Source organism: Rhizobium sp. TAL182 (assembly GCF_002117725.1).
Classification (GTDB): domain Bacteria; phylum Pseudomonadota; class Alphaproteobacteria; order Rhizobiales; family Rhizobiaceae; genus Rhizobium; species Rhizobium esperanzae.
On sequence record NZ_CP021024.1, the window covers coordinates 627,356 to 854,965 of the forward strand.

The 227,610-nt window shown below is 60.8% G+C and carries 224 protein-coding genes, 3 tRNA genes and 2 pseudogenes (2 of these 229 only partly in view); 155 read left to right on the forward strand and 74 right to left on the reverse strand.

What is annotated here, in order from left to right; translation table 11 throughout:
* The 7 genes from hisD to Tal182_RS03155 form a co-directional block, all read left to right on the forward strand.
* On the forward strand, positions 1–230 hold the end of the coding sequence (gene hisD, locus Tal182_RS03125) for a histidinol dehydrogenase (protein WP_085858038.1). 1,066 nt of this gene lie to the left of the window's left edge; 230 of the gene's 1,296 nt are visible here — the last part of the coding sequence; its start codon lies off the left edge, out of view; its stop codon occupies positions 228–230.
* An 8-nt stretch (positions 231–238) separates the two neighbouring features.
* Positions 239–712, forward strand: a complete 474-nt coding sequence (locus tag Tal182_RS03130; protein WP_011423949.1) for a UPF0262 family protein — start codon at positions 239–241, stop codon at positions 710–712.
* The gene (locus tag Tal182_RS03135; RefSeq protein ID WP_170965870.1) at positions 709–1,194 is read left to right on the forward strand and encodes a low molecular weight phosphatase family protein; all 486 of its coding nucleotides are present in this window, start codon (positions 709–711) and stop codon (positions 1,192–1,194) included. Before Tal182_RS03130 ends, Tal182_RS03135 begins: the two co-directional genes overlap by 4 nt.
* 123 nt (positions 1,195–1,317) lie before the next feature.
* On the forward strand, positions 1,318–1,536 hold the full coding sequence (infA, locus tag Tal182_RS03140) for a translation initiation factor IF-1 (protein WP_003545338.1): 219 nt from the start codon (positions 1,318–1,320) through the stop codon (positions 1,534–1,536).
* Between the two features lie 36 nt (positions 1,537–1,572).
* Positions 1,573–2,193: a Maf-like protein gene (locus Tal182_RS03145; RefSeq protein ID WP_011423951.1), complete on the forward strand. Its 621-nt coding sequence runs from the start codon at positions 1,573–1,575 to the stop codon at positions 2,191–2,193.
* A 32-nt stretch (positions 2,194–2,225) separates the two neighbouring features.
* Complete coding sequence (gene yacG / locus Tal182_RS03150) at positions 2,226–2,438, forward strand: DNA gyrase inhibitor YacG (RefSeq protein ID WP_085860796.1); 213 nt, start codon at positions 2,226–2,228, stop codon at positions 2,436–2,438.
* 181 nt (positions 2,439–2,619) lie between these two features.
* Positions 2,620–2,695 (forward strand) — tRNA-Phe (locus Tal182_RS03155).
* A gap of 54 nt (positions 2,696–2,749) precedes the next feature.
* Here Tal182_RS03155 and Tal182_RS03160 read toward each other — a convergent pair.
* Positions 2,750–2,934 (reverse strand): annotated as a pseudogene (locus Tal182_RS03160) (integrase); the annotation flags it as partial.
* A gap of 513 nt (positions 2,935–3,447) precedes the next feature.
* Here Tal182_RS03160 and Tal182_RS03165 point away from each other — a divergent pair.
* The 3 genes from Tal182_RS03165 (at position 3,448) to Tal182_RS03175 (ending at position 5,389) form a co-directional block, all read left to right on the forward strand.
* Positions 3,448–3,639: a hypothetical protein gene (locus tag Tal182_RS03165; protein WP_085858040.1), complete on the forward strand. Its 192-nt coding sequence runs from the start codon at positions 3,448–3,450 to the stop codon at positions 3,637–3,639.
* Between the two features lie 95 nt (positions 3,640–3,734).
* Positions 3,735–4,529 carry a DUF4145 domain-containing protein gene (locus tag Tal182_RS03170; protein ID WP_085858041.1) on the forward strand — a complete coding sequence of 265 codons (795 nt, stop codon included), beginning with the start codon at positions 3,735–3,737 and terminating at the stop codon, positions 4,527–4,529.
* 23 nt (positions 4,530–4,552) lie between these two features.
* The gene (locus tag Tal182_RS03175) at positions 4,553–5,389 is read left to right on the forward strand and encodes a hypothetical protein (protein WP_125461453.1); all 837 of its coding nucleotides are present in this window, start codon (positions 4,553–4,555) and stop codon (positions 5,387–5,389) included.
* A 457-nt stretch (positions 5,390–5,846) separates the two neighbouring features.
* Here Tal182_RS03175 and Tal182_RS03185 read toward each other — a convergent pair whose 3' ends face one another.
* The 5 genes from Tal182_RS03185 to Tal182_RS03205 all read right to left on the reverse strand — a co-directional run bounded on the left by Tal182_RS03185 (position 5,847) and on the right by Tal182_RS03205 (position 10,338).
* A complete protein-coding gene (locus tag Tal182_RS03185) occupies positions 5,847–6,668 on the reverse strand; it encodes a hypothetical protein (protein WP_085858044.1) in 822 nt (273 codons plus the stop codon).
* 292 nt (positions 6,669–6,960) lie between these two features.
* Positions 6,961–8,142, reverse strand: coding sequence for a Na+/H+ antiporter NhaA (gene nhaA, locus Tal182_RS03190; RefSeq protein WP_085858045.1), 1,182 nt, complete (start codon positions 8,140–8,142; stop codon positions 6,961–6,963).
* 175 nt (positions 8,143–8,317) lie between these two features.
* A complete protein-coding gene (locus Tal182_RS03195; RefSeq protein WP_085858046.1) occupies positions 8,318–8,935 on the reverse strand; it encodes a YceI family protein in 618 nt (205 codons plus the stop codon).
* A 38-nt stretch (positions 8,936–8,973) separates the two neighbouring features.
* Entirely contained in the window at positions 8,974–9,789 is an 816-nt protein-coding gene (locus tag Tal182_RS03200; protein ID WP_245344803.1) for an arylamine N-acetyltransferase, read from the reverse strand.
* Between the two features lie 87 nt (positions 9,790–9,876).
* Positions 9,877–10,338 carry a cupin domain-containing protein gene (locus tag Tal182_RS03205; protein WP_085858048.1) on the reverse strand — a complete coding sequence of 154 codons (462 nt, stop codon included), beginning with the start codon at positions 10,336–10,338 and terminating at the stop codon, positions 9,877–9,879.
* 285 nt (positions 10,339–10,623) lie between these two features.
* Here Tal182_RS03205 and Tal182_RS03210 point away from each other — a divergent pair, with 285 nt between their 5' ends.
* The 6 genes from Tal182_RS03210 to Tal182_RS03235 all read left to right on the forward strand — a co-directional run bounded on the left by Tal182_RS03210 (position 10,624) and on the right by Tal182_RS03235 (position 15,167).
* A complete protein-coding gene (locus Tal182_RS03210) occupies positions 10,624–11,109 on the forward strand; it encodes a pyridoxamine 5'-phosphate oxidase family protein (protein WP_082240262.1) in 486 nt (161 codons plus the stop codon).
* Entirely contained in the window at positions 11,106–12,458 is a 1,353-nt protein-coding gene (locus Tal182_RS03215) for a GAF domain-containing protein (protein WP_085858049.1), read from the forward strand. The genes Tal182_RS03210 and Tal182_RS03215 overlap by 4 nt, the downstream gene beginning before the upstream one ends.
* 198 nt (positions 12,459–12,656) lie before the next feature.
* Positions 12,657–12,944, forward strand: a complete 288-nt coding sequence (locus Tal182_RS03220; protein WP_085858050.1) for a DUF2282 domain-containing protein — start codon at positions 12,657–12,659, stop codon at positions 12,942–12,944.
* A gap of 62 nt (positions 12,945–13,006) precedes the next feature.
* A complete protein-coding gene (locus Tal182_RS03225) occupies positions 13,007–13,894 on the forward strand; it encodes a DUF692 domain-containing protein (RefSeq protein ID WP_085858051.1) in 888 nt (295 codons plus the stop codon).
* Positions 13,895–13,896: 2 nt separating this feature from the next.
* The gene (locus Tal182_RS03230) at positions 13,897–14,673 is read left to right on the forward strand and encodes a DNA-binding domain-containing protein (RefSeq protein ID WP_085860799.1); all 777 of its coding nucleotides are present in this window, start codon (positions 13,897–13,899) and stop codon (positions 14,671–14,673) included.
* Positions 14,670–15,167 (forward strand): DoxX family protein, encoded by a 498-nt coding sequence (locus Tal182_RS03235; protein WP_085858052.1) that lies wholly within the window; start codon positions 14,670–14,672, stop codon positions 15,165–15,167. The genes Tal182_RS03230 and Tal182_RS03235 overlap by 4 nt, the downstream gene beginning before the upstream one ends.
* Positions 15,168–15,287: 120 nt before the next feature.
* Here the strand turns inward: Tal182_RS03235 and Tal182_RS03240 are convergent, their stop codons facing one another.
* Both Tal182_RS03240 and Tal182_RS03245 read right to left on the reverse strand, forming a co-directional pair.
* Positions 15,288–15,608, reverse strand: coding sequence for an ATPase inhibitor subunit zeta (locus tag Tal182_RS03240; protein ID WP_157700389.1), 321 nt, complete (start codon positions 15,606–15,608; stop codon positions 15,288–15,290).
* Between the two features lie 159 nt (positions 15,609–15,767).
* Positions 15,768–17,024: an arsenic transporter gene (locus Tal182_RS03245; protein ID WP_085858053.1), complete on the reverse strand. Its 1,257-nt coding sequence runs from the start codon at positions 17,022–17,024 to the stop codon at positions 15,768–15,770.
* Positions 17,025–17,260: 236 nt separating this feature from the next.
* Between Tal182_RS03245 and Tal182_RS03250 the strand changes: the two genes are divergently transcribed.
* Positions 17,261–17,488, forward strand: a complete 228-nt coding sequence (locus Tal182_RS03250) for a hypothetical protein (RefSeq protein ID WP_064800627.1) — start codon at positions 17,261–17,263, stop codon at positions 17,486–17,488.
* 76 nt (positions 17,489–17,564) lie between these two features.
* Here Tal182_RS03250 and Tal182_RS03255 read toward each other — a convergent pair whose 3' ends face one another.
* Positions 17,565–18,158, reverse strand: a complete 594-nt coding sequence (locus tag Tal182_RS03255; protein ID WP_085858054.1) for a TetR/AcrR family transcriptional regulator — start codon at positions 18,156–18,158, stop codon at positions 17,565–17,567.
* 167 nt (positions 18,159–18,325) lie between these two features.
* Between Tal182_RS03255 and Tal182_RS03260 the strand changes: the two genes are divergently transcribed.
* The gene (locus Tal182_RS03260; RefSeq protein WP_085858055.1) at positions 18,326–18,718 is read left to right on the forward strand and encodes a RidA family protein; all 393 of its coding nucleotides are present in this window, start codon (positions 18,326–18,328) and stop codon (positions 18,716–18,718) included.
* A 35-nt stretch (positions 18,719–18,753) separates the two neighbouring features.
* On the opposite strand, the gene Tal182_RS03265 is transcribed toward Tal182_RS03260, so the two are convergent.
* From Tal182_RS03265 to Tal182_RS03305, 9 genes are all read right to left on the reverse strand, one after another.
* On the reverse strand, positions 18,754–19,692 hold the full coding sequence (locus Tal182_RS03265) for a dihydrodipicolinate synthase family protein (protein WP_064800630.1): 939 nt from the start codon (positions 19,690–19,692) through the stop codon (positions 18,754–18,756).
* A gap of 10 nt (positions 19,693–19,702) precedes the next feature.
* The gene (locus Tal182_RS03270; RefSeq protein ID WP_085858056.1) at positions 19,703–20,656 is read right to left on the reverse strand and encodes an oligopeptide/dipeptide ABC transporter ATP-binding protein; all 954 of its coding nucleotides are present in this window, start codon (positions 20,654–20,656) and stop codon (positions 19,703–19,705) included.
* The gene (locus Tal182_RS03275) at positions 20,653–21,672 is read right to left on the reverse strand and encodes an ABC transporter ATP-binding protein (RefSeq protein WP_085860801.1); all 1,020 of its coding nucleotides are present in this window, start codon (positions 21,670–21,672) and stop codon (positions 20,653–20,655) included. Before Tal182_RS03275 ends, Tal182_RS03270 begins: the two co-directional genes overlap by 4 nt.
* An 8-nt stretch (positions 21,673–21,680) precedes the next feature.
* Positions 21,681–22,598 carry a dihydrodipicolinate synthase family protein gene (locus Tal182_RS03280; protein ID WP_085858057.1) on the reverse strand — a complete coding sequence of 306 codons (918 nt, stop codon included), beginning with the start codon at positions 22,596–22,598 and terminating at the stop codon, positions 21,681–21,683.
* A gap of 19 nt (positions 22,599–22,617) precedes the next feature.
* Positions 22,618–23,493 carry an ABC transporter permease gene (locus tag Tal182_RS03285; protein ID WP_085858058.1) on the reverse strand — a complete coding sequence of 292 codons (876 nt, stop codon included), beginning with the start codon at positions 23,491–23,493 and terminating at the stop codon, positions 22,618–22,620.
* A gap of 3 nt (positions 23,494–23,496) precedes the next feature.
* Positions 23,497–24,456 carry an ABC transporter permease gene (locus Tal182_RS03290; protein ID WP_085858059.1) on the reverse strand — a complete coding sequence of 320 codons (960 nt, stop codon included), beginning with the start codon at positions 24,454–24,456 and terminating at the stop codon, positions 23,497–23,499.
* A 97-nt stretch (positions 24,457–24,553) separates the two neighbouring features.
* Positions 24,554–26,140, reverse strand: coding sequence for an ABC transporter substrate-binding protein (locus Tal182_RS03295; RefSeq protein ID WP_085858060.1), 1,587 nt, complete (start codon positions 26,138–26,140; stop codon positions 24,554–24,556).
* A complete protein-coding gene (locus tag Tal182_RS03300; RefSeq protein WP_085858061.1) occupies positions 26,137–26,868 on the reverse strand; it encodes a FadR/GntR family transcriptional regulator in 732 nt (243 codons plus the stop codon). Before Tal182_RS03300 ends, Tal182_RS03295 begins: the two co-directional genes overlap by 4 nt.
* Positions 26,869–27,101: 233 nt before the next feature.
* On the reverse strand, positions 27,102–28,112 hold the full coding sequence (locus tag Tal182_RS03305; RefSeq protein ID WP_085858062.1) for a LacI family DNA-binding transcriptional regulator: 1,011 nt from the start codon (positions 28,110–28,112) through the stop codon (positions 27,102–27,104).
* Positions 28,113–28,436: 324 nt separating this feature from the next.
* Here Tal182_RS03305 and Tal182_RS03310 point away from each other — a divergent pair, with 324 nt between their 5' ends.
* The 5 genes from Tal182_RS03310 to Tal182_RS03330 all read left to right on the forward strand — a co-directional run bounded on the left by Tal182_RS03310 (position 28,437) and on the right by Tal182_RS03330 (position 34,342).
* Positions 28,437–29,423: a sugar ABC transporter substrate-binding protein gene (locus Tal182_RS03310; RefSeq protein WP_085858063.1), complete on the forward strand. Its 987-nt coding sequence runs from the start codon at positions 28,437–28,439 to the stop codon at positions 29,421–29,423.
* Positions 29,424–29,536: 113 nt separating this feature from the next.
* Positions 29,537–31,072 carry a sugar ABC transporter ATP-binding protein gene (locus Tal182_RS03315; protein ID WP_085860802.1) on the forward strand — a complete coding sequence of 512 codons (1,536 nt, stop codon included), beginning with the start codon at positions 29,537–29,539 and terminating at the stop codon, positions 31,070–31,072.
* Entirely contained in the window at positions 31,056–32,078 is a 1,023-nt protein-coding gene (locus Tal182_RS03320) for an ABC transporter permease (protein WP_016734809.1), read from the forward strand. Before Tal182_RS03315 ends, Tal182_RS03320 begins: the two co-directional genes overlap by 17 nt.
* A 222-nt stretch (positions 32,079–32,300) precedes the next feature.
* Complete coding sequence (locus tag Tal182_RS03325) at positions 32,301–33,446, forward strand: right-handed parallel beta-helix repeat-containing protein (RefSeq protein WP_064800639.1); 1,146 nt, start codon at positions 32,301–32,303, stop codon at positions 33,444–33,446.
* 92 nt (positions 33,447–33,538) lie between these two features.
* Positions 33,539–34,342, forward strand: coding sequence for a Ku protein (locus Tal182_RS03330; protein WP_085858064.1), 804 nt, complete (start codon positions 33,539–33,541; stop codon positions 34,340–34,342).
* A 101-nt stretch (positions 34,343–34,443) separates the two neighbouring features.
* Here Tal182_RS03330 and ligD read toward each other — a convergent pair whose 3' ends face one another.
* From ligD to Tal182_RS03350, 4 genes are all read right to left on the reverse strand, one after another.
* Positions 34,444–36,423, reverse strand: a complete 1,980-nt coding sequence (ligD, locus tag Tal182_RS03335; protein ID WP_085858065.1) for a DNA ligase D — start codon at positions 36,421–36,423, stop codon at positions 34,444–34,446.
* Position 36,424: 1 nt separating this feature from the next.
* Positions 36,425–37,258, reverse strand: a complete 834-nt coding sequence (locus tag Tal182_RS03340; RefSeq protein WP_085858066.1) for a Ku protein — start codon at positions 37,256–37,258, stop codon at positions 36,425–36,427.
* A gap of 18 nt (positions 37,259–37,276) precedes the next feature.
* The gene (locus tag Tal182_RS03345; protein WP_020920363.1) at positions 37,277–37,507 is read right to left on the reverse strand and encodes a DUF2188 domain-containing protein; all 231 of its coding nucleotides are present in this window, start codon (positions 37,505–37,507) and stop codon (positions 37,277–37,279) included.
* 76 nt (positions 37,508–37,583) lie between these two features.
* The gene (locus tag Tal182_RS03350) at positions 37,584–37,844 is read right to left on the reverse strand and encodes a hypothetical protein (RefSeq protein ID WP_011423984.1); all 261 of its coding nucleotides are present in this window, start codon (positions 37,842–37,844) and stop codon (positions 37,584–37,586) included.
* Positions 37,845–37,987: 143 nt separating this feature from the next.
* Here Tal182_RS03350 and Tal182_RS03355 point away from each other — a divergent pair, with 143 nt between their 5' ends.
* From Tal182_RS03355 to Tal182_RS03365, 3 genes are all read left to right on the forward strand, one after another.
* The gene (locus Tal182_RS03355; protein ID WP_064800644.1) at positions 37,988–38,422 is read left to right on the forward strand and encodes an OsmC family protein; all 435 of its coding nucleotides are present in this window, start codon (positions 37,988–37,990) and stop codon (positions 38,420–38,422) included.
* Positions 38,423–38,469: 47 nt separating this feature from the next.
* The gene (locus Tal182_RS03360) at positions 38,470–39,954 is read left to right on the forward strand and encodes an FAD/NAD(P)-binding protein (protein ID WP_085858067.1); all 1,485 of its coding nucleotides are present in this window, start codon (positions 38,470–38,472) and stop codon (positions 39,952–39,954) included.
* Positions 39,955–40,064: 110 nt separating this feature from the next.
* Complete coding sequence (locus Tal182_RS03365; protein WP_085858068.1) at positions 40,065–40,970, forward strand: DMT family transporter; 906 nt, start codon at positions 40,065–40,067, stop codon at positions 40,968–40,970.
* On the opposite strand, the gene Tal182_RS03370 is transcribed toward Tal182_RS03365, so the two are convergent.
* The 5 genes from Tal182_RS03370 to Tal182_RS32085 are packed head-to-tail and all read right to left on the reverse strand — an operon-like array spanning position 40,936 to position 46,959.
* Positions 40,936–42,615, reverse strand: a complete 1,680-nt coding sequence (locus Tal182_RS03370; RefSeq protein ID WP_245344804.1) for a VOC family protein — start codon at positions 42,613–42,615, stop codon at positions 40,936–40,938. The two genes, Tal182_RS03365 and Tal182_RS03370, sit on opposite strands and share 35 nt — an antisense overlap.
* A 21-nt stretch (positions 42,616–42,636) precedes the next feature.
* Positions 42,637–44,232 carry a response regulator gene (locus Tal182_RS03375; protein WP_085858069.1) on the reverse strand — a complete coding sequence of 532 codons (1,596 nt, stop codon included), beginning with the start codon at positions 44,230–44,232 and terminating at the stop codon, positions 42,637–42,639.
* Between the two features lie 4 nt (positions 44,233–44,236).
* On the reverse strand, positions 44,237–44,662 hold the full coding sequence (locus Tal182_RS03380) for a response regulator (protein ID WP_064800648.1): 426 nt from the start codon (positions 44,660–44,662) through the stop codon (positions 44,237–44,239).
* Positions 44,649–46,793 (reverse strand): PAS domain-containing sensor histidine kinase, encoded by a 2,145-nt coding sequence (locus tag Tal182_RS03385; RefSeq protein WP_085858070.1) that lies wholly within the window; start codon positions 46,791–46,793, stop codon positions 44,649–44,651. Before Tal182_RS03385 ends, Tal182_RS03380 begins: the two co-directional genes overlap by 14 nt.
* Positions 46,783–46,959 (reverse strand): hypothetical protein, encoded by a 177-nt coding sequence (locus Tal182_RS32085; RefSeq protein WP_164517754.1) that lies wholly within the window; start codon positions 46,957–46,959, stop codon positions 46,783–46,785. The genes Tal182_RS03385 and Tal182_RS32085 overlap by 11 nt, the downstream gene beginning before the upstream one ends.
* A 28-nt stretch (positions 46,960–46,987) precedes the next feature.
* Here Tal182_RS32085 and Tal182_RS03390 point away from each other — a divergent pair, with 28 nt between their 5' ends.
* From Tal182_RS03390 to Tal182_RS03400, 3 genes are all read left to right on the forward strand, one after another.
* Entirely contained in the window at positions 46,988–47,365 is a 378-nt protein-coding gene (locus tag Tal182_RS03390) for a response regulator (RefSeq protein WP_064800650.1), read from the forward strand.
* A gap of 479 nt (positions 47,366–47,844) precedes the next feature.
* Positions 47,845–48,549, forward strand: coding sequence for a LuxR C-terminal-related transcriptional regulator (locus tag Tal182_RS03395; RefSeq protein ID WP_064809590.1), 705 nt, complete (start codon positions 47,845–47,847; stop codon positions 48,547–48,549).
* A 29-nt stretch (positions 48,550–48,578) separates the two neighbouring features.
* Positions 48,579–49,016, forward strand: a complete 438-nt coding sequence (locus Tal182_RS03400) for a response regulator (protein ID WP_085858071.1) — start codon at positions 48,579–48,581, stop codon at positions 49,014–49,016.
* Between the two features lie 128 nt (positions 49,017–49,144).
* Here Tal182_RS03400 and Tal182_RS03405 read toward each other — a convergent pair whose 3' ends face one another.
* The 4 genes from Tal182_RS03405 to ybaL form a co-directional block, all read right to left on the reverse strand.
* Positions 49,145–49,861, reverse strand: a complete 717-nt coding sequence (locus Tal182_RS03405) for a HAMP domain-containing sensor histidine kinase (protein WP_064800653.1) — start codon at positions 49,859–49,861, stop codon at positions 49,145–49,147.
* A 172-nt stretch (positions 49,862–50,033) separates the two neighbouring features.
* Positions 50,034–52,583: a protein translocase subunit SecD gene (gene secD, locus Tal182_RS03410; RefSeq protein ID WP_064800654.1), complete on the reverse strand. Its 2,550-nt coding sequence runs from the start codon at positions 52,581–52,583 to the stop codon at positions 50,034–50,036.
* 85 nt (positions 52,584–52,668) lie between these two features.
* Complete coding sequence (locus Tal182_RS03415) at positions 52,669–53,049, reverse strand: hypothetical protein (RefSeq protein ID WP_085858072.1); 381 nt, start codon at positions 53,047–53,049, stop codon at positions 52,669–52,671.
* 54 nt (positions 53,050–53,103) lie between these two features.
* Positions 53,104–54,921 (reverse strand): YbaL family putative K(+) efflux transporter, encoded by a 1,818-nt coding sequence (gene ybaL, locus Tal182_RS03420; protein ID WP_085858073.1) that lies wholly within the window; start codon positions 54,919–54,921, stop codon positions 53,104–53,106.
* Between the two features lie 34 nt (positions 54,922–54,955).
* Between ybaL and Tal182_RS03425 the strand changes: the two genes are divergently transcribed.
* The gene (locus Tal182_RS03425; protein WP_082929640.1) at positions 54,956–55,252 is read left to right on the forward strand and encodes a helix-turn-helix transcriptional regulator; all 297 of its coding nucleotides are present in this window, start codon (positions 54,956–54,958) and stop codon (positions 55,250–55,252) included.
* A 16-nt stretch (positions 55,253–55,268) separates the two neighbouring features.
* On the opposite strand, the gene Tal182_RS03430 is transcribed toward Tal182_RS03425, so the two are convergent.
* Complete coding sequence (locus Tal182_RS03430; RefSeq protein ID WP_085858074.1) at positions 55,269–56,690, reverse strand: glycosyltransferase family 39 protein; 1,422 nt, start codon at positions 56,688–56,690, stop codon at positions 55,269–55,271.
* A gap of 647 nt (positions 56,691–57,337) precedes the next feature.
* On the opposite strand from Tal182_RS03430, the gene Tal182_RS03435 reads away from it, so the two are divergent.
* The 13 genes from Tal182_RS03435 to Tal182_RS03495 all read left to right on the forward strand — a co-directional run bounded on the left by Tal182_RS03435 (position 57,338) and on the right by Tal182_RS03495 (position 69,558).
* The gene (locus Tal182_RS03435; protein WP_085858075.1) at positions 57,338–58,969 is read left to right on the forward strand and encodes a globin-coupled sensor protein; all 1,632 of its coding nucleotides are present in this window, start codon (positions 57,338–57,340) and stop codon (positions 58,967–58,969) included.
* 63 nt (positions 58,970–59,032) lie between these two features.
* Positions 59,033–59,329, forward strand: coding sequence for an STAS domain-containing protein (locus Tal182_RS03440; protein ID WP_010022301.1), 297 nt, complete (start codon positions 59,033–59,035; stop codon positions 59,327–59,329).
* On the forward strand, positions 59,326–59,691 hold the full coding sequence (cheY1, locus tag Tal182_RS03445; protein WP_003570362.1) for a chemotaxis response regulator CheY1: 366 nt from the start codon (positions 59,326–59,328) through the stop codon (positions 59,689–59,691). Before Tal182_RS03440 ends, cheY1 begins: the two co-directional genes overlap by 4 nt.
* Positions 59,692–59,708: 17 nt before the next feature.
* Positions 59,709–62,000: a chemotaxis protein CheA gene (locus tag Tal182_RS03450; RefSeq protein WP_085858076.1), complete on the forward strand. Its 2,292-nt coding sequence runs from the start codon at positions 59,709–59,711 to the stop codon at positions 61,998–62,000.
* Between the two features lie 4 nt (positions 62,001–62,004).
* Positions 62,005–62,472, forward strand: a complete 468-nt coding sequence (locus Tal182_RS03455; protein WP_085858077.1) for a chemotaxis protein CheW — start codon at positions 62,005–62,007, stop codon at positions 62,470–62,472.
* Positions 62,469–63,377 carry a protein-glutamate O-methyltransferase CheR gene (gene cheR, locus Tal182_RS03460; protein ID WP_064800662.1) on the forward strand — a complete coding sequence of 303 codons (909 nt, stop codon included), beginning with the start codon at positions 62,469–62,471 and terminating at the stop codon, positions 63,375–63,377. The genes Tal182_RS03455 and cheR overlap by 4 nt, the downstream gene beginning before the upstream one ends.
* On the forward strand, positions 63,374–64,417 hold the full coding sequence (gene cheB / locus Tal182_RS03465; RefSeq protein ID WP_085858078.1) for a protein-glutamate O-methylesterase CheB: 1,044 nt from the start codon (positions 63,374–63,376) through the stop codon (positions 64,415–64,417). Before cheR ends, cheB begins: the two co-directional genes overlap by 4 nt.
* The gene (locus Tal182_RS03470; RefSeq protein ID WP_004672258.1) at positions 64,418–64,807 is read left to right on the forward strand and encodes a response regulator; all 390 of its coding nucleotides are present in this window, start codon (positions 64,418–64,420) and stop codon (positions 64,805–64,807) included.
* Positions 64,804–65,361, forward strand: a complete 558-nt coding sequence (gene cheD / locus Tal182_RS03475) for a chemoreceptor glutamine deamidase CheD (protein WP_064800664.1) — start codon at positions 64,804–64,806, stop codon at positions 65,359–65,361. The genes Tal182_RS03470 and cheD overlap by 4 nt, the downstream gene beginning before the upstream one ends.
* A 16-nt stretch (positions 65,362–65,377) precedes the next feature.
* Entirely contained in the window at positions 65,378–65,767 is a 390-nt protein-coding gene (locus Tal182_RS03480; protein WP_064800665.1) for a hypothetical protein, read from the forward strand.
* Positions 65,768–65,964: 197 nt separating this feature from the next.
* A complete protein-coding gene (fliF, locus tag Tal182_RS03485) occupies positions 65,965–67,650 on the forward strand; it encodes a flagellar basal-body MS-ring/collar protein FliF (RefSeq protein WP_085858079.1) in 1,686 nt (561 codons plus the stop codon).
* A 406-nt stretch (positions 67,651–68,056) separates the two neighbouring features.
* Positions 68,057–68,803, forward strand: a complete 747-nt coding sequence (locus Tal182_RS03490; protein WP_085858080.1) for a helix-turn-helix transcriptional regulator — start codon at positions 68,057–68,059, stop codon at positions 68,801–68,803.
* 8 nt (positions 68,804–68,811) lie between these two features.
* Positions 68,812–69,558, forward strand: coding sequence for a helix-turn-helix transcriptional regulator (locus tag Tal182_RS03495; RefSeq protein WP_064800668.1), 747 nt, complete (start codon positions 68,812–68,814; stop codon positions 69,556–69,558).
* A gap of 51 nt (positions 69,559–69,609) precedes the next feature.
* Here the strand turns inward: Tal182_RS03495 and Tal182_RS03500 are convergent, their stop codons facing one another.
* The 6 genes from Tal182_RS03500 to motA form a co-directional block, all read right to left on the reverse strand.
* Complete coding sequence (locus tag Tal182_RS03500) at positions 69,610–70,050, reverse strand: hypothetical protein (RefSeq protein WP_064800669.1); 441 nt, start codon at positions 70,048–70,050, stop codon at positions 69,610–69,612.
* 5 nt (positions 70,051–70,055) lie between these two features.
* A complete protein-coding gene (gene flhB, locus Tal182_RS03505; RefSeq protein WP_085858081.1) occupies positions 70,056–71,135 on the reverse strand; it encodes a flagellar biosynthesis protein FlhB in 1,080 nt (359 codons plus the stop codon).
* A 231-nt stretch (positions 71,136–71,366) separates the two neighbouring features.
* Entirely contained in the window at positions 71,367–72,407 is a 1,041-nt protein-coding gene (gene fliG / locus Tal182_RS03510; protein WP_064800671.1) for a flagellar motor switch protein FliG, read from the reverse strand.
* A gap of 27 nt (positions 72,408–72,434) precedes the next feature.
* Entirely contained in the window at positions 72,435–73,022 is a 588-nt protein-coding gene (gene fliN, locus Tal182_RS03515; protein ID WP_085858082.1) for a flagellar motor switch protein FliN, read from the reverse strand.
* A gap of 65 nt (positions 73,023–73,087) precedes the next feature.
* Entirely contained in the window at positions 73,088–74,038 is a 951-nt protein-coding gene (locus tag Tal182_RS03520; protein WP_085858083.1) for a FliM/FliN family flagellar motor switch protein, read from the reverse strand.
* Entirely contained in the window at positions 74,039–74,911 is an 873-nt protein-coding gene (gene motA / locus Tal182_RS03525) for a flagellar motor stator protein MotA (RefSeq protein ID WP_020920386.1), read from the reverse strand.
* Positions 74,912–75,164: 253 nt separating this feature from the next.
* Between motA and flgF the strand changes: the two genes are divergently transcribed.
* The 13 genes from flgF (at position 75,165) to fliP (ending at position 84,092) form a co-directional block, all read left to right on the forward strand.
* Positions 75,165–75,899 (forward strand): flagellar basal-body rod protein FlgF, encoded by a 735-nt coding sequence (gene flgF / locus Tal182_RS03530; RefSeq protein WP_064800674.1) that lies wholly within the window; start codon positions 75,165–75,167, stop codon positions 75,897–75,899.
* Positions 75,900–75,902: 3 nt separating this feature from the next.
* Positions 75,903–77,300 carry a flagellar protein export ATPase FliI gene (gene fliI / locus Tal182_RS03535; RefSeq protein WP_085858084.1) on the forward strand — a complete coding sequence of 466 codons (1,398 nt, stop codon included), beginning with the start codon at positions 75,903–75,905 and terminating at the stop codon, positions 77,298–77,300.
* Positions 77,301–77,302: 2 nt separating this feature from the next.
* Positions 77,303–77,845: a hypothetical protein gene (locus Tal182_RS03540; RefSeq protein ID WP_064800676.1), complete on the forward strand. Its 543-nt coding sequence runs from the start codon at positions 77,303–77,305 to the stop codon at positions 77,843–77,845.
* A gap of 160 nt (positions 77,846–78,005) precedes the next feature.
* Positions 78,006–78,398: a flagellar basal body rod protein FlgB gene (gene flgB / locus Tal182_RS03545; RefSeq protein ID WP_011424023.1), complete on the forward strand. Its 393-nt coding sequence runs from the start codon at positions 78,006–78,008 to the stop codon at positions 78,396–78,398.
* 5 nt (positions 78,399–78,403) lie between these two features.
* The gene (gene flgC, locus Tal182_RS03550; protein ID WP_064693821.1) at positions 78,404–78,820 is read left to right on the forward strand and encodes a flagellar basal body rod protein FlgC; all 417 of its coding nucleotides are present in this window, start codon (positions 78,404–78,406) and stop codon (positions 78,818–78,820) included.
* A 3-nt stretch (positions 78,821–78,823) separates the two neighbouring features.
* The gene (locus Tal182_RS03555; RefSeq protein WP_064800677.1) at positions 78,824–79,165 is read left to right on the forward strand and encodes a flagellar hook-basal body complex protein FliE; all 342 of its coding nucleotides are present in this window, start codon (positions 78,824–78,826) and stop codon (positions 79,163–79,165) included.
* Between the two features lie 19 nt (positions 79,166–79,184).
* Complete coding sequence (flgG, locus tag Tal182_RS03560) at positions 79,185–79,973, forward strand: flagellar basal-body rod protein FlgG (protein ID WP_011424026.1); 789 nt, start codon at positions 79,185–79,187, stop codon at positions 79,971–79,973.
* Between the two features lie 16 nt (positions 79,974–79,989).
* Positions 79,990–80,472, forward strand: coding sequence for a flagellar basal body P-ring formation chaperone FlgA (gene flgA, locus Tal182_RS03565; protein WP_064800678.1), 483 nt, complete (start codon positions 79,990–79,992; stop codon positions 80,470–80,472).
* Positions 80,469–81,590, forward strand: coding sequence for a flagellar basal body P-ring protein FlgI (locus Tal182_RS03570; protein WP_064800679.1), 1,122 nt, complete (start codon positions 80,469–80,471; stop codon positions 81,588–81,590). The genes flgA and Tal182_RS03570 overlap by 4 nt, the downstream gene beginning before the upstream one ends.
* On the forward strand, positions 81,587–82,126 hold the full coding sequence (locus Tal182_RS03575) for a MotE family protein (RefSeq protein WP_085776957.1): 540 nt from the start codon (positions 81,587–81,589) through the stop codon (positions 82,124–82,126). The genes Tal182_RS03570 and Tal182_RS03575 overlap by 4 nt, the downstream gene beginning before the upstream one ends.
* Positions 82,123–82,839, forward strand: coding sequence for a flagellar basal body L-ring protein FlgH (gene flgH, locus Tal182_RS03580; protein WP_064800681.1), 717 nt, complete (start codon positions 82,123–82,125; stop codon positions 82,837–82,839). The genes Tal182_RS03575 and flgH overlap by 4 nt, the downstream gene beginning before the upstream one ends.
* Positions 82,840–82,851: 12 nt before the next feature.
* Positions 82,852–83,358: a flagellar basal body-associated FliL family protein gene (locus Tal182_RS03585; RefSeq protein ID WP_085858085.1), complete on the forward strand. Its 507-nt coding sequence runs from the start codon at positions 82,852–82,854 to the stop codon at positions 83,356–83,358.
* A complete protein-coding gene (gene fliP, locus Tal182_RS03590) occupies positions 83,355–84,092 on the forward strand; it encodes a flagellar type III secretion system pore protein FliP (protein ID WP_064800683.1) in 738 nt (245 codons plus the stop codon). The genes Tal182_RS03585 and fliP overlap by 4 nt, the downstream gene beginning before the upstream one ends.
* Before the next feature lie 48 nt (positions 84,093–84,140).
* Here the strand turns inward: fliP and Tal182_RS03595 are convergent, their stop codons facing one another.
* Positions 84,141–84,674 (reverse strand): alpha/beta hydrolase, encoded by a 534-nt coding sequence (locus Tal182_RS03595; RefSeq protein ID WP_085858086.1) that lies wholly within the window; start codon positions 84,672–84,674, stop codon positions 84,141–84,143.
* 104 nt (positions 84,675–84,778) lie between these two features.
* Here Tal182_RS03595 and Tal182_RS03600 point away from each other — a divergent pair, with 104 nt between their 5' ends.
* Complete coding sequence (locus Tal182_RS03600; protein WP_085858087.1) at positions 84,779–85,255, forward strand: Lrp/AsnC family transcriptional regulator; 477 nt, start codon at positions 84,779–84,781, stop codon at positions 85,253–85,255.
* Between the two features lie 54 nt (positions 85,256–85,309).
* Here Tal182_RS03600 and Tal182_RS03605 read toward each other — a convergent pair whose 3' ends face one another.
* On the reverse strand, positions 85,310–87,226 hold the full coding sequence (locus Tal182_RS03605) for a glycosyl transferase (RefSeq protein ID WP_085858088.1): 1,917 nt from the start codon (positions 87,224–87,226) through the stop codon (positions 85,310–85,312).
* 455 nt (positions 87,227–87,681) lie between these two features.
* Here Tal182_RS03605 and Tal182_RS03610 point away from each other — a divergent pair, with 455 nt between their 5' ends.
* The 3 genes from Tal182_RS03610 to Tal182_RS03620 all read left to right on the forward strand — a co-directional run bounded on the left by Tal182_RS03610 (position 87,682) and on the right by Tal182_RS03620 (position 90,937).
* A complete protein-coding gene (locus tag Tal182_RS03610; RefSeq protein ID WP_064800687.1) occupies positions 87,682–88,587 on the forward strand; it encodes a flagellin in 906 nt (301 codons plus the stop codon).
* A gap of 281 nt (positions 88,588–88,868) precedes the next feature.
* Positions 88,869–89,777: a flagellin gene (locus Tal182_RS03615; protein WP_064800688.1), complete on the forward strand. Its 909-nt coding sequence runs from the start codon at positions 88,869–88,871 to the stop codon at positions 89,775–89,777.
* Between the two features lie 248 nt (positions 89,778–90,025).
* A complete protein-coding gene (locus Tal182_RS03620) occupies positions 90,026–90,937 on the forward strand; it encodes a flagellin (protein ID WP_064800689.1) in 912 nt (303 codons plus the stop codon).
* 1 nt (position 90,938) lies between these two features.
* On the opposite strand, the gene Tal182_RS32090 is transcribed toward Tal182_RS03620, so the two are convergent.
* A complete protein-coding gene (locus Tal182_RS32090; protein ID WP_164517755.1) occupies positions 90,939–91,217 on the reverse strand; it encodes a hypothetical protein in 279 nt (92 codons plus the stop codon).
* Positions 91,218–91,236: 19 nt separating this feature from the next.
* On the opposite strand from Tal182_RS32090, the gene Tal182_RS03625 reads away from it, so the two are divergent.
* From Tal182_RS03625 to folD, 23 genes are all read left to right on the forward strand, one after another.
* The gene (locus Tal182_RS03625) at positions 91,237–92,199 is read left to right on the forward strand and encodes a flagellin (RefSeq protein WP_064805905.1); all 963 of its coding nucleotides are present in this window, start codon (positions 91,237–91,239) and stop codon (positions 92,197–92,199) included.
* 202 nt (positions 92,200–92,401) lie between these two features.
* Positions 92,402–93,031, forward strand: coding sequence for a hypothetical protein (locus Tal182_RS03630; RefSeq protein ID WP_085858089.1), 630 nt, complete (start codon positions 92,402–92,404; stop codon positions 93,029–93,031).
* A complete protein-coding gene (locus Tal182_RS03635) occupies positions 93,028–94,365 on the forward strand; it encodes a MotB family protein (RefSeq protein ID WP_085858090.1) in 1,338 nt (445 codons plus the stop codon). The genes Tal182_RS03630 and Tal182_RS03635 overlap by 4 nt, the downstream gene beginning before the upstream one ends.
* Before the next feature lie 10 nt (positions 94,366–94,375).
* Positions 94,376–95,671, forward strand: coding sequence for a chemotaxis protein MotC (gene motC, locus Tal182_RS03640; RefSeq protein ID WP_085858091.1), 1,296 nt, complete (start codon positions 94,376–94,378; stop codon positions 95,669–95,671).
* Entirely contained in the window at positions 95,668–97,110 is a 1,443-nt protein-coding gene (locus tag Tal182_RS03645) for a flagellar hook-length control protein FliK (RefSeq protein WP_085858092.1), read from the forward strand. Before motC ends, Tal182_RS03645 begins: the two co-directional genes overlap by 4 nt.
* Positions 97,031–97,615, forward strand: coding sequence for a lytic transglycosylase domain-containing protein (locus tag Tal182_RS03650; protein WP_085858093.1), 585 nt, complete (start codon positions 97,031–97,033; stop codon positions 97,613–97,615). Before Tal182_RS03645 ends, Tal182_RS03650 begins: the two co-directional genes overlap by 80 nt.
* 280 nt (positions 97,616–97,895) lie before the next feature.
* On the forward strand, positions 97,896–98,567 hold the full coding sequence (locus Tal182_RS03655) for a winged helix-turn-helix domain-containing protein (protein WP_064709879.1): 672 nt from the start codon (positions 97,896–97,898) through the stop codon (positions 98,565–98,567).
* Positions 98,568–98,693: 126 nt separating this feature from the next.
* A complete protein-coding gene (locus tag Tal182_RS03660) occupies positions 98,694–99,998 on the forward strand; it encodes a flagellar hook protein FlgE (RefSeq protein WP_085858094.1) in 1,305 nt (434 codons plus the stop codon).
* Between the two features lie 19 nt (positions 99,999–100,017).
* On the forward strand, positions 100,018–101,505 hold the full coding sequence (gene flgK / locus Tal182_RS03665; RefSeq protein ID WP_085858095.1) for a flagellar hook-associated protein FlgK: 1,488 nt from the start codon (positions 100,018–100,020) through the stop codon (positions 101,503–101,505).
* Positions 101,506–101,508: 3 nt separating this feature from the next.
* Positions 101,509–102,561: a flagellar hook-associated family protein gene (locus Tal182_RS03670; RefSeq protein ID WP_085858096.1), complete on the forward strand. Its 1,053-nt coding sequence runs from the start codon at positions 101,509–101,511 to the stop codon at positions 102,559–102,561.
* A 36-nt stretch (positions 102,562–102,597) separates the two neighbouring features.
* On the forward strand, positions 102,598–102,945 hold the full coding sequence (flaF, locus tag Tal182_RS03675) for a flagellar biosynthesis regulator FlaF (protein WP_064800698.1): 348 nt from the start codon (positions 102,598–102,600) through the stop codon (positions 102,943–102,945).
* Positions 102,942–103,391 carry a flagellar biosynthesis repressor FlbT gene (gene flbT / locus Tal182_RS03680; protein ID WP_012482697.1) on the forward strand — a complete coding sequence of 150 codons (450 nt, stop codon included), beginning with the start codon at positions 102,942–102,944 and terminating at the stop codon, positions 103,389–103,391. Before flaF ends, flbT begins: the two co-directional genes overlap by 4 nt.
* Positions 103,382–103,807, forward strand: coding sequence for a flagellar hook assembly protein FlgD (gene flgD / locus Tal182_RS03685; RefSeq protein ID WP_064809602.1), 426 nt, complete (start codon positions 103,382–103,384; stop codon positions 103,805–103,807). Before flbT ends, flgD begins: the two co-directional genes overlap by 10 nt.
* Before the next feature lie 91 nt (positions 103,808–103,898).
* Complete coding sequence (gene fliQ, locus Tal182_RS03690; RefSeq protein WP_011424049.1) at positions 103,899–104,165, forward strand: flagellar biosynthesis protein FliQ; 267 nt, start codon at positions 103,899–103,901, stop codon at positions 104,163–104,165.
* 150 nt (positions 104,166–104,315) lie between these two features.
* A complete protein-coding gene (flhA, locus tag Tal182_RS03695) occupies positions 104,316–106,403 on the forward strand; it encodes a flagellar biosynthesis protein FlhA (protein WP_064809603.1) in 2,088 nt (695 codons plus the stop codon).
* Complete coding sequence (gene fliR / locus Tal182_RS03700; protein WP_064800701.1) at positions 106,400–107,152, forward strand: flagellar biosynthetic protein FliR; 753 nt, start codon at positions 106,400–106,402, stop codon at positions 107,150–107,152. Before flhA ends, fliR begins: the two co-directional genes overlap by 4 nt.
* Positions 107,153–107,159: 7 nt before the next feature.
* A complete protein-coding gene (locus Tal182_RS03705; protein WP_064800702.1) occupies positions 107,160–107,573 on the forward strand; it encodes a hypothetical protein in 414 nt (137 codons plus the stop codon).
* A gap of 31 nt (positions 107,574–107,604) precedes the next feature.
* Entirely contained in the window at positions 107,605–108,168 is a 564-nt protein-coding gene (locus Tal182_RS03710) for a rod-binding protein (RefSeq protein ID WP_064800703.1), read from the forward strand.
* Positions 108,169–108,290: 122 nt separating this feature from the next.
* Entirely contained in the window at positions 108,291–108,656 is a 366-nt protein-coding gene (locus Tal182_RS03715; RefSeq protein ID WP_003556590.1) for a hypothetical protein, read from the forward strand.
* Positions 108,656–109,195, forward strand: coding sequence for a hypothetical protein (locus Tal182_RS03720; RefSeq protein ID WP_064800704.1), 540 nt, complete (start codon positions 108,656–108,658; stop codon positions 109,193–109,195). The genes Tal182_RS03715 and Tal182_RS03720 overlap by 1 nt, the downstream gene beginning before the upstream one ends.
* 292 nt (positions 109,196–109,487) lie before the next feature.
* A complete protein-coding gene (locus Tal182_RS03725) occupies positions 109,488–110,327 on the forward strand; it encodes a WecB/TagA/CpsF family glycosyltransferase (protein WP_085858097.1) in 840 nt (279 codons plus the stop codon).
* A 168-nt stretch (positions 110,328–110,495) separates the two neighbouring features.
* The gene (locus tag Tal182_RS03730) at positions 110,496–112,259 is read left to right on the forward strand and encodes a succinoglycan biosynthesis protein exop (RefSeq protein ID WP_085858098.1); all 1,764 of its coding nucleotides are present in this window, start codon (positions 110,496–110,498) and stop codon (positions 112,257–112,259) included.
* A 120-nt stretch (positions 112,260–112,379) separates the two neighbouring features.
* Entirely contained in the window at positions 112,380–113,279 is a 900-nt protein-coding gene (gene folD / locus Tal182_RS03735; protein WP_064800707.1) for a bifunctional methylenetetrahydrofolate dehydrogenase/methenyltetrahydrofolate cyclohydrolase FolD, read from the forward strand.
* On the opposite strand, the gene Tal182_RS03740 is transcribed toward folD, so the two are convergent.
* Entirely contained in the window at positions 113,280–114,308 is a 1,029-nt protein-coding gene (locus tag Tal182_RS03740; RefSeq protein WP_064800708.1) for a substrate-binding domain-containing protein, read from the reverse strand. It lies immediately after the preceding gene.
* Between the two features lie 297 nt (positions 114,309–114,605).
* Here Tal182_RS03740 and Tal182_RS03745 point away from each other — a divergent pair, with 297 nt between their 5' ends.
* The 6 genes from Tal182_RS03745 (at position 114,606) to Tal182_RS03770 (ending at position 121,647) form a co-directional block, all read left to right on the forward strand.
* A complete protein-coding gene (locus Tal182_RS03745; RefSeq protein WP_064800709.1) occupies positions 114,606–115,967 on the forward strand; it encodes an ABC transporter substrate-binding protein in 1,362 nt (453 codons plus the stop codon).
* A gap of 175 nt (positions 115,968–116,142) precedes the next feature.
* The gene (locus Tal182_RS03750; protein ID WP_064809607.1) at positions 116,143–117,156 is read left to right on the forward strand and encodes a sugar ABC transporter permease; all 1,014 of its coding nucleotides are present in this window, start codon (positions 116,143–116,145) and stop codon (positions 117,154–117,156) included.
* A 1-nt stretch (position 117,157) separates the two neighbouring features.
* Positions 117,158–118,321 (forward strand): carbohydrate ABC transporter permease, encoded by a 1,164-nt coding sequence (locus Tal182_RS03755; RefSeq protein WP_064800711.1) that lies wholly within the window; start codon positions 117,158–117,160, stop codon positions 118,319–118,321.
* Between the two features lie 33 nt (positions 118,322–118,354).
* Positions 118,355–120,007 carry an alpha-glucosidase gene (locus Tal182_RS03760; protein WP_085858099.1) on the forward strand — a complete coding sequence of 551 codons (1,653 nt, stop codon included), beginning with the start codon at positions 118,355–118,357 and terminating at the stop codon, positions 120,005–120,007.
* Between the two features lie 21 nt (positions 120,008–120,028).
* On the forward strand, positions 120,029–121,117 hold the full coding sequence (gene ugpC, locus Tal182_RS03765; RefSeq protein WP_085858100.1) for a sn-glycerol-3-phosphate ABC transporter ATP-binding protein UgpC: 1,089 nt from the start codon (positions 120,029–120,031) through the stop codon (positions 121,115–121,117).
* A 176-nt stretch (positions 121,118–121,293) separates the two neighbouring features.
* Positions 121,294–121,647, forward strand: coding sequence for a hypothetical protein (locus Tal182_RS03770; RefSeq protein ID WP_020920408.1), 354 nt, complete (start codon positions 121,294–121,296; stop codon positions 121,645–121,647).
* Between the two features lie 84 nt (positions 121,648–121,731).
* Here the strand turns inward: Tal182_RS03770 and edd are convergent, their stop codons facing one another.
* From edd to Tal182_RS03795, 5 genes are all read right to left on the reverse strand, one after another.
* Positions 121,732–123,552 carry a phosphogluconate dehydratase gene (gene edd / locus Tal182_RS03775; RefSeq protein WP_064809610.1) on the reverse strand — a complete coding sequence of 607 codons (1,821 nt, stop codon included), beginning with the start codon at positions 123,550–123,552 and terminating at the stop codon, positions 121,732–121,734.
* Positions 123,553–123,631: 79 nt separating this feature from the next.
* Positions 123,632–124,330, reverse strand: coding sequence for a 6-phosphogluconolactonase (gene pgl, locus Tal182_RS03780; RefSeq protein ID WP_085858101.1), 699 nt, complete (start codon positions 124,328–124,330; stop codon positions 123,632–123,634).
* A gap of 10 nt (positions 124,331–124,340) precedes the next feature.
* On the reverse strand, positions 124,341–125,816 hold the full coding sequence (zwf, locus tag Tal182_RS03785) for a glucose-6-phosphate dehydrogenase (protein WP_085858102.1): 1,476 nt from the start codon (positions 125,814–125,816) through the stop codon (positions 124,341–124,343).
* A gap of 134 nt (positions 125,817–125,950) precedes the next feature.
* Positions 125,951–127,246: an FAD-binding oxidoreductase gene (locus tag Tal182_RS03790; RefSeq protein ID WP_085860807.1), complete on the reverse strand. Its 1,296-nt coding sequence runs from the start codon at positions 127,244–127,246 to the stop codon at positions 125,951–125,953.
* Positions 127,247–127,254: 8 nt separating this feature from the next.
* A complete protein-coding gene (locus tag Tal182_RS03795) occupies positions 127,255–128,691 on the reverse strand; it encodes a glutamine synthetase family protein (RefSeq protein WP_085858103.1) in 1,437 nt (478 codons plus the stop codon).
* A gap of 125 nt (positions 128,692–128,816) precedes the next feature.
* Here Tal182_RS03795 and Tal182_RS03800 point away from each other — a divergent pair, with 125 nt between their 5' ends.
* The 3 genes from Tal182_RS03800 to Tal182_RS03805 all read left to right on the forward strand — a co-directional run bounded on the left by Tal182_RS03800 (position 128,817) and on the right by Tal182_RS03805 (position 133,132).
* Positions 128,817–129,998, forward strand: coding sequence for an NAD(P)/FAD-dependent oxidoreductase (locus tag Tal182_RS03800; RefSeq protein ID WP_064800718.1), 1,182 nt, complete (start codon positions 128,817–128,819; stop codon positions 129,996–129,998).
* Positions 129,999–130,143: 145 nt separating this feature from the next.
* Complete coding sequence (locus tag Tal182_RS32095; RefSeq protein ID WP_164517756.1) at positions 130,144–130,287, forward strand: hypothetical protein; 144 nt, start codon at positions 130,144–130,146, stop codon at positions 130,285–130,287.
* A 313-nt stretch (positions 130,288–130,600) separates the two neighbouring features.
* The gene (locus Tal182_RS03805; protein WP_085858104.1) at positions 130,601–133,132 is read left to right on the forward strand and encodes a HAMP domain-containing methyl-accepting chemotaxis protein; all 2,532 of its coding nucleotides are present in this window, start codon (positions 130,601–130,603) and stop codon (positions 133,130–133,132) included.
* A 115-nt stretch (positions 133,133–133,247) separates the two neighbouring features.
* On the opposite strand, the gene Tal182_RS33075 is transcribed toward Tal182_RS03805, so the two are convergent.
* Entirely contained in the window at positions 133,248–133,379 is a 132-nt protein-coding gene (locus tag Tal182_RS33075; protein WP_280952437.1) for a hypothetical protein, read from the reverse strand.
* A gap of 85 nt (positions 133,380–133,464) precedes the next feature.
* Here Tal182_RS33075 and Tal182_RS03810 point away from each other — a divergent pair, with 85 nt between their 5' ends.
* Positions 133,465–135,312, forward strand: coding sequence for a methyl-accepting chemotaxis protein (locus Tal182_RS03810; protein WP_085858105.1), 1,848 nt, complete (start codon positions 133,465–133,467; stop codon positions 135,310–135,312).
* Here Tal182_RS03810 and Tal182_RS03815 read toward each other — a convergent pair.
* A complete protein-coding gene (locus Tal182_RS03815) occupies positions 135,285–135,539 on the reverse strand; it encodes a hypothetical protein (RefSeq protein WP_085858106.1) in 255 nt (84 codons plus the stop codon). The two genes, Tal182_RS03810 and Tal182_RS03815, sit on opposite strands and share 28 nt — an antisense overlap.
* A gap of 89 nt (positions 135,540–135,628) precedes the next feature.
* Here Tal182_RS03815 and Tal182_RS03820 point away from each other — a divergent pair, with 89 nt between their 5' ends.
* Positions 135,629–136,498 (forward strand): LysR family transcriptional regulator, encoded by an 870-nt coding sequence (locus Tal182_RS03820; protein ID WP_085858107.1) that lies wholly within the window; start codon positions 135,629–135,631, stop codon positions 136,496–136,498.
* Positions 136,499–136,601: 103 nt separating this feature from the next.
* Here the strand turns inward: Tal182_RS03820 and Tal182_RS03825 are convergent, their stop codons facing one another.
* Both Tal182_RS03825 and aceA read right to left on the reverse strand, forming a co-directional pair.
* On the reverse strand, positions 136,602–136,838 hold the full coding sequence (locus Tal182_RS03825; protein ID WP_064800722.1) for a hypothetical protein: 237 nt from the start codon (positions 136,836–136,838) through the stop codon (positions 136,602–136,604).
* Positions 136,839–136,859: 21 nt separating this feature from the next.
* Entirely contained in the window at positions 136,860–138,149 is a 1,290-nt protein-coding gene (aceA, locus tag Tal182_RS03830) for an isocitrate lyase (RefSeq protein WP_085858108.1), read from the reverse strand.
* A 191-nt stretch (positions 138,150–138,340) separates the two neighbouring features.
* Between aceA and Tal182_RS03835 the strand changes: the two genes are divergently transcribed.
* From Tal182_RS03835 to Tal182_RS03855, 5 genes are all read left to right on the forward strand, one after another.
* A complete protein-coding gene (locus Tal182_RS03835) occupies positions 138,341–139,750 on the forward strand; it encodes an XRE family transcriptional regulator (protein WP_085858109.1) in 1,410 nt (469 codons plus the stop codon).
* 127 nt (positions 139,751–139,877) lie between these two features.
* Complete coding sequence (locus Tal182_RS03840) at positions 139,878–140,975, forward strand: polyamine ABC transporter substrate-binding protein (RefSeq protein WP_085858110.1); 1,098 nt, start codon at positions 139,878–139,880, stop codon at positions 140,973–140,975.
* A gap of 203 nt (positions 140,976–141,178) precedes the next feature.
* Positions 141,179–142,321, forward strand: coding sequence for an ABC transporter ATP-binding protein (locus Tal182_RS03845; RefSeq protein ID WP_085858111.1), 1,143 nt, complete (start codon positions 141,179–141,181; stop codon positions 142,319–142,321).
* 4 nt (positions 142,322–142,325) lie between these two features.
* Positions 142,326–143,237, forward strand: coding sequence for an ABC transporter permease subunit (locus tag Tal182_RS03850; RefSeq protein ID WP_085858112.1), 912 nt, complete (start codon positions 142,326–142,328; stop codon positions 143,235–143,237).
* Positions 143,238–143,240: 3 nt separating this feature from the next.
* Positions 143,241–144,059, forward strand: a complete 819-nt coding sequence (locus tag Tal182_RS03855) for an ABC transporter permease (RefSeq protein ID WP_064809621.1) — start codon at positions 143,241–143,243, stop codon at positions 144,057–144,059.
* 28 nt (positions 144,060–144,087) lie between these two features.
* Here the strand turns inward: Tal182_RS03855 and Tal182_RS03860 are convergent, their stop codons facing one another.
* Positions 144,088–145,980 carry an AsmA family protein gene (locus Tal182_RS03860; RefSeq protein WP_085858113.1) on the reverse strand — a complete coding sequence of 631 codons (1,893 nt, stop codon included), beginning with the start codon at positions 145,978–145,980 and terminating at the stop codon, positions 144,088–144,090.
* Between the two features lie 246 nt (positions 145,981–146,226).
* Between Tal182_RS03860 and Tal182_RS03865 the strand changes: the two genes are divergently transcribed.
* Complete coding sequence (locus Tal182_RS03865) at positions 146,227–148,179, forward strand: acetoacetate--CoA ligase (RefSeq protein ID WP_085858114.1); 1,953 nt, start codon at positions 146,227–146,229, stop codon at positions 148,177–148,179.
* Between the two features lie 255 nt (positions 148,180–148,434).
* Here Tal182_RS03865 and Tal182_RS03870 read toward each other — a convergent pair whose 3' ends face one another.
* On the reverse strand, positions 148,435–152,187 hold the full coding sequence (locus tag Tal182_RS03870; RefSeq protein ID WP_085858115.1) for an ATP-binding protein: 3,753 nt from the start codon (positions 152,185–152,187) through the stop codon (positions 148,435–148,437).
* Positions 152,188–152,400: 213 nt separating this feature from the next.
* Between Tal182_RS03870 and Tal182_RS03875 the strand changes: the two genes are divergently transcribed.
* The 5 genes from Tal182_RS03875 (at position 152,401) to Tal182_RS32100 (ending at position 159,445) form a co-directional block, all read left to right on the forward strand.
* Positions 152,401–152,850, forward strand: coding sequence for a phasin (locus Tal182_RS03875; RefSeq protein WP_011424084.1), 450 nt, complete (start codon positions 152,401–152,403; stop codon positions 152,848–152,850).
* Positions 152,851–152,980: 130 nt separating this feature from the next.
* Positions 152,981–153,057 (forward strand) — tRNA-His (locus Tal182_RS03880).
* 782 nt (positions 153,058–153,839) lie between these two features.
* Positions 153,840–158,549, forward strand: coding sequence for a M10 family metallopeptidase C-terminal domain-containing protein (locus Tal182_RS03885; RefSeq protein WP_085858116.1), 4,710 nt, complete (start codon positions 153,840–153,842; stop codon positions 158,547–158,549).
* Positions 158,550–158,810: 261 nt separating this feature from the next.
* Positions 158,811–159,245, forward strand: coding sequence for a DUF4174 domain-containing protein (locus tag Tal182_RS03890; protein WP_085858117.1), 435 nt, complete (start codon positions 158,811–158,813; stop codon positions 159,243–159,245).
* Between the two features lie 32 nt (positions 159,246–159,277).
* On the forward strand, positions 159,278–159,445 hold the full coding sequence (locus tag Tal182_RS32100) for a hypothetical protein (RefSeq protein ID WP_088395265.1): 168 nt from the start codon (positions 159,278–159,280) through the stop codon (positions 159,443–159,445).
* Here Tal182_RS32100 and Tal182_RS03895 read toward each other — a convergent pair.
* Entirely contained in the window at positions 159,442–160,323 is an 882-nt protein-coding gene (locus Tal182_RS03895; protein WP_085858118.1) for a LysR family transcriptional regulator, read from the reverse strand. The genes Tal182_RS32100 and Tal182_RS03895 overlap by 4 nt on opposite strands.
* Positions 160,323–160,634 (reverse strand): putative quinol monooxygenase, encoded by a 312-nt coding sequence (locus tag Tal182_RS03900; protein WP_064800735.1) that lies wholly within the window; start codon positions 160,632–160,634, stop codon positions 160,323–160,325. Before Tal182_RS03900 ends, Tal182_RS03895 begins: the two co-directional genes overlap by 1 nt.
* Positions 160,635–160,799: 165 nt before the next feature.
* Between Tal182_RS03900 and Tal182_RS03905 the strand changes: the two genes are divergently transcribed.
* The 8 genes from Tal182_RS03905 (at position 160,800) to Tal182_RS03940 (ending at position 169,450) form a co-directional block, all read left to right on the forward strand.
* The gene (locus tag Tal182_RS03905; RefSeq protein WP_064800736.1) at positions 160,800–162,296 is read left to right on the forward strand and encodes a CoA-acylating methylmalonate-semialdehyde dehydrogenase; all 1,497 of its coding nucleotides are present in this window, start codon (positions 160,800–160,802) and stop codon (positions 162,294–162,296) included.
* A 217-nt stretch (positions 162,297–162,513) separates the two neighbouring features.
* Entirely contained in the window at positions 162,514–162,996 is a 483-nt protein-coding gene (gene rirA / locus Tal182_RS03910; protein WP_064800737.1) for an iron-responsive transcriptional regulator RirA, read from the forward strand.
* Positions 162,997–163,330: 334 nt separating this feature from the next.
* Complete coding sequence (locus tag Tal182_RS03915) at positions 163,331–164,926, forward strand: ABC transporter substrate-binding protein (protein ID WP_064800738.1); 1,596 nt, start codon at positions 163,331–163,333, stop codon at positions 164,924–164,926.
* Positions 164,927–165,013: 87 nt separating this feature from the next.
* Positions 165,014–166,018, forward strand: coding sequence for an ABC transporter permease subunit (locus tag Tal182_RS03920; RefSeq protein ID WP_038686996.1), 1,005 nt, complete (start codon positions 165,014–165,016; stop codon positions 166,016–166,018).
* Between the two features lie 9 nt (positions 166,019–166,027).
* Positions 166,028–166,918 carry an ABC transporter permease subunit gene (locus Tal182_RS03925; RefSeq protein WP_064800740.1) on the forward strand — a complete coding sequence of 297 codons (891 nt, stop codon included), beginning with the start codon at positions 166,028–166,030 and terminating at the stop codon, positions 166,916–166,918.
* The gene (locus tag Tal182_RS03930; protein ID WP_085858119.1) at positions 166,918–167,934 is read left to right on the forward strand and encodes an ABC transporter ATP-binding protein; all 1,017 of its coding nucleotides are present in this window, start codon (positions 166,918–166,920) and stop codon (positions 167,932–167,934) included. The genes Tal182_RS03925 and Tal182_RS03930 overlap by 1 nt, the downstream gene beginning before the upstream one ends.
* A complete protein-coding gene (locus Tal182_RS03935; RefSeq protein WP_085858120.1) occupies positions 167,931–168,884 on the forward strand; it encodes a peptide ABC transporter ATP-binding protein in 954 nt (317 codons plus the stop codon). The genes Tal182_RS03930 and Tal182_RS03935 overlap by 4 nt, the downstream gene beginning before the upstream one ends.
* 26 nt (positions 168,885–168,910) lie before the next feature.
* Positions 168,911–169,450, forward strand: coding sequence for a gluconokinase (locus Tal182_RS03940; protein WP_085858121.1), 540 nt, complete (start codon positions 168,911–168,913; stop codon positions 169,448–169,450).
* Here Tal182_RS03940 and Tal182_RS03945 read toward each other — a convergent pair.
* The 3 genes from Tal182_RS03945 to Tal182_RS03955 form a co-directional block, all read right to left on the reverse strand.
* Positions 169,440–170,687 carry an FAD-binding oxidoreductase gene (locus Tal182_RS03945; RefSeq protein WP_085858122.1) on the reverse strand — a complete coding sequence of 416 codons (1,248 nt, stop codon included), beginning with the start codon at positions 170,685–170,687 and terminating at the stop codon, positions 169,440–169,442. The two genes, Tal182_RS03940 and Tal182_RS03945, sit on opposite strands and share 11 nt — an antisense overlap.
* Positions 170,688–170,760: 73 nt before the next feature.
* Complete coding sequence (locus Tal182_RS03950) at positions 170,761–171,264, reverse strand: isoprenylcysteine carboxylmethyltransferase family protein (protein WP_085858123.1); 504 nt, start codon at positions 171,262–171,264, stop codon at positions 170,761–170,763.
* The gene (locus Tal182_RS03955; RefSeq protein ID WP_085858124.1) at positions 171,261–172,313 is read right to left on the reverse strand and encodes a type III polyketide synthase; all 1,053 of its coding nucleotides are present in this window, start codon (positions 172,311–172,313) and stop codon (positions 171,261–171,263) included. Before Tal182_RS03955 ends, Tal182_RS03950 begins: the two co-directional genes overlap by 4 nt.
* A gap of 169 nt (positions 172,314–172,482) precedes the next feature.
* Here Tal182_RS03955 and Tal182_RS03960 point away from each other — a divergent pair, with 169 nt between their 5' ends.
* Genes Tal182_RS03960 through Tal182_RS03970 form a run of 3 tightly spaced genes read left to right on the forward strand, consistent with a single transcriptional unit; the run spans position 172,483 to position 174,465 of the window.
* The gene (locus tag Tal182_RS03960; protein ID WP_085858125.1) at positions 172,483–173,019 is read left to right on the forward strand and encodes a tetratricopeptide repeat protein; all 537 of its coding nucleotides are present in this window, start codon (positions 172,483–172,485) and stop codon (positions 173,017–173,019) included.
* Between the two features lie 43 nt (positions 173,020–173,062).
* Positions 173,063–173,668: an RNA polymerase sigma factor gene (locus Tal182_RS03965; RefSeq protein ID WP_064800748.1), complete on the forward strand. Its 606-nt coding sequence runs from the start codon at positions 173,063–173,065 to the stop codon at positions 173,666–173,668.
* Positions 173,665–174,465, forward strand: a complete 801-nt coding sequence (locus Tal182_RS03970) for a Fis family transcriptional regulator (protein ID WP_085858126.1) — start codon at positions 173,665–173,667, stop codon at positions 174,463–174,465. Before Tal182_RS03965 ends, Tal182_RS03970 begins: the two co-directional genes overlap by 4 nt.
* Before the next feature lie 28 nt (positions 174,466–174,493).
* On the opposite strand, the gene Tal182_RS03975 is transcribed toward Tal182_RS03970, so the two are convergent.
* Positions 174,494–175,291 carry a glycosyltransferase family 2 protein gene (locus tag Tal182_RS03975; protein WP_085858127.1) on the reverse strand — a complete coding sequence of 266 codons (798 nt, stop codon included), beginning with the start codon at positions 175,289–175,291 and terminating at the stop codon, positions 174,494–174,496.
* 246 nt (positions 175,292–175,537) lie between these two features.
* Between Tal182_RS03975 and rfbA the strand changes: the two genes are divergently transcribed.
* The 20 genes from rfbA to Tal182_RS04075 all read left to right on the forward strand — a co-directional run bounded on the left by rfbA (position 175,538) and on the right by Tal182_RS04075 (position 193,969).
* Positions 175,538–176,449 (forward strand): glucose-1-phosphate thymidylyltransferase RfbA, encoded by a 912-nt coding sequence (gene rfbA, locus Tal182_RS03980; RefSeq protein ID WP_012482745.1) that lies wholly within the window; start codon positions 175,538–175,540, stop codon positions 176,447–176,449.
* A 22-nt stretch (positions 176,450–176,471) separates the two neighbouring features.
* On the forward strand, positions 176,472–176,846 hold the full coding sequence (locus Tal182_RS03985; protein ID WP_012482746.1) for an FdtA/QdtA family cupin domain-containing protein: 375 nt from the start codon (positions 176,472–176,474) through the stop codon (positions 176,844–176,846).
* A gap of 1 nt (position 176,847) precedes the next feature.
* Positions 176,848–177,954, forward strand: coding sequence for a DegT/DnrJ/EryC1/StrS family aminotransferase (locus tag Tal182_RS03990; protein ID WP_085858128.1), 1,107 nt, complete (start codon positions 176,848–176,850; stop codon positions 177,952–177,954).
* Positions 177,951–178,826: an ABC transporter permease gene (locus tag Tal182_RS03995; protein WP_085858129.1), complete on the forward strand. Its 876-nt coding sequence runs from the start codon at positions 177,951–177,953 to the stop codon at positions 178,824–178,826. The genes Tal182_RS03990 and Tal182_RS03995 overlap by 4 nt, the downstream gene beginning before the upstream one ends.
* Positions 178,826–180,145 (forward strand): ABC transporter ATP-binding protein, encoded by a 1,320-nt coding sequence (locus Tal182_RS04000; protein WP_085858130.1) that lies wholly within the window; start codon positions 178,826–178,828, stop codon positions 180,143–180,145. The genes Tal182_RS03995 and Tal182_RS04000 overlap by 1 nt, the downstream gene beginning before the upstream one ends.
* On the forward strand, positions 180,142–181,122 hold the full coding sequence (locus Tal182_RS04005; protein WP_085858131.1) for an NAD-dependent 4,6-dehydratase LegB: 981 nt from the start codon (positions 180,142–180,144) through the stop codon (positions 181,120–181,122). The genes Tal182_RS04000 and Tal182_RS04005 overlap by 4 nt, the downstream gene beginning before the upstream one ends.
* Positions 181,115–181,828: a nucleotidyltransferase family protein gene (locus Tal182_RS04010; RefSeq protein WP_085858132.1), complete on the forward strand. Its 714-nt coding sequence runs from the start codon at positions 181,115–181,117 to the stop codon at positions 181,826–181,828. Before Tal182_RS04005 ends, Tal182_RS04010 begins: the two co-directional genes overlap by 8 nt.
* Positions 181,821–182,666, forward strand: a complete 846-nt coding sequence (locus Tal182_RS04015; protein WP_085858133.1) for an NAD(P)-dependent oxidoreductase — start codon at positions 181,821–181,823, stop codon at positions 182,664–182,666. Before Tal182_RS04010 ends, Tal182_RS04015 begins: the two co-directional genes overlap by 8 nt.
* A 1-nt stretch (position 182,667) precedes the next feature.
* Entirely contained in the window at positions 182,668–183,738 is a 1,071-nt protein-coding gene (locus Tal182_RS04020; protein ID WP_085858134.1) for a radical SAM protein, read from the forward strand.
* Between the two features lie 114 nt (positions 183,739–183,852).
* Entirely contained in the window at positions 183,853–184,869 is a 1,017-nt protein-coding gene (locus tag Tal182_RS04025; RefSeq protein WP_004677160.1) for an N-acetylneuraminate synthase family protein, read from the forward strand.
* Complete coding sequence (locus Tal182_RS04030) at positions 184,866–185,543, forward strand: glycosyltransferase family protein (RefSeq protein ID WP_085858135.1); 678 nt, start codon at positions 184,866–184,868, stop codon at positions 185,541–185,543. Before Tal182_RS04025 ends, Tal182_RS04030 begins: the two co-directional genes overlap by 4 nt.
* Entirely contained in the window at positions 185,525–186,490 is a 966-nt protein-coding gene (locus Tal182_RS04035) for a hypothetical protein (protein WP_004677162.1), read from the forward strand. The genes Tal182_RS04030 and Tal182_RS04035 overlap by 19 nt, the downstream gene beginning before the upstream one ends.
* Positions 186,487–187,188: a WbqC family protein gene (locus tag Tal182_RS04040; protein WP_085858136.1), complete on the forward strand. Its 702-nt coding sequence runs from the start codon at positions 186,487–186,489 to the stop codon at positions 187,186–187,188. The genes Tal182_RS04035 and Tal182_RS04040 overlap by 4 nt, the downstream gene beginning before the upstream one ends.
* Complete coding sequence (locus Tal182_RS04045) at positions 187,185–187,817, forward strand: PIG-L deacetylase family protein (protein ID WP_064826994.1); 633 nt, start codon at positions 187,185–187,187, stop codon at positions 187,815–187,817. Before Tal182_RS04040 ends, Tal182_RS04045 begins: the two co-directional genes overlap by 4 nt.
* The gene (locus Tal182_RS04050) at positions 187,802–188,668 is read left to right on the forward strand and encodes a hypothetical protein (protein WP_041683541.1); all 867 of its coding nucleotides are present in this window, start codon (positions 187,802–187,804) and stop codon (positions 188,666–188,668) included. Before Tal182_RS04045 ends, Tal182_RS04050 begins: the two co-directional genes overlap by 16 nt.
* Before the next feature lie 146 nt (positions 188,669–188,814).
* Positions 188,815–189,579, forward strand: coding sequence for a TIGR04325 family methyltransferase (locus Tal182_RS04055; protein WP_245344808.1), 765 nt, complete (start codon positions 188,815–188,817; stop codon positions 189,577–189,579).
* Positions 189,580–189,581: 2 nt separating this feature from the next.
* A complete protein-coding gene (locus Tal182_RS04060) occupies positions 189,582–191,075 on the forward strand; it encodes a glycosyltransferase (RefSeq protein ID WP_085858138.1) in 1,494 nt (497 codons plus the stop codon).
* Positions 190,975–192,189: a glycosyltransferase gene (locus Tal182_RS04065; protein WP_245344809.1), complete on the forward strand. Its 1,215-nt coding sequence runs from the start codon at positions 190,975–190,977 to the stop codon at positions 192,187–192,189. The genes Tal182_RS04060 and Tal182_RS04065 overlap by 101 nt, the downstream gene beginning before the upstream one ends.
* Positions 192,189–193,001: a class I SAM-dependent methyltransferase gene (locus Tal182_RS04070; protein WP_085858139.1), complete on the forward strand. Its 813-nt coding sequence runs from the start codon at positions 192,189–192,191 to the stop codon at positions 192,999–193,001. The genes Tal182_RS04065 and Tal182_RS04070 overlap by 1 nt, the downstream gene beginning before the upstream one ends.
* Entirely contained in the window at positions 192,998–193,969 is a 972-nt protein-coding gene (locus Tal182_RS04075) for a hypothetical protein (RefSeq protein ID WP_085858140.1), read from the forward strand. The genes Tal182_RS04070 and Tal182_RS04075 overlap by 4 nt, the downstream gene beginning before the upstream one ends.
* A gap of 39 nt (positions 193,970–194,008) precedes the next feature.
* On the opposite strand, the gene rfbB is transcribed toward Tal182_RS04075, so the two are convergent.
* Entirely contained in the window at positions 194,009–195,064 is a 1,056-nt protein-coding gene (gene rfbB, locus Tal182_RS04080; RefSeq protein WP_085858141.1) for a dTDP-glucose 4,6-dehydratase, read from the reverse strand.
* Positions 195,065–195,248: 184 nt separating this feature from the next.
* Here rfbB and gmd point away from each other — a divergent pair, with 184 nt between their 5' ends.
* From gmd to Tal182_RS04095, 3 genes are all read left to right on the forward strand, one after another.
* Positions 195,249–196,310 (forward strand): GDP-mannose 4,6-dehydratase, encoded by a 1,062-nt coding sequence (gene gmd / locus Tal182_RS04085; RefSeq protein WP_064827000.1) that lies wholly within the window; start codon positions 195,249–195,251, stop codon positions 196,308–196,310.
* Positions 196,311–197,261 (forward strand): GDP-L-fucose synthase, encoded by a 951-nt coding sequence (locus Tal182_RS04090; protein ID WP_010021004.1) that lies wholly within the window; start codon positions 196,311–196,313, stop codon positions 197,259–197,261.
* A gap of 268 nt (positions 197,262–197,529) precedes the next feature.
* Positions 197,530–198,552 carry a class I SAM-dependent methyltransferase gene (locus Tal182_RS04095; RefSeq protein WP_085858142.1) on the forward strand — a complete coding sequence of 341 codons (1,023 nt, stop codon included), beginning with the start codon at positions 197,530–197,532 and terminating at the stop codon, positions 198,550–198,552.
* Between the two features lie 69 nt (positions 198,553–198,621).
* Here the strand turns inward: Tal182_RS04095 and Tal182_RS04100 are convergent.
* Positions 198,622–198,695: transfer RNA gene (locus tag Tal182_RS04100), tRNA-Gln, on the reverse strand.
* Between the two features lie 245 nt (positions 198,696–198,940).
* Here Tal182_RS04100 and Tal182_RS04105 point away from each other — a divergent pair.
* Genes Tal182_RS04105 through Tal182_RS04115 form a run of 3 tightly spaced genes read left to right on the forward strand, consistent with a single transcriptional unit; the run spans position 198,941 to position 201,641 of the window.
* Positions 198,941–200,494: a Ppx/GppA phosphatase family protein gene (locus Tal182_RS04105; RefSeq protein ID WP_085858143.1), complete on the forward strand. Its 1,554-nt coding sequence runs from the start codon at positions 198,941–198,943 to the stop codon at positions 200,492–200,494.
* 10 nt (positions 200,495–200,504) lie between these two features.
* Complete coding sequence (locus tag Tal182_RS04110; protein ID WP_064800779.1) at positions 200,505–201,224, forward strand: RlmE family RNA methyltransferase; 720 nt, start codon at positions 200,505–200,507, stop codon at positions 201,222–201,224.
* Positions 201,225–201,257: 33 nt separating this feature from the next.
* A complete protein-coding gene (locus tag Tal182_RS04115) occupies positions 201,258–201,641 on the forward strand; it encodes a VOC family protein (protein WP_085858144.1) in 384 nt (127 codons plus the stop codon).
* 5 nt (positions 201,642–201,646) lie between these two features.
* Here Tal182_RS04115 and Tal182_RS04120 read toward each other — a convergent pair whose 3' ends face one another.
* Positions 201,647–203,071: a DHA2 family efflux MFS transporter permease subunit gene (locus tag Tal182_RS04120; protein WP_085858146.1), complete on the reverse strand. Its 1,425-nt coding sequence runs from the start codon at positions 203,069–203,071 to the stop codon at positions 201,647–201,649.
* 243 nt (positions 203,072–203,314) lie between these two features.
* Here Tal182_RS04120 and Tal182_RS04125 point away from each other — a divergent pair.
* The 5 genes and pseudogenes from Tal182_RS04125 (at position 203,315) to Tal182_RS04145 (ending at position 208,023) form a co-directional block, all read left to right on the forward strand.
* Positions 203,315–204,308: pseudogene (locus Tal182_RS04125) on the forward strand (MBL fold metallo-hydrolase).
* 281 nt (positions 204,309–204,589) lie between these two features.
* Positions 204,590–206,074 carry an IMP dehydrogenase gene (gene guaB / locus Tal182_RS04130; protein WP_064800783.1) on the forward strand — a complete coding sequence of 495 codons (1,485 nt, stop codon included), beginning with the start codon at positions 204,590–204,592 and terminating at the stop codon, positions 206,072–206,074.
* Between the two features lie 2 nt (positions 206,075–206,076).
* Entirely contained in the window at positions 206,077–206,631 is a 555-nt protein-coding gene (locus Tal182_RS04135; RefSeq protein WP_085858148.1) for a hypothetical protein, read from the forward strand.
* Between the two features lie 106 nt (positions 206,632–206,737).
* On the forward strand, positions 206,738–207,154 hold the full coding sequence (locus Tal182_RS04140; protein ID WP_085858150.1) for an MAPEG family protein: 417 nt from the start codon (positions 206,738–206,740) through the stop codon (positions 207,152–207,154).
* Positions 207,155–207,381: 227 nt separating this feature from the next.
* A complete protein-coding gene (locus Tal182_RS04145) occupies positions 207,382–208,023 on the forward strand; it encodes a TetR family transcriptional regulator (RefSeq protein ID WP_085858152.1) in 642 nt (213 codons plus the stop codon).
* Between the two features lie 8 nt (positions 208,024–208,031).
* On the opposite strand, the gene Tal182_RS04150 is transcribed toward Tal182_RS04145, so the two are convergent.
* Positions 208,032–208,988 carry a LysR substrate-binding domain-containing protein gene (locus Tal182_RS04150; protein WP_085858155.1) on the reverse strand — a complete coding sequence of 319 codons (957 nt, stop codon included), beginning with the start codon at positions 208,986–208,988 and terminating at the stop codon, positions 208,032–208,034.
* Positions 208,989–209,190: 202 nt separating this feature from the next.
* On the opposite strand from Tal182_RS04150, the gene Tal182_RS04155 reads away from it, so the two are divergent.
* The gene (locus Tal182_RS04155) at positions 209,191–209,490 is read left to right on the forward strand and encodes a DUF1127 domain-containing protein (RefSeq protein WP_064800788.1); all 300 of its coding nucleotides are present in this window, start codon (positions 209,191–209,193) and stop codon (positions 209,488–209,490) included.
* An 85-nt stretch (positions 209,491–209,575) separates the two neighbouring features.
* Here Tal182_RS04155 and Tal182_RS04160 read toward each other — a convergent pair whose 3' ends face one another.
* From Tal182_RS04160 to Tal182_RS04185, 6 genes are all read right to left on the reverse strand, one after another.
* On the reverse strand, positions 209,576–210,457 hold the full coding sequence (locus Tal182_RS04160) for a DUF937 domain-containing protein (protein ID WP_085858157.1): 882 nt from the start codon (positions 210,455–210,457) through the stop codon (positions 209,576–209,578).
* 98 nt (positions 210,458–210,555) lie between these two features.
* Entirely contained in the window at positions 210,556–211,929 is a 1,374-nt protein-coding gene (locus tag Tal182_RS04165) for a glutamate--cysteine ligase (RefSeq protein WP_085858159.1), read from the reverse strand.
* Between the two features lie 145 nt (positions 211,930–212,074).
* Positions 212,075–212,812: a 16S rRNA (uracil(1498)-N(3))-methyltransferase gene (locus tag Tal182_RS04170; RefSeq protein WP_085858161.1), complete on the reverse strand. Its 738-nt coding sequence runs from the start codon at positions 212,810–212,812 to the stop codon at positions 212,075–212,077.
* A gap of 16 nt (positions 212,813–212,828) precedes the next feature.
* Entirely contained in the window at positions 212,829–214,328 is a 1,500-nt protein-coding gene (locus Tal182_RS04175) for an inorganic phosphate transporter (protein ID WP_085858163.1), read from the reverse strand.
* Between the two features lie 62 nt (positions 214,329–214,390).
* Positions 214,391–214,900, reverse strand: a complete 510-nt coding sequence (locus Tal182_RS04180; protein ID WP_085858165.1) for an NUDIX hydrolase — start codon at positions 214,898–214,900, stop codon at positions 214,391–214,393.
* A 353-nt stretch (positions 214,901–215,253) separates the two neighbouring features.
* Complete coding sequence (locus Tal182_RS04185) at positions 215,254–216,150, reverse strand: LysR family transcriptional regulator (protein WP_085858168.1); 897 nt, start codon at positions 216,148–216,150, stop codon at positions 215,254–215,256.
* Between the two features lie 157 nt (positions 216,151–216,307).
* On the opposite strand from Tal182_RS04185, the gene Tal182_RS04190 reads away from it, so the two are divergent.
* From Tal182_RS04190 to Tal182_RS04210, 4 genes are all read left to right on the forward strand, one after another.
* Complete coding sequence (locus Tal182_RS04190) at positions 216,308–217,747, forward strand: FAD-linked oxidase C-terminal domain-containing protein (RefSeq protein ID WP_085858170.1); 1,440 nt, start codon at positions 216,308–216,310, stop codon at positions 217,745–217,747.
* A complete protein-coding gene (gene glcE / locus Tal182_RS04195) occupies positions 217,744–218,943 on the forward strand; it encodes a glycolate oxidase subunit GlcE (protein WP_085858172.1) in 1,200 nt (399 codons plus the stop codon). Before Tal182_RS04190 ends, glcE begins: the two co-directional genes overlap by 4 nt.
* Positions 218,944–219,179: 236 nt before the next feature.
* A complete protein-coding gene (glcF, locus tag Tal182_RS04205; RefSeq protein WP_085858174.1) occupies positions 219,180–220,490 on the forward strand; it encodes a glycolate oxidase subunit GlcF in 1,311 nt (436 codons plus the stop codon).
* Positions 220,491–220,533: 43 nt separating this feature from the next.
* Positions 220,534–220,971, forward strand: coding sequence for a hypothetical protein (locus tag Tal182_RS04210; protein WP_064800798.1), 438 nt, complete (start codon positions 220,534–220,536; stop codon positions 220,969–220,971).
* 68 nt (positions 220,972–221,039) lie between these two features.
* Here Tal182_RS04210 and Tal182_RS04215 read toward each other — a convergent pair.
* From Tal182_RS04215 to Tal182_RS04230, 4 genes are all read right to left on the reverse strand, one after another.
* Positions 221,040–221,988, reverse strand: a protein-coding gene (locus tag Tal182_RS04215) for an IS630 family transposase (RefSeq protein WP_094299087.1) whose coding sequence is annotated in 2 segments (ribosomal slippage) — positions 221,040–221,651 and positions 221,653–221,988 — 948 coding nt in all. Because the reading frame shifts where the segments join, the coding sequence is not laid out codon by codon here.
* A 154-nt stretch (positions 221,989–222,142) separates the two neighbouring features.
* A complete protein-coding gene (locus Tal182_RS04220) occupies positions 222,143–222,817 on the reverse strand; it encodes an outer membrane beta-barrel protein (RefSeq protein WP_085860812.1) in 675 nt (224 codons plus the stop codon).
* Positions 222,818–222,939: 122 nt separating this feature from the next.
* Complete coding sequence (locus tag Tal182_RS04225; protein WP_085858176.1) at positions 222,940–223,632, reverse strand: L,D-transpeptidase; 693 nt, start codon at positions 223,630–223,632, stop codon at positions 222,940–222,942.
* Positions 223,633–223,767: 135 nt separating this feature from the next.
* Entirely contained in the window at positions 223,768–224,514 is a 747-nt protein-coding gene (locus tag Tal182_RS04230; RefSeq protein ID WP_085858178.1) for a L,D-transpeptidase, read from the reverse strand.
* Between the two features lie 229 nt (positions 224,515–224,743).
* Between Tal182_RS04230 and Tal182_RS04235 the strand changes: the two genes are divergently transcribed.
* Together Tal182_RS04235 and Tal182_RS04240 are read left to right on the forward strand one after the other, a co-directional pair.
* Positions 224,744–225,373 (forward strand): DNA-3-methyladenine glycosylase I, encoded by a 630-nt coding sequence (locus tag Tal182_RS04235; protein ID WP_085858180.1) that lies wholly within the window; start codon positions 224,744–224,746, stop codon positions 225,371–225,373.
* Positions 225,370–225,867: a hypothetical protein gene (locus Tal182_RS04240; RefSeq protein ID WP_085858182.1), complete on the forward strand. Its 498-nt coding sequence runs from the start codon at positions 225,370–225,372 to the stop codon at positions 225,865–225,867. The genes Tal182_RS04235 and Tal182_RS04240 overlap by 4 nt, the downstream gene beginning before the upstream one ends.
* 12 nt (positions 225,868–225,879) lie before the next feature.
* Here the strand turns inward: Tal182_RS04240 and Tal182_RS04245 are convergent, their stop codons facing one another.
* The gene (locus Tal182_RS04245; protein WP_085858184.1) at positions 225,880–226,584 is read right to left on the reverse strand and encodes an HAD family hydrolase; all 705 of its coding nucleotides are present in this window, start codon (positions 226,582–226,584) and stop codon (positions 225,880–225,882) included.
* Positions 226,585–226,837: 253 nt separating this feature from the next.
* Here Tal182_RS04245 and Tal182_RS04250 point away from each other — a divergent pair, with 253 nt between their 5' ends.
* Positions 226,838–227,610: the 5' portion of an aldo/keto reductase gene (locus Tal182_RS04250; protein ID WP_085858186.1), read on the forward strand. It continues 277 nt past the right edge of the window; the window shows 773 of its 1,050 coding nt (coding positions 1–773); it begins with the start codon at positions 226,838–226,840; its stop codon lies off the right edge, out of view.

Sequence of the window (227,610 nt, forward strand, 5' to 3'; positions counted from 1 at the left end):
CCGAGGTCATCGGCGATTATGTCGGCGGTTCGAACCATGTGCTGCCGACGGCGCGTTCGGCGCGCTTCTCCTCCGGCCTGTCGGTGCTCGATTTCGTCAAGCGCACCTCGATCCTGCGCCTGGGGCCGGGTGAGTTGCGCACCCTCGGCCCGGCGGCGATCGCGCTTGCCGTCTCCGAAGGTCTCGATGCCCATGCGCGGTCGGTCGCGATCCGCCTCAACCTCGATTAGGTGAGGGCATGGCGGCGGGCGATTTCCGGCTTTGCGACGTCGTCCTCGACGATACGATCGGCCGTTCGACGCCCGATGTCGAGCATGAACGCGCCGTCGCCATCTTCGATCTCATCGAGGAGAACAGGTTCGAGCCGCTCGGCCATTCCGGTGGTCCTTACCGGCTGAACATCTCGCTGATGGATTCGAAGCTGGTCTTCGCCATCAAGACGGAAGAAGGCGGCGATGTCGCCACCCATATCCTGTCGCTCACCCCGTTCCGGCGGATCGTCAAAGATTACTTCATGATCTGCGAAAGCTATTACGAAGCGATCCGATCGGCGACGCCAAGCCGCATCGAGGCGATCGATATGGGCCGGCGCGGCATCCACAATGAAGGCTCGCAGACGCTGAAAGACAGGCTGGCCGGCAAGATCGAGGTCGATTTCGACACCGCCCGGCGCCTTTTCACGCTGGTCTGCGTGCTCTACTGGCGCGGATGACGGCGATGGAGCTCGCCGCCGACGTCGGGGACGCAAAAAGGCCAGGCGCCATCCTCTTCATGTGCGGCCTGAACGCCATCCGCTCGCCGATGGCCGAAGCGATCGCCCGTAGCATTCTGCCTGCCAATACCTATATAAGGTCCGCCGGCGTTCGCGCCGGCGAGCGCGATCCGTTCGTCGATGTCGTGCTCGACGAAATCGGGCTTTCTCTCGGGCGCCGCCAACCGCAGACGCTGGAAGAACTCGAAGACGATTATTTCGATCTGATCATCACGTTATCGCCGCAGGCCCATCACGCCGCACTCGAGCTGACGCGGTCGAACGCGATCGACGTCGTCTACTGGCCGACCATGGATCCGACGGTCGTCAGCGGCACGCGCGAGCAGATACTGGACAGCTATCGCGAGGTTCGCGATCACCTGGCCGGCCTCATCGAGAGCCGGCTGCTCAAGCGAAATGGCATTGCCGCGCAATCGGCATGAAAACAAATAAAGGAAAGCCTGATCAACAAGGTTCACAAACCTGCGTTGATTGTGTAGTTTCCGCCCAAATTTTAAAGGCGCGCGTTGCGCTGCCTCTGCAACCCACAGGAAGAAAACCACTATATGCCGAAAGAAGAAGTCCTCGAATTCCCGGGAATCGTCACCGAACTTCTGCCGAATGCGACGTTTCGCGTGAAGCTTGAAAACGAACACGAGATCATCGCTCATACCGCCGGCCGCATGCGCAAGAACCGCATCCGCGTTCTCGCGGGCGACAAGGTGCTTGTGGAAATGACGCCCTACGATCTGACCAAGGGCCGCATCACCTATCGTTTCAAGTAAGTCTGCCCGCTCCCGTCCGCCGATGGTCGAGGTTTCATGGCGCTGAAATACAAGCTCATTCTGGCCTCGGGCTCGCCCCGCCGCGTCGACCTGCTCAACCAGGCCGGCATCGAGCCTTCGCGCCTGATGCCGATGGATATCGACGAAACGCCGAAGAAGTCGGAGCATCCGCGTTCGCTCGCCCGAAGGCTGTCGGCCGAGAAAGCCGAGGCAGCACTTGCCGCCATCAAGGGCGATATCACCTGGAAGGGGAGCTATATCCTCTCCGCCGATACGGTGGTCGCCGTCGGCCGGCGCATTCTCGGCAAGGCCGAGTTCGCCGACGAGGCGCTGAGTTCGCTGCATCTCCTGTCGGGACGCAACCATCTCGTCTATACCGGCATCTGCCTGGTGACGCCGGATCGCAAGATTCGCCAGAAGATCGTCGAGACCAAGGTGCGCTTCAAGCGGCTCTCCGGTTTCGAGATCGAGAACTACCTAGCCTCCGGCCAGTGGCGCGGCAAGGCGGGCGCTTACGGCATCCAGGGCCTTGCCGGCACTTTCGTGCAGAAGATGGTGGGCTCCTACACCAATGTCGTCGGCCTGCCGCTATATGAAACCATTCTGCTTCTGACCGGCGAGGGCTTCGATGTGCATAGCCGGTGGCCCGAGGGCTGACCCACGGCGCCATGCTTTAGGACGGACCGATGATGCCCCAAGACAAGAAAGCCGCCGCCAAGGTCGAACCGCTGCGCAAGACGCGTCCTTGCCCGGAATGCGGCAAACCCTCGAACCGAGAACATTACCCCTTCTGCTCCAACCGCTGCCGTGAGGTCGATCTCTCCCGCTGGCTGACCGGCTCCTACGCCATTCCGGTGGCCGACGACGAAACGAAGGCCGATTATCCCGACGAGGAAAACTAGCAGATTTCCTCCCCGAAGCTCTTATTTTTCCACATGAATCGGCAAAATTGGCAAGACCGTCAAAAAAGAGTCATTTGACGCTTGCCATGGGCGAACAAGATGCTATAACCCCGCTCGCTTCCGGGGCGAACCAAGGCCCCCGCAGTTCTTTTCATCAAGAGCACCGCAGCGAAGCAGGTTGGCCCAGGTAGCTCAGTTGGTAGAGCAGCGGATTGAAAATCCGCGTGTCGGTGGTTCGATTCCGCCCCTGGGCACCATTCAGTTTCGATCCATCCTAGACTCATAGGTTACGTTTTATTCCTAAGATAAAGCTAACGCTTTGGACCGAAAGGGTTCGGCAAAGGTTCAAGCCGGCTCGTCTCATCATCGAAATATCCCAGATCGTAACCCATAAGCTTGTCGGCCAGATATGGTCTTCGACCTGTTTGATGCCGACGGCCTGACCGGCGAAGACCCTGCTGAGATTGATCTTCTTCCGCTTGTAGCAGATGCGTCCGCGCGCCAGCGGCGATGCTGCCGATGTGCCCATGTTAATGGTGATCGACTTTCGTGGCAAAGAGTTACGGTGATTCGCGCTTGCGCCCATCAAGTTCACTTTCTCACAAGCCTAAACTGTGGAATTCGGGGACTGTCGCGGCCAGATAGCCACCTTTCCCAAGTATTTTCATGTGCTTAGTGTTTCAGGTGAAACACCCTGTTTTTAAACAGCTTTTATTTGTGGGTGATGAAAAGTCTATTTGCTGCAAATGCTTACTGCATGCACCCGTTCCACAGGTGTTAATTTTCAACCCCTTGACGGAAACATGGCGTTTACACTTTACTTTCCTCACTGATCGCCCACGCGGCGAGCAGGGCACGAAAAAAGGCCGGGGTTGCACCCCCGGCCTCGTGTCGAATAAACCGAATGCTTCGATCGGCAGACAGCTCACCCGATAACGCCCTCAAGGATACTTGGGGAGGTTGGCCTGTCAAGCCGATCGAGGTTTCCTAACCCATAGGGAACTCGAAAATGAAACATACGAATTATCGACTCACTCTTGATGATGCCGTCCAAGTCTGGCTGCATAGCTGGAACGGCGAATATCAGCACGAAATTGCCTTCCGCTTCGGCGTGAACCAAGGCCGTGTCAACGAAGTGCTGAAGGGTAAGCGCCATCCCGGCAGCGAGCAGATCGCCCGCGAAAAGCGCGATCTCCATTAAGTGAAGGTGCCTGCACCCGTACCTGTTGGAAGCGAAGTTCCGCCCGCCGGCCCTCCGGCGGGCTTGCCCAAGCAAACTCGATAGATGGAAAAAAGATGAGCGCGCGATATTCCGAGCCGAGGATAAACAAATCGGAATTTAACTGCCCACACTGTGGGGTGCGCGCAACGCAGCATTGGCACAGCCTTTATCAGGACCGAAGCGAGAAGGGAGAAGCGCCCTTACGCCACACAAAAGAGAGTGCGGACGAGCTACTTGCGAGGGTAAAGCAAAAAGGGCCGGATGATCCGCCCGAACCTATGGTGAAAGAATTGTACCGACGAGCCGGACGGGAAACCTTCTTCGGACTGCCCAGAAGTGACCTCTACGGCGCCCGCATAGTCTGGAACATGAACGCCGCCGAATGCAATCACTGCGGTGACATCTCAGTATGGCTTTATTCTCAGATGATCTACCCGGCCGGTAGCGAAATTCTGGCCCATGACGACATGCCCCGGGCTGTTAAAGAAACCTTCACAGAGGCGGCGAAGATTGTTTCCGCTTCGCCCAGGGCATCGGCAGCTCTGGCGCGCCTAGCTCTCCAGCAACTATGCAAGGAACTCGGCTGCAAGAAGGATCAGCTACACGAGCAAATCGGCGAGTTGGTCGCAAAAGGGCTCAGTCCAGATATCCAAAAGATGTTGGACTCTGTTCGCGTCATTGGGAACAACGCTGTGCATCCTGGTGAGATCGACTTAAAAGACGATGAGCCGACAGCACGTTTTATCCTGCAGTGCCTCAACCGCATTGTTCAGCGCCTAATTACCGAGCGCGTCGAGGTCGACGCCCTTTATGCCCTGTTGCCTGAGGGTGCACGCAAGGCGATCGAAAAGCGAGATGCTAAAACGTAATGATGCGATGGTGGATCACCGGCATGAAATCCCTTCAAGCTTATGTCATGAACGCGCTTTCCGATTTCCTCAAACCCCAAGAACACGTCTCGATTTTCTCATTCGACTATTGGAGCAGTGCGAACGGGATTACAGTCGCGTCAACATTGATCGCTGCAGTGCTCGGCGCCGTATTTGGAACACTTGGAACGGCCGCCATCTCGTGGTGGCTTGCAAAACGCACTGCCACTGAACAACTACGCCGCGACGAAGCGGTAAGGATTGAAAAGGACAAGGCGATCGCGCTCGAGATGTTCGTCAAGGCAATGACGATTACCAACCAGCTCTACTCGGTCCTCGGCCTCGTCCTTAATATGCTTCAGACAGCTGAGAAGAATGGCGTCGGTGATCTGGACCTTTGGCAGAAAGTGCTACCGATGTCAGGCATAACCAGCAATCCTGACCGTTTCACTGCACAGGAAGCGGCGGTTTTGATCGGCGGGAAAGAATTCGACGTTCCCAACAACCTGTTTCTTCTAGCGGAAAAGTACGGCAGCCTCACCGACAGCATTAATAGGTACTCGGAGCGCCGACTGCGTCTAACCGATTTGCTTTCGGCAGAAATCGAGGTTGGTGGCCTTGGTTCATCCCGACTTTCGAAAGAACAGTATAAGCGTTATCAAGGGAAAATGTACGAATTAAACGATATGGCAGCACAGATCTGCCAAGCCCTGCCAGAAGATTTCGAGTTTTCAAAGGATGTAACTGAAAAGATAGGTCCAACATTCAAGAAAGTGCTGAGTGACGACGATTTTCCGACTGCTGTTTTCCCTGCTGAAGCTGAAGCGCGCTGCGTCGAATTTCGGAAATTTCTTGGTTAAACGGCAAGGAGGAAACCATGAGGGAAGTGTGTATCTACACCATTGACGGCGAGCTGCGACTGTTCTCCAATCCCTCGGGGAAGGTAACGGTCGCGTTCATGATCCAGCGGGCAACGCGGTCATCGAAAGGAGAAAGAATCTTCTCCTCAAATTGGCCGCAGGATCAACTGATTTACGAAATAGCTGAAGATGAGTGGGTTTGTGGGCTGATAAGGAATCTAAATTGTCGGCAGGAGTGCTCCCCGCACCCCTGAAGCTCGCTTATTGGAACTGGTAGCGTTTGACCGCGGCGCATGTGGGAACGGTCGTTTAGCCGAAATAGGAATGCGCCGCCAATTCATTCCTTTGAACTGCAACGCATTGTCGTCAATGGAATCGGTGGACTGAGACTGCAATGACCGAGGGGATTTATGCGGCGCCGACGCTGCCTGATCCCGGCGCGATCACAAGCATGCATCTACTCGATACTCGCCAAAACCTCGGAGATAACTGAGAATTTCGTGGCCTGCCAGTGTCTGTAGTCGAGGACGAATCTCTCGGAAACCCAGCAATCCCCGCTCATTTGGGTAGCCTCCCATCCCAGCAATCCCTGATTTTGCGCGGCCGCCAGCAATCTGCTGGCATGACTGCGGGAAATGACATATTCGGCCGCGGTCAGTCGTGCAGAGACATCGCCCACCCAAGTGCGTTCACCTACGACCGGTGCCAGTGGCACACGCGACATGAGGTCGTGCAATATGTTGCTTCCGGATTCGGACCTTACGAACAGCGCAACGCTTTCGGGCGGGCTATACCAATCCGGATGGTTAAACAGCCGACATGCAATACGCGGCTGAGCGCGATACAGAATTGTCTCATCCGCCTCCGACCACCGACAGCGATCTCCCGCGCCTATGCCGTCCAAGGAACGAAGGTGCCCCTCGAACCATTGCCGGATCAAGGTTTCAGCATAGGCGCTCGCCTGTAACGGTTTGGCGCGCCGATCCGTCGTCTCCACCGGCTCGAATAATTTGTAATACGCCATCTCCTTCATATGTGCGACGACGGTGTTGTGGCTGGCGATGTGGTTCTCGACCAGAAATTTTGCGAGGTTGGAAGCGGTCAACGGGGGGCAGGACGGGTTGAGCTTCCGCTCAAAATGCAATGCCAACGCCGCCTGGCTGAGCAGCCACTTCTGCAGATCGGCAACATAACGCACTATTCTCGGCGCTCTGCGATGGATTGCCAGTAGCTCGGAGGCGGATTCACGCAGAGCAGCGGCAAAAGCGGCGTCCGTCATGAGATCTTCAACACTGTAGCCGCGGCATCTATTCTGCAGTGAGGCTGAACGTAAAGGTATCGACATTTAAAACCGAAGTGTAAGCGATGCTGGTTCGGGATAATAAAAACAGCGAATAGACAAATGTCACTGCTAGGCCAGCGACTGGCCGACTTTATCGAAAATTTGCGTACAATTCGAGCAAGCTTTTGTTGCAGATGTTTGACCCCAAAGCTTTGACTGGAGGTCTCTTTCGGCCGAAACAAAGGGCGCTGTCGGCCGGGTTCTTCATGGAGAACTGCAGCCCGCTCTCTCAGGATCGGCGATTGAATGTTGCGAGCATCGCCGCGCCGACCAGACCGGACAGCAGAGACCCCAGCAGGATGCCCATCTTCACGTGGTCCTGGACGCTGGGATCGTTGAATGCAAGCAGCCCGATGAAAAGGCTCATGGTGAAACCTATGCCGCAGAGGGCGGCCACACCGGTCATCTGCCCCCAGCTCGCCTTGGCGGGAAGGTCGGCGAGACCGATTTTGACGAGCAGGAAGACCGTGCTGAGAACGCCGACCAGTTTTCCAAGCAAAAGTCCCGCCGCCACGCCGAGGGTCAATGGCTCCGTCAGCGTGGCTGCCGAGACGCCGGAGAAGGAGACGCCGGCATTGGCAAAGCCGAAGATCGGAACGACGATGAATGCGACGGGCTTCTGTAGGATGTGCTCGAGATGGTGCAACGGCGACTGCTCGTGGCTCGCCTCGCGCGTTCCCGGCGTTGCCTTCAACGGAATCGTCAGTGCGAGAAGAACACCGGCCAATGTCGCGTGGATTCCAGACGCGAAGACGAGCACCCAGAGCACGGCGCCGAGCAGCAGATACGGCCACAGCTTCAGAATCCTGGCCCGGTTCATGCCATAGAGCGCGGCGAGCACCGCCGCAGCCCCTGCAAGCGCCAGCAAGTTGAGATCGCTCGTGTAGAACAGCGCAATGATCATGACAGCCCCCAGGTCATCGATGATCGCCAGTGCCGCCAGGAAGATCTTCAACGAGGCAGGCACGCGCGGGCCGAACAGGGAGATGACGCCCAGGGCGAATGCGATGTCCGTCGCCGTCGGGATCGCCCAGCCACGCAGGGCGGCCGGGTTTTCCCGGTTGAACAGGATGTAGAAGAGGGCGGGGAAGAGCATGCCTCCCAGTGCCGCCGCACCCGGCAGAATGCGGCGACTCCAGCTGGAGAGCTGGCCGTCCAGCATTTCGCGCTTGATCTCGAGCCCGACGAGGAGGAAGAACAGCGCCATCAGCGCGTCATTGATCCAGTGCAGCAGGCTGAGCGGCCCTAGATAGATGTGAAGAGCGTGGAAGTAACCCTCTGCAAGCGGTGAGTTCGCCGTCACGATTGCAGCCAAGGCGACTGCCATCAGCACGAGACCGCCTGAAGCTTCGCTATCGAGGAACTGGCGAAGGGTGGATCGGATGAGACCCGGAGAGATAGGCTGCGACACCGGTCAGCGCTCCCTGTGTTTTGGAAGGTTGATCTTCAGTCTCCGTCGATTTCGGGAAAGCCCGTGGCGCACGCAGCACACGCCATCCCTGCAAGATAAAGGGGTCGCATCGCCATTTCCAGCGAAATCGGCAAAGAGGCGCAGGTCCGTTGGACCTGCCGCCCCGCTTCGCTTCTCACTGGAATGAGTAACCAGCCGGCACCATCTGCGTTTCTATCGCGAAGGTGACGATGTCGCCGAGTTCGGGGATTGCGAAATCCAGTCCCCATTCGCTGCGACGGATGCTGCCGGTCGCCGAGAAACCGATCTTCGGGACGCCCATCATCGGGTGCTCCGCCATCGAGCCGTTGAAGGTGACGTCGAGTTTTGCCGGGTGCGTCTCGCCGCGCAGGGTCAGGAGGCCTTCGACGGTGCCGGTCTTCTTGCCCGTCACATGGATCGTCCTGGAAACGAAGGTGATCGGCTTGGCTGCAAGGAAGCTCTCGTCTCCACCGATCTCCGCATCGAAGTTGACCTTCTCAGGCCATGGATAGTCGGTGCGGACCGAAAGCGGATCGATCGTGACCGAAAGCGTCGAAGTTTCCGGCTTTTCCGGCTTCCATTCGAGCCGCGCATCGACTCCGGTAAAGCGCGCCGTGTAGTGGGACAGGCCGGAATGGTCGAACGACCAATTGAAACTCGAATGCGAGGGATCGGTCTTGTAGGCTCCGCCCGGCGCAGGATCGGTGGCGGCGGCAAGGGCGAAGGTCGTGCTCAAGGTAAGAGCAAGGGCGAGTGCAGTTATGCGAAACATTGATAATTCCTCGGATGTGAAATGATGAGGTGTCGGGCTCACGCCGCCTTGTCGCGGCGGATCGTCTGGAGGCGCTCCCAGACGCGGTCGGGCAGGGGGATGTCGAGATCGAATACTGTCTCGAACGTGTCGCCGAGATGGCTGGCGCTCGTAATGCGCTCCTCGCTGAGGCTGTTCGCCGTCACACGGCGCAGACGGTCGTCCTGGAGGGCGACGTAGCCGTCCGCCGTATGCCGCAACACCGCGAGCGCATTGGTGAACGGAGAGCCGGGATCTTGCATCAGCCAGCCTTGTGTTGCGGCCATCGCGGCTTCGTCGCTGTGGTCGAGCCGGAAATCGAAGCTTTTCGCGATACCGAGCACATGATTATTGAAGCGCAGCCAGCTCCCGTCGGCCGGCATGATGGAGAAATCGAAGCCGCGTTGGCTGATCGGCCCGGCCACAAGCGGCACCGGCTCGATGATGGCGTCCGCTATGCCGACCTCGGCGAGATAGGGATGCTCGAGATCGACACGCAGCGTCAGATGATTGCCGATGGCGATGTCGCCGAGCTTTTCCCGGTCGACGGCGCCGCAAAGGCGGGTCACACGGAAGCCGAGTGCCGCAAGCGCGGCGCCGAAGAGGCCGTTCATCTCATAACACCAGCCGCCACGCCGCCTCTCGACCATTTTGGCGAATGCCGCAGCCGGGGTGATCGCGGAGGGCCATCCCATGAAGGCGTCCAGTGCCTCCCATGTAAAACTCATGAGATGGGCGCGATGCAACTGCGACAAGCTGTCGATGTCGAGGCGCGACGGCCGCCCGACGCCGATCCGGGCCAAATAGGCATCGAGCTGCGCGGCTGTCAGGGTCATTGCGTTTTCGTTCGACGGTACATGTGTCATCGTTCGGTTTCCTTTCAAATGGACCGTTGCTCAGTTTCGGGACGTGTTTCTGGTGGTTCAGGCGACCTTGCGATCGTCCTCGGGTGGGAAGGTCAGGCCGAAGCCCCTGGCGATCGAGGCGATCTGCTCGGGTGTTTCGGGCTTGCAGAGTTCGACGATCGGAAAGAAGCTCTCGAACCCGCCCGGGGTGACGACGACCATGAGGCGGCCCTCCGTCTGTCCCACATTGCGGAACCGGTGCGGCACACCGCGCGGCAAAGCGATAGAGCCGCCTTCCGTGAGTTCGACATAATCGCCGGCACACCAGAAGCCGAAGCGGCCGGAAAGAACGCGGAACAACTCGTCCTCGCGCTCATGCACATGTAGTGGCGGACCTTCGCCGGGCAGCACGCAGGCTTCGAACATGCCGAGCGAACCGCCAGTATTGCCCGCCATAAAACGGATGACATGCGTGCCGAAAGCCATTGCCGGCAACCCATGCCCCGGCGGCGAAACTGCCGCATGATCAAACTTCTCCATTTCTCTTTCTCCAAATTCGTCCCGCATCGACCGCCGGCGGTTTCGCCTGCGGCAAAACGCAGAGATCCGTGCCCCGCTCCGGCATGCGGGGCGGGCGCGATTGTCTTTCGCCCGGCGGCACGGGGCCGCCGAACACTGGGGTATGGTGATAATCGAGGCCGTTCAGCCGGTACGTCGTTTCTATAGCGCAGCGAAAAAAACGGCGTTCCTAAATGAATGTGCAAGCCGTACCGGGAATCCTAAAAGTTTGCTAAGGAGGATTGGGGCAAGCAATGGGGGACGGCAGTGAGGCTTGACGACAGGCTTCTCGATTTTTTCAACAGGCCGCTGATGTGCATCATCGCGGCGGCCGACGAGACCGGCCGTCCTTCGGCGGGACGCGGCGTCGGCTTCCATCTTCTGGAAGACCGCGAAACGATCGACGTCATCTTTTCAGCCTGGCAGTGGCCGCGGCTCGAAATCGGAATCCGGCAGACCGGGCGGGTTGCCGCCACCTTCGTAACCCCCGCGGATTATGTAAGTTTCCAGCTGAAGGGGAGCGCCGGCATGCAAGAGATCCAGAGTTCTGACCTCGCTCGCGCCGATCATTTCATCACCGCGGCGACGAACGAGCTCGAATCGCTCGGCGTCCCCCGGCGTCTTATCGCGCCATGGCTGACGGCGCGCGAGGCGCGGGTCGCCAGGCTGGTGATCAGTGAGATATATGTCCAGACGCCCGGCCCGCTCGCCGGCATGCTGGCGGGCACCCATGTTGGCGCGCGGTCCCAATGAACCTGCGGCTTTCCGATCTTTCCGCCTGCTTCGAGGGTGTCATTCCCTCCATCATCGCCACGGCCTCGGCCGACGGCATGCCGAACATATCCTATCTCTCCCATGTGGTGCGGGTCGATGAGGAGCATGTCGCGCTCTCCAACCAGTTCTTCGCCAAGACGGCGGCGAATGTGCGCGCCAATCCAAAGGTCACGCTGATCCTGGTGGACGGGTTCACCGGCGATCAGTTCCTGCTCGACGTCGGCTTCGTTCGTTCGGTCGATGCCGGCGCGCTGTTCGACAAGATCGCTCGCCAGCTCAAGGCGAGCAGCGCGCAGATCGGCATGTCGGATGTCATGCGGCTGAGGAGCGCCGATATTTTCCGGGTGTACGGAATTGAGAAGGTTCCCTCGCCGGTGGAAACAGCTTCGCCGCCGAGCAGCCGGGCGCCTGTCAGCCTCCCTGATCTTTCCAAGGCGATCAAGGCGATCGAGCGACAGTCGGAGGCCGATGAGATCATCGACAGCCTGCTCGTCGGCGTCAAGCAAGTCCTCGGATGCGGCAATGCGCTCGTGCTCATCCACGACAGCCATCGCGGCTGCCTGATCACGATGGGCAGCATCGGCTACGAGCGCTCGGGCCTCGGATCCGAAATCGCAGGCGGCGACGGATTGATCGGGGCTGCGGCAGCGGGTGGACAGGCGATCAAGGTCAGTGACATGAGCCGTGTGCGCCGGTTTGGCGAAGCGATCGGTCTGGAGGCGGAAGGGGCTGAAAATACGACGCGCACGATCGCTTTCCCGCATTTGCCGACGGCAATGAGCCAGATTGCCGTTCCCATGATCGCCGGCGGCGCGGTGACGGGCGTGCTCTTCATCGAGAGCACGGAGCGACTCGCCTTCCGAGAAGAGGACGAAGCTGCTCTCGAGATACTGGCGGGACAGGCTGCCGGCGCCCTCAGGGCCAGCGAGCGCGCAGCGGCTGCCGCCGAACAGAGACCTGCGACCAGCACGCCCGAGCCTGTTGCCGCCGGCCGAGAAATCCGCGTTGTTCATCACCGCTTCGATGACAGCGTCTTCATCGATGGCACTTACATCGTGAAGGGCGTTGCCGGCACTCTGCTGCGCCTGATGCTCGACTGGCATCTGAGCGACGGCAGAAGCGAGTTCACCAACCGGGAAATGCGGTTGACGGCCGGCGCACGCATGCCGGAGATCAAGGACAATCTCGAAACCCGGCTCTTGCTGTTGCGCCGCCGGCTCGAAGAAAAGCAGGCGCCCATCCGCCTCGCGCGCGTCGGCAGGGGCCGTGTCAGGCTGGAGGCGGAAGGACCACTGGTCCTTGAAGCCGTCACAGGTGAATACCCATAAGCTGGGTGCCGCGAAATCCTCCGGCGCGCCTGCGCCAAACGAGCGCCGCCACCGTCCCACGAACAAAACCATACCATCGTGCGAAGGCCGATCACCAATTCGTGTTCGTTATGCCTGTAACAAGCGGGATCGTCGTCTCGAAAGAGGGATTACGCGGCCGATGACCGGTGCGCGGATCTTTGCAAGAGGAGACCATCCATGAACCGTTCCACTCTCAGCCTCGCCCTCGCAGGCTCGCTCGCCACTGCGATTTCATCTGCTGCCTTCGCCGCACCGCTGCCGGCGGAGAAGATGGTGGGCAAGGAGAAATGCTATGGCATCGCGCTCAAGGGTCACAATGATTGTGCCGCCGGTGCCGGCACGACCTGTGCAGGTACATCGACGATGGATTATCAGGGCAACGCCTGGAAGGCCGTCCCGGCCGGTGCCTGCGTCAGCATGAATGTCAACGGGCACATGGGTAAGCTCGAGCCGACCAAAGGCTGACCGGAAAGCGGAGGCCCGATGCCCGGGCCTCCAACTTTTCTCGTCAAATCGGGAGAATTGCGATGACCGCTTCAACAAACCGACCTGTCCTCCTGCCTGCACGGGCCGGCCTCGGTCTAAAGCCCGAGCATTATGACACCATTCTGGTCGATCTGCCGGACGTCGGCTTCTTCGAGGTCCATGCCGAGAACTACATGGGCGCAGGCGGGCCGCCGCATCGCTATCTCCAAGCCATCACGGAACACTATCCGCTGTCGCTGCACGGCGTCGGCTTATCGATCGGCGCGGCGCGTGGGCTCGACAAGGCGCATCTGAAGCGGCTTCGCAGCTTGCTCGACCGCTATCGGCCTCAGAGCTTTTCCGAACATCTGGCCTGGTCGACGCATGACACGGGATTTCTCAATGATTTGCTGCCGCTGCCCTACACGGAAGAAACCCTGGCGCGAGTCGTCGACCATGTCGATGAAACGCAACAGGCGCTCGGGCGACAACTGCTGCTGGAAAACCCTTCCACCTATATACTGTTCGCCGACAGTACGATCGATGAAGTGGATTTTCTGGCGACGATCGCCGAGCGGACGGGCTGCGGCCTTCTGCTCGACGTTAACAATGTAATGGTCTCGGCGGTAAACCACCGGCTTGATGCCACCGCCTATATAGATCGTTTTCCGGTCGAGTTCGTCGGTGAGATTCACCTTGCCGGTTACGACGAAACCGTCGACCCCGCCGGCGACCGGCTGCTGATCGACGCGCACGCGACGGCGGTGAAGAGCGACGTATTGGCGCTCTACAAACATACCCTCGCGCGCACCGGCGCACTCCCAACGCTGATTGAATGGGACAATAATGTTCCGGATTTCGCCACACTGTATTCAGAGGCAAAACGCGCGGATGCGATGCTCGCCGCCGAAACGTCTTGCCGCGGCGCGCGCCGGAATCGGGCGGCGTGACAATGGATTTCGCAACCCGCCAAACCGCCTTCGCCGATGCCTTGCTGCATGCCGAGCGGCGGGTGCCGGAGGGCATCATCAACGCACGCGGCAAGCCCGACGCGGCGCGGTTTGCCGTATACCGCAACAATGTGTTCGTCGGGCTGACAAAGGCGCTGGCGCAACGTTTTCCGGTGACTGAGAGGCTCGTCGGGTCGGAGTTCTTTTCGGCCGTGGCGCGAGCCTACGCCCAGGATCACAAGCCGGCCTCGCCGCTGGTCATGGAATATGGCGACGATTTCCCCGACTTCATCGCAGCTTTTGAGCCTGCGGGCACGCTTGTCTATCTGCCCGATGTCGCCCGGCTCGAGGCCGCCTGGACGGAGGCTTACCACGCCGCCGACAGCGCGCCTCTCGATCTTGCGGCACTCGGAGCCGTGGCGCCCGAGATGCTTTCGGACTTGCGGCTCCTCCCACACCCATCCGCGCACCTGATCCTGTCGAATTTTCCGGTTGGTTCGATCTGGAGCGCACATCAAGAGGAGATGGTTTCGCCAGTCTCCGACTGGGGCGGGCAAGCGGTCCTGGTCGTGCGACCGGAGATGTCGGTCAATGTTCATGTCCTGCCGCCGCGGGACGCTGTTTTTGCAGCCGCCTTGTTCAACGCCGCCACTCTCGGTGAGGCGGCAGAGGCGGCATGTGCGGCTGCCCCGGAATTCGATTTCGGAACGGCGCTGGTCGGCCTTGCCGGTCTCGGCGCGTTTAGAGCCTTTCAACAGTATAAAGGAAACTCCACATGAAAACCGAAGTGGCCCCTTCGCACGGCTTTGGCGCTGCCGCTGCCTCCCTCGTCACACGCGCGGAAGGCCTGCTCGCCTCAGTTCCCAGGTCGCTGCCGCTGCTGGCATTGCGTTTTGCGCTGGCTATTCCCTTCTTCAAGTCGGGGCTGACGAAATGGGACGGCTTCCTGACGCTTTCATCGGGCGCAAGATATCTTTTCGAGCAGGAGTTCAAGCTTCATATCTTCGGCAGCGCAGTCGCCTACCCGTTTCCTCTGACGATGGCGACGGCCGCCGGAATTGGAGAACTGGTTCTGCCAATTCTGCTGATCCTCGGCTTGGCCACACGCTTCGCTGCCCTCGGTCTGCTGCTGATGACGGCGATCATCCAACTCACCATCCCGGAGGGCTGGGCCAACTTTCACCTGCCCTGGGCGGCAATGGCGCTGGCATTGGTCGTGTTCGGCGGGGGCAAGATTGCGGTTGATCCGTTTGTCTTGCAGCGCCGCAAATGACGCGGCGGCCAGACGCCTCATCGCCCCGAGAAGGCGCTCAGCTGGCATGAGGGCCTGCGCTGGAGGGGAAGAGACGGCACGAAAGTGCCGGCAGCTTGGCGCGCATCACCCGGAAAGGCTTTAGCCGGCCTCGTCGAGAGACCTCGCCGCTTCAAGCAGAAGCTGCTTCATTTTCTCGCGAACCGTCTGAGCGCTGATTGCGACGTCCGCATATTGCAGGTCGCTGAGAATCTTTCTGAAGACGTTCTCATCTCCTGACTCCAGCAACTCGGCGGAAATGACTTCGTCGAAATAGACGTCGAAGTCGGTTCGTCCGATGAGCTCGGCCGCCCAGCGTGCCAGCAGCCGGTCGCGCCTCGCCTTGATATGGAACGAACGCTCGAGCTTCACGATGTACTCTTTCTCGAGTGCTTCTTCACGCTCGTCGATGATGCCCATCATCGATCCTCCCGCTGAATGGCCGTCAGTTGTTTGAATGCGTCGCATTCGCTGCGCAAGTAATCATTCTTGCTTTGGAAACTGCCTGCACGAAGGCCTCTCGCACCATTTCACCACATAATTGGGTAAATCAAAAAAGTTAGAGCGGTTCTGCGCTTCCACTCAAAACAAGAGGAGCGACCCCAGAGACAGAATGAGTGCGGGGACCATGACGACGGTTCCGAGTTTTAGAAACGTCCAGGCGCCGATATGCAGGCCTTCGCGGCGCAGGGCAGACAGCCACAAGATCGTCGCCAGCGACCCCGTCACCGACAGATTGGGTCCGAGATCGACGCCGATCAGCACGGCGCCGGCGATCTTGTCGGAGACACCTGCGGCCTGCACCACGCTGCCGGCAAGCAGGCCGGCAGGAAGATTGTTCACGAGGTTGCAGATCACGCCGACGAGCAGGCCCGCCACGCCGATCGCCTGCGATTGCGAGGCCGAGGCAAGCGCAGCCAGCTGATCGGAGAGAATGTTCGTCAGCCCGGTATGATCGAGCGATTCGACGATGACGAACAGGCCGGCGACCAGCGGCAGAACGCTCCAGCTGATGCCCTTCATCGTCTCGGCCGGGCTTTGCCGCGTCAGCATCAGAACGATCGCGGTGGTGATCGTGCCCGCAACAAAGGTCGGCACGCCGAGGTCGACATGCATGGCCGACGCCGTGATAAGAACGATGGCCGTCAGCAGGATTCCCCATCCCGCGAGGCGGGCGCTGCGGGAGAGGGGCGGTTGCTGCGTGTCGGCGGCAAGAGTGTCTTCTGCAAGGGCGCGGCGTTGCGTCCAGTAGAGGCAGAGGAACGTGGCGACGATCGAAATGATCGACGGCAGCATGAATGTCGACAGCCAGCGGGAGAGCGGCGGCATGTCTCCGCCGGCAAAGATCACGAGATTGGCCGGGTTGGAAATCGGCAGAACGAAGCTCGCAGCATTGGCGATGAAGGCGCAGATCAGCAGATAAGGCATCGGGTCTTTGACCCGCGCCGTCCGGCAGGCGGCATAGACGGCCGGCGTCAGCACCACGGCCGTCGCATCGTTGGAAAGAAAGACGGTGACAATCACGCCGACAAGATAGACGAGCACGAAGAGACGCCGGGGTGATCCTTGGGCGTACGCGATTGCAATGGAGGCGATCCAGTCGAACAGGCCTTCGCGCCGGGCAAGTTCGGAGAGCAGCATCATGCCGATCAGAAAGAGATAAACGTCGCCGCCCTTGGCGACGCCCGCCAGGGCATCATGGGGTCCAAGCAGGCGGAAGGCGAGCAGGAGCAGGGCGCCGAAGACGGCCCAGATCGCTTCCGGCCACCGGAAGGGACGGACGACGACGCCCATCGCAGTGAGGCCGGCGATCCCCCAGGTCATGGCATGTTCAGTCATTTGCAATCGCGTTCGGTTTGTGCGCGGCAGAACAGCCGCCACGGTCAGGCAAGGATTTTTGAGTTCGAATACATGTTTGCTCAGGCGGTGACAAATCCCTTTAGAGCGGTTCACCTTTTAACGGAAGCCGCTCGAGGGTATGCCGCCCTGCGCGTCGCGGGCGATTTGAGCATGTTACGGAACAATTGAGGCCGGATGCGGTTTAACTCACATCCGTGTCCCCGGCGGAGGCGACGATGTGGGCAGTTCTGATTGGTGCCGCGCTCATAATCGGCGGCCTTCTTTTTCTCCTTCGGCCGGCGCTTCGTCGAAAGCCGAGTGATCCCCACCTGATGCCGCAGGGCGGCGCCACGCTCGAACCGCGGCGCCAAGGCCTGAGGTTCCTCAGCTTGGCGCGCAACTGGCCGGCGATGGTTGTCATCGCGGTCGGCGCAATTCTTCTGGTTTTCGGGAGCTATTGGTGACAGACGATGGTGTGAGCCAATCCGCACTGCATCTCCCCCAACAAGATTCCCAGTTTGCCGCCAGTATCTCGGAAGCTCACGCGGACGTCTTGAGAAGGCCGGCAGCCAAGGCGTCGAAGGCCTCGACAGCTCTTGGCAACACATCCTGCGGCCGGTCACTCGCCGCGATCCAGAGGGCGGCATTGAGCGCAGCGCCGTTGAGCAGCCGGGCGGCTGCTTCCGCGTCGACCGGCTTGAGGGCGCCCTGGACGATCAGGCGCTCGATTGTCTGCCTGGTTGCCTGAAGACAACTGCTCTGGCTCGGCCATTGTGAAGGATCGCCCAGCACGGCAGGCCCATCGAGCAGGACGATGCGCTGGACCTCCGGATCAAGCGCCATTTCGATATAAGCTGCGCCCTCGGCGAGCAGGCCCTGCCAATCATCGCTCGCGCGGGCGCCGATCTCCTTTGCGCGCGACGCCATTTCCGTGTCGATCTGATCGACAACGGCGGCAAGCAGCCCACGCTTGTCTCCGAAGTTGTGGTAGAGCGCTCCCCGCGTCAGGCCGGCTTCGGCAGTCAACTCGTCCATCGAAGCGGCGGCATATCCCTTCTCGGCAAAGGCCTTTCGGGCAGCCGCGATCAGCTTCACACGATTTTCCTCCATCGTCTCGCTGCGTTTCTTTGCCATCTCATCTCCAATTTCACATACGGGCCGTATATAATGTTGACATACGGTGCGTATGCGATTATTTCACATACGCACCGTATATCACATGGCGAGGCGATCTGTGAAGCTCTTGCAAAGCCCTGCTGCGCTGGCGGTGTCTTATCAACGATGAGGAAGCGAGATCGACAATGAACCGACGCGAAGCAATCTTTCCGGCGAACAGACATGCCCTTTACGAGGACCATGGTTATTCGGCCGCCATCCGAACCGGCGATCTTCTGTTCGTCTCCGGCCAGGTCGGCAGCCGTTCCGATGGAACACCTGAACCGGACTTCCAGCGTCAGGTCCGGCTGGCTTTCGAAAATCTCAAGGCGACACTGGAAGCTGCAAGCTGTAGCTTTGACGACATAGTGGATGTGACGACGTTCCATACCGATCCCGAGAACCAGTTTGAAACGATCATGGCCGTCAAGCAGGAGATTTTCAGCAAGCCGCCCTATCCGAACTGGACCGCGATCGGCGTGAACTGGCTGGCGGGCTTCGATTTTGAGATCAAGGTCATCGCCCGCATTCCGGCATAATCCGGCAGGGCTCCGTTCGGTCCCCGTCTTGTCACCTACTGAGCGAAGAGCTCCGGGATGATCATGCGCGCATGATCGCGCAGACTTGCCGCTTCTTGCTCGTCGATAAAGCGGTAAGGCCATCTCAGCCTGGTGGTGACCGGACCCCAGTTGCCGATCGCAGCGAGCAGTTTGTCGAGCGCGGCATTTGAATAGCCGCGGTCACGGCGAAACGGGACGATGTGATCGTCCATGAAGGCGCAGATGCGGCTTTCGATATCAAGCGCTGCGTCCAGATTCCGGTGCATCAGCTCTGTCCAGGCTTGGGCGCCGCAGGGATGAAGACAGGCAACATTCGAAAACGCCCCGGCAGCAACGCCCTGCTTTATGCCGGTTGCGAGATGGTGGCCGGGAATGAACAGCGAAAATTCGGAAAGATGCGCTCGTGCCTGCGCATACCAGGCGTCGTCTCCATCGGCGATCTTCATCCCGACCACTGACGGGCAGGGACCGCAAACGTCACGGAGCTCGGCTGGCGACAGGACACGTTTCGCATGCGGCGGATTGTAAAGGATGAACGGGATTCCTTCCGCCGCCTCCGATGCGCGCTTCAGGAAATCGGTGGCTTCGAGATTGGTGAGCGGCCACCAGTCGGGAAGGATCACCTGGATCGCCAATGGCTTATGAAGAGTTGCGCGGCGCAGCCGATCGAGCATGATGATCGGATCCGGCTGGCAGGCGCCGATGACGAACGGCATTCCGGCCGCGCGGCAACGCGACGCCAACACGTCCTGAATTCGCTCGTACTCGGCTTCCGTCTGATTGTGGAATTCTCCCGCCGTACCGTTCGAATAGATGCCGTCGACGCCGGCGGCGATCAGTATGTCGATTTCCTCGGCGAGCTTTTCGAAATCGATGCTGTCGTCTTCGGCGATCGGTAGCAGCAGGCTAGCCCAGTTGCCCGCGATCGGGTGGCGGCGGGTTGTGGTGGTCATCGCACGTCCTTCAGTTCAGGTCATCACGGATGCAGGCCTTGAAATGCCCGGGCTGCATTTTGCGCAGCTCCGGCACGGTCTCGCCGCAGGCGGGCAGGGCGTTCGGACAGCGCGTGCGGAAGACGCAACCGCTCGGCGGATCGGCGGGGCTCGGAATATCGCCCTTCAGGATCTGGCGATCGCGCGGCGCATCGGGATCGGGCGAGGGGATCGCAGAGAGAAGCGCCCGCGTATAGGGATGCAGCGGCCTGGCATAAAGCTCGGCACTGGGCGCGATTTCCATGATCCGGCCGAGATAGAGCACGATCACCCGGTCGCAGATATATTCGACCACGGCGAGGTCGTGACTGATGAACAGCATGGTCAGACCAAGGCGCTGCTGCAGGTCGCGCAGAAGATTGATCACCTGTGCCTGGATCGAGACATCGAGTGCGGAGACCGGCTCGTCGGCGACGATAAATTCCGGCGCGAGCGTCAGCGCGCGGGCGATGCCGATCCGCTGCCGCTGGCCGCCCGAGAATTCGTGGGCGTACCGGTTGACAGCCTCCGGCGGAAGATCGACCTGTTCGAGCGCCCGGCGGGCGCGTTCCAATCTCTCTCTTGCCGTCCCCAGGCCCTGGATCTTCAATCCCTCGGTCAGGATTTCGCCGATCGTCATGCGCGGCGACAGGCTCGCGAACGGGTCTTGAAAAATATATTGCATCCGCGGCCGCAGACGCCGCATTTCGGATGAGGACAAGGTGGTGAGTTCGGCGCCATCGAAGCGGACGCTGCCGGCCGACGGCTCGACCAGCCGCAGGACCGATCGGCCGATCGTCGTCTTGCCGCTGCCGGATTCGCCGACCAGCCCGACGACCTCGCCCTTGCCGATATCGAAGGATACGGCCTGCAGAATGGTCAGTCTGGTCCCGCGGGACGTATAATGTTTCCCAAGGCCGCGGACGGAGAGAAGGGGTTCGCTCATCGGATCTCCTGCCAGCGAATGCAGCGGCTCTGGTGGCGCGGATTGACCTCGGCAAGCGGCGGCACAGCCAGGCGGCAGGCGTCGATGGCGAATTTGCAGCGCGGCTGGAAAGCGCATCCGGCCGGCATGTTCATCAGGCTCGGCACGACGCCAGGAATGGCCGCCAGCCTTTCACCCGCCTGCTTCATCCGGCTTGCATCGCCGAGTTTCGGCATCGAGGCCATCAGGCCGATCGTATAGGGATGTCTCGGATTGCGGAAAACCTCGGCCACTGGCCCGGTCTCGACGATCCGCCCGGCATACATCACCGCCACCCGATGCGCGATTTCGGCGACGACGCCGAGATTATGGGTGACGAAGAGCATGGCCATGCCGCGCTCGCGCTGCAGCCTCTGCAGGAGGGCCAGGATTTGTGCTTGGATAGTGACGTCGAGCGCCGTCGTCGGCTCGTCGGCGATCAGCAGCGTCGGGTCGCAGGCGAGGGCCATGGCGATCGTGGCGCGCTGGCGCATGCCGCCGGAGAGCTCGTGCGGATATTGACCGGCGCGGCGCCGGGCATCGGGAATGCCGACGCTATCGAGAAGGGCGACCGCCGCATCCATCGCGGCCTTCCGGTCCGCCCCGCGGTGGATGCGGATCGGCTCGGAAATCTGGTCGCCGATGGTGTAGACCGGGTTGAGGCTCGACATCGGCTCCTGGAAGACCATGCCGATATCATTGCCGCGGATGGCGCGCATCTCCTGTTCGCCGAGTGAGACAAGGTTGCTGACGCTGCCATTCTTGCGCTTCAGATCGATGCGGCCGGCGGCGATCGCGCCGATATTGCGGGTCAGGAGCCGCATGACCGAAAGGCTGGTGACCGATTTGCCCGAACCGGACTCGCCGACGAGCGCCAGCGTCTCGCCCGCAGCCACGCTGAGATCGATGCCGTTGACCGCCGTCACCTCGCCCGAGCGGATGCGGAAGACGGTCCGCAGCCCCTTGATGTCGAGAATGGTGGCGGCGCTCTGTGGCATGGCATCCATCAGGCAAGCAGGCCGGTCGCGCGCAGGATCTCGTCGATCCTTGCGGTTTCGGCCTCGTTGAGCGCCGCCCGCGGGCGCGGCATCAGCGCCGTTTCGATAACGCCGAGGCTCTTCATCGCCGCCTTGAAGGCGCCTATGCCGGCAGCGCCGCCGCTGACGCGGCCCGCCCCGACCCAGACGATTTCGAAGAGCCGGCAGAGCCGCTCCTGCTCCTTGCGGGCCGCGGCCCAGTCGCCGCGCTGGGCAGCATTCCAGAGCCTGACGTAACCATGCGGATCGACATTGGCGATGCCGGGCACCACCCCATGGGCGCCCATCTGCAGCGCCATATCGACGACGATTTCGGAGCCGGTCATCAGGAAGACGTCCTTGTGGTCGGCGAGATCGAGCAGCACGTAACGGAAATTGCCGTCGTCGCCGCTCGAATCCTTGATGCCGATGATCGTTCCCTCTTTCGCAAGCGTCACGCTGGTCTGGCGCTGCAGTTTCACATGCACGCAGACCGGAATGTCATAGGCAATCAGCGGGACGTCGACGGCATCGCGGATATAGCGGAAGTGATCGATGATCTCGGCCTGGCTGGTGACCGTATAGAACGGCGCCGTGACGACAACCGCGTCGGCGCCGGCCGATTTCGCGGTCCTGGCATGGTTGATGACCCTGTCGGTGGTCGGGTCGATGACGCCGACGATCAGCGGTACGCGACCGTTGATGACTTTTGCCGAATGCTCGATGATCTCCTGTCGGGTCTTTTCGTCGTGGAAGATCACCTCGCTGGTCGAGCCGAGCACGAACAGGCCATGGCAACCGGCCTCGATCAGGTTTTCCAGCACCCGCGTGTAGGACGGGTAATCGACGGTGTAGTCCTTGTTCAGCGGGGTTATGACGGGAGGAACGACACCCTTGAATTTGCTCATCTTCGCTTTCTTTCGATCGTCAGTTTAATTCGGCGCGAGGGTCGAAGGCATCACGAAGACCATCGCCAATGAAGTTGATTGCAAGAACGGCAAGCACCAGAAAGCCGCCGGGAAACAGCCACTGCCAGGGATATTGTTCGAGTACGGCGGTGGAACGGGCGGCATTCAGCATGTTGCCCCAGCTTGCCGCCGGCGGCGCAATACCGAGCCCGAGAAAGGAAAGGCCGGCCTCGAGCAGGATGGCATTGGCGATCTGCAGCGTCGCGAAGACGACGAGGATGTCGATCGAATTCGGCAGGCCGTGGCGGAGGAGGAGATGCGGCAGGCCCGCCCCCATGCCTCTTGCCGCCATCACGAAGTCACGTTCGCGAAGTTCCAGCAGCCGCGAGCGCACCATTCGCGCCAGCAGAGGCCAGGAGAGCAGCGAGATCACGAAGACCGTCGGCCAGATGCCGGTGCCGGCGATCGAGGCGAGCACCAGCAGGAAGATGACCGGCGGCAGCGTCATGACGAGATCGACGAAACGCATGGTGACCGCATCCGCCAAGCGGCCGGCAAGCGCCGAGACGGCGCCGATCAGGAAGCCGATAATGGCGGAAATGACGGTCGAGGTGAGGGCCACCAGCAGCGAAATGCGGCCACCGTCCAGGACGCGGGCGAGGATGTCGCGGCCGACTCCATCGGTGCCGAACCAGTGTGTCGGCCCCGGCTGGGCATTCATCGCCAGCAGATCGATGTCGTTGGGCTTGAAGCTCCACCACAGCGGATAGGAAAGGATCGCGACGATCATCAGCGCAATCATGCAGAGGCCAAGCAGGGCGGTCCGGTTGAGCAGGAAGCGATGCAGGGAGCGCGCGATCGGGCCCGGACTGCGGGCGGGGCTTCGTGCCAGCATCACTCAGCCCACCTTGATCCGCGGATCGACCACCGCATAGGCGAGGTCGGTCAGGAGGTTGACGGCGATGACGCAGGCGCCGATCATGAGCGTCGAACCCATGATGACAGGATAGTCGCGGCCTTCCACCGCATCGACCATCAGCAGGCCCATACCGGGCCAGTTGAAGACGCTTTCGATGAAGATCGCCCCGCCGATCGCAAGGCCGATGGTCGAGCCGATCAGCGTGATGACGGGCAGCAGCGCATTGCGCAGGGCATGCTTGGTGATGACCCAGAATTCGAACACGCCTTTGGCGCGCGCGGTGCGCACATAGTCCTGGTTCAGGACCTCCAGCATGGAAGCGCGCATATAGCGCATGATCAGCGCTGTCTGCGCGACGGCCAGCAATGTCGCGGGCAGGATCAGGTGATGGAGAAGGTCGGCGACGGAGAATTCCTGGCCTGGTGTCAGCATGCCGCCGGAGGGCATCCAGTTGAAATAGACCGAAAAGAGATAGAGGCCGACAAGAGCGCTGAGGAAGGGCGGGCTGGAAATACCGGTGACTGCGAAGACAGACAATGATAGGTCGGCGACGGAATTGCGGCGAACCGCACCGACGATGCCGGTCGCGATGCCGGCAACGATCGCGATCGCAATCGCCGATCCCATCAGGAGCACTGTCGGGCCGACGCGCGAGAGCACGAGGCCGAGCACCGGCTGGTCGGGCCGCTTGATCGAATAGCCGAGATTGCCCATCAGCGCCTGCCGCAGCCAGCCAAGGTACTGCACCGGCAGCGGCTGATCGAGTCCGAGCGTGGCGCGCAGCTCGGCAAGATCCGACGAGGACATCGGAATATTGGGATCGATATAGGCGTCGATCGGATCGCCGGGCGTGAGGCGCAGCATGGCGAAGATCAGTACGCTCAGTGCAAGCAGCATGCCCACTCCGATCAGCAGGCGCCGGAGACTGTATCTCAGCATGAAATCCATTCCTGTGCGGGCGGCCCACAGCGCCTCGAAAGACGCGCGGCGCTGCAGTGACCCGGCCGCCCCTTTGCTTCTCAGGATGCGTTACGCCCTATTCGGCGATCGCCCATTTCTCCGGATGCGCCTGGTACGGGCCGCCGCCGGGGGCAGGCGTCCAGATGAAGTCCTTCAGCCTGGCGGAGGCGACGCCATAACGTTTCGCCACCCACAGCGGACCCCAGGGCAGTTCCTTGTTCATCACCTTGCAGACGTCCTGATAGCGGGCGTCACGCTTCGCGGCATCCGTCTCGCCAAGCGCTGCGTCGAGAGCGGCCGTCAGCACGGGCATGCGCACGCGCGCGACGTTGGGGCCCGCCGGTGGGATCTGCTTTTCATTGAGGCCGACATTGATGCTGCCCGGATCCGGGCCGTTCTGCAGGCCGGCATAGACCATCTGGAACTGCGCGACGTCGGGTGTGGGGTTGAGCACGATGCTGTTATAGGTCGGGGTGTCGACGGCGCGCGGCGTGACGTTGATGCCGACCTGGGCGAGCATCGCCTGGACCGCCGCCATGACATTGGCGGCAAGCGGCGTGGTGTAATAGGTCAGAAGCGTGATCGGCTTGTTGCCGTTGATCTCATCCCAGCCGGCCTCCTTCAGCAGTTGCTTCGCCTTTTCCGGATCGTAGGCATAGGTCTCGATGCCTTTCGGCACCACCTTATCGGCGACATAGGCGCAGTTTGCCGGTTCGGCAGCGCCGCCGTAAAGGCTCTGGATGATCGCATCGCGATTGATCGCGTACATCACCGCCTGACGGACCCGAATATCCTTCCAGATGGGTGAGTCGTGGTTGAAACCGAGATAGTTGACGACGAAGGAGTTGCCTTCGATGACGCGGAAATCCTTATTGTCGTTGAAGGCCTTCAGATCGTTGGAATCAACATAGGTGAACTGGATCTCGCCGGCGCGTAATGCGGCGATCGCCGCTGCCGGATTGGCGAAATAGCGGTTGATGATCTTTTCAAGCGCCGGTTTGCCGCCCCGGTAGTCGGTGTTGGCAACAAGTTCGACATATTGATCGGTGACATATTTGCTGAACTTGAACGGCCCGGTGCCGATCGGCGCCGTGGACCACCACGTGTTCTTGGCGAGCTGATCGGCTGGGATCTGCGAAAGCGCGTGCTCCGGCAGCATCATCACCTTCGTCAGGGTGTCCATCAGGCTTGCGGACGGGGCCGAGAGCTTGATGACCAGGGTCTTGTCGTCCTTGGCCTCGACCGAGGAAACGGCATTCAGCCGCGCCGCCAGAACGGAGCCGGTCTTGGCGTTCTTCGCGAGTTCGATGGTGAACTTGGCGTCCTTTGCCGTGAAAGGCTTGCCGTCATGCCATTTCGCTTCGGCGAGCGTGAAGGTGTAGGCCAGTTGGTCGGAGCTGACCTCGTAGGACGAGGCGAGCTGGCCGACGACCTTCTCCAGCTTCTCGTCATAGGTCACCAGCGGCTCGAAATAGACGCTGAGCCACGTGAAGCCGCCCGTCGCGGCGAGCGGATTGAAATTACCCTGGAAACCGCCGGGCCCGACATCGAAGCCGCCGGACAGCGTGGCTGCCTGCGCGGGGCCGGTGAAGGCCGGGACAACGGTCGTCGCCATCAAAGCAGTCAATGCGATGGCCGATGATAGTCTTTGCAGTCGTTTCATTGTGCTCCTCCCAGATTTGCACTTTTCTTGTTGGCTGCGATCACCCGGGAAATGCCGTCATAATGGCGGTCCAGGCGCTTCTGCGCTTCCGCGACGTCCTTCGCCTCGATGGCGTCGACGATTGCCGCGTGATCCCTCCAGGTCGCGACGGGGTCGACATTGTCGAGGTTGACGAAATCGGACGCCTTGTAGAAGGCGAGCCAGAACACATCGATCAGCCGGGCAAGGGTCACGTTGTTCTGGCAGCGGAAGAGCAGGGTATGAAAAAGCTGGTCTTCGTCGGCAAAGGATTGTCCACGCTCCGCATGCACCCGCATGCGCTCCACCGTGGCGCGCAGCTCGGCGATATCGTCGTCGCCGATCATCTCAAGCGTCTTGCCGATCAGCCCGACTTCGAGGGTGCGGCGGATCTCGATCACTTCTTCGATCTGGCGCAAAGCGCCGCCGAGGCCATAAGCGAGATTGTCGAGCAGCGGCTCGAATGAGAATGCCTTTACGAAGATGCCGACGCCTCGGCGCGATTCCAGCACACCCAGCGATTCCAACGCCTTGATGCCTTCGCGCAGGGAATTGCGGCTGACGCCGAGCTGGTTCGCCAGGTCGGATTCGGCCGGAAGCAGCGTGCCGGGCTTCAATCCGTTGTCACTGATATAGGCGCGCAGGCTTTCCTGGACGGAGACGTGGAGAAGAGGCGCACGTGTGAGGGGCTTCATAGTTTTCAGCGACATGCGTTTCTCATTTCCGTCTGCAATGGAGACGCCAAAGACATATCCACTTGTAGGATATCCGTCAAATGGATTCGTCTGCTCAGGATGTCGGCGCGAGGTCGGACGCGGACGCTCGGAGCGCCGGCGGTAGTCATGGTGGTGATGGGAGGAATCGCTGCGCGTTGCGACGGATCCGCAGCTCATTTCCGAGTGAGTGGTGACGGAAAGCTATACGAGCGGCCTGCCGCCGACGCTCAATCGGGTTGCGGGGGGGCGGTCGTTTCCCCCTCCGCTAGCTGGCAGGCGAGCAGGATGGGGTGGTCGAGGTCCGGCGTCGGTTGCCTGTTCAACAGGACGGCGACCGCCGCCGCGGCAATCTTCTGAATCGGCTGCTTGACGGTCGTCAGCCGCGGCGTGGTCATGCTCGAGAGCGGGATGCCGTCGAATCCGACGATCGAAAGGGCTGCGGGTATCGGTATTCCCAGATCATGTGCCGCTCTCATGCAGCCGATCGCCTGCTGGTCCGAGCTTGCAAAGATGGCGGTCGGCCGTTCGCTGCGGGCGCGCGCCAGCAGATAGTTTCCCGCCGATCGTCCGCTTTCATAATCGAAAGCCGCCTCGGCGATCAGCGGCGACCCTTGACCTTGTCCGCCGTCGTCGGGCTGCCCCATGGCATCAAGGTAACCCTTGAGACGGTCATTGGCGGGCACGGAATGTCTGGGACCTGAGATGAAACCGATGCGGCGATGGCCGAGCTTCAAAAGATGCTCGACGCCGAGGCGCACGCCGGCGCGGTGATTTGAGGCGATGCCGGAATATCCCGGCATCAGGCGGTCGACGACGACGATCGGCAAGCCCTTCGGCAGCTTGAGCGCATGGAAGTCATTGCTGGGAACGAGGATGATGCCGTCGACTTTCCGGCTTGTCAGCTGCCCGATCCGGTCTGCCTCCTTGGCCGCATCGTCAAGCGACGTCATGACGATGATGTTGTAGCCATGGCTTGCCGCCGCCTGTTCGGCGGACTGCACGAGTTCCGAGAAGAACGGGTTGGTGAGATCGGGAATGACGATGCCGATCAGCCGGCTGACCTTGCTGCGCATGCTTCTGGCCGACGGGTCGGGCATATAGCCGAGCTCGTCGATGATGCGCCTGACGCGCGCCCTCAGCTCATCCGTCACGGCGGGGTGGTCATTCAGCACCCGCGAGACGGTCCCGGTGGAAACGCCGGCAAGTTTGGCAACGTCTCGAATTCCGACCTTTGGCATAATCGAAGAACATGTCCCTTCATTTCAGTCTCGGGGACGCGGAGGCACCCGACCGGGCTTCAGCTAATGGTCTCCATCGCCTTCGTCAAAGGCCGCGATCAATTTGACGGCGTCTGCATAACACGAGGAATGCCGGCATTCAATGGAAACGGTTCACCGTTGAGTTTCGAAAAAGTCAGGGCGGATGCCTCTTCCTTCGGCATATGCCCATTTTTCGCCGTCTTGACAATCTCGCGGACCGTTGTTACCCAAGTGGTGTTGGAAACGGTTCATCAGCGAAGGCACTCAGGTGAGGATAGGCCCGGAACCGTTCGGAGGAGAGAAATGTCCCATTCTACAAAACGTGATTCCGTCCTGATGAATGCGCCGCGCCGTGCGGCATTGAAGCTCGGACTTGCCGGCACCTTGGTGCTCGCATTGTCTTGCGGCGTGTCGCCCGCTTTTGCGGCCGGCAAGCCCAAGGTCGGCCTGATCATGAAGTCTCTGTCCAATGAGTTCTTCAAGCAGATGAAGGCCGGTGCCGATAAGTATGCGGCTGAGAACAAGGACAAGTTCGAGTTCAAGGCGGTCGGCATGAAGGACGAGCGCGATTTTGCCGCTCAGGTCGATGCCGTCGAGAACTTCGTGACGCAGAAATACGACATCATCGTCGTTGCCCCGGCCGATTCGAAGGCGATGGCAACGCCGCTTGCAAAGGCGGTCAAGGCGGGCGTCAAGGTCATCAACATCGATGTGCCGCTCGATGCCGATGCCAAGAAGGCCGCCGGTATCGACCTGGCATTCTTCGGCCCGGACAATCGCGAAGGCGCCAAGCTCGCCGGCGATGCGCTGGCCAAGGATCTGGGCCCTGGTGCGAAGGTTGTCATCCTCGAGGGCAATCCCGAGGCCGACAATGCCAAGGAACGCAAGGAAGGCTTCATGGACTCCGTCAAGTCGGGCAAGCTCGAGCTGCTCGACAGCAAGACCGCCCATTGGGAGACGGAAGAAGCCAACACCGTCATGACCAATTTCCTGACGAAGTATAAGGATATTCAGGGCGTGATGGCCGCCAACGACTCGATGGCGCTGGGCGTCGTCAAGGCGCTCGATGCAACCGGCCAGGCCGGCAAGATCAAGGTCGTCGGCTTCGACAACATCCCGCCGGTGCAGCCGCTGATCAAGGATGGTAAGATGCTTGCCACCGTCGAACAGTATGGCGCGCAGATGGCGGTCATGGGCATCGACTACGGTATGCGCGAACTTGCCGGCGAGAAATTCACCGGCTGGGTCAAGACCGACATCAAGCTCGTCACCGCCGGCGACCTCAAATAATCGGGTTGCCGATTTAAGGCCACAGGAAGCGCCGGCTGCCAAGCCGGCGCTGACCGCTGCCACCCGATTTGCGTCTTGTGCGGAGGGTGGCCATCTCGAATTTCAAACAGATCATGCACGAGGTGGACGTGTCAGACGCAGCAGACGACTACATCTTGAAGCTGGATGGGATCGGCAAGCGCTTCCCGGGCGTCGTCGCGCTCAAAAATGTTTCCATGCGGATCGGTCGCGGCAAGGGCCACGTCCTGCTCGGCGAGAACGGGGCGGGCAAATCCACCCTGATCAACCTGCTGGGCGGCGTCTTCAAGCCGGATGACGGCCACATTACTTTTGATGGCAAGTCCTATCATCCCGGCTCGCCGCTGGAGGCCTTCAAGGCCGGCATCCGCGTCATCCACCAGGAACTCCATCCGCTTTCCAATCTCACCGTCGCCGAAAACCTGCTTTTCGAGCATCTTCCGCGCCGATACGGCCTGGTGGATTATCGGAAAATGAACAGCCGCGCGGCGGAACTGCTGGCGGAAGTCGGCCTCGACGTGGCGCCGACGACGCTTGCCAGCCGCCTCAGTGTCGCGCAGTTGCAGCTGCTCGAGATTGCCAAGGCGCTCTGCTATGAAAGCAAGCTGCTCGTCCTCGACGAGCCGACGGCAACCTTGACCTCAAAGGAAGTCGACCGGCTGTTCGAAATTCTGAAGCGGCTGAAGGCGCGTGGGGTAACGACGCTTTACATATCGCACCGGCTCGAGGAAATCTTCGAAGTCGGGGACGATGTCACGGTGCTGCGCGACGGCCAGCATGTCATCACGCGTCCGCTGGCCGGATTGGCCATCCCGGACATCGTCGAGCTGATGGTCGGGCGAACGCTCTCGGATCACGGCGTCTTTCGCAGTGACAGCGCCGTGTTCGGCGAGGCGCTCGGCGTCTCCGGCCTGAAGGTGACGCGCAGCAGCCCGGAACTGTCCTTTTCCGTCGCCAAGGGCGAAATCGTCGGCATTGCCGGCCTTGTCGGCAGCGGCCGGACGGAAGCGGTGCGCGCCATATTCGGCGCCGACGCCAAAGCCGGCGGCGAAATCCGCGTCGACGGAAAGCCGATTGCGATCAATTCGCCCAAAGACGCGGTTGCCGCCGGCCTGTGCCTGGCGACGGAAGACCGCAAGCTGCAGGGCCTGATGCTCGACATGAGCTGCGCGGAAAACGCCACGGTGACGGATTTCCGCAAGATCTCCCGCAAGGGACTGATCAGCCGAAAGGCGGAGAACGACCACGCCCAGCGTCTCGTGCGCGAGCTGCGCATCAAAACCCCGTCGATCCACCAGATGGTCAGGACGTTTTCGGGCGGCAACCAGCAGAAGGTCGTCATCGCCAAATGGCTGTTCCGCGGTCCCAAGGTGCTGATATTCGATGAGCCGACCCGCGGGATCGACGTCGGCGCCAAGGCGGAAATCTACGAGCTTCTGTGGAAATTTGCCGCCGAAGGAAAGGGCGTTCTGGTCGTATCCTCGGATCTGCCGGAGCTCATCGGCATCTGCCATCGCATCATCGTCCTGTCGGACGGCAAGATCGCCGGCGAAATAGCGCGGGATCAATTCGAAGAGAGCAGGATCCTCTCACTCGCTTACAAGGAGTACAGTCGTGTCCGGCAACATTGAAACCAAGATCGAAGCGAAAGAGACAGGCTTCTGGGACAAGCTCATCCGGATCTCGATGAAGGAGGCAGGCGTTGCCATCGCCCTCGTCCTGATCGTCATATTCTTCTCGGCGACGGCGCCCTATTTCGCCACGCCGGAGAATTTCCTGAAGATCTTCGTGCAGATCGCCATCAACACGGTACTCGCCTCGGGCATGACCTTCGTCATCCTGGTCGGCGGCATCGACCTTTCGGTCGGCTCGCTGCTCGCCCTTTGCACGGTTATCGGCGCGACGATCATGATCGACCCGAGGCTCTCCCCTTGGGCTGCGATCGTGCTGGCGTCGCTCGCCTCGATGGGCACCGGCGCGATCCTTGGCGCCATCAATGGCTGGGTCTGCGAAAAGTGGAAGCTTCCGTCCTTCATCGTCACGCTCGGCATGCTGAATGTGGCGAGCGGACTGGCCCGCGTCGTCAGCGATAACTCCACCATCACCGGCCTGCCGCAGCCCTTCGTCGATTTCGGCAATCTGATCTTCTGGGGCATCTTCCCGTCGATCTTCCTGATTGCGATCGTCGTCGTCCTCGTCGGCTGGTTCGTGCTGCGTTATACCGTGTTCGGGCGTTTTGTCTTCGCGATCGGCACCAATGAAGAGGCTGTGCGGCTGTCGGGACATGAGCCGAAACGCTACAAGATCGCGGTGTTCACCATCTCCGGCCTGACCGCCGGCATCGCGGCCATGGTCTATCTGCTCCGCCTCAATGTCGGCAGTCCGGTTGCGGGCATCGGCTATGAATTGAATGCGATCGCCGCGGTCATCATCGGCGGAACCAGCCTCTCGGGCGGCAAGGGCTCGATCGTCGGAACGCTCGTCGGCGCCTGCATTCTGCAGGTGCTGTCGACGGGATTGCAGCTGCTGGGGGCCGACGACAACATTAAGCCGATCGTCATCGGCGCCGTCATCGTGCTTGCCGTTATCCTGGACAGCTATCGCGGCCGGTTGATGCGGATACTCGAAACGCGGTGACCGATCGCCAGGCGCGGGCCTCTGAGGTCGCATGGCGGCGTGCAAAGTCGAGGCAGGCCGTCAAACTCCTGCCACATGCCCTGCATTAAGTCGACGCGACTGCATATGTCTTATGATCGGAATTGATTTAAGGATAATGCTGCAGCAGCTCAAAGCCTAGCCGCACCCTTGGCGCATCTGAGAAGATGCGCGGCGCTGCGGTACCGCGTCGATGGAGATCCGATGCCCGCAATCCTGCGAAAAAAAGTTCACGGCGCGTCCACCCGGGCTGAGGTCATCGACGGGGCAGAGGATATCGGCGTCGCCTATCAGGTGTTTTCCGATACGGTGGTCGAAGACGTCATCGTCAAGAACTCGCCTCGTGGCTTCAAGTTTCACAACGGCAACAACCTCGTCGTCAGGCGCTGCGAAACGGAGAATGTCAAGGGCGACGGCATCTACCTAACGAAAACGAAGAACGTCCTTCTGGAAAACAACCGTATGGGGGCGGCTCCCGGCGAGGGCGCGGACTGCTGCCAGTTCGCCTATCAGAACAGCGACGACAATATCAGTTCGGACGTCGTGATCCGCGGCAACCTCTTCCTGCAATCGCCGACGAGCACCTCGAACAAAGGCGCCCTGGTCTGCGATAAAACCCGCAACTATCTCGTCGAGTACAATTTCATCGGCGGCAAGAATTTCTCCTTTTCATCGGTCGGCGACGATGCCGTGGTGCGCAGCAACATCATGCGCGACGGCAGGATGAACGACTATTCCTTCGGCTACGGCATCGGCGACAAGGCAGACCGTACCGGCCATCACGTCTATGACAATTGGATCGAGAACAACAATCGCGGCATCAGCCTGAGCGGCTTTTCCGACCAGGAGCGGGCCTTTCGCAAAGATATCGACATCCACGACAACGTCATCAACGGATGCGACATCGCCTTCTTCGCCAATCGGCCATGGTCGGGGAGCTTCCGGCGCAACATATTCATGCGATGCGGCCAGGACATGGTTCTGTCGGGAAAGGGCAAGGCCACCGCCGGCGAGATCGACGGCAATTACCACAATGACGGCAGCTTCTTGAACCTTGTGGCGCCGCCGCTCCGCTTCAATCCCGACGGCAAGGCCTCCGTCGCCTCGGGTGAATGGACATCCGAGCCCGATGAGATCGTCATCCAGTGGCGCGACAAGGGATTGGATATTCCTGACGCCAACCGCCCTTCCATTGCCGTCGAGCCCGGGATGGAACTGTCCTGTGTGCTGTTGGCCCGCAAGGGCCGCAATTGGATGCTGGCGATCGCCGAGACCGCTTATGACGAGTTCACGCCGCGCGCATGGCAGGAAAAGATGCTGCCGTGGCAGAAGCGGTATCTCTCGATCTGAACCAAGTACTGCCGGTATGCCAGGCCCGGAACCAGAGGCCGGTTTTGCCGTTGATTGCCATATCCCACCGTGTCCGGGAGGGAAGGACCGCCATGGCACGCCAGACATTCTGGAAAGGCTATCTCAAGCTCTCGCTCGTCACCGCCTCCGTCTCGCTGACGCCGGCGACGACCGAAAGCAACAAGGTGCGTTTCCACGTCCTCAATCGCCAGACGAAAAACCGCGTCGAAAGCCGCTATGTCGACAGCGTTACCCATAAACCGGTGGCTGACCGGGACCAGGTGAAGGGTTATCCGCGCGGCGAGGACGATTATGTTCTTCTCGAAGACGAGGAGATCGAGGAAGTCGGGCTCGAAAGCACCCGCACCATCGATATCGACAGCTTCGTCCCACGCGGCTCGATCGATTGGATCTGGTACGACAAGCCGCATTTCCTGGCGCCGGAGGACAAGGTCGGCGTGGAAGCCTTCTGCGTCATCCGCGAAGCGATGAAGGCAAACGACGTCGTCGGCATTGCCCGCCTGGTTCTCTATCGCCGCGAGCGCGCCGTGCTCCTGGAGCCGCAAGGCAAAGGCATCGTGCTCTGGACCCTGCGCTATGGCGACGAGGTGCGCGAACCCTCGGCCGAAATCGACGACAAGGCGGAGATCGACAGCAAGCTCCTGACGCTGATGAAGCGGCTGGTGAAGGAAGAGACGAAGGACTGGAGCCCGACCATGGTGCAGGATCCGATCCAGAAGCGTCTGAAATCGATGATCCGCGGCAAACAGAAGAGCCTGAAGAAGGCTGCGCCCGCCAAAAAACCCGCACCGGTAAAATCGACCGGCAACGTCATCAACATCATGGATGCGCTGAAGAAGAGCCTGGCTTCGGAAAGCGGGCGGAAGTCGCGTTAGAGCAATTCCAGGAAAAGTGCGAAGCGGTTTTCCCGGCAAAGCGAAGCGCTTTGCCGGGAATTGCGTAAACCCAAAAGATCAGAGCGGGATGATTTTACGCTCTACCGCTTCTTCTTTTCCAACGGTTTCGCTGCAGCGAAAAATCCGTCCCAGGGATCTCGCGGCAGCGCGTCGAGCCGGGTCGGCGTATTGTCCACTGTGAAATAGGTCGGTCCGACGTCGGCGGTGAGCTCGCTCCATTCCAGCGGCATCGAGACCGCGGCGCCTGGCCGTGCCCGTGCCGAATAGGGCGCGACCGCCGTATTGCCGCGGCCGTTGCGGAGATAGTCGATGAAGATCCTCCCCGTGCGCTTGGCCTTCGTCGCCGTCGCCAGATAGCGGTCGGGATCGTCGGCGGACATGCTGTCGGCAAGCCATTTGGCGAAACCCTTCACCTCGACCCAGCCGGCCTTCGGCGTGAGCGGGGTCACCACATGCAGCCCCTTGCCGCCTGAGGTCTTGACGAAGGCGGCGAGGCCTTCGGCCTCCAGCCGCTCCTTCAATTCGTAAGCGGCGGCGATCACATCCTCCCACTCCACCTCGTCGCCGGGATCGAGGTCCATGGTGATCATATCGGGCTTTTCCCAATTGTCGGTCGTTGCGCCCCAGGGATGGATTTCAAGCACGGCCGATTGCACCAGCGCCACGATACCGTCGAAATCGGTAATTCTGAGCAGCTTTTCCCCCTGCTTGTCCTTGGGATCGGTGATCTCCTCGATATGCGGATTCATGCCCTTCCAGGCATGTTTCTGGAAAAACCGCTGCCGGCCGTTGATCCCGTCCGGCAGGCGCAGGAGCGCCAGCGGCCGGTTGACGACATAAGGCGCCATGAAGCGCCAGACCTGGGCGTAATAATTGGCCAGCCCCTCCTTGGTGACGCCCTCGTCCGGCCAGTAGATGCGGTCCGGGTGGGTCAGCGTCACCGCTGATTTCGGCAGGGGAGGGGCCATGGTCTTTTCCGTCTCGCGCGTCACGTCTTTCGCAGGCTTGTCTTCTCGCAGGCCGCGGAAGGCCGCATGGCGCAGATTGGCGTCAGCCGACCAGGCGCGGAACTCGACTTCGCCGACCAGCTGCGGCTTGACATAGATCAGCCCGCGCCGCTCCTCTGACGTCAGCTTGTCGTCGAACGAGTTTTCGTTCTGCGTCAGACGCGACAATTTCTCGTAAAGCAGTTGAGCGGTTGCTGCCGTATATCCGGTGCCGACGCGCCCGACATGCTTGAGTTCGCCGCCTTGGTAATAGCCCATCGCCAGTGAGCCGATCGCATTCTTCATCGATGTCGACGGCACGTAGCCGCCGATGACGAATTCCTGCCGGTGCGAGCATTTCGATTTGATCCAATCGCCTTTGCGTCCCGACGTGTATTTGCTGTCGCGCAGTTTGGAAATCACCCCTTCGAGGCTGAGCCGGCAGGCATGGTCGAGCACCAGGCTGCCGCTTTCGTTGAAATGCGCGCTGTAGCGCAGCTTGTCGTTATCGTCGGGCAGCAGGCTTTCGAGCAGCTGCTTGCGATCGATCAGCGCCACATTGACCAGGCTGTGGCCGTCGAGGTGGAGAAGATCGAAGGCATAGAAGACGAAGCGATCGTCGCGGCCCTCGCTCAGATCGCGTTGGAGCGCTGAGAAATCCGAGGCGCCGGTATCGCGCTCGACGACGATTTCGCCGTCGATCACCGCCGCTTGCACCGGCAGGGCGGCAAAGGCCTCGACCACCTCGCTGCCGAATTTCTCCGTCCAGTCTAGACCGCTGCGGGTCAACATACGGACCTTGCCGTTCTCGACCCTGACCTGCAGCCGGTAGCCGTCGAACTTGATTTCGTGGATCCAGCGGTCACCAGCCGGCGGCTTCGGCTTCAGCTTGGCAAGCGCCGGTTCGATAAAATCGGGCATTGCGCCCTTGCGCGCACCCTTCGGCCAGTCGCGTTCTCGTGGTGCCGGGGATCTGGCCTTTGCCGCCGGTCTTTTGGCGGAAACCGCCTTGCCGTCTTTCGATTTGGGAGCGAGTTTGAAATCGCGCTTTGCCTGATAGGTTTCGAGGGTCATCTCAGCCTGCCTTTTTGCTTTGGCTGTCGCTGCGCGCCGGCGTCTTCTTCGCCGCCTTGCCGCTCATCTTGGCGCTCTGGCGCAGCGCCTCCATCAGGTCGATGACCTTGCTTTCGGGCGCCGGTTTCTTCTTCGGCGGCGCCCGGCCCTCGATCTTTGCCTTCACCAGTTCGACGAGGGCCGCTTCGTAACGGTCCTCGTAGGCGCTCGGATCGAAGCTCCCGTGCTTGGTCTCGATGATGTGCCCGGCGAGCTCGAGCATCTCCTTGTCGAACTTGATGTCGGGAATGTCTCTGAAGACCGCCTCGGCTGAGCGCACCTCATAGTCGAAATTCAGCATGGTCGCGACGATGTGGCCGTCATGAGGCCGGATCAGCAGCGTTCGGTTGCGCTGGAAAAGCACGGCTTCGGCGAGCGCCGCGACCTTGCTGTCGCGCATGCCGCGGACGATCAACGACAGCGCTTCTTCATCATGTTCGTCGACGGGCGCGAGGTAATAGGGCCGGTCGAAATAGAGCTTGTCGATATCGTCATAGGCAATGAAAGCCTTGACGTTGAGCACCTTGTCGCTTTCCGGCATGATCTCGGCGATCTCGTCGCCTTCGATGACGATGTAATCGCCATTCTCCATCCGGTAGCCCTTCACCTGATCGTCCCGCCCCACCGGCTTGCCGGTCTCGCTGTCGACGAATTGCCGTTCCACCCGGTGGCCGGTCCTGCGGTTGATGATGTTGAAGGAAACGCGGTCGGAGGAGGAAATGGCGGTATAGAGCCCGACGGCGCAAGCAAGGTCGCCTACCTTCAGATGACCTTTCCAGCTTGCCCGCGCGGCCATGCCATCCTCCGTTGCAAATCAGAGCCGACTGCTGCTCTTGTCGGTTTCGAGCTCCTGGAACGCCCAGCCGCCGTCGGGTGCAGGATAGGCGAGCAACGCGTCGCCGTCGCCGATTTTCTGACGTGACGCAGCATCCTTGGCGTGGACAATCGCTTCCTCAGCCGTCGCATAGGTCTCCGACAGCGTATCGCCGAGCTTGTAAGCCCAGCCATTGTCGTGCGGCACGACCTCATAGGTGATATCGGCCATTTCGGATCTCCTCTTTTCAGTTTGACTGGGAGTATGATGTCGGCCGAAAACTGCGCATAGTTTTCAGCATCATGCCCTAGTTCCGATTTGGTTTGCGCCTTTCGTCGAGCGCGATGATTTTCTCGAGCGAAGCGATATCCTCGCTGGTCACGACGGGAACCGGATCGGCCGCGATCGCCTCCAGCACCTCCTGCGAGATGGCCCCGTTGCGGATCGCCCATTCCAGCGTCTCGCGCGTTTCCCGCTCGGCCTTGAGCTGTGCATAGAGCGCGACGATCAGCCGGTCGCGGGCGTCCATCCGCCGGCCCCGACGATCCATGCTGCGGACATGCGGCATCGCTCTGCACCTTTGTCACTGATTTCGTTCAGGTGTAGTCAACTGATGACGGATGGAAAGGTTCCGTTACCAGTCATTACACCGCCGTTGCGGGCCGAGGCGCAACTCGCTATCTCTGCCAGGCTATTGTCAGAGGATTTTTCATGGCCGATCTTAAGGCACGCCCCCGTCCGACAGGCGCTACCGCCACCCTCGGCCGCACCGGCTTTCCGCATGTCACGTCCACGACCAAGGGTGAGATCGATATCGTCACTGCGCCGTCGCAGCCGGGCTTCAGCCCGCTCGATCTGCTCTATGCCTCGCTCTCGGCCTGTCTCGTGCTCAGCGCCCGCATTGCAGCCAGTCAGATGGGGGTTCTCGACCGGATCAGCGAGATCACTGCCGACGTCACCGGCGAGAAGGCGGCGGAAGGGCTCTCACGTGTTGCGAAATTCAACATCGTCTTCTCGATCAAGGGCGATATCGACGAAGAGACCCGCCGCAAGATCGTCGATGCCGCCGAAGACGAGATCTGCACGGTCAGCAACACCATCCGCGGCACTCCCGAATTCTCGACCGTAATATCGAAACAAGACTGATCTTCATAACTATTATAGACAATTATGGCCGGAGGATTGCGCGAGCCATGTCCGGCTTCTATGCTCGGGGCATCGAAGCAACGGTATCGGCCATCATGCAGCCCAAGTCTCTGTCGATGTCCGACCAGCCCGTCGTCGCCATCATCGGCGGTGGCCTCTCCGGCGCGGGCGTCGCCTATCATCTCGCCCGCGCAGACGGTGGCGAGCGTCCCGTCATCGTCGTCTTCGAGCCGCGGGCGGAGCTCGGCCGTGGTCTTGCCTATGACACGGGCGACCCGGCCCATCGCATCAATGTTCCCGCCGCCAAGATGAGCCTGCAGCCCGACGACCAGGGCGAGTTCCAGGCCTGGATCGAGGCCCGCGATGCCGTCGCTTGCGACCCGCAGGCAAGACGGCCCGATGGGCTGCTCTTTCCCCGGCGCCGGCTGTTCGGCGATTATGTCGCCTCGCTTCTGAAGCCGCTGCTGGAAGACGGCAGCGTGCGTCATTGCCGCGCCGCCGTGACCGATGTCGAGCGCCGGGCCGGCCGCTGGTCGATCCGCGACGATAAAGGCGGCGTGTTGCTGGCCGATATCGTTGCGATCGCCACCAGCCATCCGCCGCCGGCGGCCCCCGGCCGGCTTGCGGCCCGGCTTGCCGCCCATCCCCGTTTCGTCGCGGACACCACGAAACCAGCTGCGCTTGAGGTGATCCGTCCCCAGGACCGGGTGCTCGTCATAGGCAATGGCTTGACCGCCGCCGATGTCATTGCCTCGCTCGCTGAACGCGGGCATCGCGGTCCGGTGACGGCAATCTCGCGCCGTGGTCTGCGCTCGCGCGGGCATGCGCCGGTGCCGCAGCCGCTGTTCGGCGATTTCCTCGCCGATGCGGCCCATTCCGCCGTTTCGCTGCTGGCAGCAATCCGCGCCGCCATCAGCGTCGCGGAAGCGCAGGACATAAGCTGGCATGGGGTGATCGATCAGGTGCGGGCGCAGGGACGCGATCTCTGGCAGGCGCTGCCGGTTGCCGAACGGCGCCGTCTCGTCCGCCATCTGCGTCCCTATTGGGATGTGCATCGTTTCCGCATCGCGCCGCAGGTGGAAGCCGTGCTCGACGCGGCGATTGGCGCCGGCCGTCTCGAAATCCTTGCCGGCTCGGTCGCCGATGTCCGCATCGAAGGCGATCTTATTCTTTGCACCTTGCAGCCGCGCCACCGGCGCCAGCCGTTGGAGCGGCGCTACGACGCCGTCGTCGTCACCACCGGGCCGGCGCATGGCGGTATTCTCGAAACTCAGCCCTGGCTCGCGGCGCTTGCTGCAAGCGGCCACCTGTCGCTTGATCCGACAGGCCTCGGCCTTGCCTGCACCGAGCAGTCGGAGGCGATCGGCCCGTCGGGAAAGGCGGAGCCTTCGCTGTTGATTTCCGGTCCGCTGGCGCGCGGCACTTTCGGCGAACTGATGGGGTTGCCGCAGGTGACCGAGCATGCCTTCTTCGTTGCAGGCGAAATCGCCGCAAAGCTGCGATTGATCATGGAGAGCAGGCATCCGGTCTGAATTCTTGTCCCGATGTCGCTCTTCGACTGTCGCCGGCGGACGACTTCTGCTATGCACGCGCCAATCAACGGCCCGCCGCCAATGTTCGGGCAATCAAAAATATCGAGACCATGTCGCAGACCGCTTCCACCCTCTCCGAAGCCTCGCCTTCCAATCGTCTGGCCCTTGCGGCGCTCGTCCTCGGCGGGGCGGCGATCGGCGGTTCGCCGATCTTCGTTCGCCTGTCCGAAGTCGGGCCGATGGCCACTGCCTTCTGGCGTGTGGCGCTGGCGCTGATCCCGATCTTCATCGTCTCGCTCATGAAGAAGGATCGGGGGCCGAAGCCGCAAAGCCTTTCCGATTATGGCCTGCTGGTTCTTCCGGGCCTCATGCTGGCGCTCGACCTCGCCGCCTGGCATCTTTCGCTTACCATGACATCGGTCGCCAACGCGACGCTGCTTGCAAACCTCGCGCCTGTTTTCGTCACACTGATCGCCGTCCTGTTTTTTAAGGCGAGAACCAGCGGCGTTTTCCTGCTGGGGCTGGTCCTGGCGCTCGCCGGTGTCGTTATCTTGAAAGGCGGACCGGCAGGGCTCGGCAATGGCGATTTGAGTGGCGACGGCACCGCGATGATCGCCGCTTTCTTCTATGCCTGCTATATCCTGGCGATCGGCAGGTTGCGCAGCCGGTTCGATACGATCCGCATCATGCTGTGGAGCACGGCATCGGCTGCCGTCTGCATCTTCCCGATCGCCTTCTTCTTCGAAGGGCAGATGCTGCCGGCGACCCTCTATGGCTGGTCGATCCTCTTCGGCCTCGCCTTTGTCAGCCATGCCGGCGGGCAGGTGGCGATCACCTATGCGCTGGCCTATCTGCCGCCCGCCTTTTCATCGCTGACGCTGCTGTTGCAGCCGGTCGTCGCCGCAATCCTCGCCTGGGCGCTGCTGGACGAGGCGATCGGGACGATGCAGGCGCTGGGCGCCAGCGTGGTGCTCGCCGGCATCATGGTTGCCCGAACGGCTCGCTCGTCGGCTTGACCGCTTGCTGCTCCAGCGGCGGTGGATCATCCCCCATTCTCTGGAGCAGCCACTTCTGGATGATCGGCACATCGGCGTCGCCGAGATCGTGGCCGCCGGGGATGACGTCGGAATCGACGGTGGCGCCCGAACTCTTCAGCCTGTCCTCCAGCTCGCTCGCATATTTGCCGTAGGCATCGGTCTTGCCGCTGATGACCAGCAGATCCGTGCCCTTCAGATCGGCATGCGGATAGTCGCTGAGCACAGGCATGGAGCGCAGCAGCACCGCCTTGTGAACGAGGTTCGGGTGCAGGTAGAGCAGCGAGTTCAACAGGTTGGCGCCGTTGGAATAGCCGACATAGACGATCTTCTTGGGATCGAGGCCGTAGGATTTGACGGCGCCTTCGATGAAGGCCGCAAAGGCTTCGGCCTCCGTTTTGATGTCGTTCTGGTCGAAGGAGAAGGGGGTGATGCGCTTATACCAGCGCGGAAAACCCTCTTCCGTCGCACGGCCACGGACGCCGAGCAGGGTCGCGCGCGGCGCCGCCTTGTTGAGGAGCGGCATCAGCGTCGTCTCATTGCCGCCCGAGCCGTGCAGCAGCACGAAGACACTGCCGTCGGGATTGGGCGGCGTATAGAAGCGATGGACGAACGGCAGTTCGCGGTAATTGATGCGCGGCTGGCCGGGCATCGAAAACTGCGGCAGGACCACCTTCAGGTCGTCGAGATTGGTGATTGCTCCCGGCGGCGCGAAGAGCTTGGTGCCAAGGGCCGCGTGCTCTTCGTCGACAGTCATGCCGGGCTTGTCGGTTGCAAGCTCCACCAGCGTTCCGCCGGGCTCGCGGGCATAGAGCGAGCGGAAATACTTGCGGTCGTGCATGTTTGTCGGCGATGCATCGGTCTTCTCCAGCGCCTCGGAAACCGAACGCAGCGCCTCCTCATCGGTGGCCCGGAATGCGACATGATCGACGGTGCCGGTTCCCGGCGCACCGGACCAGAAGCCGCGCGCATCGCGCACGTCGATGACATCGCCGGATTGCGAAACCAGCCTGTCGATCGTGCCGCGGTTGGCCTGGAAGCGGTAGCCGAAATGGCGCTCGAGGAAGCTGCGGCTCTCGGCCGGCTTTTCCGTCAGCATGGTTGCGCCGCGCACCCGCTGGACGGCATGCTCGACCGGGATCGAGGCGCCGTCCCAGACAGCGGGCGATGTGAGGTCCTTTGCGCCCGCGAGCTTGAGGATGATATTGTCGGGGTCTTTCAGCCTGAGGACAGGCTCGCCGAATTCATCCGCGGGTCCCTCCGAACGCAGGCCGAAGCTCATGGCGCGTGTCAGCCAATAGCCGATGCTCGCCGGATCGATCGCCAGCGAAATTTCGCTGATCTGGCCGTAGCCCGCCCGGCCGGACGCGCCATCTTCCCAGACGAGGAAGCTGACGAGCGAACCCGGCGTGCCTGCCGAATCGCCGTAGAAGAGATGGAGCTGGGTCGCATCCTCGTAGCCGGCCGTCTGCTTGACGAGGCGCATGCCGAGAAAGCCGGCGTAAAAATCCACGTTCGCCTGCACCTTTCGGGTGATGGCCGTAACGTGATGTATGCCTGATACCATCGAGAGCAGTCCTGATTGAAGCGTCGTCAGGAGCGCGAGTATGAGAGCTGCGAAAGTCATACCGTTGCCAATGACCACCGCTTAGTTTTGTTCCGCACAAAGCGCAAGCGAATCGCCGCGCTGCAGCAGTTCCAAATGATCGACATCTTCGAGCGCCTCTTCCAGTTGCTGCAGGGTCGGCGGCTTGACCATATAGGCTCTCGCGCCGAGATTTCTGGCCCGCTGCATGTCGGTCTCATCGCTTGAGGTGCTGAGAATGCAGACGGGAATCCGTTTCAGACGGGCATCGGCCGACAGCGCGTTCAGCACCTCGAAACCGTCCATGATCGGCATGTTGATGTCGAGCAGCATCAGGTCGATCTGCGGCACGCCGGCGATGCCGGCGCGCTCTTCGAGCAGCCGCATCGCCTCGCGCCCATTGGTGGCGACATGCAGGTTGAAGGTCACCTTCTCCCGCCGCATCAGCTTGATCTTCAGAATCTGGATGTCGGCGGGGCTGTCTTCAACCAGCAGCACTTCGGCAAGCCTGCCGGAACCTTCGGCTAGCTGCTCTGCCGGCTTCAGGCTGGGCGGAACGGCTGATGCGGCGGGCGGCGCGGGCCGTGCCTCGGCGAGCGGCATCTCGATGATGAAGGTGGCGCCGGGCCCCTTCTCCGGTTCGCACCAGATCGAGCCGCCATGCAACTGCGCGATGCGGCGGCATATCGCAAGGCCAAGCCCGGTGCCCTCGATGCCGCGGCCGACGAGCCGTTTGAACGGCTGGAAGATCAGCTCGCGGTGCTGGGGGTCGATGCCCGGTCCGTTGTCACGCACCGTCAGGCGGCAGCTATCCCCATGCGCTTCGCCCGAGATCTGGACCTCCGGAGCTTTTTGATCGCAATAGCGGATGGCATTCGACACCAAGTTCTGCAGAAGCTGGGCGAGCAACGTCGCATCGCCCATCACCTCCGGCAGCGGCCCGCGGATGATGACGGCCCCGCGGCTCTCCATCTGCTGGCGCAGATTGTCCTCCACCTGATTGAGCACATCGGACAGCGAGACCGGCATCAGCTGCGGCCCGCCATAGGCTTCGAGCTTGGTGAAGTTCGAGACCTTGACGATCAGGTCTTCCATATGGTCGGCGGCGCTCAAGACATAATCGAGCAGCTCGCGGTCTTCGGCCGGAAGCACTGCAGAGCCGTGCAGGATACGGCTGAAAGACTTGATCGTCCTCAGCGGCTCCTTCAGATCATGCGCCATGGCGCGTGTGAAGATCTCAAGCGATTGCCGCTTCTGCTCCAGCTGGCCTTCCAGCATGCCATGCATGATGGCGTTCTGGATGCAGCGATGCAGCGTTTCGGGTGAAAGCGAATCCTTGGTGAGATAGTCGCGCGCGCCGCTCTTCATCACCTCGACGGCGACGGTTTCGCTGCCCTGGCCGGTTAGCATGATGACATTGGCGGCGGGATCGTCCTCCAATATATCGGCAAGAACGCCGAGCCCGTCGCGCCCCGGCAGCGAATAGTCGAGCAGGATGCAGTTCGGCCGTTTCCGGCTGTTCAGTGCAAGGCCCTCTTCACCCGTCTCGGCCTCGAGGACGGTATAGGCCGTGCTGGAGACGCGGCCCAGGATGCGGCGATAGACCTCGCGGTCGTCGATGTTGTCGTCGATGATGAGAATGCAGCAGTCTTCCGCCAAACGGTCAGTCCTCGAGCGGCAGGATCGCGATTTCGAACCAGTATTCCTTCAGCCGCTGGATCGCGGCGAAGAGCCCGTCGAGATCGACCGGCTTCTGCACATAGGTGTTGGCGCCGAGCGCGTAGCAGCCTTCGATGTCGCGTTCGTCGTCTGAAGTCGTCAGGATCACCACCGGAATCTTCCGCCAGCCGTCGTTCGACTTGATCGCCTCCAGGGTCTTGCGGCCGTCGAGGCCGGGCATGTTGAGATCGAGCAGGATCAGCCCTGGTTTCGGTACCATTACGCCGAGCATGTCGAGCGCTTCCTGACCCGAGGCCGCCCATCGGATCGAGTTGCGCAGATTGGTGCGCTTGAAGGCGCGCATCGTCGCTTCGAAATCGTCTTCACTGTCTTCGACGATCAAAATCGGTTGCGTATCACGCTGCTGCATTCTGCCCCTCGCGTTTTCTTCCCAGGGTGAAATAGAACGTGGTACCGACGCCGACTTCGGACTCCAGCCAGATATCGCCGTTGTGCCGCGCGATGATCTTGCGGACGAAGGTGAGGCCTGCTCCGGTCCCGTCGTCGGAATCCTGCGACTTTTCGAGCCGTTTGAAAATGCGGAAAATATCCTCATGGAATTCCTGGGGTATCCCCTTGCCGTTATCCCTAACGAAAAACACGTTGCGGGCAACCGTGCCGTCCTTGCCGACGAACCGTTCGAGATAGCCGACGGAAATCAGTGGCGTCGGCTTGTCGTTGTATTTGATCGCATTGGTGATGAGATTGCGGAACACTTCGGTCAGCCGCGGCGCGTCGCAGACCACCTCCGGCAGCCTGCCGTCGGTGACGACCCTGGCATGCCGCTCTTCAAGAAGCAGCTCCATCGTCCCGACCACATCCTTGACGATCAGACCGATATCGGTGCGTTTGACTGCCAGCTGCTGCCGCCCGAGCCGGGAGAAGTAAAGCAGGTCGTTGACGAGCTTCTCCATCCGCTGGCTGAGACGCACGAGCCGGTTCAGCCGGCGCACGCCGTCCACGTCGAGCTTGTCCTCATAATCCTCGAGGAGGAAACGCGAGTGGTTGTGCAGGCCGCGCAGCGGCTCCTTCAGATCATGCGAGGCAATATAGGCGAATTCGTCTAGGTCATGGTTGCTGCGCTCGAGCTCCGCCGTATAGGCCTCGAGCTGGGCAAGCGTCGTTTTCATCCGTTCTTCCTGCCGCACGCGCTCGCTGATATCGCGTACGATGCCGACGAAGGTCTTGGTCTCGCCGCTGACGACAACGCTGATGGACACTTCGATCGGGAAGACGATGCCGTTCTTGCGCCGGCCGGAGACCATCCGCGTCGTGCCGATGATACGCTCCTCGCCGGTCTGCCGGTAATGGGAGAGATAGCCGTCATGCTCGGAATGATAAGGCTCGGGCATCAGCATCTTGATGTTCCGGCCGATCGTTTCCTGCGGCGAATAGCCGAACATGATCTCGGCTGCCGGATTGAAACTCTTGATCGTTCCGCGCCCGTCGATAACGAGGACGGCATCCGGCGTGCTGCGCGCCAGCGCGCCGAAGCGAACGCGTTCGGCTTCCAGATTGTTGTTGTTGCGCAGGAAGTAGAAGATAAGGATGGCGATCAGCCAGAGCGTGGCGGCGGTGATGGTGCGGTTGGCGATCTCCTGCCAGAATGCCGCCTCGTCATGTCTGACGGCGAAGAAGCCGAGCATGAGGAGCATGGTGCAGGCAAAGGCAAAAAAGAGCGGCGCATTCCTGTTACCGAACCAGAGGGCCGTCAGCACTAGCGGCACGTAAAGAATGCCGTTGGCAAGGCCGAGCGGCGTATAGAGATCGACGACAAGGCCGGTGAAGCAGACCGCCGCCGGAATCCAGAGCGGAATCTGCGCCCGGTTTGCCGGCTGCATCCACCAGGAGCGGGCAAGCAGGCCCGCGCCGAAAAGCACCATGCCGATCGCCGTGTGCAACGCCATTGCCGCATAGGGACCCCAGCGGTAGCCCTGTTCGGCATCGGTGAGATAGCCGGCGAGCGCGATCATGCCGAGTGTGACGACGACATAGGCGGTCAGCTCCTGTACCACCTGATTTCCAGGCTTGTCCACGTGGAGCGAGAGCAGCAGCGAAAGATTGGCAATCAGAAAGATCAGCGCCGTATTGGGTCCCATGCCGCCGCCGATTTCTGCAATGAAATCGGGCGGAATCACCAAGCGGGTGATCAACTGGTCGACATAATGGACGGTCCGGCCCACCGTTGCGATTTCCGCGAGCCGGGCTGCCGCGATCGCCGCTGCAACCCCTGTCATGATCGTTGCCATTGTAAGAAAGCGACGGGCAGCAAGCGTCGAGGCGGCAAGCCCAAGGCCGGAAAGCATGAAGCAGAGCCCGGTATTGAAGGCCATCGACGGAAAGCCGGGGAAGAGCGAAATGACGACCTTGATCTGCAGCAGCCAGCCGGCAAGGGCGCTCACCCCCAGAAGGAACAGCAGGCAGCCGACCGCAATCGCGAAGGCACGGTAGCGCCATCGCCTCCGCTGGTCCTGCAGGTCCACGTTGCCCTTATCCTGCACCCGTGTATCCTCTCTCGGTTCGCGCGGCCATTTTTTCCGAAATCGAGGAATACTCAATAGCCAGCGAACGCCGCCACTGCGCTTTTTCCGAAATGATTTTTCGATCGAACAGATCGAATTTTGGTGAAATCGCGATATCGTGACGTCGAAGGACAACCAGGTTCATTCGAACAATACCCAAATCACGGTGCCGGATGCCTACGATAGTTTACGTCGACGACAGCAGGGATGATCTCTTTTATCTCGACTATATCCGCAAGAAGCAGCAGATAGACGTCGATCTATTCTGTTTTTCGACGGCCGAGACGGCGCTGGAGGCGCTGAAGCAGCGCGTGGCGGAAGGCTGGGCTCCGCCGGAGCTGCTGGTCGCCGATCTCTACATGCCCCTCGACAGCGGCATTGGCCTGGTAAGCAGCCTGCGCGGGGATGATCGTTTCAGAACGATGCGTCTCGCCATCTGCAGCGGATCGGATGCCGATGAGGACCGCGCGCGGGCGTTCGAAGCCGGTGCCGATCTTTACCTCGAGAAGCCGCTTGATCTTGCCGCGATCCTTCTCAATCTGGAAGTGTAGGAAACGGCAGAAACCGAATGGTGCGTTTCCTGGCGTTCGTCCGGGCGAAGTGACAAACCGCAATTGACAAGGCCGAGTGTGCATTTCAAGATGCAACCGAAGCGAAAAGAACGGAACGAAAAATAAGCGCTGAGAGAACCGATTGACCCGTGTTCGCCGCCACGAACTTCCAGCCAACCCCTTAGCTGAATGGGCCTATCGGCTCTCTCGCGCTTACGTCTGGCACTGCCTTCTCGCATTCATGGATGTTGAATGCGAGAAGATTTACGATACCCAGGTAAGAACTACTGCCCCTCAGTATATCTGCCCGTGCATCACCTGTAGTTGAGGCATTTGATGATATCCGCCTTGTATACCGAAAGTCCCCGTTTCGATATCTCTCATCAACTGTCTCGCAATTTTTGTAGCTGTTCGCGTTTAAGACGTATATCCCAAGATTTGGGGATCGGGGGCATGGCGGGAGGAGAGGAAGAGTGGGAATGAACAATGCCGCGGCAACTCCTTTTCATGCCGGACCGGAGCTGAGCCGGGCGATCAACCGCACCGATTTTTTCCGTCTGCTGAAAGCGGCGGCGCAGCATTACCACTTCGATAATTTCGCGCTTGCCCGCATTTCCGAGGCTTCTACTCCTTTCGGCGAGCGCGATATCGTCATCACCAATGTCGCCGAGCGACGGATCGGCCTTTTCATTGCGACGTTGAGGGAGGCGCTCGGGACCGTTCGGGCAAAGAGCGCCCAGTTTTTGGCGACGCCCGTCCATGGCAGGAGCACGCAGCCGGACACCTATCCCTCCGATCGGCTTTTCAACGAGTTCCGCAGCGGCGTCTTCCTCTTCATTCCGCTGTTCACACCTGAAGGGCGGCGATATTGCCTCGTGCTGAGCGGTGAGCGTGAAGAGCCGGATCAGGGCGAGATCGCCGACATGCTTCTGGATGCCATGCGCATTTTCGACAAGCTCTACGAGGAAATCCTGACGCCTGAGATGTCCGGGCGGTTGACCCAGCGCGAATCGGAAATCGTCAAATGGACCAGCGAAGGCAAGACCTCGGCCGAAATCGCCATCATTCTCGGTCTATCCGAACATACGGTCAATTCGCACATCACCGCGGCCGCGCGTAAGCTCGACGCCGTGAACCGCGTCCACATGGTGGCAATCGCCCTGAGGAATGGTTTGGTTTCGTGAAAATTGGCTTCGGGACTGAGGAAAATGAAATGATCACCAAAACGGTCCGACAGAATGCCGTCAAGGTTCTCTTCGTCGACGACGAGTTCGTCGAATTCCGCGCGCTCAAAAAGAAGATCGCCGATCTTTCCGAGCCGGCGGTCGAAGTCGAATATTCACCGTCGATCGGAGACGCATTGGAAAAAATCCGCGCAGCGCGCTTCGATCTCATCCTGCTCGACAATCGCCTTCTGCCCAATGCCGATTTCCGCGAGACGGTGCCGGAGTTGCGCGGTATCGGCTATACCGGCCCGATCGGCGTCGTCTCGACCGACATATCGGGCGGCTATTTCCAGGAGTTCCCGGATTACGGTGTCGACTTCCGCATCGGCAAGGACGAAATCGACGTCCAGACGCTGCAGCACATCATCCGCGAATATGTGACCTACGATGTGCCGGATTTCTGGAAGGACGATTACAGCATTTGAGCAGCGCAAAAGCGGTGCGGTTCGCGATAGCGGCATGCGCAAACAACGATTTGAAGCACGCCCACCGGATCTGAGATCGCGATGCGCTTCAAAGACGGCAAACGAAGCTGAGCGATTGCAATACCTGCTTAGCCCGCGGGCAGGCGGATGGTGAAGCGGCTGCCGGTTTCGTCCGAATGCTCGAGACTGATATCGCCGCCAAGCGCCTTCAGAAGTTCCTGCGCCGTCGTCAAGCCGAGACCGGCGCCAGGGGTTGCCCCCGCCTTCGGCAATTTCCAGAACGGCTCGAAGATCCGCTCTCGATAGGCGGGATCGATGCCGGTCCCGTTATCGGAGATCCGGATGAACCAGTTCGCCCCCTCTTGCTCCGCCGCGATCGCCACATGCAGCGGCGATGCGCTGCGATAGGTGAGGGCGTTGGAAATGATCTGCCTCAGCACCAGGCCGAACAGCGCGGGATCGGTGCGGATGGAGGGGAGGCTCCGACTGGCGAGCGTCGCGTCGCGCGCGCCCGTCTCCTCGATGAGGTCGCTCCAGATTCTTTCGGCCAGGGCCTTCAGTTCGACCTCTTCGGGCATTACCTGCGGCGCTCCACCGGCAAGGCTCATCAGTGCCTTGGTGAGGCGTTGCGCGGCTTGCGCCTTTTCCAGGATCATCCTGAGGCTCTGAAGCTGTTCGCCGTCGAGTGTCTCCTCGAGGTCGTCGAGCAGCAGCTCGGCATACATGGCGATATGGCGCAGCGGCGATTGCAGGTCGTGCGAGGCGGTTGCGAGAAAGCGCTTGATGCGCTCCTCGTTATCGCCGGCAATATTGCTCTCAAGCGGTTTCGTCGGGTTGGGTGACATCTGGCGGTTTCCCCGATCTCTGCTGCGGCGTCGCGCTCTCTTTCAGCCACGCGACGGACGCTGTAATATCTTGAATTGCTGCATAATTTTATCCTGGCAATAGGCAACAATAAAAAGAGGGCGCCGGCTCTGCAACCGGCGCCCTCTTCAAGGATGCGTTAACAACCCGTTTTCAGCTCGCCGACTTGCGCGAGCGGCCCTCTTCCGGCGGGATGATTTCGGCTGCCGCATCGGTTGCCAGTGCCGCCTTGGCATGGCGGCGGCGCCAGTCGCCGAGGAACAGCAGGATCGGTGCGGCGATGAAGATCGACGACGCGCCGGCCACCAGAATGCCGAAGACCATCGGGATCGCAAAGCTCGAAACGGCGCTGCCGCCCCAGATCGCCATCGGCACCAGGGCGAGGAAGGCCGTCGCATTTGTGTAAAGGCTTCGCGCCAGGGTCTCGTTGATCGACTTGTCGATGATCTCGCGCAGCGGCATCGACTTGTAGAGCCGCATGTTTTCGCGCATGCGGTCGTAGACGACGACCTTGTCGTTCACCGAATAGCCGACGAGCGTCAGGATGGCGGCGATGGCCGTGAGGTTGAAGTCGAGCCCGGTGATGGCGAAGAAGCCGATCGCCTTGGTGACGTCGAGCACCAGCGTGACGATGGCGCCGACGGCAAACGGCCATTCGAACCGCACCCAGATATAGATGAGCATAGCCAAGCTGGCGATTACGACCGACAGGATGCCGGCCGAGGCAAGCTCGCCGCTGACCTTCGGACCGATGACGTCGGTGCCTTCGACAGTGGCGCTCGGATCGATCTTGGCGACTTCTGCCTTCAGCTTGGTCACCGCAGCCGTCTGCGCCTCTTCGCCGCCTTCCTGCCGCTGCGCCCGAACGAGAATGCTGTTGTTGTCGCCGAAGGTCTGCAGCGTGATTTCGCCGAGGCCGAGACTATCGAGACCCTCACGGAACTTCGCAAGATCGGCCGCTTCTTTCGTCTTGACCGACATCTGGATGCCGCCGCGGAAATCGACGCCGTAGTTGAGGCCGGGATGGATGAAGAGCACGACGGAGGCGATCGAAAGCAGCGCCGAAACGGTGACGCCGAAGAAGCGCGCCTTCATGAACTGGATGTGCTTGTCATAAGGGCTGAAGGGGATCAACGGCCGGATGTTCAGCACCTTGAACCTGCGGCGGCGGGTAATCTCGATCATCGCGACGCGAACGAAGGCGACCGAGGTGAACATCGAGATGATCAGGCCGAGGGCCATGGTCACGGCAAAGCCGCGAACCGGCCCGGAACCAAACCAGAATAGGATGGCCGCAGCGATCAGAGCCGTCATGTTGCCGTCGATAATGGTCGAATAGGCACGATTGAAGCCCGTATCGATGGCGGCAAAGGCGCCCTTGCCCTTGCGGGTCTCTTCACGAATACGCTCGTTGATGAGGACGTTCGCGTCGACCGCGAGGCCGATGCCGAGAACGACGCCGGCGATACCCGGCAGCGTCAGCGTCGCGCCGACCAGCGTCAGGGCCGAGAAGGTCAGGATCGTGTGGATCAGCAGGGCCACGTTGGCCAGAATGCCCCAGGTGCCGTAGAGCACGAAGATGAAGGCCGCGACGAGGACGAAGCCGACGATGCCGGAATAGATGCCCATCTTGATCGCATCGGCGCCGAGGTCGGCGCCGACGGTGCGCTCCTCGATGACGGTCAGCTTGGCGGGCAGGGCGCCGGCGCGCAGCATGGCGGCAAGCGTCGTGGCGCTGTCGGCCGAGAAGTTGCCGGAGATCTGGCCCGAACCGCCGGTGATCGGCTCGCGGATGACGGGGGCGCTCAGCACCTTGTCGTCGAGGACGATGGCGAAGGGATTGCCGACATTCTGGCGGGTGATCTCGGCAAAGCGGGTTGCGCCGGCGCTGTCGAAGCGGAAGCTGACGATGGGTTCGCGCGTGTTGGGATCGAAGCTGACGCGGGCATCCGAAAGGCGGTCGCCCGAGATTTCGACGCGGTCGAGCACCGGATAGGATCGGCCTTCGTCATCCTGCATCATGGTGACGCCGGGGCCGGGCTGGTTGTTAGGCGCCAGCATGTGGAACGACATCTTGGCCGTGGAGCCCAGAAGTTCGCGCAGGCGCGAGGGATCCTGCGCGCCCGGAAGCTGGACGAGCACGCGGTTGCCGCCGATGCGCTGGATCGTCGGCTCGGAGACGCCGACCTGGTCGACGCGCTGGCGGATGACTTCAAGGCTCTGCTGGACGGCGTTGTCGACATTGGCGGAGATGCCGGCCGGCGAGAAGCCGACGGTGATGGTCGCGCCGTTCGCGGTGACGTCGAGATCGGCCTTCCCAGCGCTGAGGCCTGTACTGATCGGATTGGCGAGCGTCCTAAGTTCGGTGACAGCGGCATCGCTCTGCCCGGCATCGGCGAGCGTCACGACGATCTGGTTCTGGCTGCGCACGACGGCCTTCGGCTGGATGCCCTTTTCACGCAGCACGCGGCGCGCGTCCTGGAGCAGCGATTGCAGCCGCTCCTTGGTCAGATCAGCCTCGTCGACTTCCAGAACGAGGTGCGAGCCGCCGCGAAGGTCGAGGCCGAGCGACACCTGATCATGCGGCAGCCATGCCGGAATGCGCTGAAGGACGGACTGCGGCAGGACGTTCGGCAGGGCGATGAATAGGCCGATCACGATGATCACCGTATAGGTGAACACCAGCCATGGTGAAGTACGCATGTTGTATTCCTTAGATAATCGAGGGCCGGCGCGCGAGCGCTGGCGGCATGTCGTCAATGGTCGGAAGCGCCGCGGGGCGCCAGCCTCAGACGGCGATCGGCGGTGCGCGCGGCTGATGGGTCCTGGAAACTGCCGGATGAAGCGGAGGTTCGAATGCCGCAAGAGGAGCGGTCACGTTCCAGCCGGTAAAATCGACGGCAGGTGTGGCGGCAAGGGCCGGCGGTCCAGCGTCGTAGGCGGTCTGTTTCGGCGCAAGCTTGCGCTCGGCGGCAAGCACCCCGCGCACGGCATCGCGCGCGCTCAGTTGCGGCGGCTGCGGATCGCGGCCGGAAGAGGAAAGCGTGTTGACGGCGGTTGCCGGCGCAATGATGAGATTGCCGCCGAAAAGCAGGCCGATATAGGCAAGAATGGCGATGAGAAGGGAGGCGGCGATACGGCTCTGTAGACGGTGCTGATCCAGCTCCATCTCCTCCGTCCCGGCGATGTCACTCCCGTATCGGCTCAAAAGCGCGCCAATCTCTCATTCTCGTTCCGGCGGAGCAGTGCCCGTCGGGATGATTGTAGCAGGCTCCTGCCTGTCTTCATAGGAAACACTCTCATGATGCACTTGAGCCAGCCGGTCAACCATGCCAAGTGCGATTTCGCGTTCGCCCATGATGACGGTGTCGGCGCCGTATTGCTTCAGCTCGTCGACCTCGGCGTCGGAATGGGCGCGGGCGACGATGAGGATCGAGGGATTGACGCTGCGCGCCTGCTCGGCGATGCGGCAGGCCTCGAAGGCGTTCGGGATGGCGATGGCAAGGCTGCGCGCAGCCGAAAGATTGGCGAGATCGAGCGTCTCCTGCGCCACCGCATTGCCCATGAAGGCTTCGATCCCTTGCGCTTTCAATTCGCCGATGCGCTTGTCGGAATCCTCGATGACGAGGAAGGGCGTGCCTGACGATTTGAGATTCTGCCCGACGATCCGGCCGACCCGGCCGTAACCGATGAGGATGGCGTGGCCGGCAAGCGTGGTCGGACGCACGGCGTCGTCCTCAGGCGGCACCTGCTCCTGAGCGGCACCCGCATCCGCGGCGGAAGCGGGGTCGGCTACAGCTTCATCGCGCCTTGCACCTTCGAGAACAGGCCGCATGCGGTCGCAGAGGAAGAATAGCAGCGGATTGAGGATGATCGAGATGATGGCGCCGGTAAGGATCAGGTCGCGGCCCTCCTCCGGCAACAGCCCGAGTTCGACGCCGAGAGCGGCGAGGATGAAGGAGAATTCGCCGATCTGACCGAGGCTTGCTGAAATCGTCAGCGCCGTGCCGGCCGGCTTCCTGAAGGCGAGCACGATCAGAAAGGCGGCGACGGACTTGCCGATGACGATGATGAAGACGGTGGCGAGGATCGGCAGCGGCCTGTCGAGCAGGATGTTCGGATCGAACAGCATGCCGACGGAGACGAAGAAGAGCACGGCAAAGGCGTCCCGCAGTGGCAGGCTTTCCTGGGCGGCGCGGTGGCTGAGTTCGCTTTCGGCCAGCACCATGCCGGCAAAGAAGGCGCCGAGCGCCAAGGACACGCCGAACAGCTTCGCCGCGCCGAAGGCAACGCCAAGCGCGATGGCGAGCACGCCGAGCCGGAAGAGCTCGCGCGAGCCGGCGTGGGCGATGCGGTGCATCATCCAGGGAATGAGCTTGCGGCCGAAGACCAGCATCAGCGCCACGAACAGCGCCACCTTGACCAGCGTCATGGCGATCATACCGCCGATGCCGAGATCGAGGCCGAGCAGGCTGTTCAGACCCGCCGACAGCGGCTCGACCGGGCCATGGCCGCCGCCGATGCTGGCTGCCGCCGGGATCAGCACCAGCGCCAGCACCATGGCGAGGTCTTCGACGATCAGCCAGCCGACGGCGATCCTGCCGCGCTCCGTCTCCACCAGCCGGCGCTCATGCAGCGCCTTCAGCAGCACGACAGTAGAAGCGACCGAAAGCGCCAGGCCGAAGACCAGGCCGCCGCCGGTCGGCCAGCCCATCAAGGCGCCGAGGCCCCAGCCGAGCAAAGTCGCAAAGCCGATCTGCGCGACCGCGCCGGGCAGGGCGATGCCGCGTACCGACAGCAGGTCTTTGAGAGAGAAATGCAGCCCGACGCCGAACATCAGCAGGATGACGCCGATTTCGGCAAGCTCCGGCGCAAGGCTTTGATCCGCCACGTAACCCGGCGTGTGCGGCCCCACCAGCACGCCGGCGATGAGATAGCCGACGAGCGGCGGCATGCGCAGCCGATGAGCAAGCGCGCCGAAGATGAAAGCCAGCACGAGGCCGCCGACGATTGTCGAAATCAAGGGCGTATCGTGCGGCATTGCTGTCTCCCGATCTGGAAATCCCGTTTGCAATGTGACATATATGGTCTATCTCGACCAATATGGGCAACATGAAATCATGGGTCAAGGCGCAAGGGAAACAATTCTCACCCCGGCTCTCTGCCGCGCGGCGCGCGGCCTGCTGGATTGGACCCAGGCCGATCTGGCTGAAAGAGCCGCCGTCTCGCGCAGCACCATCCGCGATTACGAGGGGCGCCACCACGACATCCACCGCGCGACGGAGGCGCAGCTGCGTCTCGCTTTCGAAAGGGGTGGTGTCAGGTTCGTCGAGATCGAAGGGGCAGGCACCGGCCTCTGCCTGCCCAATTGAACAGGCCGAAGCCGGCTCAGGGCGCCAGGCAGCCGGCGGAGACTTTGTAGATGTAAAGCGCCTTGCCCTTGTAATAGCCCGCGGTCGGCTGCCAGCTCTTCAGGACCTCCGGCGTTTCCGTGGCACAGGTGAGGGGGGCGTCCGTCAGGAAAAGCACCTTGCCTGTGACGTCGGCGGGCAGCGCGAACTCCTGCTCGTAATAGCTCTCCGGAAGTCCCGCGGGAGCTCGGGCGTAGATCCGGTAGGGTGCGTCGCGCAGCGTATAGAAGAGATCGGCGACCATGTCGCGGTTATTGGTGACGATGATATCGGTGCCGGCCTGAGCTGCAAGGGCTCCCGCCTCGCGGCTGACCTCGGCGCGGCCGAGATAGCGCTTCATCAATTCGTCGCCGTTCGGCAGCAGCAATTGCTGCGGAAAGATCGTCGCCAGCGGAAAGAGCAGGCTTGCGATGCCGTTGATGGTGAGCGACAGCCTCAGCCCCTTCGGCCACATCCGGTGAAGCAGCCAGACGGCAAGAATGGTTCCGGCGACATAGGCGGTTACGGCCCAGTTGGCATAGGCTTTCGCGACCGTCGCCTGCAGCGTGATCAGCACCACCACCGGCATCGACAGCCAGATCAGCATCTTTTCGCGGTCGTCGCTCCGGCCCTTGATCATACGATAGACCGCCCAGAGCATTGCGAAGAAAATGATCGGTCCGACCACGCCGAATTGGGCGGAGAAGAATTCGAGCCCGCGGCGCAGATTGATGCCGAGGTCGCTCCAATGGGCGATATCCTGCGTATGGCGCACCGTCGTATTGTCGTGTTGCAGGTTCCACCAGAGGTTCGGCAAGGCGACGACAGCCGCGACCGCGACAGCGATGATGAAGTCCCGAACCGCGATGCGCGCCGACGGAATGAGCAGGAGGGCGATTGCGCCGCCCGGTACGACGAACAGCACGGCATATTTCGCCAGGAAGGCGAGGCCGACGCCGAGGCCCATGACGAGCGCCAGCCCGACCGAGCGCCGCTGCGTCAGGCCGAAATAGGCGAGCAAGGTGATCGCGATGAAGAACAGCAGGATCACGTCGGTCGAGAAGAACACCGAAGAAAGTGCCACGCCGGGAAGCGTAATGTAGGTGGCGCCCGTCCAGCCTTCGATCTCAGGCCCGACGAAACGCTTTGCCACCTTCATCAGCACCAGTGCCGCCGCCATGTGGATCAGCGGTCCGAGAAGCCTGATGAAATAGATGGCGTTGGAGCCGGAAAGCTCCGTCATCGCCCGGATCACCCAGGCGATCATCGGCGGTTTCGAATAGTACCCGAGATCGAGATTCTGCGACCAGAACCAGTACTGTGCCTCGTCGACAAACAGATCTGTGGCATCGAAATGCAGCGTGACGACACGCCAGAGCGTGAAGCCGAAAACGATGAGGAGACCAGATCTGGGGGACATGAACCGAGTGTTCCGCTGACATGAAAGGCGCGAGTGCGATTACACCAAAGGCGCCGGACTGCCAACGGGGAATGGAATGGATCGGCTTGGAGCCAGAGGGGCTTCAGAACACCCGAAGCATGCGGATGTCGCGGTTTGCCGCGAGGAAATCGAGACGGGCGATGGCGGCAAGTACGCCCATTGCGATCAAGCAGGAACCCAATCCGAGAACAATCATTGCTCTGTCCTTGTCGACGTCATGTCTTGGTTGTCGACCGGCCTATAACACGGAGCTTGCGTGTGCCTTGTAGCAGCCGTGCAACTTCGTGGAAGTATTTCCTGCGAACTGCCTTGAATTGCTCCAAAAGCCTGCTCCTGGAAAGGCGTATTAACCTTCGGGCAAGGAATTAACCATAAACATTGGGTTACACGTCGGAATGGGAAGATGTGCTCGTTCCCAGCAGGCATGACGCCGTACCGCCGTACCGGGTCGATCCGGTATCCATCTCTTCAGACAGCTTCGAAACATAGCTGATCAAGGGCTTTTACCTGCCGGTCGTCGCCGGTGGTGAAGACCGGCTCCGCGCTTGCGTTCATCGAATGCTGCAAAAGTTTTTTGCCGGGCATTCGCCTGGAAAGTGGGTCGGGGACAGGCGTTGAGGCAGGACATGCCATCAGATCAGGCTCGTGGAGCGCAGGCAGGCAGCTTGCGCGACCGCCTGCGTTTTGCCGGTCTCGATGCCGATCAGTGCGAACTGGTGCGCCGTAACCGGCCGGCCCTCGAAGCGCATCTGAAAGCCGGTCTGCGCGATCTCTTCCACAGGTTCCAGTCCTATCCCGACGCTGCGCGCAATTTCGAGAGCGACAGACAGGTCGATCGTCTGCATGATCTGCAGTCCTCGCATTGGGACGTGCTGACGGATGCGCGCTTCGACAGCCTCTATGCCGAGCGCGTCAAGGTTCTCGCCGACACCGAAAGCAAAATGGGCCTCGACCCGCGCTGGCACGTGGCCGGCCACGGCGTCATGCTGGAGCATGTCCTTTCCGGCCTCGTCGAGGAGATCGCCGGTCGGCCCCTGCTGCCCTCGGCCAGGCGCCGCGCCCGCGAAATGTCCGATCTGATGACCGCGATCATCCGCATCGTCATGGTCGACGTGGAAATCGCCGTTTCGCTTCGCTTCAATGCGCTGCGAGCCGCCCAGAGCCGTGCGCTCGCTGATCAGCGCGCCGGAAGTGAAGCGGAAATCGCCCGGATCTTCGGTGAGGTCATCGAGGGCCTCGCCGCCCGCGACCTGACGCGGCGCGCGCCTGTCGACCCCGACGGCGCCTATGCCGGGATCGCCGCCGCCCTGAACGGCGCCTTGGACGGCCTCCAGGCAGAATTCGCCGCCGTAACCGGACGCACAGATAAGGCTGAAGCGGCAACGGTTTCGCTTGCCGACCTGTCGCGGCAGTTCGCCGGCACGGCGTCCGGCCAGGCCGACCGGCTGCAGCTTTCCGCCGCCGCCCTTGCCGGCATTGCCGGCAGCGTGCGCGACGGCGCCGCCGACAGCCGCGCCGCCGAACAGGCGGCCGCCTCGACCCGCGCTGCGGTCGAGCAAAGCGGCGAAGTCGTCGGCCGCGCGATCAGCGCCATGGCCGATATCGAGCAGTCGGCCGAGAAGATCGGCCAGATCATCGGCGCGATCGACGAGATCGCCTTCCAGACCAATCTTCTGGCGCTGAATGCCGGCATCGAGGCGGCTCGAGCCGGCGATTCCGGCCGCGGCTTTGCCGTCGTCGCCCAGGAAGTCCGTGCGCTTGCCCAGCGCTCGGCCGACGCCGCCCGCGAGATCAAGACGCTGGTGACGACGACCAAGGCGCAGGTCGACGCCGGCGTGCAGATGGTCGCACGTACACAGGATTCGATCGGCAGTATCGTGCGGCAGGTCACCGACATCAACGCCGCCATATCAGGCATCGCCACCAGGACCGGCGAGCATGCCGCAAGCCTCGACGGCGTGGCGGCCGACGTCAAGGGTCTCGGCGCAGAGGTGGCGGACAGTGCCGGTTTGGCCGAACGCTCCGCCGAAGGCGCCGACCACCTGCATACCGTCATTCTCGAGCTCGGCCAGACGATTCGCGAATTCCGCATCGCCAGGGAAAATGCGCATTCCGGGCGCCTGGGCTCGGTTCGCGCAACGCCGTCCCGCGCGATCGAAGCGGTTGCCCGTCCTGCGGTCGAAGACGAATACGAAAACGACGATTTTGGCCTTCCGCAGTCGCTCGCAAGCGTCGGAGGTGGGCGGAATGTTTACTAACCTATCGGATGATCGCCGCAGCTCATCTTTTCGAGCCGGGGACAAGGGGACAAGGACAAGCTGATGGTGGCAAAGAAGAGTGGCAAGACGCTGAATTTGACAGCGGTGCTCGACCTCAACGAGGCTTCCGCCTTGCGTGAAAAACTCCTTTCGTTCAGGGGCAGCGGTCTTTCGATCGACGCATCCGGCGTCGAGCGGATCGGTGCTCTTTGCGCACAGGTCCTGATGTCCGCCGAGAAGACCTGGGCGCAGGACAAGCAGCCGTTCACCTTCTCCCAGGTGTCCGACGCATTTCAAAAAACCATGCAGCTGGTTGGCGTCAATATTGACCACCTGCTTGCCAAGGAGATTCGGCAATGAAGAAAAAAGTACTGACCGTGGATGATTCACGCACCATCCGAAACATGCTGCTCGTGACGCTGAACAATGCCGGCTTCGAGACGATCCAGGCGGAAGACGGCGTCGAGGGTCTCGAGGTTCTCGAAGAGTCCAATCCTGACGTCATCGTAACCGACATCAACATGCCGCGCCTCGACGGTTTCGGCTTCATCGAAGGTGTCCGCCGCAATGAAAAATATCGGGCGATCCCGATCCTGGTCCTGACGACCGAGAGCGACGCGGAAAAGAAGAACCGCGCCCGCCAGGCCGGCGCCACCGGCTGGATCGTCAAGCCTTTCGACCCGGCCAAGCTGATCGATGCAATTGAGCGTGTAACCGCTTAAACCCAGGATTTGCTCCTATGGATATGAACGAAATCAAAGAGATCTTTTTCCAGGAGTGCGAGGAACAGCTCGCCGAGCTGGAATCCGGTCTTCTGAAAATGAACGATGGCGATCGCGATCCGGAAACCGTCAATGCGGTGTTCCGTGCCGTGCATTCGATCAAGGGGGGCGCCGGCGCCTTCGGCCTTGATGATCTGGTTGCCTTCGCCCATGTGTTCGAGACCACTCTCGATTGCGTTCGTTCCAACAAGCTCGAGCCGAACCAGGACGTCCTGAAGGTGATGCTGAAGTCGGCCGACGTGCTCGCCGACCTGACCAATGCCGCACGCGACGGCGGCAGCGTCGATGAGAGCCGCAGCCGCGGCCTCGTCAAGGAGCTGGAAGCGCTGGCCAATGGCGAATTGCCGTCTCCGTCGGCCGCCGCAGAGGCGCCTGCGCCGAAGGCCGCCGCAAAACCCGCACCGGCTGCTGTGGCACCCGCTCCCAAGCCGACCGACGATAGCGGCTTCCAGCCGATCCCCTTCTCCTTCGACGATTTCGGCGGCGACGAAACGGGCTCCGACCTGCCGGCATACGAAGTCACGTTCAAACCGCGCTTCGAGCTCTATTCCAAGGGCAACGACGCCACCCTGCTGCTGCGCGACCTTTCCCGCCTCGGCGAGATGACCATCTATTGCAACATGGACGAACTGCCGGGCCTCGAGGAGCTCGATCCGGAAGGCGCCTATTTCTTCTGGAACGTCACGATCAAGACGGATAAGGGCGAGGACGCCATCCGCACCGTCTTCGAATTCGCGGAATGGGATTGCGACCTGACGATAAAGCCGGTCGACGAAGCGGCTGGCAAAACAGGCGCCAATGAGGAACTGCCGATGGTGCCGGTTCCCTTCGACCTGTCGATCCTGGACGAAACGAGCGCAACGGAAGAGGCTTCCGCCGGCGCACGGGCTGACGAGACGGCTGCGGCCGTTGCCGCCGCCGAAACCGCATCCAACGTCACGCAGATGGCCGCAGCCGCCGCCCGCGTCGAAAAGAAGGAATCGGCAGCCGCCGCAGCAGCGGCTGCAGCAAATGCCGCCGCCCAGAACAATGCTGCCGGCGCCGGCCAGACGATCCGCGTCGATCTCGACCGCGTCGATCGCCTGATCAATCTCGTCGGCGAACTGGTTATCAACCAGGCGATGCTGTCGCAGAGCGTCATCGAGAACGACACGACCGGCACCTCCTCGATCAACATGGGCCTCGAAGAGCTGCAGCAGCTCACCCGCGAGATCCAGGACTCGGTGATGGCGATCCGCGCGCAGCCGGTGAAGCCGGTCTTCCAGCGCATGTCGCGTATCGTCCGCGAAATCGCCGACATGACTGGCAAGTCGATCCGCCTGATCACCGAAGGTGAAAACACCGAAGTCGACAAGACCGTCATCGACAAGCTGGCCGAGCCGCTGACCCACATGATCCGCAATGCCGTCGACCACGGCATCGAAACACCGGAAAAGCGCGCCGCCGCCGGCAAGAACACCGAAGGCACGGTTCGCCTCACCGCCAAGCACCGTTCGGGCCGCATCCTGATCGAGCTTGCCGACGACGGCGCCGGCATCAACCGCGAGAAGGTCCGCCAGAAAGCGATCGACAACGATCTCATCCCGGCCGACGCCAACCTGTCGGATGAGGAAATCGATAACCTGATCTTCCTTCCGGGCTTCTCGACGGCCGACAAGATCTCCGACATATCGGGCCGCGGCGTCGGCATGGACGTCGTCAAGCGCTCGATCCAGGCGCTCGGCGGCCGCATCAACATCACCTCCAAGCCGGGCCACGGCTCGGTCTTCACCATGAGCCTGCCGCTGACGCTCGCCGTTCTCGACGGCATGGTGGTCACCGTCGCCGGCCAGACGCTGGTCGTGCCGCTGACCGCGATCGTCGAAACCCTGCAGCCGGAAGCCTCCGCGATCCATTCCTTCGGCGCCAACCACCGGCTGATCTCGATCCGCAACTCTTTCTGCCCGCTGGTCGACGTCGGCCGCATCCTGAATTTCCGCGCGACTCAGGCCAATCCGGTCGAGGGTGTGGCGCTTCTGGTCGAATCCGAAGGCGGCGGCCAGCGCGCCCTGATGGTCGATGCCATCCAGGGACAGCGCCAGGTGGTCATCAAGAGCCTGGAAGCCAACTACACCCACGTGCCGGGCATTGCCGCCGCCACCATCCTCGGCGACGGCCGCGTGGCTCTCATCCTGGACGTCGACGCGGTTGTCGGCGCTTCGCGCGGCCAGTCGCTCAAAGCGGAAATGTCATTGGCAGCGGTAGGATAAGGCAATGTCGTATTCCGTGAAAAGTCTGAACGAAGGGAACCGCGAGCTGATCGCGTTCCGCATCGGCGATCAGGAATTTTGCGTGAACATCATGTCGGTTCGCGAAATCCGGGGCTGGACCCCGGCGACCGCGATGCCGCACTCGCCTGCCTATATGCTTGGTGTCATCAACCTGCGCGGCGCGGTGCTGCCGATCATCGATCTCGCCGCCCGCCTCGGCCTGAAGCCGGCCGATCCCACAGCTCGTCATGTCATCATCGTCGCCCAGGTCCGTCGCAAGGTCGTCGGCCTCCTGGTCGATGCCGTCTCCGACATTCTGACGGTGACTGACGAGATCATTCAGCCGACGCCGGAAATCTCCTCCGACCTCGAGCGCCAATTTGCCCGAGGCATTCTTGCCATCGACAAGCGCATGATCTGCCTGATCGAACTTGAAGCCCTCTTTTCCGAGACCGAAAGCGAAGCCGCATGAGTGCAATGGGTGCAAAGGATCAGAGGCTGGGAGCCGACGAGGTGCTGGCGAGCGGAGAATATCCGCTGACCCGCCGCGACCTCACGGAAATCGCCGCCATGATCTACTCGGATGCCGGCATCTTCCTCAACGAGACGAAGGCTTCGCTCGTCTATTCGCGTCTGTCGAAACATATCCGCAATCTCGGCCTTTCCGGCTTCCGGGAATATTGCGACCTCGTCGCGTCGCCGGCGGGTGCCGCACCGCGCCGCGAAATGCTGTCGCATCTGACGACCAATTTCACCCGCTTCTTCCGCGAAAATCATCATTTCGAGCATCTGCGCGACCATGTGCTGCCGGAGCTGCTGCAGCGGGCGAGAGCCGGCGGCAGGGTGCGCATCTGGTCGGCCGCTTCCTCTGACGGGCAGGAACCCTATTCGATCGCGCTCACCGTGCTGTCGCTGATGCCGAATGTCGCCGATTATGACTTCAAGATCCTGGCGACCGACATCGATCCGAAAATCCTGGCGATCGCCCGGGCCGGCGCCTATGACGAGAGCGCGCTCGAAACCGTGTCGCCCGCCATGCGCAAGCAATGGTTCAGCGAAGTCGAGGTGCAGGGCCGCAGGAAGTTCCAGGTCGACGACCGCGTCAAGCGGCTGATCACCTACAATGAGCTGAACCTGATGGCGCAGTGGCCCTTCAAGGGTAAGTTCGACGTCATCTTCTGCCGCAACGTCGTCATCTATTTCGACGAGCCGACGCAGATGAAGATCTGGCAGCGTTTCGCCGGCCTGCTGCCGGAGGGCGGCCATCTCTATATCGGTCATTCCGAGCGCGTCTCCGGCGAGGCGAAGCACGTCTTCGACAATATCGGCATCACGACCTATCGCTACACGACCAAGGGTCTCGGGAGGAAGGCATGAGCGCTCCGGCAAGAGTTCTCGTTGTTGACGACTCGCCGACGATGCGCGGCCTGATCACGGCCGTTCTGAGTTCGGACCCTGAGGTCAATGTCATCGGCCAGGCCGGCGACGCGCTGGAAGCGCGCGAGGCGATCAAACGCCTGAACCCCGACGTCGTGACGCTAGACATCGAGATGCCGAATATGAACGGTCTCGATTTTCTCGAAAAGATCATGACGCTGCGTCCGATGCCGGTCATCATGGTGTCGACGATGACCCATCGCGGCGCCGAGGCGACGCTGGCAGCCCTTGAGATCGGCGCATTCGACTGCGTCGGCAAGCCGGGACCGGGCGAACCCAGGCCCTTCGGCGACCTCGCCGAGAAGGTCAAGGCCGCCGCCCGCACCCAGCGCCAGTTTTCCCAGCCGGTGGTGGCCGCCACGCCGCCGCCTTCCGTCGCCGATTTCCGCGTCGGCCGCAAGATCGTCGCGATAGGCTCGTCGACGGGCGGCGTCGAAGCGCTGATTGCCGTCCTCCAGAAATTCCCGGCCAATTGCCCGCCGACGGTGATCACCCAGCACATGCCGCCGACCTTCACCAAGAGCTTTGCCGAACGGTTGAACCGGCTCTGCGCGCCGGTGGTGCAGGAAGCGACCGACGGCGCCCGTCTCGAAATCGGCAAGATCTATCTGGCGCCCGGAGGCGAACGTCATCTCCAGGTCACCGGCGCTTCGGCGCCGTCCTGCCGCCTTGTCGATCGCCCGCCGGTCAACGGTCACCGCCCCTCGGTGGATGTGCTCTTTGATTCGGTTGCGGAACTGGCCGGCCGCAACGCCGTTGGTGTGATCCTGACCGGAATGGGCCGTGATGGCGCCGCCGGATTGTTGAAAATGCGTCACGCCGGCGCCAGAACCCTCGGCCAGAACGAAAAAACCTGTGTCGTTTACGGAATGCCAAGGGTTGCGCACGAACTTGGCGCCGTTGAGCAGCAGCTGCCACTGTCTGCCATCGGTGAGGAAATATTGAAAATGACAGCCGCCCGAAAGGAAGGGACCGAATAAATGTCGATCGCGGAGAAAATCAAAGTTCTGATCGTCGATGATCAGGTAACGAGCCGTTTGCTGCTCAGCGACGCGCTGACCCAGCTCGGTTTCAAGCAGATCACGTCGGCGGGCGACGGCGAGCAGGGCATGAAGATCATGACCGAGCAGCCGCATCATCTGGTGATCTCGGACTTCAACATGCCGAAGATGGATGGCATCGGTTTCCTTCAGGCCGTGCGCACCAACCCCAACACCAAGAAGGCGGCCTTCATCATCTTGACCGCCCAGGGCGATCGCGCGCTGGTGCAGAAGGCGGCTCAGCTCGGCGCCAACAACGTGCTCGCCAAGCCGTTTACGATCGAGAAGATGAAAGCGGCCATTGAAGCCGTGTTTGGAGCTTTGAAATGATCGTTGAGGGGGCAGCCCGCCGCGTGCACATCATTCAAGGCGAGTACAAGGTTCTGAGCGATCCGAATGCGGTCCTCTCGACCATTCTCGGCTCGTGCGTGGCTGCATGCCTCAGAGATCCCGTCGCCGGTGTCGGCGGCATGAATCACTTTCTGCTGCCCGGTTCGGCGACGTCGCCGACATCAGGCGGCGATGCCACACGCTACGGCGTGCATCTGATGGAACTGCTGATCAACGGTCTCCTGAAGCAGGGCGCCCGGCGCGACCGGCTGGAGGCAAAGATCTTCGGCGGCGCAAAGACGATCTCGACTTTCTCCAATGTCGGTGAGCAGAATGCGACCTTCGCCATGCAGTTCCTGAGGGATGAAGGCATTCCGGTGGTCGGCTCCTCCACAGGCGGAGAGCACGGGCGCAAGCTCGAATATTGGCCGGTCTCCGGTCGGGCCCGGCAATACCCGTTGACCGGCGCCGAAACGCAGAGAACCGTCGCTCTCGAGCAGCAGCGTCCCGCCGCTCCGCAGAAGCCCGCCGAAACCAGTATCGAATTTTTTTGATGGCGAGGATTTTCATATGACATTTACTCCGGTGATGGAGCCGCCCGCGCCTGTCGAAGCGCTGAGCGACATCCTGATGCGCATCGTTTCGGAACTCCACGATGTGGCCTACCTGATCGAGCGCATCGAACCGCAGCTTCTCGAACTAGGCGGCGCTGAAATTCTGAATTCGCCTGACGCCATGAAGGTCATGCAGGGCATCGATCTGGCCGTGCAGAAGTCACGCGGCCTTGCCGAATTCATCGACACCATCACCGGCGAAATCCCGCTCGGCTGGACGGTCGACGTCGCGACCGCCCTCAGCCTCGTCAAGCTGGCGGAGATGCAGAAGGCGCTGGGCGGCTCGACGCGCCACGGTCATTCGCAGCCGCTGAGCAAGGCCGCCGGCGACTTCGACTTCTTCTGAGGCGCGCAGTTTTTCAACGCCGCTTCTCGCGCCTCAGGTCCCTTTCACGCACGTCGTTCTCGCAAAATCGCTGCGCGACATGCTTCAGCCTTTCGCTCTCGCGCGCTCCTTACGAAACGCTCGCACAAGTTTCGCCGATTATTCGTCGGATGAGGCAATAAGCCTCCTTTGTCTTTGACGGATCGTGCGAGAACAGAATGAATCTGTTAAATCAATTAGTTCAGATCTTTAAGAACTTTGGTGCCCTGGGCCGGACACGCCTGATGATTCTCGGAGGCGTCGGCGTCGTTTCCATCGCAATCATCCTTGCGGCTGCCCTTTTCGTCAACAAACCGGCCCAAGAAACTCTCTATGTCGGTCTCGACGCTCCCGATCTCAACCAGATCAGCATGGCGCTTGCCGAAGCCAACATCAATTTCCAGGTCGGCACGGACGGCGCCAGCATCACGGTTCCGGCTGGCATGACCGGCAAGGCCCGCCTGATGCTTGCCGAGCGTGGTCTGCCGAACAGCGCCAATGCCGGCTATGAACTCTTCGACAACGTCGGCTCCCTCGGCCTGACCTCCTTCATGCAGGAAGTGACGCGGGTTCGAGCGCTGGAAGGCGAAATCGCACGCACCATCCAGTCGATCTCGGGCATAACGGCCGCGCGCGTCCATATCGTCATGCCGGAGGTCGGAAACTTCCGGAAGGCGGAGCAGAAACCGACCGCCTCCGTGATGATTCGCGCCAGCGCCGCCACCGGGCGCGGCGCGGCGACCTCGATCCGTCACCTCGTCGCCTCGGCCGTGCCGGGGCTTGATGTCGATGACGTCACGATTCTTGATTCTGCCGGCCAGCTGCTCGCGTCCGGCGACGAAGCGAGCAACAGCTCGCTGAACCGTTCGCTCGACATCGTCCAGAATGTTCAGCAGGAAGTCGAATCCAACATCGACAAGGCCTTAGCGCCTTTCCTCGGCATGGACAACTTCCGCTCTAGCGTCACCGCCGACCTCAACACCGATGCTCAACAGATCCAGGAGACGGTTTACGATCCCGAATCCAAGGTCGAACGTTCGGTTCGTTCGACGAAGGAAGCCCAGCAGTCGCAGCAGAGGCAGTCCGACAACGCGACGACTGTCGAACAGAACATTCCCCAGGCGGCCCCTGATGCCGGCGGCTCCGGCGGCCCGGAATCACAGGACAAGTCGGATAAGCGCGAAGAGCAGACCAACTACGAAATCAACAGCAAGACGACGGCGACGACCCGCAATAGCTATCAGGTCGAGAAGCTTTCGATCGCCGTCGTGGTCAACAAGGGCCGCATCGCCAAGATGGTCGGCGAGCCCGCCGACCAGGCCAAGATCGACGCTTATCTCGCCGAAATGCAGAAGATCGTCGCATCGGCGGCCGGCATCGACGCCAAGCGCGGCGACGTCGTCACCGTCACGGCGATGGACTTCCTCGAGAACCAGCTGCTGGAAGACGCCACCGGCGGTGTCCGCGTCATGGATATGCTGAGCCGCAACCTTGCCGGCATCATCAACTCCCTCGCCTTCGTCGCGGTCGCCTTCGTGGTGGTCTGGATGGGGCTGCGGCCGCTGGTACGCAGCGTCAGCGGCAACGGCGCGGTTATCGGCGACGCCACGCCCGAAGCGGCTGGTCTCGAACTCCCGGACTTCGCACCTGCGGCAGGAGCGCCCGGAGGCGCTCTCATGGACGGCTTCGGATCCGACTTCGGCTTCGACAGCACCGAGGATCTGCTCAGCCTCGGCGACGACGACGGCAACTTCAACCGCCGCGTCAAGGAGGGCCCGGAACGAAAGCTTGCCCGCATGGTCGAGATCAACGAGGAGCGCGCCGCCAAAATCCTCAGGAAATGGGCGATCGACGACGCAGCATGAGAAAGGGCCGGGAAACCGGCCCTTTTCGTGTCGGCGCCAGGCTTTGTCGGGCAACGGAACAGTGTCGATCCCGGCAAGGCGCCGGCTGGGCCTCAAGGGTCACGGCGGGCTTCAGCAGAGGCGAATTAAACTGTGCGGTTCACTCGCGTAAAACGCGAATAACGTTGCGGCACAGCCAGAATCACCTTAGCCTCGCCTATATATGTCGAGGGGCATAATCGGCATTCGAATCAAGGCATGGACGGCGGCGAAAGTAAATCCCTAGAAGTCGGAGATGGTACTTTACATCGGCTGGCTTACCCTTAGGTGATTCGAAATAGGATTCGAGCGGGACCGAATTGAATCCTTTGCAGAAAAAGTGCAGTTGCACCGAGTGTGATCGCTTCTCAGCCGCAGGACGTTGCCGATGGATATGAACATAGCTCTGGCGAGCAAAGGCGAGAGGCAGATGATGAGTTTCGCAAGCGCAGTGGCGCCGGCTCTGTTGCCGCGTGACGAGCTGATCCAGCGCCTGCACGGGGTCGCCAGCACTGGCAGGTTGCAGTCCGGCCTGCGTGCACTGACGGAATATGTCGGTGCCTCGCACTATCTTCTGGCGCGTTGTGATCTCATCCAGGAAAGCGGCCTGGATTTCATCGTTTCCTCCGACTGGCCCTTCGATCTGGTCAAGGAAGTCGTCAATGATCTCGTCAGCACCTATGCCCGTTCGACCGAGCTGGAAAAATGCATGCAGGTTTTCCAGCCGAATTTCGCGCTTCTGCCCGAAGGCGCCGATGTGCCGGAGGGTGCCAGCCGCCAATATTGCTCATTGACCTTCAATGTCGGCCGCTCGCGGCTCGCCTTGATGTTCCTGTTCGGCGAAGGCTTCATCCTGTCGCCGGAGCGCCTGCGGGATGTGGGACTGCTTGCCGGCTACGTCGCAAGCTTCCTTCGCTGCGGCGGCGCAAAGGTCGACCGCGATTTCGAACTGACTGACCGCGAGCTGGAATGCCTGTTCTGGATCGCCGAGGGCAAGACCAGCGATGAGATCGCGATGATTCTCGGAATATCCCGCAATACCATCAACAATTACATCACCAGCGTGATGCGCAAGACGGCGACCAAGACCCGGTCGGAGGCCATTGCCTTCGCGGTCCGCAACAATCTCGTATAGGGGAATCCATGGCACATCCATCAAGCAGGGCGATGAACGGCGCCGATCCGCTGCGCATGGTTAGGGTGAACAGGATTTCCAGCCGTTCGGATCTTTATCCGCGGCTGATCGCGATGCAGAAGCTCGCTGACGCGCAAGGCTTCGCGATCTACCGTGTCAGCGGCTCGGGACTGCCGGCAAAGCAGCGCCTTGTCTGTGAGCTCGAGAACTGGGGACCTTCGAATGCCGGTTTTGCCAAGGCCTTCACGGATGCCTATGGCGATATTCTTCTTGATCATATCGAAAAGTCGCTGCTGCCGGTTTCATGGGCCGGCGCTCATGACCGGGCGGCTCCCGGTCCGGCGGATTTCTCGCCCTTCATGACGCGCCTGAAGGATGGAATTCTGCCTTTCTCCGGCCTTGCCTTCCCGGTGCGGCTCGGCGCCCTCGGCAATGGCTTCATCCTTTTCACCGGCGATGATATCGATCCTTCAAGCGATACGATCGTCGAGCTGCATGGTCGCTGCTGCCACGTCATGATGGATCTGCTCTCGCTCGACGAACGCCGCTCGGCCGCCGCCGAAGCGCTGAGCGAACGAGAAATCGCCTGTCTCCAGCTTGCCGGCGATGGCCGCATCAGCGAAGAGATCGCCGAAAAGCTCGGCCTGTCCGTGCACACGGTCAATGCCTATCTCGGCTCGGCGACCATCAAGCTCGATTCCGTCAATCGCATCCAGGCGATCGCCAAGGCGATCCGGCTCGGCTACATTAGCTGAACCGGCGCCTTGCACTCTTCTTGTAAGACGGCGAAATTGCCCTGAGGCAAATCAGCTGGCGAGCGCATGCGGCGGTTTCACGCTGTAGCGGGATCGCCGAAGGCTCTTTTCCAGAAAGGCCGTGTTCTCGTCGGGATCGGAGGAGGGGTCCTCGAAGGCGATGTGGTTGATTTCGATGCCGGCATGATTGTCGGCAAGGGTGAGCTGGGCATAGACGGTGACGCCGCGCGGCTTGATTTCCAGGTCGAGAACGACTTCGGGCTTGCCGCCCCATTCCAGCGTATAGTTTCCGCCGAGGCCGAAATTGACCGTGCCCGGATGAAAGAAAAGCTCCGCCGCTGAAGCGACGAGATCGGCCAGATTGCCGTAATACTCGAAGCGCAGCAGTGAAATGAGGTCAGAGGCATCCAGAAGGCGCAGTTCGGTGGCGACCGGGCTGATCGCGTCTGCGAGGATCTTTTCACGCTGGGCAGAGTGAGGGCATTTTTTCATTCGGCTTATCTTACCCGTTTGTTCTTGGCGTCTGCGGCGTAAACCCTGTGTATGAGCTCCGCAACGGCCTTATAGAAGACTGACGGTATGACACTATCGACCGAGACTTGCGCAAACATGGAGCGCGCGAGCGGCGGCTCCTCGAACACCGGGATGCCGTTCTGCTCGGCGATCTCCCTGATTTTGAGCGCAATCAGGTCCTGGCCCTTGGCCAGAACCACCGGCGCGTCGTTCTCTTCACGCGCATAGCGCAACGCCACGGCGTAGTGCGTCGGGTTGGCGATGACAAGCGTGGCGCGGTGCACGTTGGCGATCATGCGCCGGCGGGCGCGGTCGCGCATCAGCGAGCGCTGCCGGCTTTTGACGAAGGGGTCGCCCTGCGCCTGCTTGTTTTCTTCCTTCACCTCGTGGCGCGTCATCTTGAGTTCGGTGAACCAGTGATGGCGCGTCCAGAAAAGATCGGCGATCGCCACGATCGCGGTGGCGATCAGCATGACGATGATGATCTTGCGCATCGCCGTCATCATCCGCACGAGGATGGTCTGCGGATCGGAGAACATGGCGTCGATCGAGCCGAAATATTCGCTCCTGAGCACGAAGAACAGGACGACCCCGACGACGACGACCTTGAACAGTGACTTTCCGAACTCGACGAGGCCGGGCAGGCTGAAGAGCCGTGACCAGCCCTTGACCGGAGAGATGCGAGAGGCCTGCGGCCTGATCCGTTCGAGCACAGGCGTCGGCAGGTTCTGGAATATCGAGGAGGCGATGCCGAAGACCATGAACAGGATGAAGGCGGGTGCCAGCAGCGCCGCGCTCGCCCAGCCGAGCCGGACGAAGAGCGCCAGAATGTCCGGGCCCGTCTCGATTTTCCATTGGTCGGGCTGCTCGAAAATGTCGCGCAGCGTTTCGCCCATGCGGCCGACGCTATCGGGAAGGAAGAACACCAGATAGATGAAAGTGGCGAGCATGGTCGCGAAGATCGACAGCTCGCGCGAAAACGGCACATTGCCTTTTTCCGCGGCATCCGTTTGCTTTTTCGCGGTCGGGGCTTCTGTTTTGCTGTCCTTGTCATCATCTGCCAAGTCGCGGCCCTCCGTCAAAAAACAGGCCGCAGCTCATGCATGCCACCCCGAACCGGGCAGCGATTTTGGGATGACGAGATGCGTCAAAACAAAAACCTGAGGCGCGCCGCAGAAACCGAGTGTTCTGCGACACGCCATAGAGCGCGGCCTATCGATGAAGGGTAGTCGCCTGTGGCGCGGCGATCAACAGCGGGCTGTTTGCCGGCCGGATTTGTCAACAGTCTCAGAAGGTCAGGCGGCGGCCGAAGCTTCGCCTTCTTTCTCCTTGAGCTCGATCTGGCCTGAGTTGGCCAGGCGAATCGCTTCCTGCGCCACGGCACGGCGCGCAATCGCGATCTCACGCGGATTGACGCCGCCCATGCCGCTCTGCAGATCCGATTCGATCATGCGGCGCTGGCGCGGACTGATGGCGGACAGAACCGATTCGCGAATCTCGGCCGGCGAGCCGCGCAACGATACGGTGAGCACGTCGGTCGAAATGTCGTTGAGCAGCAGGACGCGGCTGCGCTGCGGCATATACATAAGGTCCTCGAAGAGGAAGATCTTCGGCCGAACCTTGTTGACCGATTCGCGGCTGATCGATTCGAGCGAGGTGAGCAGCGTGTCGACCTGCGGCTTGTCGAGCTCGTTCATGAGATCGGCGACCTTCGTCGAGCCGGCAGCGTTGCGCTCTGCCTCGATTTCGGCAAGCAGCGTCATCACCTGGTTCTCGATGATCTGCGCCGCCTTCGGGCTGACGGCCTTCATATTGACCGTCCGGTTCATGATGTCGGCGCGGCGGTTGTCGGGAAGCTGCAGCAGCACCTTGGCGCCGAAGGAGGAGGGCATCATCGAAAGGATATAGGCGACGGTCTGCGGATGTTCGCGCAGCAGGAACTGTGCGACGAATGCCGGCTCGGCTTCGCTGAGGCGATCCCAGATCGAGGTCTCGTAGGCCTGGAAGGCCGTGCGGCGGCCGAGCAGGCTGTCCACCTCGTCGGGGGTCAGGCCTTCTTCCAGAATGGCCTCGATCGCTTTGGCATTGTCCATCAGTCCGGCGCCCTCGGTAAAGAGGTCCTCGAACTCGGAGACGAGCGACAGGAGCTCGTCCGGCGGAATGGCGCGCAGCGACTGGGCAGATGCGATAATAGTCTGCAGCTCGGCCTGGGTGAAATATTTCAACAGCCGGCCGGCGACACCCTTTCCCATGGCGAGAAGGACCGCCGCCGCCTTTTCAGCCTGGGTCAACGGTTTCCCGGCTAGCGCGCCGCCGAAATCGTCAAAGTCCATCATGGTCTAACCTCTCCGTCCCCACAGGGATCAGGCTTTTTTCGTACTCAAAACTTCTATCAGCTTCACGCCGAACCGGGTGTCGTCGTTATCAAGAACCGTAATCTCGCCGCGTGCAATTCTGCGGCCGTTCACCATGATCTCGACGGGTTCGCCGATTCTCTTGTCGAGAGCGATCGTCGCTCCTTCGTTGAGGTTCATCAGGCTGGAGACCTGCATCCGGCTGGTGCCGAGCATGATCTGGACATCGATCGGAATGTCCATGATCAGCTCGAAGTTCGAGGTCAGCGCGCTGCCGAGCGGCGCCGATGACGCCTCGAACGAAGAGCTGCCGCCGAAATCCATGCCTGCAGCCGGGCTGGCATTGCCGGCGCCGAAATCGCCGCCGAAATCATCGCCGCCGAAAGGGGAATCCGAAATCTCGCCACCGAAGGCGGCCAGATCCGTTCCTGCCGCGAAGCCGTCATTCTCCAGCTCGCCGCCAAACTGCGACAGGTCGCTATCGGCATCCTTCTTCAGCACGCCGCGCAGATCGTCGATCGCCTGGTCGAGATCGGCTTCGCTGCCCGGCATATCCAGGGAGAGGTCACTGTTCTGCTGTGTTTTCTTCGTTGCCATGAAATCACTATTCCAGTTGAAACTTGCCTCAAACTGCCGTTGCAGCCCAGAAGCCAGAGAACCGATCAATTCATTAAATGACGGATGAGTTCGTCATCCGAGTTCATCGTATCCTTGACGCGAACCATGTAGTTTTCGCCTGAGCGGCCGAACTCGCAGACATACAATTCCTTGCTGTTGGCGCTGACCTCGACGCGCACGTCGCCGCTGTCGCGGAAGGGGATGACGTCGCCGACCATCAGCTTCGATATCGTCCGCAGCGTCAGATCCTGCAGCCTGATCCTGGCCTCGAGCGTGACATGCGAGCGGCGCACCTGGTCGCCGAGCTGTTCGGTCCATTCAGGCGAGGCGCCGGCAGCCTGACGCTTCGGCTTCGGCGGCGTCACCTTGGTCTTCAGCAGCGCCGTCTGTGGAATGATCAGTGAGAATTCCGAAACAATGCCGGCGAGCGTGATCGACATATTGATGGCGGCAGCGAATTCGTCCGGCTTGTCCTCCGCCGGCCGGGGGCGGGCGTCATGAGCGTGCGGGGCCGAAAGACTGGGCTCGAAACCACCCGGTGCATTCACCGCCGAGCGCAGCACCTTGGCGATCTTGTCGAAGACCATGACCGCCAGATCGAGTTCGATGACCGAGAGCAGCCGCTCGGCCGGCTCCTCGATCGTATCGGCGGTGGCACCGAGCAGGTGTTCCATCAGCGTAATGATGAAACCGTTGCCGCAGGCAAGCGCGACGTTCTGAGACCAGTTGCGCAGCGTCGCGTCGACGAGCGTGACGTTGTGGCTGAGGTCGTCCACCAGGTGGTTCTTGTAGCCGATTTCGCAGCCGAGATAGCTGACGGTCACGTCGAGGCCGGTCTCGCTTTTGATGACGTCGGGAAAGAACTCGCTGTAGACATCCCCGAAGGCGCTGCAGATCTTGGCGACCCTGCCTCTGTCTCCGAGCCCGCCGGTCAGCTTGGCGAGAAGGGCGGGATCCATTGCCGGTTTGTCATGCGAAGCATCGCTCATGGTCATTTAAGCCGCCTTGTTCTCGCCGCCTGGGTTCATCATTTCCTGTTCGACTGCATCGATGGAAGGACGTTCGTAGGCCGAGATGGTCTTGCGGCCGTATTCGAGAGCGACCTGGGGCACCGAGCCGTTCATATAGGCAAGCAGCGTCTGCTTGACGATGACGTAGAGGCGATGCTGCTTGTTGCGGACGACCTTGATCTGAGAGACCAGCGGCGAGCAGACGCAATAGGACAGGAGAATGCCGAGGAAGGTGCCGACGAGCGCCGAACCGATCAGATGGCCGAGCACCTCGGGCGAATCGTTGATGTGGGCCATCGCCTTGATGACGCCGAGAACGGCCGCGACGATACCGATCGCCGGGAAAGAGTCGCCCATGATCTGGATCGCGTGGTAGGGCTTCATTTTGTCGTGCATGATGGTGTTGAGCTCTTCGTCCATCAGCGCCTCGATTTCGTGGCTGCGCGCGTTGCCGATAATGATCAGGCGGACGTAATCGCAGATGAAGGCCGTCAGTTCCTTGTTCTTCAGAACCGTCGGAGCCTGCTGGAAGATCGTCGATTCGGCAGGATTGTCGATATGGGCTTCGATTTCGTTTCGCGACTTGGTGCGCAGGTCGCGCATCAGCGAGTAGAGTACGCCGAGCGTATCGAGATAATTGCGCTCCTTCGGCACGGCGTGCTTGAAGGCCTCTGCAAGCGCCTTGCCGGAATCCTTCACCACCTTCATCGGGTTCGCCATGATGAAGCTGCCGAGGCCGGCGCCGCCGATGATGAGAAATTCGAAGGGCTGGAACAGCGCATCCACTTCGCCGCCCATCGCCATGAAGCTGCCGACGATGCAGCCGCAGACAACAATAAATCCGATAATGATGTTCATCGTCAGCCCAATCTGAACGTTGCTTTTCTTCGAGACGGATAGGGTTTCTGCCTTGCGTGAGGCTGATGAAAGGGTCGGTCCTGGGCATTTCCACGTGCCAGCTTCGCGCAAGCATCTGCCGCCAATCTAAAGGAGACGAATGGGCGCTCGCGCCCGTTTCTGAGATGCCGCCTCAGCGAAATTCCGGCCGAACCAGATCAGACGACGCCCGGCTTTTCGTACCGTTCATCGCCAATGCTTGGAGCTTACAGACATGCAATCCGGTCTTTACGTTTCTCTGTCGTCGCAGATGGCGCTTGAAAAGCGCCTGAACACCATCGCCGACAACATGGCGAACGTGAACACCACCGGTTTTCGCGCCACCGAGGTGAAGTTCGACGAGATGGTGGCGGCCACCAAGAACAAGCTGAACACCAAGGTCGCCTTCGTTTCCCAGGGCAATGACTACCTGAACGAGGAGAACGGCGAGTTGCAGCACACCGGCAACATGCTCGATTTCGCCATCAAGGGCGATGCCTGGTTTGCGCTCGATACGCCAGCCGGCCGTGTGCTTACGAGGGACGGGCGTTTCACGATCAAGGAAACCGGCGAACTCGTCTCGATCCGGGGATATCCCGTTCTCGATGCCGGCGGCGCGCCCATTCAGCTGGATACGAAGGCGGGCGAGCCGGCGGTCGGCAGCGATGGCATCATCTATCAGGGCGATCGCCAGGTCGGCTCGCTTGGCCTGTTCGAGGCCGATATCAGCAAGGGTTACCTGCGCTACGAAAACAGCGGCATCATGACTACCGACCAGCCGCGCGCCGTCGTCGACCGCTTCAATGTCGGCGTCGAGCAGGGTTATCTGGAAAATTCCAACGTTAACGCCATGCGCGAAATCACTCAGCTGATCGAAGTCAACCGCGCCTTCGAAAGCATCTCCTCGCTGATGCGCGACAGCGAGGATTCGTTCAAGCAGGCCGTACAGACGCTGGGGGGCAGCCGCTAAGCAATGAGCACCACGCTACTGTCCCAAGACGGTCTTTCCCCGAAGCTGGTGCATCTGGCGGGTCTCGTCGACCGATACGCATCGCCGGAATTCGCCGTCGCTCATGGCGGTCGCGTCCAGACCATCGCTGCCGGCCACTACACGGTCCGCGGTCTCTCCCGTCACGTTCGTCTCGGCGAATTCGTCGCCCATAAATCGGCGACCGGCATCCATCTCGGCGAGGTCGTGCGTGTCGAGCCGGACCTGATCTATGTCTGCCCGATCGAACCGGGTGAGCCGATCGGCATCCATGACACGGTCATTCGCAAGGGCGCCTTCCGCATTTCGCCGTCCGACAGCTGGTGCGGGCGCACGGTCAATTCGCTTTGTGAGCCGATCGACGGGCTGGGTCCGATCGCCGCGGGACTCGATCGTCGCTCGATTTCCAACACCGCGCCACCCTCGATGACGCGCCAGCGCGTGGCGACGGGCTTCAAGACCGGCGTACGCGCGATCGATATCTTCTCTCCGCTTTGCCTCGGCCAGCGTCTCGGCATCTTTGCCGGCTCCGGCGTCGGCAAGTCGACGCTTCTGTCCATGCTTGCCCGCGCCGATGCCTTCGACAAGGTGGTGATCGCGCTCGTCGGCGAACGCGGCCGCGAGGTGCGCGAGTTCATCGAGGATACGCTCGGCAGCAATATGAAGAAGGCGATTGCCGTCGTCGCGACCAGCGACGAAAGCCCGATGCTGCGCAAGATGGCGCCGCTGACGGCGGTCACCATTGCCGAGCATTTCCGCGACAAGGGCGAGAACGTGCTCTTTATCGTCGACAGCGTCACCCGTTTTGCCCATGCGATCCGCGAGGTGGCCACCGCCTCCGGCGAACCGCCGATCGCCCGCGGTTATCCCGCCTCTGTCTTCACCGAGCTGCCGCGCCTGCTCGAACGCGCCGGTCCTGGCCCGGAGGGCGCTGGCACGATCACCGCCATCATCTCGATCCTCGTCGATGGCGACAACCACAACGACCCGATCGCCGATTCGACGCGCGGCATTCTCGACGGCCATATCGTCCTGCAGCGCAGTCTCGCCGAAGAAGGGCGCTATCCTCCGATCGATCCGCTCGCCTCGATCTCGCGTCTTGCCCGCAAGGCCTGGACGCCGGATCAGGAAAAGCTGGTGTCGCGCTTGAAGGTATTGATCCACCGCTTTGAGGAAACGAGGGACCTGCGGCTGATCGGCGGTTATCGCCAGGGCGCCGATCCCGATCTCGACATGGCGGTCAAGCAGGTCCCCATCATTTACGACGTCCTGAAACAGTCTCCAGGCGATCGCGACTCGGTCGACGCTTTTGCCGATCTCGCCAGCGCGCTCAAGGCTGCGGCCGGCATGGGCAATCAGGGCGCACCCATGCAGAGGAGATAGTCGTGGCTGATTTCGACGATGAACGCATCGCTTCCCTGACGCAGCGCAAGAAGACCGCCACTCTGGATCGGTTTCTCACCTTCGCCGGCCTGGCGCTTGCCGGCGCCTCCGCCTTTTTCCCCTGGTACGTTTTCTTCAATGCGGACAAGTTCGGCATCAATGTCGCCACCAGCAGCAATTCGCGCGAACTGCCGGATTGGCCCGCCCGCAACGTCTTCAGCGTCTCACCGCTGGCCATGGTCAACAAGAACGAGGCGACCAAGAAGGCTCCGCCGGTCGATCCGCTGACGACGGCGACGGTCTCCGATCTCGGCAAGCAGCGTGACGGCGGCGCGATGCTGGAAGACCAGCCTTTCCCGGGCAAGTCTTCCTTCCGCCTTCTGCACGTGTCCAACGGCCGGGCGCTGATCGAGGATCCCTCGGGCATGTATGTGGTGCGCATCGGCTCGGTCCTGCCCGACGAAAGCCGCCTGGCGATGATCGAGCAGCGCGAGGGCAAATGGGTGATCATCACCTCCAAGGGCGATATCTACAAGAACGATTGAACCTCTTCGCAAAGGCCGAAGACAAGAGGGGCTCCGCCGCAAACCGGCAGGAGCCCTTTTCTATGGCGGCCTTCGGCGAAGCGCCTCGAAGCCCGAATTCCCGTAAGTCCCACGCAAGATTACCGCTCTAGGTTCCGGATAGTAAAAACGGAGAGTTCTCATGCAACCGATCCAACTTTTCGACTTGGCTTCGCGACAGGCGGAATGGCTGACGATCCGTCAGCAGGTTGTTGCCGGCAACATCGCGAATGCCAATACGCCGAAATTCCGCGCCAAGGACGTCACGCCCTTCGATGCCGTGCTGGACAGATCCGACATCACCATGGCGCGCACCAATCCGGCGCACTTCAGCGGCAACGATTTCAGCGACAGCGGCGATATCGACGTCAAGGAAGCGGCCCTCGACCAGGAGATCGGCATTCAAGAATCCGGCAACACCGTCGGTTTGGCCGAGGAGCTTTCCAAGTCGGGTGACATCAAGCGCCAGTACGATCTGAACACCTCGCTGGTCAGCTCCTTCAACCGCATGATGCTGATGACCGTCAGGAAGTAATTGTCATGGATCCGCTTTCCGCAGCTATGAAAATCGCCGGTTCGGGGCTCGAGGCGCAATCGACGCGCCTGCGCATCGTCTCGGAAAACATTGCCAACGCCCGCTCGACCGGTGACACGCCCGGCGCCGACCCCTATCGCCGCAAGACGATCACCTTCGGCCAGCAGATGGATCGCACCAGCGGTGTCGAGACCGTCAACGTCAAGAAGGTCGGCGTCGACGAAGGCGACTTCAGCACCGAGTTCGACCCCAGCAATCCGGCGGCGGACGCCAAGGGCGTCGTCAAATTGCCGAACGTCAACATCCTGGTCGAGATGGCCGACATGCGTGAAGCCAATCGCTCCTATGATGCCAATCTGCAGACCATCAAGCAGACCCGCGACCTCATCTCGTCCACGATCGATCTTCTGAAGAGCCAATAATCAATGATCAGCAGCGTCCAGAATGTCAGCAATCTTTCGATGACCCGCGCACTCGGCGCCGTCGACACCGAAAATTCCGCCTCGTCCGCCGCAACGACCATGCCGGGCACCGCAGGTGCTGCCAATGGCCTGAGCTTCGCCTCGGTCCTGGGCGGCATGGCGTCCGATGCGGTCAGCAGCCTGAAGGGTGCCGAAAGCATGTCCTTCGCCGGCATCAAGGGCACGGCGACGACCCGTGAAGTCGTCGATTCCATGCTCCAGGCCGAGCAGACGCTGCAGACCGCGATTGCCATCCGCGACAAGGTCGTTTCGGCCTTTCTCGAAGTCACCAAGATGCAGATGTAACTGATTTGAGGACGAACACATGAGAGCGCTCGCCATCGCAGCAACGGGCATGGATGCCCAGCAGACCAATCTGGAAGTCATCGCCAACAATATTGCGAACATCAACACGACGGGCTTCAAGCGGGCCCGCGCCGAGTTCACCGACCTTCTCTACCAGACCGAACGCGCCAAGGGCGTCGCCAACCGGGCCAACCAGGCCGTTGTTCCTGAAGGCGCCAATATCGGCCTCGGCGTCCAGACCTCCGCGGTCCGCAACCTGCATCTCCAGGGCGAACTGACGCAGACCGGCAACGACCTCGACGTGGCGCTGATCGGCAAGGGCTTCTTCCAGATCCAGTCGACCGATGGCACCACGCTCTATACCCGGGCCGGCGCTTTCAACAAGAACGACCAGGGCCAGCTCGTCACCATCGACGGCTATGAGGTCCTGCCTGGGATCACCATCCCTCAGGGATCGACCGAACTGACCATCAGCCGCTCCGGCGAGGTCTCGGCCAAGCTGCCGGGCCAGACCGATCCGACCGTTCTTGGACAGCTGACGCTTGCCGATTTTGTCAACGAAGCGGGTCTTCAGCCGATCGGCGACAATCTCTTCCAGGAAACGCCGGCCTCGGGCGAGGCGGTCGTCGGCAACCCCGACGAGGAAGGTTTTGCCTATATGAAGCAGGGTTATCTGGAATCCTCGAACGTCGACCCGGTGAAGGAAATCACCGAGCTGATATCGGCTCAGCGTGCTTACGAAATGAATTCAAAGGTGATCACGACAGCTGATGAAATGGCCTCCATCGTCAGCAAGAACCTGAAGTAAAGGGAAGGGCCGAAACATGATGTTTTGCCGGGCAGGACACATCTCAGGATGGGTGGCGGCAGCCACGATCGCACTCGCGGGCATCATCTTGCCCGTGAACGCGGATGCCGGCATGGGTTATGCCGTCGTCCCGACGACGATCATCTACCCCGGCGACACATTGTCGGGCAGCCAGCTTCAGGAGGTCGAGGTCACCAACCCCAACCTCGCCGGTGATTATGCCAAATCGATTTCGCAGGTCGAAGGTCTGGTTTCCAAACGCACGCTGTTGCCGGGCCGCACGATCTCGGTTTCAGCTCTGCGCGAGCCCTATACGGTGACGCGCGGCTCTTCGATCCGCCTGGTCTTCTCTCTCGGCGCAATGACGATCTCCGCCGCCGGCACGCCGCTCGAAGACGGTGCGACGGGGCAGGTGGTCCGTGCACGTAATATGGATTCCGGCGTCATCGTCAGCGGCACGGTGCTTGCGGACGGCACGATCCATGTGAGGGCGAAATGAAATTGTTCTTCCGTATCGTCACCTTTGTTGCGGTCGTCGCCATGAGTTTGGCCGAGGTGGCGCCCGCCTGGGCGCTGACGTCCCGCATCAAGGATATCGCTTCGCTTCAGGCCGGCCGCGATAACCAGCTGATCGGGTACGGCCTCATCGTCGGCCTGCAGGGAACCGGCGACGGCTTCCGTTCCTCGCCCTTCACCGAGCAGTCGATGCGGGCAATGCTCCAGAATCTCGGCATTTCGACACAGGGCGGCCAGTCCAACGCGAAGAACACCGCGGCCGTGATGGTCACCGCCAACCTGCCGCCCTTTGCAAGCCCCGGCAGCCGTCTCGATGTTACGGTGAGTTCGCTCGGCGATGCGACCTCGTTGCGTGGCGGCACGCTCGTCATGACCTCGCTTTCCGGCGCCGACGGCCAGATCTACGCTGTCGCCCAGGGCTCCGTTATCGTCTCCGGCTTTCAGGCGCAGGGCCAGGCGGCGACGGTGACCGAAGGCGTCACCACCGCCGGCCGCGTGCCCGGCGGCGCGATCATCGAACGCGAACTGCCATCCCACTTCAAGGATTCGGTCAATCTCGTCCTGCAGCTGCGCAATCCCGACTTCTCGACGGCCATCCGCATTGCCGACATCGTCAATGGCTATGCCTCCGCGCGCTTCGGCGGCCCGGTCGCCGAAGCCAAGGATTCGCAGGAAGTGGTGATCCAGAAACCGCGCACCGCCGATCTCACCCGGCTGATGGCCGACGTCGAAAACCTCATCGTCGAAACCGATACGCCGGCCAAGGTGGTTATCAACGAGCGCACCGGAACGATCGTCATCGGCTCCGATGTCCGCGTCTCGCCGGTCGCCGTCAGCTACGGCACTCTGACGGTTCAGGTCACCGAGACGCCGCAGATCATCCAGCCCGAACCCTTCTCGCGCGGGCGAACCGCCGTCCAGCCGCAGACCGATATCGCGGCCGAGCAGACCGGCGGGCGCGTTGCCATCATCGACGGTCCCGATCTTAGGACCCTTGTTGCCGGCCTCAACAATATCGGCGTGAAACCGGATGGGATCATCGCCATTCTCCAGGGCATCAAATCGGCAGGCGCCCTGCAGGCGGAGCTTGTGCTGCAATGATGACGATCCTCAATCCTGACATGACCGTGCTGCAGCTGCTGCGCCGCCTGGCGCTGCCGGCAGCCGGCCTCGTCCTTCTGTCGATCCCGGGCGCCTTCGCACAGGAGCATCCGGAGGGAGACATCACGTCTCAGGACGAGATCAAGCAATTCTGCACGAACATCGCCGATCCGGCCCGCGACCAGCGCTACCTGCTGCAGAAACAGGAGCTGGAAAGGCTCCGCGCCGACATCGACGCTCGCATGGAAGAGATGGACAAGCGCAAGGCCGAATATCAGGACTGGCTGAAGCGGCGCGACGATTTCCTGAAGCAGGCGGAAGCCGGCCTCACCGATATTTACAAGAAGATGAAGCCGGATGCGGCGGCACTGCAGCTGCAGGATATGAACATCGAAGTGGCGTCGGCCGTGATCATGCGGCTCGGCCCGCGCCAGTCGAGCCTCATCCTCAACGAGATGGACTCGAAGAAGGCCGCGGCCATCGCCAGCGTCATCGCCAGTGCGTCCGATCCCAATACGTCGAAGGATCCTTCATGAACATGCGTTTCCCGGCCGCGATCGCCGCCCTCGCACTCCTTGCGGGCTGCCAGTCCCCGACGGCAGTCAGCGAGATCGGCCGTGCGCCCGCCATGAGCCCGATCGGCAGCGGCCTCGCCTACGGCCAGACCCCGCAGATGGCGCTCTATCCGAAGCAGCCGCGCGCCGTGGCGCAGGGCTATTCGCTCTGGAGCGATTCGCAGGCCGCGCTCTTCAAGGATGCACGCGCGTTGAACGTCGGCGACATCCTGACCGTCGACATCCAGATCAACGACAAGGCCTCCTTCGACAACGAGACCAACCGCAGCCGCAAAAATTCGAGCGGCATGAACTGGGACGTCAATGCTCAGATCTTCGGCTGGACGCCCGAATCCAAGACCGATCTGACCTATGGCTCCGACACCAGCACCGACGGCAAGGGCAAGATCGAGCGCACCGACAAGCTCACCCTTCTCGTTGCGGCCGTCGTCACCGGCATTCTCGAAAACGGTAACCTCGTCATCTCGGGTTCGCAGGAAGTCCGTCTGAACCAGGAGCTGCGCATCCTGAACGTCGCCGGTATCGTGCGTCCGCAGGACGTCAACGCCGACAACCAGATCTCCTACGACAAGATCGCCGAAGCCCGCATCTCCTATGGCGGCCGCGGTCGCTTGATGGAAGTGCAGCAGCCTCCGCGCGGCCAGCAGGCCGTCGATCTTTTCTCGCCGCTTTGAGGCCGAACGACGATGGCAGACGAAGATGTAAGCGCAGGTCAATCGAAGAAGAAATCCGGCCCGTTGATGACGATCATCGGCGTCGCCGTCCTGACGCTCCTCGGCGCCGGCGGCGGCTGGGCGGTCGGCACGATTGTCGCGCCCGAAATCAAGGGCGCCAAGGAGGTAGAGCAGGCCAAGGAAGCCGATGCCAAGAAGAAGGCCGAGGAAGGTCTGGCGCGCATCTCGACCGAGGCCAACAACGTCGTCCAGCTCGAGCCGATTACATCGAACCTCGCCTACCCTTCGGAAAACTGGGTCCGACTCGAAGTCGCGCTGCTGTTCAACGGGCCGTCCGACGTCAAGGTCGCCGAGGACATTCACCAGGATATCCTCGCCTATATCAGAACGGTTTCCCTGCAGCAGATCGAGGGGCCGCGGGGCTTTCAATATCTCAAGGATGACATCCAGGAACGTGTTGACCTTCGCTCGCAAGGGCGGGTATCGAAGGTCATGTTCAGGACCTTTGTCATCGAATGATTCGTTTCATAGTTTTCCTTGCCGCCATGATGGCGGTACCGGAACTGGCGGTGGCACAGCAGCTGCCGACCGATTTATTGAATGTGCCGGTCGATGGCTCCGTCGCCGCCTGGATCATCCGCACCTTCGGCCTGCTGACCGTTCTTTCGGTCGCGCCGGGCATCCTGATCATGGTGACGAGCTTCCCGCGCTTCGTCATCGCCTTCTCGATCCTGCGCTCAGGGATGGGCCTCTCCTCGACGCCTTCCAACATGATCCTCCTGTCGCTGTCGCTGTTCATGACCTTCTACGTCATGTCGCCGACCTTCGATCAGGCTTGGCAGAACGGCGTGCAGCCGCTGCTTGCCAACCAGATCAACGAGACTGAGGCGGTCCAGCGCATCGCCGAACCCTTCCGCACCTTCATGGCGGCCAATACCCGCGACAAGGATCTGGCGCTCTTCGTCGATCTGGCGCGTGAACGCGGCCAGAATATCCAGACATCAGATCCGATCGACTACCGCGTGCTGATCCCGGCCTTCATGATTTCCGAGATCCGCCGCGGTTTCGAGATCGGCTTTCTCGTCGTGCTGCCGTTCCTCGTCATCGACCTCATCGTCGCAACCATCACCATGGCGATGGGCATGATGATGCTGCCGCCGACTTCGATCTCGCTGCCTTTCAAGATTCTCTTCTTCGTACTGATCGACGGCTGGAACCTGCTCGTCGGCAGCCTGGTACGCTCGTTCAGCTGATCGGCTGCGGCGATGAGGAACTTCGGTTCCTCGATCGAGCGGTGCCTGCTACGCGCGGCTCACGAAATCCATCAGCAATGCCAGACCTTCCGGCCAGTCACCCAGATCGCTTTGGCCATTGATGTGGCCGGCAGCGCCGATGATTTTCAACTCGCTACCCCATTGCTTTGCTCGCGTTTCGGCGTAGGGCAGCGAACCATAGGGATCGCTGGTGCTTGCGACGATCAGCGATGGAAAGCCGAACTGCGCCGGCGGCACATCTGCAAAGCCTGCAGCGTCCGCAGGAAAGCTCGGGGAAAGAGGGTCTGGCACGGCGGCGAGGAACGCTCCCTTGATCGGCAAAAGGGTCCGCTGATGCCAATGTGCTACAAGCAGGCAGGAGAGGCTATGCGCCACGAGAACAGGTGGCGTTTTCGCTCTGCGCACCGCTTGCTCCAAGGCTTCGATCCAGTCGGAAAGATCCGGCTGATCCCAGCTCGTCGGTGCAAAACGGCGTATGGCTGGATTGGCATTCTCCCAAAGGCTCTGCCAGTGAGTGTTTCCGGAATCGCCGATGCCCGGCAAATGAATGAATTCGGTCATATCTCGCCTCTTCTTCGTTTCAGCGGAAGTATGGCGGTTTACACCTGCGAACCAAATTGGCATCTATCGGAAAAGTACCGGATAATCCGATAGATTGAAGGTTGATGGCAAAGCGCATCGATAGTAGTCCAGATCTTGATCCAACTGACATCGCCATCATCGAAGTCTTGCAGGATGATGGACGCATCAGCGTCTCCGAGCTCGGAAGGAAAGTCGGTCTTTCCCAGCCGGCCACGTCGGAGCGTCTCAAACGGCTTGAAGAACGCGGTATCATCGAGGCGTACAGAGCCGTCATCGACCCCGCCGCAGTTGGGCTTGGCATGATGGCCGTCATTCGCCTGCGCACCACGCACGAGCATATCAAGACATGCTTGAAGCATTTTTCCGAGATGCCGCAGATCATTGAGGTTCTAAGGCTGACAGGAGAGGATTGTTTTCACCTGAAAGTCATTGTTCCCACGCCGGGCGACCTTGAAAGCATCGTCGATGCCATTGCGCGCTATGGCTCGGTCACGACGACCATCGTTCTGCGCAGAGAGCCGCCGAAACGCATCGGGCGTGAACTGATCGCAAAGAGGTAAATACCCACTGAGGCGAATAGGATCGCTTCAGCGGGTATTCCGTCTCGGAAAACATCACTCGGCCGCGAACGGTGCCGTGCGCGGCGGCAGCGCCGCAATATCCATGTGGTCGGGTGCGAGACCCTGCTTGGCGCGCTCTGCCATGATTTCATAGGCCTGTTCGAGGTGATGGCAGAAGCGTTCGGCGTCGAAGAGCGGCGCGATATAGCGCCTCTCCTTGAGGTGTGCCTTGTATTCGGCGATCCGTCCCGGGTTCTGCGCCAGTTCGACGGCAAGGTCCTCATAAGCCTGGAGGTCGGCGGCGACGAGATCAGGCAGATCGATCGCCCTGAGCAGGCTTTCGCTGACGCGCGAGGCGAAGTTGGTGCCCTTGACGGTCAAAACCGGCAGGCCGCCCCAGAGCTGCTCTGAAGTGGTGGTGTGGCCGTTGACCGGGAAGGTGTCGATGCCGAGATCGGCAGCTTGCTGGCGGCTGATGTGGTCTTCGTAGGGCGCGCGCGGGCAGAAGATGATGCGCTTGGGCGAAATGCCGGCGGTCTGAAAATGTTTCAGCAGGTTCGCCTGGTTGCGCGGTGAATTGGCCATCAGCCACAGCACGCTGTTCGGCGCCCGTTTGAGGATCCGGCACCAGCTGTTGACCACATCAGGCGTGATCTTGCGGTTGCCGTTGAAGGAGGCGAAGATGAAGGCCTCTTCCGGCAGGCCGAGCTCCTCGCGGGTGACCGGACGCGGCTTCGGACGATGCATCGGATCGTTCGGCTGGTAACTTTCCGGCAGCCGGCAGAATTTCTCGTGGTAGAACGGCTTGGCGATATCCGGGAGCACGGAGTGGTCGCCGATGACATAGTCGAGATCGATGTTGACGGTGCTTCCGGGAAAACCGAGCCATCCGACATGCACCGGTGCGAGCGGCAGGTTGAAAGCCGTCGCGCGGCTGCCTGACGTATGACCCTTCAGATCGACCATGATATCGATATTATGCTCTCGCACCGCTTCCAGCATCGCCTGGTCGGAGAAGCCGTGAACGTCGACGATCCTGCCCCAGCGGCTGCGGTCGGTGTCGTTGTGCTTCAGGTATTCGGGGCCTGTGTGGCAGAAGAGCGCCACCTCGAACCGGTCCTTGTCGTGCAGTTCCAGGATGCGCTGCAACAGCTTCATTGTCGCATGTCGGTCCCAGAAGTCCGAGGACATGTAGCCGATCCGGATCTTGTCAGACCACGTGTGCGGCTGGTTGCGGCGGAAGGCCACCCGTTCGGGATTGAGCGGTGTGGTTCCGATCGTGGCATACCGATTGAAATTCTCGTTGCCGCACCAGTGTAGGTGATAGAACGGGTTGTCCTTGCGCAGGATTTCGACGTCGCCTTTTGCGAGGCCATCATCGATCACTGCCTGATGTTTGGCGGCCTCTTCGAAATCATTGAATTCGCGGGCGAAGACGAGATAGAGGAAACGGATTGCCAGATTTCCGGGAAAACGCTTGAAGAGGTTGCGCGACAGGTTCTGGTTGGTTGCGTCGTTCAGGTCGTCGCTCAGGAGCATGGCCGCCAAGCGCAAGTGATCCGGATTGGAGCTCTGCGAGAGCACTGTCTTGAACGGGCGGATAATATCCCGTTGCTGCCGTTTCAGGTAGATCGCGGTGATGATGAAGGCAAGCTCGGCGTCTTCCTGTGCCTTGGTCAGATTTCGCATCGCGATCAGCAGCGCCTCGTCCTCGTTGCCGGTCTCGTAATGCAGCTTGGCCGCCTGCTTGGCGTATTCGTAGGAATTCGGTCCCTCACAGCCGGCAGCAAGCCCATATGCTTTCGCGGCATCGGCCTTGAACCCGAGCTGCACGAGGTTCTTGGCCAGCAGAGCATAGGTCTTGCCGTCCTGCTGGATATCCATGAGCTGGTTGAGCGTTGCCAGGGACTGTGTGTAGCGGCCCATCTGGTAATCCCTGGACGCCGCAGAGAACGAAACTTTGCTGTTCAAAACCCAACTCCGTGAGGAAATGTTCTGGCATGACTGTCGGTCGCCGACACGCGCACGGACAGTCCTCCCCGAACGGAGAATCGATCCGATGATGCGATCCCGGCATCTGCCACACTGGCATTCGAAGCTTGCTTGAAACCGGTGGGTTAATGAAGGTCCGCCCCGGGGAAGTCCGCTTTTCGGAGAGAACCCTTGCCGCCCGCGGCGAATCTGAATGGTGTATTCAGCAGGCATTAACTACGACGCGTGAGGGGGCATTAACTATGCGGTTCGAGCAGCAGGCGCGGGACCCTCATCTTTAAGAAGTTGGCAAGCATTGGCTGCGAGATTGCCCTGGACATGACGGGTTTGGGCCAAACAAGCAGGCGCCGAGTAGCATGAAGCTGGTCCGTCATCGCCGGTATTACAGTCCGGTATGTCCTCCTTTTTGTATCTAGTTTCCAGGGGACAGATTTATGACAAGCATTAACACGAATTCTTCCGCACAGGCCGCTCTTCAGACGCTGCGCAGCGTGAACAAGGGCCTCAACCAGACGCAGAACCACGTTTCATCCGGTTACCGCGTTGAAAAGGCCTCCGACAACGCTGCTTACTGGTCGATCGCAACGACCATGCGTTCGGACAACAAGGCTCTCTCCGCCGTTTCCGACGCACTCGGCATGGGTGCTGCCAAGGTCGACACCGCTTACACCGCAATGGACAGCGCCATCGACGTCGTCGGCGACATCAAGGCCAAGCTGGTCGCCGCGACTGAAAACGGCGTCGACAAAGCCAAGGTCCAGGAAGAAATCGGTCAGCTGCAGCAGCAGCTCCTGAGCATCGCTCAGTCGGCTTCCTTCAACGGCGAAAACTGGGTTGCCGGGGCTACGGGTACCGTGAGCGTCGTTTCGTCCTTCGTCCGTGACGGCTCCAACGCTGTTTCGGTTACCACGACCGACTACGCTCTGGATAGCAGCACCACAGGCAACGTCCTGTTCGGCATGAGCGGCGGCATCGTCGAAACCTCCACGGGTATCCTCGGTACTTCGACTGGTACGGTCGGCTCGATCTACTCGATGGACATCACCAACTTCACCTCCGGCCAGATCCAGACGGCTCTGACCAACGTTGAAACGGCTCTGAAGGCGATGACCAGCGCCGGCGCTGCTCTCGGCTCGCTCTCCAAGCGCATCGACAACCAGGACGACTTCGTCAACGCGCTCAGCGACTCGATCGACTCCGGTGTCGGCCGTCTCGTCGACGCCGACATGGAAGAAGAATCCTCCAAGCTCAGCGCCTTGCAGACCCAGCAGCAGCTGGCGATCCAGTCGCTGTCGATCGCGAACTCCTCTTCGCAGAACATCCTGTCGCTGTTCCGCTAAGACCGGTCATTACAGGCTTCCAAGTTTCGCGGCCGGGTCATTCCCGGCCGCGAAATGTTTTAATATAAGGTTAATGAAAATCTTTCTAAGTGTCAGATATTTTTACGTTATTTTCAATTTTGATTTAGCTTTCCTTAACCATCTTGCTGTTTTCTAGGCCCATCGAAACGGCGAGTTAACCCTAACAGAGATGGTTAACAGGCATGATGCTGATCGCTGTGGGCCGGTCGAAAATCCGGAATGTCCCTTCTTAAAATCTGCCAACAAGGGGCAAGCAAACTATGACGAGCATCAACACCAATAACGCTGCAATGGCAGCTCTCCAGACTCTCCGCGGCATCAATCAGGGTCTCCAGACAACGCAGTCGCACGTGTCGTCCGGTTATCGCGTCGGCAAGGCTGCCGACAACGCTGCCTACTGGTCGATCGCTACCACGATGCGTTCGGACAACAAGGCTCTGTCCGCTGTTTCCGACGCCCTCGGCCTCGGCGCCGCCAAGGTCGACACCGCTTATTCCGCCATGGACAGCGCCATCGACGTGGTCGGCGACATCAAGGCCAAGCTCGTTGCCGCGACTGAAAACGGCGTCGACAAGTCAAAGGTCCAGGAAGAAATCGGTCAGCTGCAGCAGCAGTTGCTGAGCATTGCTCAGTCGGCTTCCTTCTCCGGTGAAAACTGGGTTGCCGGCGCCGACGGCACCAAGAACGTCGTCGCCTCCTTCGTCCGCGACGGCTCCAACGCTGTTTCGGTGGTGATGACCGACTACGTTCTCTCGAGCGGTTCGCTGGGCAACGTTCTGTTCGGCATGAGCAACGGCGCGGTTGAAACCTCCACGGGTATCCTCGGCACCTCGAACGGTACGGTCGGTTCCGTCTACGCGATGGACATCACCAACTTCACCCTCGGTGATATCCAGAACGCCCTGACCAACGTCGAATCGGCTCTGAAGGCCATGACCAGCGCCGGCGCCGCGCTCGGCTCGATCTCCAAGCGCATCGAACTGCAGGAAAACTTCGTCTCCGCGCTCAGCGACTCGATCGACTCCGGTGTTGGTCGTCTCGTCGACGCCGATATGGAAGAAGAATCCTCCAAGCTCAGCGCCTTGCAGACCCAGCAGCAGCTGGCCGTCCAGTCGCTGTCGATCGCGAACTCCTCTTCGCAGACCATTCTCACGCTGTTCCGCGGCTAATAGTCAGCCGAAAACATCGGCCCGCCGGTCTCCGGCGGGCATCTCGGAATCGAGCCGCGCTTCGATGGGAGCGCGGCTTTTTTGTTTTCGTTAACTGTTGATTAACCATAATGCTGTCTTCTCAGGCCAACGAGACGGCGAGTTAACCAAAGTGAAGAAGCGGTTAACAGGCATGAGGCTGATCCCCGTTCCCGGTAACATTCCGGAATGTCCCTTTTTCCCATTTGCCAACGAGGGGCAATCATTTCATGACCAGCATTTTGACGAACGTTGCGGCCATGGCCGCTCTTCAGACTCTGCGCGGAATTAACGATAGTCTGGAAGGCACGCAGAACCGCGTATCATCGGGTTACCGCGTCGAAAAGGCGTCCGACAACGCCGCTTACTGGTCGATCGCAACCACCATGCGCTCGGATAACAAGGCTCTCTCCGCCGTTTCCGACGCTCTCGGGCTCGGCGCCGCAAAGGTCGATACGGCTTACTCCGCCATGGACAGCGCCATCGACGTGATCAGCGAGATCAAGGCGAAGATCGTCGCCGCGACGGAAAAGGGTGTGGACAAGACCAAGGTCCAGGAAGAAATTGGCCAACTGCAGCAGCAGCTCCTGAGCATTGCGCAATCGGCGTCTTTCTCCGGCGAAAACTGGGTGGCCGGCGCTGATGGCACCAAGAGCGTCGTTTCCACTTTCGTCCGCGATGGCAATGGCAATGTTTCGGTCAAGACGACGGACTACGTCCTGGACACGACATCTGTGGGCAACGTTCTCTTTGGCATGAACTCGGTTGGTTCGATCGAGACGACCTCCGGCATCATCGGCACGTCCTACGGCACGATCGGTTCGATCTACTCTATGGACATCAGCACCTTCGGTTCGGCGGAGATCTCCATGGCGCTGACGTCAATTGAGGCCGGCCTTGAAGCAATGACCAAGGCTGCCTCGCAGCTCGGTTCGATTTCCACCCGTATCGAATTGCAGGAAAACTTCGTCGGAGCCCTCAGCGATTCGATCGACTCGGGCGTCGGCCGCCTCGTCGATGCCGACATGGAAGAGGAATCGAGCAAGCTGACGGCGTTGCAAACCCAGCAGCAGCTGGCGATCCAGTCGCTGTCGATCGCCAACTCCAGCGCGCAGAACATCCTGACGCTGTTCCGCAGCTAAATCAGCCGCTGAAGCTGGACCGAATCTTGCGCCGCCGTTCGGCCGCAAGCAGGAAATCTTCCGGACCGCGCCCGAAACGGCGCGGTTCTTTGTTTGATATCAATAGCTTCACTTGCGAGCCAATCCGCGTGTCGCACTCGCGCCGCCGCTCTTGCCCAACAAGTTGATATCGAGTTAACGTCGTCTTGAGTTGATTTGCTTTTGCGACGCGCCGGTGAAAATTTCGCCGGAGGCATGAGGCCACTTCTGTCGCCGCCGGCAATCCGGCCTGCCCTTTCATCTTATTCCGAGACCTGTCGATGACCGTTAAGATTACCAGCGCGGCCGCGGTGAATGCACTTGCGGTGCTGCGCAGCATCAACAAAGAAGCCAGTCAGACCCAGCAGCAAGTTTCTTCGGGCTATCGGATCGAGACGGCCGCAGACGATGCCTCCTACTGGTCGGTCGCCACCGTCATGCGCTCGGACAGCACCAATCTAGGCACGATCGGCGATGCGCTCGGTCTCGGCGCTGCCAAGGTGGATGCGACCTACACGGCGATGAATTCGGCGATCGATCTCGTTAGCCAGATCCGCGCCAAGCTGGTTGCGGCAAGAGAGCCCGGCACCGACAAGGACAAGATCAATGCCGAGATCAGCGAATATAAGGAGCAGCTGAAGAGCGTCGTCGAATCGACGTCGTTTGCAGGCGAGAACTGGTTGCTCAACAGTGACAAGGCCGCGCCGCCGACATGGTCGGTCATTTCGGGCTTCGTGCGGGCCTCGACGGGCGAATACCAGGCCCAGACGATCGACTTCCCTTCGTCGCAGACCATCCTCATCGACAAGAACAATGCGAGCGGTGGCCTGTTCACCAAGGCGATTGATGCTCAGGCGATCAACAACAGCGGCACCGGACCGCGGAACTATTACCTGCTGGACGCCGGTTCGACCACGCCGGCGACTGGCAGCGAGATCGCGATCGACGAGAACACTACCGACGCCCAGCTTGTCGATATGCTCGATGTGACCGACGCGCTGTTCTCCTCGCTGACGACGACGGCCGCCTCCATCGGTGTGATGAAGACGCGTATCGACGATCAGATCGACTACGCGGCCGATCTGTCGGATTCGATAGACAAGAGCGTCGGCGCGCTCGTCGATACCGATATGGATGAGGCTTCGATCCGCCAGAAGGCGATTGAAACCCAAAAGCAGATGGCCGTCGAAGCGATCTCGATCCTCAACACGGCTGCAAGCAAGATCCTCATTCTGCTGGAGTAGAGCTGAGCGCGATCACCGATGGCGGCGGCGCCATTCATCCTCGCGCAAGTTTGACTTCCTAGTTTCCGGCATGAAGGCATCGTCCGAAAATCGTGCCGGCGCAAGGTCAAGCCCTTGTTCGCTGCGAAGGACATGTCGCGCGCAAGGTCATTTTGAACGGGGGCGGGCATGCCGCACGTCTCCCGGACGCTGGATGGTTTCTATGAGCATTTCGCTTTCTCGGTATTTGAAGGACTTCGGCGAACCGAAGCCGTCAGCGCCGATCATCGATATCGACGATTTGGCCGGAGATGTTTTTCCGGAGACACCGAGCGAACCACCGGTCGACATCGAGGCGGAGCGGCGCGAGGCCTATGCGCAAGGCCATGCCGCGGCGACCGCTGATTTGACCGAGAAATACGAAAGTGAGGCGCGCGCTCTGGCCGAGGCCCATGCGCGCGCGCTCGAGGAACTGAAGATTCGCTACGAAGTGGAGGCGGCGGCGGTCATTGCATCCCGCGTCCTCGATATCGCCGAAGAAATCGCTCAGCTGGTCAGCGCCGGCGCAGCCACGGCCATTGCGCCCGTCATGACGGAAGCGCTTGCGGCCAAGGCTGCCGAAAGTCTCGCCGCTTTGCTGCGTGAAGCGATTCTCGAAGGCGCGGCCGGACCGATCGTCGTCAGGGGGCCGACCAGCCTCTTCGGCATATTGAAAGCCGAGCTCGGCGAACATGCCGCGGCGGTTCGGCACATCGAGGCCGACGATCTCGATCTAGCCGTCGAAATCGGTGAATCCGTCATCGTCACCCGTATGTCCGCCTGGGCGGCCAGCTTGAAGAAAGTTCTCGAATGAGCGACGGCGAAAACCATCACCACGGCAGAAACGAGATCATTATCGTCAAGCGGCATGGCGGCGGTGATCACGATGGTGCCCATGGCGGTGCGTGGAAAATTGCCTATGCCGACTTCATGACGGCGATGATGGCATTCTTCCTGGTCATGTGGCTGGTCAACGCCGCCAACGAGGAGACCAAGGCCGCGGTCGCGACCTATTTCAATCCGATCAAGCTTGCCGACGAAAAGCCGACCGAGAAAGGCCTGAAGAAGCCTGTCGACCATGCCGAGGGCGAGGAGAAGAAAGAAAAGTCGAAACAGAAGGAAGATAATCCGACCGAGGGCAAGTCGGCCGCCGATGGTGACGACCAGACATCGACCTCAGGCGACCAGACCAATTATTCCGAGGCCGATTTCTTCGAGAATCCCTATTCGGTTCTCGCCGAGATCGCCCAGGAGGTCGGCCAGCAGGCCAATGTCAGCGCCAAGGGCGATGGCGGCGCCGCCGATTCCGGCCCTGCCACCGGCGCCGATGGCGGGCAAGCCTATCGCGATCCCTTCGATCCGGATTTCTGGACAAAGCAGGTCGAGGTGACGACGGCCGGAAAACCCTTGCCGCCCGGCAAGAGCGAACAGCAGGCGACCGAGAGCGAGACGACGGAGATCGCCAAGGCCGAGGATATGAAGCCGGTGCCTTTGGCGACCGATCAGAAGCCCGCTAAGGAAGCCCCCGCCAAAGAAGCCAAGGAGACCAGGGAAACGACCGGCGCCGCCGAGGCCAAGGACGGCAAGGCGACGAATGGCAAAGCGCCCGAGGAGAAGAAGGCGGAAGCGCGGAAGGATGCCGAGCATCAGAAGGAAGCCGACAAGAGCGCGGCTGGGGCCGAGCAGCAGCAGAAGGAAGCTGAACAGCTTCAGGCGCAGATCGCGCAACAGATCGGCGGTGTTGCCGGCAAGCTCGCCGAAGGCCTGACAGTGACGGCAGCCGAAGGTGGCCTGCTGGTCAGCATCTCCGACCAGAACGACGATTCGATGTTCAATATCGGTTCGGCTGTTCCGCGCCAGGAGATGGTGCTCGCCATGGAAAGGATCGGGACGATCCTGAAGGAGAGGGGGGGCGCGGTCGCCATCCGCGGCCACACGGACGGGCGCCAATACAAGGGGGGGCAGAACGAGAACTGGCGGCTTTCGATGGATCGCGCCCAGAGCGCCTATTACATGCTCGTGCGCGGCGGGTTGGACGAGACGCGCGTCTCCCAGGTCTCCGGTTTCGCCGATCGTCGGCTGAAGCTCCCCGCCGACCCGTTCAACGCGGCCAACCGACGGATCGAGATCCTGGTGCAGGCGGAATAGGGATAGTCGGATGGCGCGTCGGCAGCATCGCTACGTCGGATTTATGGCCCTCGGCCTGGCGATGCTTTCGCCTGCCGCGGGCAAAGCGCAGGATCCGGACGATCTTGCGCCGTACAAGATGCTGCGGTCGCTGCAGTTCGTGCAGGATTCCGTCGTCGCCGGCGATCATTCGGCCGGCGAAATGCAGCGCTTCATGCTGGGCACCATCGACGAGCGGCTGCGGACGGCCGACACAAAGATCTTCGATGACGACCGCAATGTCGATGCGGCGCTGATCTATACGATGAGCGGCGGCAATCCCCAGACGCTCGAATATCTGATCGCTCATGACGTCAACGGCTATTTCGACAATCGCGTCACCGATGTGCTGCGCAAATATCTGACCGGCAAGGGGCTGCTCGTCGCCAAGACGCTGGAGGAAACCGCCAGGGAATATCGCGACAAGAAGATCGGTCCATACCTGGCGCTGATCGGCGGCAACGTGATGATCGCCACGAAACCGACAGATGCGCTTGATCTCTACGACCAGGCACGTCTTGCCGCGCCGGGCACGATCGTCGAGGAGGCGGCCTTGCGCCGTTCCCTCGCCATCTGCGTCGACAAGGGAATGCTCGACAAGGGACTCGCCTATTCGCAGCGTTATGCCAGACGCTTCCTGCATTCGCCCTATGCCAGCCAGTTCGCCGATCTTTTCGTCAAGCTTGTCGTCGCCCATGATCACGACGTGAAACCGCAGGATGTCGTCGATATCCTCTCCTTCATGGATGCCCCGCGCCAGCGCGAGGTCTATCTGCGCATCGCCCGCGCCGCCGCGATAGCGGGCAAGCCCGAGTTGGCGCGCATGGCGGTCGAACATGTGCAGTTGCTTGGCGCGGGCACCGACAATGCCTTCGGCCCGCTCGCAAATTTTTATGGCGGCATGGCCGGCCTTCCCACGGACGATATCGACCAGGCGGCGAAGAATGTCAGCGGCATCGACGGCGAAACGCTTTCGCCGCGGGATCAGGCGCTGCAGGCCGCGGCGCGGTCCGTTGCCGAGCAGATCCTGCGTGCGCCGGATCCGGCAAGCTTGACGCAAGCATCGAATCCTAACACTTCTCATCAAGAAATCACTTCTGAAAAGGCTGCGGCGATAGCCACGCAACCGGGGACGCCAGGCGCGCCTCCCGAGCCTGTTCCGGGAGGTGTGGCATCGACTGGCCAGAGCCAGGATACCGACTCCTCATTCAACGCATTTGTGACGACCAGCCGATCCAAGCTCGACGAGATCGATGGTCTTCTGGCGCAGGAAGGCAACGAACAATGATGGATCTGAGCGTCTCGGGCGGAGCCTCTGGTGCGGAGGCGGCTGCGGCCGCGAAATCCGCGAAGGCTGGAAAGGGCGATCCCGCCGGTCAGCAGGGCGGCTTCTCCGATGTGCTTGCCAAAACAGGCGGCAGCGCCGTCGACGACGCGCCCGACGATGCACAGCCGGATCAGGGTGTCGCCGATGGCGATACAGCGAAAGTGGCGCGGACGATCCGCAGCCGCAGCAGCGCCAAACCGCTGATCGATCTCGGCAACGCCGCGCTGCAGGCACAGGCCGAGGTGCAGCCGGAAACGGTCGCCAATGTCGAAAAGGTCGCCGCAAAGCCTGCGAAGGATGGGCTCAAATTGCCGGCCGGCGTCGGCAAGCCCGATGCCAAGGATCAGTCCGCCGACGAGGCCGCGCAGGCGGCCAAGGGCGTCAAGCGCGTCAAGACGGACATCTCGAAAACAGATGCGGATTCGGATGGTGAGGCCGAGGACGGCGGCGTTTCCGATGTGCTTGGCCTGCTGAAGCAGGAGCCCGCCGATGGCACGGTCGCTTTGCCGGCCGCCGCAGCCGCCCATCAAGCCGTCACCAAGACCGGCGAGGCTGGATCTGCCGAGAAGGCTGCCACTGGTATCGACGCCAAAACGAGCGGGCACGCATCCGACGCCCTGGCGGTCGTCAGCGGCAATGTCGAAAGCGTCAAGGCTGATGATATCAAGGTTCCCGGCACCGAGACCACCGAAGCCGCCGACGGCCGGACGTTCCGGATCAGCCGCGCCGACGGCCGCGGCGTATCGATGGATGTTCACCTCGGTGCGGACCAGGCCGGGCCGAAGGACGGCTCAAAGAAGGCCGACGTCGAAAACGTCTCGGTCCTCGAATCGCGCCGCTATATCGGCCTGGCGCAGAATACCAATTCCGCTGTGGTCACCGCCGCTCTCTCCGGTGATTCCGAATGGGCGCGCGCCATGCAGCCGAGTTCGGCGCTCTCCAACGCGGCGGAATGGACGAGCACCGGCAAGGTGGTCAATACGCTGAAGATCCAGATGAACCCGATCGATCTCGGCCTGGTGACGGCGACCATGCGCCTGGCCGGCGACGCTCTGAACGTCGACCTCAAGGTCGAAACCGGCGCCGCCTACCGGCAGCTGAAGGAAGATCACGGCAAGATTCTCGAAGCGCTGCGCAGCCAGGGCTATGCGGTCGACAACGTCACCATCAGCATGGCCCCGGTCGAGCGAGCCGACGCCGGCAACCAGGCCGGCAGCCAGGGGCAGGCCTCCCAGCAGCAGTCGCTCCCTCAGCAAGGGCAGGGCGGCGAGGCGCGCGAGCGCCACAATCAGATGGCGCAGCGGATGGATGGAGGCTTCAATGGCGCAGGCGAGACCGGTATCGAAGACGTCTCTGCTGGCGGTGCTCGCAGCAGCGGCGCTGGCGGCGTTTACCTCTGAGGGGGCCGCTTCCACCGGTGCCTGCGAACGCGAAATCCAGTCGGCTGCGGTCAAATACGGTATCCCGGAAGGCATCCTTTATTCGGTCGGTCTGACGGAGACCGGTCGCAAGGGCTCACTCTATCCGTTTGCCATGAACGTCGAAGGCAGGGCGATTTTTCCGCCTTCGGAAGAGGATGCGATGAGGCAATTCGATGTCGCCCGCAGAAGCGGGGCGAAGCTCATCGACATCGGCTGCATGCAGATCAATCATTATTATCACGGCGAGAATTTCGCCTCCACCGAAGATATGTTCGATCCGCATCGCAACGTCGAATATGCGGCGAAGTTTCTTCGCAACCTGCATGACCGTCATGAGACGTGGACGATGGCGGTAGCGAGATACCATGCCGGGCCGAACAACAACCCGGCGCAGAAGCAATATGTCTGCCGCGTCATCGCCAATTTGGTGGCCACCGGCTATGGCAAGTGGACTCCCAATGCGAGTAACTTCTGCCAAAATTAATTCAACCAACGAGGGAAATGCCGAATTATGACGAAACTGTGTCGTAATGTGGCAGGAATCCGGCGCCAAAACGGTGTGCAAGTCACATTTAACTGCTCGTTAACTTTTCCACGAAACTTTTGTGTGGATATCCAAGCGCAGCCACTACATGTAGATCAAATCGCCACACAGGTCTTAATCAATTATTAATTTCCGCCATTCACTTTAACGAGTTGTCGCCGATTCGTGCGATTCGTACCCATAGATCATCGAAGTGCCACACTGATTCGGAGGCGGACGAATGATCGTAGTGGTTGATGAGCGTGAGCTCGTAAAAGACGGATACACATCCCTGTTTGGCCGGGAGGGCATTCCCTCCACCGGCTTTGATCCATCGGAATTCGGCGAATGGGTGCAGACCGCCGCGGATTCGGATATTGCGGCGGTCGAGGCCTTCCTGATCGGGCAGGGCCAGCGCAGCTTCGAACTGCCCCGGGCGATCCGGGACCGCTCGATGGCGCCGGTGATCGCGGTCAGCGACCAGCCCTCGCTCGAAAACACCCTTGCGCTTTTCGATTGCGGCGTCGACGACGTGGTGCGCAAGCCGGTCCATCCGCGCGAAATTCTCGCCAGAGCGGCCGCGATCCGGCGCCGGCTGAAGGCGATCGCCAACTACACCGATATCGGTGGCATCCGCGTTTTCTCGGATGGTCGTGACCCCGAGATCAACGGCGAGGTCTTTGCGCTCCCCCGGCGCGAGCGCCGCATCCTCGAATATTTGATCGCCAACCGCGGTCGCCGGGTCACCAAGACCCAGATCTTCAACGCCATCTACGGCATCTTCGATGAAGAGGTCGAGGAGAACGTCGTCGAAAGCCACATCTCGAAGCTGCGCAAGAAGCTGCGCAAGAAGCTCGGCGTCGATCCGGTCGATTCCAAGCGCTTCCTCGGCTACTGCATCGACTGGGCCTGATTTTTCCGGCCGGGTGACGACGCCCGGCTGAACCTCGATATTGGCCTCGCTGCTCGCCATGTCAGACAGCTTCACGCAAGGCCCGACAAATACTCTCGACTTTAACAGGTAAAACGAGGTTTTCAGATGAGCATTTTCGGCAGCATGAAGACGGCAGTGTCGGGCATGAACGCGCAGGCAAACCGCCTCAGCACCGTCTCCGACAACATCGCCAACGTGAACACCACCGGTTACAAGGCCGTATCGACGAGCTTCTCCTCGCTGGTTCTCCCCTCCTCGGGCGGCAATTACAATTCCGGCGGCGTTCAGACCTCCGTGCGCCAGGCCGTCTCCGACCAAGGCGATATCTCCTACACGACCTCCACCACCGATCTTGCGATTTCGGGCGACGGCTTCTTCATCGTCCAGGGTCCCGACGGCACCCCGGTTCTGACCCGCGCCGGCGACTTCCAGAAGGACGACGAAGGCAATCTCGTCAATGCCGCCGGCTTCCAGCTGATGGGTTATTCCTACGACTCCGGCGCTCCCGCAGTCGTCGTCAACGGTTTCGACGGCCTTGTTCCCGTCAACGTCAATCAGGAGGGGCTGACCGCCATCGCCTCGACATCGGGTGTCTTCAAGGGCAACCTCGATTCCGGCGCGAATATCGCTCCGGTCGCTCCAGCGACGCTGCCGAGCGCGAACGCCGCCACCACGACGGCCGACACCAAGAAGTTTTCGATGGTCGCCTACGACCATCTCGGCAACAAGGTGATGTACGACTTCTACTTCACCAAGACCTCGGTCGTAACACCGCCACCGGCAACCGGTACGGCGAGCACTTGGGAGGTCGCGGTCTTCCGCAACGCCGATGCGGCGACGGGCGGCACGACCTCCTTCCCATACACCGGTGGTGCCGGCGCCGTTGTCGCCTCCGGAAACCTTACATTCGACCGCAATGGCAAGATGCTGACGGGTGGTGCCCTCACAATTGCCGATACGACGAACGCTCTGTCGATCAACATGGATCTCTCCGGCTTCACGCAGCTTGGCGCCGCCTTTGCCGGCACCGGCACGCCGAATGGCCAGGCGGCAAGCCCGGTCAAGGACGTCACCATCGACGGCGATGGCATCGTCTACGCCAAGTACGAAGACGGCAGCACCAAGCCGCTCTACCGCATTCCGCTCGCCAACGTCGCAAGCCCGGACAAGCTGACGCTGATGAGCGGCAACGTCTACAGCGCCAATGGCCAGTCGGGCGTCACCGTCACCGGCTTCCCGCAGACCAACGGCCTCGGCACGATCAAATCGGGCGCTCTCGAAGGTTCGAACGTCGATCTTGCCGGCGAGCTGACCGAGATGATCGAAGCGCAGCGTAGCTACACCGCCAATTCGAAAGTGTTCCAGACGGGCTCGGACATCATGGACGTCCTCGTCAACCTCAAGAGATAAGTAAGGTAACGGGTAAGCCATGTCGCTCACGTCCGCACTTAATACCGCGCAGAACATATTCAACAATACCGGCACGCAGAGCAGTGTCGTATCGAACAATATCTCGAATGCGGGCAACAAGGATTATGTGCGCCGGCAGGCGATGCTCACCACGTCACTTAACGGCGCGCAGGTGGTCAAGATAGACCGGGCGCAGGAAGATGCCCTGCTGCGCCAATATCTGAAGTCATCCTCTCAGGACAGCGCTCAGCAGACCCTGCTGAGCGGTCTCGGAGATCTCAAGTCGATCATGGGCGGCAACGACTACGAAACGGCGCCGTCCACCTATCTGGGTGTTTTCCAGCAGAAACTGCAGGCGTTCAGAACTTCGCCGGGCAGCACCGTGGCGGCTCAGGGCGCCATCACCGCCGCCCAGGACGTCGCCAATTCCCTGAACAACGCATCGAGTTCCGTTCAGGATGTTCGCGCCTCCGCCGACAAGCAGATCGTCACGGCGGTCGATAGCCTGAATACGCTCCTCAGCCAGTTTGAAAAAGCCAACAATGCGGTGAAGACTGCCACGGCTTCGGGCACGGATGCGTCGGGCGCTCTCGACGAGCGTGAGAAGATCCTCAAGCAGATTTCGCAGATCGTCGGCGTTAGCGCGACGACGCGCGACAATAACGACATGGTGTTGAGCACATCTGACGGGACGATCCTTTTTGAGACGATCCCGCGCAAGGTGACCTTCAAGTCCCAGGATGTCTATAATGCCAGCATCACCGGCAATTCGGTTTATATCGACGGCGTAGCGCTTCAGCGCGGCAGCGGATCGACGACGACAGGGCAGGGGAGCCTTCAATCGCTCCTGCAGATCCGCGACGAGATCGCCCCGAACTTCCAGAAACAGCTCGACGAAATCGCCCGCGGCCTTGTCTCGCTCTTCAAGGAGCAGAACACCGCAGCGCCCCCGGCCTATGTGCCCGGTCTCTTCACCTGGAGCGGCGGCACGGTCGATACCGGCGGCACCGCGGTGGCCGGCATGGCATCGACCATCACAGTCAGCACCCGCGTGATCACCTCGCAGGGCGGCGATCCGATGCGTCTGCGCGATGGTGGCGTCAACGCCACCGGCGTCGTCCTGAACACGTCGGGCGTCAGCGGTTATACGGCGGAACTCGACCGTCTTTACACCGCCATGAGCGCCGACATCGATTTCGATCCGGCAGCCGGACCAGCGGTCGGCTTCGACGCCACGACGGGCATCGATTCCAACGTCAGCATCATGGAATATGCCACCAATTCCCTCGGCTGGCTCGAGCAGTACCGCAGCAATGCCACGACGGCGGCCGAAAATACCTCGGCGGCGCTGTCGCGCTCCGACGAAGCCTATTCCAACGAAACGGGTGTTAACCTCGACGAGGAACTGACGCTGCTTCTAGACATCGAGCAGTCCTACAAAGCGGCCACCAAGATCCTCAACGCCGTCGATGAAATGTTGAAGTCATTGCTGGATATTGCGAGTTAAGCCATGAAGAGCTCATTTATTTCAAGTTCGGCCATTCAGAACGCGATGCGGTTGACGATCCGTCAGGCGCAGAACCAGATGACGAAGGCGACGACGGAAGCGACGACCGGAGTCTACGCAGATATCGGTGTCTCGCTTGGCGGCAATGCGGCCAGAAGTGTGGATTTCACCCGCGAGACCGACAGAATAGACTCGATCAAATCAAGCAATTCGCTTGTCAGCGCACGCATGGAATCCTCGCAGCTCGGTCTTTCCAAGATGAAGGATGTCGGCGATGGCCTCGTGTCGAAGCTGACGGCGCTGCAGGGCAGCCACGATCCAGGCAGCATCACGGTCGCCATTCAGTCGGCGACCAGCGCACTTTCGACTATGATGGATACGTCCAACACCATGGTGAATGGGGAATATCTGTTCTCCGGAATCAACACCGACGTGCAGCCGCTGACCGACAAGACGACGGCCACGAGTGCGGCAATCGTTACCGCCCTGAACACCTATGCAGCCGGTCTTGTCCCTCCGAAGGCGGTCAGCGATCTCACGGGCGCCGAGATGAGCACTTTCATCACCACGACGGTCGAGCCGATGTTCAGCGAAGCGAACTGGACGGCTGCGGGGACTGGCTGGTCGCAGGCGTCGAGCCAGAACATGACGAGCCGCATCAGCAACTCGGAAGTGATCGAATCCTCGACCAACGCCAATTCCGAAGGCATCCGCTATTTGGCGCTCGCCTCGGTCATGACCACTGCGCTGCTCGGCCAGAACCTTAGCACCGATGCAATGACGACGGTGTCCAAGCAGGCCATCAGCTACACGGCGAAGGCCACAAGCGGTCTGGTGACCCAGGCAAGTCAGCTTGGCCTCTCCCAGGAGCGCGTCAAGAAGTCCAACGACGCTCTCGATGCCCAGTCGAACATTATCAAGAATAAGCTGGTCGATCTTCAGGGCGTCGACCCGTACGAAGCCTCGACTCTCGTTAAGACTTTGGAAACGCAGCTTGAAACCGCTTACACGATCGTCTCGAAGATCCAGCAGTTGAGTCTCGTGAACTACCTTTGATGAGCAAAGGCGCGCAATATAAAGAAGGATGCATGAATGTATCAGTTCTCGTATGCCGAAGTCATGCAGGACTCGGTGGCCGACGCGAAAGAGCGGGAATGGCAGGTTCTTGACCGGTCCATAGAACTGCTGGCGTTGGCGCGCGACAAGGAAAAATACGGTCGGGAAGCCATCGAAGCCCTGTTTTATACGCGCCGGGTGTGGATCAGCTTTATCGAGGATCTGAAACATCCGGAAAACCAGCTGGACATCCAGCTCAGGGCCAACCTCATCTCGATTGCGATCTGGATATTGAAGGAATGCGACAGGATCAGAAAACGTCTGTCTAACAACTACCAGGGCATCATCGACGTTACCACCATCATCAGGGATGGACTTAAATGAAAAGTACACTTCGAATTTCTCTGAAAGCCGGAGAAAGAATCTTCATCAACGGCGCCGTCCTGCGTGTCGACCGCAAGGTCGCGCTGGAATTCCTGAACGATGTGACGTTCCTTCTCGAGAATCACGTCCTCCAGCCGGAAGGCGCAACGACGCCCCTGCGCCAGCTCTATTTCATCGCGCAGATGATCCTCATCAATCCCGAGGGCAAGGACCACTCGACGGCGATGTTCCGCAAGTCGATCACCATGCTGCTCACCTGCTTCAAGAACGAAGAGATCCTCGCTGAGCTGAAGCGGATCGACGCGCTTGTGTCGACCGGCCGCGCCTTCGATGCCTTGAAGGCGATCCGCGGTCTTTACGCGATCGAAGACAATATCCTCAACAATCACGAACTGCCGCCGACGATGGTCGAGCAGATTCGCAGGGAGATCGCACCATGGCGGTAGACGCAACGTCAAGCGTGACGAGTTCGACCTCGACGAGCTCGAGCTCGTCTCAGAGCAAGGCGACGCTGAACTACGACAATTTCCTTCAACTGCTCATCGCGCAGATGAAGAACCAGGATCCGACCGATCCGATGGATGCAAGCGAGCAGGTCGCTCAGCTTGCGACCTTCTCGCAGGTCGAGCAGACGATCCAGACCAACACCAAGCTGGATACGCTTCTGGCAAGCTCGAGCCTGACCCAGGCCAGCAGCTATGTCGGCAAATATATGGAAAGCGCCGACGGCACCGTCAAAGGCGTCATCGATTCCGTCAAAGTTTATTCCGACGGCATCATTGCGACGACCACGGATGGCGATAAGATACTCGTGCAGGCGGGAATCACTGTTGCCGACGAGGCGCCGAGCAGCAGCTCCTGACGCAAGGGGCCGCCAGCGCGCCCGACAAACCAGATCAATCGCAGCCCTGTTATAGCGGGGCTGCTTCGAGGCGATATGAGGTTGCCTTCAGATGAATGAAGCTGACGCATTGGATCTGTTCCAGGCCGCAATCTGGACGGTCCTGATTGCCTCCGGTCCGGCGGTTCTCGCCGCGATGGTGGTGGGTCTCGTCATTGCCTTGATCCAGGCGCTGACCCAGGTGCAGGAAGCGACACTGACCTTCGTGCCGAAGATTGTCGCGGTGCTGGTTGTGGTCGGCATCACCGCCCCCTTCGTCGGCTCGCAGATTTCTATTTTCACCAATCTCGTCTTTTCGCGCATCCAGTCCGGCTTCTAAGCAATTCGAGCAAAACTGCGCAGCGGTTCTACGCCTCCATGAAAAGCTGAACCGCTTCTCAGCCACCTTCGCGCAAGCTTCGCCATTTAATTCTCGATCCGAATTGGGCGGACCCATGTCCGCCTCCTCTCATGAAGAGACGGAATCGTCATGGCGCAACCACCTGCACTCCCCCTTCCGAAAGTCGCCCCGAGCCTGCGTGATATCGGTTTTGCCCTCGGCATCATCGGCATCATCTGCATTCTCTTCCTGCCGATCCCGCCGTTCCTGATCGATATGGGGCTGGCCTTCTCGATCGCCTTCTCGGTGCTGATCCTGATGGTCGCGCTGTGGATCCAGAAGCCGCTCGACTTCTCGTCCTTTCCGACCATTCTGCTGATCGCGACGATGACACGGTTGGCGCTCAACATCGCGACGACCCGCGTCATCCTGTCCCACGGCAACGAGGGCCACGATGCGGCCGGCGGCGTCATTGCCGGTTTCGCCAGTCTCGTCATGTCCGGCGACTTCGTCATCGGGCTGATCGTCTTCCTGATCCTCATCACCATCAACTTCATCGTCATCACCAAGGGTGCCACGCGTATCGCCGAAGTCGGCGCGCGTTTCACCCTGGACGCCATCCCCGGCAAGCAGATGTCGATCGATGCCGATCTCTCGGCCGGCATTATCGACGAAAAGGAAGCCCAGCGCCGGCGCAAGGAGCTCGAGGAAGAAAGTTCCTTCTTCGGCGCGATGGACGGTGCGTCGAAATTCGTGCGCGGCGATGCTGTCGCCGGTCTGATCATCACCGCGATCAACGTCTTCGGCGGCATCATCATCGGCTATTTCCGCCACGGCATGCCGATCGGCGAAGCGGCCGACGTCTTCGTCAAGCTCTCCGTCGGCGACGGCCTCGTCTCGCAGATGCCGGCCCTCATCGTTTCGCTCGCTGCCGGCCTTCTGGTGTCGCGCGGCGGCACGACCGGCTCCACCGACCAGGCCGTCGTCAACCAGCTGAGCGGCTATCCCCGCGCGCTCTCCGTCTCGGCCGTCTTGATGTTCGTTCTCGGGCTGATGCCGGGCCTGCCGACCATTCCCTTCACCGTCCTCGGCGGTCTTCTCGCCTTCGGCGCCTGGTTCATTCCGCGGCAGGTCGAGGCTGAAAACAAGCTTCGCCGCGAACAGGAGGAAAAGAAGGTCGTCCAGAGCAAGGAGCTGGAGAAGGATTCGGTCAAGTCGGTGCTCCGCACCTCCGAAATCGAGCTCGCGCTCGGCAAGATGGTCTCGACCCGCCTGCTCGGCGCTCACCAGGAACTGGCGTTCCGCGTCGGCAAGATGCGCAAGAAGTTCGCCACGCAATACGGTTTCGTCGTGCCGGAAATCAAGGTCACGGACGACATCGCCATCGCCGAGAAATCCTATCAGATCCGCATCCACGGCACGACGGTCGCATCCAATCTGCTGCGTGTCGGGGAAGTCCTGGTCGTCACCGGCGCCGGTCGCAAGCCCAGCATTCCGGGTGATGAAATCCGCGAACCCGCTTTCGGCATGCCGGCGGTCTCGATCCTCGAAAACTTCGCCGACGATCTGAAACGTGAGGGTTTCCAGCCGATCGACAACGTCTCGGTGGTGCTGACCCACATGAGCGAGGTCATTCGCAACAACCTGCCTCAGCTTCTGTCCTATAAGGACGTCAAGGTGCTGATCGACCGCCTCGACCCGGAATACAAGAAGCTCGCCGATGAGATCTGCTCGTCGCACATGTCCTATTCCGGCCTGCAGGCGGTGCTCAAGCTCCTGCTTGCCGAGCGCGTGTCGATCCGCAACCTGCATCTCATTCTCGAAGCGGTGGCCGAGCTCGCCCCGCACGTCAGGAAGACCGAGCAGATCGTCGAGCATGTCCGCATCCGCATGGCCCAGCAGCTCTGCGGCGATCTCGCCGACAATGGCGTCCTGCGTGTGCTCAGGCTCGGCAGCAAGTGGGATCTCGCCTTCCACCAGGCGCTGAAGCGCGATGCCAAGGGCGAGGTGATCGAATTCGACATCGATCCGCGCAGCCTGGAGGAGTTCAGCGAGCAGGCCAGCAAAGTTATCCGTGAGTTCATGGACCGCGGCCTGCCATTCGCCCTTGTCACGTCGCCGGAAACACGCTCCTATGTGCGCATGATCATCGAACGGCTGTTCGCCACGCTCCCGGTCCTGTCGCATGTCGAATTGGCCAAGGGCATCGAGATAAAGATTTTGGGCTCGATTTCATGATAACAGACCCGCAAGGGACGGTTCTTGCGCTATTTCTGGTTTTCTGCCGGATCGGCGGCTGTGTGCTGGTTCTTCCGGGTTTTTCCTCGGCGCGCGTGCCCGAGCAGCTGCGCGTCTTCATTGCTCTCGCGCTGTCGATCGCCGTCATGCCGCTGCTCTGGGACACTGTTTATCCCGCCGTCCACACGGGATCAGGAACCTATATCGGCCTGATCTTCAGCGAATCACTGATCGGCGTGATGTACGGCATGCTGGCCAGGCTCTATACGCTCGGCATGCAATTCGCCGCGACGATCCTCGCCATGATGGTCGGTTATACCCAACCGGGTTCGGCCGATGTCATCGAAGACACGCCCGAGACCAGCCTTTCCGCCTTCATCACCTTTGCCGGCATCATGATTCTCTTCATCATGGATTTCCATCACATCGTCTTCCGCGCGCTGATCGATTCCTACACGACCATGCCCTTCGGCGGATTGACGCAGATGCGCGCGACGCTGATTTCCTTCACCGACACGCTCGAGCAGACGACCTACATCATGCTGCGGCTGTCGAGCCCCTTTCTGATCTACGGCATGATCTTTAACGTCTCGATCGGCTTCATCAACAAGCTGGCGCCGCAGATCCCGGTCTATTTCATTTCTACGCCCTATCTCCTGATGGGCGGGCTCTTCCTGCTTTACATCTCGATTGCGGCGCTGATCAGCCAGTTCGGCCAGGCTTTCAGTTCGATCTACATCGGGCGATGAGGCTGTCATGATCGAGAAGAGCCGTTCCCAGAAGCTCAAGCGCCTCCTGTCGGTGCAGCGGCATATCGAAAGGATGGCGGAAAACGATCTCGCCGAAACCAGCCGTCAACGCATCGAGGTCAATGCGGCGATGGACGACGTCATCGTCGCGCTCGGCTCGATGGATCCCGTCCACCACGCTTTCTCACAGAATTATGCCGATCGATTCGGCAGGCTCACCATCAAGGATCAGCAGCTGACCGGCATGCAGCAGATCCACGAGATGCGGCTGTCGCGCGAACGCGCCAAGGCCGATCGGCTGGAAGAGGGCATGAAAGAGGCCTTGGACGCCGAGCGCCGCGAGGCCGACGACAATGCCGTTTACGATGTAATCGATCAGCAATTCGCAACGCCAGCCTCCAGCAAGCTTCAAAAACCATAATCGTTGCGATCTTAATTCAGAGGATTGTAACGTGGCTATTTCGCCCCCCAGTGATCTGGTCCTGGACGTGGTCAAAGCTGCCGACCCCATGGAGGTTCAGGCAGCCCAGGAAAAATTGAAGGCAAATCGTGCGGCCTTTGCCGCGACGAGCCTCGCCGAGAACGGCAAGGGCTTCTCCAATACGGTCGACGTTCTCGATCATGTCGGCCAGAAGAGCGGCCTCTCCAACATCCAGAACCGCACCAAGACCGAGGAGGTTCCGGAAAGCTACCGGAAGTTCGAGGCCATGGTGCTGCAGAACTTCGTCAAGTCGATGCTGCCGAGCGAGAGCGAGGACGTCTACGGCAAGGGCGCGACCGGCGATATCTGGAAGGGCATGATGGCCGAGCAGCTCGGCAACACCATGGCCAAGGGCGACGGCATCGGCATCGCCAAGCAGATGTACAGCGAGCAGCTGCGCCGCCAGGAAGGCAAGATCGTCAATGCCGCGACCGATGATCGCGACCGCAACACTGCGCTCAGCATGATCGATGACTTCCAGCGCAGGACTTTCGGCACGCCGACCGCCGACTCCAAGACCGATAGAACAGGATGATTTGGGCCTGTTGGCCTAAAATCTGAATCCTGTTCTCAATTATTAGTTAGAGCATGATGTCGTCCGAAAACCGCGCACACTTTTCGGCATCATGCTCTAAGCGACACATAACCGAGGGCACAATGGAAATAGTTTCGAACGAATACAGGATCAAATCCGTTCTCGGACGCCTCGAGATGATCATCGACAATGAGAACACCCGGATCGGCAACGATCCGCAGTTCGACCTCAAGGTCTCCAACGCCCATAAGAGCCGTTGCCTCTACGAGCTGTCGATGCTTTTCCGCGATACCGATCCGGCCGAGCTTGCCGCTGCCCATCTCGATCAGCTGCACGGCCTGAAAAAGAAGCTGGTTCTGAACGCCCGGCGTGTCGAGGCGCATCTCGAAGCGGTTCGTGCCGTGGCCGACCTCCTGAAGAATGCGGTTCAGGACGCCGACGCCGACGGCACCTATTCCCAGGAACAATTCGCCGCGCGTGGAAACTAATGGTCAAGCTCGTCCTCACCGGTATCTGGGTTTGCGCCATCACCTTGGCATCGGTCTATTTTTCGGTGTACCTGGCGACGGCGCCGGCACCCGCGGCAACGGATTCCAAGCAGAGCGCGCTCGAACTGGTGAAGGGCGAAACGATCACTGTGCCGGTCATCGGCGACGGTGCGATCACCGGTTATTTTCTCGGCCGCATTTCCTTCATGATGAACAAGGACATGCTGAAGGGCGTGACGTTGCCGCTGACCGAGATGACGACCGACGAACTTTTCAGCCTGCTCGTCGGCAACAAGATGGTCGATCTTGCCCACATCAAATCTTTCGACCCGAAAGCCTTTCGCGAGGAGATCAGGAAGGGCATGAACGAGCGCCTCGGCGGCGAGTATGTCGCCGACGTGATGCTGGAGCAGCTCGATTATCTCTCCAAGGAAGAGGTTAAGGAAAACTCTGCCGGTCAACCGAAGAAGCTCGGCGCACCGGTCAAGATCATCGAAGGCGCACCAGCCGAGGGAGCACCGGCCCCGGCCGCCCATTGAAACAACGGATTATCGATGCAGCAACGGCGCCTTCGGGCGCCGTTTGTCGTTGGGCCGCCTTTGGTTAATAAACTACTTATACGAGCATCAAAATCCAAAGAATTTTCCTAAGGGTTGTTTGAAACCGTCCTGTTATATCAGGTGGCACAGCTTGGCATGCGTCGTTTCCGCGATCGGGGCGAGGTTGTTCCATGCGTGACGCGACCGGTCCTTTCGAGACCTCCGGGGTGCGGAATATGGGCTTATTTTCCGGGATGTCGGGCACATGACGCACCCTCGGCAGGAGGTAGGAATGAATTTGATTGCAAACTTCGCGGTGCTTGCGTCCCGGCGGACGATCTTCGATCTGCCGGTCTGCGACCTCGGCTGGGACGATGCCCTCGTTTTCATCAACGAGCTCGCCTCCATTCCCGTCGGTCAGACCGTGGTTTGCTTCGTCAACGCCCATAACATGCTGACGGCGCTGCGGGACGATGAATATTACCGGATCATGTCGCACAATCTGGTGCTGCCTGATGGCATCGGCCTCAACATCGCTTCAAAGATCGCCCATGGCGCGCCGTTTCCCGCCAACTTGAACGGCACGGATTTCGTCCCGGCCTTCCTCACCTTCATGGAGGCCCCACGCCGCATCGGCCTGATCGGCGGCAAGCGCTCGGTCATCGAGGCGGCGGCGGAAAATTTCCGCAAGCACACGCCCTGGCATGAATTTGTCGTTATTTCCGACGGCTTTTTCGACAAGGTCGACTCCACTGATGTCATCTTGGAGGTCGAGCGCCAGAAACTCGACATTCTGATCGTCGGCATGGGAACGCCGCTGCAGGAGAAATGGGTTCACGACAATATCCGTGCCGACCATGCGCGCCTGGTGCTGACGGTGGGCGCTCTCTTCGACTTCGTTTCCGGCGCCGTGCCGCGAGCGCCGAAGACCGTGCGGATGATGCGTCTGGAATGGGCCTATCGCCTGATACAGGAGCCCGCACGCCTCTGGCGGCGCTACATCGTCGGCATTCCGGTCTTCCTATTTCATGTCCTGCGCTACCGCTTCCGCCGGCGCGAAAGAATTCTCGGCCAGCCGGAAGAGCCCCGCAGCGTCGTGCAGCCGCCGGTCGACCGCAGGAAGGCGAGTTGAGCCTGCAGCGTCCGCGGTTCGACGCGTAAGCAGCCTATCGAGGAACGGACCGCAATTCTTGCCGGCGGCGGTTAACCATTTCTTTGCCATGAAAATTTAGAGTGGCTTAATCATCTGCTTTCCTGCGGATGAGCGAATTTGGCCAACATGTGCATGAGATGTGGCGCAATGTACGATAGCAGGGCCAGAACCAGTTTTCTTGATCGGGTAGCCGCAAGGCCGCGCGCCGATGACGATCCCTATCGGCAGTCCCGATTGAACGGACCGGATATCGGCCCGTCCGAAGCCGACCTGCTGCGCGCCATCGGCCGTGTGCTGGAAGAGCAGCGCATGAAGGCGGTGCCCGAGGCGCCGCTCGTCGACCGCATCGAAACCATTCTCGGCAACCGCCTCCGGGCTGCCAATGATGTCGGTCACCGTCTTCCGCCGGAACCAGCACGATATGAGGAGCCGGTGGCTTCCGCCGGCGACCCGGCGATTTCCGTCGAACCGCTCACCGCAATTCATCAGGAACCGCTCGAGCCCCGGCCGGCAGCGCCGGAACGCCGCGTGGGAAAGGCCGGCTTTGCGGCAACGGTCGCTGCCGCAACGATCTTGGGCGCCGGTCTGCCGATGCTCATGCCGGCTGCGCCTGCCCTCTACCGCGCCGAAACGACGCTTGCCGTGAAAACGGATGCCGCAAGCCGCGCCGCTCTCACGCAGGCTGCGGCGAAGGGACTGGTGTCGGCGCGCGTGGTAGCGTCGACGGTCGCCACCCTGAAGCTTGATCGCGATCCCGAATTCGTCGGCACGGGCGCTAATGCGTTCGCCGTTGTGTTCGATCTTCTCTCGGCGACCGGTACTGCCGCCGATCCGACCTCGCGCGCCGAGGCGGCGCTGAGACATGCAGTCGAGATCGTGCCCGATGCGGCCGCCGGCACGATCCGGGTGCGGGTGACGACCGGCGACGGTGCCAAATCCACCCGCATCGCCGCAAGGCTTGCCGAGGCAGCGGGCGGAGACGCACGAGGCGGCAACCCCGAAACCGACGCGGTTTTGCGCAAGGCCTATGACGAGGCTCAGGCGGAGCTTGCCGCCTTCACGGCAAAGAGCGGCGAAGGCAACGTCAAGGTGGCAATCGAACTTCGCCGCCAGATCGACCGGCTCGATGCCGATCTGAAAGAGGCCGAGGAGAGCATCCTTGCCGCCAAGGCGAAGGCCGACCAGCTCAAGGCCGCAAAACTTGCCGATGTGCTCGATGGTTCGCTCTCCTCCGATATGATTTCGCCCGCGTTGCAGGACTGGCGCGACAAATATGCCCTCGCCAGGACGGCGCTTGCCCAGCTTTCCGCCGAACTCGGGCCCCGCCATCCGCGCCTGCTGCAGCAGCAGGCCGAAACCGACGGCCTCAAGGCGAATATGGGCAAGGAGCTTGCCCGGCTCGCCCAGGCTGCCAATGCCGCCGCCAAGGCCGCGGTCGATGCGCGCAAGGGCCTGAACGATCGCCGCAACACTCTGATCGCCCAAAGCCGGGATACCGGCGTCGATCTGTCGCGGCTGACCGAGCTGCGCGAGAAGGCGAATGCTGCGCGCTCGCGGCTGGAAGAGGCGGCGTCCGCATCGGGGGCAGCCGACGACGGTCATATGACCATGCTGAAGCCGCCGCTGACGTCGGCGATATCGGCAACGGACGGTCTGACCGGCCGCGCGCTGGCCGGCGCCGCCACAGGCCTGGCAATCGGTCTTGCCCTGGCTTTCCTGCTGTCTTTGCGCAAATCCGTCGCGTCTCCGGCAGTGGATTTGCCGGCGTCTCCGCCCGTTGCTTCTCCGCCGCCATCGCCCGTGCCGGCCCCGGCGGCGGTCGACGAGATCGAGCTGCTGCGCTCCGAAATCTCGGGCCTGCGGGATCGGCTTCGTGTTCACGTGATGGAAACGCGGCAACCGCGGCGCTGAACGAACATTTCCTTGCAAATTTGATATTGCCTTGCCGCTTTCCGACAGGATAGGGCGTTAGCGGGCATTTGACGCTCGTCAACTATCCATAGATTGACGCGAAACAGGGCGGAGAGACGCGTGGCGACAGTAATCGACGGCAAGAACGTAGCTGCATCGGTAATTCAGACGGTCAAGAGTGCGACGGCAGCGCTGGAAAAGGCGAGCGGCGTCACGACCGGCCTTGCGGTCATCATCGTCGGCGACGATCCGGCAAGCCACGCCTATGTCGGCTCCAAGAGCCGGATGGCCAAGGAATGCGGTTTCAAATCCGTGCAGCACACGCTGCCGGCCGAAACGACGCAGGAGGAACTGGCAGGCCTCGTCGCCACCCTCAACGCCGATCCGTCGATCCACGGAATCCTGGTGCAATTGCCCTTGCCGAAGCCGCTCGACAGCGAACCGATCATCCAGTCGATCCTGCCGGAAAAGGATGTCGACGGCCTCAGCGTCGTCAATGCCGGCAAGCTCGCCACCGGCGACCTGAAGACCGGTCTGGTCTCCTGCACGCCGGCCGGCGCCATGGTCTTCGTCCGCCGCACCCACGGCGAGGATCTCTCCGGGCTCAATGCTGTCGTCATCGGCCGTTCCAACCTGTTCGGCAAGCCGATGGCGCAATTGCTGCTCAATGCCAATGCGACGGTGACGATGGCTCACTCCAGAACCAAGAACCTCGCCGAGGTCTGCCGCAATGCCGATATTCTGGTCGCCGCCGTCGGCCGGCCGGAGATGGTCAAGGCCGATTGGGTGAAGCCAGGAGCGACGGTCATCGACGTCGGCATCAATCGTGTGCCGGCTCCTGAGAAGGGCGAGGGCAAGACCCGGCTGGTCGGCGACGTCGCCTTCCGCGAAGTCTCCGAGATCGCCAGCACCATTACCCCCGTTCCCGGCGGCGTCGGTCCGATGACCATCGCCATGCTGATGGCCAACACCGTCATCGCCGCTCATCGCGCTGCAGGGCAAACGCCGCCGCAGTTCTGATTATGATTGCTGCGGGGCAGGCCCGGTCGAGGCCCTGACGATCAGTTCGGTTTTCCACAGCTCCTGTTCGGGGAAGGGGCCGGCCTGCTTCACCGTGCCGATCAGCCGCTGGGCGATGCGCACACCCGCCGCCCGCAGCGAGGAGCGTGTCGTCGTCAGCGGCACCGAGAAGTTTTCCGGCTTCAAGAGCGGCAGCACGTCGTCATGGGCGATCAGCGAAATATCCTCGCCGAGCCGCAATCCCGCCTGGTTAACCGCGCGGATCGCCCCGAGCGCCATCACCGTGCTGGAGCAGAGGATGGCCGTCGGCCGTTCCGGCAGTTGCAGGAACCGTTCCATCGCCAGCAGGCCCTGTTCGTCTGTCATCAGCGCGTGGCTCATGCAGTCCTCCTCGAGCGTGAGGCCGCGTTCGGCAAGGGCTGAGATGACGCCGTTCCTTCTGCGGATGGCGAAATCGAGATGCATCGGTCCGTTCATCAAGGCAAAACGCGTATGGCCGAGCTGCAGCAAGAGCCGCGTCGCGTCGTAGAAGGCCCCTTCATTGTCGATATCGAGATAGGGATAATCCGGCTCCGCGCCGAAGGAGCGGCCGTGCACGACATAGGGCATGGAGAGCGATTTCAGCATGGCGAGCCTCGGGTCGTGACCGCGCATATAGGCGATGAACAGCGCGTCGACATTGCCGCTGATCGCAAGCCGCCGGAGCGCCGCCACCTCGTCATCCGGATCGGAAGGCATGATGACGAAATGAAAATCGTGGCGCACGGCCTCCTCGCCGAGTCCGGCCAGAAATTCGCCGAAATGCACATCGGACTGATGGCCAGGCGCCGTCGGCATGACGAGGCCGATCGAGCCTGCCTTGCCGGTCGCAAGCCGCTGGGCAGCCTTGTTCGGCCGGTACCCGGTTTCTTTGACGGCCTGAAGCACGCGCTCCCGGGTCGCTTCGTTGACCTCGGGATAGCCGTTGAGCGCCCGGCTTACCGTCGTCTGCGAAAGCCCAAGCAATTCCGATAGCTGTTTGAGATTCACCTGCTATGCTTCCTCCCGGCCCGCCGTCAGCCGCTCTAAAAGGCCTCCTGCCTCCAAATGGCGTCCAAAGCGCTTTTAATTATGTATCATCTCGCGCGCTTGACTCAAGAAAAATCGCTCCATATTTCCCCGGTAGGCGCCGCTGCGCCGCGATATTCCCCCAGCTCACAGGGGATTTTCGTGAAATGACTTGACTCCGTTCCACTGAAAGTGAAATGAGTTGGGTGTCAAAGCGCTTTGAAATTTCTTTTTGCGAGGAATTCGGCGCGGTTGGGATTGTGATGGGAGGTTGATCACATGAAAAAGTCATTTTTGATGGGCGTTGCCGTTGCGGCGCTGTTTGCCGGTGCTGCGTCCGCGGCCGATCTGAAATTTGCCCCGGGACAGGATTCCAAGTTCAACTGGAAGAGCTATGACGAATTCAAGGCCGCGCACGCGGATCTGAAGGGTCAGCCGCTGACGATCTTCGGGCCGTGGCGCGGCGAGGACGAGGCGTTCTTCAGGAGCGTTCTCGCCTATTTCACCGAAGCGACCGGCATCGACGCGAAATACTCCTCTTCGGAAAACTACGAACAGCAGATTGTCATCGACACGCAGGCGGGCTCGCCGCCGAACATCGCCGTTCTGCCGCAGCCGGGCCTTCTGGCCGATCTCGCCGGCAAGGGCTTCCTGACGCCGCTCGGCGACGACAATTCCAAGTGGATCAAGGACAATTACGGCGCCGGCGACAGCTGGGTCGGTTACGGCACCTACAAGGGCAAGGACGGCAAGGAAGCCTTCTACGCCTTCCCTTACAAGGCTGACGTCAAGTCGCTTGTCTGGTATGTGCCGGAGAACTTCGAGGAAGCTGGTTACAAGATCCCGACGACCATGGAAGAGTTGCATGCCCTGACCGATCAGATCGTCAAGGACGGCGGCGTTCCCTGGTGCATCGGTCTCGGTTCCGGCGGCGCCACCGGCTGGCCGGCGACCGACTGGGTCGAAGACATCATGCTGCGTACCCAGCCGCCGGAAGCCTACGACAAGTGGACGACCAACGAGCTGAAGTTCACCGATCCGGCCGTCGTTGCCGCGATCGACGAGTTCGGCAAGTTCGCCAAGAACGAGAAATACGTCGATGGCGGAGTCGCGGCCGTGGCTTCGACCGATTTCCGCGACAGCCCGAAGGGCCTCTTCGCCGTTCCGCCGAAGTGCTACATGCACCATCAGGCCTCGTTCATCCCGTCCTTCTTCCCCGAAGGCACGAAGCTCGGCCAGGATGCCGACTTCTTCTATATGCCGACCTACGCCTCGCATGCCGACCTCGGCAAGCCGGTTCTCGGCGCCGGCACGCTCGTCTCGATCACCAAGGATTCGAAGGCGGCCCGTGCCTTCATCGACTTCCTGAAGACCCCGATCGCGCATGAGGTCTGGATGGCGCAGTCGAGCTTCCTGACGCCGTACAAGGGCGTCAGCACCGACGCCTATGCCAATCCGCAGATGAAGAAGGAAGGCGAGATCCTGACGTCCGCCACCACCTTCCGCTTTGACGGTTCCGACCTGATGCCGGGCAAAATCGGCGCCGGCGCCTTCTGGACGGGCATGGTCGATTTCGTCGGCGGCAAGTCCGCAGAAGAAGCTGCCGGCGAAATCCAGAGCGCCTGGGACGGCATCAAGTAATCGTTCAGATATGCCGCCGGTTTGCCGGCGGCATGGCCTGCATGACTGGCCGGGTTCGCAAAGAGCCCGGCCATCGCGGGTATATTGTGACTAAGCATATTGCCGGTGACCGGCCTTGACCCGTCAGAATGAAAACCGGCCGGAATAAGATCAGGGGAAGCAGGGGAGGGACGTAATGCTGTTGCAGATAGTGTCCGCTTTGGGCGTCGTGGTCGCCGCCGTTGTCGCGTGCTCGGCCTATTTCTATTTTTCGAACAAGATCCTGGACTTCGCTCTCCCGGTCAAGGATGGCGACATCCGCGCCGCCTCGCGCAATCTCAACCGGCGCGCGGTCATCCGGCCATGGCTGTTTCTCGGCCCGGCGCTCTTCCTGCTTTTCGTCTATCTCGTCTACCCCGTCGTCGCCACCTTCATTCTCTCCTTCTACGACCGCACCGGCCAGCAATTCGTCGGCGTGGCCAATTACAAATGGGCGATCGGGGACCGCGAATTCCGCCAGTCGATCTTCAACAACATCCTCTGGCTCGCCGTCGTGCCGGCCGCCTGCACCTTCTTCGGCCTGGTCATCGCCGTGATGACCGACCGCATCTGGTGGGGCAATATCGCCAAGAGCATCGTCTTCATGCCGATGGCGATCTCTTTCGTCGGCGCCTCGGTCATCTGGAAATTCATCTATGAATATCGCGGCGGTAACGACGTCCAGATCGGCCTGTTGAACGCCATCGTCCAGTTGTTCGGCGGCACGCCCGAAGTCTGGATCTCGGTTCCCTTCTGGAACAATTTCTTCTTGATGATCATCCTGATCTGGATCCAGACCGGTTTTGCCATGGTTATCCTGTCGGCGGCGCTACGCGGCATCCCCGAGGAGACGATCGAGGCCGCCGTCATCGACGGCGCCAATGGCTGGCAGATCTTCTGGCGCATCATGGTGCCGCAGGTCTGGGGCACCATCGCCGTCGTCTGGACGACGATCACCATCCTCGTCCTCAAGGTCTTCGACATCGTGCTGACCATGACCAACGGCCAGTGGCAGACGATGGTGCTGGCGAACCTGATGTTCAACTGGCTGTTCCGCGGCGGCGGCGATTCCGGCCGAAGCGCCGTCATCGCCATCATCATCATGCTCGCCGTCACGCCGATCATGATCTGGAACGTGCGCCGCGCCAACCGCGAACTGAAGGGCCATTGAGATGACCGCTGTCGGAAGCTACTTCAAGATCGGCCCCGCCCGTCTCTTCGTTCACCTTGCCGTTCTGCTGATCGTCATCATCTGGCTGATCCCGACGCTCGGCATCTTCGTCAGCGCGCTGCGCGACAAGGACCAGATCGTCGTCTCCGGCTGGTGGACGGCCTTTGCCGGCTCGACCCAGACCATCGCCGTCCGCCTGGGCACGCCGGATCAGCAACAGCAGGAAGGCGCCACTTACGTCATTTCAGGCAATGTACTGGAAGGGCAGACCGGCCGCTCCGTAAAGGCCTTCGGCAACCGCGTACAGCAGCCGGCCGCTTTTGAAGCCGGCGAGACCGCCGATCTCGGCGATGGCGAGAGCCTGCAGATCAACAGCGACGGCAGCTATCGCTACATGAAGAACACGGCCTTTTCGCCTGACGAGCGGCCGCGGCGCATGTACGTGTCCGTCTCCGCGCCACCGGAGTTCACGCTGCAGAACTACAAGACGGTTCTGACCGGCGAAGGCATCGGTCAGTCCTTCATCAATTCGCTGACGGTGACGATCCCGGCAACGATCATCCCGATCCTGATTGCCGCTTTTGCCGCCTATGCCTTGAGCTGGATGGAGTTTCCCGGCCGCGGGCTGCTGATTGCGCTCGTCGTCGGCCTCATCGTCGTGCCGCTGCAGATGTCCCTGATTCCGCTGCTTCGCCTCTACAACGAGATCGGCAATATGCTCGGCCAGCCGTCGAAGACCTATCCCGGTATCTGGTTCGCGCATACCGCCTTCGGCATGCCGCTGGCCATTTTTCTTCTGCGGGCCTATATCGCCGGCCTGCCGAAGGAGATCATCGAATCCGCCCGCGTCGACGGCGCAAGCGACTTCGAGATCTTCGTTCGTATCGTTTTGCCCTTGTCCTTCCCGGCACTCGCCTCCTTCGCCATTTTCCAGTTCCTGTGGGTATGGAACGACCTGCTCGTCGCCATGGTCTTCCTCGGCACCGACCAGGATCACCTCGTGCTGACCGGCAGGCTGAACGCGCTGCTCGGCTCGCGCGGCGGCAATTGGGAGATTTTGACGGCGTCGGCCTTCGTCACTATCGTCGTGCCGCTGCTGGTCTTCTTCGGACTGCAGCGTTATCTGGTGCGTGGTCTGCTGGCGGGTTCGGTCAAGGGCGGCTGACAATCCCCCGAAATGTGACGAACAGGATATCTCATGAACGTGGCTTCCCAATCGATCTTGACCGCCGACAAGGACTGGTGGCGCGGCGCGGTGATCTATCAGATCTATCCGCGTTCCTACCAGGATTCGAACGGCGACGGCATCGGCGACCTCAAGGGCATCACCGCCCGCCTGCCGCATGTGGCAAGCCTCGGCGTCGACGCGATCTGGATCTCGCCGTTTTTCACCTCGCCGATGCGCGATTTCGGTTACGACGTTTCCGATTACGAGAATGTCGATTCGATCTTCGGCACGCTGGTGGATTTCGATACGATGATCTCAGAAGCCCATCGCCTCGGCGTCCGGGTGATGATCGACCTCGTCATCTCCCACAGCTCCGACCAGCACCCCTGGTTCGTGCAGAGCCGTTCCAGCAAGACCAATGCCAAGGCCGACTGGTATGTCTGGGCCGACGCCAAACCCGACGGCTCGCCGCCGAACAACTGGCTGTCGATCTTCGGCGGTTCCGCATGGGCGTGGGATCCGACGCGCATGCAATATTACCTGCACAATTTCCTGACCTCGCAGCCGGATATGAACCTGCATAATCCGGAAGTGCAGGACCGTCTGCTCGATGTCGTGCGCTTCTGGCTCAACCGCGGCGTCGACGGCTTCCGCCTCGACACCATCAATTTCTATTTCCACGACCCGCTCTTGCGCGACAATCCGGCGCTCGCACCCGAGCGGCGCAACGCATCGACGGCGCCTGCGGTCAATCCTTATAATTTCCAGGAGCATATCTACGACAAGAACCGGCCGGAGAACCTTGCCTTCCTGAAGCGCTTTCGTGCGGTGCTTGAGGAATTCCCGGCGATCGCCGCCGTCGGCGAGGTGGGCGACAGCCAGCGCGGCCTCGAAATCGTCGGCGAATATACCTCCGGCAACGACAAGATGCACATGTGTTATGCCTTCGAATTCCTGGCGCCCGATCCGCTGACGCCGGAGCGCGTCGAGGAGGTGATGGAGGATTTCGAAGCTGCCGCCCCCGATGGCTGGGCCTGCTGGGCCTTCTCCAATCACGACGTCATGCGTCACGTCAGCCGCTGGGGTGGGCTGGTCGCCGATCACGACGCCTTCGCCAAGCTCTATGCCTCGCTGCTCTTGACGCTACGCGGTTCCGTCTGCCTCTATCAGGGCGAGGAACTGGCTCTGACGGAAGCCGATCTCGCCTATCAGGATCTGCAGGATCCCTATGGCATCCAGTTCTGGCCGGAGTTCAAGGGCCGCGACGGCTGCCGTACGCCGATGGTCTGGGACAGCCACGTCGCCCAGGGCGGTTTTTCAACCGTCAAGCCCTGGCTGCCGGTGCCGGTTGAGCACATCCTGCGCGCCGTCAACATCCAGCAGGGCGACGAGACTTCGGTGCTCGAGCACTATCGCCGCTTCATTGCCTTCCGCAAGCTGCACCCGGCCTTTGCCAAGGGTGAGATCGAATTCGAGGAGGCGCAGGGCGACAGCCTGGTCTTCACCCGCGAATACGCCGATGAGAAGCTGCTCTGCGTCTTCAACATGAGCCCGGCCGAGACCGGCGTCACTCTGCCTGCGGGAGAATGGCAGGCATTGACGGGGCATGGCTTTACCAGCAACAACTATGGCGACAAGATCGATATTCCGGCCTGGGGGGCGTATTTCGCCCGTCTCGCCTAAGGATCAGGAGGGGAGTGACAAATGACTGGACTGACACTGAAGGACATCCGCAAATCCTACGGTTCCGTGGATGTTCTCCATGGTATCGACCTCGATATCAAGCAGGGCGAATTCATCGTCTTCGTCGGTCCGTCCGGCTGCGGCAAGTCCACGCTTCTGCGCATGATCGCCGGTCTCGAGGCGATTACCGGCGGCGAGATGTATATTGACGGCCAGCTCGTCAATGACGTGCCGCCGTCGAAGCGCGGCATCGCCATGGTCTTCCAGTCCTACGCGCTCTATCCTCACATGACCGTCTACGACAATATGGCCTTCGGCATGAAGATCGCCGGCGAAAGCAAGCAGGAGATCGACCGCCGCGTCCGCGCGGCGGCCGAGAGCCTGCAGTTGAGCAAATATCTCGACCGCCTGCCGAAGGCGCTCTCCGGCGGCCAGCGCCAGCGCGTGGCGATCGGCCGCGCCATCTGCCGCGATCCGAAGGTCTTCCTGTTCGACGAGCCGCTGTCCAACCTCGATGCCGCGCTGCGCGTCGCCACCCGTATTGAAATTGCCCGTCTCAACGAGCAGATGGCCGATACGACGATGATCTACGTCACCCACGATCAGGTCGAGGCGATGACGCTCGCCGACCGCATCGTCGTCCTGTCGGCCGGCAATATCGAGCAGGTCGGCGCGCCGCTGGAGCTCTACGAACGCCCGGCTAACCTCTTCGTTGCGAAATTCATCGGCTCGCCCGCCATGAACATCATTCCCGCGACGATCGCCGGGACCGGCAGCCAGACGACCGTGACGCTGACCGGCGGCATGTCGGTGACATTAGACGTGGCGACCGATGCCTCCGAGAAGGGCAAGCAGGCGAGCTTCGGCGTCCGTCCCGAAGATCTGAGGATCGCCGACGGCGCCGACTATGTTTTCGAGGGCGAGGTCTCGATCGTCGAAGCGCTCGGTGAGGTGACGCTGCTTTACATCGAAGGCCTGGTCCCCGGCGAGCCGATCGTCGTCAAGCTGCCCGGCATTTATGATGTCCATAAGGGCCAGAGGATGCGCTTTGCCGCCGACCGGCAGAAGCTGCATCTTTTCGATGCGAGCGGCCACACCTACCGGAAATGAGATCGCCATTTTTGGGGTAATCATCCCCAGAATTATACTTGGCGGACCGAATTCTCACGTTCTGTTAAAGATCGGCTGCTACTTTTTCCTCGTCAATTTATGAGGGGGATAAGCAAGTGGCCGCTTCCAATCCGTCACAGCCAAGATCTCATTTCCTGAGCAAGGAAGAATCCTTCATGTATGACCGCGAGGCGCGGTTCAAAATGGAGGACACAATGAACGCCGCGCGCATCGAATATACGGAAAAGGGCGTCATGCACGCGGCTTCGCGCCGCTGCGATATTGTCCGTATCTCGATGAGCAGCGCGACTCTCGCAATCCTGACCCAGTTCAGCCTGCCGAAGCAGTTCTATCTGGATATTCCGGATGCCCGCATTACCAAGGTCGGCTGCCTGCTGATGAAGGTCAACGCCAACAATACGATCGAGGTTCGCTTCCTGCGCCTGCTGACGCAGAAGGAGCTGAACAAGATCTTCGTCTACAGCACGCACCCCGCGCACAAGGATTACGTCCTCGATATCCGCGCCTGACGGATAGTCTCGGACCGGTCATAGAAAAACCCGCGGGACGCTTCAGGCGCCCCGCGGGTTTTGTTTATTCAAACTGATTTGCGCTCAGTGGAAGAGCACGCTGGCGCCCTGATCGGAAGCGCCGACGGCGCGGCGGAAAGGTGCAAAGAGTTCACGGCCCATGCCGAATTCATTGTCGGAGAGATCGATGCTCACCGGCTCGCGCTCGGCCATGTCGGCTGCGTCGACCAGCACTTCGAGCGTGCCCTTGATCGCGTCGAGGCGAATGATGTCGCCGTCCCGGATGCGGGCGATCGGGCCGCCATCGACCGCTTCCGGCGTGACGTGGATCGCCGCCGGCACCTTGCCGGATGCGCCGGACATGCGCCCGTCGGTCAGGAGCGCCACGCGGAAGCCGCGGTCCTGCAGCACGCCGAGCGGCGGCGTCAGCTTGTGCAGCTCCGGCATGCCGTTCGCCTTCGGCCCCTGGAAGCGAACGACGGCAACGAAATCGCGGTTGAGCTTGCCTTCCTTGAAGGCGTCCTGCAGTTCCTGCTGGCTGTGAAAGACGATCGCCGGCGCCTCGATGATATGGCGCTCCGGCTTGACGGCCGAGATTTTGATGACCGCCTTGCCGAGATTGCCGCGCAGCATCTTCAGCCCGCCATTCGCCTGGAACGGCGTCTCGATGCTCGAAAGCACCTTCGGATCGTGGCTCTTATCCGGCGACGGTTCGCGCAGCACCGTGCGGTTCTCGCTGAGCCGGGCATCGACCGTATAGGCTTCAAGGCCCTGGCCGAAGACGGTTCTGACGTCGTCATGCACCAGCCCGTGCTTCAGGAGTTCCTTGATGAGGAAACCCATGCCGCCGGCCGCCTGGAAATGATTCACGTCGGCAAGCCCGTTCGGATAGACGCGGGCAAGCAGCGGCACGATTTCCGAGAGTTCGGCGATGTCCTGCCAGGTGAGCTGGATGCCGGCTGCCCGCGCCATGGCGACGAGGTGCAGCGTGTGGTTGGTCGAGCCGCCGGTCGCATGCAGGCCGACGACGCCGTTGACGATCGAGCGCTCGTCGATCATCTCGCCGGCCGGCGTGAATTCGTTGCCGAGCGCGGTGATCGCTAAGGCTCGCTTGGCGGCTTCGCGCGTCAGCGCTTCCCGCAGCGGCGTACCGGGATTGATGAAGGAGGAGCCCGGCATGTGGAAGCCCATGATCTCCATCAGCATCTGGTTCGAGTTGGCCGTGCCGTAGAAGGTGCAGGTGCCGGGCCCGTGATAGGATTTCGATTCCGCCTCCAGGAGCTCGGCGCGCCCGACCTTGCCCTCGGCAAAGAGCTGGCGCACGCGCGACTTCTCGTCGTTCGGCAGGCCTGTCGTCATCGGCCCGGCGGGAACGAAGATCGACGGAAGATGTCCGAACGAAAGTGCGGCGATGACGAGGCCCGGCACGATCTTGTCGCAGACGCCGAGGAAGAGAGCGGCATCGAACATATTGTGCGACAGGCCGACGCCTGCGGCCATGGCGATCAGGTCGCGCGAGAAGAGCGACAGCTCCATGCCCGGCTGCCCCTGGGTGACGCCGTCGCACATGGCGGGCACGCCGCCGGCGACCTGGGCGACGCCGCCGGCCTCGGCGGCCGCCTCACGGATGATCGCCGGATAGGTCTCGAACGGCTGGTGGGCCGAGAGCATGTCGTTATAGGCGGTGATGATGCCGAGATTGGGGATGCGATCGCCGGCGAGCGCGTCTTTATCGGCGGGGGAACAGATCGCGAAGCCGTGGGCGAGGTTGGCACAGCCGAGCACCGAACGCTGCACACCGTTGGAAGCCGCGGCGCGCAGGCGTTCCAGGTAGCGCTCGCGGGTCGGCTTCGAGCGTTCGACGATACGATCGGTGATCGCAGAAATGCGTGCATGAGCGGACATGGAAAATCCCTGCCTTGTTCGTTGTCTCTATCTCTTTCGGCGGCTCCGGCATGAAATCCGGATCCGGGTCTGGGGCCGATCAGGGAGCCCAGTAGATCTCGACCGGGGAAGTGGCCCGGCGCAGAACGGCGCGGATCGGCATTTCTGCCTCGTCACCGCTGCCTTCCGCCTTGGCGAGAACGTCTTTTTTGCCTTCGCCCTCGATATGGAGAACCAGCAGTCCGGCATCCTGAAGACTCGAGAAGGTGAAAGTCAGGCGCGGCTCGCCGGCTCCTTCTGCCTCCATGGTGATGACGCCGCGCGGCGTCGAGGCATCGAGCGCCTCGGCAAGATTGCTGCCGCCGGGAAAGAACGAGGCCGTGTGGCCGTCGCCGCCCATGCCGAGGATGACGACGTCGAAGGGGATGCCGATCTCGGCGCTTTTTTCCGTTGCCAGCCTTGCGGCCTCCTCGACCGAGGCTGCCGGCTGGTAGAGCGGCACGAACCGCGCCGCCTTTGCCTTGTTCTGCAAGAGATTGGCATCGACCAGCAGATGGTTCGAGCGGGTATTGTCGGCCGGCACGAAGCGTTCGTCAACCAGCGTGATCGTCACCTTGTCCCAGGCGATGTCGCGCGTCGACAGCGCCTGGAAGAAGGCCTTTGGCGTCGAGCCGCCGGAAACGGCTATGGAGGCGGCGCCGCGGGCGGCGATTGCTGCCGAAAGCCTCTCGGCGACCGTGTCGGCGAGGCTGCCGGCGAGTTCAGCGGCACTGGCGAAGGAATGCAGGGTCGATGCCATCGATATCGTCCTAGATGTCGTCATGCCAGGTGCGGCCGTCGCGCTCGATCAGCGCGATGGCCTGGCTCGGGCCCCAGGTGCCGGCCGTATAGCCCTGCACCTGCTGGCCGGTCGTTTCCCAACCTTTCAGGATCGGGTCGACCCATTTCCATGCCGCTTCGACCTCGTCTCGGCGCATGAACAATGTCTGGTTGGAGCGGATCACGTCCATCAGCAGACGCTCGTAGGCGTCGGGATTGCGGACATTGAAGGCCTGGGCGAAGCTCATGTCGAGCGAGACATTGCGTAGCCGCATACCGCCCGGACCCGGATCCTTGATCATCAGCGACTGCTTGACGCCCTCATCCGGCTGCAGGCGGATGATCAACTGGTTGGCGACGATGCGTCCGGCCGCCTGGTCGAAGATCGCATGCGGGATTGGCTTGAAGGTGATGACGATCTCGGACATGCGTCCGGTCAGCCGCTTGCCGGTTCTGATATAGAAGGGAACGCCCGCCCAGCGCCAGTTATTGATCTCGGCCTTGATGGCGACGAAAGTCTCGGTGTTCGAGACGCCGCCTTCCAGCTCTTCGAGATAACCCTTGACGGGGCCGCTGCCCGAAGCGCCGGCGCGATACTGGCCGCGCACCGTCGCCTGCTCGACATTGGAGGCATCGAGCGGCTTCAGGGCGCGCAGCACCTTCAGCTTCTCGTCGCGAACGGCTTCCGAATCCATCGACGAGGGTACTTCCATCGCCGTCAGGCAGAGCAGCTGCAGAATGTGGTTCTGCACCATGTCGCGCAGCGCGCCGGCCGTATCGTAATAGCCGGCGCGACCTTCGAGGCCGACCGATTCCGCCACGGTGATCTGCACATGATCGATGTAGTTGGCGTTCCACAGCGGCTCGTAAAGCGCATTGGCAAAACGCAGCGCCATTAGGTTCTGCACCGTCTCCTTGCCGAGATAGTGGTCGATGCGGAAGATCTGCTCTTCCTTGAAGACGCGGCCAATCGTGTCGTTGAGCTGCAGCGCCGAGGCGAGATCGCGGCCGATCGGCTTTTCGACGACGATGCGGGTCGACTTGGTGATCAGCTTGTGATCATGGATCTTTTGCGAAATGTCGCCGAAGATGCCGGGCGCGACCGCCAGATAGAAGGCGCGCACCCGGTCCCTGCTTTCATCAAGCAGCTTCTTCAACTGATCCCAGCCGGTATCCGTGCGGGCGTCGACGGAGACGTAGTAGAGGCGAGCGCAGAACTTCTCCACCTCCGCTTCGTCATATTCGCCCTTCTTCAGGTGTTCCTTCAGCGCGTCCTTGGCGAACTTGCGATATTCCTCGTGCGAAAGCGGGCTGCGCGAGGCGCCGATGATGCGGGTCGGTTCCGTGAACTGCCCCTCAATCTGGCGATGGTAGAGCGCAGGCAAAAGCTTCCGCTCGGCAAGGTCGCCGCTGCCGCCGAAGACGACATAATCAAAAGGCTCAACGGGAATGATCTGGCTGCTCATGAGCTTGTCTCTCAATCAGGCTGGTTGGCGGCCCTTTTAATCTAATCGATTTAAAAAAGCCAGTGTGCAGTGCAATGAATCTGTCAGGCACCGGTTTTAGAGCGAATTCCCGGAAGAGGAAATCCGCAATCGGACTAAAACTTGTCGCGAAGCGCAAACCACGACAAGGCGAGGAAAAGCAACGGCGCCCGCATTCTGGCTCCGCCGGGAAAAGCGGGAATATCGAGCGATTTGAACAGATCGAGATCGCCGGTTTTGCCAAGCACCGTTTCCGCATAGAGCTTGCCACAGTAGTTTGACAGCATGACGCCATGGCCGGAATAACCGCCGATCGAAGTGACGCCGGGCATCACTTCGCGCACAAAAAGCTGGCGCGGCATGGTGATGCCGACGCTGCCGCCCCAGGCATGGGTGATCTCGATGTCTTTCAGAGCGGGATAGATTTCGCCGATCTGCCGGCGGATATGCTGCGAAATGTCCCGCGGATTGTCCGCGGTATAGGCCTCGCGCCCACCGAACAGCAGGCGGCTTTCGAATTTACGGAAATAACGCACGACGAAGCGCGAATCGGCGACGGCCTCGCCGCCCGGCAGCACATCGGGATAGCCGTCGAGCGGAACGGTGGCGCCGATGAAGGAGCGGATCGGCATGACATGGCTTGCCGTCACCGGCTCCAGATTGCCGATATGGCCGTTGCAGGCGATCAGCGCCCGGTCGGCGGTGATCGTGCCCTTTTCGGTTTCGATCGTCACCTTGCCGCCGCTTTGGCGTATCGCCTTTGCCGGGGTCATCTCGAAGATGGAAGCGCCGGCATTGGCGGTCACCCGCGCCAGCCCGATGAGCAGCTTCAGCGGATGAATATGGCCGGTGCCGACATCGCGCACGCCGCAGCGGAAACGCTTCGAGCCGAGCCGCTCCTGTGTTTCCTTCTCATCCATGAAGCTCAAATGCGGATAGTCGTAACGCTCAGCGGCGATTTCGGCATTCTCACGATAGTCGCGTTCGTAGCTTGCCTTGTGCGCGACGTTGAGCTGGCCGGGCACATAATCGATCTCGATCTGATGTTCCCGGGCGAATTCGAGAAGATGGCGCTTGGCCGCCTCGGCGACATCGAACAGCGCTTTCGAGCGTTCGTAGCCGATCTTTTCCTCAAGCTCTTCCGGCCACCATCGCTGGCCGGTGCCGAGCTGGCCGCCATTGCGTCCGGACGCTCCGTCTCCGAAGCGCCAAGCCTCGATCAGCACCACCGAAACGTCTGACTTGGCGAGGTTGTAGGCGGCCTGCAGGCCGGTATAGCCGCCGCCGACAATGGCGACGTCGCATGTCCTCGAACCGTCGAGAGCGGCGTAGGTCGGCCGCTCCCCGACACTTGCCTGATACCAGGATAGCCCGGGCGCAATCGGGCTCTGCCACATCGCCTGCGATGCCATGATATCGCTCACACGTTGAGCAGAAGAAACTCCCGCTCCCAGGGACTGATCACCTGCATGAAGGTCTCGAATTCGCCGCGCTTGACACCGGCGTAAAGGCCGATGAACTGCTTGCCGAACACCTCTTCGAAGGCGGGCTCGTCCTCCATCAGCGCCACGGCTTCCAGCAGGCCGCGCGGCAGATCGATCGAGCCCTCATTGGCCGAATCCTCCGTCGGCGCCGTCGGCTCGATCTGCCTCATGATGCCGAGCAGGCCGGCGGCAAGCGAGGCGGCGAGCGCGAGATAGGGATTGGCATCCGAGCTCGGCAGCCGGTTTTCCACCCGCCGCGCCTGCGGATCGGAAACCGGGACGCGGAAGGCGGTCGTCCGGTTGTCGTAGCCCCAGGCATTGTTGACCGGGCAGGACATGTCGGGCTGCAGGCGCCGATAGGAATTCACATAGGGCGCCAGCATCGCCATCGCGCTCGGCACGAATTTCTGCATGCCGCCGATGAAATGGAAGAATTCCTTCGACGCCGATCCGTCCGCATTGGAGAAGACGTTCCTGCCGGTCTCGACATTGACTACCGACTGGTGGATGTGCATCGCCGAGCCCGGCTGTCCCTGCATCGGCTTGGCCATGAAGGTCGCGTAGATGTCGTGTTTCAGCGCCGCTTCCCGGATCGTGCGCTTGAACAGGAACACCTGGTCGGCAAGCTCGATCGGATTGCCGTGGCGCAGGTTGATCTCGAGCTGCGCCGGCCCTTCCTCGTGGATCAGCGTATCGATCTCCAGCCCCTGCTTTTCGGAAAAATGGTAGATGTCATCGATCAGTTCGTCGAATTCGTTGATGCCGGCGATCGAATAGCCCTGGCCGCCGAGGATGGAGCGGCCGGACCGGCCTTTCGGCGGATGCAGCGGATAGTCGGGGTCGTCATTCTTGGCGACGAGATAGAACTCGATCTCCGGCGCCACGATCGGCTTCCAGCCGCGGTCGTGATAGAGGCTCATGATCCGCTTCAAGACGTTGCGTGGCGTATAGGGCACTTCACCCCCGTCCGAATCGACGATGTCGCAGATCACCTGGGCCGTCGGATCGCTTTCCCAGGGCACGACCGAGAGCGTGGACAGATCCGGCATCAGCTTCAGGTCGCTGTCGCGCGGCTCGTATCGGAAGCTTTCCGTCTCCTCCGGATACTCGCCGGAAATCGTATGCCGGTAGATCGCCGAAGGCAGGGCCAGCGAGGTGTTCGAGGTGAATTTGGAACTCGGCATCATCTTGCCGCGCGGCACGCCGGCAAGGTCCGGCGTGATGCATTCGATGTCTTCGATGCCCCTGGCCCTCAGCCACTGCGCTGCTTCCTTCCAGTTCGCAACGCCGCGCAGGGATCCGGGGTCCGGAGGTGTTTTGGTCGAGGCGGGTACGTTTCTGGCAGGCTTCAGCGTCGTCTTTTTTGGGGACATGACACACCGGTTTGGTTGATCGTGGCGCCATCATAGCCGGAGTTTGCCAATTGGCGAGAGGTTGAGAATGTTGACTTTCACCCTTCGATGGAAAAGAAGACGCCGGTTGGATCGGGGAAAAGAGTTTGCAGCACAAGAGCGACGTCATCGTCATCGGCGCCGGAGCCGCCGGCATGATGGCGGCCATTCGCGCGGGCAAACGCGGCCGCTCGGTCGTGGTCCTCGACCATGCGAAGGCGCCTGGCGAGAAGATCCGCATATCGGGCGGCGGCCGCTGCAATTTCACCAATATCCATGCCGAACCGAAGAATTTCCTGTCCGCCAATCCGCATTTCTGCAAGTCGGCGCTCGCCCGTTTCACGCCCGCCGATTTCATCGCGATGGTCGACCGACACGGCATTGCCTGGCACGAAAAGACGCTCGGCCAGCTTTTCTGCGACGACAGCGCCAAGGACGTCATCCGCATGCTGCTCGATGAGATGGGCGCGGCCGGCGCGGCGCTGCATCTCGGCACCGAAATATCCGGCGTCGAACGGAGGGAGGCGGACTTCCGCGTCTCCACGGGCGAAGGCGTCTTCGAGGCATCCTCTCTCATCGTGGCAACCGGTGGTAAATCGATCCCGAAGATGGGCGCCACCGGCTTTGCCTATCGCCTTGCCGAGCAGTTCGGCCTGGCCGTGCTCGAAACCCGCCCCGGCCTCGTGCCGCTGACGCTCGATCCCGGCCTGCTCGCAAGCATTGCGCCGCTTGCCGGCATTTCGGCTCCGGCCGAAATCCGCCATGGCCGCACCGCCTTCCGCGAAGCGCTGCTGTTTACCCATCGGGGCTTAAGCGGCCCCGCCATCCTGCAGATCTCCTCCTACTGGCGGGAGGGCGATGAAATCGTCGTTGCGGTCGAGCCGGATATCGACATATCAGCGCATTTGAAGGCGGCAAAGCAGCTGAATGGCCGCCAGTCGGCGCAGACAGCTCTCGGCGATATCCTGCCGAAGCGGCTGGCCCAGTTTCTCGTCGAGCGGGAAAAGATCGCCGGCAACATGGCCGATCTGCCCGACAAGGCGCTGCAGCGGCTGGCCGCCAGCGCCCAGACCTGGATCGTCAAACCGTCCGGCTCAGAAGGTTATCGTACCGCCGAAGTGACGCTCGGCGGCATCGATACGGCAGCGCTCGATTCCCGCAGCATGGAAACAAAGACCGTTCCCGGCCTTTATTTCGTCGGTGAATGCGTCGACGTCACCGGCTGGCTCGGCGGCTATAATTTCCAATGGGCCTGGGCCTCCGGTTTTGCCGCTGGCGAATGCGCATAGAAATATCCGGTATAACGATTCAAGACTTCTTAAGAGAGGTGCGCCATCCTGTCTCAATTGCCGGCTCACAAAGCTTTCCCCAAATTAAGCTTTACCGGCAGGCCTTTTTGTTGGACTGTTGTGTCATAAGAGTGAGGTTTCGAGCATGAATAGAAACGCACGACGCGCCCGCGCCATCGCAATCGCCCAGACAAAACCCGACGCCCGCACGACCACCCTGCGATATCTGATGCTTGCAGCCGGCGCGACTGCCGCCAGCCTGGCGCTGCTGCTCGCCCACCTCATCTGATCCTGCCCGCCCGTCTGAAAGCAAACTTGCCGGCTCCCGATCGCGACACTGCGGCCGCGCGGCGTATAATTTGCAATTATTTCACCATCTTGGCTTAAGTCACCATTACCGCTTATCTGAAAATTAATATCTAATCTGACACAATCGCCGCGATTATTTGGGCGTTTCCAAGTCTGCTTGGAACATGAACCGGCAATGACTGCCGCCTGGCCTCCAGGTTCCCCGATGGAAATAGAATAGTTCGATGTGCACTCGGCTGGCGCGCCTTATGGCTGCCCGCGGGAGGAGTAGTGTATGAAAGGCCCGGAACGCCATGTTGATTGACAAGATTCTTTCCCGTTTCAGGATCAAGACCAAGGTTTTGATCTTCGTTCTGCCCTTTGTCGTTACCATTTCGGCGGTGGGCTTGACCGGCCTTTACGCATCCGGGCTTCTCCAGGGCCGCATGGAAATATCCAACAGCGTGCTGCAGTCGCTGAGCGGGTTCAAGGATCTCTACGGTTCGATGGACGATTTCCTGCGCATCACGAGCCCGCAGGCGCGCGACAAGCTGCTGTCGGATCTGAAGACCCAGCAGGGCGTGCTCGACCAGACGCTGGATCAGGTCGGAGAAGAGGCCGCCGGCCGTGACAGCCTTGCCGAGGCATCGCGCCGCACCAAGGATATTTCGGGCGTCGTCGACAAGCTCTGGACGCTGCACGAGCAGGAGCAGAAACTGCACGAGCAGATCGACGCAGCGCAGAAGAGCCTGATCAGCACCCGCTTCACGGTCTCCTATCAGGCCGATGAACTGCAGACCGCGCTTCAGCGCGACGAAGGTGCCGCCACCATCACCCTGCGCACGGCCGACCGTCTGCTGAAGGGCGGCGATTTCCTCGGCAGCGTCGCCAGCGGTTACAGCAAGCCGCAGACGCCTGAGGAAAAGATCGCCTACATCAAGGAACAGCTGCCGGAGATCATGAAATCTCAGCGCCTGATCGCCATCTCGGTTCCGACCAACCAAAAGAATGTCATCGACTCGCTGGCTGCGACGATCGACAGCATCAAGACGATCGCTGAGATGCCCAGCCCGACGGAGGAAAACATCACCGAGCTCGGTCGTCTCGTGTCCCGCTTCCGCCAGACCTCGACCTATACGCAGCTGACCGCGACGCAGAAGATGCGTGAGGCGACACAGCGTTTCGCCGAACTTGAAGGCCGCATCGCCCAGACCAATTCCGTCCTTCAGGATACCCGGCGTCTCGAAAACTCCGTCTATGCGCTGCAGATCGTCCTTTCCGATTTCCTCGCCAATTCAAGCAAGGAAAATCTCGTCCGTCTGCAGCAGCAGACCGGCACGCTCGGCAAGGACATGGAGGTGCTGACCACCAGCGCCAAGGGTATGGGCTTTGCCGAAGGCATATCGGACGCGATCAAGCCGGCGCTCGATGCCATCTCCGGCGGCGGTTCGAAGATCGTCGATACGATCGGCGAGCGCGTGACCGCCTATGCCGCGGCGCGACAGGAGCTCGATGGGATCTGGAAGAAGCTCACCGATTTCGCCGAACTGCAGAAGCAGACGGCTGGCACCGAGCGCACCCAGGCAAACAGCATCTCCGTCATGACCACAGGCCTCGGCATCCTTCTGTCGATCCTCGGCGGCATCGCCCTGGTACTGACGCTGCAGCGCCCGATCAGTCAGATCACCGGCGCCATGCGCCACATCGCCGAAGGCGCGCTGGATACCAGCATAACAGGCGAGCAGCGCCACGACGAAATCGGCGACATGGCCCGGGCGCTTGGCATCTTCAAGGAAAATGCCATCTCGAAGATCCGCATCGAGGAACAGAGCGATGAAGAGCGCGCTGCCGCCGAACACGAGCGCCAGCGCAACGATGCCGAAAAGCGCGAGATGGACCGCCAGATCGAATTCGCGGTCAACGCGCTTGCGGCCGGCCTCGAGCGTATGTCGCAGGGCGATATCTCGACGACGATCGAAACGCCCTTCATTGGCCGTCTCGAACAGCTGCGTCAGGATTTCAACGGTTCGATGCTGCGCCTGCAGGCGACGATGAGCCAGATCCGCGACAACGTCGAATTGATCCAGGGCAACGGCAACCAGATGGCCCGGTCGGCCGAGGATCTTTCCAAGCGCACGGAACAGCAGGCCGCTTCGCTCGAAGAGACCGCGGCTGCCGTCGATCAGATCACCGTCACCGTCCGCTCGTCGGCCGAACGCGCCAAGGATGCCGACCAGATCGTCCGCCAGGCCAAGCGCAGCGCCGACGATTCCGCCGTCGTCGTCAGCAATGCGATCGACGCCATGGGCCGCATCGAGGAAGCCTCGCGTCAGATCGAGCAGATCATCGGCGTCATCGACGAGATTGCCTTCCAGACCAATTTGCTGGCGCTCAACGCCGGCATCGAAGCGGCGCGCGCCGGGGAGGCCGGCAAGGGCTTCGCGGTCGTCGCCATGGAAGTCCGCGAACTTGCCCAGCGCTCCGCCGCCGCCGCGCAGGAGATCAAGGGTCTGATCAACAAGTCGACCAACGAGGTCAGCTCCGGCTCGCAATTCGTCCAGGAAACCGGCACGGTGCTTGCGAAGATCAGCGCCCAGATCGTCACGATCAGCCAGCATGTCGAGATGATCGCCCGCGCCAGCCACGACCAGTCCAACGCGCTGCAGAGCGTCAACTCGACGGTCAATCAGATGGACCAGATGACGCAGAAGAACGCCGCCATGGTCGAGGAGACGACCGCTGCCAGCCGCGAACTGGCCGACGAGGCCGACGCGCTGCGCCACCTCATCCAGCAGTTCAAGATCCACGGCGAGGCGGCCGAAGCCCAGGTCTACCGCGCCGCCTGATTGGCGACGCTTCAAACGGCCCGTTTTTCCGGCGCTCGGACCATTGACAAACCCGTCGATATTTTCGGCGGGTTTTGTTTTGTTGATATTGAAGCAAGGAGAAGGCCTTCAGGCATTAGCGATCAGACCAATCGAGGGCGCTCAGTTTAGCAGGCTGTTGATCGTTTCCGGCAGCCAGGCCAAACAGCATTTTTTCGATCTCGTCATGCGGTAGGTTCAAGATCTTGGCTATTTCTGCCTTGGTCATTCGACGCCGCCAGAGGACCAGATTTACGGAAAATTTTCCTTAATGCTTTTCCTTTAATTTAGCCTCGTTGCCGCCGGAGGTTTCGATGCTGCGCCTTTTCTCTACATCTATCGTCCGCCAGATCGTTGCGATCACGCTGTTTCTGCTGGCGATCAGCACGGCCGCCATCGTCGGCGTGACCTATTACAATCTGAGCCGCCATGTGATGGACGGGGCCGTCTCCGACGCCAGGGACGCGACCCGCGCGATGGCCGTCCTCTACGGTGCTGCCGATCAGGCGGCAAAGATCGAGATGAAGGACAATCAGCTCGCAGCCGTCACCGAAGACGCCATTCCGGCCCTTGCCGATCATTCGCTGGTCGACCGCACGGCGCAATCGATTGCAGGCGTAGCGACGATCTTCCAGAAGCAGGGCGGCGACTATGTCCGCATCTCGACCAATCTCAAGAAGGAAAACGGTGAGCGCGCGGTCGGCACCAAGCTCGCCGCCGATCATCCCGCCCAGCCGGTTCTCGCCAAGGGCGAGGCCTATTATGGTCCGGCGCAACTTTTCGGCCGCAACTTCATGACCGGTTATTTCCCGATCAAGAGCGCATCGAACGCCAATGTCGGCCTTCTCTTCATCGGCATCCCGATGGAAGTCTACTACGAACGCCTGAATGAGCTGCAGATGCTGGTTCTCGGCGTCGGCCTCATTGTCATGCTGCTCGTCGGTGTTCTCGCCTATTATACGATCCGCCTGTCGGTGCGGCCTCTGCAGGCGCTGACCGCGAGCGTCCACTCGATCTCCTCGGGTAATCTCGAGGGAGATATTCCATGCGCCGAGAAGCAGAATGAGTTCGGTGAAATCGGCCGGGCCCTGGCGCTCTTCCGCGACAGCGCCCGCGCCAGGCGCGATCTGGAAACGCAGGCGGCCGAACAGCGTGCCTTGAGTGATGCCGAACGCGCCCGCAACGATGCTGACAAGCGCTCGCTCGACAGCCAGATCGATTTTGCCGTCAGCCAGCTTGCAGCCGGTCTCGGGCGCCTGTCCCAGGGTGATGTCTCGCAAACGATCGGCACGCCCTTTATCGGCCGGCTGGAACAACTGCGCGTCGATTTCAACGCATCGCTGCTGCGGCTCCAGGATACGCTCTCCGGCATCCGCGACAGCGCCTCGACGATCCAGCGCAACAGCGGCGCCGTTTCGGCATCGGCCGGTGAGCTGTCGAAGCGCACCGAGGCGCAGGCGGCGAGCCTGGAGGAGACTGCCGCCGCGGTAGAGGAGATTACTGTTACGGTTCGCTCCTCCGCCGAGCGTGCCCGCGAAGCCAACAATGTCGTGGCCGCAACCAAGAAGACGGCCGACAATTCCGGCACCGTGGTCGGCGATGCCGTCGCCGCCATGGAGCGTATCGAAGGAGCCTCGCAGCGGATCGAACAGATCATCGAGGTGATCGACGACATCGCCTTCCAGACCAATCTTCTGGCGCTGAATGCCGGCATCGAGGCGGCGCGGGCCGGCGAGGCCGGCAAGGGCTTTGCCGTCGTCGCCCAGGAAGTCCGCGAGCTCGCCCAACGTTCGGCCGATGCGGCGCGCGAGATCAAGTCACTGATCGAGACGTCGAGCCGTGAGGTGACGGTCGGCTCGGAACTCGTTCAGAAGACCGGCAGCGTTCTTGCCTCGATCAGCCAGGAGATCATCGCGATCAGCGGCCATGTCGAGACCATCGCCACCGCGAGCCGTGATCAGTCGGCCGCGCTGCAAGAAGTCAATGGTTCCGTGAACGCCATGGATCAGATGACCCAGAAGAACGCGTCGATGGTTGCCGAGACGACGCAGGCAAGCCGCCTGCTTGCCGGCGAGGCCGATACGCTGATGGTGCTGATCGAACGCTTCCGCCTTGGCGCCGAGCCCGCCGCCGCTCACCGCGGCGCAAGGAAAGTCGCCTGAGGAACCCGGCCGCGACTGCCGCAGGATTGCGCCGCATCTTTGCGGCGCCTTGCTTTTGACACTGCGCGCTTGAGCATGAGGTCAAGCGAGGTCAGCCAGGCGGCGAAGCGAACGATGCTGCTGTCTCCGAACTCGGCATAGAACCGGTCTTCATCTGCCTTGGAGCCGCTTGGCTTGCCGGAGTGCCGGTATCCGTGGACGCCGGCGATGGTGATCATGTCGATCATGGCGATGTCCTTTCTGTGTTAGACATCGCTTCATTTAGGCTTCAAAGTTCTCTTCATAAACGGGAAGAATCCAGCTATGTTTTTCACCGATGAAAAACGCGAACTGGGATTCCTATCAGCTTTTCCTGCAGGTCGCCCGGCTCGGCGGCTTGACGGGAGCCAGTGCCGCAAGCGGGCTCAGCCCCGCGACCATCGGCCGGCGCATGCTCGATCTCGAACAGGAGGTCGGCCGCGCATTGTTTTCGCGCAGCCAGACGGGATATCGCCTGACTGGGGATGGCCAGGCGCTGCTCGATCACCTTCAGGAGATGGAAGCCGCTGCACGTAAGGTGGAAGCCTGGCGGCAATCGGGTGAGGGCGGCACGACGGTCAGGATCACCGCCGGCACCTGGGTCGCCTGGCTGTTGACGGAGAATTTCGCCGCAATCCGCATGCCGGGCGATGCCTTCGCCATTTCACTCACCATCGGCGAGGCGCGGGCAAGCCTTGCCTATCGCGAGAGCGATATCGGCATTCGTGCCTTCGAGCCGGAGGAGGGCAACCTTGCCGCCCGCCAGCTCGGGGAGGTGGCCTATGCGGTTTATAGCAGGCGCAACGCCGCCGAGCCCGACGAGCGCTGGATAGCGGTCGGCGAGGAGGAGGCGATCTCGGCCTATCTGCGCTGGCCGCATAGCCACGCTGCGGCCCGAATTGTCGCCACCGTCAATCGGCCGCGTTCACTGCCGGACCTGGTGCGCGCCGGCGCCGGCAAAACAGTGCTTCCCTGTTTCGTCGGCGATCTTCATCCTGAATTGCAGCGCCAGGGCGGGGAATTGCCGGAACTGCGTCACCGTCAATGGATCGTCATGAATGCCGAAGACCGGCACCGTCCGGAGATCCGCACTGTCGCCGACCGCATGACCAAGCTCATCCGAAGCTATGCCGATCTCTTCGCCGGCAAGCGACCGAGCCGCGGCTGAGGCCGACGGCGGAAGACTGAAAGGCGCCCGCGCATTCTTTCGAGGCGCGGACGCTGTGATCGAGGGCAGACAGAGCGGTGTGCCCGGGCTGCCGCCTATTTTGTCAGTGCCGGTTGGTGACGACGACCGGGATCAACAGGTCGCCCCAATTGCCGTCGCCGCCGTGGTGACGGGCCGAGCGCACCAGTTCGACCGAAACGCCGGCCTCGACGGCCTTCATGACGGATTGGTTCAGCCGATGCAGGTCATTGGCGAGCATGCGGATCGTCGTCTGCTGATCCTCGCTCATGCTCGATGCCTGCTCCTCGGCCCGTTCCCGGACGCGTGCGATGGATGCCATGATCTTATCCTCCTCTTCTGCTCATTCCGCAGCCGGTTTGAACTGCGCATGTTCGGTTGAATCGTGCATTGCCGTGGTCGAAGACCGGCCGCCGGTGATGGCGAGCGACACGGCGTCGAAATAGCCGGTGCCGACCTCGCGTTGATGCTTGGTGGCGGTATAGCCGTTCGCCTCTGCGGCGAATTCGGCCTGCTGCAGCTCGGAATAGGCCGACATCTGCCGCTGCTTGTAGCCGCGCGCCAGCTCGTACATGCCGTAATTCAGCTGGTGGAAGCCGGCGAGCGTGATGAACTGGAACTTGTAGCCCATCGCGCCGAGTTCGCGCTGGAACTTCGCGATCGTCGCCTCGTCGAGGTTCTTCTTCCAGTTGAACGACGGCGAGCAATTATAGGCAAGCAGCTTGCCGGGATGGACCTTGTGCACACCCTCGGCAAAACGCCGCGCCTGCTCGAGATCCGGCTTGGAGGTCTCGCACCAGATCAGGTCGCAATGCGGTGCATAGGCGACGGCACGGGCGATGCAGGGCTCGATGCCGTTTCTGACCTCGTAGAAGCCTTCGACCGTACGCCCGGCATCATAGTCGACGAAGGGCTGGTCGCGCTCATCGATGTCAGAGGTCAGCAGTTTTGCCGCTTCCGCATCGGTGCGGGCGATGACCAGCGTCGCCACGCCCATGACGTCGGCGGCAAGCCGGGCGGCGTCGAGATTGCGGATATGGGCGGCCGTCGGGATCAGCACCTTACCGCCGAGATGGCCGCATTTCTTCTCCGAAGCGAGCTGGTCCTCGAAATGGACGCCCGCCGCACCCGCCTCGATATAGGCCTTCATGATCTCGAAGGCGTTGAGCGGTCCTCCGAAACCGGCTTCCGCATCGGCAACGATCGGGGCAAACCAGGTCTCGATGGAAAGGCCATTGCCCTCTGCGGTCTCGATCTGATCGGCCCGCTGCAGCGTGCGGTTGATGCGCTTGGCAAGTTCCGGCCCGGCATTGGCGGGATAAAGCGACTGGTCGGGATACATCGCCGATGCGGTATTGGCGTCGGCCGCCACCTGCCAGCCGGAGAGATAGATCGCCTTCAGCCCGGCGCGCACCATCTGCATGGCCTGGTTGCCGGAGAGCGCGCCGAGCGCATTGACGAAGTCTTCCTGGTGAATGAGCTGCCACAAGCGATCCGCCCCCATTTCGGCGAGCGTATGGCTGAGCGCCACCGAGCCTCTGAGCCGCTGCACGTCAGCGGCCGAATAGGGCCTTTCGATACCGTCGAAGCGGCCTGCTGGTGCGTTTCGGACAAGTTTGTAAAAATCGGTCATGCCGCTCTCCTCGCTGAAAACCGTCACTGTGTTGGTGAATGACAAGATTGACAATTTTCTCTGGTATGGCCAGGAAAACCTTTGATTTTGGGATCGGAAAGAGGTTAAGATGACGAGGATTGACAGAGGGGCGCTGTGAATTTGTAAATGTTTGTAAATTGCGCGCTCCTGTTCTTTGTCAAAGGTGTGACATGGCGGAACGGAAAATTTTCGCAGGCCCTAAACTGCGGCGCATCCGCAATGCGCTGGCGCTGACGCAGACCGCCATGGCCGAGGCGCTGGAGATTTCGCCTTCCTACCTGAACCTCATCGAGCGCAACCAGCGGCCGTTGACGGTGCAGCTGCTGCTGAAGCTCGCGGCCGTCTACCGGATCGATCTGGAGGAGTTGCGGGGACAGACCGGCGGCAGCCTCGGTCAGCTGAAGGAGATCTTCGCCGACCCGCTGCTTTCAGGTGAACTGCCCGGTGATCAGGAATTGGTGGAGGTGGCCGAAGCGGCGCCGAATGCCGCGAGCGGCATGATCAAGCTTTATCGCGCCTATCGGGAACAGGCTGCGCGGCTGTCCGATCTGACGGCGCTGATGGCGGCCGAAGGGCATGCGCCCGTTGCCGCCGGCCGGCTGCCGCTGGACGAGCTGCGCGAGACGCTTGAGCGCCGATCGGGCTATTTCGGACGGATCGAGACCGCGGCGGAAGCCTTTGCTGCGACGTTGCCCGGCGGCCTCGATCTGGCGGCGGGGCTGAAGGACTGGCTGCGCGCCGAACGCGGCATTGCGGTGCGCGTCCTGCCGGTGCACGTCATGCCGGATCTGCGCCGCCGTTTCGATCGTCATTCGATGCGGCTTTTCATTTCGGAACGGCTGTCGCCGGCCGATCGGGCGCACGAAATCTCAGTCGAGGTCGCGAGCCTTGCCTTGCTGCCGGCCATCGATGCCGAGCTCGACGATCTCTCGCTTTCTTCCGCCGAGGCGCGCCGCATCGCCCGCTTCGAACTTGCCCGCATTGCGGCCCTGGCGCTGGCAATGCCCTACGAGGCCTTCCTGTCGGCGGCCAAAGCGACGCGTTACGACATCGATATTCTTCGCGCGCGTTTCGGCGTCTCCTTCGGGCATGCGGCAACGCGTCTGACGATGCTGCAGCGACCCGGGGCGGCGGCCATCCCCTTCTTCCTCATCGAGATCGACGCGGCCGGCCACCGGCTGCGGCGAGCCGGCGCGCAGGGCTTTCCGCAGGCCCGTTTCGGCGGCGGCTGTCCGAAGCTCAATTTCCACGCCGCCTTCCTGCAGCCGGGCCAGATTCTCGCCGAGACGGTGGTCATGCCGGATGGCGCATCCTTCCTGACGGTCGCCCGCACCCTGGAGGGGCCGAGCGTCGAATTCGGCGAAAGGATCAGACGCACCGCGATTCTGGTCGGCTGCGACGCCGCTCTTGCAGACGGCGTGGTCTACGGGCAGGCGGCGGCGCTCGATCCGGTTGCGGTCGGCCCGGCCTGTCGTCTTTGCGAGCGGCGCGGCTGCCTTTCCCGCGCCGAGCCGCCGGTCACGCGGCCGCTCGGGCTCGACGAGATGGTGGCGGGCCTCAGCGCCTTCGATTTCCAGTGATCGTGAAATGATTGAAGGCGCATTTTTTTGCGCTTGTGGGGTTAGAAATTCCTTCTTAGTCTGCGGGGCAAAACCAGAGGGAAGAGATGCCCGCGCATGCGGGCTCTTCGAACAAACAGGAGAAGCCATGAGGTCAACCATCGCAACCGTGACGGCCGCAGCCATCGCCGCGCTCTTTGCCGCCGCGCCGGCCGTTGCGCAGGAGCGCGTCGTCAACGTCTACAACTGGTCGGATTATATCGACGACAGCATTCTTGCCGATTTCACCAAGGAAACCGGCATCAAGGTCGTCTACGACACCTTCGATTCGAACGAGACCGTCGAAACCAAGCTGCTTGCCGGCGGCACCGGTTATGACGTCGTCGTTCCCACCGCCGACTTCCTGCAGCGCCAGATTCAGGCGGGCGTCTTCCAGAAGCTCGACAAGTCGAAGCTGCCGAACCTTTCCAACATGTGGGACGTGATCCAGCAGCGCACCGCTTCCTATGACCCGGGCAACGAGTATGCCGTCGATTACATGTGGGGGACCGACGGTATCGGCTACAACGTCAAGAAGGTCGCTGAAATCCTCGGGCCTGATGCCAAGCCCGGTCTCGAAGTGATTTTCGACCCGAAGGTCGCCGAAAAGTTCAAGGACTGCGGCATCTACGTGCTCGACACGCCGAAGGACGTGATGACCACGGCGTTGCGTTACCTCGGCCTCGATCCGAACTCCACCAAGGCCGAAGATTTCAAGAAGGTCGAGGCATTGCTGACCGCGGTGCGCCCCTATATCCGCAAGTTCCACTCCTCCGAATACATCAACGCCCTTGCCAATGGCGATATCTGCATCGCCTTCGGCTATTCCGGCGACATGCTGCAGGCCCGCGACCGCGCGGCCGAAGCCAAGAACGGCGTCGAGGTCAACTATTCGATCCCCGTGCAGGGCGCCCAGATGTGGTTCGACATGATGGCGATCCCCGCCGATGCCAAGCATGTGGCCGAAGCGCATGAATTCCTGAATTACCTGATGAAGCCCGAGGTCATCGCCAAGGCGAGCGACCACACCTTCTATGCCAACGGCAACAAGGCCTCGCAGCAGTTCGTCAGCAAGGAAGTGCTGGAAGATCCGGCCGTCTATCCGACGGACGAGGCGATGAAGAACCTCTTCACCGTCAAGCCGTGGGACCCGAAGACACAGCGCACGGCGACGCGGATCTGGACGAAGGTCGTGACCGGCCAGTAAGTCGGTACCAGGCCCGGACGGAAACGTCCGGGCCTTTCAATTACCGGCCTAGAACAGGATGATTTTAGGCCCGGTCGGCCTAAAACCTGAATCCTGTTCTAAATTGAAGAGTTAGAGCATGATGTCGCCCGAAAACCGCTCACACTTTTCGGCATCATGCTCTAGGTGGAGGCCGGCTGAAACTTATATTCTCGGGGAATATTATGAAATCTTTGGGCAATATCCGCCGCGCCTTCGCACCCTGGACCGATCCGTCTGCAAAACCTTTCATAGCCTTCAAGAATGTCACCAAGCGCTTCGGCAATTTCACCGCCGTCGATGATTTGTCGCTGAACATTTATCATCGCGAATTCTTCGCGCTGCTCGGCGCATCCGGCTGCGGCAAGTCGACGCTTCTGCGCATGCTCGCCGGCTTCGAGCAGCCGACCTCGGGCGAAATCGTCCTCGATGGCACCGATCTCGCCGGCACGCCGCCCTACAAGCGGCCGGTCAATATGATGTTTCAGTCTTACGCGCTTTTCCCGCATATGACCGTCGAGAAGAATATCGCCTTTGGCCTTAGGCAGGACGGCATGCCGAAGGACGAAATGACTGAGCGCGTGACGCAGATGTTGAAGCTCGTAAAGCTCGAGCAGTTTGCCTCACGCAAACCGAACCAGCTCTCCGGCGGACAGCGCCAGCGCGTTGCGCTCGCCCGCTCACTCGCCAAACGCCCGAAAGTGCTGCTGCTCGATGAACCGCTCGGCGCGCTCGACAAGAAGCTGCGCGAGGAAACCCAGTTCGAACTGATGGACCTGCAGCAGACGCTCGGCCTCACCTTCGTTGTGGTCACCCACGATCAGGAAGAGGCGATGACCATGGCCGACCGCATCGCGGTCATGAGCCACGGCAAGGTCGTGCAGGTGGCAACGCCGGCCGAAATCTATGAGGCGCCGAATTCCCGTTTCGTGGCCGATTTCATCGGCGACGTGAACATCTTCGACGGCAAGGTGACGACGTCGGAAAACGGCGCGGTCGAGATATCGATCGAAAGCGGCTTCACCATCCGGACTGCCGCCACCGAGGCGCCGGCGATCGGCAGCACGGTCGGTTTTGCCATTCGCCCGGAGAAGATCCGCGTGATGCGCACAGCCCCTGCGAATACCTCGGTCAATGCCGCCAAGGGCGAGATCTGGGACATCGGCTATCTCGGCGACATGACCGTCTTCCACATCAAGCTGCCGAGCGGCAAATTCGTCAGAGCCTCTTCCCTCAACGCGCAGCGTTCCGTCGAAGACCCTTTCACCTATGATCAGGACGTCTGGGTTTCGTTCGACGAGAATGGCGGCGTGCTGCTGAAGGATTGAGATCATGGAAACGCTGGCATCGCGCCTTTACAACCGCCTCGTCATCATCATCCCCTATGCCTGGTTGCTGCTCTTCTTTCTGGCGCCGTTCTTCATCGTCTTTCGCATTTCCCTGTCGACGACGGCGATCGCCATCCCGCCTTATGAGCCGGTCTTCTCCTTTGCCGACGGCTGGGCTGGTTTCTGGAGCAAGGTTGCGACTTTCTCCTTCGACAATTATAGCTACCTCGTAGACGACCCGCTCTACTTCAACGCTTATCTCTCGAGCGTCATCATTGCGGCGGTCTCGACCTTCCTGATGCTGCTGATCGCCTATCCGATCGCCTATGGCATGGCGCAGGCCCCGCGGCGCATCCGCCCGACGCTTTTGATGCTCGTCATCCTGCCGTTCTGGACGAGCTTCCTGATCCGCGTCTACGCCTGGATCGCCATCCTGAAACCCGAAGGGCTGCTGAACCAGCTTCTCCTGTCGCTGCATGTGATCGACAGCCCATTGATCATTCTTAATACCACCACCGCCGTCTATATCGGCATCGTCTATTCCTATCTGCCCTTCATGGTGCTGCCGCTCTATTCGGCGCTCGAAAAGATGGACGGCACGCTGATCGAGGCAGCGCAGGATCTCGGCTGCACGCCGATCCAGGCCTTCTGGCGCGTCACCTTCCCGCTGTCTATCCCCGGCGTGGTTGCCGGCTGCATGCTGGTCTTCATCCCTGCCGTCGGCGAATTCGTCATTCCCGATCTTCTCGGCGGTTCGCAGACGCTGATGATCGGCAAGACGCTCTGGAACGAATTCAACGCGAACAGAGACTGGCCGGTCTCCTCGGCGGTCGCAACCATCCTGCTCATGATCCTGGTGATCCCGATCGTCTTCTTCCAGAATGCGCAGGCCAAGGCCGAAGAGCGGGGGAAGTAAGCCATGCTGAGATGGACCCGTTTCAACATCATCTCCGTCGTGCTCGGCTTTGCCTTCCTCTACCTGCCGATCGTGCTGCTGGTGGTCTTTTCCTTCAACGAATCGAAGCTCGTGACCGTCTGGGGCGGCTTCTCCACCAAATGGTATGTCTCGCTGCTCTCGAACCAGGCCCTGCTCGACGCCGCCTGGGTGACGATCCGCGTCGGTCTGCTGTCAGCCACCTTCGCGACTATCCTCGGCACGATGGCGGCGCTGACGCTGGTGCGCTACACGCGCTTCGGCGGCCGCATGCTCTTCTCAGGCATGGTCTATGCCCCCCTCGTCATGCCTGAAGTCATCACCGGTCTGTCGCTGCTGCTGCTCTTCGTGGCGATCGGCCTCGACCGCGGCTTCTGGACGATTACGCTGGCGCATACGACGCTGACCATGTGCTTCGTCGCCGTCGTCGTGCAATCACGGCTCTTGAGCTTCGATCAGTCGATCGAGGAAGCCGCGCAGGATCTGGGCGCGCCGCCGGTGCGGACCTTTTTCGAGATCACGCTGCCGATCATCTCGCCGGCGGTGTTTTCGGGCTGGATCCTGGCTTTCACGCTGTCGCTCGACGACCTCGTGATTGCAAGCTTTACCTCCGGCCCCGGCGCAACCACGCTGCCGATGAAGATCTATAGCCAGGTGCGCCTTGGGGTGACGCCCGAGATCAATGCGATCTGCACGATCCTCATCGCCATCGTCGCGGTCGGCGTTATCTGTGCATCCGTGATCACCAAGCGGCGCGAAGTGCAGCGCGAGCGCGACGAGCGGGCGGCCGCCGCCGGCGCCTGAGCCCCTGTCCTATTGGGCGCAAGGTTCTTTATTGCGCGTGGGGCGTGCCGCCGAAAAGCGGAACCGGCGAGATCACCGGGTTCGGCCATGAGCCGCCGACGAAGAACGGCAGAAGCGGCAGCTCTGCCGCCTTGGCCGGATCGGTTGCCTCCAGCGAACCGGAAAGCGCCAGCCCGTTCGACTGATAGGTGATCACGCCGGAAAGCGCCAGCGTCTGCGTCGGCCCGATGACATGGGCGTCATGGATTTCGGCAGAGCCGTTGGCGAAATCGGCTTGAAGGTCCATTTGGTTGAAAGCGAAGGCGCCGCCTGCTGCGGCACTCAGCGGAAAGAACGGTTTTTCGGCGGCCTGCGTCCTGAGCGCGCCGGTGTCAACGCCGGGAATCGTGCCTTCCCTCGTCCAGAAATGCAGCTTGCCGGTGACGTCGGCAAGACCGGCCGTCCAGATCGCCTTCGACGACTGCAGGTCGAGATCGAGCGATCCCGTCGCAAGCGGCAGCGGTCCTTTGAGCTGCAGACGCTCGGCAAGGCCGGCGAAGTCGGCATCGCGGATCGACAGCTGCAGTTTGCCGCCGCCGTCGAAGTCGCGCCGCGTCGCCTCCAGATGCGCCGTCATTTCGCCGCCTTCGAAGCCGCTGTCACCGATGTCGAACTTCGCCTCGCCGCCGGTGACGATCATGCTGGCGCCGACATCGGAAAGCTCGAAGCGGCCCATCTCAGCGCGCCGCGCCGAAAGCCTGACGTCGACGTCGAGCAACTGCAGCGGTTCGCTGATGCCGGCGGAGATGTCATCCGCCTCACCGGCCGCCAATCTCAGGGCGAAAGCATCAAGGAACGGCTTCAGGTTCATCTGGTCGAAGGCGAGCGTGCCGCCGATCTTCGGCCGTCTGCCGGCCCTGGTCGAAAGGTCCATCACGCCAGTGGCGCTCGCCTCGTTCAGCGACAGGCTGAGATCGTTGAAACGCAGCCCGCTGCCCGACGACATGATGTCGGATTCCAGCGAGGCGCTCTTCAGCGTGCCGACGCCGGGGAGCGATCTGCCCGACCATGTCAGAAACGCCGGCACATCAGGAATGCTGACGGCGATATTGCCGGACAGCGCCGAAAGGCTGGCGATGCTGGCGATCCCTTGAAAACGGGCCGTCAGCAGGTTTGACGTCAGCGATGTCCGCGTCTCGGCGCTCTTGCCGGCAAAGGCGAGCAGCGGCTGGCGCGAGGCGAAATCCACCTTCAGGTCCACGCCGTTGATACGGGCGATCACGACAGCCGAGATCGCGCCGGAGAGCCGTGGCCAGCCAATGTCGGCTGTGACGCTGTCGAAATTGTAAGTCTTGGCGCTCTTGACATCGGTGACGGCAAGCGTGCCGTCCTCGACGGTCACCGCACCGATCTCGGCATCGAGAGCGGGATCGAGCATCTCAGCCCCGTTTTCGTAGCGCACGCCGCTAATCGCGCGCGCAAGCAGGCCGGCGTAACTCCAGTCTATCAGGCCATTCTCGTCACGCGTCAGCGCCAGGTTGGGCCGCAGCAGATGGAATTCGTGGAAACTCGTCCGGCCTCTCAGCGCATCGATGAGGCTGAAATCCGCCGACAGGCTTTCAATGCTGCCGAGCAGCTTGTCGCCGCTTTCGCGCGGCTGGCGGATGGTGACCTGGTTCAGCGTGATGCGCGGCGTCGGCCAGAATTCGAGAACCGGAGTGCCCTTGATCTCAGCATGGTAGCCAGTCCATTTCGACAGCGCATCCTCGATGCCGGAGCGCACGAAACCGGTCGTGATGAGATAGGGCGCTGCGACCCTGAGGGCCACGAACAGTGCAAGCGCGATGAGCAGAAGCAGTGTCGACATGCGGGCAAAGGCCGGAAGCCAGCGCGAAACGGGCCCGATCTTCCTGCGCCACCTGCGATGTCTAGACGTACCCATGATCTCCGCCGGTTACCGGTTATGCGCTGATTTCGCCCGATATATGAAATATCCGGCCTATGCAAATCCAATGCATGTCGCCCGGAAGCGTGCAGCGGTTCCGGGACAATGACATCATAAAACGAAGAGCCGACCGCGTCGCATGAATCCGGTTTATGCCAGCGGTTTAGGTTTGGGATCGGGCAGTTGCGCACTTTATAATGCAATGCAGCATGATATAAAGACGGCATTGGGGAGGAGGAATGAATGCAGGATAATAAGCCACTATGGGTGCCCTCGGCCGAGGCGGTCGCAAGAAGCCCGATCCATGCCTTCATCGAGCGCTGCAATGGCGAGTTCGGGCTTTCGCTTTCGGGCTTCGACGATCTGCATGCCTGGTCGGTTGCCGAGCGGGAGAAGTTCTGGTCGACCGTCTGGGATTTCTGCGGCGTGAAGGGAGAGCGCGGCGCAGAGGTCCTCGTCGACGGCGACAGCATGCTCGGCGCCCGCTTTTTTCCCGACGCGACGCTGAATTTCGCCGAAAACCTGCTGCCCGGCCGCGGTGAGGCCGACGCCATCATCTTCCGCGGCGAGGACAAGGCCGAAGACCGTTGGTCGTGGGATCGGTTGCGCGCGCTGGTCTCGAGGCTGCAGCAGGCCTTCGCGGCACGCGGCATCGGCAAGGGCGACCGCATCGCCGCCATGATGCCGAACATCCCGGAGACCGTCGCCGCCATGCTCGCCGCCGCCTCGATCGGCGCCATCTGGTCATCCTGCTCTCCCGATTTCGGCGAGCAGGGTGTGCTCGATCGCTTCGGCCAGATCGGCCCCCGGCTCTTCATCGCCTGCGACGCCTATTGGTACTCCGGCAAGCTGCAGGATGTCGGCTCCAAGGTTGCGGCAGTGGCGAAAAGCCTCGGTGTCCCCACGATCGTCGTTCACTATGCCGGCGATGCCGAGGCGGTGGCGGGCAAGACATCAGGGGCTTCGACGCTGGAAGCCTTCATTGCGCCCTATGAGGCCAGCGAGATCGTATTCACGCCGCTTGCCTTCGGCCATCCGCTCTACATTCTCTTTTCCTCGGGCACGACCGGTGTACCCAAATGCATCGTGCATTCGGCCGGCGGCACACTGCTGCAGCATCTGAAGGAGCACCGTCTGCATTGCGGCCTGCAGGCGGGCGAGAAGCTCTTTTACTTCACCACCTGCGGCTGGATGATGTGGAACTGGCTGGTCAGCGGCCTCGCCAGCGGCGCCACGCTCTGCCTGTTCGACGGCTCGCCCTTTGCACCTCACGGCAATGTGTTGTTCGACTATGCCGAGGCCGAAAAATTTGCGATTTTCGGCACCTCGGCAAAATATATCGATGCGGTGCGCAAGGGCGGGCTGACGCCGCGCAAAAGCCACGATCTCTCAAGCCTCCGGTTGATGACCTCCACCGGCTCGCCGCTGTCACCCGAGGGTTTCACCTTCGTCTATGAGGGCATCAAGCAGGATGTTCAGCTCGCCTCGATCTCCGGCGGCACCGATATCGTTTCCTGTTTCGTGCTCGGCAATCCGCTGCAGCCGGTCTGGCGCGGCGAGATCCAGGGCCCCGGTCTCGGTCTTGCGGTCGACGTCTGGGACGATGATGGCAAGCCGGTGCGCGGCGAGAAGGGCGAACTCGTCTGCACCAAGGCCTTCCCCTCCATGCCTGTCATGTTCTGGAACGACCCAGATGGCGCCAAATATCGCGCCGCCTATTTCGAGCGGTTCGACAATGTCTGGTGCCATGGCGATTTTGCCGAATGGACGGAGCATGGCGGCCTCGTCATCCATGGCCGCTCGGATGCGACGCTCAACCCCGGCGGGGTGCGCATCGGCACGGCCGAGATCTACAATCAGGTGGAACAGATGGACGAGGTGGCCGAGGCGCTGTGCATCGGCCAGGAGTGGGATGACGACGTGCGTGTCATCCTCTTCGTCCGCCTTGCCCCTGGTGTGACGCTGACCGAGGATCTCGTCAAGGCGATCAAGACGCGTATTCGCACCGGCGCGTCGCCGCGCCACGTGCCGGCAAAGATTATCGCGGTAGCCGATATACCCCGCACCAAATCCGGCAAGATCGTCGAGCTTGCAGTGCGTGAGGTGGTTCACGGCAGGCCGGTGAAAAACCAGGAGGCGCTCGCCAACCCCGAAGCGCTGCGGCTCTTCGCTGATTTGAGCGAACTGAGGGACTGATAAACAATCGTAAACCACAAGCTTTCACCATTCAGCAATGCCCTGTCATGGAAACCTTTCGTTAAGAAACCTTTGTCAAAGGTGAAACAACTTGGGGGCCGCACATGAACGAGGCGGCCTGGAGCCTCCGGGCTTACGAAACATGACGTTGATCGACTGAGCTCTTGTTGAACAGCACCCATTCAAGGCAGCCTCTGGCTGCCTTTTTTTTGCCTGCCGTCCAGCCTTCAGGCGGCTCCGCCCCGTCGATAGGGATCAGCCTGCCAGCACGCGCTGCGACGGGAATGTGATCTCGACGAGCGTGCCTTCGTTCGGCGCCGAATTGATCGAGAATGTCGCCCGATTGGCATCCACCATCGCCTTGGTCAGCGGCAGGCCGAGCCCGGTGCCATCGCCGCGATGGCGTGACTGGGTCGAGGAGACCTGGCGGAACGGCTTCATCGCATGATCGAGTTCGGCGCGCGTCATGCCGATGCCGGTATCGCGGACCCTCAACACCACGCTGCCATTCACCTCATAGGAGGTGGAAACGACGATCTGTCCGCCAGACGGGGTAAAGCGGATGGCGTTCGACAGGATGTTGAGCGCGATCTGCTTGATCGAGCGCAGATCGGCTACGACCTCGGGCACCGAATGCGACAGCGCCGTGCGGATGATGACGCGCTGGCCGTTCGCCTGCGGCTGGACGAGGGCGACGGCCTCCGAGACCGCCTCGTTGAGGCCGACGGCGGCGAAGTCAAGATCCATCTCGCCCGCCTCGATCTTCGAAATGTCGAGGAGATCGTTGACAATATCGAGGACGTGCCGGCCGGAGCGGCCGATATCGTTGGCATATTCGATGTAACGGGGATGGCCGATCGGACCGAAGCGCTCACCCGCCATCATGTCGGAAAAGCCGATGATTGCGTTGAGCGGCGTGCGGATTTCATGGCTGACGCGCGCGAGGAAATCGGTCTTGTGGGCGTTGGCGGTTTCAGCCGCGCCCTTGGCGTTGCGCAACTCGTCCTCGGTGCGTTTCCACTGGGTGATATCGCGGATGACGGCGCAATAGCCGTTCGAGGAGGTAAGCCGGCCCATCGTCATGAACAGCGGCACGAAGCCGCCGCCGGCCTCGCGGCCGATCACTTCGCGCCCGTCGTTCAGCACGCTTGCCACGCCGTGGCCGGCAAGGCCGTTCAGATAGTCGAGGACCGCTTTTTGGCTCTCATGGGCAAACAGCATGACGAAGGGTTTACCGCGCGTCTCCTGCTCGTCGTAATTGAACAGCGCGCTCGCCGACCGGTTCATCGAACGGATATCACCCTCGGTGCCGATGACGACCACGCCATCGGTCGCCGTTTCCAGGATCGAGCGCAATTCCTCCACTTCGACCTGAAGCTTGGCGACCTTCTCGACCATCCGTTCCGGACGCGCTTCCGACCGGCCGGTTTCGGCGCGGGCGTCTTCCTTGCGTTCCACCGGCATCAGCGCCAGCATCAGGGCGTTGGCATCTTCCCAGCGCACCGATTGCAGCCGCGCAGTCACCGGTATCAGCGTGTCGTCGGCCTTGACGAGCATCATGGTGCCGGAACCGGCTGCCTTTTCCTCAAGTTCGCGGCGCTGCAGCAGGGCTTCGATACCGCCGACCTCACGCAGCGCGTCGAGCGAGTGGTAGCCCGTCAGCCGCATGAATTCGGGATTGGCATGGATCAGCGCATCGCCGACATGGATAAGCACCGCGACGGGCAATTGGTCGACCGTTCCGGCCGAAAGCCCGTCAATCATCTTCACACGCGGCGGGATGAAGCTTGTGAGAACCTCGATCTGGCTGACCGTCTCCTCGAGCCCTTCCGTCGCCTCGTCCTCGCCGATGGCGTCGGGTTCGTCAGCGGCGTCTTCGCGCAGCGGGTCGACCGCGTTCTCGAAGATTGCCTCCTGCGGCGCCGTCTCCTCGACCGAAGCGGCGTCGACCGTAGCGGCGGGCGTTTCGCCGGTGATGGCTTCGGGCGCCGCTCTTTCTTCGAAGGATGCCGGTTCCGTGGCGGTAGTGCCCGTCGGCGGGGCGTCGGGCTCTTCCCTGCGGGCGCCGAAGGCTTCCAGGCGCTTGGCGATTTCGCGGAAGTTCGCCTGTTCGGCGGCCGTCAATGCGGCGCCTGTGCTGTGAAGCTGTACGACCTTGTCGGTGGAACGGCGATTGGGCGTTTCCACGAGGCGAAGCGGCGGGGGTTCGTCTGCAGCATCGGCCGCCGGCGCTTCACCGGTGCTCTCCTGCATCTCTTCGGCGGCGCTCTCCCGGGCGGGCGGCTCCAAGCCGGCCTCTTCTCCGGTCGCTTCGAAAGGCGTCTCTTCGGTCTGCGGGTGGTCCTCGATCGCGTCCGCCGCGATCGTTTCTGCCGGGACCGCTTCGGGCGCGGCGTCAATGTCGTGTGCCGGTTCGCTGACAGCGTCGGCCGTCGGGCCGAGGCCTGCCGCATCATGGCCAACGCCGTTCGGGCCGAGCGTCAGGCCGAGCGCCAGCGGATCTTCCTGCGCGTCGGAAAGCCTGACGACGCCGAAGCCGCGGAAGCCGTCGAAGTCGCGGTTGCGGGTATAGGTCGGCAGTGCGGCGAGATCGACCGGAACGACAAGGCTGGTGCCTTCGACCGGCCAGAGGATCGTCTTGCCCGACCATGTGTCGCGGCGCGCGAGGGCCTCGGAAATCTTGCCGTCGGGGTCGAGGTTAAAGAGAGCGGCGATATCGCTGAAGGCGGAGCCGATGATGGCGGATGCATGCGGACCGACGGCCTCGGCAAATTCGTGGCTGACCTCGTTGAACCGGCCTTCCGCATCGATCTTCCAGACGAAGCGGGTGGCGCGGCTATTCGGCCTGAAGACGAAACCGGGCTCGGGCGCAAGCGACGGGGCAGGGGGTGCGTCGGAAGCTGCGGTTGCTGCGACGGCCGGCTCTTCGCGCACGGCGTCCGGCGCCTCGTCAAGCGGCATTTGGCGGGTCTCGGCAGGTGTCTCCGCCATCGCGGTCGCTTCCGCCGTCTGGTCGGCCTCATCCATGCCGCTCTCGGTCGCGCCGTCGTTCTCCGCCGCTTCGTCTGCGGCCGGATTCTCGTCGGCAACCGCCGCCTCTGCGGATGTGAGAGCCGCCTCTGCCGGATGTTCCCGGTCGTCAGCGATCTCCTCCAGCGTCTCCTCGACCTCTTCGATCCCCGAGACCGCATCGACGATCTCGCCGAAGCCGGTCGCCGTAGCCGCCTCTTGCCGAGGAAGCTCGGATGACGATGTGCCTTCTTCCCCCGCCGGCGCGTCAGCCGTCTGCGGCGGTGCATCGACTTCGTCGACTACGGGCGCATCGATCGGATCGAGATGACCGATCGCGGTTTCCACGGCAAAAAGCAGATTGAGCGCCGGCTCGTCGCTGAGCCTGCCGACCGCGGCCGGAAGATAACCCCTGCCGGTGGCGACCGGGCGCTTTACCAGGCGGTCGGGATGTGCGCCTGCAAGGTTGATCAAGGCCTTTGCGGTCTCGCCTGATATGGCGAGCGAGGCAAAGCCCGGCGAGGCCGCGATCACCTCGCCATTGGCGCCGATGACAGCCATATGCGTGTCGGGATCATCGAGTCCCTGCAGCATCTGGGCCGCCGCAGCGCCTGCCGTCAGCGGCCTTGCCGATACCGGCACGGAAAACAGAATGGCCTTCTCGCCCGATGAAAGCCGGATCAGTTCGGCGGCCGCCTGCACCTGCGCGCGCTGAAAGCCCTTGGCGACGCGGATCATCAGGCTTCTGTTGTCGCCGATATCGGCGAGCTGACGCGCCGCCGTTTCCAGCTGCCGAAAGGTGATGTCGGTGCGATCGACGCCCTGATCGAGCAGGTCATAGACCGCTGAATGGCTGAAAAGCTCCGCACCTGCGCCGTTTGCCCAGAGCAGGCGGGCAAGATCGGCTGAAAAAAGCACCATGGCTTCGCCGCGCGAAAAGCGTTCCCGCACCCGCGCATGCACGGCGATATCGATGAACGGATATTGGACTGCGGGCATGATCGAACCTTGTCGCTGTCGGCCTTCTAAATTAACGGCTTATTAATAACTGCAGGTCGCATGCCGGTCCAGAACAGCGGGGTGCTTTCAGCCGAAAGGGTTAACGACTTGTGCGTCGCACAATTTATGTTGCAATGCACAATAGAATGCCCTATATAGATGTCATTCGATGATCCCAGGCAGCAACTGCCTTAGCCCAAAGGAATGCGACCCATGGCTACCATAAAGACCGATGACGTTTTTTCAATCGCTTCTTTCGATCCCTCCAAGCTGGCTGAATCCTTCCGCGAATTCGCTGAAAAGGGCGCCCAGCAGTCGAAAGACGCCTATGCCAAGCTGAAGACCGCTGGCGAAGAAGCCGGCAAGACGCTCGAGGCCACCGTTCAGACGGCGCAGGCCGGCACCGTCGAGATCGGCCTGAAGGCGATCGACGTCCTTCGCGTCAACGCCGAAACCTCGCTCTCGCACATGGAAGCACTGCTCGGCGTCAAGTCCGTCGCCGAATTCATCGAGCTGCAGACCTCGTTCCTGCGCAAGCAGGCCGAGCTTGCCGTCGATCAGGCGAAGTCGATGCAGGAAACCACCAAGCAGGTTGCCGAAAAGCTCGCAAAGCCCTCCAAGGAAGCCGCCGAAAAGGCCATGGCGTCCTTCAAGGTCGCCTGATCGGTCGATGCCGATCGGAAACAAAAGGCTGGACCTCGCGTCCAGCCTTTTTGTATATTGACGAGGAATGGGACTTGAATTCATCCTCAAGTCCTCGTATGTGACCCCCGTCGCGTCAAACGTGATTCATGCGGTTGTAGCTCAGTTGGTTAGAGCGCAGGTTTGTGGCACCTGAGGTCGGAGGTTCGAGACCCCCCAACCGTACCATTTCTCCACGCGAACTCCTGTCAGGCAAATCATTTCAGCTAACTTCATTTAGCCGAACATTATCGGTACCGACGTTTAACGGTATCTGGAAATGATTTCCGCACCGAGGCCAGAGCGTCTTGCTGAAAAGCGCGGGCTTTACGTGTGGAATGGCAGACAAAGCCGCGCCTCCTGACAACAAGCAACATCCCGAAGGCAAAATGAGCGGCGCCTAAAGAGAGCCTATGCTTCCGATGGCTAATTTGCTGCTTATTTACCACACCAACTCGAACATTTGAGAAGCACAACCAGCCCGTATGGTGCCATACCGCGGGGTGAGCTACGTATGCGGCACGCAGCAGCAGCGAGGTTCGCATTGCGACAATCCGCCACTCGATCCAGAACGATCCACCAACGCAAACAAAATTGCGGAAGATTCGAACCGCGAAGCCGACCCGCGGCAAGAGAGACGGAGACAACGTTCGGGGGCGCCGAAACAATCCGGACCTCGTTTTCCCGATAGCCTGGAGCCTTATTAAATTTCAGCAGATGACCGTAACTTCAATTTAAGTGCCGTCATGCCAGCAATTGCGAAGGTTCGGATGGGCAGAGCACAGGATCCTTGAATATGTCTTCTAGCCTTTGTTAGAGGTTGCGGAGGAAGCGCTTCATAAGCGCTAGTCGCCAAGATCAAAAACCTTCTCGAACAGAAATAAAGCTTTTAGTTGAATTTCCTCTTCAAATGGAGCAGAGGGAAATCGGCGTTAAGCGCGGCCGAAATGGAATAGGCAGACGGGGATTTTATGACGGACCTCATTACTTCGACGAAGAACGTCATTTCGACTGGGGATCAGAAAGTTGACGGGCTCTTCAGCGGCTCCGCCTGGGACGGAACGATAACCTATGCGTTTCCCACGACCCCGTCATCGTATGACTATAGTGGCGAGAAAAACTATTCTTTCTCGTCAATTTCGTCGCAGCAGAAGTCTCTCGCTTTGTTCTTTATGGAGCAGTCCTATGGGAGCGCGGCAAACGACGGCTTCTCCGTAGAGGGATTTACGAACGCCAACTTTGAGGCCGGAAGTGCGGATACCGCAACGGTGCGGTTCGCTCAATCGTGGCTGCCTCCGACGGCATGGGCTTATACTCCGGATGCCGGCGAGCCGGCAGGCGATGTCTGGTTCGGGACGGAATATGCCGGCACCGAAGATGATCTTCGCTTTCCGAGGTTCGGCAATTATGCAGGCCATACGTTAGCGCACGAGCTGGGTCACGCTCTCGGATTGAAACATGCTCATGAATCGGAGGTTACCAATCCGACGGTCGTTCCGAACGCCTACGACTCGCTCGAATATACGATCATGACCTACCACACGTATGTGGGAGACAGTTTGAGTGGGTACAAGTATGAGCATGATGGCGCGCCGCAAACCTTCATGATGCTCGACATCGCCGCCCTGCAGGAAATGTATGGTGCGGACTACACCACGAACAGTGGCGATACCGTCTACAAATGGAATCCGAACCAGGGCATCACCTATGTCAACGGCGTTGCGGCCATCACGCCCGCTGCCAACCGCATCTTCGCGACAATCTGGGACGGCGGCGGCATCGATACCTATGATTTGAGCGCTTATACCACCGCCCTCAAAATCGACTTGCGAGCAGGGGGGTACTCGGTCTTTTCCCAGGGCCAGTTGGCCGATCTGGGAGGAGGTCCGAATAATGGTTATGCCCGCGGCAACATTTTCAACGCCCTGCTTTATCAGGACAATGTTGCATCGTTGATCGAGAATGTTAAGGCCGGCTCCGGCAACGATACGGTTACGGGGAACGAGGCGGACAATACGCTCTGGGGCAATGCCGGAAATGATTCCCTGACCGGCGATTCCGGTAATGATACGCTCGACGGCGGGACCGGAATCGATAAGCTGTCGGGCGGGGTGGGCGACGACATCTACATCGTCGACAATGCCGGCGACTCCGTGATTGAGAATGCCAATGAGGGGACGGATACGGTCCGGACGAAGCTTTCTTATACACTCAGCACCAACGTCGAAAACCTGACCTACACCGGCACCACCACGTTCATCGGCGAAGGCAATGCGGCGGCCAATGTGATCACCGGCGGGACGGGATCTGATTGGCTTGATGGGGAGGCCGGCGACGACACGCTGATCGGTGGCGCGGGCGACGATACCTATGAGGTCGATAGTCTCGGCGATATCGTGGTCGAGGCGGCCAACGGCGGCACTGACAAGATCCGGACCGATCTTGCTACTTATTCGCTTGCGGACATCGCCAATGTCGAGAACCTATCCTTCGTAGCTAACGGCAATTTTACTGGTACCGGTAATAGCCTCGACAATATAATCACTAGTGGGTTAGGCGACGATACGCTCTCTGGTGGGGCAGGCAACGATACTCTGGACGGTGGCTGGGGAGCTGACACGCTTATCGGTGGGACCGGCAACGATATTTATGTCGCTTACTATGCCGGCGACACTATCATCGAGAACGTCGACGAGGGCATTGACACGGTTCAGACGTATCTTGCGAGCTACACACTGAGCGCCAACGTCGAGAACCTCACGAAAATCGGCTCGGGTTCCTTTGCCGGCACTGGCAACAACCTCAACAACACCATCACCGGCGGCGCGGCCATCGATATTTTGTCGGGCGGTGCCGGTGATGACACCCTGAATGGCGGGGCTGGCGCCGACACGCTGATCGGGGGGACGGGCAACGACACTTACATCGTTGACAACGCGTCCGACGTCGTCACCGAAAACGCCGATGAGGGCATCGATACGGTGCAAACGGCGCTGGCAAGCTACACTCTGGCCGCCAATGTCGACAATCTCACCTATAGCGGCACGGCAGCCTTTACCGGGACGGGCAATAGCCTCGCCAATACGATCCGGGGTGCGGCAGGTGCCGACACCCTGGACGGGAAGGCCGGAGCAGACATACTGCTCGGCGGAGCGGGCAATGACACCTATCTTGTCGATAACGTTGGCGACGTCGTCACTGAAAGGCCGAATGAAGGAGTCGATCTGGTCAAGACGACGTTTTCTTCCTATGCTTTGACCAATAATGTCGAAAACTTGATCTTCATCGGCACCGGTGATTTCGCTGGGACTGGGAATGGTCTCGCGAATACGATCACCGGCGGCGCCGGCAACGACACGCTGGACGGCGGCGTCGGCAACGACACGCTTGACGGTGGTGCCGGCAACGACATCTATGTGGTCGACAGTGCCAGCGACGTGATCAAGGAGGCGGTCGGCGCCGGCACCGACGAAATCCGCACGGCGCTTGCAGCCTATTCGATCGCCGCATTGGTCAATGTCGAGAACCTGACCTATACGGGATCCGCCAACTTCACCGGCACCGGCAATGCGCTTGCCAACACGATCACCGGCGGCGCCGGCAACGATCTGCTGAATGGCGGGGCCGGTACGGACAGCTTGATCGGCGGTGAGGGTGACGACACCTACATTGTCGACAATGCCGACGACATCGTCACCGAAAGCGCCGATGAGGGAGCCGACACGGTTCGCACGACACTGACGAGCTATACGCTTGGCAGCGACGTCGAGAACCTGAGCTTTATCGGCACGGCAGCCTTTGCCGGCACCGGCAATAGCCTCGCCAATACGATCACCGGCGGCGCCGGCAATGACACGCTTGATGGCGCGGCCGGTGCGGACAGCTTGATCGGTGGTGCGGGCAACGACACCTATATCATCGACAATGCCGGCGACATCGTCACCGAAGCAGCCGTCGTCGGTATCGACACGGTTCGCACGACGCTGGCCGCCTACACACTGGGGGCGAATGTCGAGAACCTGCTCTTTACGGGATCCGGCAGCTTCACCGGCACCGGCAATGCGCTCGTCAACACGATCACCGGCGGCGCCGGCAACGACACGCTGGACGGCGGCGTCGGCAACGACACGCTTGACGGTGGTGCCGGCAACGACATCTATGTGGCCGACAGTGCGAGCGACGTGATCAAGGAGGCGGTCGGCGCCGGCACTGACGAAATCCGCACGGCGCTTGCAGCCTATTCGATCGCCGCATTGGTCAATGTCGAGAACCTGACCTATACGGGATCCGCCAACTTCACCGGCACCGGCAATGCGCTTGCCAACACGATCACCGGCGGCGCCGGCAACGATCTGCTGAATGGCGGGGGCGGTGCGGATAGCTTGATCGGCGGTACGGGCAACGACACCTATATCGTCGACCATGTCGGCGACCTCGTCACCGAAGCGGCCGATGAGGGGATCGACACGGTTCGCACGACGCTGGCGAACTACACACTTGGCAGCGATGTCGAGAACCTCACCTACATCAACACGGTAGCCTTTGTCGGAACAGGCAATGATCTCGACAACACGATCACGGGTGGCGCTGCCGCCGATACGCTTTCCGGCGGTGTCGGCAACGATACGCTGAATGGTGGGGGCGGTGCGGATAGCTTGATCGGCGGGGCGGGCGACGACACCTATATCGTCGATCATGCCGGCGACATCGTCACCGAAGCCGCCAGCGCCGGGACCGACACGGTTCGCACGACCCTGGCAAGCTATACGCTTGGCAGCGATGTCGAACATCTCACCTACATCGGCACGGCAGCCTTTGTCGGGATAGGCAATAGCCTCGACAACACGATCACGGGTGGCGCTGCCGCCGATACGCTTGCCGGCGGCGACGGCAACGATACGCTAAATGGTGGAGCCGGGGCCGATCGTTTGATCGGCGGGACGGGCGACGACACCTATATCGTCGACAATGCCGGCGACATGGTCACCGAAGCGGCCGACGCAGGGACCGACACGGTTCGCACGACACTGGCAGGCTATACGCTCGGCAACAATGTCGAGAACCTGACCTATACCGGATCGGCCAACTTCAGCGGCGCCGGCAATGGTCTCGCCAACACGATCACCGGCGGCGCCGGCAATGATACGCTGAATGGCGCGGCAGGTGCGGACACCTTGATCGGTGGTGCGGGCCACGACACCTACATCGTCGATAATGCCGGCGACCTCGTCACCGAAGCCGCCGACGCTGGGACCGACACGGTTCGCACGATACTGGCCTCCTACACGTTGGAGACCAATGTCGAGAACCTCACATTTATCGGAACGGGACCCTTTGCCGGAACAGGGAATGCGCTGGACAACGTTATCGTCGGCGGCAGTGGTTCAAATACACTGACGGGTGGCGCCGGCAACGATACCCTCACTGGGGGGGCGGCAGCCGATGTCTTCGTTTATTCGTCGAACTGGGGCCACGATACGATCACCAACTTCGTGGCAACCGGCTCCGCACATGACGCAATCTCGATCGACCACAACATTTTCGTCGATTGGGAATCGCTTTTTGCGGCAAGCGAGCAGTCCGGGAATGATACAGTTATCATGGCCGATTCCGACAACACCATAACGTTAAGGAATGTCGCTCTTTCAAGCCTGCAGTCGTGGGACTTCTTGTTCGCTTGATCTTTGCTCGGACCGCGCGGCACATTTTTGCCGGGGAGAGGATGAACCCGTAACGGCGTGAGTCAATTCCGGCGGATATTGACGGACGTCGTTGCGGGCGTAGCTCGTTCGATCAACGGTAGGCACGGCAGCGGGATCAGCGGATGTCGCGCAAAAGTGCAGCGCGCAATCTGCAGGTGCGGGCACGAAAACCAGGATCCTGTCGATTAGATGGAACCCGTGCCATCTCGGACCGTTCTCCAAGCTGACGGGAGAATACGCATGTCGAAAACCCTGCTCTACGGCGCGACCAAGATCGACGAGACGAACGGCGCCTATTCGCCGATTGAAAGCCTGGCCGCATTCCAGTGGAAGAATCGCGTCTTCATTCTTTTCGCCGACAGGGACAATGCCCGCGCGGCGCGCCAGGAAAACCAGCTGCTGGCCGACCGCAGCGCGCTCGATGAACGCGATATGGTGGTGCTGAAGGTTTCGGGCGGCAAGGTCCGGGCGCTGTTCGGCGCTGCCGATGGCCTTGACGGCGAAGCGATTCGCTGCGATCTCGATGCGCCGGAGACGGGTGAATTCGCCGCCTTCCTTGTCGGCAAGGACGGCACCGTCAAGCTCAAGGTCAGCGAGCCGATCAACAGTGGCGAGCTCTTCGTCATTATCGACAGTATGCCGCTGCGCGCGGAGATGCTGAAGTCGGACAAATAGCCCCGACGAACATCGCAAACAGGGAGGCGGTCATGTCCGTGCCCAACGAACCCATTCCCGATCAGCCGCCGATGCCGGCACCCGGCTGGAAACCGGTGCCGCCGATCACCGAGCCGGAGCCGGACCGGCTTCCGGACGAGGCGCCTGTTCCAAATCCGGATGAAAACGACGAGCCGGCCAAGCACGTTTCGGAGACTTAAAGGAAGATGTGGCGCTCGGCGCCGACGAGTTCCTGCAGGAAATCGACGACGCTTCTGACGCGAACGAGATCGCGCGCCGTTTCGTGATAGGTCGTCCAATAGGCGCGCCGGATCGAAATGTCAGGCAGGATGCGCTCGAGCTCCGTATACTGCCGGGCGATGTAATCGTGCAGGATGCCGATGCCGGCACCTGATCGCACCGCCTCCGTCTGGCCGATCGCCGTCGAGATTTCGAAGCCGGCGTCCCAGCTGCGCATGACCTCGCCGGAGAAATTCAACGAGGCGGTGAAGATCAGATCCTCGACATAGCCGATGCGCGGATGCGCCTTCAGCGCCTCGACATCGCCCGGTCTGCCGTGTGAGGCGAGGTAGTCGCGCGAGGCATAGAGGCCGAGCGTATAGTCCGTCAGCTTGGAGGAGACGAGCCGGCCCTGTTCGGGACGTTCCAGCGTGATCGCGATATCGGCCTCACGCTGCGACAACGAGAAGGAGCGCGGCACCGGCACGAGCTGGATCTTCAGCTCCGGGTGGCGTTCGATCAGCCTGCCCATGCGGGGTGCCAGAAAGGAGACGCCGAAACCATCAGGCGCGCCGACGCGCACCGTCCCGGCGATCGCCGTGTCGGTGTGGCCGAGATTGGCCTGCACTGCCAGCATTTCGGTTTCCATCCGCTCGGCAGCATTAAGGAAGATGCCACCTTCGGCCGTCAGCTCGCAGCCGTTCGTGCGGCGGACGAAGAGCCGCGTCTTCAGTGCCGCTTCGAGCGACGTCAGCCGGCGCGAAAGCGTGGCGTGGTTAAGCCCCAGGCGTTTCGAAGCGGCAAGGATCTGTCCGGTTCGGGCGACGGCCAGGAAAATGCGAACGTCATCCCAGTTCATCACTTGGCCCGCATTGCAATCGGGTCGACATCGATCAGCGTCAGCGACGTCACCATGCCGGCCGTCTCGCTTTTATATTTGAGGAAATGCGGTGTCCGCAGGTGCGCCTCATAGGCCTCCCGGTCGGCGTAGACTTCGAGAATACGAACGCGGCTTGGAGCTTCGCGGATGGAAACAGCGCTCAGCGAAAGGACGCCGTCTTCCAGAGCGACCGAAGCCTCGATTTCCTCCGCAAGCAATGCGCGATAGGCTTCAAGCCTCTCGGCGGCGATCTCCAGCTCAGCCATTCGCACGACCGGATTTTGGCTCATCGATGGGCCCTCCCTGAGTTTGACTTGTCCGCATGCCGCGCCAAGTTTGGAAGCAGCAGCACCTGCATCGAAACTATAAAACGTGCACAACGGTTGCTTATATCAACGCATTGATTTGTGCAAATTGAAGTGCGATTGTAGGTCATCCAAACAGGAGGAACATCCATGCGTGAGATCGGACATTTCATCGGCGGCAAGCAGGTCGCCGGCACCAGCGGCCGCGTCAGCAACGTCTACAATCCGGCGACCGGCGAAGTGCAGGCGACCGTCGCCCTCGCCAGCGTCGAGGAGCTTCGCGCCGCCGTCGAGAACGCCAAGGCCGCACAGCCGAAATGGGCGGCCACCAACCCGCAGCGCCGCGCTCGCGTCTTCTTCAAGTTCGTCGAGCTCCTGAACAAGCATATGGACGAACTTGCCGAATTGATTTCGAAGGAACACGGCAAGACGATCGAGGACGCCAAGGGCGACGTCGTTCGCGGCCTCGAAGTCTGCGAATTCGTCTGCGGCATCCCGCATCTCGCCAAGGGCGAATTCACCGAGGGCGCGGGTCCGGCGATCGACATGTATTCGATCCGCCAGCCGGTCGGCATCGGTGCCGGCATCACGCCTTTCAACTTCCCCGGCATGATCCCGATGTGGATGTTCGCGCCGGCGATCGCCTGCGGCAATGCCTTCATCCTGAAGCCCTCCGAGCGTGATCCGTCCCTGCCGATCCGTCTCGCCGAACTGATGATCGAAGCCGGTCTTCCGGCCGGCATCCTCAATGTCGTCAACGGCGACAAGGGCGCCGTCGACGCCATCCTCACCGATCCGGATATCGGCGCCGTCTCCTTCGTCGGCTCGACGCCGATCGCCCGCTACGTCTACGGCACGGCGGCGATGAACGGCAAACGCGCCCAGTGCTTCGGCGGCGCGAAGAACCATATGATCATCATGCCGGATGCCGACATGGACCAAGCCGTCAACGCGCTGATGGGCGCCGGCTACGGTTCGGCCGGCGAGCGCTGCATGGCGATCTCGGTTGCCGTTCCGGTCGGCGAGGAGACCGCCAACCGCCTGGTCGAGAAGCTGACGCCGAAGATCGAATCGCTGCGCATCGGCCCTTACACAGACGAGAAGGCCGACATGGGCCCGCTCGTCACCAAGGAAGCCTATAACCGTGTTCGCGGCTTGATCGACCGCGGCATCGAGGAAGGCGCCAAGCTCGTCGTCGACGGCCGCGACTTCAAGCTCCAAGGCTATGAAGACGGCTATTTCGTCGGCGGTTGCCTGTTCGATCACGTCACGCCGGACATGGATATCTACAAGACCGAGATCTTCGGGCCTGTCCTTTCCGTCGTTCGCGCCCAGAACTATGAAGAAGCACTGTCGCTGCCGATGAAGCACGAATACGGCAACGGCGTCGCGATCTACACCCGCGACGGCGACGCCGCCCGCGATTTTGCCTCACGCATCAATATCGGCATGATCGGCGTCAACGTTCCGATCCCGGTTCCGCTCGCCTATCACTCCTTCGGCGGCTGGAAGGCATCGAGCTTCGGCGACCTCAACCAGCACGGCACGGATTCGATCAAGTTCTGGACGAAGACCAAGACCGTCACCGCCCGCTGGCCTTCCGGCATCAAGAGCGGCGCAGAATTCGTCATGCCGACGATGAAGTAATCTGGACGATCACTCGACCTGCAATTCGGGGGCCCTTTGGCCCCCGTTTCATTTGAGCGTTGGCAGCCATTTTGGACTACAACCAGAAGACCGCGGAGCAGGATTGACGTTGTGGCAAATGGCCTCATAAGCTGAATGCAAATTTCATATTTTGGAATTGTTCAAAACTGTCAAACCGCCTATATACGTCTGAACAGGCACGAGTCAGGAGATCGGCATGCGGTTGACGAAGCAGACCAACTATGCGGTTCGCATGTTGATGTATTGTGCTGCCAACGAAGGGCAGCTGAGCCGGATTCCGGAAATTGCCAAGGCCTACGGGGTTTCCGAACTCTTTCTTTTCAAGATCCTCCAGCCGCTGAACAAGGCCGGCCTGGTGGAGACGGTCCGCGGCCGCAACGGCGGTGTGCGCCTGGGCAAGCCGGCGGCCGAAATCACGCTCTTCGACGTTGTCCGGGTCACGGAAGACAGTTTTGCCATGGCCGAATGCTTCGAGGATGATGGCATGGTCGAATGCCCGCTGGTCGACAGCTGTGGCTTGAACTCGGCGCTGCGCAAGGCGCTCAACGCCTTCTTCGGCGTGCTCTCGGAATATTCGATCGACGACCTCGTCAAGGCCCGCCCCCAGATCAATTTCCTCCTCGGTATCACCGGCGAGCACCACTACCGCAAGCCGGCGGCCGTTGCCCCCGCCGCCTGATTGCAAGAAACAGGTCTGACTTATGAAACCGCGGTTGCCTCGGCAATCGCGGTTTTTGTTTGCGGCCTTTGGTTGCGCTTAGGGATGCTGAAATGTCCAGCATGCGCTGCTGAGAGGGCGCAATTATCCAAAATGCGACGAAATGCCGGACATTTTTATCCGAAAATTTCCGAATGAGGCTGATTTTTGACGAAAAATTTCTAAAATTGTCCAGCTGGAAAAATTTTCTCCGTAGCCCGTTGCTTTCAGTAGATAAATGTCGTTCCATCGACCGTCGATCGGGATGCCTTTGTGGTCTCCAGACATCAAAAAAGAACAACCGGGAAACAATATTATGAAAAAGATCTCTGTCATGCTGGCAGCGACGGCCCTGATTTCGGTCATGGCGACGTCGGCCTGGTCCAAGACCCTTGTTTATTGCTCCGAGGGTTCGCCGGAAGGCTTCGACCCGAGCCTCTATACGGCAGGCACGACCTTCGACGCGTCCTCGCGCACCGTCTACAGCCGCCTCGTCGAGTTCAAGCATGGCGGCACCGAGATCGAACCCGGTTTGGCCGACAGCTGGAGCGTTTCGGACGACGGCAAGGAATACACTTTCAAACTTCATCCCGGCGTCAAGTTCCAGACCACCGACTTCTTCACGCCGACGCGCGACTTCAACGCCGACGACGTCGTCTTCTCCTTCGAGCGTCAGCTGAAGTCCGACAATCCGTGGAACAAGTATGTCGAGGGCGGTTCTTACGAATACGCCGCCGGCATGGGCTTCCCGGAACTGATCAAGTCGGTCGAGAAGGTCGATGACCTCACGGTGAAGTTCACGCTCAACCATCCCGAAGCACCGTTCCTGGCCGACCTCGCCATGGACTTTGCTTCCATCATGTCCAAGGAATATGCCGACAAGCTGGCCGCCGACGGCAAGATGGCGCAGCTGAACCAGCAGCCGCTCGGTACCGGCCCCTACACCTTCGTCGCCTATCAGCCGGATGCCGTCATCCGCTACAAGGCGAACGAAACCTATTTTAAGGGCAAGGAAAAGATCGACGATCTGGTTTTCGCCATCACCTCTGACGCCGCCGTCCGCGCTCAGAAGCTGAAGGCCGGCGAGTGCCACCTGATTCCTTATCCGAATGCCGCCGACGTTCCTGAACTGAAGAAGGACAAGAACCTCGTCGTCGAGGAGCAGGCTGGCCTCAATGTTAGCTACCTCGCCTACAACACGCAGATGGCGCCCTTCGACAAGCCGGAGGTTCGCCGGGCGCTCAACATGGCGATCAACAAGCAGGCGATCGTCGACGCCGTCTTCCAGGGCGCGGCCACCGTTGCCAAGAACCCGATCCCGCCGACCATGTGGTCCTATAACGACGCCGTTCAGGACGACAAGTACGATCCGGATGCGGCCAAGAAGGCTCTCGCCGATGCCGGCGTCAAGGATCTCAGCATGAAGGTCTGGGCGATGCCGGTGTCGCGCCCCTACATGCTGAACGCACGCCGCGCCGCCGAACTGATCCAGGCCGATTTCGCCAAGGTCGGCGTCAAGGTCGAGATCGTCACGCATGAGTGGGCCGAGTACCTGAAGCTTTCCTCCGACGTGAAGCGCGATGGCGCCGTCATCCTCGGCTGGACCGGCGACAATGGCGATCCCGACAACTTCATGGATACGCTGCTCGGCTGCGATGCCGTCGGCGGCAACAACCGCGCTCAGTGGTGCAACAAGGAATACGACGACCTCATGACGAAGGCCAAGATGACGGCCGATGTCGGCGAGCGCACCAAGGCCTATGAGCAGGCGCAGCTGATCTTCAAGAAGGAAGGCCCCTGGGCGACCCTCGACCATTCGCTCGTCTTCGTTCCGATGAGCAAGAAGGTCTCGGGCTTCAAGATGGACCCGCTCGGCATTCACCGTTTCGACGGCGTCGACGTATCCGAATAACAAGAATAATGTAAAAATGCCCGGTAGTACTGGGCACAGCCGGCGGTCAGGACCCTCCTGACCGCCGGAAACTATTGGACATCTGCCATGTTGCGTTTTTTCATCGGCCGCCTTGCGGTGCTGATCCCGACATTCCTCGGCGTTTCCTTGATCGCGTTCTCTTTCATCCGCCTGCTGCCCGGAGATCCCGTGATGCTGCTCTCGGGTGAACGCGTCATGGCGCCGGAGCGGCACGCCCAGATCATGCACGATCTCGGTTTCGACCGGCCCATGTATATGCAGTATTTCGATTATCTGGGAAAAGTCCTGCAGGGCGATCTCGGCACCTCGATCGTCACCAAGCGGCCCGTTCTCGGCGAATTCCTGACATTGTTTCCGGCAACGCTGGAACTGTCTTTCTGCGCCATCATCCTTGCCGTCTGTCTTGGCGTGCCCGCCGGCGTCTTTGCGGCCGTCAAGCGAGGCACGTGGTTCGATCAGAGCGTGATGGGTGTCGCCCTCGTCGGTTATTCCATGCCGATTTTCTGGTGGGGTCTGCTGCTTATCATCTTCTTCTCCGGCTATCTCGGCTGGACGCCGGTTTCCGGCCGTATCTCGCTGATGTATTTCTTCAAGCCGGTGACCGGCTTCATGCTGATCGACAGCCTGCTGTCAGGTCAGAAAGGGGCCTTTGCCTCGGCCGTCAGCTATCTCATTCTGCCGACCATCGTGCTGGCGACCATCCCGCTCGCCGTCATCGCCCGCCAGACGCGCTCGGCCATGCTTGAGGTTCTCGGCGAGGACTATGTCCGCACCGCACGCTCGAAAGGTTTGAAGCCGCTGCGCGTCGTCGGCGTGCATGCGCTGCGCAATGCAATGATCCCCGTCATCACCACGATCGGCCTGCAGATCGGTGTCCTTCTTGCCGGCGCCATCCTCACCGAGACGATCTTCTCCTGGCCGGGCATCGGCAAATGGATGGTCGATTCGGTGTTCAAGCGCGATTACGCGGTGGTGCAGGGCGGCCTTCTCCTGATCGCCGGCGTCATCATGCTGGTCAATCTGATTGTTGACGTCCTCTACGGCTTCATCAATCCGCGCATTCGTCACTAGGAGCGGTCCATGAGCACGGTCACCGTCAAAACCGGCCAGCCATCCGCTCTTGCGGAATTCTGGCATTATTTCTCCCGTAACAAGGGTGCCGTCATCGGCCTCGTTGTTTTCGTCATCATCCTCGTCGTTGCGATCTTTGCACCGGTTTTTGCGCCGCATGCGCCGAACGAGCAGAATCGTGAAGTGCTCTTGGCAGTGCCGGCCTGGATGGAAGGAGGCCACGCCTCCTTTCCGCTCGGAACGGATGCCGTCGGCCGCGATATCCTCTCGCGGCTGATCTATGGAGCGCGGTTCTCGCTCTTCATCGGCGTCGTGGTCGTCACGCTTTCAGTCATATGCGGCGTGCTGATCGGCCTCGTCGCCGGTTATTTCCGCGGCCGGATCGATACCGCCATCATGCGCCTGATGGACATCATCCTGGCCTTCCCGTCGCTGCTGCTCGCGCTCGTGCTGGTGGCGGTCCTGGGTCCCGGCCTTACCAATGCGATGATCGCGATTTCGCTGGTTAACCAACCGCATTTCGTGCGGTTGACCCGCGCCTCGGTCATTTCCGAGCGTGAGAAGGAATATGTGATCGCCTCGCGCGTCGCCGGCGCGGGAACGCTCCGCTTGATGTTCAAGACGATCCTGCCGAACTGTCTCGGCCCCCTGATCGTTCAGGCGACGCTTGCCTTCTCGGCGGCGATCCTCGATGCCGCCGCCCTCGGCTTTCTCGGTATGGGCGCTCAGCCGCCGACACCCGAATGGGGCACCATGCTTGCTGAGTCCCGCGAATTCATCTCGCGCGCCTGGTGGGTCGTGACATTTCCGGGTCTTGCCATCCTCATCACCGTTCTTGCCATCAACCTGATGGGCGATGGCCTGCGCGATGCGCTTGACCCCAAACTGAAGAGGTCGTGATGCCGCTCCTCGAAATCGAAAATCTGACCGTCGAGTTCCAGACGTCATCCGGTCTTTTCCGCGCCGTCGATGGCGTCTCGCTTAGCTGCGACAAGGGCGAAATCCTGTCGGTCGTCGGCGAATCCGGTTCGGGCAAATCCGTTGCCATGCTGGCCCTGATGGGCCTTCTGCCCTGGACCGCCAGGATCACCGCCGACCGCATGCAGTTCGACGGCCAGGATCTGCGCGGCATCTCCGCCCGCCGGCGCCGCCGGATCGTCGGCAAGGAGATGGCGATGATTTTCCAGGAGCCGATGTCGAGCCTGAACCCGTGCTTCACGGTCGGCTTCCAGCTCGGCGAGACACTACGCGTCCATATGGGCCTCAACCGGAAGGAGCGCCGTGAACGTTCGATCGAACTCTTGAGCCTCGTCGGCATTCCGGCGCCGGAGGACCGCCTGTCGAACTTCCCGCACCAGATGTCGGGCGGCATGAGCCAGCGCGTCATGATCGCCATGGCGCTCGCCTGCAATCCGAAGCTCCTCATCGCCGACGAGCCGACGACGGCGCTCGACGTGACGATCCAGGCGCAGATCCTCGATCTGCTCGTGCGCTTGCAGAAAGAGCAGGGCATGGCGCTGGTGCTGATCACCCATGACATGGGCGTCGTTGCCGAAACCGCCGAGCGCGTGCAGGTGCAATATGCCGGCCAGAAGGTCGAGGAGCAACCGGTGAAAGCGCTGTTCCGCGATCCGCATCACCCCTATACGGCAGCCCTGCTCGCCGCCCTGCCGGAACGCGCCCAGGTCGGCCAGCGTCTTCCCTCGATCGCCGGTGTCGTTCCCGGCCAGCACGGCCGCCCGACGGGCTGTCTTTTCGCCCCGCGTTGCGGCTATGCAACGGTCGAATGCGAGCGCGGTGTGGTGCGCCAGGGACCGGAACTCGGGCTGGCGTTGTGCAACTATCCTTTGAAGGACGGCAAGCCGCTCGGGCACCCCGGCGTCATGGCCAATGAAACTGCAGGAGACCTGGTATGACAGGCGCTGTTCTCGAGGGCAGGGATCTCGCCCGTTTCTACACCGTCAACCGCGGTCTCTTCAAAGCCGACGCCACGGTCAAGGCGTTGAACGGCGTCAGCTTCAGCCTCCATTCCGGCAAGACCCTGGCCGTCGTCGGCGAATCCGGCTGCGGCAAGTCGACGCTTGCCCGTCTGGTCACGATGATCGAGGATCCGACGGCCGGCGAATTGCTGATCGACGGCAAGCCGGCGCGGGTCGGCGACCGCAGCCTGCGCAGCCAGGTGCAGATCGTATTCCAGAATCCCTATGGCTCGCTCAACCCGCGCCAGAAGGTCGGTGCAATTCTGGACGAGCCGCTGAAGATCAATACCGATCTCGATGCCAGCGCCCGCCGCCGCAAGGTGGAGGAGATGATGGCCCGCGTCGGGCTGCGCCCGGAACATCACGGCCGCTACCCCCATATGTTCTCCGGCGGCCAGCGCCAGCGCATCGCCATTGCCCGCGCGCTGATGCTGCGGCCGAAGGTGCTGGTGCTCGACGAACCGGTTTCGGCCCTCGACCTGTCGATCCAGGCGCAGGTGCTGAACCTGCTTATGGACCTGCAGAAGGAGATGGGCCTTGCCTATCTCTTCATCTCGCACGGCCTCTCGGTCGTCCATCACATCGCCGACGAGGTGATGGTGATGTATCTCGGCCGCCCGATCGAAACCGGTCCTGCCGCCGAAGTCTTCGCCCGTCCGCGCCATCCCTACACGGCCGCCTTGCTGTCGGCGACGCCGATCGCCGATCCCGAGCGCGAGAAGAACCGCATCCGCCTGCAAGGTGAACTGCCGTCGCCGTTGAAGCCGCCGTCCGGCTGCCACTTCAATCCGCGCTGCTGGAAGGCGCAGGACTATTGTCGGCAGGTTTCTCCCGAATTAAGTGGAGAAGGCGCACAACAATATGCCTGTCATTTCCCGCTCGACTGAGCGGGAAGCCGCCGTTGAGAGGAAACATGCAGGACGATCGGATCAACAGACCTCATGCGATCATTGTCATGGGGGTCAGCGGTTGTGGCAAATCCTCGGTCGGCGAGAAACTTGCTGAGGCCTTGCATCTGGCCTTCGTCGAAGGTGATGCGCTTCATCCGGCCGCCAATGTCGAGAAGATGTCGAAGGGCATTCCGCTGACCGATGAGGATCGGATGCCCTGGCTCGACCTGATCGGCAAACGGATGCAGGCCTCGCTGGAAAAAGGCGAGGGCATGATCGTCTCCTGTTCGGCGCTGAAACGTACCTATCGCGACAGGCTGAGGGCTGCTGCCGGCGGCAATCTGTTCTTCGTCTATCTCGAAGGATCCAAGGCGCTGCTGACGAAGCGCATGGGCGAGCGCAAGGGGCATTTCATGCCGATCTCGCTGCTCGAAAGTCAGCTGGCGACACTCGAGGTGCCGACAGGCGAACCCGGTGTCGTCACCGTCGATATCGACGATACGATCGACGGCATTGCGGCAACGGCGCTCAGCGGGCTCTCCACCCTCGGTGTCATGGCTTGAAGCGCTGCGGCGAGTAAGCCGAGATATCGATGAACGGCGTTTCGCCGCTGATGAGTTCCGCAAGCACGCGGCCGGTCACCGGTCCGAGCGTCAGTCCGTGATGGGCGTGGCCGAAGGCGAACCACAGGCCCTGATGGCGCGGCGCCTTGCCGATGATAGGCATCATGTCCGGCGTGCAGGGGCGCGCGCCCATCCATGGTTCGGGATCGAGCCTGCCTCCGAGAGGGAAGATCGTACGCGCCACGGCTTCGGCCCGGTCGAGCTGCACCGGCGTCTTCGGCGCGTCGAGCGTTGCGAACTCCGCCCCTGTCGTCAGGCGGATGCCGCGGCTCATCGGCGCCAGCAAATAACCGCGCTCGGCATCGAGGATCCAATTGTTGAGCACGGCATCGCCCTTGGCGGCATAATGCATGTGATAGCCGCGCTTGACGCCGAGCGGGAAGCAATAGCCGAGCCGGCGTGTGGCAACGCCAGCCCAGGGGCCGAGCGCGATCACCGCATCATCGGCTTCGAGCGGGCCTTCCCCGGTCATGATCTTCCAGCCGGAACCGAACTGGCCGAGCGAGGCGGCGTCGCCGGTGACGAAGCGGCCACCGAGGCTTTCGAAATAGCGGCGATAGGCCGATGTCAGCGCATGCGGATCGAGCACCGACCAGGGATCGCGCCAGCGGATGCCGCCGGCGAAACGGACGGTCATATCGGGTTCCATGCGGGCGATATCGGCCGACGTCAGGCTATCATAGGTCACGCCGAATTCATTCTGCCAAAGGGCGGCCTCCGCAAGGGCCTCGTCGCGTTTGGCCTCCGTCCGGAAGATCTTCATCCAGCCGTCCTTGCGGATCAGCGCCTGCGCCTGGGAGGCCTCGATCAGGTCCTTGTGCTCGGCAATCGAATTTTCGATCAGCGGCGCATAGGCTCGGGTGATTGCCGCGTGTCGCCGGGCATTCGAATTCCACCAGTAACGGGCGAGAAAGGCGAGCTGGCTCGGCAGCGTTCTGAGATGATAATGCGCATCGATGCGGTTGTTGAGCGCATAACGCATGAGCAGGCCGAGCTGCTGGGGAAAGCCGTAAGGTGCCACCCCTTCGCGCTGGATCAGGCCGGCATTGCCGAAGGAGGTTTCGTTGCCCGGATCCTTGCGGTCGATCAGCATCACCTGCCGGCCGCGTCGCTGCAGATGGATGGCGGTGGACACCCCGACGATGCCGGCGCCGAGCACGATTGCGTTTTTCGTCATTCCCCTGCATTCCGCTCTGTTATCGCAGTGAAAATGCCCCTGCCGATAGCGGCGTGCAAACGAAAATTAGCATTCATTTCAAAATCATTGCGCTTTTTAGTGCGGCATTCTCGGCCTTTACGCGCACATGCAGGATCGCAGCGTTGAAAAGCGAAAAGACGATCGCATAGACCGGCAGGCCGAAGGCAAGAGGAAGGGCGGCGATCTCACAGACGACGATCGTATAGTTCGGATGCCGGAAGAAGCGATAGGGTCCCGATTTCACGAGCGGCGCGCCGGGCAGGATGATGATGCGCGTCGTCCAGCGATCTTTCAGCGTCGTAAGCACCCAGAGCCGCAGCACCTGTAGCCCCATGAACACCAGAAACCAGAAGAGTTGAACCGGCCTGCCCGGCGCCAGCAGCCAGAGCCCCATGATCCAGGCGGCATGCAGCGCCACCATGACGGGATAATGCTCCGGGGTGACCTCCCGGCCGCCTCTGGCAAGCAGGGCGGCAGTGTTGCGCCGGGCAAGTACGAGCTCGCCCAGCCGCTGCAGCGTCACGAATGTCAAGAGCGCGATCGACGGCCACATCATGCCGCCCTCCGCAGCGTCACGCAGCTGGCCGAAAAACCCGGTCCCATGGCGATCATCGCCGCTCGCTCCGGCAGTCCGGCGTGGATTACCCGCTCCAGCACGAACAGCACGGTGGGCGAAGACATGTTGCCATATTCGGCAAGCACGCCTCGTTCGTGATCGAGCGTGCCGGGTGTCAGTGAAAGCGCGCTCTCCATTGCGGCCAGCACCTTCATGCCGCCGGGGTGGCAGATGAAACGGTCGATGTCTGCCAGTTCCAGCCCGTTTCGCGCCAGAATGGCCGTCACCGCCGGGGCGAGTTCCCGTTCGGCGAAGGGCGGCAAGGATTGCGCCAGCACGATGCCGAAGCCGCCATCGTCGATCTTCCAGCCCATGATGTCGAGCGTGTCCGGGAAGAGATGCTCGCCGGCTGATTCCACCTCGGCCAGCCCGCCTTCGCCGGCGCGGAGCACGCAGGCGGCCGCGCCGTCGCCGAACAGCGCCGTCGCGATGATGTTCGGCCGCGTCAGCTCGTCCAGCCGGAAGGCGAGCGTGCAAAGCTCGATCGAGACGAAAAGCACGACGGCGCCCGGCCGGCTGCGTGCCAGCCGCGCCGCGACGGCAAAGCCCGAGACGCCGGCGGCGCAGCCGAGCCCGAAGACCGGCACCCGCTCGATATCGGTTCTGAAGCCCATGCGGCGGGCAAGCTGCGCATCGAGGCTCGGCGTCGTAAAACCGGTGGAAGAGACGGTGACGATACAGTCGACATCACAGGCGCTGAGGTCCGCCCGGCGAAGTGCCGAGGTGGCCGCCTCAACGAAAAGGGCGCCCGCCACCTCTCCATAGGCCTGCATGCGGTCCTGCCAGCCATGCGTTTCGTCGAACCAGGCAAGCGGCCGCGCCGCATGGCGCTTGTTGATGCCGGCGCTGTCGAAGACGCGAGCTAGATGATGAAAATCCTCGAAACGGCCGGCAAACAGCCGGGCCGAGGCTTCGGCCGCCTGGTTTTGGAAGATGACATGTTCGGGCGTGGCGGTGGCGAGGCTGACGAGTCTGACGGTATCGGTCACGGAATTCTCCTTGTCGTTCCCGGCACAACGCTGAGAACACCCGGTCCCGATGATTTATTCGGCCTCGGGGACTTCACGAAGCAGTGATGGAGAAAATAGAGAGGCAGGCGAATAAAGCCCAGGGCAGCGGTGTTCTCTCCCCGCAACGTCACTCTCGAGGAGTTTTCCCATGACGATCACGACAGTCCGCATCGCTTCCATCCTTGTCGGCGGCTGCCTTGCCGCTTCGCTCTTCTCCGGCCCGGTCTTTGCTGTCGGCAATGACAACAGCACGATGCCGACCTGCAAGAAGGGCGAGATCTACGACCAGAAGACCAAGAAATGTGTCAAGCAGCAGAGCGCCAATGTTTCGGACGAAAACCGTACCGACTATGCCTATTCGCTGGCCAAGGCCGGCCGTTATGAAGAGGCGCTTGCCATGCTCGATACGGTCAGGGACCAGAACAGCGCGGAGGTGCTGAACTATCGCGGTTACGCCACCCGCAAGCTCGGCCGCACCGACGAGGGCATCTCCTATTACCTGCAGTCGGTGAAGAAGGATCCGCAATACGCCAAGGTCCGTGAATATCTCGGCGAAGCCTATGTCATCCAGGGCCGGCTCGATCTCGCAAAGGAGCAATTGAACACGATCAAGACGATCTGCGGCATGGCTTGCGAGGAATATCAGGATCTGAACGCTGTCATCCTCGATCCGTCGAAGATCTGAGAGTAGGCCACTGGCGGGAAATGGAGCCGGAAAGGATATCCGAATGTCGGTCGCGGACGCTACATTTCCTGCCTATAGTCACGCGAGAATGGAATCGCCGGTTTATCAGGCGGTTCCAAGGGATGCAGGATCGGCGGAGGCGGCCATCGCGAGCGAAGCGGATATCAGGAGCGGTCTGACGGAAAACCTGGCCAGGCTCTGGCGTTATGGTCTCGTTCTCTCGCATCAGCGCGATGTCGCCGACGATCTGGTGCAGGCGACCTGCCTTCGCGCGCTCGAGCGCGCCGGCCAGTTCGTTCCCGGCACCCGGCTCGACCGCTGGCTGTTTTCGATCCTGCATTCGATCTGGCTGAACGAGATCCGTTCGCGCCGGGTGCGACAGGGCCAGGGTTTTGTCGATGCCGGCGAGGCGCTGACCTTCGACGGCGCGCACGATACTGAAACGCATGTGATGGCGGGGCAGGTGCTGAAGCAGGTAAATGCGTTGCCCGAGGCGCAGCGGACGGCGGTTTTCCTCGCCTATGTGGAAGGACTTTCCTATCGCGAGGTTGCAGGCATATTGGATATTCCGATCGGGACCGTGATGAGCCGGCTGGCGGCCGCCCGCGCCAGGCTCTCCGGCGCCGGACCGGCAGGGGGACGGCCATGAGCACGAAACACACCATTCCTTCCGACGAGGACCTCACAGCCTTCATCGACGGCGAGCTGACGGCGGAAGAGAGAGCCCGCATCGAGGCCATCGTCAAGGAAGACGAGAGCGTCGCCGAACGATTGGATTTCCTGGCGCGCGCCAGCCTGCCGTTCGAGCAGGCTTTCGCTCCGCTGCTCTCCGAAGCCCCGCGCGAAAAACTGCAGGCGATGCTCTCCGCCATTCCTGCGCATGATAACGCAAGATCGGTCGCTGCACCCGCGCCCACGCGCCGTCGCTTCCTCGGTGCGCTCGCCGCCTCGCTTGTGGCCGGCATCGCCATCGACCGCGCCGTCATCGGCATCGGCAGGGGTTTTTCGGCAAAGGACGAAAACAGCGAATGGCGCGCCGTGGTCGCCGACTATATCTCGCTCTATACCGCCGAAACGCTCGCCGGCCCCGTTCCCGGCAGACAGGACCAGGCCGCCCAGCTCGCCAGTCTTGACGAGAAGCTCGGCCTGTCGCTCTCCCCGGAAGCCGTTTCGCTCCCGGGGGTCGATTTCAAACGCGCCCTGCTGCTGCAATATGACGGCAAGGCGCTCGCCCAGATCGCCTATCTCGATCCCGAGACCGGCCCGATGGCGCTCTGCATCGTGAAATCCGACGCGGGGCCGAAGGCGCCGGACCTTGAAAGCCGCAAGGGAATGAATGTCGTCTACTGGTCGAATGCGACGCATGCGTTCATGCTGATCGGGCATGCTGCGGCAGACAGGATGACGGCGATTGCGAATGGGGTGCGGGGGAGGGTGGCGGTGTGACCCGCCATTGGCGGCGGCTTTGAGCTGATCAGTCCTGCGATCGATTGCGCCTCAGGAACTGGCCTAGCCGGTTCACGATCTTAAAGGCCCAGAACATCGATGTTGAGACCTTGAGGCCGTGGTCGGCAAGGGCGCGCAGCACCTCCTTGTTCTGACGCGATATATTTTGAACGTTTTTGTTCGTGGCGCCCCCTAAGCGCATTCTGACCAAGACTTGCGGGATATAGATTGTTCTGATCCGCGCGACTTCCAAGAATCGCATCATCAGCTCGACGTCGGCTGCAAGCCGATAACGCAGATCAAACCGCCCGAACCGTTCATAGATGTTGCGCCGAACATAGAATGTTGGGTGCGGCGGGCACCACCCCCGCGCGAAGAAACCGGGTTTGAACGCACGGGATTTCCAGTAACGGACCTTGCGATCGATGTGCCGGTTGGAAACATAGACGAGATCACCATAGCAGCCGTCATATGCTTCATCATCCAGCGCGGCCGCCACGGTTCCGAGGGAGTCATTGCTCTCGAAAGTGTCGTCCGCATTCAAGAAGCCGATAATATCGCCGCTCGCAAGACCAATCCCCTTGTTCATGGCCTCATAGATACCTCCGTCCACCTCGGAAAGCACACTGCGGTTCTCCGCCGGCGCCGAAGCGATAATGGCGAGCGTCGAATCTTGTGAGCCGCCATCAATGATGATGTGTTCGAAATTGCGGTAGGTTTGAGCGTCGATGGACCGCAAGGTATCAGCAATTGTCTGCTCGACATTCCAGCAAACGGTGATGAGGCTTATCCGGGGGGAGCTTGGATTGGCAGTATCTGCAGCCATCTAAGGGTATCTTGCTCACATTTCAAAAGGCGATAGCACCAACCCGTATCAGACGGAAAGGCACTACCGCAATCGAGTACCGCAAGTTATCCTCGATCAACGCCTGATTGGTGAGCGGCGGCGGCTGCTCCTCTTGCTAAGTGCATTGCATGCGGCCCCATCTATCTGTAGTGAGCACTGTCGAATAGCGATATCACCACGATAAGCTCGTGAGTGCGCGTGGATTTACCGGTTGCAGGAGGTCTCTTGTCTTCGAATAAAAAACTGCGCAAGGGCATCTTGCTCGCCGGTGGCTCGGGCACCCGACTTCATCCGGCGACTCTCGCCATTTCGAAGCAACTTCTTCCGGTTTTCGACAAGCCGATGATCTACTATCCCCTGTCAACGCTGATGCTTGCAGGCATCCGGGATATCCTGATTATCTCCACGCCACAGGACACCCCACGTTTTGAACAGCTGCTGGGTGACGGCGCCCAATGGGGACTAAACCTCCAATATGCCGTGCAGGCCGCACCGGACGGAATTCCCCAGGCATTCTCGATCGGCAGGGAATTCATCGCGCGGGAGGCAACCGCTCTCGTACTGGGAGACAATATCTTCTACGGCAATCTCCTGACTCATGATTTATCCGGGGCTTCCGCGAGATCGGACGAAGCGACGATCTTCGCGTACAAAGTCCACGATCCCGAACGGTATGGGGTGGTGGAGTTTGACGGTGAGGGCAAAGTCCTCAGCCTGGAGGAAAAGCCGTCCAGGCCCCGCTCTTCTTACGCTGTGACGGGCTTATATTTCTACGACAATGACGTGGTTGACATTGCAGCCGGTTTGAAACCCTCGCCGCGCGGTGAAACCGAAATTACCGATATCAATCGGCATTATCTGTCGGCCGGCAGGCTGAATGTTGCCGTCTTGGGCAGAGGACATGCCTGGCTTGATACGGGCACGCACGATTCACTCCTTGAAGCCAGTCAGTTCATTGCCACCATCGAGCGGCGCCAGGGGCTGAAGATTGCCTGCCCCGAAGAAATCGCCTTTCATTTGGGATACATAGATGCCGAGCAGTTGCTAAGACTTGCGGCTCCACTTGAAAAGAGCTCTTACGGTCGATACCTCATCAGCCTGGTGAGGGAACCAGCTCCGCATTTCCCGCCCGGCTGACCCGCAAAACTGGAAACCAATCTTGTCTGCTTTTACTCTGCTTACGTTAAAGACGATGTCCGACGCACGAGGCGCGTTGACCGTCATGGACGGAATACTGCCATTTCCGGTCGTCCGGAGCTTCTGGATCTATGGTGCCGACGGATATAAACGCGGCGGCCATCGTCATCACAAGACTCGGCAGGCATTGGTGGCGATTTCGGGAAGCGTGATGGTTTTGATGGACGATGGAAAAGCCAGGGAAGAGATCACCTTATCGTCACCGGACCAGTGCCTGCTGGTGGAGCCAAGGGACTGGCATGAAATGACCTTCGGTCCCGGTTCTATCCTGCTGGTTTTTGCCTCTCACGGGTACGATAAGGACGACTACATCGACACTCCCTACGAACGGCTCTGAGATGATTGAGTATGAAAGCCTTGCGCAAGCCAACCGCGCGCTGATGGAAGAGTTGGAGGCGGTTGCATCCCGTGTCATTCGTTCCGGATGGTACATACTTGGCAATGAGGTCTCCTCATTCGAAGCCGAATTCGCCGCCTTCGCGGAAAGCAAACATTGCATCAGCGTGGCCAATGGTCTGGATGCATTGATCCTGTCGATCGAAGCGCTCGACCTGCCGAAAGACAGCGAGATCATGGTTGCCTCCAACACCTATATAGCCACTATTCTGGCAATTCTTCGCGCGGGCCACAAACCCGTTCTGGTGGAGCCCGAGCGCGAAACCTTCAATATCGATCCGGAGCGCCTTCCGGCGGCGCTCACACGCAAGACGCAGGCAATCTGCGTGACGCATCTTTTCGGCAAAGCCTGCCGGATGACCGAGATCGCCGCGTTTGCAAGCGAGCACGGTCTCATGGTGATCGAGGATTGCGCGCAGTCGCACGGCGCGCGCTATGACGGCAAGCTGACCGGCACCTTTGGAATTGCCGGCTGTTTCAGCTTCTATCCGACCAAGAATCTTGGAGCTCTCGGAGATGCGGGCGCGATCGTCACCGATGATGACGAATTTGCCGATCGCCTGAGACACATGCGCAACTACGGCTCGAAGAAAAAATATGAGAACGTCTATATCGGTGTAAATTCGAGGCTTGACGAGATGCAGGCGGCATTCCTGCGGGTCAAGCTGCGTCACCTCGATCAGGTGACTGAACATAAGCGGGCACTGGCAGATATCTATTTTGCCAATCTGCCTGAATGGCTGGCGCAGCCGCTTCGTCGACCTGCCGAGTATGATGTGTTCCATATCTTCGCGATACGGCACCCGGCCCGCGACGAGTTGCGCCAGTGGCTGCTCGATAACGGCGTCAAGACCGAGGTGCATTATCCGATACCGCCGCATCGGCAGAAGGCAATGCAAGGCATTCTTTCCGGCGATTATCCCATTGCCGATGAACTGCATGCTACCGAGCTGAGCCTGCCTATTTCGGCCGGGCATAGAAAGGATGAGATCGAGCGCGTCTGCAGCCTTCTTGCGGCGCTCCCGGAAAAGCTGAAGTTGGCGGCATGACAGAGCACTTGAAGGGATCGGCCTCCGCACCCGACGAGGTTTGGGACATCGTGATCAAGCCTTCGAAGGGCAATACCCCGGATCTTGCGCTTGTCTGGCGGTATCGCGACCTCATCTGGATGTTTTTCAAGCGGGATTTCACGACATTTTACAAGCAGACTGTTTTGGGGCCGGCCTGGTACATCATTCAACCATCGCTGACGGCGTTGACCTATTATGTCGTGTTCGGAAAAATAGCCAATCTTTCCACGGATGGCCTTCCGCCCTTCCTGTTCTACATGTCGGGCACGATCATCTGGAGCTATTTTTCCGTCTGCTTAGCCAATAACTCCGACGTTTTCTCGAAGAATTCCAATCTGTTTGGAAAGGTTTACTTTCCGAGACTGGTGGTACCGGTATCCGTTGCAATGAGCGGCCTTGTCGCCTTTGCGATCCAGTTCCTGCTCTTGCTGACGGTTTCCGTCGGGTTGAAAATTGCCCACCCCGATTTGGTCCTGAGCTATTGGTTCCTGCTTCTGACGCCATTGGTGCTGCTCTATATCGCAGTGCTGGGCATCGGTGCCGGGCTTGTCGTTTCGGCGCTAACGGTCCGTTTCCGCGATCTCGTCTACGCCGTCGGGTTCATGACGCAGTTGTGGATGTATGCTACGCCGATCGTGTACCCTTTCACCCAGATTCCGGAACGGTATCATTGGTTTTATTATATCAATCCAATGACGACCCCGGTTCAAACCTTCCGCTGGGCGCTGTTTGATGCCCCCGCCTTGCCCGTCGGTCTCTGTCTTGCCAATCTCGCGGTGACTGTCGCAATCACCCTATGCGGGCTGGCGCTTTTTTCACGGGCGGAAGCCAACGCGATGGACACCGTCTGATGAACGATATCGTTATTCGAGCGGAGCACGTCAGCAAGCTCTATCGTCTCGGCGTGATCAATCACGGCACCCTTTATCGCGACCTTCAGAGCTGGTGGGCGAAGTGGCGCAATCTTCCGGATCCGAATGTTTCCGTGTCAGATTACGCGTCGGAGCGCGGTAAGCAATCCCGACTCAAAGGAGATCTCTTCCATGCGTTGGATGATGTCTCCTTCGAAGTTGGGCACGGCGAAATCGTTGGGATTATCGGCAGGAACGGGGCCGGAAAATCCACGCTGCTGAAGGTGATGTCGCGGATCACCATGCCCAATTCGGGTTTCATAGGAATTCGGGGCAGAATTGCCAGCCTGCTTGAGGTCGGCACCGGATTTCATCCAGAGCTCACCGGCCGGGAGAACGTCTATCTCAACGGCGCCATCCTCGGCATGAGCCGTGCCGAGGTCAGATCGAAATTCGATGAAATCGTCGAGTTTGCCGAGATTGGCGAATTCATCGACACGCCGGTGAAGCGGTATTCATCTGGAATGTATGTGCGTCTCGCTTTCTCCGTCGCGGCGCATCTCGAGCCGGAGATCCTCTTGGTCGATGAAGTGCTGGCCGTCGGCGACGTCAACTTCCAGAACAAATGCATGGGGCGGATGCAGGAAGTGACAAAGACCGGCCGAACGATCATCTTCGTCAGCCACAACATGACGGCGATCAGCAGCATCTGCCCGAAATCGATTTTGATGGCTGACGGCAAGGTCGCTGCAATGGGCGATACCGCAGATGTGATAAAGGCCTATCTCGATCGCCCTGAGTTCGGCGGCACGGCAAGTTACTCGGTCAATCCCGAGGATATCGACGGAAAGGCCGTCATATGTCGCGTTGCGGTATTGAACGAGAAGGACGAGATTTCCGAAACCGTGGAACTGTCGAAGGGTTTCTCCATCGAGGTCGAATACGAGTTGAGGGAACCTCTTTCCGGCCTCTCGGTCGGGATGCAGATCAAGATGGAGGACGGCTACACCACGCTCGTCAGCCTCTCCGATCCCGAGCTCGACGTCAGCCGCCTGGACGCCCGGGCTGCCGGTTATTATCGAGCCCGCGTGAAATTTCCCGGATATCTCCTCAACACCGGCACTTTTTACGTGCGATTGGGCATATCGAGTCGATTCTCGATATATTCCGTCGCCGAGGGTATTCGGTTTGACGTGGAGGATAATGTCGGAATTATCCAGATGCTCGGTCAACAGCGGAAGCCGTCGATTTCGGCGATACAGTTGCCTTGGGAGGTTGAGAAGGTCTTCCAGCGCGATTCTGAAGGTGTTTTGAAATGAAAAAGGCGCTTGTCACCGGAGCAGATGGGTTCATCGGCTCTCATCTTGTCGAGACGCTGGTGAGATCGGGTGTCGAAGTCCGCGCACTCTGCCAGTATAATTCGTTTTCCAGCTGGGGCTGGCTCGATCAGTCCGAATACCGCGGCAAGTTCGAGGTGATCCTCGGAGACGTCCGCGATCCCGCCCAAATGCGCTCCGTCGCCAAAGGTGTCGACACGATCTTTCACCTCGCCGCTCTGATCGCGATCCCCTATTCCTACCAGGCTCCGTCAAGCTATATCGATACCAATGTGCATGGGACGCTGAACGTTCTTCAAGGCGCGCTTGACGCCGGCGTCGGAAGAGTGATCCAGACCTCGACGAGCGAAGTCTACGGTACGGCGCGTTTTGTGCCGATCAGCGAAAGCCATCCGCTGCAAGCGCAGTCGCCCTATTCGGCGTCCAAGATCGGCGCTGATGCGATCGCCTACAGCTATCATTCGAGCTTCGATCTGCCGGTGACGATCGCACGGCCTTTCAACACCTATGGCCCGAGACAATCTGCCAGGGCGGTTATTCCGACAGTCATTTCACAGCTTCTGAGCGGGCGGACGACGCTGAAGCTCGGCGCGCTTTCACCCACGCGGGATTTCAATTTCGTGCAGGATACGTGCGACGGTTTTCTGGCGCTTGCGGCCTGCGACGAAGCGGTCGGTCAGACGGTCAATATCGGCTCCGGCAGCGAGATCTCGATCGGCGATACCGTTCGGCTGATCGCCGACATCATCGGTGTCAGCGTCGCGATCGAATGCGACGAACAGCGTTTGCGCCCGGCAAACAGCGAAGTGGAACGCCTGTGCTGCGACAATAGCCTGATCAAGTCGCTGACGGGATTTTCGCCCCGTTACAGCTTAAAAGACGGGCTTGCGTCAACAATCGAATGGCTGCGTCAGCCGCAGAATCTGGCACGGTATAAGGCGGATATCTTCAATGTCTAGGCGTGCAGTCATTCTGGCGGGAGGCATGGGAACGCGGTTGCGGCCCTATACCGTCGTCCTTCCAAAACCGCTGATGCCGATCGGCGACTATCCCATTCTCGAGGTCATCATTCGTCAGCTGATATCAGGCGGATTTCAGCACATTACGCTTGCCGTCAACCATCAGGCTGAACTGATCAAGGCCTTCTTCCAGGACGGCGACAAGTGGGGCGTACGCATCGACTATTCGCTCGAGGACGAACCGCTCGGCACGATGGGGCCGCTGCGGTTGATCAAGGATCTGCCGGAGAATTTTCTGGTGATGAACGGCGACATCCTGACGGACCTCAACTATGCCGATTTTCACGATACCCATGTCCTTGACGGCAATATATTTACGATCTCATCCAAGACGCGTCAGCATCGCATAGACTACGGCGTTCTTGATACTAACGAGGCAGGATGCCTGACCGGTTTCCGGGAGAAGCCGACGGCCGAGTATAAGGTCAGCATGGGCGTCTACATGGTGTCTGCGGCCGCCGTCGAGCACATACCGCAACGCGGCGCTTACGGCTTTGACCAGTTGATGCTCGATCTCCTGGCGGCAGGCAAGCCGGCCACGGTTCGCGATTTTCCCGGCTATTGGCTCGATATCGGACGGCCCGACGATTATGCATTGGCGATCGAAGAGTTCGAAACCATGCAATCCAGGTTCTTGAATGGTTGATGCCATCGTCACCGGTGCTGGCGGCTTTCTCGGGAAGCGTCTGGTCCAGCGGCTTGAACGGGCCGGCGTTGACGTGCTTGCGCTTGACCGAACGCATGGGGACATAAGCGAAGAGCGCCTTTGGCAGGATCTTCCGGCAGCGCACACGCTGTTTCATCTTGCCGGCAGGACATTCGTTCCGGATAGCTGGACACAAGGCCCAAGTTTCACCGCCGCCAATGTTCTCGGTACGCAGCATGCTTTGAACTGGTGCAAGCGGCACAAGGCCAAACTCGTCTTCGCAAGCGCCTATGTTTATGGAGTGCCGGAACGGCTGCCGATCCAGGAAAGCGATCCGGTCAGGCCGAACAACCCCTATGCTCTTTCCAAGCATCTTGCCGAACAACTCTGTGAGTTCGCTGCCACACACGAGCAAATACCGGTGGTGGTATTGCGGCTTTTCAATATATATGGGGCTGGGCAGCGCCCGGAGTTCCTGATACCGACGCTTCTGAACCGGATACGGGCGAGGCAGGAAATACAGGTCATGGACCTCAGTCCGCGGCGGGATTATGTCTTCGTTGACGATGTCTTGAGCGCCTTTGCCAAGGCCATGGATGTGTCGGAAGGTTACCACTGCATCAATATCGGCTCCGGAACGTCGTATTCGGTGCAGGAAATCATCGATATCTTGCAGCAAGCGGCCGGCACTGATCTACCAGTAGTGTCGTCTTGCGCCGTTCGGCGGAATGAAATACCTGACGTGCGGGCGGATATTACGCGAGCTCGCGCCGTTCTTGGATGGCGGCCGGAGTGGGATCTGCCGGCCGGCATCGGCGTGATGATGAAGGAGTCGTAAATTGAACGAGCGTTACGTTCCGATCAATAAGGGCAACTACTCGATGGACACGGACGAGCGCGAAGCCGCGTTCGACAGATTCCGTGGCGAGGGATGGGAAGCCGAATACGCGGATTACCGTCGCAAGTGGTCGGAATATGCCTTGAACCAGCAGGTTTCGGATTACCCGCTGCTCGTCGATCTCGAGCTGGCATCGATCTGCAATCTGCGTTGCCCGATGTGCTATACGATCAGCGACGAGTTCAAGAAAAACGTCAACACGACCCGGATGGACTGGGACCTCTATTGCCGCATCATCGATGAGATCGGCGGCAAGGTTCCTGCCATCCGTCTGTCGCTGCGCGGCGAAGCGACGCTGCACAAGCGTTTTGCCGACTGTGTGCGCTATGCCAAGGACCACGGGATCAAGGAAGTCTCGACCCTGACGCATGGCTTCAAGCTCAACAGAGACTATTTCGCCCAGCTCGTCGATGCCGGCATCGACTGGATCACCGTTTCGATCGACGGTACCGGCGAGACTTATGAGAAGATCCGCAAGCCGATCAAGTTCGAGGCGCTGCTCGACAAGATCAAGGACATAAAGAAGTACAAGGAGGAGCGCGGTCTCAACCGTCCTGTCATCAAGGTGCAGGGTATCTGGCCGGCAATCCGGGAAAATCCGGATCTCTATTACGAGACCTTCGCGCCTCACGTGGATCTCGTCGCCTTCAATCCGCTGATCGATTACCTCGGCAACGATTCCGATATCGCCTATCTCGATAACTTCACATGCCCGCAGCAGTACCAACGCCTGGTGATTGGTGCCGACGGATTGGTCATGAAGTGCTCGAACGACGAGGAGAACCGCGAGGTTATCGGGAATGCGAACACCGAAACCGTGCACCAGATCTGGCATGGGGAAAAAATGAACGCGGTGCGCGCTCTGCACAAGGAACCCCAAGGTTTCCTGAAGAGCGAGGTGTGCCGCAGGTGTTATCTGCCGAGACAGACCAATGACGAGACGGCTGAGATTTGCGGCCGGCAGGTCATTGTGCGGAATTACGTCGACCGGAACCAGGAAATCGGACAGTAATCGGCGGAATTTCACGCGCTACGGCCAGACGTCGCCAAGCCTATAGTTTAAGGGGCTGCGATCGCCGCGAGAGCGGGGCGGCTTTGCCGGTCGTGAATTACAGGGAGTAACAGGATGTTCCGGAATTACCGGCCTGATCGGTGCTACATCATCGCTGAGATCGGCGGAAACTTCACGACGTTTGATCAGGCAAAGCGCCTGATTGACGAGGCAAAAGCGGCGGGGGTGGATGCCGTCAAGCTCCAGACCTATCGCGCGGAGACCCTGTCGAGCCGCAACGCCATGTTCGACATGGAGAACACCGGCGTTACCTCGCAGTTCGAACTATTCCGCAAATACGAAATCGGTCACGAGCTTCACGAAGCGGTGTTTCGCTATGCCGAAGAGCACGGGCTGGACTGGTTCTCCTCGCCCTCGCATGAAACGGATGTCGACCTACTGGAGAAGTGTGGAGTCGGCGCCCACAAGGTGGGTTCGGACGACGCGGTCAACATTCCCTTTCTCCGTTATCTGGCAAAAACCGGCAAGCCGATAATCCTGTCGACGGGGATGTCGACGCTCGACGAAGTTCGGGGGTCCGTCGCCGCAATCAAGGAGGCCGGCAACGACAAGCTCATTCTGCTGCATGCCATCACGAGTTATCCGACGCATCCGGAAAATGTGAACCTGCGCGCGATGCAAACGATGATGGAAGCGTTTCCGGATCTTGACGTCGGTTATTCCGACCATACGCTGACCCCGGTCGCAAGCCTGTGCGCTGTCGCAATGGGCGCCCGGGTCATTGAACGTCATTTCACCTATGACAAGGCCGCAGACGGCCCGGACCATATGCTTTCGGCCGATCCGGCGGAAATGAAATGGCTCGTCGACGCGATACGCGCCTTCGAGATCATGAAAGGCAGTGGCCGCAAGGAGCCGGCTGCGAGTGAAGCGACGACGAGGTTGAACAATCGCAAGAGCGTTGTCGTCAACCGACCGCTCAAGGCCGGCCATGTCATCTCCGTCGGCGACATTTCCGTCAAGCGGCCTGGAACAGGAATTGAACCGAAGCATTTCGACGCTCTCGCAGGACGGCGGGTCGCAAACGACCTCGATGCGGACGCGGTCCTCCAGTGGAGCGATCTGGCGTGACGCTTGGAATTATTATCCAGGCGCGGATGGGATCGACGCGGCTGCCGGGAAAAGTGCTTCGCGACATTTCCGGAAAGCCCCTGCTCGGACATGTCCTTGGTCGGCTTCAGATGTTGAAGCGCCCGGCCAAGGTTGTCGTTGCGACATCGTCCGCCAGCGAGAACGATGTTATCGAAGCCTGGTGCCTTGAGCACGGCGTCAGCTGCTTTCGCGGCGACGAAACCGATGTTCTCGATCGTTATTTTCAGTGCGCGAGATCGCTCGGGATGTCGGATATCGTGCGGTTGACCGCAGATAATCCTTTCACCGACATCGAGGAACTCGAGAGGCTGATCGACCTGCACCAAAAGCAGAGATTCGATTACACGCATGCCTTTGGCCAGTTGCCTATTGGCGTCGGCGCCGAGATATTTACCTTCGAAGCCCTGGCGCGCAGCCACCGCGAGGGGAAGCTGCCGCACCATCGCGAACACGTGAATGAATACTTCACCGATCGGCCAGAACTGTTCAAGATCGGTCAGCTCGATGTGCCCTTGGCCAAAATCTCTCCGGAGCTGCGCCTGACGGTGGATACCGAGGAAGATTGGAGCCGCGCCCGTGCACTCGCAGCGCAGGCGGGTGGGAATTGGCTCGGGACGGAAGAAGCGATCCGGCTATGTTCGTCTTCTGCATAGAAAGTTCACATGCACGCGGCATGGGTCATCTCTTTCGGTCGCTGACGCTCGCAGCGGAATTGCGCACCCGCGGTCATTCGGTCCGCTTTTTGGTGAACGATCATCCAAATTCCTTGAGAATCATCCGCGAGCGCGGTTTTGACGTGGCGCTTTATGATCTCGCCGCCGTGACGGGATGGGAGAAGGCTTTCCTCGAAGCCGCTGCTTCGTCTCCGATCTGGATCAACGATCGCCTTAACACCCAGCGGCTCCATAGCGAGACGATCAAGCGCTTGGACGCCAAGCTTGTCACCTTTGATGATCGTGGTGATGGCGCGGAACTTGCCGACCTGAATATCTGCGCTCTCCTGTTCGAAAACACGGAGGGCCTGAAAGGCAGGGACGTTCGGCTAGGTGTAGGGTACATGATACTCAATCCTGAAATCGCCAGCTATCGCAGAGTTCGGGAAAAGCTTGCATCAATACTTGTCACGCTCGGCGGCGCCGATACTTACGGAGTGACGGTTCGCGTCGCCAAATGGCTGAGCAGCAAGGCTTTTCCTGTCACCATTGTCACGGGCCCGAGCTTCCAGCACATGGCGGAGCTTGAAGAGGTGGTCGCGACCGCCGCGCCGGATCGGTTCAGATTGCTGAACCAGGTGCCGTCGCTTGCGGCGGAGATGTACGGGCACGATCTGGCGATTACCGGTGGCGGCCTTACGCCCTTCGAAGCTTGTGCGGCCGGCCTGCCCTGTGTCGTGGTCGCCAACGAACCTTTTGAAGTCCCGGTCGGGCGTGCGCTCGAGGAGCTTGGAGCAGCGTTCTTCGCCGGGCATCACTCGGCTTTCGATCTCGGCATCCTGGAGAAGGCGATCCCCATCCGGAGCATGAGCGAGACCGCCATGACCAAGGTCGACCTTGGCGGGCTGGGCCGCGTTGCCGATTTGCTGGAAAGATTGGCTGCATGACCCTGACAGTGGTGATCCATCAGCCGGACTTTGCCTCCTATCTCGGTTTTTTTCAGCGTTTTCTGAACGCCGACCTCTACATCGTTCTGGATCATGTCCAGTTTGTCCACGGCACGAGCAAGAGCTGGACCCATCGTGACAGGATCAAGACGGCGCAAGGGGATCGCTGGCTCACCGTCGGAATCAGAAAGCCAAGCTTCGGCACCCCGATCAACGAGGTGGAGCTGGCGCCCGGCACCGGTTGGATAGATCAGAACCTTTCCTTGCTTCGCGAAAACTATCGCAAGTCGGCCGGCTGGAGCGAAGTCTTTCCCCGAATCGAAGCCCTCTACGGCAAGCGGTTCGACCTTTTGGCCGATTTCAATATGCATTTCCTGGACGGTATTCTGGATATGCTTGAAATCACAATGCCGACGGTGCGATCGAGCACTCTAAGCCCTGAGGGTCATAGGAACGAGTTGCTTGTCGAATTGCTGGGCAAAGTGGGAGCAACACGCTACCTCTCGGGTCTCGGCGCGCGCGACTATATGCGACCGGAACTATTCGAGGCAGCCGGAATTGAAATCGAGTGGCAGCATTTCGTCCATCCGGTTTATCCACAGCCCTTCGGCGAGTTCATTCCCTATCTCAGTATTCTCGACACACTGCTGAATTGTGGTATTGCAGGCACGCGTGACCTGCTCTGGAGTTGCAAATGAATATTCTCGCGATCGGTGCCCATTTTGACGACGTGGAGCTGGGCTGCGGTGGTGCACTGGCACGCCATACAGCAAACGGCGATACGGTTTACGTCTATGTCGCGACCGTTTCCGGCTTTTCCAACCAATATGACCAGTCCGTGCGGAGCAGCCAGGTCGCCAGAGCGGAAGCGGATGCTGCGATGGAAATTCTCGGCGTCCACAAGATGTTTTGCGGCGAGTTCAAAACGCTCCAGATCGAATTCGTCGACCCGCTGAATATCGAGATCCTCAAGCTCGTGCAGGATCTGAAGATCGATATGGTCTATACCCATTGGGTGGGCGACATCCATCATGATCACTTGGCCTTGTCGCGCGCATCGCTGCACAGCTGCCGTCATGTGCCCCGCCTCTTGATGTATCGCAGCAACTGGTATCATTCGACCGTCGATTTCAGGGGAAATTTCTACGTCGACATCACCGCCCATTGGGACCAGAAGGAAAAAGCGATCCTTGCCCATGAATCCGAGATGGAGCGCACCGGGCGGAAATGGGTGAGCTTCTTCCGCAATGAAGCCGAGAACGCCGGCCAGCGCATCGGTGTAAAATACGCCGAAGTCTTCGAGGTGGTGAAGTGGCTGCAGCCTTGAGGAAGATTTTGACCTTTGGCTCCATGCTGCTTCCCTACGGTGTGCATGAGCTGAAGCGCAGGCTTAAAAATCGTCACAAGTTATCTGCTGATGTCGCGAGATCGCTGGCAGAAAATAGGCAGCTTGCCGGGCTGCGTGCGGACCAACGCTGTTTCATTTTAGGAAATGGACCGAGTGTCAAGGGCTTGGATCTGTCGCGGCTTCAAGGCGAAAATGTCATAACCGTTTCCAACGGCTATTTGCATTCCGATTTCGACAAGTTCCAATCTCGCTATCATTGTGTTCCGCAAATCACCTACGGATTAATGACACCCGAGGACGTGGTCCGCTGGTTCGAGGAGATGCATTCCCACCTGGGCGGCGCGGAACTGTTCCTCAGCTCCACGGAAGCGGAGCTGGTTCGAAAACACAATCTGTTTTCGGGACGAACGGTCCGGTATCTCATGCTCGGCGAAAGCTTCGACGAAAGACCATCCGTGGAAATCGTCGATATTTCCAAACCGGTGCCGCGTGTCGATTCAGTCCCGGTGATGGCCCTCATGATAGCGATGTATCTTGGTTTCAAAGAAATCATCCTGCTCGGCGTCGACCACGATCGCTTCCTGTCGGCAACCTATGAATACGCTTTCGACCTTAAGGTGCAAAAAGGAAAAGATTTCACCGTAAATGCGGACGGCACCCCGACAACGAACCGTCACGACGACTTTCAGCAGGCGGCGCGGCTGTGGCGACAATATAGAGCCATCGCAAATATCGCGCGAGCAAATGATATCCGCATCTTCAATTCCACACCCGGTGGGGCACTGGACGAATTTGAGCGACGGCCGTTCCAAGCCTGGTTTGAAGAATGAGACGGCTTAAATTTGCGCTCCCGGGAATCCACTGTCTGCTTGAGGTGACGCGAGAATCGCCACAAGCGCGCGAACAGGAGATCTGGGCCGAATTCCGACGGCACAACATCACTTTCGACGGACCTTACGATGATTGGCGTTCGGCAATGGCTGATTCAACCGGCTATGATGCGCCGGCCATTCTTGCAAAAGCCGTCGAAGCCACACGCGCAGTTGTTCAGGGCCGTGCCTCCTATGAGCGCGACACTGTAATCTTCAAGAAAAGAAGCTACTCGCATCCGCTGCTTGCCTGGCTGCTTTATATTGCATCCAGATCCGATGGTCGTTTGAGAGTGGTCGACTTTGGAGGCGCGCTCGGAAGCTCCTATTTCCAACACCGGTCAAAACTCGCTCATCTCGCGGAATTGAAATGGTGCGTCGTCGAGCAGCCTCATTTTGCAGAAGCAGGCCGAGCAGAATTTGAAGACGGGGTTCTGAGCTTTTCTCATTGCCTCGAGGAAGCAATCGATCTTGTGAACCCTCACATCGTTCTGCTCTCGGGCGTGCTCCAGTATCTCGAATATCCTCATCAGCATCTTGAGAGCCTTCTTTCGAAAGACATCAAGTTCATCCTTGTTGATAGAACAAGCGCGCAGTTCGATGTCGCCGACGTCCCTTTTGTGCAGCATGTGCCGGAGCGCATCTATCGCGCGAGCTACCCCGTGTGGTTCTTGAACGCGCATGAATTGCAGGATCGCTTCGCGAGGCATGGCTACGAAGTGCTGGACAGTTTCCAGCCAGCTGGGACATTTGGAATAGCAACACCGCCGCCCTTGCAAGAATTGACGCGTTGGGGCATTGGCCTTACGCCAGCTCAGGGACAATACGAATGGTCGTATACTGGCTGGTTTCTTGAGAAGCCGGAAATCTAGCGATGCGCGTTAACGTCATTATCCCTGTCTTCAATCGTCTGGAGCACACCCGGAAGGTGTTGGACGCGCTCAGGAGACAAACTCTCGCCGACGCGCTGACGATCGTCGTTGTCAACGACGGTTCGACCGATGGAACGGCAGAATACCTGCAGTCGCAGGGCGATGTGGTCGAAATCCGAGGCGACGGCAATCTTTGGTGGGGGGGTGCCATCGAGGAGGGGCTGAAACACGTCCTTCCGTCTTGCAAGGCGGAAGATTATATCCTGTTTCTGAATAATGATACCTGGTTCGACGACGATTATGTTGAAACCCTGGTGCAAACATCCAAGGCGAATGGCGAAGCCGCCGTCGGAAGCGTTATCCATGAAGAGGGGAAAGATCCGCCTCTTGTGAGTATAGGACCTCGGATCAACATCAACAGGTTCGCGATTTGGGATCTCCTTTCGGAATTGAGCGAAGCGCAACAACGGTCGCCTGAGAGCCAATACCGCGTGGATGCATTGAGCGGTCGAGGTACTCTATATCCAGCCCTCTTGTTTCGGAAATATGGCGGTATGCGGCCACGCCTTTTGCCGCACTACATGGCCGATTATGAAATCGCGATGCGCTTTTCGCGCGCCGGAGTGCCTCTGATCGTCAGCACAAAAGCAATCGTCTATTCGCCGCCAGTATATGGAAACGACGTCTCCAGGCATTCATGGAAAAAACGATTGTTTGGCAGGCGCTCTCCTCACAACGTTTTTCAACGCCTGATCTTCTATTCGCTTGTCGGTTCACCGGTGCAGAGATTGACCGCACCTTTCCGTATGGCCTATTTCTTTTACGCTCGTGTCCTTTTGGGAAGGATGACGACCAGCCTTAAAAAATTTGCCGTTTCCCTTGTGCGTGCAAGGCGGCTTAGCGAACTGAAACGTCACGGAGTAAGCGTTGGCCGCGATGTTGTGCTCTATGGCGCCCCTCTGTTGCAACGGCATCCTGACAGTGACATTCACATCGGTGATCGCGTCGTCCTGTGTTCTGATTCCCGATTTACAGCGCTGGCTCTCAATCATCCGGTGAAGATAGCGACCATTCGCGCCGGATCGAAGATCAGCATTGGCGCAGACAGTGGGATCAGTGGTGCAACCATCGTCTCGGCTGCACGGATTTCAATCGGCGCCGAAGTGCTGATGGGAGCCAACGTCACGATTTTCGACACGGACTTTCATCCGATACGCCCGGAAGGGCGCCGTCATTCGGATGTCGAGGCGGATATAAAAACTGCACCCGTGCACATTGGCGATAATGTGTTCATTGGCACCAACGCCCTGATCTTGCGTGGCACGGAAATAGGACGTGATAGCATTATCGCTGCGGGTGCGGTCGTCCGCGGAAATTTCCCCGAAGGGGCGATAATTGCCGGGAACCCGGCAAAAGTTGTCGGTAGCGTCTATAGAACGTCCCAGGAACGTCCCGGCAGTCAACCAGACGGTGAACATGAAAATAGCAATATTTGACACCTATTACGCGCGGTTTCTGAAGCAATTCTATGCGCGGCGGCCACAGCTCCGAAAATCGACTTCGCCAGAACAGACGAAAGCTCTTTTGGCTGCCGCATTCGGCACGTCCGATTTCTACTCGCGCCACCTGAAGGACCAGGGTTGCGACGTCATTGACATCATCGGCAATTGTGTGCCGCTTCAGTCCGCCTGGGCGCAAGAAAACAACGAGCCATTCAGCGCTTGGGCGATGAAACTGCCGCATCGGTTTTTCAGGCTGCCTTATGTTGGCGCACGCCTGGCGGCGCTCCCTGGCTTGCTGGAGGTCGCGATGGCCCGTGTTCGAGCATTCAAGCCGGATGTACTCTACTGTCAGGATCTCAGCTTCTTTCCGCCGCATGCCCTGACGGAGCTGAAGAAGACGGTGCCGTTGATTGTCGGCCAGATCGCTTGTCCGCTGCCACCGGGTGAGTTTCTGCGACCCTATGACCTTATTCTGACGTCTTTCCCCCATTTCGTATCCCGTTTTCACGAGATGGGGATAAAATCCGAATATTTCAGGATTGGCTTCGATACTCGAGTGCTCGATCTCCTTGGCGATATCAGGCGCGATGTGCCGGTGAGCTTCGTCGGCGGCATAAGCCGTCATCACGGCAAGGCCGTTCCCTTGCTCGAACATCTTGCCGATACCACGCCGATACAGTTTTTCGGCTACGGCGCGAAGACGCTGCCGCGCTCTTCTCCGATTCGCAAGCGTCACAATGGCGAAGTCTGGGGCCCGGATATGTATCGCGCGCTGGCGCGCAGCCGGATCACCGTCAACCGACACATCAATGTGGCCGAAAACAACGCCAATAACATGCGGCTCTATGAGGCGACCGGTGTCGGATCGCTGCTGATAACCGATAGGAAGGATAATCTCGGGGAGATTTTCGAGGTCGGCAAGGAAGTGGTTGCCTATTCCAGTGCTGAGGAAGCGGCAGAACTCGTCCGCTACTATATAGACCACCCCGACGAGGCCGATGCGATCGCAAAGGCTGGCCAGGCAAGGACGCTGAAGGACCACACCTACAAATCGAGAATGGAAGAATTGGTGCCGATCCTCGAACGATATCTGGAGAAACAGGGCTGATGTCGTTTCTGCGTACGAGTCTCAATCGCTTTCCAGGGGTGAAGAGCCAATTGAAGCGATTGCATGAACGGCTGTTGCCGGCGACGTCGGTATCGTCCCGCTATGTCGAGATAGAGGCGGCTCGTCGAGACAGCGAGAGTTCGCGCCTTGCCGCATCTTGGAAAGCGAGTGATCTGCCCGCCCGTCAGAGAGCCCTCGTCGAGCGCCAGCTGAAGGAATACCGCAGCGGCGCTTCCATTGATGTATTCGATGTTTTTACCGCGGCTTTGCGCAGCATCGGCAATCTTCCGGCCAATGCTTCGCTGCTCGAAATCGGTTGTTCCAGCGGCTATTATTCCGAAGTGCTTGATGTGAGTGGCTTGCCGCTGCGTTATCGCGGCTGCGATTACTCGGACGCTTTCATCGATATGGCGCGCAGCATCTATCCCGGGCTGTCGTTCGACGTGGAGGATGCGACGCGGCTCAGCTATCACGATGACGCTTTCGACGTCGTCGTCTCAGGATGTTGTCTGCTGCATATCCCCAATTATGACGCGGCGATCGCAGAGAGCGCCCGAGTTGCCAAGGAATACGTTATTTTTCACCGTACGCCTGTTGTCTATGGCGAGCCGACCAAGTATTTCCGCAAACAGGCCTATGGCGTCGAGACCATAGAAATCCATTTTTCCGAGCCGCAGCTATTGGACATGTTTCGGGTTCACGGCCTGCACGTCCTGGCGACGTTCACGCTTACCGAGAACGTGGATCCACACGACAGTCGCAAGGGCAATGCAATGCGCACCTATTTGTGCAGGAAACAAACCCAATCATGACGAACTATTTCTGTACCCTTTTCGACAACGGCTATCTCATCAAGGGAATGACCATGATGGAGAGCCTCGTCCAATGGTGCCCCGAGGCGCATGTTTTTGTGCTTTGCATGGACCAGCAGACGCAGGAGATATTAACCGCTCTCAACAGGTCCTACATCACCTGCATTCCACTCGTCGATATCGAGACGCCGGAACTCCTGGAAGTCAAGAAATCGCGCGGCGTCGCCGAATATTGCTGGACCCTGTCTCCGTGTCTGCCGAGTTTCGTCCTGGCGCACCATCCGGAAATCGATTTCATCACCTATCTCGATTCCGATCTGCTGTTTTATTCACCGCTCAGGCCGATTTTCGACGAAATCGGCAATAGTTCCATCGCCATTATCGAACACCGTTTTGCTCCGCGGCTGCAGAATCGGGAAATTAATGGGCGTTTCTGTGTCGAATGGGTGAGTTTCCGGCGCGACGAAGAGGGAATGCGCTGCCTCACTCGCTGGCGCGAGCAGTGCATCGAATGGTGCTACTATCGCCTGGAAGACGGCAAGATGGGTGATCAGAAGTATTTGGACGAATGGCCGGATCTGTATCCGAATTGCCATATCATCGCGCATCCCGGAGCTGGGATCGCGCCCTGGAACTACGAAAAGCTGCATTTTTCGCAGGATGCATCAGGCAGGATCGAGGTCGATGGTTCGCCTCTGATCTTCTATCACTTCCACCAGTTCCAGTTGCTGACCAATGGCATGTTCGATCGGTTGTCGGCTTTCTACACCGCCGTCTGCGAGGAACCTGACGCTGCTTACAGGGTCTACGAACGCGCTCTGATGCAAGCCCTGAAGGCGATCAGAACGGTTTCTCCCGGCTTTTCCGGCGGCATTCGTCCCTTTTTCCGGGTTAAGGCGCGCAGATGGGTGCAACGCCATGTACCTCGGCCGGTCATAAGCTTCCTGCACCATTTCATCAGGTATTGACGTCCCGCCAGCGGGTGGAGCCTGCCTCTAACCAAGCTGTTATTGGTACTGCCGGTTGATCCACTGTCGATAGCTGCCGCTTGTGACGTTCTCTACCCAAGCAGCGTTGGCGAGATACCATTCGACGGTCTTGCGAATGCCTGTCTCGAAGGTCTCACTAGGGCGCCAGTCCAGTTCCCTTTCTATCTTGGCCGCATCGATGGCGTAACGGCGATCATGACCTGGCCGATCACGCACAAAGGAAATCTGCGCCTTGTAGCTCGCCCCGTTTGGCAGGGGCCTCAATTCGTCGAGAATTTCGCAGAGCGTATTGACGACCGACAGGTTCGTCAGCTCATTCCTGCCGCCGACATTGTAGGTTTCCCCGACTTTTCCTCTTTCCAGAACACGTCGAATGGCGCTGCAATGATCTTTGACGAACAGCCAGTCGCGCACCTGCATCCCGTCCCCGTAGATCGGAATCTGTTTCCCCGAGAGGGCATTGTGAATAACGAGCGGAATAAGCTTCTCGGGAAAATGATAGGGACCGTAATTGTTCGAACAGTTCGTCGTCAGAACGGGTAGGCCATAGGTGTGATGATAGGCGCGAACCAGATGGTCGCTTGCTGCCTTGCTCGCGGAATAAGGACTATTGGGTTCGTATTTGCGATGTTCGCTGAAAGCGGCCTCGTCGGGAGCAAGCGAACCATAGACTTCGTCCGTCGATACGTGAAGGAAGCGAAAGCTTTCCCGGAAGTCTTCATTCTGTGAGGCAAGAAATCCCCGGATTGCCTCCAGCAGACGAAACGTGCCGACAATATTGGTTTGGATAAATTCTTCTGGCCCATGGATCGATCGATCGACATGACTTTCAGCAGCGAAATTCAGAATGGCGCGAGGCTGATGGGAACGGAGCAGTGCGTCGACAAGATCGTAGTCCGCAATGCTGCCCTTGACGAAGACATGACGCGGATCACTCCAGATGGAGTTAAGGTTCTCAAGATTGCCGGCATAGGTGAGGGCATCGAGGTTGACGACCGGCTCATCGTGAAGCGCAAGCCAGTCGAGCACGAAATTCGCACCGATAAAGCCGGCGCCTCCCGTCACCAAGATCATGTTTTTCCCTTTGGACATCTGATAAATGGAAAGCTCTAGTCTCATTGCGCCGACCCGCCGTCAACCGAAGAGATCGACAATGCTGAATTTCGTTTGTCCCGGGTGTCGGTCACATTGGGGTTGCGCTGGTTCGGTCGTTTCCATAAACACCTCCCGAAGATTGCATCGAAAGACGACGTGAAAAATGACGAAAACCGCGCTTATTACTGGGGTAACTGGTCAGGACGGTGCCTATTTGGCCGAATTGCTTTTGAGCAAAGGCTATACAGTGCACGGCATCAAGCGGCGATCGTCGTCTTTCAACACCGGCCGCATCGAGCACATCTATCAGGATCCGCACGAAACTCATCCGCGCTTCATCCTCCACTATGGCGATATGATCGACTCGACCAACCTCCTGCGGATCGTGCAGCAGACACAGCCCGATGAAATCTACAACCTTGCCGCACAAAGCCATGTCGGCGTCAGTTTCGAAACGCCGGAATATACGGCGGATGCCGATGGTATCGGAACGTTGAGGTTGCTCGAAGCGATCCGCATCCTGGGTCTTGAGAAAAAAAGCCGATTCTACCAGGCATCGACATCGGAACTCTACGGCCTCGTGCAGCAAGTGCCGCAGAACGAGAAGACGCCTTTTTATCCGCGCTCTCCCTATGCTGCAGCCAAGCTCTATGCCTACTGGATCGTCGTGAATTATCGCGAGGCCTACGGCATGCACGCGTCGAATGGCATTCTGTTCAACCATGAAAGCCCGCTTCGCGGCGAGACCTTCGTCACGCGCAAGATCACGATGGCCGTGGCCGCCATCAGCCTCGGACTTCAAGACAAGCTCTTTTTGGGAAATCTTGACGCCCAGCGTGACTGGGGCCATGCGCGCGAATATGTCGAGGGCATGTGGCTCATGCTGCAGCAGGATAAGCCGGATGACTACGTCTTGGCGACGGGTGAGACGACGCGTGTCCGCCAGTTTGTCGAGTGGGCCTTCGCCGACGTCGGCATCACCTTGGAATGGAAGGGGTCCGGCGTCGACGAAAAGGGTTATGACTCTGCGTCCGGCGCTTGCCTTGTGGAAATCGATCCTCGATATTTTCGCCCGACGGAGGTCGATCTGCTGCTTGGCGACCCGACTAAGGCACGTCAGAATCTGGGCTGGCACCATAAGACGCCGGTTCGTGAGCTCGCCGCCGAGATGGTGCGCGAGGATATCAAGCACTGGAAGGCTCAGGGCGGCCGGAAAGAGGTCTGAGTGTACGACTTATCCAACAAGAAGATCTGGGTTGCCGGTCATCGTGGTATGGTCGGCAGTGCGCTTGTGCGCAGGCTTCAATCCGAAGATTGCACGGTCATCACGGCAACCCGCGCCGAGGTCAATTTGAAGCGGCAGGACCAGGTCGAGAAATTTGTTGAAGCAACCCGGCCTGACGCGATCATTCTCGCCGCTGCCAAGGTTGGCGGTATCCTTGCGAATGACAGCTATCCCGCAGAATTCATCTATGACAATCTGATTATCGAAACCAACCTCTTCGAAGCCGCCCATCGTGGTGGCGTGGACCGGCTTCTCTTCCTGGGCTCAAGCTGCATTTACCCGAAGCTCGCTCCACAGCCGATCCCCGAAGAGGCTCTGTTGACCGGGCCGCTCGAGCCGACCAACGAATGGTACGCGATCGCCAAGATCGCCGGTATTAAGCTCGCGGAAGCCTATCGCAAACAATATGGTCGGGACTACATTTCGGCCATGCCGACCAATCTATATGGCCCTGGCGATAATTTCGACCTGAACTCCAGCCATGTGCTGCCCGCGCTGATCCGCAAGGCGCATGCCGCGAAACTGCGCAAAGACCCGCAAATCGTCGTCTGGGGCACGGGAACCCCGCGCCGCGAGTTTCTTCACGTCGACGACTGCGCCGACGCCCTGGTGTTTCTGCTCAAAACCTATTCGGGCTCGCAGCACGTCAATGTCGGCTCGGGCACGGATCTCGAAATTATCGAGTTGACACGTCTGGTCTGCCGCGTTGTCGGTTACGAGGGTGAGATCATCCACGATCTTTCCAAGCCCGACGGCACGCCGCGAAAGCTGATGAGCAACAAGAAGCTGCAGGACATGGGCTGGAAACCGCGCATCTCGCTCGAGGATGGTATCCGAGCCACTTACGCCTGGTTTCTGCAGTTCGAAAATGGAGCCGATCCCGCGGCCTGATACTGATACTGGGCCGGCGAGGACCGGCATTTCTCCATTCCTGCGGCGGTCTTGGCGATTTCGCGGTGTCGCCAGCCTCCGATTGCCTCATGGGCACCCGGAGCATGTTCCGCAACAAGTGTGCGGCGGCCGGCAGAATAGCCCGGTCATTGAGGCGGGGAACCCGATAGGGTTAACGCGGGGAGTATTGTGGAATATGCGGATATACGCATAATTTCTGCGGCTGGCGCGCTGCCAGACACGATCGGGCGAGGCTCCGGGGGATTCCATGGAAACAATTGTCGAGGACGCCCATGCTGGCGTCGTGTCGCCCGAACTCGTGGTCGATGCACTGTTTGCATGCCGAAAGACGGCGGCGATCAGGGCGGCGATCGAGCTTGATCTCTTTACTCATATCGGCGACGGCAAGACGGCGGCAGGGCTGGCGTCGGCAACAAGCGCCTCGGAGCGAGGGGTGCGCATCCTCTGCGACTATCTCGTGGTCCACGGCTTCCTGACCAAGGACGGCGAACAGTACCGAATGACGCCCTCGACCAGAATGTTCCTTGATCGCAATTCGCCCGCCTTTATGGGCTCTGCCGTCGAGTTTACCGCTGCACCCGAAGTGCTGAATAATTTTCTGCGCGATCCGGCCGCCGTCGTGCGAAACGGCGGTTCGGCCGGTCTTGCGAACATGTCGGCGGACAATCCCGTCTGGTTGAAGTTTGCGCGCGGCATGGGCTCCTTCACCGGTCTCAGCGCTAAAATATTGGCTGATGAAATCTCCAGCTGGCCGAGCCCTCCAAAAAAGGTGTTGGATATCGCGGCAGGTCCGGGCCTCTTCGGCATCGAAATTGCCAAGGTCTTTCCATCGACGGAGATCGTCGCCGTCGACTGGGGCGCCGTCTTGGAGCTGTCGAGGCAGAATGCGGAAAAATCAGGCGTGGCCGACCGTTACCGGACGATCGCCGGCAGCGCCTTCGACGTCGACTGGGGCGCCGGTTATGATCTCGTCCTGCTTCCGAATTTCCTGCACCATTTCGATTTGCCGACATGTGCTGAGCTGTTGCGAAAGATCACCACGAGCCTTGCAGCGGATGGCCGGATCGTCGCGGTCGATTTCGTGCCGAATGAAGACGGCGTCTCGCCGCCTTTTCCCGCGGCGTTCTCCTGGGAGATGCTCGCCAGCACACCGGCGGGCCAGGCTTATAGGCAAAGCGAGCTGACTGAGATGGCAAAACTGGCCGGCCTCGCCGGCGTCACGGTCAAACCGATGCCGCCAACTCCGGCAAGCATCATCCTCTTTGAATAGGACCCAGCAAAAAAGCCGTCTGTCCTGTTTTGTCGACAGAACCGAGCTCATCTGAGATTGAAGAAGAATTGGCTGGGGAACCTGGATTCGAACCAAGATCGACGGAGTCAGAGTCCGCTGTTCTACCATTGAACTATTCCCCAGCAAGGGCGAACCGGCGGGCGGTTCGGCTGGTGTGCGGCGCTTATAAACAAAAGCCCGGCGATTGCAAATACCTGTTTCGAAAAAAATCGGCCTTCTCAGGTCGGGGGCGAAACTCTTCCGCAAAGCCCTCTGTCAAAAAAGAATTTGGCGATTTTGGCGGGCGCTGATATTCTTGCGGCAACGCAAAATCGAATAAGCGCCTGCTGCATACCTCCGGGACTTGCGCGGCGCGGTGGAAAACAACGTGGAAGACCCCGAAGGCGGCGCGAAGCCGCAATTTGACGGGGCGTCGGCGGCAGGGCGCAGGGACGGCAAGAAGTCCAGGCGTCGCAAGGGCAAGCGTGGCGGGCAAACCCGCAGCGCCGCCCATCCCGCTTCGCATGAGTTCCCCGGCAGTGCCGGGCAGCCTGCGCGCCCCATGGAAGATGCGGCCGGACATCCGGTTCGCAAGCGAAAGCGCCGCCGTCGCGGCGGTCAAAGCGCTTCGCAGGATAGCTCAGTTCAAAGCCAGAAGGTGGAACAGGACGCGGCAGTCAATGCCGCCCGTCCCGGCAGTGAACAGGCATCGAGCCGGCGCAACCGCCGGAAGCATCGCGGCAAGCGCGGGCTGCAGGGCCGGCCGCTGTCGTCGGCAAAGCCCTCCCATCTCCCGCTGCAGGAAAACCGCGTCGAAGAGATGGCGCGCAGTGCTGTTCCGCGCGAGATGCAGAACGGCGCCGCCGCCGGCCGCAAAGGACGCCAGGAGAGCAACGGTCACCAGGGGGATCGTCAGGCCGGCGAGCATGCATGGCCGGAAGAGCTCTATGCCGCGCTCGATCTCGGTACCAACAATTGCCGTCTGCTCATAGCCCAGCCGACCCGGCCGGGTCAGTTCCGCGTCGTCGATGCCTTTTCCCGCATCGTGCGCCTCGGCGAGGGTCTTGCCGCCAGCGGCCGTCTGTCCGACGAGGCGATGGAAAGGGCGATCGAGGCGCTCAGGATCTGCGCCGGCAAGCTCAGGAACCGGGAGATCCGCCGCATGCGGCTGATCGCCACCGAAGCCTGCCGTCAGGCGGTCAACGGCGAAGAATTCCTCGGTCGCGTCGTCGCTGAAACCGGCCTCGAACTCGAGATCATCGACCGGGAGACCGAGGCGCGGCTTGCCGTTTCCGGCTGCTCCTCGCTCGTCGGCCGCGAGACCCGCTCCGTCGTCCTCTTCGATATTGGCGGCGGCTCGTCGGAGATCGCCGTCATCCGCATCGGCGATAATCGCTTCAGCCGGCTTGCCAACCACATCACCCACTGGACCTCGCTGCCGGTCGGAGTCGTGACGCTGTCGGAGCGTCACGGGGGGCGCGACGTCACACCGGAACTTTTCGAGGGCATGGTGCGCGAGGTCGAAGCCATGCTCGGACGCTTCGATTGCCCGGAGATCGAGATCGCTGGGACGGGCGATTTTCACCTGATCGGCACCTCGGGCACGGTGACGACGCTTGCCGGCGTCCATCTCGACCTGCCGCGTTATGACCGACGCAAGGTCGATGGCATCTGGCTCTCGGATGACGAGGTCTCCGCCATGCAGGCGAAGCTTCTCTCCTGGGATTTCGAAAGCCGCGCCGCCAATCCCTGCATCGGGCCGGACCGGGCCGATCTGGTGCTTGCCGGCTGCGCCATTCTCGAGGCGATCCGCCGCCGCTGGCCGAGCCCGCGCATGCGGGTCGCCGATCGCGGCTTGAGGGAAGGTCTGCTCACCGACATGATGGCCGATGACGGCGTGTGGCGGCGCCATCGCAACCGCCGCGGCCAGCGGGCGAAATAAGGGGAAGGGCATGACAAAGGCACCGATCGCGGGAAACCGCACCGGCCGCAAGCTCGGCCAGCGCGTCAAGAACAAGAAGATGAAGGCATCCTCCCGCCAATGGCTGCAGCGCCACATCAACGATCCCTATGTGCAGCGCGCCCAGCTCGAAGGCTATCGCGCCCGCGCCGCCTTCAAGCTGTTGGAGATCGACGAGAAATACCACATCCTGCGCGGCGCCAGGCGCATCATCGATCTGGGCGCGGCTCCCGGCAGCTGGTCGCAGATCGCCGCCAAGGTTACCGGCTCGACCGATGAGGACGTGCGTGTGGCCGCGATCGATTTCCTCGAAATGGCCCAGCTTCCCGGCGTCAAGATCCTGCAGCTCGATTTCCTCGATCCGAGTGCCCCGGAAAAGCTGATGGAGGCTGTCGGCGGCACGCCCGATCTCGTCATTTCCGATATGGCCGCGCCGACCACCGGCCACCATCGCACCGATCATCTGCGCACCATGCATCTGTGCGAGGTCGCTGCCCATTTCGCCATCGAGGTGCTGGGGGAGGGCGGACATTTCCTCACCAAGACCTTCCAGGGCGGCACCGAGCGCGATCTGCTCGCCATGCTGAAGCAGAACTTCCGCCAGGTCGTCCACGTCAAGCCGAACTCCTCGCGTGCCGAATCGGTCGAGATGTTCCTGCTCGCCAAGGGATTCAAAGGCCGCAAGGCGGAAGCTGACGCAGAGCAGGCTTGATCTCGGGCAGATCCCGGCAGATGATGACGTCCCATGCTTCTTTACGTCACGCTCGGAACCAACGACCTTGACCGCGCAGGGCATTTTTATGATGCCGTTCTGCCCGTGCTCGGCTATCGCCGCCAACATTATTCGCAGGACGAGATCGGCTATTCGGCCGAGGGCGATACGCGCTGCCGCTTCTGGGTGGTGACGCCCTTCAACCGCCGCCGGGCGACTGCGGGCAATGGCGCCATGGTCGCGTTTGCGGCCGGAACGCGGGCGGCCGTCGATGCTTTCCATGCGGCGGCAATCGCGGCAGGCGCCGCCGATGAAGGCGGGCCGGGTCTGCGTCCCTACCATGCCCATTTCTATGCCGCCTATATTAGAGATCTCGATGGCAACAAACTCTCTGCCGTCTGCGAGAGCCCTGAATAGGGAACTCATTTCACTGCTTGCTGCTCGGCCTCGATCGCAGATGCCGTCACGCGTCTCGAGCGGTGGCCGGAAACGAGCGCGCCGGCGTTACGGTCCATGCGGATGAAGGGAATGGTGGCAATCACCGTCAGCCCGGCGATGATGTAGAAGGCGAGGTGGAAATCGGCGACATCAAGCGGCTCGCCTCTGAAATAGATCGAGCTTTCCAGGATCGCGGCCGCCACCGCGACGCCGAGCGCCAGGCTGATCTGCTGCATCACCGAGCTCATCGATGTCGCTTGGCTCGCCTGCGCATCGTCGATGTCGGCGAAGGCAAGTGCATTGACGCCGGTGAACATGAAGGAGCGGGAGAAGCCGCCGAGCAGCAGCACGCTGATGATCACGAGATGCGGCGTTGCCGGCGTGAAGAAGCCGGTGATGACGGTCACAAGCGTCGTCACCATGGCGGCGCTGACCAATGTCGTGCGAAAGCCGGTGGCCGCGAAAACGCGCTTGGCCATGAATTTCGTGGTGATCGCCCCGATCGCCCCGGCAAAGGTAATGAGGCCGGATTGGAACGGCGTCAGCCCGAAGCCGAGCTGCAGCATCAGGGGTGTCAGGAACGGCATGGCGCCGACGCAGATTCGAAAGAGATTGCCGCCCATGGTCGAAGCCCGGAACGTCGGATTTTTGAACAGGTTGAGGTTGAGGATCGGCGCTGGGTGGCGCTTCGCATGGCTGATATAGAGGACGCCGCAGGCAAGGCCGATCAAGGTCGCGGTGATGCCGATGATCGGCGGCAGGGCCGGCAGGCTGACCACCGACAGGCCGAAGACGACACCCGCGGCTGAAAGCGAGGTGAGCACGAAGCCGGTGAAGTCGAGCTTCGGCGGCGCCATCGCCTCCACCTCCGGCAGGAAGATCGTCGCAAGCCAGATGCCGATGATGCCGACCGGCACGTTGATCAGGAAGATCCAATGCCAGCTGAAATAGGTGGTGATGAAGCCGCCGAGCGGCGGACCGGTGAGCGGGCCGACAAGGGCGGGAATGGTGAGCAGCGCCATGGCCGAGACGAGGTCGCTGCGCTGCGTGGTGCGCACCAGGACGAGACGGCCGACCGGCGTCATCATCGCGCCGCCCATGCCTTGCAAGAAGCGAGCGAAGACGAATTCGACGAGATTGGAGGAGACGGCGCAGAAGATGGAACCGATGACGAAAACCGAGATGGCAAGGCGGAAGATCTTCTTGGCGCCGAACCTGTCGGCCATCCAGCCGCTGACCGGGATGAACACCGCCAGCGCCACCATGTAGGAGGTCAGCGCCAGCTTCAGCGTGATCGGCCCGACATCGAGATCCCTGGCAATTGCCGGCAGCGCAGTCGAAATCACGGTGGAGTCCATCTGCTCCATGAAGAGAGCGACGGCAAGGATCAGCGGGACGATTCGGTTCATGGGCGGGAGCCTTGATAGGCTGCGGATCGGAGCAGGAAAGGCATTTGCTGTGTAGACCCACTTCCCGGACCTGCCAATCCTTCAATCTGCTTCGATGGCACGTTTGGTTCACGTCTGCGTGAGATGGCTTGCCCGACATCCTTCCCTATCAAGATTGACCTATGTTCACCTCGCCCGACGCAGGAAATCCGGGCGGGCATATCGTCGGGGGCAGCGCAATGACACCGCGCATCGGGAGTGGATATGGCAATTTCAACGCCAATAAAGCGGCGCACGTTTTTTTGCCGCAGGCCTCGGGCTGATGGCGGCGCCGGTGATTTTAAGAGAGAAGGCCGTGGCGGCCGCGACTGGAGAAAGCAGCAATATGAATGCAGTGCCTTTGCCCGAGATCGATCAATTCAAGCTCGGTTCCCATAAATTCACCGTGGTGCGCGATGGCATCAACATCTCCGAAAAACCCTATGAAACCTACGGCACCAATCAGGATCCCGAAACGGTCAAGGCATTGCTGACCGCAAACTTCCTGCCTGCCGACAAGATCCTGAGCGGCTATACGCCTGCCCTCATCGATACCGGCTCGGATGTCATTCTTGTCGATACCGGTTTCGGTGCAGCAGGGCGGGCGCGCGGCGCCGGCCGGCTTGCCGAAGGCCTGAAAACTGCAGGATACTCGGCGGACGACGTCACCCTCGTGGCGCTCACCCATCTGCACGGCGATCATATCGGCGGTCTGATGGAAAATGGCGCAGCCGCCTTCAAGAATGCCCGCTATGTCATCGGCCAGGCCGAATATGATTTCTGGTCGAACAAATCACGCGAAGGCACGCCCGCCGAAGGCGGCCACAAGGCCGTGCTCGCCAACGTGACGCCGCTCGTCGAAAAAGCCACCTTCATCAAGGACGGGGACAGCGTTGCACCCGGCATGACAGCGATGCTGGCCGCCGGGCACAGCCCGGGCCATATGGTGTTCCATGTGGAATCCGAGGGCAAGCGCCTGGTGCTGACCGGCGATACGGCCAACCACTATATTCTGTCGCTGCTGCGCCCGGATTGGGAAGTGCGCTTCGATATGGACAAGGCGCAGGCGGCAGCCAGCCGCCGCAAGGTTTTCGACATGATCGCGACCGACAAGATCGCCTTCCTCGGCTATCACATGCCGTTCCCCGCGGTCGGTTTCGCCGAGAAGCAGGATGGCGGTTACCGCTTCGTGCCGAAGACCTATCAGTTCGACATTTGATCTACGCATGTCGCCCGGAAGTGTGCAGCGGTTCCGGGATAACGACATGCGTAAAAACAAAGAGCTAAAGCGCATCGCATGAATGAAGTTTGACGCGATGCGCTTTTGATGCATGGCTCCCATGACGAGCCCCGGCGGCCACGCCGGGCTTTTTGCTATTTCCTTCCTGTCATAGACGTGTTACCAGCCCTCGCCAACTTCCAAGCAACTCATGCACACCGCCGGGGCGGACGATTCGTTTCCGGGCCGGGTTGCATTTTCTTAACTGAAGGAATTTGGCCATGGCCCGCATCATTGAAACGGCAACCGGCGCGGACGCGCTTACCTTCGACGACGTGCTGCTGCAGCCCGGCCATTCCGAGGTCATGCCCGGCCAGACGAATATCGCCACCCGCATCGCTCGCGACTTCGATCTCAACATTCCGATCCTCTCTTCGGCCATGGATACCGTCACCGAAAGCCGGCTGGCGATCGCCATGGCCCAGGCCGGCGGCCTCGGCGTCATTCACCGCAACCTGACGCCGATCGAGCAGGCCGAAGAGGTCCGCCAGGTGAAGAAGTTCGAAAGCGGCATGGTCGTCAATCCGGTCACCATCGGCCCGGAAGCGAAGCTTGCCGAAGCGCTCTCCCTGATGAAGTCGCATGGCATTTCCGGCATCCCGGTCGTCGAGAAGTCGGGCCGCCTCGTCGGCATCCTCACCAACCGCGACGTCCGCTTCGCCTCCGATCCGGAGCAGAAGATCCATGAGTTGATGACCAAGGACAACCTGGTCACCGTCAAGGAAAACGTCGATCAGCAGGAGGCCAAGCGCCTGCTGCACTCGCACCGCATCGAGAAGCTGCTGGTCGTCGATGCCGAAGGCCGCTGTGTCGGTCTCATCACCGTCAAGGATATCGAGAAGTCGCAGCTGAACCCGAACGCCTCCAAGGATGCCCAGGGCAGGCTTCGCGCCGCCGCCGCCATCAGCGTCGGCGATGACGGCTTCGAGCGCGCCGAGCGCCTGATCGAGGCAGGCGTCGACCTCCTGGTCGTCGATACCGCCCACGGCCATTCGCAGCGCGTTCTCGATGCCGTCGCCCGCGTCAAGAAGCTTTCCAACTCGGTGCGCATCATGGCCGGCAACGTGGCCACCTATGACGGCACCCGAGCGCTGATCGATGCCGGCGCCGATGCCGTCAAGGTCGGTATCGGCCCGGGCTCGATCTGCACCACGCGCATTGTCGCCGGCGTCGGCGTTCCCCAGCTCGCCGCCATTATGTCGGCCGTCCAGGCCGCCCAGGATCAGGATGTGCCCGTGATCGCCGACGGCGGCATCAAATTCTCCGGCGACCTTGCCAAGGCGATCGCCGCCGGTGCCTCCGCCGTCATGATCGGCTCGCTGCTCGCCGGCACTGATGAGAGCCCGGGCGAGGTCTATCTCTACCAGGGCCGTTCCTTCAAGGCCTATCGTGGCATGGGCTCCGTCGGCGCCATGGCCCGTGGCTCGGCCGATCGCTATTTCCAGGCCGAGGTGCGCGACACGCTGAAGCTCGTCCCGGAGGGCATCGAGGGTCAGGTGCCTTACAAGGGACCGGTCTCGGCCGTCGTCCACCAGCTCGCCGGCGGCCTCAAGGCGGCCATGGGTTATGTCGGCGGCAAGGACCTGAAGGATTTCCAGGAGCGCGCCACCTTCGTGCGCATCTCCGGCGCCGGGCTTCGCGAAAGCCACGCCCATGACGTGACGATCACCCGCGAGAGCCCGAACTATCCGGGCGCCGGCCTCTGATCATGAAGGCGGGCAGCGCAATTCCCCTCTGGACCGTCGCGCTGCTCGCCGCCCTCTGCCTTGCCGTGCTCGCCTGGACGACCTTCGGCTTCGTCGTGCCCTTCAAGCACGAAACCGGGCAGGCGGTGCTCGACACCTATTTCGCCGGCTACGACGAATCGGCCGTCTTCCACATGCAGAAGCTGCTCGATGAGAACGAGACGGCAGCCAAGTTGCTCAACGCCATGTATTTCGGGCCGGAGCTGATCTTTCCGGCATTGCTGACGGCACTGCTGTTCCTTGTTTTCCTCAGGCTTGGCCCCATAGGCTCGTGGTTCGGCCGGCCGCTTCATCCGCTCATAGCCAAGGCAATCTATCTGCTGCCTTTCATCTACGGCATCTCCGACTACGGCGAGAACATTTCCAGCCTGATCGCCTTCGGCAACGGCGCGTCCGCAGGCCTTGCAATGCACCTGCTGCCATGGATGACGCGGTTGAAATTCGCAAGTCTCGCTATCTGCTTCATCGTCGCCACCCGGCTTGTCATCGCCCGTTGGCTCTCTCCGGGCGAAGAGTGAGGGGCTTGCGCCCTCTGTCTCTGCGATTTAAGGCCGCGTGGTATCCAGTTCCGCTTTCGGCTATTGCTCGAAAGATTGCAAATGCGGAAAGGACTTAACGAGGCATATGACCGGCTATCAAATCTTCTGGCCACTCCTCGCCCATGTGGCCCTGGTCTATGGTCTTTATGCGCTTCTGGGCATGCGGCGCGCGAAAATGGTCCGCGCCGGCAAGATAGAGCAATTGGATTATCGCGAAAATCGTGACGAACCCGCCGAAAGCCTTGTGGTCAAGAACTGCCTCGCCAACCAGTTCGAATTGCCTGTGCTCTTCTATGCCTGCTGTGTTCTTCTCTATGTCACCGAGGCCGACAATCTTGTCTCCGTCTGCCTCGCCTGGGTCTTCGTCGCCCTGCGTTATGCCCATGCCGCCGTTCACGTCACCAGCAATGATCTCCGCTATCGCAGCCCGATCTTCGCTGCCGGTTATCTGGTGCTTGCAGCCATGTGGGGTTGGCTCGCCATCTGGATGGCGGTGGGCTGACGCTGATGTGCGCAGGCAGCAGCTCACTGGATTTTACAACCAGTTGACGTTTTTCGCGTGCCAGTCAATCAGAGTAATGTGATCCAGAAGCCCGATTTTCCAGACGTTTGCCGATCGTTAAAATGCGAGCTTTTCCATTTACTGCTGATGAAGGCCTGCATGTCATATCCGCTCGACGCGGTGGTGGCAGATAGCCTCCGCCGCGAAACAATAAGAATGGGAACGACATGGGCGCGGAAAGCATGGATCGCATCGGCTTGCGCAGGAAGCCGAAGCAGGAGCGTAGCATCCAGAGGCTGGATCTTATCCTCGCTGCCGCCGCCAAAATAATCGCCCAAAAGGGCGTCAGCGCCATGCGGATGACGGAGCTCGCGATCGCCGCCAAGGTGCCGATCGGCTCGGTTTACCAGTATTTCCCGGAGAAGGCGGCGATCGTCAAAGCCCTGTTCGACCAGCACGCTTCGGCGATCCAGGCGAAGACGGCGGCGATGTTCAGCGACGTGCAGTCACTCGACCAGGCCCTCGATGTCGTCTGCGCCACCATCGACTGGTACTACGAATCCTATCGCGACGATCCCGTCTATCTCGGCGTCTGGATGGGAACCGAGACCGAGCAGGATCTGCTTCGGCTGAATATCGAGCATAGCAGTCGCGTCGCCGATATCTTCGATGACACTGTACGCAGGTTGGCTCCCGACCTTTGCGACGAGGAAATGTTCGCGCGCACTTACCTATTCAGCCACCTGATCGGCGCCGTCATCCGGCTTGCCGCCGTCAGCGAGGAGACCATAGCGCGGCGCATGCTCGGCGAGTGGAAACGCGTCATCCGCGCCTCCCTTTTTGCCGCGAGCGCGTCGAGCGCCGCTTAGAGCCTTTCCTACCAGCTCGGCACCATATTGGCAGCCTTCAGCCGCGGATAAAGGCGCGCCTGGGCGGATTTGACCTCCGCGTCCAGGCCGTCGTCGACGACAGCCGGCGTGATGTTGTCGAGGCATGCAGTGATATGGGCCGTGATTGCGTTCATCAGCGACAGCGAGACGCCCGGCCGCTTCATGATGCCGATCTGCACCGGCGGCAGCGCCGGGAAACCGTCGGCCTGGCTCAGCACCTTCATGCCCGTGCGCAGCGCCGATTCCGGCATCACCGACACCGCCATGCCGGCAAGCACGGCCGCAGCGACGACGGTGCAGGACCAGCTGGTGAAGAGGATCTGGTGCTCGCGCCCGACGGCATCGAGCGCCGAGCAGGCGAGCTGGCGCCACTGGCAGTCGCGGCGGCCGACGGCAAGCGGCACCGGTGCGTCGTCGCGGATCGGATGGTTGGCCGAGCCGACCCAGCAGAGCGGCTCGGTTCTCACCACATCGGACATGCGCTCGCGCGGATTGTGGGTGACAAGGGCGATATCGAGCTCGCCCTTGTGCATGCGCTCGGCAAGGTCCATCGACGGTTCGCAGACGATGTAAAGCTCGACATTCGGATGCGTCTTGGCAAAACGGCCGATGATTTCAGGCATATAGCGGTCGGCGTAATCGTCCGGCGTGCCGATGCGCAGCGTCCCCTCCAGCCTGTTGTCGTCAAAGGCGGCGATCGCCTCATTGTTGAGGCGGATGATGCGCCGGGCGTAATTGAGCAGTTTTTCACCCTCGACCGTCAGCCGGTTGCCGCGGCCGTCCTTGATGAACAGCTGCTTGCCGATGCGCTCTTCGAGACGGCGCATCTGCATGGAGACGGCGGATTGGGTCTTGTAGACCCTGTCGGCGGCCTTGGTGAAGCTGCCGGAATCGACGATGGCGATGAAAGTCTGCAACTGGTCGAGATCAAGAGGCGCGGACATGGGTTCACCTATAAAGATAGCTGATGATAATCATTAGAAACATTCGTTGGACTGATCAATAGGTCTTTGGCATCTTCGGGGTGCAAATCAAGCAAAGTGAAGGGCAGACACCCTGCCTGCCCAAGCAGAATTCAGCCTTATCCCCTCTCGCACGACCTCGCGGGAGGGGTGGGTTGTTGCGTGCCCGAGAAAGGAGAGTTCGATGCACACGACAGACCGAACACTAGAACTCGACTGCAGCAAGCTGACCCCGACGCTTTTCCAGCGTCTGGTGGCAGGCCTCGCTCCGCTGGTCTCCCTCTTTCGCGGGTTTCGCAATCGAATGGAGGTCAACGGGCTGCATGATCTGAACGACAGTCAGCTGAGGGATATCGGCCTCACCAGGGCCGACCTGACCTCGGCGTTCCTGGCCTCGACCTTTTTCGAGGATCCGTCGGAACATCTGACGCGCTCGGCGCGCAATCGCTGGCGCCTGCAGTTCTTCCGCTCCTGCGACGAGTAGGAGCGCGAGTTTCCCCGCAGGGTGATAGCCAATAGCCCTGCCGCTTGACCCGGTGATCGGCTTTCCCAGCCATCGCCGGGTCTTTTTATGTCTTGGTGTCAGGAGAGGGCTTCGGCCGGTAGGTTTCGAAAATCGCTTCCAGGTTTCTCTGGTAGCTCTTCTGCACTTCGAGCCCGCTGTCGAACATGGCGTTCAGCATGCCGGTATAGCTCTCGGCAGCGGCTTTCGCCTCTTCCTCTGGCGCTTCCGGCGTCTTGGCCGCCGATTGCTTGGCCACTGGTTGTTTGGCCGCCGGCTGCTGGAGCCCGGTCATCATCTCCTGGAAAGCCTTGGCGAAGGGATTGTCGAGGAAGGGATTCGGCTGCGGCGCCGGTTCCTGTTTCGGCACCGAGAACATCAGCTGCATCGCCTGTGTGAAGGGATTGTCAAAGATGTTCGGTTCCGGTGCCGCCTTCGGCTTCGGCGCAAAGCCGGTGCTCTCGAGCCATTTCTGAATGGTCTCGCCCATTGCTGTGTTGACAAAGGGGTTGACCGGCGAAGCCATCTGGCCGGTCGTCTGTTTGAACAGGCCGCCCATCAGTGTGTCGGCCAGCACCGGCAGCATCTGCTTGTAAATATCCTGGCCGATGCCGGTCATCTGCGCCGCCTGGGCGGCAACCGCACGCGAAACCTCTTTCGAGCCGAACAGCTGGGCAAGAATGTTGTTGCCGTCGGAAATGCCCTCCGGCGTGAAGGCTCGGCTCATATCCTCGAAATATCGCGCATAATTGCCGGAGGCGACGGCCTGCATCAGCCCGACGAAATCGTAAGGATTGCTGGTGCTGCGCTTCAGGCCGGCGGAGAAGGCCGGCATCAGCGCCGCCATGGCCTTGGTCGCCTGTTCCTGCGCCAGGTTGAATTGCCGGGCGACCGCCTCCATCGCCGCGCCGTTCTGCGCCTGCATCATCATGTCGAAGAGTGGCAGCATGGAGGTCCCTTTCCCCGAGTCGTGACGCGTTTTGACGTCACTATATCCGGAAATGGTAATGCGCAAACGGCTTTTTGACAGAGGGGCTTAGGACGATCTCAGTACTGATAGTCCTCGAAGACCGGTTCGACGGAACCCTGCCAGCGGCCGTGATAGAGCGAAAGCAGATCCTCGGCCAGCGTCGCCTTCTTGGCAAGCACCTCGTCGAGCGGCGCAAGGAAGATGCTCTCGTCCTGGCCTTCGCCGTTGAGCTTGCCGCGCGCTTTGAGGCCGGCCTTCGATATGCCGACCACCTCGCGGGCCATCTCGAGAAGCGAGTGCCCGCGAAACTCAGCCTGCAACCCTTCCGCCGGAACGGCGTTGCGCAGGGCGCTGACCTCGGCAAAGCTCCAATCCTTGGTCAGCTCGTCGGCTGCCTCGAGCGCCGCATCTTCATAGAGCAGGCCGACCCAGAAGGCCGGCAAGGCGCAGATGCGCCGCCAGGGGCCGCCATCGGCACCACGCATTTCGAGGAAACGCTTCAGCCGCACGTCGGGGAAGAGCGTCGAAAGATGGTTCGTCCAGTCGCCCATCGTCGGCGAGGGATCGGCGACCTCGCCCTTCAAGGCGCCGTTCATGAACTGGCGGAAGGTGACGTGCGTACAGTCGTGATAGCGCCCGTCGCGGACGATGAAATACATCGGCACGTCGAGCGCCCATTCGGCATAGTCGCGGAAGCCGAAATCGTCGCGGAAGGTGAAGTCGAGCAGGCCGGAGCGCTGGTTGTCGACATCGCGCCAGATATCGCCGCGCCAGGAGAGCAAACCGTTCGGCTTGCCTTCGGTGAAGGGCGAGGAGGCAAAGAGCGCGGTCGCCAGCGATTGCAGCTTCATCGAGACACGCATCTTCTTGCGCATGTCGGCTTCCGAGGAGAAATCGAGATTCACCTGGATCGTGCAGGTGCGGTACATCATGTCGAGGCCCTTGGTGCCGACCTTCGGCATATAGCGGGTCATGATCTCGTAGCGCGATTTCGGCATTTGCGGGGTTTGCGCATAGGTCCATTTCGGACTGCCTCCGATCCCGAGGAAACGGATGCCCATCGGTTCGGCGATCTCGCGCAACGTCGCCAGGTGCTGGTTCGATTCCCTGCAGGTCTGATGGATCGTTTCCAGCGGTGCGCCGGAGAGTTCGAACTGACCGCCGGGTTCGATCGAGATCGCGCCCATGCCGTTCTGTTCGGCAAGGCCGATGATGTTGCCGCCGTCCAGGATCGGCTCCCAGCCGCTCTTTTTCTGCAGGCCGGTAAGCAGGGCGGAGATGCTGGCATCGCCGAAATAGGGAACCGGGCTGTTGTCGGCGCGGAAGAAGGCGAACTTCTCATGTTCGGTGCCGATCCGGAAGCGCTCCCGCGGCTTGTTGCCCGCGGCGATGTAATCGGTCAATTCCTGGACCGAAGAGAGCGGCGTCTGGTCGGTGGTGTCGCGGGCCATGCGGGGTACCTGTATTCGAAAGGCGCCCAGGGGGCCGGGCAATTGGAAGGTGATTAGGACCCAAGCCACGTATGTTGCAAGTGAAATTCTTTCAACGACGCATCAAAAAAACAGCAGTGATTTCCGCGTCAACCCGTTTTCGCAGTCACGCCCAGTCGCCGATCGTCGCCTGGACCACCGCCAGCGCCGCAACGGCCGCCGTATCGGCCCTGAGGATGCGCGGCCCGAGCGGAATGGCGGTGACGAAGTCGAGGCTTCGAAGCCGCGCCCGTTCCTCTTCCGAAAAGCCGCCTTCCGGCCCGACGAGCAGAGCGAGATGGCGTTCCTGGATGGCAGACAGCACCGGCAGCGGGTTTTGCCCGGCATCGCCCTCGTCGCAATAGATGATGCGCCGCTCGCTCGGCCAATGGTCGAGCAGATCGGAAAGTCTCACCGGTTCGGCCACGGCAGGGATGCCGAGAACGCCGCATTGCTCCGCCGCCTCGACGACATTGGCCCGCAGCTTGTCGAGATTGGTGATTTTGCCCTGCACGTGCTGGGTCATGACTGGCTGCAGCAGGCCTGCTCCCATTTCGACCGCCTTCTGCACCAGATAATCCATGCGCCCGATTTTGAGCGGCGCGAAGAGATAATGCAGGTCGCAAGGCGCCGGCTGTGGCCGTGTCGCTTCGATTGCCGTCAGCAGGATGCGTTTGCGCGTGGGGAAGGAGAGGGAGGCCTTCCACTCGCCGTCACGGCCGTTGAAGAGCAGGATCTCCGCGCCATCCCCCATTCTGAGCACGTTGGCGAGATAGTTGAACTGATCGGCATTCGCCTCGATGGCGGCGCCGGCAGAAAGCGGCGCATCGACGAAAAGCCGTTGCATGCGGAAATTGGCGCGCATTCAAAAACCCGAGGTGTCAGACAAAGAGCGCGAACATAACCCAATAAATCATCGCCGCAAGCGCTCCCGAAACCGGTACAGTGATGATCCAGGCCGCGATGATCGTCATGAAATGCGAGCGGCGCACGAGATAGCGCCGCCGTCTTTCATGAATGTTCGGCTCCTCCGGTTCATCCAGTTCCCAGCTGTCGGCCTTGCGCCTGATATAGGCGATGCGGCGCTTCGAACGGCGGGTATACCATTCGCGGAAGAAGCCGACGCCGAACACGGCGCCGACGGCGATATGCGTGGTGCTGACCGGCAGGCCGAGCCAGGAGGCGACGATGACGGTGAAAGCGGTCGCCAGTGCGACGCAGTAGGCGCGCATCGGGTTGAGCTTGGTGATCTCCTCGCCGACGAGGCGGATGAGGCGCGGCCCGAACAGCAGCAGGCCGACGGAGATGCCGAGAGCGCCGATCAACATCACCCAGAGGGGTGGATGGCCCACGCCGCCGTCGCCGCCGATGCCGGCCGAATGGACGACTGCCGACAGCGGCCCGACCGCGTTTGAAACGTCGTTTGCGCCATGCGCGAAGGACAGCAGCGCCGCAGAGCCGATCAGCGGCAGCCGGAACAGCGCCCGCAGTGAGCTGTTGCGGTTTTCGAGATCCCGCGCCTGGGCGAGAACGAGCGGCCGAGCCGCAAGCCAGCTGACCAGCCCGATGCCGATGCCGATGAGAATGACGGTCAGGGGCGGGAACCGGCCCGGAGGCGACAGCTGCAGCACCATGTAGGCCATGAAGCCGCCGGCCATCGTCGCGACCAACACCGGCACCCATCGCCGCGCCGCCGCGATCTTGTCGTCGCGATAGATGATCAGGGTCTTGACGAGGTAAAGCAGCCCGGCGGCGATCAGCCCGCCGATCAGCGGCGAGGTGATCCAGCTCGAGGTGATCTCGATCATCACCCGCCAGTTCACCGGCTCCGTCCCGACCGCCGAGATGCCGGCGCCGATCACTGCGCCCACGATCGCATGAGTGGTGGAAACCGGCGCGTTCATCCAGGTTGCGAGATTGATCCAGAGGGCGGCGGCCATCAGCGCCGCCATCATGATCCAGCCGAGTATTGCCTCCGGCACCTCTACGGCATCGACGATGTTGGAGGAGATCGTCTTGACCACCTCGCCGCCGGCGATCGTGGCGCCGAGGACCTCGAAAATCGCGGCGATGACGAGCGCCTGGCCCATCGTCATGGCGCGCGCACCGACGGCCGCACCGACATTGTTGGTCACGTCATTGGCGCCGATATTCATCGCCATGTAGCCGGCAAGAGCCGCTGCCGCCACGACGAGCGTGGCTCCCGGCCGATCGAACACATAGACCCCGGCAAAGAGCATGGTCAGGCCGACGAAGATCAGCCCCAGCCCCGGCGCCACCAGCCGTCGCAACACATGCTTGGCCACATCCTCGACATGAGTGATCTTGTCGAGGTCTTTGTCGAGCGTGCGTTTCGTGAGGACGGCAGGGCGTGGTGGCATTCTTTTTCCCAAGGATGAATCTGCTTCTACGCTGCCTTTCTAGCAGTGCAAGATGGCAGGATTCATTCCGCCGGGATTTGCTTCGCCGCTTTGGCCGAAAGCCTGTCGGTCAGCTTCCGCTTGAAGGCGAGGAACAGGTGGCGCAGCTCCGGTTCGCGCACACGGCCGGCCGCTTCGTCGAACGAAACCCATTCGATGGTGCGTTCACCCTTTTCCTTGAAATTTTTCGCCATGCCGGTGACTTCAAGCGGATAGACTTGCACCTTGCAAGATACACGCACCCCATCCCGGAGCACCTTGGGATAGGTGTAGGCGCCAAGCGTTTCCATTTCGACTGAACCCTTGACGCCGGCTTCTTCCATGGCCTCCTGTGCGGCGACTTCGTGCGCACATTTGCCGTTCATCGGCCAGCCCTTGGGAATGACCCAGCGGCCGGTATCGCGGCTCGTCATCAGGAGAACCTCGAGCTTATCACCGTCCTCCACCCGATAGCAGAGCGCACCATATTGCTGTCGCGGCGGGCGCCGGAACATCAGTTGCACATCGGATGCCAGTCGGGCGAGAAGGGTCAATTGTCGGCTCACCTTTGTCGTTGATGTTAGGAATCGCTCATATACCTTGTATCACGGAAAGCTTGCGCAAGCCAAAATTTGCGGCACGATCCGAGAGCGATTTGTTTCTCCCTGTTTCATAGGGAAATCGAGCTGGGGCAGGCTCGAAAAAACCGTCACCTCCTGTCTCGAACGCGTCGCGTTGCACAGGTGTACAATATGATCCCGCCGTGCCTCCAAATCAATGGCGGGGCCGTTTGTTCCACCGGGATTTCAGATTTGGAGAACCGTGCGTCCCCTCGCCGGTGGCGTGGCCGACATCGACCCAACGTGCAAACGCCCGTCTCGGTCCTTCGCGTTGACGTGAGGTGCTGTCAGCGCTCCCAATAGGGAACCGGCCCGTAAAGCTCGGTGAGATAATCGATGAACAGCCGCACCTTGGCCGGCAGGAACTGTCGGCTGGGATAGACGGCCGAAAGCGTGACATTGTGCGAGCCCTCATAGGCGGGCAGCACCTGCACCAGGCGGCCGGCCTTGAGTTCCTCGCCGATATCCCAGGTGGAGCGCAGCGCGATCCCGAGGCCTGATATGACAGCCTCGCGGATCACCTCGCTGGAATTGGTGATCAGCATGCCGTCGGGCCGCAGGCTGAGGGCGCCATCCGGCCCGGTCAGCCGCCAGGTATCGTTGTTGTGCGCCGGCAGGCAGCGATGGTGTTTCAGGTCGTCGATATGCCTGGGCTCGCCGTGCGCGGCCAGGTAATCCGGCGAAGCGCAGAGCAGCCGGCGCACCGGCGCCAGCCGCCGGGCGACGAGGCTGGAATCGGTCAGTTCGGCAATCCGGATCGCCAGATCGAAACCGCCGCCGATGATGTCGCTGAATTCGTCGGTCAGCACAAGGTTGATCGCAAGCCCCGGGTGCGCCTGCATGAAGGCCGTCAGATGCGGCGCGATATGCATGCGGCCGAACGAGGTCGGCGCCGAGATCTTCAGCGTGCCGTGCATCTGCGCCGAGCGGCCGGAAATGTAGAATTCGGCCTCCTCCAACCCGGCGAGAATGCCGAGAACGCGGTCGTAAAAACCCTGTCCGGCTTCCGTCAGCGAGATCTGCCGCGTCGTGCGCTGCAGAAGCCGGGTGCCGAGCCGGTCCTCCAGCCGCTTGATCCGCTTGGAGACGACGGCCGGGGAAAAGCCGAGCGCCCGCCCGGCCAGCGACATGCTTCCCGTCGAAACGACCTTGGCAAAGATTTCGAGATCGCCCAGATTGGTCATAAGGCTTTCAACTTTTTCCCCTTTTGGCATAAGTGCTTAGCATTTGCGCCAGTTTCGGGAAAGTGCTAAGCCGGTTCACCGGCGGCAGAGGCTGGCGGCCCGTCCCGCTGTCATCTTGCCGCTGTGATTTCCGGTCGTCAGGGTCAGGGAGGACACCATGTCCGACGCCATTCCGTTTCTCGCCCCGCGCGCCGATGTGCTGGCGCGCCGCGCCCGGATCGTTGCCGATCTCACCGATCTTCTGCCGCCGGAATGCCTGGTTCATGAGGCGCGCGAGCTGGTGCCGTTCGAAACCGACGCCTTCGTGTCCTATCGTCGCCTGCCGCTCGCCGTCGCCCTGCCGCGCACCACGGCCGAGGTGGCAGCCGTCATGCGTTATTGCCACCGTTACGGTATTCCCGTGGTGCCGCGCGGCGCCGGCACCTCGCTTTCCGGCGGCGCCATTCCGCAGGAGGATGCCGTTGTGCTCGGCCTGTCGAAGATGAACAGCATTCTCGAAATCGATCTGCCGAACCGTGTCGCAGTGGTTCAGGCCGGTGTCACCAATCTCAACATCTCCGAATCCGTCTCGGCCGACGGCTTTTTCTACGCGCCTGATCCGAGTTCGCAGCTCGCCTGCACGATCGGCGGCAATATCGGCATGAATTCCGGCGGCGCCCACTGCCTGAAATATGGCGTCACCACCAACAATCTGCTCGGCGTCAGGATGGTGCTGATCGACGGCACAGTGATCGAGCTCGGCGGCAAGGCGCTTGATGCGGCGGGTTACGATCTGCTCGGCCTCGTCTGCGGCCATGAAGGCCAGCTCGGCATCGTCACCGAAGCGACCGTGCGGCTGATCGCCAAGCCCGAAGGTGCGCGCCCGGTGCTCTTCGGCTTCGAAAGCTCGGAAGAGGCCGGCGCCTGCGTGGCCGACGTCATCGCCGCCGGCATCATCCCGGTTGCCATCGAATTCATGGACAAGCCGGCAATCGAGATCTGCGAGGCCTTCGCCCATGCCGGCTATCCCCTCGATGTCGGGGCGCTGCTGATCGTAGAGGTCGAGGGTTCGGAAGCCGAAATGGACGCCACCCTAAAAGACATCGTCGAGATCGCCCGCCGCCATGCTGTAAAGACCGTGCGCGAATGCCAGTCGGCCACCGAGGCGGCGCTGATCTGGAAGGGGCGCAAATCCGCCTTCGGCGCCACCGGCCGCATCGCCGACTATATCTGCATGGACGGCACCGTGCCGCTCAGCCAGCTTTCTTATGTGCTGAAGAAGACCACTGAGATCGTCGATCATTATGGCCTGAGGGTCGCGAACGTCTTTCATGCCGGCGACGGCAACATGCATCCGCTCATCCTCTTCAATGCCAACGACCCCGAGGATGCCGCCCGCGCAGAAGCCGCCGGCAACGATATCCTCAAGCTCTGCGTCGACGCCGGCGGCTGCCTCACCGGCGAACACGGCGTCGGCATCGAAAAGCGCGACCTGATGCGCCATCAGTATTCCAAGGCCGATCTCGCCCAGCAGATGGCGGTGCGCGCCGCCTTCGATCCCGGCTGGCTCCTCAACCCGTCGAAGGTCTTCCCGCTCGAAGGGCGCCCTGCCGCATGATCGACCTGATGCCGAAAAGCGAGGAACAGGCGGCGGCGATCGTCCTAGCACATGCGGAGACGAACCGGCCGCTCGCTGTCTGTGGCGGTGATACGCGCTCGGGTTTCGGCAATGCCGTTGCATCAGAAGACCGGCTGCGATCGACCAGGCTTTCCGGCATCGTCGCCTACAATCCCGGCGAGATGGTCATGACAGCTCGCTCGGGTACGCCGCTTGCGGAAGTCGAGGCGGCCCTGTCCGAAGGTGGCCAGATGCTTGCCTTCGAGCCGATGGATCATCGCCCAGTCATGCGCAGGTCGGGCGAGCCGACGATCGGCGGCGTCTTTGCCGCCAATGTTTCCGGCCCGCGCCGCCTCATTGCGGGGGCCGCCCGCGACAGCCTGCTCGGCGTGCGCTTCGTCAACGGCAGGGGCGAGATCATCAAGGCCGGCGGCCGGGTGATGAAGAACGTCACCGGCCTCGATCTCGTCAAGCTGATCGCCGGCTCGCACGGCACGCTGGGTTTTCTCACCGAACTGACCTTTCGCGTGCCGCCGCGCCCGAAGACCGAACAGACGCTGGTTCTGTCCGGCCTCAACGATGCCGAAGCGGCCAATGCCATGGCGGCGGCGATGGCGCTGCCGGTCGAGGTCTCCAGTGCCGCGCATCTGCCGCTGACGGTGACCTGGAAATTCCTTGCCGGCAAATTGCCCGAGGGCGAGGCGACGGTTCTGCGCGTCGAAGGCCTGCCCGGTTCGGTCGACGTGCGCATCGAAAAACTTGCGGCGGCGATGTCGGCCTTTACCACGGTGACGCGGCTGGATGAGCCGGAAAGCCGCAGGCTCTGGCAGGAGATCCGCGACGTGCTGCCCTATGCCGACGGCACGACGCGGCCGGTCTGGCGCGTCTCGGTCGCTCCAGGAACCGGCCATCAGCTGGTCGCGGCACTTCGCCTCGAAGCCGGCGTCGACGCCTTCTACGACTGGCAGGGCGGCCTCGTCTGGATGAGGATGGAGGCAGACCCCGAAGCGGAGCTGGTCCGCCGCTTCATCAAGGCGCTCGGCGGCGGCCATGCGACGCTGATCCGCGCGTCGGCGGTGGCGAGGGCGGCAACGGCTGCCTTTCATCCGGAGCCGGAGGCGGTGGCGATGCTGTCGCGGCGGGTGAAGGAAAAGTTCGATCCGGCGGGGATATTCAATCCGGGGAAGATGGGGTGAGCGATAAGATGGCTCTGCGCGCGAGTTACCCCCCTCTGTCCTGCCGGACATCTCCCCCACAAGGGGGGAGATCGGATCGCGGCAGCGGCTTCCCCAAACAACTGGGGCACTGCAGTTTGAATACGGCAGAGAATGGGCGATGGTCCCACCTCTTGTTGATCTCCCCCCTTGAGATGTCCGGCAGGACAGAGGGGAGTGCCCCAGGCACAGCGCCCCCCAAGCGGAGGCCCCGCTAGATGCAAACCAACTTCACCCCGTCGCAACTGCTCGATCCCCATGTCGCCGAATCCGAGCAGATCCTGCGCAAATGCGTCCACTGCGGCTTCTGCACCGCCACCTGTCCCACCTATGTGACGCTCGGCAACGAGCTCGATAGCCCGCGCGGCCGCATCTACCTGATCAAGGACATGCTGGAAAACGGCCGTCCCGCCGATGCCGAGGTCGTCACCCATATCGACCGCTGTCTCTCCTGCCTTGCCTGCGTCACCACCTGTCCCTCGGGCGTCGACTATATGCATCTGGTCGATCACGCCCGCGCCCATATCGAAAAGACTTACAGGCGGCCGTTCATGAACCGGCTGACGCGCGCCATTCTCGCGGCCGTACTGCCCTATCCCGGCCGTTTCCGCCTGGCGCTCTATCTCGCCCGTCTCGGCCGCCCCCTTGCCGGCCTGATGCGGGGAGCGGCACTCAAACCCTTTGCCGCTATGCTGGCGCTTGCGCCACGCCGCATCCCCGCGCCTTCAGACTTTTCAAAACCCGGCACCCATCGGCCCGAGACGGCGCGGCGCGGCCGGGTGGCGATTCTCACCGGCTGCGCCCAGCCGGTGCTCGATCCCGGCATCAACGCCGCAGCGATCCGACTGCTGACGCGGCTCGGCATCGAGGTTGTGGCGCCGGAAGGTGAGGTCTGCTGCGGATCGCTGGTCCATCATATGGGCCGGGCCGAACAGGCGCTCGCAAGCGCCCGCACCAATGTCGATATCTGGACGCGCGAGATCGAGAGCCATGGCCTCGATGCGATCATCATCACCGCATCGGGCTGCGGCACGACGATCAAGGATTACGGTCACATGCTGCGCCTCGACCCCGCCTATGCCGCAAAGGCGGCGAGGGTCTCGGCGCTGGCAAAGGACATCGCCGAATATCTGGCGACCCTCGACCTGCCGGCCCATATGCCGAGGGGCATCACGGTCGCCTATCATTCGGCTTGTTCGATGCAGCACGGCCAGCGCATCACCCTTGCGCCAAAGCAACTGCTGAAGGCGGCGGGCTTCACTGTCCGCGATCCGGCCGAAGGCCATCTCTGCTGCGGCTCGGCCGGCACCTACAACATCATGCAGCCGGAGATTTCGGCGGAGCTGAAGGCGCGCAAGGTCAAAAACATCCAAGCCACCAAAGCCGATATCATCGCCACCGGCAATATCGGCTGCATCACCCAGATCGCCACCGGCACCGAGATCCCGATCCTGCATACGGTCGAGCTTCTCGATTGGGCCTATGGCGGCGCTGTGCCGGAAAAATTAACCGGTTTGCCGTTAGGCTGAAGGGAATGCAGGCCCATTCGGGCTGCTCCCGGGAGGTTGGGCGATGTGGCGGGGAATGATTGTATTTGCGGGACTGCTCGGTGCGGCAGGCGCGGCCCATGCCGACAGCCGCCTATTCTGTTCCGCCGATGACGCGCAGGCGCGGTTCACCCTCGAAAGCGGTTTTGCAAACGAAGGCGGCCATAGGCTCAACCATTTCCGCGGCGCGCTTATTGTCAAGGACCCCGCGCAAGCGGCTTTTGCAAAACGTCTGTTCGAATCGCAGCATCTGAGCAATCACTGGTCGCGCGATGGCGAACTGCTCCTGGAAGTCTTCGACGGCGGCGGTGACGATACCAGCGGCGCAACGCTGGATCTGGTGGTGGTTGCCGGCGCCCGCGGCAAGCCGGCGGCGAATTTCAGCGGCACCTATTCCCTGACAATCGAGGGCGGCAGCAAACCTTACGCCGCCGAGGGCAAGGTCAGCTGCGGCACGAAATAGAGCAATTTCAGGAAAAGTGTGAGCGGTTTTCCGTCCAAAATTGCGCCCAGACAAAAAGTTAGAGCATTTCAGCTTTTAACGGAAGCATAGCCTGCGTTTCGGAAGTAGTTTGAGCATTCGTCTGGTGCAATGGCTCTGGTGAGGAATCCGATGTGCCTCCAGGTGTCCTCGATTGTTCGCTTTTGGGCGTGGCGCATCCAGTGCTTTACCTTTGAGAAGGCCTGCTCGATCGGATTGAGGTCCGGAGAATATGGCGGCAGATACCAGAGGCGCGCACCGGCGGCTCGGATCATCTGTCGGATAGCGTCGGACTTGTGGGAGCCAAGGTTGTCCATGATGACGATATCGCCAGGCTTGAGGACCGGCACAAGCAGTTGTTCGACATAGGCGCGGAAGCATTGCCCGTTGATCGGCCCGTCGAAGACGCAAGGGGCGGTCAAACGATCGTACCTGAGAGCCCCGAGGAAGGTTAGAGTGCGCCAATGGCCGTGAGGGGCAAAGCCACGCAAGCGCTTTCCTTTCTCTCCCCAGCCATAGAGTGGCGCCATATTGGTCTTGATCCAGGTTTCATCGATGAAGACCAATCGTTTGGGATCGAGACGATCTTGCAAGCCGCGCCAGCGTTGCCTGCGGCGAGCGATGTCAGCGCGGGCCTGCTCAAGGGCAAACAGCGTTTTTTTTGAAGCGCAGTCCTTCGCGGCGTAGATACTTCCAGATCGTGTCGTGGGAGACCTTTACACCCTTCGATGCCAACTCCGCCTTCAGTCCATGCAGCGACAGATTCGGGGTCTGGTGGAGCCGCTCGAGGATGAAAGCGCGATGTGGCGCAAGAACGAACTTGCGATGACCGCCCATCTTTGAGGGCGCAACCGAGCCGCTCGACCGATAGCGTTGCGACCATTTCACAGCCGAAGACACGGCAATCCCGAACCGCGCAGCGACGGATCGGCAGCTCTCACCGGCGACAATTGCCATCACAACGCGCTCGCGCAGATCATTCGAAAGAGGTGCTGTCATCCGATGCTGGCCTCCTTTTCCAGCCAGCATCTTGAATCACAAATCCGAAGCCTTGGGAATCCCACGGGATTCAATAAAAAACGGAAACGCTCTAGAGCGGTCCTGCTTTCATGAAAAGCAGGACCGCTCTAACGCCGCAGCTGAATTTCAATCATTACCAGTGGAACGATACGCCGACATTGACGGCGTTGGTGAAGATATTGGTCTTCAGCCGGTCGCCGCTGTCGATCGGAACGTCGACGCGCGAATAGGTGCCTTTGTATTCGACGAAGGTCGACCAGCGGTCGGTCACCTTGAAGTCGACGCCGGCTTGGGCCTGCAGCGTCACGCCGCCGAATTCGTAAGCCCAGGTCTTGCCCTCGGGGCGAATCACTTCGACATGCGGAATGTTCACGCCGATGCCAGCGCCGAGATAGGGCGTCCAGCGGCGGGTCGGATCCTGGAAGCGATAGAGACCGTTCACGGTGAGCAGGTTCAGGCCGTCGGTGAATTCGAAATGCGACCAGCCGGCCTTGGCGAGCGTGTCGTCGTCGGCATAGACCTTGTCATGGGTATAATCGAGCGAGATACCCCAGTTCGGCTTGTTGAAATTCTCAAGCCACCAGGTGACGCGGCCGCCGTAATAGGGCGGGCTGCCGAAGGATTTGCCTTCCCAGCCGGCTGTGAAATGCGTGCCGTCCGAGACGTCGACGCCGCTGTGCGGGGCGGTCTGATAACCGCCGTAGATGGAGAATTCCAGGTCTTCCGCCGAGGCGGAGGCTGCTGAACAGATGGTGAAAAGCGCGATGCCCGCAAGCAGGAAGGCGGAGGAACGCAGCGCATATGTCATTGAATAGCCCCGATATTGCAAATATGTCGACTCTTAGGCACCAGTGCCAGCTTTCCGCCGTAAAGTCTAAGGAAAAGAAAAGGCGCGTCAGAATGCGCCTTTCGTTTTTTCGCAAGTGTTGCTCAGCCGCCGAACATCGTGCGCAACACGTCGATGCCCCGGTCCTCGAACGCCACCTTGCCCTGCTTGTTGCCGGGACCGATGACGATCACCTTGGTGCCGACGGGGGCACGATCATAAAGATGCATCACGTCCTCGTTCATCATGCGGATGCAGCCGGAAGACATGTTAAGGCCGATCGTCCAGGGCTGGTTGGTGCCATGGATGCGGAAGATGGTGTCGCGGCCGCCCTGATAGAGATACATGGCGCGGGCGCCGAGCGGATTGTCCTCGCCGCCTTCCTGGTAGGCGGGGATGATGTGGCCCTTGGCGGCTTCGCGGCGGCGCATTTCGGCCGGCGGCGTCCAGGCCGGCCATTCGGCCTTGCGGCCGATCTTGACAATACCCGACCAGCCGAAGCCGTCGCGGCCGACGCCGATGCCGTAGCGGGTGGCGCGGTTGTTGCCTTCGACAAGATAGAGATACTTGTTGTTGGTATCGATGATGACGGTGCCGGCCACTTCCGTCGTCACCAGGCGCACTTTCTTGCGCTTGAACTGCGGCTTCACATATTTCGGCATCTGCGCGACGCGCACGATCTGCGCCGGAGCCCGTGTATTGTCGGGCGTGGAGCCGGCCGGCGCTGCAAAGGCGGATGTAGACATCAAGGACAAGACAAGTCCGGCGGCAGCCAGACTCGGCATTAGTTTGATCATGATCGATTCCCCTCAAGCAAATTCGCCCGAAGCTACATGAACTCCTGCTCGATTCAAGATCGACCCGGCCGGATAGAGCAATTTCGCTGAAGGAAACCGCCTGTTCTTGCGGCTTCCAAGATATCGCCTGTGTCTTTACATGACGATGACGCGGGTTCCGACGTTGACACGGTCGTAGAGATCGACGACGTCCTCGTTGCGCAGGCGGATGCAGCCGGAAGAAACGGCGCTGCCGATCGACCAGGGCGCATTGGTGCCATGGATGCGGTAGAGCGTCGAGCCGAGATACATGGCGCGCGCGCCGAGCGGGTTTTCCGGGCCGCCATCCATGCGCGCCGGCAGATAGTGGCCTTTGGCGGCCTCGCGGCTGATCATCTCGGAAGGCGGCGTCCAGTCCGGCCATTCCGTCTTGCGGGTGATCTTGTGGGCGCCGGCCCATTCGAAGCCGGGCTTGCCGACGCCGACCCCGTAACGCCGCGCCTTGCCGCCGTCCATGACGAGATAGAGAAAGCGGTTATTGGTATCGATGACGATGGTGCCGGGTTTTTCCGTCGTGTCGTAATCGACCATCTGCGGCAGATACTGCGGCTCGATCGGATGGCGGATCGCCGGTATGCCGGGATTGATCGCCGAAACCGTCTGGGGGACGGGCTGCGGCGCCTGGCGGATGACGCGGCGCTGGAAGAGGCCGCGCTGCTGCGGCTGGACGACCGGGCGCTGATAGACGACCGGCCGGACCTTGCCGCCGAGCTGGTTGATCCACGGTGCGGTCAGATCGGGGCTGAGGATAACAGGCGGGCGGGTGGCGTAGCGGTCGTCTGCAATGGCGGCCGTGGAGAAGATGCCGCAGAAGGCTGCGGCAAGAACAAGGTGTTTCATCATCGGACGAACTCTCTACAAATGACCGAAAATGGACTGGCGGGACGGGTCCGCCTGGGCGGAGATGGTCCGCCCGGCAAAGACGCTGCCACTCCATCCGCCAGCGAATGGTAAAGATCGATCCATGAAAGACCGGCCGGCGGAATAAACTTTTCGTCAGGGTTACCGATCGGTTTGGAAAGACGGTTTGCAAATGGTAAAGCCGGAATCATGACCGGAGAACGAAGCGGACATGAGCACGACTGGCATCATCATCGGCGAGGACGGCAGGGGCCGCTGCCACTGGCACGCCAACCTGCCGGACTATCTCAAGTATCACGACGAGGAATGGGGCCGCCCTGTCACCGACGATATCCGCCTCTTCGAGAAGATCTGCCTCGAAGGTTTCCAATCCGGGCTTTCCTGGCTGACCATCCTGCGCAAGCGGGAGAATTTCCGCGCCGCCTTCGCCGGCTTCGATTTCGAGAAGGTTGCCCTCTTCGGTGAGAAGGATGTGGCCCGCTGCCTGGCCGATGCCGGCATTATCCGTCATCGCGGCAAAATCGTTTCGACGATCAACAATGCCCGGCGCGCCATCGAGCTCCGCGACGAATTCGGATCGCTTGCCCGTTATTTCTGGCGCTACGAACCCGGCCACAACGAGCGTCCTGTTGTGGTCGACCGTGAACACATCGTCGCCAACCCGACGACGCCGACATCGGTCACCATTTCGAAGGATCTGAAGAAACGCGGCTGGACCTTTGTCGGCCCGACCACAGTTTATGCCTTCATGCAGGCGATGGGCCTCGTCAACGATCATCTCGAGGGCTGTTTCTGCCGGCCCGAGGTGGAGGCGATGCGCGCCGTCCTGGTTCGACCATGAAAGATCTGTCCGTGAGAATAGTGTTCGCCGCCCTTGCCCTGTTGTTCTTGCCGGCCTTTGCCATGGCGCAGACGCCGCAGCTCGATCCCGGCGAGAAGCTGGAGAAGCTGCAGTTTCCGGCCGTCAACATGCAGCTCAAGGGATGGACGAAATTCGGCAGCGGCCACGTCTACACGCTGCCGGTGCGCGCCGGTCAGCACGTGAAGATCGATTTTTCCACCAGGAGCAAGTTCGCCTTCCTGGCGATCTTCGACCTGTCGAAACCCGACGACGAAGCTTTCTTCGGCACCGATGAGGACGGTTTGAGCTTCCAGACGACGGTGAAGGAAAACACCACCTGGCTGCTGCGTCCCTACTACTCCAAGGTCTCGCCGCGCCGCGGCCTCGGCGCTCCCTTCAGCATTTTGATCGAGCCGTTGGCCGCCGCCCCGCAGCAGCCGCCGGAGCCGGAATCGCCCTCGCTGTTTCCGAAGGCGCCTCCCAAGGCGAAATGACGCACGCCCCCGCTATGCCAGCCGTTCGATCAGGTCGCGCAATTCGCCGAGATGGCCGATCTTGCGAAAACGCGGCGCCTCCGTCGGTTCGTCCACATGTTCCAGCACCCAGGTGAGTTCGTGCGGCACGAAGACGCCGTAACTGCCAGCGGCGATCGCCGGCACGATATCCGATTTCAGCGAATTGCCGACCATCATCGCCCGCTCCGGCCCGTCCCCGACCTTGGCGAAGATGCGGCGATAGGTGACGGCCGTCTTGTCGGATACGATCTCGACCGCATCGAAGAAGTCGCCGAGCCCGGATTGCGCAAGCTTGCGCTCCTGGTCGAAGAGATCGCCCTTGGTGATCACGACCAGCAGATATTTGCCGGCAAGCGCCTCCAGCGTGTCGCGCGCATGCGGCATGGTCTCGACCGGATGGCTGAGGAGGTCGCGGCCGGTATCGAGGATCTTGGCGATGACGCTGGCCGGCACTTTGCCCTCGGTGATCTCGATCGCCGTCTCGATCATCGACAGCGTGAAGCCCTTGATGCCGAAGCCGTAATGGCGAAGATTGCGTTTCTCCGCTTCCAGCAGCCGCTCGGAAATCTTCGGGCCTTCGGCGAAATCGGCAAGAAGCTCGGTAAAATGGGCTTCCGTCAGTCGGTAATATTGTTCGTTCTGCCAAAGCGTGTCGTCGGCATCGAAGCCGATCGTCGTCAGTGCTCGGGTCGTCACATGCGCACCTCTTGAAACTATGGCCGCAATCTATCGGCCGCCTGTGTCGAGACAAGGGCTATGTCGAGACAAGGGCGTCCGCCTTCGATGCCAAGGCTTGGCGTTGAAAAGCGTCGCCGTCGCACTACATCGAATGGGCCTCACCCAGCAGCCAGCCACGGCTGTGCCTGTCGCGCGCAGGCCAATAATCAAAAGATGAAGTTCTTCCGTTCGCAAGTCCCTCTTGCGGCAGACACAAAGGATTTTTTCGACCATGCGTTACAATCAACTCGGAAATACGGGACTTTTCGTCTCGGAAATCTGCCTGGGTACGATGACCTTCGGCGAAGCCAAAGAAGGCAGCATGTGGGGCGCCATCGCCGATGTCGACCAGAATGCCGCCGATCGGATCGTCGAGCGCTCGCTTGCAGCAGGCGTCAATTTCATCGATACGGCCGACGTCTATTCATCCGGCGAGTCCGAAAGGCTGCTCGGTCAGGCGCTGAAGAACCTCGACATCCCCCGCAAGGACGTCGTCATCGCCACCAAGGTCTATGGCGTCATGGGCGACCAGCCGAACGACCGCGGCGCCTCGCGCGGCCACATCATGGATTCGGTCGAGGCGAGCCTGAAGCGGCTGCAGACAGATCATATCGATCTCTACCAGATCCACGCGACCGATACGGTGACGCCGATCGAGGAGACGCTGCGCGCCTTCGACGATCTCGTTTCGCGCGGCCTCGTGCGTTATATCGGCGTTTCCAACTGGCAGGGGTGGCGTATTTCAAAGGCGCTCGGTCTCTCCGAACGCCGCGGCTTTGCCCGCTTCGAAACCGTGCAGGCCTATTATTCCATCGCCGGCCGCGATCTCGAACGGGAAATAGTGCCGATGATGCAGGAGGAAAAGCTCGGCCTGATGGTCTGGTCGCCGCTCGCCGGCGGCCTGCTCTCCGGCAAGTATGGTCCGGGCGCCCCCGGCAACGGCGAGGGCCGCCGCGCCAGTTTCGACTTCCCGCCCGTCGACAGGGACCGGGCCTGGGCCTGCGT

Coding starts and splice junctions, on each gene's coding strand:
- edd (WP_064809610.1), bottom strand. CDS start 123,552: ATGTCCGCTCATGCACGCATTTCTGCGATCACCGATCGTATCGTCGAA.
- Tal182_RS04165 (WP_085858159.1), bottom strand. CDS start 211,929: ATGGCCCGCGACACCACCGACCAGACGCCGCTCTCTTCGGTCCAGGAA.
- Tal182_RS03905 (WP_064800736.1), top strand. CDS start 160,800: ATGCGTGAGATCGGACATTTCATCGGCGGCAAGCAGGTCGCCGGCACC.
- Tal182_RS03365 (WP_085858068.1), top strand. CDS start 40,065: ATGTCGCAGACCGCTTCCACCCTCTCCGAAGCCTCGCCTTCCAATCGT.
- Tal182_RS03400 (WP_085858071.1), top strand. CDS start 48,579: ATGATCACCAAAACGGTCCGACAGAATGCCGTCAAGGTTCTCTTCGTC.
- Tal182_RS03755 (WP_064800711.1), top strand. CDS start 117,158: ATGACCGCTGTCGGAAGCTACTTCAAGATCGGCCCCGCCCGTCTCTTC.
- ybaL (WP_085858073.1), bottom strand. CDS start 54,921: ATGCCGCACGATACGCCCTTGATTTCGACAATCGTCGGCGGCCTCGTG.
- Tal182_RS03835 (WP_085858109.1), top strand. CDS start 138,341: ATGGCGGAACGGAAAATTTTCGCAGGCCCTAAACTGCGGCGCATCCGC.
- Tal182_RS03945 (WP_085858122.1), bottom strand. CDS start 170,687: ATGACGAAAAACGCAATCGTGCTCGGCGCCGGCATCGTCGGGGTGTCC.
- glcF (WP_085858174.1), top strand. CDS start 219,180: ATGCAAACCAACTTCACCCCGTCGCAACTGCTCGATCCCCATGTCGCC.
- motC (WP_085858091.1), top strand. CDS start 94,376: ATGGCGCGTCGGCAGCATCGCTACGTCGGATTTATGGCCCTCGGCCTG.
- fliI (WP_085858084.1), top strand. CDS start 75,903: ATGAGCACCACGCTACTGTCCCAAGACGGTCTTTCCCCGAAGCTGGTG.
- fliP (WP_064800683.1), top strand. CDS start 83,355: ATGATTCGTTTCATAGTTTTCCTTGCCGCCATGATGGCGGTACCGGAA.
- flgH (WP_064800681.1), top strand. CDS start 82,123: ATGAACATGCGTTTCCCGGCCGCGATCGCCGCCCTCGCACTCCTTGCG.
- Tal182_RS03490 (WP_085858080.1), top strand. CDS start 68,057: ATGGATATGAACATAGCTCTGGCGAGCAAAGGCGAGAGGCAGATGATG.
- Tal182_RS03495 (WP_064800668.1), top strand. CDS start 68,812: ATGGCACATCCATCAAGCAGGGCGATGAACGGCGCCGATCCGCTGCGC.
- Tal182_RS03645 (WP_085858092.1), top strand. CDS start 95,668: ATGATGGATCTGAGCGTCTCGGGCGGAGCCTCTGGTGCGGAGGCGGCT.
- Tal182_RS03745 (WP_064800709.1), top strand. CDS start 114,606: ATGAAAAAGTCATTTTTGATGGGCGTTGCCGTTGCGGCGCTGTTTGCC.
- motA (WP_020920386.1), bottom strand. CDS start 74,911: ATGAACATCATTATCGGATTTATTGTTGTCTGCGGCTGCATCGTCGGC.
- Tal182_RS04175 (WP_085858163.1), bottom strand. CDS start 214,328: ATGCCACCACGCCCTGCCGTCCTCACGAAACGCACGCTCGACAAAGAC.
- Tal182_RS03770 (WP_020920408.1), top strand. CDS start 121,294: ATGTATGACCGCGAGGCGCGGTTCAAAATGGAGGACACAATGAACGCC.
- cheB (WP_085858078.1), top strand. CDS start 63,374: ATGAGCGCTCCGGCAAGAGTTCTCGTTGTTGACGACTCGCCGACGATG.
- Tal182_RS03705 (WP_064800702.1), top strand. CDS start 107,160: ATGATCGAGAAGAGCCGTTCCCAGAAGCTCAAGCGCCTCCTGTCGGTG.
- fliG (WP_064800671.1), bottom strand. CDS start 72,407: ATGATGGACTTTGACGATTTCGGCGGCGCGCTAGCCGGGAAACCGTTG.
- Tal182_RS03220 (WP_085858050.1), top strand. CDS start 12,657: ATGAACCGTTCCACTCTCAGCCTCGCCCTCGCAGGCTCGCTCGCCACT.
- Tal182_RS03790 (WP_085860807.1), bottom strand. CDS start 127,246: ATGGCATCGCAGGCGATGTGGCAGAGCCCGATTGCGCCCGGGCTATCC.
- fliN (WP_085858082.1), bottom strand. CDS start 73,022: ATGGCAACGAAGAAAACACAGCAGAACAGTGACCTCTCCCTGGATATG.
- Tal182_RS03260 (WP_085858055.1), top strand. CDS start 18,326: ATGAACCGACGCGAAGCAATCTTTCCGGCGAACAGACATGCCCTTTAC.
- gmd (WP_064827000.1), top strand. CDS start 195,249: ATGACGAAAACCGCGCTTATTACTGGGGTAACTGGTCAGGACGGTGCC.
- Tal182_RS03255 (WP_085858054.1), bottom strand. CDS start 18,158: ATGGCAAAGAAACGCAGCGAGACGATGGAGGAAAATCGTGTGAAGCTG.
- Tal182_RS03165 (WP_085858040.1), top strand. CDS start 3,448: ATGAAACATACGAATTATCGACTCACTCTTGATGATGCCGTCCAAGTC.
- Tal182_RS03730 (WP_085858098.1), top strand. CDS start 110,496: ATGTACGATAGCAGGGCCAGAACCAGTTTTCTTGATCGGGTAGCCGCA.
- Tal182_RS03625 (WP_064805905.1), top strand. CDS start 91,237: ATGACCGTTAAGATTACCAGCGCGGCCGCGGTGAATGCACTTGCGGTG.
- Tal182_RS03930 (WP_085858119.1), top strand. CDS start 166,918: ATGCCGCTCCTCGAAATCGAAAATCTGACCGTCGAGTTCCAGACGTCA.
- Tal182_RS03285 (WP_085858058.1), bottom strand. CDS start 23,493: ATGCTGGCACGAAGCCCCGCCCGCAGTCCGGGCCCGATCGCGCGCTCC.
- Tal182_RS03250 (WP_064800627.1), top strand. CDS start 17,261: ATGTGGGCAGTTCTGATTGGTGCCGCGCTCATAATCGGCGGCCTTCTT.
- Tal182_RS03175 (WP_125461453.1), top strand. CDS start 4,553: ATGAAATCCCTTCAAGCTTATGTCATGAACGCGCTTTCCGATTTCCTC.
- flgG (WP_011424026.1), top strand. CDS start 79,185: ATGAGAGCGCTCGCCATCGCAGCAACGGGCATGGATGCCCAGCAGACC.
- Tal182_RS04155 (WP_064800788.1), top strand. CDS start 209,191: ATGCACACGACAGACCGAACACTAGAACTCGACTGCAGCAAGCTGACC.
- Tal182_RS03305 (WP_085858062.1), bottom strand. CDS start 28,112: ATGCCAAAGGTCGGAATTCGAGACGTTGCCAAACTTGCCGGCGTTTCC.
- infA (WP_003545338.1), top strand. CDS start 1,318: ATGCCGAAAGAAGAAGTCCTCGAATTCCCGGGAATCGTCACCGAACTT.
- Tal182_RS04000 (WP_085858130.1), top strand. CDS start 178,826: ATGAACGATATCGTTATTCGAGCGGAGCACGTCAGCAAGCTCTATCGT.
- Tal182_RS03960 (WP_085858125.1), top strand. CDS start 172,483: ATGACGATCACGACAGTCCGCATCGCTTCCATCCTTGTCGGCGGCTGC.
- Tal182_RS04190 (WP_085858170.1), top strand. CDS start 216,308: ATGTCCGACGCCATTCCGTTTCTCGCCCCGCGCGCCGATGTGCTGGCG.
- Tal182_RS03650 (WP_085858093.1), top strand. CDS start 97,031: ATGGCGCAGGCGAGACCGGTATCGAAGACGTCTCTGCTGGCGGTGCTC.
- Tal182_RS03840 (WP_085858110.1), top strand. CDS start 139,878: ATGAGGTCAACCATCGCAACCGTGACGGCCGCAGCCATCGCCGCGCTC.
- Tal182_RS03450 (WP_085858076.1), top strand. CDS start 59,709: ATGGATATGAACGAAATCAAAGAGATCTTTTTCCAGGAGTGCGAGGAA.
- Tal182_RS03805 (WP_085858104.1), top strand. CDS start 130,601: ATGTTGATTGACAAGATTCTTTCCCGTTTCAGGATCAAGACCAAGGTT.
- Tal182_RS03870 (WP_085858115.1), bottom strand. CDS start 152,187: ATGCCCGCAGTCCAATATCCGTTCATCGATATCGCCGTGCATGCGCGG.
- Tal182_RS03925 (WP_064800740.1), top strand. CDS start 166,028: ATGAGCACGGTCACCGTCAAAACCGGCCAGCCATCCGCTCTTGCGGAA.
- yacG (WP_085860796.1), top strand. CDS start 2,226: ATGCCCCAAGACAAGAAAGCCGCCGCCAAGGTCGAACCGCTGCGCAAG.
- Tal182_RS04015 (WP_085858133.1), top strand. CDS start 181,821: ATGGTTGATGCCATCGTCACCGGTGCTGGCGGCTTTCTCGGGAAGCGT.
- Tal182_RS03585 (WP_085858085.1), top strand. CDS start 82,852: ATGGCAGACGAAGATGTAAGCGCAGGTCAATCGAAGAAGAAATCCGGC.
- Tal182_RS32095 (WP_164517756.1), top strand. CDS start 130,144: ATGAATAGAAACGCACGACGCGCCCGCGCCATCGCAATCGCCCAGACA.
- cheY1 (WP_003570362.1), top strand. CDS start 59,326: ATGAAGAAAAAAGTACTGACCGTGGATGATTCACGCACCATCCGAAAC.
- Tal182_RS04025 (WP_004677160.1), top strand. CDS start 183,853: ATGTTCCGGAATTACCGGCCTGATCGGTGCTACATCATCGCTGAGATC.
- Tal182_RS03825 (WP_064800722.1), bottom strand. CDS start 136,838: ATGGCATCCATCGCACGCGTCCGGGAACGGGCCGAGGAGCAGGCATCG.
- Tal182_RS04220 (WP_085860812.1), bottom strand. CDS start 222,817: ATGACATATGCGCTGCGTTCCTCCGCCTTCCTGCTTGCGGGCATCGCG.
- Tal182_RS03440 (WP_010022301.1), top strand. CDS start 59,033: ATGGTGGCAAAGAAGAGTGGCAAGACGCTGAATTTGACAGCGGTGCTC.
- Tal182_RS03885 (WP_085858116.1), top strand. CDS start 153,840: ATGACGGACCTCATTACTTCGACGAAGAACGTCATTTCGACTGGGGAT.
- aceA (WP_085858108.1), bottom strand. CDS start 138,149: ATGACCGATTTTTACAAACTTGTCCGAAACGCACCAGCAGGCCGCTTC.
- Tal182_RS04115 (WP_085858144.1), top strand. CDS start 201,258: ATGCTTCTTTACGTCACGCTCGGAACCAACGACCTTGACCGCGCAGGG.
- Tal182_RS04040 (WP_085858136.1), top strand. CDS start 186,487: ATGACCCTGACAGTGGTGATCCATCAGCCGGACTTTGCCTCCTATCTC.
- Tal182_RS03195 (WP_085858046.1), bottom strand. CDS start 8,935: ATGTTTCGCATAACTGCACTCGCCCTTGCTCTTACCTTGAGCACGACC.
- Tal182_RS04185 (WP_085858168.1), bottom strand. CDS start 216,150: ATGACCAATCTGGGCGATCTCGAAATCTTTGCCAAGGTCGTTTCGACG.
- Tal182_RS03205 (WP_085858048.1), bottom strand. CDS start 10,338: ATGGAGAAGTTTGATCATGCGGCAGTTTCGCCGCCGGGGCATGGGTTG.
- flhA (WP_064809603.1), top strand. CDS start 104,316: ATGGCGCAACCACCTGCACTCCCCCTTCCGAAAGTCGCCCCGAGCCTG.
- Tal182_RS03370 (WP_245344804.1), bottom strand. CDS start 42,615: ATGACTTTCGCAGCTCTCATACTCGCGCTCCTGACGACGCTTCAATCA.
- Tal182_RS03380 (WP_064800648.1), bottom strand. CDS start 44,662: ATGCAGCAGCGTGATACGCAACCGATTTTGATCGTCGAAGACAGTGAA.
- Tal182_RS04110 (WP_064800779.1), top strand. CDS start 200,505: ATGACAAAGGCACCGATCGCGGGAAACCGCACCGGCCGCAAGCTCGGC.
- Tal182_RS03990 (WP_085858128.1), top strand. CDS start 176,848: ATGATTGAGTATGAAAGCCTTGCGCAAGCCAACCGCGCGCTGATGGAA.
- Tal182_RS03715 (WP_003556590.1), top strand. CDS start 108,291: ATGGAAATAGTTTCGAACGAATACAGGATCAAATCCGTTCTCGGACGC.
- Tal182_RS04210 (WP_064800798.1), top strand. CDS start 220,534: ATGTGGCGGGGAATGATTGTATTTGCGGGACTGCTCGGTGCGGCAGGC.
- flgA (WP_064800678.1), top strand. CDS start 79,990: ATGATGTTTTGCCGGGCAGGACACATCTCAGGATGGGTGGCGGCAGCC.
- Tal182_RS03265 (WP_064800630.1), bottom strand. CDS start 19,692: ATGACCACCACAACCCGCCGCCACCCGATCGCGGGCAACTGGGCTAGC.
- Tal182_RS03435 (WP_085858075.1), top strand. CDS start 57,338: ATGCCATCAGATCAGGCTCGTGGAGCGCAGGCAGGCAGCTTGCGCGAC.
- Tal182_RS32085 (WP_164517754.1), bottom strand. CDS start 46,959: ATGAACCTGGTTGTCCTTCGACGTCACGATATCGCGATTTCACCAAAA.
- Tal182_RS03970 (WP_085858126.1), top strand. CDS start 173,665: ATGAGCACGAAACACACCATTCCTTCCGACGAGGACCTCACAGCCTTC.
- Tal182_RS04135 (WP_085858148.1), top strand. CDS start 206,077: ATGAAGGCGGGCAGCGCAATTCCCCTCTGGACCGTCGCGCTGCTCGCC.
- Tal182_RS04225 (WP_085858176.1), bottom strand. CDS start 223,632: ATGATCAAACTAATGCCGAGTCTGGCTGCCGCCGGACTTGTCTTGTCC.
- Tal182_RS03895 (WP_085858118.1), bottom strand. CDS start 160,323: ATGAACTGGGATGACGTTCGCATTTTCCTGGCCGTCGCCCGAACCGGA.
- Tal182_RS03330 (WP_085858064.1), top strand. CDS start 33,539: ATGGCACGCCAGACATTCTGGAAAGGCTATCTCAAGCTCTCGCTCGTC.
- Tal182_RS03865 (WP_085858114.1), top strand. CDS start 146,227: ATGCAGGATAATAAGCCACTATGGGTGCCCTCGGCCGAGGCGGTCGCA.
- Tal182_RS04095 (WP_085858142.1), top strand. CDS start 197,530: ATGGAAACAATTGTCGAGGACGCCCATGCTGGCGTCGTGTCGCCCGAA.
- Tal182_RS32090 (WP_164517755.1), bottom strand. CDS start 91,217: ATGAAAGGGCAGGCCGGATTGCCGGCGGCGACAGAAGTGGCCTCATGC.
- Tal182_RS03345 (WP_020920363.1), bottom strand. CDS start 37,507: ATGGCCGATATCACCTATGAGGTCGTGCCGCACGACAATGGCTGGGCT.
- Tal182_RS04005 (WP_085858131.1), top strand. CDS start 180,142: ATGAAAAAGGCGCTTGTCACCGGAGCAGATGGGTTCATCGGCTCTCAT.
- flgK (WP_085858095.1), top strand. CDS start 100,018: ATGTCGCTCACGTCCGCACTTAATACCGCGCAGAACATATTCAACAAT.
- Tal182_RS04150 (WP_085858155.1), bottom strand. CDS start 208,988: ATGTCCGCGCCTCTTGATCTCGACCAGTTGCAGACTTTCATCGCCATC.
- Tal182_RS04060 (WP_085858138.1), top strand. CDS start 189,582: ATGCGCGTTAACGTCATTATCCCTGTCTTCAATCGTCTGGAGCACACC.
- Tal182_RS03655 (WP_064709879.1), top strand. CDS start 97,896: ATGATCGTAGTGGTTGATGAGCGTGAGCTCGTAAAAGACGGATACACA.
- Tal182_RS04230 (WP_085858178.1), bottom strand. CDS start 224,514: ATGATGAAACACCTTGTTCTTGCCGCAGCCTTCTGCGGCATCTTCTCC.
- Tal182_RS03350 (WP_011423984.1), bottom strand. CDS start 37,844: ATGCCGCATGTCCGCAGCATGGATCGTCGGGGCCGGCGGATGGACGCC.
- ugpC (WP_085858100.1), top strand. CDS start 120,029: ATGACTGGACTGACACTGAAGGACATCCGCAAATCCTACGGTTCCGTG.
- cheR (WP_064800662.1), top strand. CDS start 62,469: ATGAGTGCAATGGGTGCAAAGGATCAGAGGCTGGGAGCCGACGAGGTG.
- Tal182_RS03170 (WP_085858041.1), top strand. CDS start 3,735: ATGAGCGCGCGATATTCCGAGCCGAGGATAAACAAATCGGAATTTAAC.
- Tal182_RS03600 (WP_085858087.1), top strand. CDS start 84,779: ATGGCAAAGCGCATCGATAGTAGTCCAGATCTTGATCCAACTGACATC.
- Tal182_RS03570 (WP_064800679.1), top strand. CDS start 80,469: ATGAAATTGTTCTTCCGTATCGTCACCTTTGTTGCGGTCGTCGCCATG.
- Tal182_RS03430 (WP_085858074.1), bottom strand. CDS start 56,690: ATGTCCCCCAGATCTGGTCTCCTCATCGTTTTCGGCTTCACGCTCTGG.
- Tal182_RS03135 (WP_170965870.1), top strand. CDS start 709: ATGACGGCGATGGAGCTCGCCGCCGACGTCGGGGACGCAAAAAGGCCA.
- ligD (WP_085858065.1), bottom strand. CDS start 36,423: ATGACCCTCGAAACCTATCAGGCAAAGCGCGATTTCAAACTCGCTCCC.
- Tal182_RS03455 (WP_085858077.1), top strand. CDS start 62,005: ATGTCGTATTCCGTGAAAAGTCTGAACGAAGGGAACCGCGAGCTGATC.
- pgl (WP_085858101.1), bottom strand. CDS start 124,330: ATGGCATCGACCCTGCATTCCTTCGCCAGTGCCGCTGAACTCGCCGGC.
- Tal182_RS04070 (WP_085858139.1), top strand. CDS start 192,189: ATGTCGTTTCTGCGTACGAGTCTCAATCGCTTTCCAGGGGTGAAGAGC.
- Tal182_RS04170 (WP_085858161.1), bottom strand. CDS start 212,812: ATGCGCGCCAATTTCCGCATGCAACGGCTTTTCGTCGATGCGCCGCTT.
- Tal182_RS03145 (WP_011423951.1), top strand. CDS start 1,573: ATGGCGCTGAAATACAAGCTCATTCTGGCCTCGGGCTCGCCCCGCCGC.
- rirA (WP_064800737.1), top strand. CDS start 162,514: ATGCGGTTGACGAAGCAGACCAACTATGCGGTTCGCATGTTGATGTAT.
- Tal182_RS03130 (WP_011423949.1), top strand. CDS start 239: ATGGCGGCGGGCGATTTCCGGCTTTGCGACGTCGTCCTCGACGATACG.
- fliR (WP_064800701.1), top strand. CDS start 106,400: ATGATAACAGACCCGCAAGGGACGGTTCTTGCGCTATTTCTGGTTTTC.
- Tal182_RS03280 (WP_085858057.1), bottom strand. CDS start 22,598: ATGAGCAAATTCAAGGGTGTCGTTCCTCCCGTCATAACCCCGCTGAAC.
- Tal182_RS03875 (WP_011424084.1), top strand. CDS start 152,401: ATGGCTACCATAAAGACCGATGACGTTTTTTCAATCGCTTCTTTCGAT.
- Tal182_RS03310 (WP_085858063.1), top strand. CDS start 28,437: ATGTCCCATTCTACAAAACGTGATTCCGTCCTGATGAATGCGCCGCGC.
- Tal182_RS03620 (WP_064800689.1), top strand. CDS start 90,026: ATGACCAGCATTTTGACGAACGTTGCGGCCATGGCCGCTCTTCAGACT.
- Tal182_RS03725 (WP_085858097.1), top strand. CDS start 109,488: ATGAATTTGATTGCAAACTTCGCGGTGCTTGCGTCCCGGCGGACGATC.
- Tal182_RS03500 (WP_064800669.1), bottom strand. CDS start 70,050: ATGAAAAAATGCCCTCACTCTGCCCAGCGTGAAAAGATCCTCGCAGAC.
- Tal182_RS03995 (WP_085858129.1), top strand. CDS start 177,951: ATGACAGAGCACTTGAAGGGATCGGCCTCCGCACCCGACGAGGTTTGG.
- Tal182_RS03660 (WP_085858094.1), top strand. CDS start 98,694: ATGAGCATTTTCGGCAGCATGAAGACGGCAGTGTCGGGCATGAACGCG.
- Tal182_RS32100 (WP_088395265.1), top strand. CDS start 159,278: ATGTCCGTGCCCAACGAACCCATTCCCGATCAGCCGCCGATGCCGGCA.
- Tal182_RS03390 (WP_064800650.1), top strand. CDS start 46,988: ATGCCTACGATAGTTTACGTCGACGACAGCAGGGATGATCTCTTTTAT.
- Tal182_RS03610 (WP_064800687.1), top strand. CDS start 87,682: ATGACAAGCATTAACACGAATTCTTCCGCACAGGCCGCTCTTCAGACG.
- Tal182_RS03975 (WP_085858127.1), bottom strand. CDS start 175,291: ATGGCTGCAGATACTGCCAATCCAAGCTCCCCCCGGATAAGCCTCATC.
- Tal182_RS03480 (WP_064800665.1), top strand. CDS start 65,378: ATGACATTTACTCCGGTGATGGAGCCGCCCGCGCCTGTCGAAGCGCTG.
- Tal182_RS03940 (WP_085858121.1), top strand. CDS start 168,911: ATGCAGGACGATCGGATCAACAGACCTCATGCGATCATTGTCATGGGG.
- Tal182_RS03360 (WP_085858067.1), top strand. CDS start 38,470: ATGTCCGGCTTCTATGCTCGGGGCATCGAAGCAACGGTATCGGCCATC.
- fliF (WP_085858079.1), top strand. CDS start 65,965: ATGAATCTGTTAAATCAATTAGTTCAGATCTTTAAGAACTTTGGTGCC.
- Tal182_RS03890 (WP_085858117.1), top strand. CDS start 158,811: ATGTCGAAAACCCTGCTCTACGGCGCGACCAAGATCGACGAGACGAAC.
- Tal182_RS04075 (WP_085858140.1), top strand. CDS start 192,998: ATGACGAACTATTTCTGTACCCTTTTCGACAACGGCTATCTCATCAAG.
- Tal182_RS03405 (WP_064800653.1), bottom strand. CDS start 49,861: ATGTCACCCAACCCGACGAAACCGCTTGAGAGCAATATTGCCGGCGAT.
- Tal182_RS03965 (WP_064800748.1), top strand. CDS start 173,063: ATGTCGGTCGCGGACGCTACATTTCCTGCCTATAGTCACGCGAGAATG.
- Tal182_RS03300 (WP_085858061.1), bottom strand. CDS start 26,868: ATGTCGCTGAAAACTATGAAGCCCCTCACACGTGCGCCTCTTCTCCAC.
- Tal182_RS04145 (WP_085858152.1), top strand. CDS start 207,382: ATGGGCGCGGAAAGCATGGATCGCATCGGCTTGCGCAGGAAGCCGAAG.
- Tal182_RS03915 (WP_064800738.1), top strand. CDS start 163,331: ATGAAAAAGATCTCTGTCATGCTGGCAGCGACGGCCCTGATTTCGGTC.
- Tal182_RS03270 (WP_085858056.1), bottom strand. CDS start 20,656: ATGAGCGAACCCCTTCTCTCCGTCCGCGGCCTTGGGAAACATTATACG.
- Tal182_RS03935 (WP_085858120.1), top strand. CDS start 167,931: ATGACAGGCGCTGTTCTCGAGGGCAGGGATCTCGCCCGTTTCTACACC.
- Tal182_RS04120 (WP_085858146.1), bottom strand. CDS start 203,071: ATGAACCGAATCGTCCCGCTGATCCTTGCCGTCGCTCTCTTCATGGAG.
- Tal182_RS03470 (WP_004672258.1), top strand. CDS start 64,418: ATGTCGATCGCGGAGAAAATCAAAGTTCTGATCGTCGATGATCAGGTA.
- flaF (WP_064800698.1), top strand. CDS start 102,598: ATGTATCAGTTCTCGTATGCCGAAGTCATGCAGGACTCGGTGGCCGAC.
- Tal182_RS03815 (WP_085858106.1), bottom strand. CDS start 135,539: ATGATCGACATGATCACCATCGCCGGCGTCCACGGATACCGGCACTCC.
- Tal182_RS04010 (WP_085858132.1), top strand. CDS start 181,115: ATGTCTAGGCGTGCAGTCATTCTGGCGGGAGGCATGGGAACGCGGTTG.
- Tal182_RS04045 (WP_064826994.1), top strand. CDS start 187,185: ATGAATATTCTCGCGATCGGTGCCCATTTTGACGACGTGGAGCTGGGC.
- Tal182_RS03315 (WP_085860802.1), top strand. CDS start 29,537: ATGCACGAGGTGGACGTGTCAGACGCAGCAGACGACTACATCTTGAAG.
- Tal182_RS03185 (WP_085858044.1), bottom strand. CDS start 6,668: ATGACGGACGCCGCTTTTGCCGCTGCTCTGCGTGAATCCGCCTCCGAG.
- Tal182_RS03635 (WP_085858090.1), top strand. CDS start 93,028: ATGAGCGACGGCGAAAACCATCACCACGGCAGAAACGAGATCATTATC.
- Tal182_RS03820 (WP_085858107.1), top strand. CDS start 135,629: ATGAAAAACGCGAACTGGGATTCCTATCAGCTTTTCCTGCAGGTCGCC.
- Tal182_RS03520 (WP_085858083.1), bottom strand. CDS start 74,038: ATGACCATGAGCGATGCTTCGCATGACAAACCGGCAATGGATCCCGCC.
- Tal182_RS04140 (WP_085858150.1), top strand. CDS start 206,738: ATGACCGGCTATCAAATCTTCTGGCCACTCCTCGCCCATGTGGCCCTG.
- Tal182_RS04035 (WP_004677162.1), top strand. CDS start 185,525: ATGTTCGTCTTCTGCATAGAAAGTTCACATGCACGCGGCATGGGTCAT.
- Tal182_RS04055 (WP_245344808.1), top strand. CDS start 188,815: ATGGCTGATTCAACCGGCTATGATGCGCCGGCCATTCTTGCAAAAGCC.
- glcE (WP_085858172.1), top strand. CDS start 217,744: ATGATCGACCTGATGCCGAAAAGCGAGGAACAGGCGGCGGCGATCGTC.
- Tal182_RS33075 (WP_280952437.1), bottom strand. CDS start 133,379: ATGACCAAGGCAGAAATAGCCAAGATCTTGAACCTACCGCATGACGAG.
- Tal182_RS03630 (WP_085858089.1), top strand. CDS start 92,402: ATGAGCATTTCGCTTTCTCGGTATTTGAAGGACTTCGGCGAACCGAAG.
- Tal182_RS03720 (WP_064800704.1), top strand. CDS start 108,656: ATGGTCAAGCTCGTCCTCACCGGTATCTGGGTTTGCGCCATCACCTTG.
- Tal182_RS03395 (WP_064809590.1), top strand. CDS start 47,845: ATGAACAATGCCGCGGCAACTCCTTTTCATGCCGGACCGGAGCTGAGC.
- flgB (WP_011424023.1), top strand. CDS start 78,006: ATGCAACCGATCCAACTTTTCGACTTGGCTTCGCGACAGGCGGAATGG.
- Tal182_RS04160 (WP_085858157.1), bottom strand. CDS start 210,457: ATGCTGCCACTCTTCGACATGATGATGCAGGCGCAGAACGGCGCGGCG.
- Tal182_RS03575 (WP_085776957.1), top strand. CDS start 81,587: ATGATGACGATCCTCAATCCTGACATGACCGTGCTGCAGCTGCTGCGC.
- Tal182_RS03670 (WP_085858096.1), top strand. CDS start 101,509: ATGAAGAGCTCATTTATTTCAAGTTCGGCCATTCAGAACGCGATGCGG.
- guaB (WP_064800783.1), top strand. CDS start 204,590: ATGGCCCGCATCATTGAAACGGCAACCGGCGCGGACGCGCTTACCTTC.
- Tal182_RS03555 (WP_064800677.1), top strand. CDS start 78,824: ATGATCAGCAGCGTCCAGAATGTCAGCAATCTTTCGATGACCCGCGCA.
- Tal182_RS03615 (WP_064800688.1), top strand. CDS start 88,869: ATGACGAGCATCAACACCAATAACGCTGCAATGGCAGCTCTCCAGACT.
- Tal182_RS03235 (WP_085858052.1), top strand. CDS start 14,670: ATGAAAACCGAAGTGGCCCCTTCGCACGGCTTTGGCGCTGCCGCTGCC.
- Tal182_RS03240 (WP_157700389.1), bottom strand. CDS start 15,608: ATGATGGGCATCATCGACGAGCGTGAAGAAGCACTCGAGAAAGAGTAC.
- Tal182_RS03355 (WP_064800644.1), top strand. CDS start 37,988: ATGGCCGATCTTAAGGCACGCCCCCGTCCGACAGGCGCTACCGCCACC.
- Tal182_RS03855 (WP_064809621.1), top strand. CDS start 143,241: ATGCTGAGATGGACCCGTTTCAACATCATCTCCGTCGTGCTCGGCTTT.
- Tal182_RS03810 (WP_085858105.1), top strand. CDS start 133,465: ATGCTGCGCCTTTTCTCTACATCTATCGTCCGCCAGATCGTTGCGATC.
- Tal182_RS04240 (WP_085858182.1), top strand. CDS start 225,370: ATGAAAGATCTGTCCGTGAGAATAGTGTTCGCCGCCCTTGCCCTGTTG.
- Tal182_RS03275 (WP_085860801.1), bottom strand. CDS start 21,672: ATGCCACAGAGCGCCGCCACCATTCTCGACATCAAGGGGCTGCGGACC.
- Tal182_RS03340 (WP_085858066.1), bottom strand. CDS start 37,258: ATGGCCGCGCGGGCAAGCTGGAAAGGTCATCTGAAGGTAGGCGACCTT.
- Tal182_RS03215 (WP_085858049.1), top strand. CDS start 11,106: ATGAACCTGCGGCTTTCCGATCTTTCCGCCTGCTTCGAGGGTGTCATT.
- cheD (WP_064800664.1), top strand. CDS start 64,804: ATGATCGTTGAGGGGGCAGCCCGCCGCGTGCACATCATTCAAGGCGAG.
- Tal182_RS03225 (WP_085858051.1), top strand. CDS start 13,007: ATGACCGCTTCAACAAACCGACCTGTCCTCCTGCCTGCACGGGCCGGC.
- Tal182_RS03860 (WP_085858113.1), bottom strand. CDS start 145,980: ATGGGTACGTCTAGACATCGCAGGTGGCGCAGGAAGATCGGGCCCGTT.
- rfbB (WP_085858141.1), bottom strand. CDS start 195,064: ATGATCTTGGTGACGGGAGGCGCCGGCTTTATCGGTGCGAATTTCGTG.
- Tal182_RS03845 (WP_085858111.1), top strand. CDS start 141,179: ATGAAATCTTTGGGCAATATCCGCCGCGCCTTCGCACCCTGGACCGAT.
- Tal182_RS03900 (WP_064800735.1), bottom strand. CDS start 160,634: ATGAGCCAAAATCCGGTCGTGCGAATGGCTGAGCTGGAGATCGCCGCC.
- secD (WP_064800654.1), bottom strand. CDS start 52,583: ATGCGTACTTCACCATGGCTGGTGTTCACCTATACGGTGATCATCGTG.
- Tal182_RS03795 (WP_085858103.1), bottom strand. CDS start 128,691: ATGTCCCCAAAAAAGACGACGCTGAAGCCTGCCAGAAACGTACCCGCC.
- Tal182_RS03200 (WP_245344803.1), bottom strand. CDS start 9,789: ATGACCCTGACAGCCGCGCAGCTCGATGCCTATTTGGCCCGGATCGGC.
- Tal182_RS03290 (WP_085858059.1), bottom strand. CDS start 24,456: ATGCTGAGATACAGTCTCCGGCGCCTGCTGATCGGAGTGGGCATGCTG.
- fliQ (WP_011424049.1), top strand. CDS start 103,899: ATGAATGAAGCTGACGCATTGGATCTGTTCCAGGCCGCAATCTGGACG.
- zwf (WP_085858102.1), bottom strand. CDS start 125,816: ATGAGCAGCCAGATCATTCCCGTTGAGCCTTTTGATTATGTCGTCTTC.
- Tal182_RS03950 (WP_085858123.1), bottom strand. CDS start 171,264: ATGATGTGGCCGTCGATCGCGCTCTTGACATTCGTGACGCTGCAGCGG.
- Tal182_RS03415 (WP_085858072.1), bottom strand. CDS start 53,049: ATGGAGCTGGATCAGCACCGTCTACAGAGCCGTATCGCCGCCTCCCTT.
- Tal182_RS03295 (WP_085858060.1), bottom strand. CDS start 26,140: ATGAAACGACTGCAAAGACTATCATCGGCCATCGCATTGACTGCTTTG.
- flgD (WP_064809602.1), top strand. CDS start 103,382: ATGGCGGTAGACGCAACGTCAAGCGTGACGAGTTCGACCTCGACGAGC.
- Tal182_RS03760 (WP_085858099.1), top strand. CDS start 118,355: ATGAACGTGGCTTCCCAATCGATCTTGACCGCCGACAAGGACTGGTGG.
- Tal182_RS03245 (WP_085858053.1), bottom strand. CDS start 17,024: ATGACTGAACATGCCATGACCTGGGGGATCGCCGGCCTCACTGCGATG.
- Tal182_RS03325 (WP_064800639.1), top strand. CDS start 32,301: ATGCCCGCAATCCTGCGAAAAAAAGTTCACGGCGCGTCCACCCGGGCT.
- flgF (WP_064800674.1), top strand. CDS start 75,165: ATGCAATCCGGTCTTTACGTTTCTCTGTCGTCGCAGATGGCGCTTGAA.
- Tal182_RS04235 (WP_085858180.1), top strand. CDS start 224,744: ATGAGCACGACTGGCATCATCATCGGCGAGGACGGCAGGGGCCGCTGC.
- Tal182_RS03750 (WP_064809607.1), top strand. CDS start 116,143: ATGCTGTTGCAGATAGTGTCCGCTTTGGGCGTCGTGGTCGCCGCCGTT.
- Tal182_RS03595 (WP_085858086.1), bottom strand. CDS start 84,674: ATGACCGAATTCATTCATTTGCCGGGCATCGGCGATTCCGGAAACACT.
- Tal182_RS03850 (WP_085858112.1), top strand. CDS start 142,326: ATGGAAACGCTGGCATCGCGCCTTTACAACCGCCTCGTCATCATCATC.
- flbT (WP_012482697.1), top strand. CDS start 102,942: ATGAAAAGTACACTTCGAATTTCTCTGAAAGCCGGAGAAAGAATCTTC.
- Tal182_RS03230 (WP_085860799.1), top strand. CDS start 13,897: ATGGATTTCGCAACCCGCCAAACCGCCTTCGCCGATGCCTTGCTGCAT.
- flgC (WP_064693821.1), top strand. CDS start 78,404: ATGGATCCGCTTTCCGCAGCTATGAAAATCGCCGGTTCGGGGCTCGAG.
- Tal182_RS03920 (WP_038686996.1), top strand. CDS start 165,014: ATGTTGCGTTTTTTCATCGGCCGCCTTGCGGTGCTGATCCCGACATTC.